At 63.9% G+C, this 224,056-nt stretch carries 214 protein-coding genes, 2 tRNA genes and 2 pseudogenes; 112 read left to right on the forward strand and 106 right to left on the reverse strand.

Annotation, left to right across the window (positions count from 1 at the left end):
- Positions 1 to 12 precede the first annotated feature (12 nt).
- The 9 genes from C8J36_RS01030 to C8J36_RS01070 are packed head-to-tail and all read right to left on the reverse strand — an operon-like array spanning position 13 to position 7,332.
- Positions 13 to 1,005, reverse strand: a complete 993-nt coding sequence (locus tag C8J36_RS01030) for an ABC transporter substrate-binding protein (RefSeq protein WP_062591981.1) — start codon at positions 1,003 to 1,005, stop codon at positions 13 to 15.
- Between the two features lie 32 nt (positions 1,006 to 1,037).
- Complete coding sequence (locus C8J36_RS01035; protein ID WP_132531668.1) at positions 1,038 to 1,901, reverse strand: ABC transporter permease; 864 nt, start codon at positions 1,899 to 1,901, stop codon at positions 1,038 to 1,040.
- Positions 1,898 to 2,770 carry an ABC transporter permease gene (locus C8J36_RS01040; protein ID WP_132531671.1) on the reverse strand — a complete coding sequence of 291 codons (873 nt, stop codon included), beginning with the start codon at positions 2,768 to 2,770 and terminating at the stop codon, positions 1,898 to 1,900. Before C8J36_RS01040 ends, C8J36_RS01035 begins: the two co-directional genes overlap by 4 nt.
- 54 nt (positions 2,771 to 2,824) lie before the next feature.
- The gene (locus C8J36_RS01045; RefSeq protein WP_062591987.1) at positions 2,825 to 3,655 is read right to left on the reverse strand and encodes an ABC transporter ATP-binding protein; all 831 of its coding nucleotides are present in this window, start codon (positions 3,653 to 3,655) and stop codon (positions 2,825 to 2,827) included.
- Complete coding sequence (locus tag C8J36_RS01050) at positions 3,643 to 4,008, reverse strand: hypothetical protein (protein ID WP_132531674.1); 366 nt, start codon at positions 4,006 to 4,008, stop codon at positions 3,643 to 3,645. Before C8J36_RS01050 ends, C8J36_RS01045 begins: the two co-directional genes overlap by 13 nt.
- On the reverse strand, positions 4,008 to 5,465 hold the full coding sequence (gene hydA, locus C8J36_RS01055; protein WP_132531677.1) for a dihydropyrimidinase: 1,458 nt from the start codon (positions 5,463 to 5,465) through the stop codon (positions 4,008 to 4,010). The genes C8J36_RS01050 and hydA overlap by 1 nt, the downstream gene beginning before the upstream one ends.
- Positions 5,462 to 5,842: a type II toxin-antitoxin system PemK/MazF family toxin gene (locus C8J36_RS01060; protein ID WP_062591993.1), complete on the reverse strand. Its 381-nt coding sequence runs from the start codon at positions 5,840 to 5,842 to the stop codon at positions 5,462 to 5,464. Before C8J36_RS01060 ends, hydA begins: the two co-directional genes overlap by 4 nt.
- Positions 5,839 to 6,051, reverse strand: a complete 213-nt coding sequence (locus tag C8J36_RS01065) for an antitoxin MazE-like protein (RefSeq protein WP_132531680.1) — start codon at positions 6,049 to 6,051, stop codon at positions 5,839 to 5,841. The genes C8J36_RS01060 and C8J36_RS01065 overlap by 4 nt, the downstream gene beginning before the upstream one ends.
- 30 nt (positions 6,052 to 6,081) lie before the next feature.
- Positions 6,082 to 7,332 (reverse strand): Zn-dependent hydrolase, encoded by a 1,251-nt coding sequence (locus C8J36_RS01070; protein ID WP_132531683.1) that lies wholly within the window; start codon positions 7,330 to 7,332, stop codon positions 6,082 to 6,084.
- 270 nt (positions 7,333 to 7,602) lie between these two features.
- On the opposite strand from C8J36_RS01070, the gene C8J36_RS01075 reads away from it, so the two are divergent.
- Positions 7,603 to 8,268, forward strand: coding sequence for a TetR family transcriptional regulator C-terminal domain-containing protein (locus C8J36_RS01075; protein ID WP_062593286.1), 666 nt, complete (start codon positions 7,603 to 7,605; stop codon positions 8,266 to 8,268).
- Between the two features lie 22 nt (positions 8,269 to 8,290).
- Here the strand turns inward: C8J36_RS01075 and C8J36_RS01080 are convergent, their stop codons facing one another.
- Positions 8,291 to 9,985, reverse strand: a complete 1,695-nt coding sequence (locus C8J36_RS01080) for an adenylate/guanylate cyclase domain-containing protein (RefSeq protein ID WP_132531686.1) — start codon at positions 9,983 to 9,985, stop codon at positions 8,291 to 8,293.
- A gap of 217 nt (positions 9,986 to 10,202) precedes the next feature.
- Between C8J36_RS01080 and mqo the strand changes: the two genes are divergently transcribed.
- Positions 10,203 to 11,906, forward strand: a complete 1,704-nt coding sequence (gene mqo / locus C8J36_RS01085; RefSeq protein ID WP_132531689.1) for a malate dehydrogenase (quinone) — start codon at positions 10,203 to 10,205, stop codon at positions 11,904 to 11,906.
- 90 nt (positions 11,907 to 11,996) lie between these two features.
- On the opposite strand, the gene preA is transcribed toward mqo, so the two are convergent.
- Positions 11,997 to 13,310, reverse strand: a complete 1,314-nt coding sequence (gene preA / locus C8J36_RS01090) for an NAD-dependent dihydropyrimidine dehydrogenase subunit PreA (RefSeq protein WP_132531692.1) — start codon at positions 13,308 to 13,310, stop codon at positions 11,997 to 11,999.
- A 12-nt stretch (positions 13,311 to 13,322) separates the two neighbouring features.
- Positions 13,323 to 14,687, reverse strand: coding sequence for an NAD(P)-dependent oxidoreductase (locus C8J36_RS01095; protein WP_132531695.1), 1,365 nt, complete (start codon positions 14,685 to 14,687; stop codon positions 13,323 to 13,325).
- A gap of 178 nt (positions 14,688 to 14,865) precedes the next feature.
- On the opposite strand from C8J36_RS01095, the gene C8J36_RS01100 reads away from it, so the two are divergent.
- The 9 genes from C8J36_RS01100 to C8J36_RS01140 all read left to right on the forward strand — a co-directional run bounded on the left by C8J36_RS01100 (position 14,866) and on the right by C8J36_RS01140 (position 25,001).
- Positions 14,866 to 15,819: a sugar-binding transcriptional regulator gene (locus C8J36_RS01100; RefSeq protein WP_062592007.1), complete on the forward strand. Its 954-nt coding sequence runs from the start codon at positions 14,866 to 14,868 to the stop codon at positions 15,817 to 15,819.
- 149 nt (positions 15,820 to 15,968) lie between these two features.
- Complete coding sequence (locus tag C8J36_RS01105) at positions 15,969 to 17,291, forward strand: sugar ABC transporter substrate-binding protein (protein WP_062592010.1); 1,323 nt, start codon at positions 15,969 to 15,971, stop codon at positions 17,289 to 17,291.
- 263 nt (positions 17,292 to 17,554) lie between these two features.
- Positions 17,555 to 18,427, forward strand: coding sequence for a sugar ABC transporter permease (locus tag C8J36_RS01110; RefSeq protein WP_132531698.1), 873 nt, complete (start codon positions 17,555 to 17,557; stop codon positions 18,425 to 18,427).
- A gap of 11 nt (positions 18,428 to 18,438) precedes the next feature.
- Positions 18,439 to 19,263, forward strand: coding sequence for a carbohydrate ABC transporter permease (locus C8J36_RS01115; protein WP_062592014.1), 825 nt, complete (start codon positions 18,439 to 18,441; stop codon positions 19,261 to 19,263).
- Positions 19,264 to 19,306: 43 nt separating this feature from the next.
- On the forward strand, positions 19,307 to 20,308 hold the full coding sequence (locus tag C8J36_RS01120; RefSeq protein ID WP_062592015.1) for an ABC transporter ATP-binding protein: 1,002 nt from the start codon (positions 19,307 to 19,309) through the stop codon (positions 20,306 to 20,308).
- Complete coding sequence (locus C8J36_RS01125; protein ID WP_132531701.1) at positions 20,305 to 21,078, forward strand: L-iditol 2-dehydrogenase; 774 nt, start codon at positions 20,305 to 20,307, stop codon at positions 21,076 to 21,078. Before C8J36_RS01120 ends, C8J36_RS01125 begins: the two co-directional genes overlap by 4 nt.
- A gap of 48 nt (positions 21,079 to 21,126) precedes the next feature.
- The gene (locus C8J36_RS01130; protein ID WP_132531704.1) at positions 21,127 to 22,611 is read left to right on the forward strand and encodes a mannitol dehydrogenase family protein; all 1,485 of its coding nucleotides are present in this window, start codon (positions 21,127 to 21,129) and stop codon (positions 22,609 to 22,611) included.
- A gap of 7 nt (positions 22,612 to 22,618) precedes the next feature.
- A complete protein-coding gene (locus C8J36_RS01135) occupies positions 22,619 to 23,308 on the forward strand; it encodes an HAD family hydrolase (RefSeq protein WP_132531707.1) in 690 nt (229 codons plus the stop codon).
- A gap of 115 nt (positions 23,309 to 23,423) precedes the next feature.
- Positions 23,424 to 25,001, forward strand: coding sequence for an FGGY-family carbohydrate kinase (locus C8J36_RS01140; RefSeq protein WP_132531710.1), 1,578 nt, complete (start codon positions 23,424 to 23,426; stop codon positions 24,999 to 25,001).
- Positions 25,002 to 25,352: 351 nt separating this feature from the next.
- Here the strand turns inward: C8J36_RS01140 and C8J36_RS01145 are convergent, their stop codons facing one another.
- Positions 25,353 to 26,297, reverse strand: a complete 945-nt coding sequence (locus tag C8J36_RS01145; protein ID WP_245506417.1) for a sensor histidine kinase — start codon at positions 26,295 to 26,297, stop codon at positions 25,353 to 25,355.
- 271 nt (positions 26,298 to 26,568) lie between these two features.
- On the reverse strand, positions 26,569 to 27,363 hold the full coding sequence (locus tag C8J36_RS01150) for a response regulator (RefSeq protein ID WP_062476437.1): 795 nt from the start codon (positions 27,361 to 27,363) through the stop codon (positions 26,569 to 26,571).
- A 140-nt stretch (positions 27,364 to 27,503) separates the two neighbouring features.
- Here C8J36_RS01150 and C8J36_RS01155 point away from each other — a divergent pair, with 140 nt between their 5' ends.
- From C8J36_RS01155 to C8J36_RS01165, 3 genes are all read left to right on the forward strand, one after another.
- Positions 27,504 to 27,698 carry a NepR family anti-sigma factor gene (locus C8J36_RS01155; protein ID WP_082476817.1) on the forward strand — a complete coding sequence of 65 codons (195 nt, stop codon included), beginning with the start codon at positions 27,504 to 27,506 and terminating at the stop codon, positions 27,696 to 27,698.
- An 8-nt stretch (positions 27,699 to 27,706) separates the two neighbouring features.
- Entirely contained in the window at positions 27,707 to 28,261 is a 555-nt protein-coding gene (locus C8J36_RS01160; protein WP_062477108.1) for an RNA polymerase sigma factor, read from the forward strand.
- 166 nt (positions 28,262 to 28,427) lie between these two features.
- A complete protein-coding gene (locus C8J36_RS01165) occupies positions 28,428 to 29,924 on the forward strand; it encodes an HWE histidine kinase domain-containing protein (RefSeq protein ID WP_132531713.1) in 1,497 nt (498 codons plus the stop codon).
- 64 nt (positions 29,925 to 29,988) lie between these two features.
- Here C8J36_RS01165 and C8J36_RS01170 read toward each other — a convergent pair whose 3' ends face one another.
- The 6 genes from C8J36_RS01170 to C8J36_RS01195 all read right to left on the reverse strand — a co-directional run bounded on the left by C8J36_RS01170 (position 29,989) and on the right by C8J36_RS01195 (position 34,928).
- On the reverse strand, positions 29,989 to 30,411 hold the full coding sequence (locus tag C8J36_RS01170) for a phage holin family protein (RefSeq protein WP_132531716.1): 423 nt from the start codon (positions 30,409 to 30,411) through the stop codon (positions 29,989 to 29,991).
- A gap of 71 nt (positions 30,412 to 30,482) precedes the next feature.
- The gene (locus C8J36_RS01175) at positions 30,483 to 30,842 is read right to left on the reverse strand and encodes a hypothetical protein (protein ID WP_132531719.1); all 360 of its coding nucleotides are present in this window, start codon (positions 30,840 to 30,842) and stop codon (positions 30,483 to 30,485) included.
- Between the two features lie 157 nt (positions 30,843 to 30,999).
- Complete coding sequence (locus C8J36_RS01180; RefSeq protein WP_132532953.1) at positions 31,000 to 31,812, reverse strand: heme ABC transporter ATP-binding protein; 813 nt, start codon at positions 31,810 to 31,812, stop codon at positions 31,000 to 31,002.
- A 5-nt stretch (positions 31,813 to 31,817) separates the two neighbouring features.
- Complete coding sequence (locus C8J36_RS01185; protein ID WP_132532955.1) at positions 31,818 to 32,924, reverse strand: iron ABC transporter permease; 1,107 nt, start codon at positions 32,922 to 32,924, stop codon at positions 31,818 to 31,820.
- 19 nt (positions 32,925 to 32,943) lie between these two features.
- On the reverse strand, positions 32,944 to 33,849 hold the full coding sequence (locus C8J36_RS01190; protein ID WP_132531722.1) for an ABC transporter substrate-binding protein: 906 nt from the start codon (positions 33,847 to 33,849) through the stop codon (positions 32,944 to 32,946).
- Between the two features lie 11 nt (positions 33,850 to 33,860).
- Positions 33,861 to 34,928: a ChuX/HutX family heme-like substrate-binding protein gene (locus C8J36_RS01195; protein ID WP_132531725.1), complete on the reverse strand. Its 1,068-nt coding sequence runs from the start codon at positions 34,926 to 34,928 to the stop codon at positions 33,861 to 33,863.
- A gap of 184 nt (positions 34,929 to 35,112) precedes the next feature.
- On the opposite strand from C8J36_RS01195, the gene C8J36_RS01200 reads away from it, so the two are divergent.
- From C8J36_RS01200 to C8J36_RS01215, 4 genes are all read left to right on the forward strand, one after another.
- A complete protein-coding gene (locus C8J36_RS01200; RefSeq protein WP_245506418.1) occupies positions 35,113 to 35,571 on the forward strand; it encodes a hypothetical protein in 459 nt (152 codons plus the stop codon).
- A gap of 40 nt (positions 35,572 to 35,611) precedes the next feature.
- On the forward strand, positions 35,612 to 36,562 hold the full coding sequence (locus tag C8J36_RS01205; RefSeq protein WP_132531728.1) for an energy transducer TonB: 951 nt from the start codon (positions 35,612 to 35,614) through the stop codon (positions 36,560 to 36,562).
- A 150-nt stretch (positions 36,563 to 36,712) separates the two neighbouring features.
- Positions 36,713 to 37,123: a DUF2325 domain-containing protein gene (locus C8J36_RS01210; RefSeq protein ID WP_132531731.1), complete on the forward strand. Its 411-nt coding sequence runs from the start codon at positions 36,713 to 36,715 to the stop codon at positions 37,121 to 37,123.
- 246 nt (positions 37,124 to 37,369) lie between these two features.
- Positions 37,370 to 37,684, forward strand: coding sequence for an antibiotic biosynthesis monooxygenase (locus tag C8J36_RS01215; protein WP_132531734.1), 315 nt, complete (start codon positions 37,370 to 37,372; stop codon positions 37,682 to 37,684).
- 85 nt (positions 37,685 to 37,769) lie between these two features.
- On the opposite strand, the gene C8J36_RS01220 is transcribed toward C8J36_RS01215, so the two are convergent.
- Positions 37,770 to 38,132, reverse strand: a complete 363-nt coding sequence (locus C8J36_RS01220) for a DUF423 domain-containing protein (RefSeq protein WP_132531737.1) — start codon at positions 38,130 to 38,132, stop codon at positions 37,770 to 37,772.
- A 3-nt stretch (positions 38,133 to 38,135) separates the two neighbouring features.
- Positions 38,136 to 38,531, reverse strand: coding sequence for a globin (locus tag C8J36_RS01225; RefSeq protein WP_132531740.1), 396 nt, complete (start codon positions 38,529 to 38,531; stop codon positions 38,136 to 38,138).
- A 229-nt stretch (positions 38,532 to 38,760) separates the two neighbouring features.
- On the opposite strand from C8J36_RS01225, the gene C8J36_RS01230 reads away from it, so the two are divergent.
- The 3 genes from C8J36_RS01230 (at position 38,761) to C8J36_RS01240 (ending at position 41,131) form a co-directional block, all read left to right on the forward strand.
- Positions 38,761 to 39,102, forward strand: a complete 342-nt coding sequence (locus tag C8J36_RS01230) for an SMR family transporter (RefSeq protein ID WP_062592048.1) — start codon at positions 38,761 to 38,763, stop codon at positions 39,100 to 39,102.
- 182 nt (positions 39,103 to 39,284) lie between these two features.
- Positions 39,285 to 40,070: a ThuA domain-containing protein gene (locus C8J36_RS01235; RefSeq protein ID WP_132531743.1), complete on the forward strand. Its 786-nt coding sequence runs from the start codon at positions 39,285 to 39,287 to the stop codon at positions 40,068 to 40,070.
- Positions 40,071 to 40,078: 8 nt separating this feature from the next.
- Complete coding sequence (locus C8J36_RS01240) at positions 40,079 to 41,131, forward strand: Gfo/Idh/MocA family oxidoreductase (RefSeq protein ID WP_165914946.1); 1,053 nt, start codon at positions 40,079 to 40,081, stop codon at positions 41,129 to 41,131.
- Positions 41,132 to 41,188: 57 nt separating this feature from the next.
- On the opposite strand, the gene C8J36_RS01245 is transcribed toward C8J36_RS01240, so the two are convergent.
- On the reverse strand, positions 41,189 to 42,496 hold the full coding sequence (locus tag C8J36_RS01245; RefSeq protein WP_245506419.1) for an alpha/beta hydrolase: 1,308 nt from the start codon (positions 42,494 to 42,496) through the stop codon (positions 41,189 to 41,191).
- Between the two features lie 237 nt (positions 42,497 to 42,733).
- On the opposite strand from C8J36_RS01245, the gene C8J36_RS01250 reads away from it, so the two are divergent.
- From C8J36_RS01250 to C8J36_RS01275, 6 genes are read left to right on the forward strand one after another with little or no spacing between them, the layout of a single operon-like run.
- Entirely contained in the window at positions 42,734 to 43,795 is a 1,062-nt protein-coding gene (locus C8J36_RS01250) for a dipeptidase (protein ID WP_132531749.1), read from the forward strand.
- A 41-nt stretch (positions 43,796 to 43,836) separates the two neighbouring features.
- On the forward strand, positions 43,837 to 45,477 hold the full coding sequence (locus C8J36_RS01255; RefSeq protein WP_132531752.1) for an ABC transporter substrate-binding protein: 1,641 nt from the start codon (positions 43,837 to 43,839) through the stop codon (positions 45,475 to 45,477).
- Positions 45,478 to 45,486: 9 nt separating this feature from the next.
- The gene (locus C8J36_RS01260; protein ID WP_165914917.1) at positions 45,487 to 46,560 is read left to right on the forward strand and encodes an ABC transporter permease; all 1,074 of its coding nucleotides are present in this window, start codon (positions 45,487 to 45,489) and stop codon (positions 46,558 to 46,560) included.
- On the forward strand, positions 46,557 to 47,486 hold the full coding sequence (locus C8J36_RS01265) for an ABC transporter permease (protein ID WP_132531755.1): 930 nt from the start codon (positions 46,557 to 46,559) through the stop codon (positions 47,484 to 47,486). The genes C8J36_RS01260 and C8J36_RS01265 overlap by 4 nt, the downstream gene beginning before the upstream one ends.
- The gene (locus C8J36_RS01270; RefSeq protein WP_062592058.1) at positions 47,483 to 48,316 is read left to right on the forward strand and encodes an ABC transporter ATP-binding protein; all 834 of its coding nucleotides are present in this window, start codon (positions 47,483 to 47,485) and stop codon (positions 48,314 to 48,316) included. Before C8J36_RS01265 ends, C8J36_RS01270 begins: the two co-directional genes overlap by 4 nt.
- The gene (locus C8J36_RS01275; protein ID WP_062592061.1) at positions 48,313 to 49,068 is read left to right on the forward strand and encodes an ABC transporter ATP-binding protein; all 756 of its coding nucleotides are present in this window, start codon (positions 48,313 to 48,315) and stop codon (positions 49,066 to 49,068) included. The genes C8J36_RS01270 and C8J36_RS01275 overlap by 4 nt, the downstream gene beginning before the upstream one ends.
- 41 nt (positions 49,069 to 49,109) lie before the next feature.
- Here the strand turns inward: C8J36_RS01275 and C8J36_RS01280 are convergent, their stop codons facing one another.
- A complete protein-coding gene (locus C8J36_RS01280) occupies positions 49,110 to 50,105 on the reverse strand; it encodes an MDR family oxidoreductase (protein ID WP_132531758.1) in 996 nt (331 codons plus the stop codon).
- Between the two features lie 119 nt (positions 50,106 to 50,224).
- Positions 50,225 to 50,401, reverse strand: coding sequence for a hypothetical protein (locus tag C8J36_RS24725; protein ID WP_165914918.1), 177 nt, complete (start codon positions 50,399 to 50,401; stop codon positions 50,225 to 50,227).
- Between the two features lie 460 nt (positions 50,402 to 50,861).
- Between C8J36_RS24725 and C8J36_RS01285 the strand changes: the two genes are divergently transcribed.
- From C8J36_RS01285 to C8J36_RS01300, 4 genes are all read left to right on the forward strand, one after another.
- Positions 50,862 to 52,679, forward strand: a complete 1,818-nt coding sequence (locus tag C8J36_RS01285) for a methyl-accepting chemotaxis protein (RefSeq protein ID WP_132531761.1) — start codon at positions 50,862 to 50,864, stop codon at positions 52,677 to 52,679.
- 253 nt (positions 52,680 to 52,932) lie between these two features.
- Positions 52,933 to 53,667 carry a LuxR family transcriptional regulator gene (locus C8J36_RS01290; protein WP_132531764.1) on the forward strand — a complete coding sequence of 245 codons (735 nt, stop codon included), beginning with the start codon at positions 52,933 to 52,935 and terminating at the stop codon, positions 53,665 to 53,667.
- A gap of 301 nt (positions 53,668 to 53,968) precedes the next feature.
- A complete protein-coding gene (locus tag C8J36_RS01295; RefSeq protein ID WP_132531767.1) occupies positions 53,969 to 55,744 on the forward strand; it encodes a PAS domain-containing methyl-accepting chemotaxis protein in 1,776 nt (591 codons plus the stop codon).
- Between the two features lie 472 nt (positions 55,745 to 56,216).
- A complete protein-coding gene (locus tag C8J36_RS01300; RefSeq protein ID WP_132531770.1) occupies positions 56,217 to 57,806 on the forward strand; it encodes a globin-coupled sensor protein in 1,590 nt (529 codons plus the stop codon).
- A 142-nt stretch (positions 57,807 to 57,948) separates the two neighbouring features.
- Here C8J36_RS01300 and C8J36_RS01305 read toward each other — a convergent pair whose 3' ends face one another.
- Positions 57,949 to 58,779, reverse strand: coding sequence for a carbon-nitrogen hydrolase family protein (locus C8J36_RS01305; protein WP_245506420.1), 831 nt, complete (start codon positions 58,777 to 58,779; stop codon positions 57,949 to 57,951).
- 15 nt (positions 58,780 to 58,794) lie between these two features.
- Between C8J36_RS01305 and C8J36_RS01310 the strand changes: the two genes are divergently transcribed.
- Together C8J36_RS01310 and C8J36_RS01315 are read left to right on the forward strand one after the other, a co-directional pair.
- Positions 58,795 to 59,076, forward strand: a complete 282-nt coding sequence (locus C8J36_RS01310) for a hypothetical protein (RefSeq protein WP_132531773.1) — start codon at positions 58,795 to 58,797, stop codon at positions 59,074 to 59,076.
- Between the two features lie 238 nt (positions 59,077 to 59,314).
- Complete coding sequence (locus C8J36_RS01315; RefSeq protein WP_132531776.1) at positions 59,315 to 59,533, forward strand: hypothetical protein; 219 nt, start codon at positions 59,315 to 59,317, stop codon at positions 59,531 to 59,533.
- Positions 59,534 to 59,667: 134 nt separating this feature from the next.
- On the opposite strand, the gene C8J36_RS01320 is transcribed toward C8J36_RS01315, so the two are convergent.
- Both C8J36_RS01320 and C8J36_RS01325 read right to left on the reverse strand, forming a co-directional pair.
- Positions 59,668 to 59,862 carry a hypothetical protein gene (locus C8J36_RS01320; RefSeq protein ID WP_132531779.1) on the reverse strand — a complete coding sequence of 65 codons (195 nt, stop codon included), beginning with the start codon at positions 59,860 to 59,862 and terminating at the stop codon, positions 59,668 to 59,670.
- A 180-nt stretch (positions 59,863 to 60,042) separates the two neighbouring features.
- Positions 60,043 to 60,119: transfer RNA gene (locus tag C8J36_RS01325), tRNA-Arg, on the reverse strand.
- A 279-nt stretch (positions 60,120 to 60,398) separates the two neighbouring features.
- Between C8J36_RS01325 and C8J36_RS01330 the strand changes: the two genes are divergently transcribed.
- Positions 60,399 to 61,097, forward strand: a complete 699-nt coding sequence (locus C8J36_RS01330; protein ID WP_132531782.1) for an SDR family oxidoreductase — start codon at positions 60,399 to 60,401, stop codon at positions 61,095 to 61,097.
- A gap of 70 nt (positions 61,098 to 61,167) precedes the next feature.
- A complete protein-coding gene (locus C8J36_RS01335; RefSeq protein WP_132531785.1) occupies positions 61,168 to 62,721 on the forward strand; it encodes a cryptochrome/photolyase family protein in 1,554 nt (517 codons plus the stop codon).
- A 31-nt stretch (positions 62,722 to 62,752) separates the two neighbouring features.
- On the opposite strand, the gene iolG is transcribed toward C8J36_RS01335, so the two are convergent.
- On the reverse strand, positions 62,753 to 63,748 hold the full coding sequence (gene iolG / locus C8J36_RS01340) for an inositol 2-dehydrogenase (RefSeq protein ID WP_062592077.1): 996 nt from the start codon (positions 63,746 to 63,748) through the stop codon (positions 62,753 to 62,755).
- 342 nt (positions 63,749 to 64,090) lie between these two features.
- Here iolG and C8J36_RS25230 point away from each other — a divergent pair, with 342 nt between their 5' ends.
- Positions 64,091 to 64,375, forward strand: a complete 285-nt coding sequence (locus C8J36_RS25230; protein WP_244481092.1) for a hypothetical protein — start codon at positions 64,091 to 64,093, stop codon at positions 64,373 to 64,375.
- A gap of 24 nt (positions 64,376 to 64,399) precedes the next feature.
- Here the strand turns inward: C8J36_RS25230 and C8J36_RS01350 are convergent, their stop codons facing one another.
- Complete coding sequence (locus C8J36_RS01350; protein WP_132531788.1) at positions 64,400 to 64,912, reverse strand: hypothetical protein; 513 nt, start codon at positions 64,910 to 64,912, stop codon at positions 64,400 to 64,402.
- A 113-nt stretch (positions 64,913 to 65,025) separates the two neighbouring features.
- Positions 65,026 to 66,003 (reverse strand): LysR family transcriptional regulator, encoded by a 978-nt coding sequence (locus C8J36_RS01355; RefSeq protein WP_062592080.1) that lies wholly within the window; start codon positions 66,001 to 66,003, stop codon positions 65,026 to 65,028.
- A gap of 279 nt (positions 66,004 to 66,282) precedes the next feature.
- On the opposite strand from C8J36_RS01355, the gene chvE reads away from it, so the two are divergent.
- From chvE to C8J36_RS01385, 6 genes are all read left to right on the forward strand, one after another.
- Positions 66,283 to 67,350, forward strand: a complete 1,068-nt coding sequence (chvE, locus tag C8J36_RS01360; RefSeq protein WP_062592082.1) for a multiple monosaccharide ABC transporter substrate-binding protein — start codon at positions 66,283 to 66,285, stop codon at positions 67,348 to 67,350.
- 118 nt (positions 67,351 to 67,468) lie between these two features.
- Complete coding sequence (gene mmsA / locus C8J36_RS01365; RefSeq protein ID WP_132531791.1) at positions 67,469 to 69,004, forward strand: multiple monosaccharide ABC transporter ATP-binding protein; 1,536 nt, start codon at positions 67,469 to 67,471, stop codon at positions 69,002 to 69,004.
- A complete protein-coding gene (gene mmsB / locus C8J36_RS01370; RefSeq protein ID WP_062592086.1) occupies positions 69,004 to 70,212 on the forward strand; it encodes a multiple monosaccharide ABC transporter permease in 1,209 nt (402 codons plus the stop codon). Before mmsA ends, mmsB begins: the two co-directional genes overlap by 1 nt.
- A 99-nt stretch (positions 70,213 to 70,311) precedes the next feature.
- A complete protein-coding gene (gene araD1 / locus C8J36_RS01375) occupies positions 70,312 to 71,301 on the forward strand; it encodes an AraD1 family protein (RefSeq protein WP_132531794.1) in 990 nt (329 codons plus the stop codon).
- Between the two features lie 102 nt (positions 71,302 to 71,403).
- Positions 71,404 to 71,604, forward strand: coding sequence for a type II toxin-antitoxin system Phd/YefM family antitoxin (locus C8J36_RS01380; RefSeq protein WP_062592090.1), 201 nt, complete (start codon positions 71,404 to 71,406; stop codon positions 71,602 to 71,604).
- Positions 71,604 to 72,014, forward strand: coding sequence for a type II toxin-antitoxin system VapC family toxin (locus tag C8J36_RS01385; RefSeq protein WP_132531800.1), 411 nt, complete (start codon positions 71,604 to 71,606; stop codon positions 72,012 to 72,014). Before C8J36_RS01380 ends, C8J36_RS01385 begins: the two co-directional genes overlap by 1 nt.
- Positions 72,015 to 72,096: 82 nt before the next feature.
- Here the strand turns inward: C8J36_RS01385 and C8J36_RS01390 are convergent, their stop codons facing one another.
- The 5 genes from C8J36_RS01390 to mnmD form a co-directional block, all read right to left on the reverse strand.
- Complete coding sequence (locus C8J36_RS01390; protein ID WP_132531803.1) at positions 72,097 to 72,915, reverse strand: transglutaminase family protein; 819 nt, start codon at positions 72,913 to 72,915, stop codon at positions 72,097 to 72,099.
- 19 nt (positions 72,916 to 72,934) lie between these two features.
- The gene (locus C8J36_RS01395) at positions 72,935 to 73,873 is read right to left on the reverse strand and encodes an alpha-E domain-containing protein (RefSeq protein WP_132531806.1); all 939 of its coding nucleotides are present in this window, start codon (positions 73,871 to 73,873) and stop codon (positions 72,935 to 72,937) included.
- Between the two features lie 5 nt (positions 73,874 to 73,878).
- Positions 73,879 to 75,273 (reverse strand): circularly permuted type 2 ATP-grasp protein, encoded by a 1,395-nt coding sequence (locus C8J36_RS01400; protein ID WP_165914947.1) that lies wholly within the window; start codon positions 75,271 to 75,273, stop codon positions 73,879 to 73,881.
- A gap of 309 nt (positions 75,274 to 75,582) precedes the next feature.
- Positions 75,583 to 77,130, reverse strand: a complete 1,548-nt coding sequence (locus C8J36_RS01405; protein ID WP_082476827.1) for a DEAD/DEAH box helicase — start codon at positions 77,128 to 77,130, stop codon at positions 75,583 to 75,585.
- Positions 77,131 to 77,428: 298 nt separating this feature from the next.
- Positions 77,429 to 78,181 carry a tRNA (5-methylaminomethyl-2-thiouridine)(34)-methyltransferase MnmD gene (gene mnmD, locus C8J36_RS01410; protein WP_132531815.1) on the reverse strand — a complete coding sequence of 251 codons (753 nt, stop codon included), beginning with the start codon at positions 78,179 to 78,181 and terminating at the stop codon, positions 77,429 to 77,431.
- Positions 78,182 to 78,219: 38 nt separating this feature from the next.
- Here mnmD and C8J36_RS01415 point away from each other — a divergent pair, with 38 nt between their 5' ends.
- Positions 78,220 to 79,395 carry an FAD-binding oxidoreductase gene (locus tag C8J36_RS01415; protein ID WP_132531818.1) on the forward strand — a complete coding sequence of 392 codons (1,176 nt, stop codon included), beginning with the start codon at positions 78,220 to 78,222 and terminating at the stop codon, positions 79,393 to 79,395.
- A gap of 83 nt (positions 79,396 to 79,478) precedes the next feature.
- Entirely contained in the window at positions 79,479 to 80,012 is a 534-nt protein-coding gene (locus C8J36_RS01420; RefSeq protein ID WP_132531821.1) for a tetratricopeptide repeat protein, read from the forward strand.
- Positions 80,013 to 80,073: 61 nt separating this feature from the next.
- Here the strand turns inward: C8J36_RS01420 and C8J36_RS01425 are convergent, their stop codons facing one another.
- Positions 80,074 to 80,463 (reverse strand): PRC-barrel domain-containing protein, encoded by a 390-nt coding sequence (locus C8J36_RS01425; RefSeq protein ID WP_062593298.1) that lies wholly within the window; start codon positions 80,461 to 80,463, stop codon positions 80,074 to 80,076.
- 183 nt (positions 80,464 to 80,646) lie between these two features.
- Here C8J36_RS01425 and C8J36_RS01430 point away from each other — a divergent pair, with 183 nt between their 5' ends.
- The 5 genes from C8J36_RS01430 (at position 80,647) to uraH (ending at position 84,027) form a co-directional block, all read left to right on the forward strand.
- Complete coding sequence (locus C8J36_RS01430; protein ID WP_132531824.1) at positions 80,647 to 81,453, forward strand: DUF1045 domain-containing protein; 807 nt, start codon at positions 80,647 to 80,649, stop codon at positions 81,451 to 81,453.
- A 144-nt stretch (positions 81,454 to 81,597) separates the two neighbouring features.
- Positions 81,598 to 82,524 carry an allantoinase PuuE gene (gene puuE, locus C8J36_RS01435; protein WP_132531827.1) on the forward strand — a complete coding sequence of 309 codons (927 nt, stop codon included), beginning with the start codon at positions 81,598 to 81,600 and terminating at the stop codon, positions 82,522 to 82,524.
- Positions 82,521 to 83,081 (forward strand): 2-oxo-4-hydroxy-4-carboxy-5-ureidoimidazoline decarboxylase, encoded by a 561-nt coding sequence (gene uraD, locus C8J36_RS01440; protein ID WP_245506421.1) that lies wholly within the window; start codon positions 82,521 to 82,523, stop codon positions 83,079 to 83,081. The genes puuE and uraD overlap by 4 nt, the downstream gene beginning before the upstream one ends.
- Positions 83,078 to 83,590, forward strand: a complete 513-nt coding sequence (locus C8J36_RS01445; protein WP_132531830.1) for an ureidoglycolate lyase — start codon at positions 83,078 to 83,080, stop codon at positions 83,588 to 83,590. Before uraD ends, C8J36_RS01445 begins: the two co-directional genes overlap by 4 nt.
- A 74-nt stretch (positions 83,591 to 83,664) precedes the next feature.
- A complete protein-coding gene (uraH, locus tag C8J36_RS01450) occupies positions 83,665 to 84,027 on the forward strand; it encodes a hydroxyisourate hydrolase (protein ID WP_132531833.1) in 363 nt (120 codons plus the stop codon).
- 6 nt (positions 84,028 to 84,033) lie between these two features.
- On the opposite strand, the gene C8J36_RS01455 is transcribed toward uraH, so the two are convergent.
- The 6 genes from C8J36_RS01455 to C8J36_RS01480 all read right to left on the reverse strand — a co-directional run bounded on the left by C8J36_RS01455 (position 84,034) and on the right by C8J36_RS01480 (position 89,506).
- A complete protein-coding gene (locus C8J36_RS01455) occupies positions 84,034 to 85,167 on the reverse strand; it encodes an alpha-hydroxy acid oxidase (protein ID WP_132531836.1) in 1,134 nt (377 codons plus the stop codon).
- A gap of 93 nt (positions 85,168 to 85,260) precedes the next feature.
- On the reverse strand, positions 85,261 to 86,571 hold the full coding sequence (gene guaD / locus C8J36_RS01460; RefSeq protein ID WP_132531839.1) for a guanine deaminase: 1,311 nt from the start codon (positions 86,569 to 86,571) through the stop codon (positions 85,261 to 85,263).
- Positions 86,568 to 87,806 (reverse strand): urate hydroxylase PuuD, encoded by a 1,239-nt coding sequence (locus C8J36_RS01465; protein WP_132532965.1) that lies wholly within the window; start codon positions 87,804 to 87,806, stop codon positions 86,568 to 86,570. The genes guaD and C8J36_RS01465 overlap by 4 nt, the downstream gene beginning before the upstream one ends.
- Before the next feature lie 69 nt (positions 87,807 to 87,875).
- Positions 87,876 to 88,352, reverse strand: coding sequence for a DUF2442 domain-containing protein (locus C8J36_RS01470; RefSeq protein ID WP_132531842.1), 477 nt, complete (start codon positions 88,350 to 88,352; stop codon positions 87,876 to 87,878).
- Positions 88,324 to 88,554, reverse strand: a complete 231-nt coding sequence (locus C8J36_RS01475) for a DUF4160 domain-containing protein (protein WP_132531845.1) — start codon at positions 88,552 to 88,554, stop codon at positions 88,324 to 88,326. The genes C8J36_RS01470 and C8J36_RS01475 overlap by 29 nt, the downstream gene beginning before the upstream one ends.
- Before the next feature lie 31 nt (positions 88,555 to 88,585).
- Positions 88,586 to 89,506 (reverse strand): LysR substrate-binding domain-containing protein, encoded by a 921-nt coding sequence (locus tag C8J36_RS01480; protein ID WP_132531848.1) that lies wholly within the window; start codon positions 89,504 to 89,506, stop codon positions 88,586 to 88,588.
- 98 nt (positions 89,507 to 89,604) lie between these two features.
- On the opposite strand from C8J36_RS01480, the gene C8J36_RS01485 reads away from it, so the two are divergent.
- Positions 89,605 to 89,817 (forward strand): hypothetical protein, encoded by a 213-nt coding sequence (locus tag C8J36_RS01485; protein WP_132531851.1) that lies wholly within the window; start codon positions 89,605 to 89,607, stop codon positions 89,815 to 89,817.
- On the opposite strand, the gene xdhC is transcribed toward C8J36_RS01485, so the two are convergent.
- The 3 genes from xdhC to xdhA form a co-directional block, all read right to left on the reverse strand.
- The gene (gene xdhC / locus C8J36_RS01490; protein WP_132531854.1) at positions 89,793 to 90,617 is read right to left on the reverse strand and encodes a xanthine dehydrogenase accessory protein XdhC; all 825 of its coding nucleotides are present in this window, start codon (positions 90,615 to 90,617) and stop codon (positions 89,793 to 89,795) included. The two genes, C8J36_RS01485 and xdhC, sit on opposite strands and share 25 nt — an antisense overlap.
- On the reverse strand, positions 90,614 to 92,953 hold the full coding sequence (gene xdhB, locus C8J36_RS01495; RefSeq protein ID WP_132531857.1) for a xanthine dehydrogenase molybdopterin binding subunit: 2,340 nt from the start codon (positions 92,951 to 92,953) through the stop codon (positions 90,614 to 90,616). The genes xdhC and xdhB overlap by 4 nt, the downstream gene beginning before the upstream one ends.
- 62 nt (positions 92,954 to 93,015) lie before the next feature.
- Entirely contained in the window at positions 93,016 to 94,524 is a 1,509-nt protein-coding gene (xdhA, locus tag C8J36_RS01500; RefSeq protein ID WP_132531860.1) for a xanthine dehydrogenase small subunit, read from the reverse strand.
- A gap of 208 nt (positions 94,525 to 94,732) precedes the next feature.
- On the opposite strand from xdhA, the gene C8J36_RS01505 reads away from it, so the two are divergent.
- From C8J36_RS01505 to sbmA, 4 genes are all read left to right on the forward strand, one after another.
- Positions 94,733 to 95,791 (forward strand): LLM class flavin-dependent oxidoreductase, encoded by a 1,059-nt coding sequence (locus tag C8J36_RS01505; protein ID WP_132532967.1) that lies wholly within the window; start codon positions 94,733 to 94,735, stop codon positions 95,789 to 95,791.
- Between the two features lie 136 nt (positions 95,792 to 95,927).
- A complete protein-coding gene (gene map, locus C8J36_RS01510; protein WP_062592132.1) occupies positions 95,928 to 96,677 on the forward strand; it encodes a type I methionyl aminopeptidase in 750 nt (249 codons plus the stop codon).
- Positions 96,677 to 97,876 carry a YbfB/YjiJ family MFS transporter gene (locus C8J36_RS01515; RefSeq protein ID WP_245506422.1) on the forward strand — a complete coding sequence of 400 codons (1,200 nt, stop codon included), beginning with the start codon at positions 96,677 to 96,679 and terminating at the stop codon, positions 97,874 to 97,876. Before map ends, C8J36_RS01515 begins: the two co-directional genes overlap by 1 nt.
- Positions 97,877 to 98,006: 130 nt before the next feature.
- Positions 98,007 to 99,281, forward strand: coding sequence for a peptide antibiotic transporter SbmA (gene sbmA, locus C8J36_RS01520; RefSeq protein ID WP_062592134.1), 1,275 nt, complete (start codon positions 98,007 to 98,009; stop codon positions 99,279 to 99,281).
- Positions 99,282 to 99,306: 25 nt separating this feature from the next.
- Here the strand turns inward: sbmA and C8J36_RS01525 are convergent, their stop codons facing one another.
- Positions 99,307 to 100,359, reverse strand: a complete 1,053-nt coding sequence (locus C8J36_RS01525; RefSeq protein WP_245506423.1) for a polysaccharide deacetylase — start codon at positions 100,357 to 100,359, stop codon at positions 99,307 to 99,309.
- Between the two features lie 329 nt (positions 100,360 to 100,688).
- Here C8J36_RS01525 and C8J36_RS01530 point away from each other — a divergent pair, with 329 nt between their 5' ends.
- Both C8J36_RS01530 and der read left to right on the forward strand, forming a co-directional pair.
- A complete protein-coding gene (locus C8J36_RS01530) occupies positions 100,689 to 101,351 on the forward strand; it encodes a tetratricopeptide repeat protein (RefSeq protein WP_062592136.1) in 663 nt (220 codons plus the stop codon).
- A 291-nt stretch (positions 101,352 to 101,642) separates the two neighbouring features.
- Positions 101,643 to 103,061 (forward strand): ribosome biogenesis GTPase Der, encoded by a 1,419-nt coding sequence (gene der, locus C8J36_RS01535; RefSeq protein ID WP_132531863.1) that lies wholly within the window; start codon positions 101,643 to 101,645, stop codon positions 103,059 to 103,061.
- A gap of 138 nt (positions 103,062 to 103,199) precedes the next feature.
- Here the strand turns inward: der and C8J36_RS01540 are convergent, their stop codons facing one another.
- A complete protein-coding gene (locus tag C8J36_RS01540; RefSeq protein WP_132531866.1) occupies positions 103,200 to 104,114 on the reverse strand; it encodes a sugar kinase in 915 nt (304 codons plus the stop codon).
- 192 nt (positions 104,115 to 104,306) lie between these two features.
- Between C8J36_RS01540 and C8J36_RS01545 the strand changes: the two genes are divergently transcribed.
- Positions 104,307 to 105,959 carry an alpha-glucosidase family protein gene (locus C8J36_RS01545; protein WP_132531869.1) on the forward strand — a complete coding sequence of 551 codons (1,653 nt, stop codon included), beginning with the start codon at positions 104,307 to 104,309 and terminating at the stop codon, positions 105,957 to 105,959.
- Here C8J36_RS01545 and C8J36_RS25235 read toward each other — a convergent pair.
- From C8J36_RS25235 to C8J36_RS01600, 11 genes and pseudogenes are all read right to left on the reverse strand, one after another.
- Positions 105,951 to 106,148: pseudogene (locus tag C8J36_RS25235) on the reverse strand (hypothetical protein). The gene C8J36_RS01545 and the pseudogene C8J36_RS25235 overlap by 9 nt on opposite strands.
- 53 nt (positions 106,149 to 106,201) lie before the next feature.
- Entirely contained in the window at positions 106,202 to 106,402 is a 201-nt protein-coding gene (locus C8J36_RS01555) for a hypothetical protein (protein ID WP_132531872.1), read from the reverse strand.
- A gap of 59 nt (positions 106,403 to 106,461) precedes the next feature.
- Positions 106,462 to 108,159, reverse strand: coding sequence for an adenine deaminase (gene ade / locus C8J36_RS01560; protein ID WP_132531875.1), 1,698 nt, complete (start codon positions 108,157 to 108,159; stop codon positions 106,462 to 106,464).
- Positions 108,160 to 108,299: 140 nt separating this feature from the next.
- A complete protein-coding gene (locus C8J36_RS01565; protein ID WP_132531877.1) occupies positions 108,300 to 109,028 on the reverse strand; it encodes an alpha/beta hydrolase-fold protein in 729 nt (242 codons plus the stop codon).
- Complete coding sequence (locus C8J36_RS01570) at positions 109,025 to 109,990, reverse strand: acetylxylan esterase (protein ID WP_132531880.1); 966 nt, start codon at positions 109,988 to 109,990, stop codon at positions 109,025 to 109,027. Before C8J36_RS01570 ends, C8J36_RS01565 begins: the two co-directional genes overlap by 4 nt.
- 138 nt (positions 109,991 to 110,128) lie before the next feature.
- Entirely contained in the window at positions 110,129 to 111,457 is a 1,329-nt protein-coding gene (locus C8J36_RS01575) for an aspartate aminotransferase family protein (RefSeq protein WP_062592157.1), read from the reverse strand.
- A gap of 369 nt (positions 111,458 to 111,826) precedes the next feature.
- The gene (locus tag C8J36_RS01580; RefSeq protein ID WP_062593309.1) at positions 111,827 to 112,168 is read right to left on the reverse strand and encodes a metalloregulator ArsR/SmtB family transcription factor; all 342 of its coding nucleotides are present in this window, start codon (positions 112,166 to 112,168) and stop codon (positions 111,827 to 111,829) included.
- 120 nt (positions 112,169 to 112,288) lie between these two features.
- Entirely contained in the window at positions 112,289 to 113,029 is a 741-nt protein-coding gene (locus C8J36_RS01585) for a HugZ family protein (protein ID WP_132531883.1), read from the reverse strand.
- A gap of 97 nt (positions 113,030 to 113,126) precedes the next feature.
- Positions 113,127 to 114,176 (reverse strand): choline ABC transporter ATP-binding protein, encoded by a 1,050-nt coding sequence (gene choV / locus C8J36_RS01590; RefSeq protein ID WP_062592159.1) that lies wholly within the window; start codon positions 114,174 to 114,176, stop codon positions 113,127 to 113,129.
- Positions 114,173 to 115,018: a choline ABC transporter permease subunit gene (gene choW / locus C8J36_RS01595; RefSeq protein ID WP_132531886.1), complete on the reverse strand. Its 846-nt coding sequence runs from the start codon at positions 115,016 to 115,018 to the stop codon at positions 114,173 to 114,175. Before choW ends, choV begins: the two co-directional genes overlap by 4 nt.
- A gap of 241 nt (positions 115,019 to 115,259) precedes the next feature.
- Positions 115,260 to 116,216: a choline ABC transporter substrate-binding protein gene (locus tag C8J36_RS01600; protein WP_132531889.1), complete on the reverse strand. Its 957-nt coding sequence runs from the start codon at positions 116,214 to 116,216 to the stop codon at positions 115,260 to 115,262.
- Positions 116,217 to 116,617: 401 nt separating this feature from the next.
- Between C8J36_RS01600 and C8J36_RS01605 the strand changes: the two genes are divergently transcribed.
- The 3 genes from C8J36_RS01605 (at position 116,618) to C8J36_RS01615 (ending at position 118,893) form a co-directional block, all read left to right on the forward strand.
- Positions 116,618 to 117,199, forward strand: coding sequence for a thymidine kinase (locus C8J36_RS01605; protein ID WP_062592165.1), 582 nt, complete (start codon positions 116,618 to 116,620; stop codon positions 117,197 to 117,199).
- Between the two features lie 74 nt (positions 117,200 to 117,273).
- Positions 117,274 to 117,648, forward strand: a complete 375-nt coding sequence (locus C8J36_RS01610) for a cytochrome c family protein (RefSeq protein WP_245506451.1) — start codon at positions 117,274 to 117,276, stop codon at positions 117,646 to 117,648.
- Between the two features lie 111 nt (positions 117,649 to 117,759).
- Positions 117,760 to 118,893: a DUF2333 family protein gene (locus C8J36_RS01615; RefSeq protein WP_132531895.1), complete on the forward strand. Its 1,134-nt coding sequence runs from the start codon at positions 117,760 to 117,762 to the stop codon at positions 118,891 to 118,893.
- A 9-nt stretch (positions 118,894 to 118,902) separates the two neighbouring features.
- Here C8J36_RS01615 and C8J36_RS01620 read toward each other — a convergent pair whose 3' ends face one another.
- Positions 118,903 to 119,928 (reverse strand): extensin family protein, encoded by a 1,026-nt coding sequence (locus C8J36_RS01620; protein ID WP_132531898.1) that lies wholly within the window; start codon positions 119,926 to 119,928, stop codon positions 118,903 to 118,905.
- A 351-nt stretch (positions 119,929 to 120,279) separates the two neighbouring features.
- Here C8J36_RS01620 and C8J36_RS01625 point away from each other — a divergent pair, with 351 nt between their 5' ends.
- The 3 genes from C8J36_RS01625 to queF all read left to right on the forward strand — a co-directional run bounded on the left by C8J36_RS01625 (position 120,280) and on the right by queF (position 124,145).
- Positions 120,280 to 122,469, forward strand: coding sequence for an anthranilate synthase (locus tag C8J36_RS01625; RefSeq protein WP_132531901.1), 2,190 nt, complete (start codon positions 120,280 to 120,282; stop codon positions 122,467 to 122,469).
- Positions 122,470 to 122,715: 246 nt separating this feature from the next.
- The gene (locus C8J36_RS01630) at positions 122,716 to 123,684 is read left to right on the forward strand and encodes a cation diffusion facilitator family transporter (RefSeq protein ID WP_132531904.1); all 969 of its coding nucleotides are present in this window, start codon (positions 122,716 to 122,718) and stop codon (positions 123,682 to 123,684) included.
- Complete coding sequence (gene queF / locus C8J36_RS01635) at positions 123,681 to 124,145, forward strand: preQ(1) synthase (RefSeq protein ID WP_132531907.1); 465 nt, start codon at positions 123,681 to 123,683, stop codon at positions 124,143 to 124,145. The genes C8J36_RS01630 and queF overlap by 4 nt, the downstream gene beginning before the upstream one ends.
- 40 nt (positions 124,146 to 124,185) lie before the next feature.
- Here queF and C8J36_RS01640 read toward each other — a convergent pair whose 3' ends face one another.
- Together C8J36_RS01640 and C8J36_RS01645 are read right to left on the reverse strand one after the other, a co-directional pair.
- A complete protein-coding gene (locus C8J36_RS01640) occupies positions 124,186 to 125,004 on the reverse strand; it encodes a DUF2076 domain-containing protein (RefSeq protein ID WP_132531910.1) in 819 nt (272 codons plus the stop codon).
- Positions 125,005 to 125,210: 206 nt separating this feature from the next.
- Positions 125,211 to 125,795, reverse strand: a complete 585-nt coding sequence (locus C8J36_RS01645) for a HupE/UreJ family protein (RefSeq protein ID WP_132531913.1) — start codon at positions 125,793 to 125,795, stop codon at positions 125,211 to 125,213.
- A gap of 275 nt (positions 125,796 to 126,070) precedes the next feature.
- Here C8J36_RS01645 and C8J36_RS01650 point away from each other — a divergent pair, with 275 nt between their 5' ends.
- Entirely contained in the window at positions 126,071 to 126,652 is a 582-nt protein-coding gene (locus C8J36_RS01650; protein ID WP_062476226.1) for an ATP-dependent Clp protease proteolytic subunit, read from the forward strand.
- A gap of 54 nt (positions 126,653 to 126,706) precedes the next feature.
- Here C8J36_RS01650 and C8J36_RS01655 read toward each other — a convergent pair whose 3' ends face one another.
- From C8J36_RS01655 to C8J36_RS24730, 3 genes are all read right to left on the reverse strand, one after another.
- A complete protein-coding gene (locus tag C8J36_RS01655) occupies positions 126,707 to 127,099 on the reverse strand; it encodes a type II toxin-antitoxin system VapC family toxin (protein ID WP_132531916.1) in 393 nt (130 codons plus the stop codon).
- Complete coding sequence (locus tag C8J36_RS01660; protein ID WP_132531919.1) at positions 127,099 to 127,374, reverse strand: type II toxin-antitoxin system prevent-host-death family antitoxin; 276 nt, start codon at positions 127,372 to 127,374, stop codon at positions 127,099 to 127,101. Before C8J36_RS01660 ends, C8J36_RS01655 begins: the two co-directional genes overlap by 1 nt.
- 82 nt (positions 127,375 to 127,456) lie before the next feature.
- Positions 127,457 to 127,693: a hypothetical protein gene (locus C8J36_RS24730; RefSeq protein WP_165914919.1), complete on the reverse strand. Its 237-nt coding sequence runs from the start codon at positions 127,691 to 127,693 to the stop codon at positions 127,457 to 127,459.
- Between the two features lie 189 nt (positions 127,694 to 127,882).
- Here C8J36_RS24730 and leuA point away from each other — a divergent pair, with 189 nt between their 5' ends.
- The gene (leuA, locus tag C8J36_RS01665; protein WP_132531922.1) at positions 127,883 to 129,592 is read left to right on the forward strand and encodes a 2-isopropylmalate synthase; all 1,710 of its coding nucleotides are present in this window, start codon (positions 127,883 to 127,885) and stop codon (positions 129,590 to 129,592) included.
- Between the two features lie 78 nt (positions 129,593 to 129,670).
- On the opposite strand, the gene C8J36_RS01670 is transcribed toward leuA, so the two are convergent.
- From C8J36_RS01670 to C8J36_RS01685, 4 genes are all read right to left on the reverse strand, one after another.
- A complete protein-coding gene (locus C8J36_RS01670) occupies positions 129,671 to 130,498 on the reverse strand; it encodes an anti-sigma factor (protein WP_132531924.1) in 828 nt (275 codons plus the stop codon).
- A 2-nt stretch (positions 130,499 to 130,500) separates the two neighbouring features.
- Positions 130,501 to 130,989, reverse strand: a complete 489-nt coding sequence (locus C8J36_RS01675; RefSeq protein WP_132531927.1) for a sigma factor — start codon at positions 130,987 to 130,989, stop codon at positions 130,501 to 130,503.
- 176 nt (positions 130,990 to 131,165) lie between these two features.
- Positions 131,166 to 132,074 (reverse strand): metallophosphoesterase, encoded by a 909-nt coding sequence (locus tag C8J36_RS01680; RefSeq protein ID WP_132531930.1) that lies wholly within the window; start codon positions 132,072 to 132,074, stop codon positions 131,166 to 131,168.
- Between the two features lie 79 nt (positions 132,075 to 132,153).
- Positions 132,154 to 133,140: a glutathione S-transferase family protein gene (locus C8J36_RS01685; protein ID WP_132531933.1), complete on the reverse strand. Its 987-nt coding sequence runs from the start codon at positions 133,138 to 133,140 to the stop codon at positions 132,154 to 132,156.
- 270 nt (positions 133,141 to 133,410) lie between these two features.
- On the opposite strand from C8J36_RS01685, the gene C8J36_RS01690 reads away from it, so the two are divergent.
- Both C8J36_RS01690 and C8J36_RS01695 read left to right on the forward strand, forming a co-directional pair.
- Positions 133,411 to 133,911: an N-acetyltransferase gene (locus C8J36_RS01690; protein ID WP_062593315.1), complete on the forward strand. Its 501-nt coding sequence runs from the start codon at positions 133,411 to 133,413 to the stop codon at positions 133,909 to 133,911.
- 133 nt (positions 133,912 to 134,044) lie between these two features.
- Entirely contained in the window at positions 134,045 to 134,911 is an 867-nt protein-coding gene (locus C8J36_RS01695; protein WP_132531936.1) for an alpha/beta hydrolase, read from the forward strand.
- Between the two features lie 5 nt (positions 134,912 to 134,916).
- On the opposite strand, the gene C8J36_RS01700 is transcribed toward C8J36_RS01695, so the two are convergent.
- Genes C8J36_RS01700 through C8J36_RS01715 form a run of 4 tightly spaced genes read right to left on the reverse strand, consistent with a single transcriptional unit; the run spans position 134,917 to position 141,862 of the window.
- Positions 134,917 to 136,998, reverse strand: a complete 2,082-nt coding sequence (locus C8J36_RS01700; protein ID WP_132531939.1) for a hypothetical protein — start codon at positions 136,996 to 136,998, stop codon at positions 134,917 to 134,919.
- A 40-nt stretch (positions 136,999 to 137,038) separates the two neighbouring features.
- On the reverse strand, positions 137,039 to 139,924 hold the full coding sequence (locus tag C8J36_RS01705; protein WP_132531942.1) for a DUF4159 domain-containing protein: 2,886 nt from the start codon (positions 139,922 to 139,924) through the stop codon (positions 137,039 to 137,041).
- Complete coding sequence (locus tag C8J36_RS01710) at positions 139,921 to 140,844, reverse strand: DUF58 domain-containing protein (RefSeq protein ID WP_162242396.1); 924 nt, start codon at positions 140,842 to 140,844, stop codon at positions 139,921 to 139,923. The genes C8J36_RS01705 and C8J36_RS01710 overlap by 4 nt, the downstream gene beginning before the upstream one ends.
- A gap of 4 nt (positions 140,845 to 140,848) precedes the next feature.
- On the reverse strand, positions 140,849 to 141,862 hold the full coding sequence (locus C8J36_RS01715) for a MoxR family ATPase (protein WP_132531945.1): 1,014 nt from the start codon (positions 141,860 to 141,862) through the stop codon (positions 140,849 to 140,851).
- Positions 141,863 to 142,054: 192 nt separating this feature from the next.
- Here C8J36_RS01715 and C8J36_RS01720 point away from each other — a divergent pair, with 192 nt between their 5' ends.
- The 3 genes from C8J36_RS01720 to C8J36_RS01730 are packed head-to-tail and all read left to right on the forward strand — an operon-like array spanning position 142,055 to position 144,627.
- Entirely contained in the window at positions 142,055 to 142,690 is a 636-nt protein-coding gene (locus C8J36_RS01720) for a DUF1285 domain-containing protein (RefSeq protein ID WP_132531948.1), read from the forward strand.
- A gap of 24 nt (positions 142,691 to 142,714) precedes the next feature.
- A complete protein-coding gene (locus tag C8J36_RS01725) occupies positions 142,715 to 143,371 on the forward strand; it encodes a CoA pyrophosphatase (protein ID WP_132531951.1) in 657 nt (218 codons plus the stop codon).
- The gene (locus C8J36_RS01730) at positions 143,368 to 144,627 is read left to right on the forward strand and encodes a CCA tRNA nucleotidyltransferase (RefSeq protein ID WP_132531954.1); all 1,260 of its coding nucleotides are present in this window, start codon (positions 143,368 to 143,370) and stop codon (positions 144,625 to 144,627) included. The genes C8J36_RS01725 and C8J36_RS01730 overlap by 4 nt, the downstream gene beginning before the upstream one ends.
- Before the next feature lie 68 nt (positions 144,628 to 144,695).
- Here the strand turns inward: C8J36_RS01730 and C8J36_RS01735 are convergent, their stop codons facing one another.
- Positions 144,696 to 144,881 (reverse strand): DUF1059 domain-containing protein, encoded by a 186-nt coding sequence (locus C8J36_RS01735; RefSeq protein ID WP_132531957.1) that lies wholly within the window; start codon positions 144,879 to 144,881, stop codon positions 144,696 to 144,698.
- 197 nt (positions 144,882 to 145,078) lie between these two features.
- Here C8J36_RS01735 and C8J36_RS01740 point away from each other — a divergent pair, with 197 nt between their 5' ends.
- Together C8J36_RS01740 and C8J36_RS01745 are read left to right on the forward strand one after the other, a co-directional pair.
- A complete protein-coding gene (locus tag C8J36_RS01740; protein WP_132531960.1) occupies positions 145,079 to 145,546 on the forward strand; it encodes a DUF4168 domain-containing protein in 468 nt (155 codons plus the stop codon).
- Between the two features lie 141 nt (positions 145,547 to 145,687).
- Positions 145,688 to 146,233, forward strand: a complete 546-nt coding sequence (locus C8J36_RS01745; RefSeq protein WP_132531963.1) for an adenine phosphoribosyltransferase — start codon at positions 145,688 to 145,690, stop codon at positions 146,231 to 146,233.
- Between the two features lie 102 nt (positions 146,234 to 146,335).
- Here the strand turns inward: C8J36_RS01745 and ychF are convergent, their stop codons facing one another.
- Positions 146,336 to 147,439, reverse strand: coding sequence for a redox-regulated ATPase YchF (gene ychF, locus C8J36_RS01750; protein ID WP_132531966.1), 1,104 nt, complete (start codon positions 147,437 to 147,439; stop codon positions 146,336 to 146,338).
- Between the two features lie 217 nt (positions 147,440 to 147,656).
- On the opposite strand from ychF, the gene clpS reads away from it, so the two are divergent.
- On the forward strand, positions 147,657 to 147,965 hold the full coding sequence (gene clpS, locus C8J36_RS01755) for an ATP-dependent Clp protease adapter ClpS (RefSeq protein WP_062592219.1): 309 nt from the start codon (positions 147,657 to 147,659) through the stop codon (positions 147,963 to 147,965).
- A gap of 46 nt (positions 147,966 to 148,011) precedes the next feature.
- Here clpS and pth read toward each other — a convergent pair whose 3' ends face one another.
- The 4 genes from pth to C8J36_RS01775 form a co-directional block, all read right to left on the reverse strand.
- Positions 148,012 to 148,740, reverse strand: a complete 729-nt coding sequence (gene pth, locus C8J36_RS01760) for an aminoacyl-tRNA hydrolase (protein WP_132531969.1) — start codon at positions 148,738 to 148,740, stop codon at positions 148,012 to 148,014.
- Positions 148,741 to 148,871: 131 nt separating this feature from the next.
- The gene (locus C8J36_RS01765; RefSeq protein WP_165914920.1) at positions 148,872 to 149,576 is read right to left on the reverse strand and encodes a transporter substrate-binding domain-containing protein; all 705 of its coding nucleotides are present in this window, start codon (positions 149,574 to 149,576) and stop codon (positions 148,872 to 148,874) included.
- A 139-nt stretch (positions 149,577 to 149,715) separates the two neighbouring features.
- Complete coding sequence (locus C8J36_RS01770) at positions 149,716 to 152,088, reverse strand: bifunctional diguanylate cyclase/phosphodiesterase (RefSeq protein ID WP_132531975.1); 2,373 nt, start codon at positions 152,086 to 152,088, stop codon at positions 149,716 to 149,718.
- A gap of 227 nt (positions 152,089 to 152,315) precedes the next feature.
- Positions 152,316 to 152,966, reverse strand: a complete 651-nt coding sequence (locus C8J36_RS01775) for a 50S ribosomal protein L25/general stress protein Ctc (RefSeq protein WP_062593319.1) — start codon at positions 152,964 to 152,966, stop codon at positions 152,316 to 152,318.
- 256 nt (positions 152,967 to 153,222) lie between these two features.
- Here C8J36_RS01775 and C8J36_RS01780 point away from each other — a divergent pair, with 256 nt between their 5' ends.
- Positions 153,223 to 155,328 carry an EAL domain-containing protein gene (locus tag C8J36_RS01780; RefSeq protein WP_132531978.1) on the forward strand — a complete coding sequence of 702 codons (2,106 nt, stop codon included), beginning with the start codon at positions 153,223 to 153,225 and terminating at the stop codon, positions 155,326 to 155,328.
- Positions 155,329 to 155,335: 7 nt separating this feature from the next.
- Here the strand turns inward: C8J36_RS01780 and C8J36_RS01785 are convergent, their stop codons facing one another.
- Positions 155,336 to 156,535: a benzoate/H(+) symporter BenE family transporter gene (locus tag C8J36_RS01785; protein ID WP_132531981.1), complete on the reverse strand. Its 1,200-nt coding sequence runs from the start codon at positions 156,533 to 156,535 to the stop codon at positions 155,336 to 155,338.
- A gap of 207 nt (positions 156,536 to 156,742) precedes the next feature.
- On the opposite strand from C8J36_RS01785, the gene C8J36_RS01790 reads away from it, so the two are divergent.
- The 3 genes from C8J36_RS01790 (at position 156,743) to C8J36_RS01800 (ending at position 160,141) form a co-directional block, all read left to right on the forward strand.
- Complete coding sequence (locus C8J36_RS01790; RefSeq protein WP_132531984.1) at positions 156,743 to 157,690, forward strand: helix-turn-helix domain-containing protein; 948 nt, start codon at positions 156,743 to 156,745, stop codon at positions 157,688 to 157,690.
- A 161-nt stretch (positions 157,691 to 157,851) separates the two neighbouring features.
- Positions 157,852 to 159,360, forward strand: coding sequence for an aldehyde dehydrogenase (gene adh / locus C8J36_RS01795; RefSeq protein WP_062592232.1), 1,509 nt, complete (start codon positions 157,852 to 157,854; stop codon positions 159,358 to 159,360).
- 385 nt (positions 159,361 to 159,745) lie between these two features.
- On the forward strand, positions 159,746 to 160,141 hold the full coding sequence (locus C8J36_RS01800; RefSeq protein WP_245506424.1) for a DUF779 domain-containing protein: 396 nt from the start codon (positions 159,746 to 159,748) through the stop codon (positions 160,139 to 160,141).
- 12 nt (positions 160,142 to 160,153) lie between these two features.
- Here the strand turns inward: C8J36_RS01800 and C8J36_RS01805 are convergent, their stop codons facing one another.
- The gene (locus tag C8J36_RS01805) at positions 160,154 to 161,983 is read right to left on the reverse strand and encodes a hypothetical protein (RefSeq protein WP_245506425.1); all 1,830 of its coding nucleotides are present in this window, start codon (positions 161,981 to 161,983) and stop codon (positions 160,154 to 160,156) included.
- Between the two features lie 181 nt (positions 161,984 to 162,164).
- On the opposite strand from C8J36_RS01805, the gene C8J36_RS01810 reads away from it, so the two are divergent.
- Genes C8J36_RS01810 through C8J36_RS01820 form a run of 3 tightly spaced genes read left to right on the forward strand, consistent with a single transcriptional unit; the run spans position 162,165 to position 164,295 of the window.
- Positions 162,165 to 163,175, forward strand: a complete 1,011-nt coding sequence (locus tag C8J36_RS01810) for a glycosyltransferase (RefSeq protein ID WP_132531987.1) — start codon at positions 162,165 to 162,167, stop codon at positions 163,173 to 163,175.
- A 17-nt stretch (positions 163,176 to 163,192) separates the two neighbouring features.
- On the forward strand, positions 163,193 to 163,930 hold the full coding sequence (locus tag C8J36_RS01815) for a class I SAM-dependent methyltransferase (RefSeq protein WP_132531989.1): 738 nt from the start codon (positions 163,193 to 163,195) through the stop codon (positions 163,928 to 163,930).
- Positions 163,927 to 164,295: an EamA family transporter gene (locus C8J36_RS01820; RefSeq protein ID WP_132531992.1), complete on the forward strand. Its 369-nt coding sequence runs from the start codon at positions 163,927 to 163,929 to the stop codon at positions 164,293 to 164,295. Before C8J36_RS01815 ends, C8J36_RS01820 begins: the two co-directional genes overlap by 4 nt.
- Positions 164,296 to 164,320: 25 nt before the next feature.
- On the opposite strand, the gene C8J36_RS01825 is transcribed toward C8J36_RS01820, so the two are convergent.
- The 6 genes from C8J36_RS01825 to lgt all read right to left on the reverse strand — a co-directional run bounded on the left by C8J36_RS01825 (position 164,321) and on the right by lgt (position 170,807).
- The gene (locus tag C8J36_RS01825; protein WP_062592241.1) at positions 164,321 to 165,253 is read right to left on the reverse strand and encodes a ribose-phosphate pyrophosphokinase; all 933 of its coding nucleotides are present in this window, start codon (positions 165,251 to 165,253) and stop codon (positions 164,321 to 164,323) included.
- 240 nt (positions 165,254 to 165,493) lie between these two features.
- A complete protein-coding gene (locus C8J36_RS01830) occupies positions 165,494 to 166,465 on the reverse strand; it encodes a hypothetical protein (protein WP_245506426.1) in 972 nt (323 codons plus the stop codon).
- Between the two features lie 257 nt (positions 166,466 to 166,722).
- A complete protein-coding gene (locus C8J36_RS01835) occupies positions 166,723 to 167,874 on the reverse strand; it encodes a Xaa-Pro peptidase family protein (protein ID WP_132531995.1) in 1,152 nt (383 codons plus the stop codon).
- A 1-nt stretch (position 167,875) separates the two neighbouring features.
- On the reverse strand, positions 167,876 to 168,670 hold the full coding sequence (pgeF, locus tag C8J36_RS01840) for a peptidoglycan editing factor PgeF (RefSeq protein WP_132531998.1): 795 nt from the start codon (positions 168,668 to 168,670) through the stop codon (positions 167,876 to 167,878).
- Positions 168,671 to 168,867: 197 nt separating this feature from the next.
- Positions 168,868 to 169,959 carry a class I SAM-dependent methyltransferase gene (locus C8J36_RS01845; protein ID WP_132532001.1) on the reverse strand — a complete coding sequence of 364 codons (1,092 nt, stop codon included), beginning with the start codon at positions 169,957 to 169,959 and terminating at the stop codon, positions 168,868 to 168,870.
- The gene (gene lgt / locus C8J36_RS01850) at positions 169,956 to 170,807 is read right to left on the reverse strand and encodes a prolipoprotein diacylglyceryl transferase (RefSeq protein ID WP_132532004.1); all 852 of its coding nucleotides are present in this window, start codon (positions 170,805 to 170,807) and stop codon (positions 169,956 to 169,958) included. The genes C8J36_RS01845 and lgt overlap by 4 nt, the downstream gene beginning before the upstream one ends.
- Before the next feature lie 265 nt (positions 170,808 to 171,072).
- Here lgt and C8J36_RS01855 point away from each other — a divergent pair, with 265 nt between their 5' ends.
- The 8 genes from C8J36_RS01855 (at position 171,073) to C8J36_RS01890 (ending at position 177,122) form a co-directional block, all read left to right on the forward strand.
- Positions 171,073 to 171,333: an accessory factor UbiK family protein gene (locus C8J36_RS01855; RefSeq protein ID WP_062592252.1), complete on the forward strand. Its 261-nt coding sequence runs from the start codon at positions 171,073 to 171,075 to the stop codon at positions 171,331 to 171,333.
- Between the two features lie 456 nt (positions 171,334 to 171,789).
- Complete coding sequence (locus C8J36_RS01860) at positions 171,790 to 172,290, forward strand: YbjN domain-containing protein (protein ID WP_062592254.1); 501 nt, start codon at positions 171,790 to 171,792, stop codon at positions 172,288 to 172,290.
- Positions 172,291 to 172,292: 2 nt separating this feature from the next.
- Complete coding sequence (proC, locus tag C8J36_RS01865; RefSeq protein WP_165914921.1) at positions 172,293 to 173,111, forward strand: pyrroline-5-carboxylate reductase; 819 nt, start codon at positions 172,293 to 172,295, stop codon at positions 173,109 to 173,111.
- A gap of 83 nt (positions 173,112 to 173,194) precedes the next feature.
- Positions 173,195 to 173,536 (forward strand): tRNA-binding protein, encoded by a 342-nt coding sequence (locus C8J36_RS01870; RefSeq protein ID WP_132532007.1) that lies wholly within the window; start codon positions 173,195 to 173,197, stop codon positions 173,534 to 173,536.
- A 283-nt stretch (positions 173,537 to 173,819) separates the two neighbouring features.
- Positions 173,820 to 174,110 (forward strand): PilZ domain-containing protein, encoded by a 291-nt coding sequence (locus tag C8J36_RS01875; RefSeq protein WP_132532010.1) that lies wholly within the window; start codon positions 173,820 to 173,822, stop codon positions 174,108 to 174,110.
- Positions 174,111 to 174,133: 23 nt separating this feature from the next.
- Complete coding sequence (locus C8J36_RS01880) at positions 174,134 to 174,691, forward strand: TadE/TadG family type IV pilus assembly protein (protein WP_281029217.1); 558 nt, start codon at positions 174,134 to 174,136, stop codon at positions 174,689 to 174,691.
- Positions 174,691 to 175,095, forward strand: a complete 405-nt coding sequence (locus C8J36_RS01885) for a TadE family protein (protein WP_132532015.1) — start codon at positions 174,691 to 174,693, stop codon at positions 175,093 to 175,095. The genes C8J36_RS01880 and C8J36_RS01885 overlap by 1 nt, the downstream gene beginning before the upstream one ends.
- Positions 175,096 to 175,142: 47 nt before the next feature.
- On the forward strand, positions 175,143 to 177,122 hold the full coding sequence (locus C8J36_RS01890) for a pilus assembly protein TadG-related protein (RefSeq protein ID WP_132532018.1): 1,980 nt from the start codon (positions 175,143 to 175,145) through the stop codon (positions 177,120 to 177,122).
- Between the two features lie 12 nt (positions 177,123 to 177,134).
- On the opposite strand, the gene C8J36_RS01895 is transcribed toward C8J36_RS01890, so the two are convergent.
- The 3 genes from C8J36_RS01895 to C8J36_RS01905 form a co-directional block, all read right to left on the reverse strand.
- Positions 177,135 to 178,508, reverse strand: coding sequence for an ATP-binding protein (locus tag C8J36_RS01895; protein WP_132532021.1), 1,374 nt, complete (start codon positions 178,506 to 178,508; stop codon positions 177,135 to 177,137).
- A 188-nt stretch (positions 178,509 to 178,696) separates the two neighbouring features.
- Entirely contained in the window at positions 178,697 to 179,398 is a 702-nt protein-coding gene (locus C8J36_RS01900; protein WP_062592266.1) for a response regulator transcription factor, read from the reverse strand.
- Positions 179,399 to 179,500: 102 nt separating this feature from the next.
- A complete protein-coding gene (locus C8J36_RS01905) occupies positions 179,501 to 179,986 on the reverse strand; it encodes a MarR family transcriptional regulator (protein WP_132532981.1) in 486 nt (161 codons plus the stop codon).
- Between the two features lie 251 nt (positions 179,987 to 180,237).
- Between C8J36_RS01905 and C8J36_RS24735 the strand changes: the two genes are divergently transcribed.
- Complete coding sequence (locus C8J36_RS24735; RefSeq protein WP_165914923.1) at positions 180,238 to 180,414, forward strand: hypothetical protein; 177 nt, start codon at positions 180,238 to 180,240, stop codon at positions 180,412 to 180,414.
- Between the two features lie 170 nt (positions 180,415 to 180,584).
- Positions 180,585 to 181,226 carry an MBL fold metallo-hydrolase gene (locus tag C8J36_RS01910; protein WP_132532024.1) on the forward strand — a complete coding sequence of 214 codons (642 nt, stop codon included), beginning with the start codon at positions 180,585 to 180,587 and terminating at the stop codon, positions 181,224 to 181,226.
- 83 nt (positions 181,227 to 181,309) lie between these two features.
- Here the strand turns inward: C8J36_RS01910 and C8J36_RS01915 are convergent, their stop codons facing one another.
- From C8J36_RS01915 to C8J36_RS01935, 5 genes are all read right to left on the reverse strand, one after another.
- Positions 181,310 to 181,732 (reverse strand): BA14K family protein, encoded by a 423-nt coding sequence (locus C8J36_RS01915; RefSeq protein WP_062592270.1) that lies wholly within the window; start codon positions 181,730 to 181,732, stop codon positions 181,310 to 181,312.
- Between the two features lie 390 nt (positions 181,733 to 182,122).
- Positions 182,123 to 182,338, reverse strand: coding sequence for a cold-shock protein (locus C8J36_RS01920; protein WP_062476090.1), 216 nt, complete (start codon positions 182,336 to 182,338; stop codon positions 182,123 to 182,125).
- 476 nt (positions 182,339 to 182,814) lie between these two features.
- Positions 182,815 to 183,726 carry a DMT family transporter gene (locus C8J36_RS01925; protein WP_132532027.1) on the reverse strand — a complete coding sequence of 304 codons (912 nt, stop codon included), beginning with the start codon at positions 183,724 to 183,726 and terminating at the stop codon, positions 182,815 to 182,817.
- An 80-nt stretch (positions 183,727 to 183,806) separates the two neighbouring features.
- Positions 183,807 to 183,995: a hypothetical protein gene (locus tag C8J36_RS01930; protein ID WP_062592272.1), complete on the reverse strand. Its 189-nt coding sequence runs from the start codon at positions 183,993 to 183,995 to the stop codon at positions 183,807 to 183,809.
- A 5-nt stretch (positions 183,996 to 184,000) separates the two neighbouring features.
- Positions 184,001 to 184,474: a hypothetical protein gene (locus C8J36_RS01935; protein WP_132532030.1), complete on the reverse strand. Its 474-nt coding sequence runs from the start codon at positions 184,472 to 184,474 to the stop codon at positions 184,001 to 184,003.
- Between the two features lie 406 nt (positions 184,475 to 184,880).
- On the opposite strand from C8J36_RS01935, the gene C8J36_RS01940 reads away from it, so the two are divergent.
- Together C8J36_RS01940 and C8J36_RS01945 are read left to right on the forward strand one after the other, a co-directional pair.
- Positions 184,881 to 186,083: a pyridoxal phosphate-dependent aminotransferase gene (locus C8J36_RS01940; protein WP_132532033.1), complete on the forward strand. Its 1,203-nt coding sequence runs from the start codon at positions 184,881 to 184,883 to the stop codon at positions 186,081 to 186,083.
- A 72-nt stretch (positions 186,084 to 186,155) separates the two neighbouring features.
- The gene (locus C8J36_RS01945) at positions 186,156 to 187,259 is read left to right on the forward strand and encodes an MFS transporter (protein ID WP_132532983.1); all 1,104 of its coding nucleotides are present in this window, start codon (positions 186,156 to 186,158) and stop codon (positions 187,257 to 187,259) included.
- An 82-nt stretch (positions 187,260 to 187,341) separates the two neighbouring features.
- On the opposite strand, the gene C8J36_RS01950 is transcribed toward C8J36_RS01945, so the two are convergent.
- From C8J36_RS01950 to trxB, 4 genes are all read right to left on the reverse strand, one after another.
- A complete protein-coding gene (locus tag C8J36_RS01950; RefSeq protein ID WP_132532036.1) occupies positions 187,342 to 188,469 on the reverse strand; it encodes an alkene reductase in 1,128 nt (375 codons plus the stop codon).
- Between the two features lie 37 nt (positions 188,470 to 188,506).
- On the reverse strand, positions 188,507 to 188,800 hold the full coding sequence (locus C8J36_RS01955; RefSeq protein WP_132532038.1) for a metalloregulator ArsR/SmtB family transcription factor: 294 nt from the start codon (positions 188,798 to 188,800) through the stop codon (positions 188,507 to 188,509).
- 684 nt (positions 188,801 to 189,484) lie between these two features.
- Positions 189,485 to 190,381 (reverse strand): LysR family transcriptional regulator VtlR, encoded by an 897-nt coding sequence (locus C8J36_RS01960; RefSeq protein ID WP_062592283.1) that lies wholly within the window; start codon positions 190,379 to 190,381, stop codon positions 189,485 to 189,487.
- 115 nt (positions 190,382 to 190,496) lie between these two features.
- Positions 190,497 to 191,471, reverse strand: coding sequence for a thioredoxin-disulfide reductase (gene trxB / locus C8J36_RS01965; protein WP_132532040.1), 975 nt, complete (start codon positions 191,469 to 191,471; stop codon positions 190,497 to 190,499).
- Positions 191,472 to 191,728: 257 nt separating this feature from the next.
- On the opposite strand from trxB, the gene C8J36_RS01970 reads away from it, so the two are divergent.
- Positions 191,729 to 192,196 (forward strand): Lrp/AsnC family transcriptional regulator, encoded by a 468-nt coding sequence (locus C8J36_RS01970; protein ID WP_132532043.1) that lies wholly within the window; start codon positions 191,729 to 191,731, stop codon positions 192,194 to 192,196.
- Positions 192,196 to 193,110, forward strand: coding sequence for a glycosyl transferase (locus tag C8J36_RS01975; protein WP_132532046.1), 915 nt, complete (start codon positions 192,196 to 192,198; stop codon positions 193,108 to 193,110). The genes C8J36_RS01970 and C8J36_RS01975 overlap by 1 nt, the downstream gene beginning before the upstream one ends.
- Positions 193,111 to 193,133: 23 nt before the next feature.
- Here the strand turns inward: C8J36_RS01975 and C8J36_RS01980 are convergent, their stop codons facing one another.
- The 4 genes from C8J36_RS01980 to greA all read right to left on the reverse strand — a co-directional run bounded on the left by C8J36_RS01980 (position 193,134) and on the right by greA (position 196,701).
- Positions 193,134 to 194,000: a 3-deoxy-manno-octulosonate cytidylyltransferase gene (locus C8J36_RS01980; protein WP_132532049.1), complete on the reverse strand. Its 867-nt coding sequence runs from the start codon at positions 193,998 to 194,000 to the stop codon at positions 193,134 to 193,136.
- The gene (locus C8J36_RS01985; protein ID WP_245506427.1) at positions 194,000 to 194,782 is read right to left on the reverse strand and encodes a putative nucleotide-diphospho-sugar transferase; all 783 of its coding nucleotides are present in this window, start codon (positions 194,780 to 194,782) and stop codon (positions 194,000 to 194,002) included. Before C8J36_RS01985 ends, C8J36_RS01980 begins: the two co-directional genes overlap by 1 nt.
- Before the next feature lie 220 nt (positions 194,783 to 195,002).
- Positions 195,003 to 196,076: a glycosyltransferase family 4 protein gene (locus tag C8J36_RS01990; protein WP_132532052.1), complete on the reverse strand. Its 1,074-nt coding sequence runs from the start codon at positions 196,074 to 196,076 to the stop codon at positions 195,003 to 195,005.
- Positions 196,077 to 196,224: 148 nt separating this feature from the next.
- On the reverse strand, positions 196,225 to 196,701 hold the full coding sequence (gene greA / locus C8J36_RS01995) for a transcription elongation factor GreA (RefSeq protein ID WP_062592294.1): 477 nt from the start codon (positions 196,699 to 196,701) through the stop codon (positions 196,225 to 196,227).
- A 239-nt stretch (positions 196,702 to 196,940) separates the two neighbouring features.
- Between greA and C8J36_RS02000 the strand changes: the two genes are divergently transcribed.
- The 3 genes and pseudogenes from C8J36_RS02000 (at position 196,941) to C8J36_RS02010 (ending at position 198,747) form a co-directional block, all read left to right on the forward strand.
- Positions 196,941 to 197,237, forward strand: a complete 297-nt coding sequence (locus tag C8J36_RS02000) for a hypothetical protein (protein WP_132532055.1) — start codon at positions 196,941 to 196,943, stop codon at positions 197,235 to 197,237.
- 37 nt (positions 197,238 to 197,274) lie between these two features.
- Positions 197,275 to 197,619: pseudogene (locus tag C8J36_RS02005) on the forward strand (hypothetical protein).
- A gap of 90 nt (positions 197,620 to 197,709) precedes the next feature.
- On the forward strand, positions 197,710 to 198,747 hold the full coding sequence (locus C8J36_RS02010; protein ID WP_132532058.1) for an alpha/beta fold hydrolase: 1,038 nt from the start codon (positions 197,710 to 197,712) through the stop codon (positions 198,745 to 198,747).
- A 97-nt stretch (positions 198,748 to 198,844) separates the two neighbouring features.
- On the opposite strand, the gene carB is transcribed toward C8J36_RS02010, so the two are convergent.
- A complete protein-coding gene (gene carB / locus C8J36_RS02015) occupies positions 198,845 to 202,330 on the reverse strand; it encodes a carbamoyl-phosphate synthase large subunit (protein WP_132532061.1) in 3,486 nt (1,161 codons plus the stop codon).
- Between the two features lie 368 nt (positions 202,331 to 202,698).
- Here carB and C8J36_RS02020 point away from each other — a divergent pair, with 368 nt between their 5' ends.
- From C8J36_RS02020 to C8J36_RS02035, 4 genes are all read left to right on the forward strand, one after another.
- Complete coding sequence (locus tag C8J36_RS02020; RefSeq protein WP_132532064.1) at positions 202,699 to 203,610, forward strand: neutral zinc metallopeptidase; 912 nt, start codon at positions 202,699 to 202,701, stop codon at positions 203,608 to 203,610.
- A gap of 120 nt (positions 203,611 to 203,730) precedes the next feature.
- Positions 203,731 to 205,644 carry a PhoX family phosphatase gene (locus C8J36_RS02025; RefSeq protein ID WP_132532067.1) on the forward strand — a complete coding sequence of 638 codons (1,914 nt, stop codon included), beginning with the start codon at positions 203,731 to 203,733 and terminating at the stop codon, positions 205,642 to 205,644.
- A gap of 289 nt (positions 205,645 to 205,933) precedes the next feature.
- The gene (locus C8J36_RS02030) at positions 205,934 to 207,166 is read left to right on the forward strand and encodes a TCR/Tet family MFS transporter (protein WP_132532070.1); all 1,233 of its coding nucleotides are present in this window, start codon (positions 205,934 to 205,936) and stop codon (positions 207,164 to 207,166) included.
- A 163-nt stretch (positions 207,167 to 207,329) separates the two neighbouring features.
- Complete coding sequence (locus tag C8J36_RS02035) at positions 207,330 to 208,718, forward strand: MATE family efflux transporter (RefSeq protein ID WP_132532073.1); 1,389 nt, start codon at positions 207,330 to 207,332, stop codon at positions 208,716 to 208,718.
- Between the two features lie 269 nt (positions 208,719 to 208,987).
- Here C8J36_RS02035 and carA read toward each other — a convergent pair whose 3' ends face one another.
- Complete coding sequence (carA, locus tag C8J36_RS02040; RefSeq protein ID WP_132532076.1) at positions 208,988 to 210,196, reverse strand: glutamine-hydrolyzing carbamoyl-phosphate synthase small subunit; 1,209 nt, start codon at positions 210,194 to 210,196, stop codon at positions 208,988 to 208,990.
- A 354-nt stretch (positions 210,197 to 210,550) separates the two neighbouring features.
- On the opposite strand from carA, the gene C8J36_RS02045 reads away from it, so the two are divergent.
- From C8J36_RS02045 to C8J36_RS02090, 10 genes are all read left to right on the forward strand, one after another.
- A complete protein-coding gene (locus C8J36_RS02045) occupies positions 210,551 to 211,009 on the forward strand; it encodes a GatB/YqeY domain-containing protein (protein ID WP_132532079.1) in 459 nt (152 codons plus the stop codon).
- Positions 211,010 to 211,153: 144 nt separating this feature from the next.
- Complete coding sequence (dnaG, locus tag C8J36_RS02050; RefSeq protein WP_132532987.1) at positions 211,154 to 213,208, forward strand: DNA primase; 2,055 nt, start codon at positions 211,154 to 211,156, stop codon at positions 213,206 to 213,208.
- 320 nt (positions 213,209 to 213,528) lie between these two features.
- On the forward strand, positions 213,529 to 215,457 hold the full coding sequence (gene recQ, locus C8J36_RS02055) for a DNA helicase RecQ (RefSeq protein ID WP_132532082.1): 1,929 nt from the start codon (positions 213,529 to 213,531) through the stop codon (positions 215,455 to 215,457).
- A 628-nt stretch (positions 215,458 to 216,085) separates the two neighbouring features.
- Positions 216,086 to 218,140 (forward strand): RNA polymerase sigma factor RpoD, encoded by a 2,055-nt coding sequence (gene rpoD / locus C8J36_RS02060; protein ID WP_062592313.1) that lies wholly within the window; start codon positions 216,086 to 216,088, stop codon positions 218,138 to 218,140.
- A gap of 346 nt (positions 218,141 to 218,486) precedes the next feature.
- Positions 218,487 to 219,062: a GNAT family N-acetyltransferase gene (locus tag C8J36_RS02065; protein WP_132532085.1), complete on the forward strand. Its 576-nt coding sequence runs from the start codon at positions 218,487 to 218,489 to the stop codon at positions 219,060 to 219,062.
- Positions 219,063 to 219,232: 170 nt separating this feature from the next.
- Positions 219,233 to 220,471, forward strand: a complete 1,239-nt coding sequence (locus C8J36_RS02070; protein ID WP_132532088.1) for a DUF930 domain-containing protein — start codon at positions 219,233 to 219,235, stop codon at positions 220,469 to 220,471.
- A gap of 105 nt (positions 220,472 to 220,576) precedes the next feature.
- Positions 220,577 to 220,930: a DUF1428 family protein gene (locus tag C8J36_RS02075; protein WP_062592319.1), complete on the forward strand. Its 354-nt coding sequence runs from the start codon at positions 220,577 to 220,579 to the stop codon at positions 220,928 to 220,930.
- A 79-nt stretch (positions 220,931 to 221,009) separates the two neighbouring features.
- Positions 221,010 to 221,432 carry a secondary thiamine-phosphate synthase enzyme YjbQ gene (locus C8J36_RS02080; RefSeq protein ID WP_132532091.1) on the forward strand — a complete coding sequence of 141 codons (423 nt, stop codon included), beginning with the start codon at positions 221,010 to 221,012 and terminating at the stop codon, positions 221,430 to 221,432.
- 118 nt (positions 221,433 to 221,550) lie between these two features.
- Positions 221,551 to 221,955, forward strand: a complete 405-nt coding sequence (locus C8J36_RS02085) for a nuclear transport factor 2 family protein (protein WP_132532989.1) — start codon at positions 221,551 to 221,553, stop codon at positions 221,953 to 221,955.
- A gap of 208 nt (positions 221,956 to 222,163) precedes the next feature.
- Positions 222,164 to 222,544, forward strand: coding sequence for a hypothetical protein (locus C8J36_RS02090; RefSeq protein WP_062592323.1), 381 nt, complete (start codon positions 222,164 to 222,166; stop codon positions 222,542 to 222,544).
- Positions 222,545 to 222,790: 246 nt separating this feature from the next.
- Here C8J36_RS02090 and C8J36_RS02095 read toward each other — a convergent pair whose 3' ends face one another.
- Entirely contained in the window at positions 222,791 to 223,540 is a 750-nt protein-coding gene (locus tag C8J36_RS02095; RefSeq protein WP_132532991.1) for an SIMPL domain-containing protein, read from the reverse strand.
- 163 nt (positions 223,541 to 223,703) lie between these two features.
- Here C8J36_RS02095 and C8J36_RS02100 point away from each other — a divergent pair.
- A tRNA-Ile gene (locus tag C8J36_RS02100) sits at positions 223,704 to 223,779 on the forward strand.
- Positions 223,780 to 224,056: the final 277 nt, after the last annotated feature.

Genomic DNA, 224,056 nt, shown 5'->3' on the forward strand with positions numbered 1-224,056 from the left:
AGACCTGTGGGCCTATTTCAGGGCCGCGTCGGTGATCTCGTGCGTCCAGGCGCCGGTCGGCTCCTTGGTGATGACGGGGTCGGAGCCGCCCTTCATGAGGGATGCGACGGTGCGGGTGTAGTCCGCCTCGTCCAGCGCGCCGTTGGAGCCGGCGGTGAGCTTGGCGATCTCGCCCATCATGCGCTTCTGATGCTCTTCGGTCTGGGCGCCGGTGGCGTCGTTTTCGAGCACGATGCCGGCGGCCTCGTCCACATGCTCCTCGGCATATTTCCAGCCCTTCATGGAGGCGCGGACGAACTTGACCATCTTGTCCTTGAAGGCCGGGTCCTTCAGCTTGTCTTCGAGCACGTAGAGGCCGTCCTCCAGCGTCGCGACGCCCTGGTCCTCGTACTTGAAGGTCACGAGATCCTCCGGCTTGATGCCGGCGTCGAGAACCTGGCCGTACTCGTTATAGGTCATGGTGGAAATGCAGGCGGCCTGCTTCTGGATCAGCGGATCGACGTTGAAGCCCTGCTTCAGGACCGTCACGCCGTCCGGCCCGCCATCCGTCTTGAGGCCGAGTTGGCTCATCCAGGAGAGGAACGGATACTCGTTGCCGAAGAACCAGACGCCGAGCGTCTTGCCCTTGAAATCGGCCGGGCTCGCGACGCCGCTTTCCTTCAGGCAGGTCAGCATCATGCCGGACTTCTTGAAAGGCTGGGCGATATTGACGAGGGCGACGCCCTTTTCGCGCGTGGCGAGCGCCGAGGGCATCCAGTCGACCACGACATCGGCGCCGCCACCGGCGATGACCTGCGGCGGGGCGATATCCGGGCCACCCGGCTTGATCTCGACGTCGAGACCTTCTGCCTCGTAGAAACCCTTGTCCTTGGCGACGTAATAGCCAGCGAACTGGGCCTGCGTGACCCATTTCAGCTGCAGCGTCACCTTTTCCGCCGCCATGGCGTCGAAGGCGGCCAGCGACAGCGCGCTGGACATGAGAAGCGATGCGATTGTCCGTTTCATATGCGTTCCCTTTGTTATCGTTCGTCTTCTTTTTACGCCCGTCCACCGCGGACGGACGGATGCCAGAACGTGACGACGCGTTCCACCAGCGCCACCACACCATAGAACACCGAGCCGGCCAGCGCCGCCACAGCGATTTCCGCCCAGACCATGTCGACATTCATGCGTCCGACCTCGGTGGAGATGCGAAAGCCCATGCCGACGATCGGCGTGCCGAAGAATTCCGCGACGATGGCACCGATCAGGGCCAGCGTCGAGTTGATCTTCAGCGCATTGAAGATGAAAGGCCAGGCGGCGGGCAGGCGAAGCTTGATCAGCGTCTGGAACCAGGAGGCCGCATAGGTCTGCATCAAGTCTTTTTCCATGCTGCTCGCGGCGGCAAGCCCCGTCACGGTGTTCACCAGCATGGGGAAGAACGTCATGATGACGACGACCGCCACCTTCGACGGCCAGTCGAAGCCGAACCACATGACCATGATCGGGGCGACGCCCACGACGGGGAGGGCGGAGACGAAATTGCCGAGCGGCAGCAGCCCCTTCTGCAGGAAGGGCGAGCGATCGATGGCGATGGCGACGAGGAAACCGAGGCCGCAGCCGGTGACATAGCCGGTGATCACGGATTTGAGGAAGGTCTGGCGGAAATCCGCCCAGAGCGTGGGCAGCGACGAGATCAGCCGCGTCCAGATCATCGAGGGCGGCGGCAGCAGCACCGCCGGCACCGCAAAGCCGCGCACGAGACCTTCCCACAGCACGAGCAGGCTGACGCCGAACAGAATGGGCACGATGAGGCGGAGCGTACGCTCTAGAGCTTTGGAGGCCGGTTTGCGGCGGACCAGCCATTCGTTGAGCGCCCAGGCGCCGAGCCAGAAGAGGACGGCGGGGAGGATGGCGTTCATGGGCGGACTCCCATGCGGCGGAGCACCGCGGAATGGGCGGCGCCGACGATAAGGACGAGCACGGCGGCAAGGCCCGCGGCCATGAACAGGGCCGACCAGATCTGCACCGTCTGCCCGTAATAGGACCCGGCCAGCAGGCGGGCGCCGAGGCCGGCGACGGCCCCGGTCGGCAGCTCGCCGACGATGGCGCCCACCAGCGAGATCGCGACCGCCACCTTCAGCGAGGTGAACAGATAGGGCATGGAGGCCGGCCAGCGGAGCTTCCAGAAAAGCTGCGAGGGGCGCGCATTGTAGGTGCGCATCAGGTCGAGCTGGATCTGTTCCGGACTGCGCAGGCCCTTTACCATGCCGACCGCGATGGGGAAGAACGAGAGATAGGTCGAGATCAGCGCCTTTGGCAGCAGGCCGGCAATGCCGATGGCGTTGAGCACGACGATGATCATCGGGGCGATGGCGAGGATCGGGATGGTCTGGCTGGCGATGATCCACGGCATCAGCGAGCGGTCCATCGCCCGGTTGTGCACGATGCCGACGGCAAGCGCGATGCCGAGCAGGGTGCCGAGCCCGAATCCGACCAGCGTGGCGGAGAGCGTGATCCAGGCGTGATAGACGAGGCTGCGCTTGGAGGTCACCGGTTTGTTGATGGTCGTATCCCACAGCTCGGCCATCACCTGATGCGGCGCCGGCAGAACGGGCCGCGCCTGCGCCATCGTCCGCGGCACGATCTCCGAGAATGAGATGGTGGTGCCGGCCCGGGCGGCGGTGTCGCGCTCGAACGGCGCATTGAGGAAAACGACGGCGGCGTACCAGACGGCGAGGAGAGCCGCGAGAATGGTGAGGACGGGGACGATCTTTTCCCGGTTCGTCATGAAGTGGCCTCTGTCCTGAGAGGTGCGAGGCTGTCGACGCAAGGCATCCCGCCGTTACTCATCATAGCTGTGTCCCGCCCGCAAACCGTCCCGGACACGGCTGGCGATCTCCAGGAATTCCGGGGTTTCGCGGATATCCAGCGGACGCTCCCGGGGCAGGGTCGATTCGATGACGTCGGTGATCCGGCCGGGGCGGGGGCTCATGACGACGATCTTGGTGGAGAGGTACACGGCCTCGGGGATCGAGTGGGTGACGAAGCAGATGGTCTTTTCGGTGCGTGCCCAGAGTTCGAGCAGCTGCTCGTTCAGGTGGTCGCGGACGATTTCGTCCAGCGCGCCGAAGGGCTCGTCCATCAACAGGAGGTCGGCATCGAAGGCCAGCGCGCGGGCGATGGAGGCGCGCTGCTGCATGCCGCCGGAAAGCTGCCAGGGAAATTTCTTGCCGAAGCCCGAGAGATTGACGAGCGCCAGCGTCCGCTCGATCCGCGCCCGCTTCTCGGCCTCGCCATAGCCCATGATTTCGAGCGGCAGCGCGATGTTCTGCTCGATCGTGCGCCAGGGATAGAGGGCTGCGGCCTGGAAGACGTAGCCATAGGAACGGTTCTTGCGCGCATCCTCGGGCGTCGTGCCGTTGACCGTGATCGTGCCGGCGGTCGGCTTTTCCAGATCCGCGATGACGCGCAGGAAGGTGGTCTTGCCGCAGCCCGACGGGCCGATGAAGGAGACGAAATCGCCCTTGCGCACATCGAGATCGACGCCCGTCAGAGCCGTGACCGGGCCATCATCGGTCTTGAAGGTGAGGCCGAGACCCCGGGCGGAAACGACGGAGCGGGCGTCCGGCGACGCGGTGTTCGGGGAGAAGGCATCGGGTCTTATCTGCGGCATTGCGAAAGCGGTCCCCATGTGGTGCCGTCCTTGAAACGGATCGTATAGCCCTTCGCACTTTTGTCGAGCGCGACGGTTTCCTTCGGGCCGACCTCGCCTTCGGAGTCGCACTGGGTGCGGACGGTAAAGCCGGTCGCGGTTTTCCCGGCCGTTCCCTCGAACTGGCAATAGGCAGTGGCCGTGGTGATGCCCTCGTCGTTGAGCAGGAAGAAGACGTCGGCGCCGCTCGATTCGCCCGTCTTGGCATAGACGCAGCCCTCGGCGTTACCATAGGCGCCGTCGAGAAATGTCGGCGCGGCCACGCTGACGCCGGAGACGCAGCCGCAGGCGGCCAGGAGCACGAGGGTTCGCATCAGACGCCGCTCGCCGGGATGCCGGTCCGGGTGACCTTGCGCGGCGCCGTGATCTCCTTCCAGGTCGAGAGCGCTTTTGCGACCGGCGTCACCGGCGGGCGGCGCACGAAGTCGCCATGACCTTCGCGGGTCTTCACCGTGTCTTCCTCGATCGCCACCACGCCGCGGGTCAGCGTGAAGCGGGGCAGGCCGGTGACGGTCTTTCCCTCGAAGACGTTGTAATCGATCGCCGATTGCTGAGTCGCCGCCGCAATGGTCTTCGTCCGCTTCGGGTCCCAGACGACGAGGTCGGCATCGGCACCGACGAGGATCGCGCCCTTCTTCGGATAGATATTGAGGATCTTGGCGATGTTGGTCGAGGTCACCGCGACGAACTCGTTCATGGTGATGCGGCCGGTGGCGACGCCATGGGTCCAGAGCATCGGCATGCGGTCTTCCAGGCCCCCCGTTCCGTTCGGGATCTTGCGGAAATCGCCAAGGCCTGAGCGCTTCTGCTCGGTGGTGAAGGCGCAGTGGTCGGTCGCCACGCATTGCAGCGAGCCGGAGGAAAGGCCGGCCCAGAGACTGTCCTGATGCTGCTTGCTGCGGAACGGCGGCGACATGACGCGGCGGGCGGCGTGGTCCCAGTCGGCATTGGCATATTCGCTTTCGTCCAGCGTCAGGTGCTGGATGAGCGGTTCGCCATAGACCCGCATGCCCTTCTGCCGGGCGCGGCGGATGGCCTCGTGGCTCTGCTCGCAGGAGGTGTGGACGATATAGACCGGACAGCCCGCCATGTCGGCGATCATGATGGCGCGGTTCGTCGCCTCGCCTTCGACCTCCGGCGGCCGCGAATAGGCATGCGCCTCCGGCCCGTCATTGCCCTCGGCGATCAGCTTGGCCTGCATCTGCGCCACCACGTCGCCGTTTTCGGCATGGACGAGCGGCAGGGCGCCGAGCTCCGCGCAGCGCTGGAACGAGGCGAACATCTCGTCGTCATCCACCATCAGCGCGCCCTTGTAGGCCATGAAGTGCTTGAAGGTGTTGATGCCCTTGTCGCGGACGATCGTCTCCATTTCCTCAAAGACCTGCGCGCCCCACCAGGTGATCGCCATATGGAAGGAATAGTCGCAGGCCGCGCGCGAGGTCTTGTTGTGCCACATGTCGAGCGCTTCGAGCAGCGATTGGCCCGGGTTCGGCAGCGCGAAATCCACCACCATCGTCGTGCCCCCGGCGAGCGCCGCGCGCGTGCCGCTCTCGAAATCATCGGCGGAATAGGTGCCCATGAACGGCATTTCCAGATGCGTGTGCGGATCGATGCCGCCGGGCATGACGTAGCAGCCCGTCGCGTCGAGCACATCGCCACCAGTGAGGTTCGGCCCGATGTCGGCGATCACGCCGTTCTCGATGCGGATATCGGCGGCATAGGTCAGGTCGGCGGTGACGATGGTGCCGTTCTTGATGATGGTGGTGGTCATGGATGTTCCCGTTGTTGTTTCTTTTCGCTCGTCGGGAGAGCGGGATAAGGCAGGCCAACGGCCAGGATAAGAGCGGTTTCGAGTCTCGTCATATCCGCTGGCCGAAAATGGCCTATTCGTTGGCGGATGACGTCCTTCTTCAGCGGCGAGATTTTCTCGACCATGACCTGAGAGACGTGTTGCAAGCCGTTTTCGACGGTCGGCGCGACGATCGGCCGAAGGATCGGAGCGTCGATCAGATGCGTCGTGATCGGGCAGGCAAGAATGCTGCTCAACGGTTCGATCAAGGCATCTGCCTGCAGGATGACGGCAGGCCTGGGTTTTCCAAGTTCAGCCGGAAAAACCGCAATTACGACATCTCCCCGGCTGAGCTTCATGGCTTGTCCCAGTTGTCCGGCCCGACGGCCGCGATCCAATCCATGATTTCGTCTTCCTCAGGAGCCACAGCGATCTGTCGTGCCTCCTGCTGAAGTTGTTCCTGAAACGTCCTGTCGTCGGCATCGGGGATCCAGATCTCCACGGGGCGATACCCTCGGCTTATCAAATCCGCGCGTTCTTCCGGCGACAATTCTCTCGGGCGACCCATGATGGCTCTCCTCCTGTTTGCGTGACGATCCTACTCCACAATCCCGGCCGTCTCCACCACGGCGTGGAACAGGACGTCGCAGCCGGCGCTGGCCCAATCCTTCGAAATCTCCTCCGCCTCGTTGTGGCTGAGCCCGCCGACGCAGGGGCACATGATCATGGTGGCGGGGGCGACGCGGGCGGCCCAGCAGGCATCGTGGCCGGCACCGGAGATGATGTCCATATGGCTGAGCCCGAGCTTTTCGGCAGCGGTGCGAACCGTCGAGACCAGCGTCGGATCGAAGGTGACGGGGTCGAAATGGCCGACGGCCTCCACCGAGCAACCGACGCCCAGGTCGGCGCAGATCATGGAAGCCTCGGCCTCGATACGGGCACGCATGCGGTCGAGCTTGCTCTGGTCGGGCGTGCGGATGTCGACGGTGAACACGACCTTGCCGGGCAGGACATTGCGGGAATTGGGCGAAAAGAACACCTGGCCGACGCCGCCCACCGCACCCGGCTGCTCGCCCATGGCGACCTTCTGCACCATCTCGACGATGCGCGACATGGCAAGCCCGGCATTGACGCGCAGGCCCATCGGCGTCGAGCCGGTATGGGCCTCGCGTCCCGTCAGCGTGAATTCGAGCCACCACAGACCCTGGCAGTGGGTCACGACGCCGATCGCCTTGTTCTCCGCTTCGAGGATCGGACCCTGCTCGATGTGATATTCGAAATAGGCATGCATCCTGCGCGCGCCGACCTCTTCCTCGCCGCGCCAGCCGATCCGCGTCAGCTCGTCGCCATAAGTTTTTCCGTCCGGGTCCTTGCGGCTATAGGCGTAGTCGAGCGTGTGGACGCCGGCAAAGACGCCGGAGGCGAGCATGGCAGGGGCAAAGCGCGCGCCTTCCTCGTTCGCCCAGTTGGTGACGACGATCGGGTGTTTCGTCTTCAGGCCGAGATCGTTCAGGGTCCGTACGACTTCGAGCCCCGCGAGCACGCCGAGCACGCCATCATATTTTCCGCCGGTCGGCTGGGTGTCGAGGTGCGAGCCGACATAGACGGGCAGGGCGTCCGGGTCCGTGCCCAGCCGGGTGGCGAACATGGTGCCCATGCGGTCGAGCCCCATGGTCAGGCCCGCGTCCCGGCACCAGGTCTCAAACAGGCTCCGGCCTTCGGCATCCGCATCGGTCAGCGTCTGGCGATTGTTGCCGCCGGCGATGCCCGGGCCGATCTCCGCCATCTGCATCAGACTGTCCCAGAGACGGTCGGCGTCGACCCGCATATTCTCGCCCGGTGCGGCCATGGTCTATCCCTCTCCGTTCGGACGCGGCAGGGCGCAGGGGCGCTCTTCGGCCGACGTTCGATTGTGTTGTTCCCACCGGTCGAATGGGGCATTCTTTTTGTTCGCCCTCGTATCAGTCGTTGCGTTTGTCATTGAAGTGACTGATAATTTAACCGGTTGGTAAACATTACAACTTCCGTTGCAGCACTCAAGACGGAAAAGCAAAAAAAGAAAAGACGGCAGAACGACGCGATGGACTGGCGGCCGGAAGGCTGGCGAAAGGGGGCTTGGATGGCATTACCGAGGGCGGCGAAAACGCAGCGGCGCACGCGAATCCAGGAAGAGAAGGAAGAGCTGATCCTGGAGGCGGCGCTGGAGGTGTTTGCGACCAACGGCTTTCGCGGCAGCACCATCGACCAGATCGCAGACGTCGCGGGCATGTCGAAGCCCAATCTGCTCTATTATTTCCGCACCAAGGAAGCGATGCACCGGGCGCTGATCGAGCGCGTTCTCGACAGCTGGCTCGATCCGCTGCGCGAGTTCGATGCGGAGGGCAATCCGGTGACCGAGATCCGCGGCTACATCCGGCGCAAGCTCGAGATGGCGCGGGATTTTCCGCGAGAGAGCCGGCTGTTCGCCAACGAGGTCCTTCAGGGGGCGCCGCGGATCGAGGATGCCCTGATGGGGCCGCTCAAATCGCTGGTGGACGAGAAGGCGACCGTCATCCGCGCCTGGGCCAAGGCCGGAAAGATCGCCAAGTGCGATCCCTACCACCTGATCTTCGCCATCTGGGCGACGACGCAGCATTATGCCGACTTCGACGTGCAGGTGCGGGCGGTGCTCGGCCCGGACCGCGCCGGCGAGGGACGTTTCGAGGATGCGGCCCGTTTTCTGGAGATGCTCTTCGTCAACGGTCTCGGGGTGGGTGTCCCGTCTACCGGCACATCCGGCGGTTGAGTTATCGAGTGCGGAGGGCGGATCAGGCGCCGGTGCGCACGGCTTTGGCGATGGCATCCTTTTTCTGGCGCGCGGCCGCCAGCAGGGTGCCGATCTCCTCGGCATTGTCGACGATCAGGGTTTCCAGCGTCCCCTTGCGACCGCGAATGGCGATGTCGTAGCTCTCGCGATCCTCCAGCTTCAGCCCGGCATAGCGGATGACGTCGGCGGACACGGCGAGCTGCGCGTCGTATTCCTTGGCAAAGCCCTCGAGGCGGCTCGCCGCGTTGATCGTGTCGCCGACAGCCGTCAGCGAGGAGGCGCGGCCATAGCCGATATGGCCGATGATCGCCGATCCCGCATGCATACCCATCGCGATCCGCAGCGGCTTGTCGAGTTCGCTCGTGAAGTTTCGGTTGAGCGTCTCGATTCCGCGGGCAACGCGGGCCGTCGCCTCCAGCGCATTGGCGCAGGCGTCCTCGATCGAGCCGGTCAGGCCGAAAAGGGCGAGGACGCCATCGCCGATGAACTTGTCGATGACCCCGCCGGAGCCCTCGACCGCTTCGCCGATCGTCTCGAAATAGCGGTTGAGCAGGAACACCGTATCGAACGGCAGCTGCTGCTGGGTGAGCAGCGTGAAATCGCGCAGATCGCAGAACAGCACCGCGATGCGACGTTCGCGGCCGGCCGCCACATCCTCGCCGATCTGCGGACGGACGCCGACATTCTCGGCGCCCAGAACCGGCGCGATGGAAACATCGTGCGTGGGCCGAAGCTGGCAGCCGAGGCGGACATTTTCGCCGGCGCGGATGCGGATCAGCGTCTGGCGCTCGCCTTCGCTGGGTGGCGGCAAGCCTTCCAGCCCGTCCGTCACCCGGACGCGACAGGTCGAACAGCGGCCGCGCCCGCCGCAGACGGAGAGATGGGGGATGCCGGCCGAGCGGCTGGCTTCGAGCACGGAAAAGCCGCGCGCGACGGAGAGGACCTTGCCGTCGGGATAGCGGATGCGGACCTTGCCGCGGATGGGAAAGGACCGCCAGAGCAGCGTGATGCCGATGGAACCGGCAAGGGTAAGGAAGATGCCCTGGCGGATATCGGCGAGAAGCGCGGGATCGGTGCGGCCCGACATGAACCAGGCGTTCGACGGCATGGCCGGGCCGACCGTTCGGGCGGCGACCACGAAGCCGAGCAGCGACAGGACCGGAATCAGAAGGGCCAGCGTATAAAGCGGCAAGGCGGCGCGGGGATACCAGTCACGCCCGCGCATCCAGAACCAGAAGCCGAGACAGCCATGCGCCCAGGCGATGATGAGGGCTGCGGACTGCCAGACGGCGCTTCCGGTGCGCGACCAGAGGCGCGGCAGGATATCGCGATAATCCGCGGAATAGCCCGACAGCATCCAGTCGATGCGGGTGACGGTGACATGGCTGACCAGAAGGAAGGGCAGAGCAAGTCCGAGCCCGATCTTCAACGCTTCGCGCAGCGGCATGCGCAGCGTCTGGCGCCGCCGGAGCCCATCGAGCGCCAGCACGAAATGCACGGCGAGCGAGCCGTAGAGGGCGATGGTTCCGGGCAGGCTGCGCCAGATCTCGTTGAAGACATCGCGCCCGCGCTCCATCGCGTCGATCGAGACCAGACCGAGCGCGTGGTTGAGGAAATGCGTGAGCAGGAACAGCCCCAGACACACGCCGGTCCAGATATGCAGGCGCTTGCGCAGCTTCGAACGATCGCGTTTCAAGCAGTCTCCGGTTCGATCCGTTGATCACCGGATGCTTATCGGCCAGTTTGGGACGCGTAGCAACGCGGGAATTGTGACGCACGGGCGAGGCGAGGTCGATGGCCTGCAACTGCAGGTTCGATCACGCAACCCTTCGCACTGCGACAAATTGCCTTGTCATAAAAAAGCTTTCGCTTATACGGCGATCCTGGGGGGACTAACAAGACGTGAGGTTGACATGGCCAGTAAGACAGAGAGCAGCGCTCGGCGTTCGGGAACTTCGCAGCATCTGGCCATAAGCCGTCGGCACCTTCTCGGTTCGGCGGCAGGCGGCGCGGCCGCCCTGACCCTGTCCTCCATTCCCAGCTGGGCTCTTGCGCCCGAGAAGACGGTGGACGTGCTCCTCGTCGGCGGCGGCATCATGAGCGCGACGCTCGGCGTGCTGATCAACGAGCTGGAGCCATCCTGGTCGATCGAGATGATCGAGCGGCTGGACGACGTGGCGCTCGAAAGCTCGAACGGCTGGAACAATGCCGGCACCGGCCACTCCGCGCTTGCCGAGCTCAATTACACGCCGAAGGATGTGAACGGCAATGTCGATATCAGCCGGGCCGTCGGCATCAACGAATCCTTCCAGGTCTCCCGCCAGTTCCTCGCGCATCAGGTCGATCGCGGCGTTCTGAAGGACCCGCGCTCCTTCATCAATTCGACGCCGCATATGAGCTTCGTCTGGGGCGACGACAACACGGATTTCCTGGAAAAGCGCTTCGAGGCGCTGAAGGCGAGCGCGCTGTTTTCGGGCATGAAATTCTCGCGCGACCATGACGAGATCGCGCAATGGGTCCCCATCATGATGGAGGGCCGCGACCGCGCCCAGCCGCTGGCCGCCACCTGGTCGCCGCTCGGCACGGACGTCAATTTCGGCGAGATCACCCGCCAGTACGTCACGCATCTGAAGACCCAGCCGACCTTCACCCTGACCGCCTCAAGCGAGGTGCAGGAGATCGCCCGCAACGAGGACGGCACCTGGCGCGTCAGCTATACCGACACGCGGACCGGCGACCGGAAGGGCGTGATCAACGCGAAGTTCGTGTTTCTGGGGGCTGGCGGCGGTGCGCTGCCGCTCTTGCAGATGTCGGGTATTCCCGAGGCCGACGACTATGCCGGCTTCCCGGTCGGCGGGTCGTTCCTCGTCTGCGAGAAGCCCGAGATCGTCAACCGGCATCTGGCCAAGGCCTATGGTCAGGCGTCCGTCGGTGCGCCGCCGATGTCGGTGCCGCATCTCGACACGCGCATGCTGGACGGAAAGCAGGTCGTGCTGTTCGGCCCCTTCGCCACCTTCTCGACCAAGTTCCTGAAGGACGGTTCCTATTTCGACCTTCCCGCGTCCGTGACGCTCGACAATATCTGGCCGATGCTGCAGGTCGGCATGAACGAGTTCAGCCTCGTGCAATATCTTGCCGGCCAGCTCCTGATGTCCGACGAGGATCGGCTTGCCGCCCTGCGCGAGTATTTCCCGCAGGCGAAGGGCGAGGACTGGCGCCTGTGGCAGGCCGGGCAGCGGGTGCAGATCATCAAGCGCGACCCTGAAAAGGGCGGCGTGCTGAAGCTCGGCACGGAAATTGTCGCCTCGGCCGACGGTACGATCACCGCGCTTCTCGGCGCGTCGCCGGGCGCCTCGACGGCGGCGCCGATCATGCTCGACGTTCTGAAGAAGGTCTTTGCCGAGCGTCTGGCGACGCCGGAATGGCAGGCCAAGGTGAAGGCGATGGTGCCGAGCTACGGCACGAAGCTCAACGAAAACCCGCAGGCGCTGGCGCTCGCCTGGGCCGCGACGAGCGAGCGACTCCAGCTCGCCATCGCACCGCCGGCCATCGGCACCGCCGCACCGGCCGCCCTGCCGTCCGCGGACGTGAAGCGCGTTCCGGATATGGCGCTCTGAGCCTATCGACCTCCTGCCTGCCGGCTTGTTGCGCGGCAGGTCAGGATGGCAGCGCGACGAACCGGTCGCGCTCCGTCGATCGCTCTCCCGTTACTCCGCCGCCTGTCGCGACATCGGGTTGTTGGGGTGCGTGGTCCAGTTTGCGTAGGTTGCATCGACCACCTTGCCGGTGCGCTCGTCCAGCGTGCCCGGGGGCAGGGCGACCATGGTGATGCAGTCCTGCACGGGACAGACGTTGACGCAGAGATTGCAGCCGACGCACTCGTCCTCCATCACCTCGAAATGCCGGACGCCATCGACATATTGCGTGATCGCCTGGTGCGAGGTGTCTTCGCAGGCGATGTGGCAGCGACCGCATTTGATGCAGGCATCCTGGTCGATGCGGGCCTTGGCGATGTAGTTGAGGTTGAGATACTGCCAGTCCGACACGTTCGGAATGGCGCGGCCGGTGATGTCGTCGAGCGTCCGGTGGCCCTTGGAATCCATCCAGGTGGAGAGCCCGGTGATCATCTCCTGCACGATCTTGAAGCCGTAGGTCATGGCGGCGGTGCAGACCTGCACGTTGCCGGCCCCGAGCACGAGAAACTCCGCCGCATCGCGCCAGGTGGTGATGCCGCCGATGCCGGAAATCGGCAGGCCCTGCGTTTCCGGATCGCGGGCGATTTCGGCCACCATGTTGAGCGCGATCGGCTTGACCGCCGGGCCGCAATAGCCGCCATGGCTGCCCTTGCCGTCGATCGAGGGTTCGGGTGCGAAGGTGTCGAGATTGACCGAGGTGATCGAGTTGATGGTGTTGATCAGCGACACGGCGTCGGTGCCGCCGGCCTTTGCAGCGCGGGCGGGGTGACGGATGTCGGTGATGTTCGGTGTCAGCTTGGTGATGACCGGCATGCGGGTATATTGCTTGCACCAGCGCACGACCATCTCGATATAGGCCGGCACCTGGCCGACGGCGGCGCCCATGCCGCGCTCCGACATGCCGTGCGGACAGCCGAAATTCAGCTCGATGCCGTCGGCGCCGGTTTCCTCGACCAGCGGCAGGATCGCCTTCCAGCTTTCCTCCTCGCAGGGCACCATGATCGAGGCGATCAGGGCGCGGTCGGGCCAGTTCATCTTGACCTGCTTCATCTCGCGCAGGTTGGTGTAGAGGTCGCGATCGGTGATGAGCTCGATATTGTTCAGGCCGAGGAGCCGGCGATCGGCGCCCCAGATGGCGCCGTAGCGCGGGCCGTTGACGTTCACGACCGGCGGGCCGTCCTCGCCGAGCGTCTTCCAGACCACGCCGCCCCAGCCGGCCTTGAAGGCCCGCTCGACATTGTAGGCCTTGTCGGTCGGCGGTGCCGAGGCAAGCCAGAACGGGTTGGGGGATTTGATGCCGACGAAATTGTTGCGCAGATCAGCCATGGTTCATCTCCCTCAAGCGACGGCAGTAGACGGATGGCGTTCGGCCATCAGCGTGCGGTGGATCGATTCGGCGGCGTCCCGCCCGTGGGCAACGGCCGAGACGGTGAGGTCTTCGCCGCCGAGACGACAGTCGCCGCCGGCCCAGACGCGGTCGAGCGACGTTCGTCCCTCCTCGTCCACGAGGATGCGGCCGGACTGAAGCGCGACGACGCCGAGCGCATCGGCCTCCAGCGTCTGGCCGATCGCCTTGAGGATGTGATCGGCCGCAAGCACGCCGGTCTCGCCGGTGGCGATGAGGCGTCCGTCCGCTTCGGCGGTGTAATCCAGCTCGATGCCGGCGATCTTGCCGTCTTCACCGGCGAGAATGCGCCGGGGCTGCAGCCAGTGGCGGATGGTGACGCCGCGCGAGGTCGCGAGATCCTGCTCGTAGGCCGAGGCGTTCATGTGCTCGCGGCCGCGGCGATAGCAGATGGTAACCTCCTCGGCGCCCAGAAGTTTCGCCTGGACCGCCGCATCGATCGCGGTCATGCCGCCACCGATCACGACGACACGGCGACCAACGGGGATGTCGGTCTTGCCCGGCGATTGCCGCAGGGCCGCGATGAAGTCGATCGCATCCGCCACGCCTTCGGCCGCTTCGCCCTCCGCGCGCAGCGCATTGACGCCGGTCAGGCCCATCCCGAGGAAAACCGCGTCGTGGCGGGCGAGGAGATCGGAAAGCTTGATGTCGCGGCCGAGCATCTGACGGTTGCGGATCTCGATGCCGCCGATGGCGAGCACGTAATCCACCTCCTTCTGCGCGAAGTCGTCGGTCGCCTTGTAGGTGGCGATGCCGTATTCGTTCAGCCCGCCCGCCTTTTCGCGCGCGTCGTAGACGACGACGTCGTGGCCGTTGACGGCGAGGCGATGGGCGCAGGCAAGACCTGCGGGTCCGGCGCCGACGACGGCCACGGTCTTGCCCGTTGCGGGCGCACGTTCGTAGAACTGGCGATCTTCCGCCATGGCGATGTCGGTGGCGTAGCGCTGCAGCCGGCCGATGGCGACCGGGCGGCCCTCCGCCTCCATGCGGACGCAGGCCTCCTCGCACAGCGTTTCGGTGGGACAGACGCGGGCGCACATGCCGCCGAGAATGTTCTGGTCGAAAATGGTGTTGGCCGAGCCGATCGGATTGCCCGTCGCGATCTGCCGGATGAAGAGGGGAATGTCGATGGAGGTCGGACAGGCCGTCATGCACGGCGCATCATAGCAGAAGTAACAGCGATCGGCCGCGACGAGCGCCTCGTGCTCGTCCAGGCGCGGATGCAGATCCGCGAAGTTCGCCTCGTACTGGCCGGGCGTCAGGCGCCCGCCGATCATTCCGGAGTCCGTCGTTCCCATGTTTTCCTCCCAATGGCAACCGCACGATCAGCGAAGGCTAACATGGAAAATTTCTTGATCAAACGGTAAAATTTCAGGACCCATTTTCGGTCTTTTCCAAGGCGCGGGGTCGATTGACAGGTCGCGGCAAAAGGTGTCAGCACTTCGGTTTCCCGCTGGACCTTGGGAGAGGCATGGAATGGCACGCAGACCGGAAGCGAATGCACGGCTCGACGATGCGGCACGCGCCGGCTGGCTCTATTATGTCGCGGGGCGCACGCAGGACGAGATCGCCGGGCAGATGGGCATCTCGCGCCAGTCGGCGCAGCGGCTCGTGTCGCTCGCCATGGCCGAACGACTGATCAAGGTCCGCCTCGACCACCCGATCGCCGCCTGCATGGAGCTCGGCCTGCGGCTGAAGGAACGCTACGGGCTGCGGCAGGCGGAAGTGGTTCCGAGCGATCCCACATCCTCTTCTACCACCGTCGGCATTGCGGAGGCCGGGGCGGCCGAGATCGAGCGCTGGCTGAAGTCGAGCGAGCCGATCATCATGGCGATCGGCACCGGGCGGACGCTGAAGGCGGCGATCGACCAGCTGCCGGCGATGGATTGTCCGCAGCATCGCATCGTCTCGCTGACCGGCAATATCGGCGTCGACGGGTCTGCCGCCTATTACAACGTCATCTTTTCCATGGCCGACGCCGTCAAGGCGCGGCATTTCCCCATGCCCCTGCCGGTCATCGTGTCCTCGGCCGAGGAGCGAGAGGTGCTGCACAAGCAGATCCTCGTGCAGTCGGCGCTCAGCCTCGGCACGCAGGCCGACATCGCCTTCGTCGGCATCGGCGAAGTGGGCACCGATGCGCCGCTCTGCCAGGATGGGTTTCTGGCCCATGACGAGATGGCCAAGCTGGTGGAGCAAGGGGCGGCCGGCGAAATCTGCGGCTGGATGTTCGACGGCGACGGACAGCTCATCTCGGGCGATATCAACAAGCGGGTGGCGAGCGTTCCCTTGCCGTCACGCGATACCACGACGCTGATCGGCATGGCCAAGGGCCGGCGCAAGCACCTCGCGCTGCGGGCCGCCTTGCGCGGCGGACTCATCAACGGCGTCATCACGGACGAGGAAACGGCTGAATATCTGCTCGCACCTTGAGCAAATATGTCAAAAAATTGTCAGTCCTTCCGATGACTTAGCCGCGTGTTCGGCGCTGCAGCAACGAATGCGATTGACAAGTCCGCCCTGAAAATGAGTAATTGCCCGTGAGCGAGGCAAATGCTCATTACTCTTCTGGGAGGAAGATCATGAATTTGAAGACATCACTGCTGGGCGCATGCTCAGCACTCGTCATTGCTGCCGTTTCCGGCGGTCTGGCCCAGGCCGAGACCCTCACCATCGCGACGGTGAACAATGGCGACATGGTCCGGATGCAGACACTCACCGACGACTTCACCAAGGCCAATCCCGACATCCAGCTCGAATGGGTGACTCTGGAAGAAAACGTGCTGCGTGAACGCGTCACCACCGACATCGCGACCAAGGGCGGCCAGTACGACGTGCTGACCATCGGCACCTACGAGGTTCCGATCTGGGCCAAGCAGAACTGGCTTCTGCCGCTCGACAACCTCGGCGCCGACTACGACGTCGACGATCTGCTGCCGGCCATCCGGTCGGGCCTGACCGCCGACGGCAAGCTCTATGCCGCACCGTTCTACGGCGAAAGCTCGATGGTCATGTACCGCAAGGACCTGATCGAGAAGGCCGGGCTGAAGATGCCCGACGCGCCGACCTGGGAGTTCATCAACGAAGCGGCCCGCAAGATGACCGACCGTGCCACCGGCATCAACGGCATCTGCCTTCGCGGCAAGGCCGGCTGGGGCGAGAACATGGCGTTCCTCACGGCAACCTCGAACGCCTTCGGCGCCCGCTGGTTCGACGAGAACTGGAAGCCGCAGTTCGACCAGCCCGAGTGGAAGGCCACGCTCGACATGTATGTCAAGCTGATGAACGATGCCGGCCCGCAGGGCGCATCCTCCAACGGCTTCAACGAGAACCTGGCGCTGTTCCAGCAGGGCAAGTGCGGCATGTGGATCGACGCCACGGTGGCGGCCTCCTTCGTGACCAACCCGAAGGACTCGACGGTTGCCGACAAGGTCGGCTTCGCGCTGGCGCCGGACACGGGTCTCGGCAAGCGCGGCAACTGGCTCTGGGCCTGGAACCTCGCCATCCCCGCCGGCACGCAGAAGGCCGAAGCGGCCGAGAAGTTCGTTTCCTGGGCAACCAGCAAGCACTATCTCGACCTCGTCGCGCAGAAGGAAGGCTGGGCCAACGTTCCCCCGGGCACGCGCACCTCGCTCTACCAGAACGCCGAGTACCAGAAGGCGGCACCCTTCGCCAAGATGACGCTCGAAAGCATCAACGCGGCCGACCCGAAGAACCCTTCGACGAAGCCCGTTCCCTATGTTGGCGTCCAGTTCGTGGCGATCCCCGAGTTCCAGAGCCTCGGGACCACCGTCGGCCAGCTGTTCTCGGCAGCCCTTGCCGGCCAGATGTCGGTCGACGATGCGCTTGCCCAGGCACAGACGGCGGCAACGCGCGAAATGACGCGCGGCGGCTACATCAAGTAAGCTGACCTGAAGGTTGGGGCTGCCTCTCACGCTTCAGGCGTGGGTTGCCCCTCACCCTCGCCCTCTCCCCGCTTGCGGGGAGAGGGGACGCACAACCCGGTAACTCCGAGTGCCCTTCGCCCTTGCCAAGCGGGGAGAAGGTGCCGGCAGGCGGATGAGGGGGCCAGCCCCGCGCACTGCACCACACAACCCACACAACAAAACGCCACCCTTTCCGCCTTTGCGGAAGGCAGAGCCGGCGACACCAGAGGGAGGGTCCATCCATGGCAACGCAGAATACCCGAGGCCTTGCCCGGTTCATGATGGCGCCGTCCGTCGGCCTGCTCCTGATCTGGATGATCGTGCCGCTGGCGATGACGCTCTGGTTCTCCTTCCAGAACTACAATCTGCTCAATCCGGGCAATGTCAGCTTCGCCGGCCTGTTCAACTACCAGTTCTTCTATTCCGATCCCGCCTTCTTCCAGTCGATCTTCAACACGCTGATCATCGTCGTGGGCGTCCTCGCCATCACCGTCATCGGCGGCATCGCCATCGCGCTGATGCTCGACCAGCCGGTCTGGGGGCAGGGGATCGTGCGCATCCTCGTGATCTCGCCGTTCTTCGTGATGCCGCCGGTCGCGGCCCTCGTCTGGAAGAACATGATCATGCACCCGCAATACGGGGTGTTTGCCGATATCAGCCGTTTCTTCGGTGTTCAGCCGGTCGACTGGTTCGGGCAGTATCCGCTGTTTTCCATCATCGTCATCGTCGCCTGGCAGTGGCTGCCCTTCGCGACGCTTATCCTGCTGACCGCCCTGCAGTCGCTCGACGGCGAACAGAAGGAAGCGGCCGAGATGGACGGGGCGAATTTCGTCAACCGCTTCATCTACCTGACCGTGCCGCATCTCGCCCGCTCGATCACCGTGGTCATCCTGATCCAGACGATCTTCCTGCTCGGCGTCTATGCGGAAATCCTCGTCACCACCAATGGCGGTCCGGGCTATGCCTCAACCAACCTGCCGTTCCTGATCTACCGCACGGCCCTTCTCGGTTACGACGTCGGCGGCGCATCCGCCGGGGGCATCATCGCCGTCATCCTCGCCAACATCGTCGCCTTCTTCCTGATGCGCGCCGTTGGCAAGAACCTCGACAAGTAGGGAGCACCATCATGGCACGCGCCGTTTCGACCCGCAGGACCGTCTTCTTCACCGTGCTCGCCTGGATCGTGGCTCTGGTGATCTTCTTCCCGATCCTCTACACGATCATCACCTCGTTCAAGTCCGAGACGGAAGCGATCCAGGGCTTCAACCTGATCCCGTCGGGCACCGTCGAGAGCTATGCCGCCGTGCAGGCGCAGAGCAACTACTTCAAGTTCTTCCTGAATTCGGTGATCATCTCGGTCGGCTCGACCCTGCTGGCGCTTCTGATCTCGGTGCCGGCCGCCTGGGCGATGGCGTTTTCGCCGACGCCGCGCACCAAGGATATCCTGATGTGGATGCTGTCCACCAAGATGATGCCGGCTGCCGCCGTCATGGTGCCGATCTACCTGCTGTTCCGCGATTTCGGCCTGCTCGACAGCCGGTTCGGCCTCACCATCATGCTGACCATGATCAACCTGCCGATCGTCGTCTGGATGCTCTATACCTACTTCCGGGAAATTCCGGGCGAGATCCTCGAAGCCGCCCGCATGGACGGCGCCTCCCTCTGGGGCGAGATCGCCTATGTGCTGACCCCGATGGCGGTGCCGGGCATCGCCTCCACCATGCTTCTCAACATCATCCTCGCCTGGAACGAAGCCTTCTGGACGATCCGGCTGACGACCACGAACGCGGCGCCGCTGACGGCTTTCATCGCCTCGTTCTCGTCTCCGCAGGGCCTTTTCTGGGCGAAGCTTTCGGCAGCCTCGACGCTTGCCATCGCGCCCATCCTGATCATGGGCTGGTTCAGCCAGAAGCAGCTGGTGCGGGGTCTCACCTTCGGCGCCGTGAAGTAGCAGTTCAACAAAGATAACGACAAGACGAGCGGGAGCGCACACCATGGGCAATATACGTCTGAAGAACGTCTCGAAGAGTTTCGCCGCCACGACGGTCATTCCGGGCATCGACCTCGAAATCAAGGACGGCGAATTCGTGGTCTTCGTCGGGCCGTCCGGCTGCGGCAAGTCCACGCTGCTGCGGATCATCGCGGGGCTGGAGGATGCGACGGCCGGTCATATCGAGATCGACGGCCGCGACGTCACCAACGAGGCGCCCGCCAAGCGCGGCCTTGCCATGGTGTTCCAGTCCTACGCGCTCTATCCGCATATGACGGTGCGCAACAACATCGCCTTTCCGCTGAAGATGGCGAAGATGGACGAAGGCGCGATCGACAAGAAGGTGACGGAGGCCGCGCGCGTCCTCAACCTGACCAATTATCTCGACCGCCGGCCGGGCCAGCTTTCGGGCGGCCAGCGCCAGCGCGTCGCCATCGGCCGCGCCATCGTGCGCGAACCCTCGGCCTTCTTGTTCGACGAGCCGCTGTCCAACCTCGATGCCGCTCTGCGCGGCACGATGCGACTGGAGATCAGCGAGCTGCACAACCAGCTGAAGACCACGATGATCTACGTCACCCACGACCAGGTGGAAGCCATGACCATGGCGGACAAGATCGTCGTGCTGAATGCCGGCAATATCGAGCAGGTCGGTTCGCCGCTCGATCTCTATCATCGGCCGAACAACATCTTCGTCGCCGGCTTTATCGGCTCGCCGCGCATGAACTTCGCAACCGGTGCCTTTGCCAGCGGCTATGACGCCCACACGATCGGCGTGCGACCGGAGCATTTGAAGCTGTCGCGCGAGAGCGGCACGTGGACGGGCAGGGTCAGCGTCGCCGAGCATCTCGGTGCCGACACGTTCCTGCATATTCTGGTCGAGGGCATCGGCCAGGTGACCGCGCGCATCGCGGGCGACGTGCCCGTCCAGCACGGCGACACCGTCTATCTGACGCCCGACGAGGCGCGCATTCACAAGTTCAACGAGAAGGGCATGGCGATCCGATGAAACGTCTTGAAGGAAAGAGTGCGCTGATCACCGGATCGGCCCGGGGGATCGGCCGCGCCTTCGCGGAAGCCTATATCGCCGAAGGCGCGACGGTGGCGATTGCCGACATCAACCTCGCCCGCGCCACCGAGACGGCGAGGGAACTCGGATCTCAGGCCTATCCGGTCGAGATCGACGTGACGCAGCAGGCGTCGATCGATGCGGCCATCGCGACCGTCGTCGAGAAGGTCGGGCGGCTCGATATTCTGATCAACAATGCGGCCTTGTTCGACCTTGCGCCGATCGCCGAGATCAGCCGCGAGAGCTATGACCGGCTGTTTGCGATCAACGTCTCCGGCACGCTCTTCACGCTGCAGGCGGCCGCCAAGCAGATGATCGCCCAGGGGCACGGCGGCAAGATCATCAACATGGCGAGCCAGGCCGGACGGCGCGGCGAGGCGCTGGTGGCGGTCTATTGCGCGACCAAGGCGGCGGTCATCAGCCTGACCCAGTCGGCGGGCCTCAACCTCATCCCGCACGGCATCAACGTCAACGCCATCGCCCCCGGCGTCGTGGACGGCGAGCATTGGGACGGCGTGGACGCGATGTTTGCGAAATACGAGAACCGGCCGCTCGGCGAGAAGAAGAAGCTCGTCGGCGCGGAAGTGCCGTTCGGTCGCATGGGCACGGCGCAGGACCTGACCGGCATGGCCGTGTTTCTCGCCTCGTCCGACAGCGACTACATCGTCTCCCAGACCTACAATGTCGACGGCGGAAACTGGATGAGCTGAGGCTCGCGCCCGCTCGATCTCCAAGCCGCGTTCCGAAAGGGTACTATCATGACCACCAAGCTCTCGCTTGCAAACCTGGATGCCATCAAGGCGACGGCGACCGTTCCGGCCTTCGAGCGCTCGGCGCTCAGCGCCGGGATCGTCCATTTCGGCGTCGGCAATTTTCATCGCGCCCACCAGGCCGTCTATCTGGACGACCTGTTCAACACGGGCCGCGACCATGACTGGGCGATCGTCGGGGCGGGCGTGCTGCCCTCGGATGCGGCCATGCGCGAAAAGCTGGCCGGGCAGGATTATCTGACCACGGTGGTCGAGCAGGACAACAACCGGTCCGCCGCCCGCGTGACCGGCCCGATGATCGACTATCTCGCGCCCGGAAACCCGACCGCGACCATTGCCCGTCTTGCCGATCCGGCGATCCGCATCGTGTCGCTGACGATCACCGAAGGCGGCTATTTCATCGATCCGGCCTCCGGCCATTTCAACCCGAAGCACCCGGCGATCGTCGCCGATGTCGAGAACCCGGATGCGCCGAAGACGGTGTTCGGCCTGATCATCGCCGGCCTCAAGGCGCGGCGGGAGAAGGGTCTCGTGCCCTTCACGGTCATGTCCTGTGACAATATTCCCGGCAATGGCGAGGTCACGCATGCGGCCGTCTCCGGTCTCGCTCGCCTGTCGGACGCGGCGCTGGCCGACTGGATCGACGCCAACGTCGCCTTTCCGAACGGCATGGTCGACCGGATCACGCCTGCGACCGGCCCGCGCGAGATCGGTATCGCCGCCGACCAGTACGGCATCGACGATGCCTGGCCGGTGTTTTGCGAAGAGTTCAAGCAATGGGTGCTGGAGGATCATTTCCCCGCCGGCCGGCCGGCGCTCGAAACGGTCGGCGTCCAGTTCGTGCCCGACGTCGCACCCTATGAGCTGATGAAGATCCGTATTCTCAACGGCGGCCATGCGGCCATCGCCTATCCCGCGGCGCTGCTCGACATTCATTTCGTGCACGACGCCATGGGGGAGCCGATCATTCAGGCCTTCCTCGAAAAGCTCGAGCATAACGAGATCATCCCGATCGTGCCCCCTGTGCCGGATACGGATCTCAAGGCCTATTACAAGCAGGTCGAGACGCGCCTGTTCAACCCGAAGATCGGCGACACGATTCCCCGCCTGGCACAGGACGGATCGAACCGGCAGCCGAAGTTCATCCTGCCCTCGACCGGCGACCGCCTGCGCCAGGGCCTCGACGTCGTCGGGCTGGCGCTGGTCTCGGCCCTCTGGTGCCGCTATTTCGCCGGCACGACCGACAGCGGCGCAACGATCGCCTTCAACGATGCGAGCGCCGACCGCCTGCACGAGGCGGCTCTCAAGGCGAAGGACGATCCGATGGCGTTCCTGGCGCTTTCCGACATCTTCGGCGAGGTCGCGCAGTCCGAAATCTTCGCCAGGCGTTTTACTCATGCCTTAAAGACGCTATGGGAGCAGGGCACGCGCCAGACGCTGCAGCTGTATCTCGACGGAAAACTGACGGAGTAAGATCATCATGGCCGCACCCGAACTTGTCATCTTCGATTGCGACGGCGTGCTGGTCGACAGCGAGCCCTTGTCGATCGATGTGCTGGTGCGGGTGCTGCGCACGGCCGGCGTCGAGATAAATGCCGACGAGGCGACCGAGCGGTTTCTCGGCAAAAGCCTGATGACGATGACGAAGATCCTGCATGACGATTTCGGGCTGCAGGTGGACGAGGCGTTTCTGGAAGAGATGCGCCACGATCTTTACCAGCGGTTCGAAGCCGAGCTGCAGCCGATTGCGGGCATCTCCGGCGTTCTCGACGCATTGGATGTGCGGCGCTGCGTCGCGTCGTCGAGCCAGATGGAGCGCATTCGCCTGTCGCTGACCATTACCGGGCTGATCGACCGGCTGGAGCCGCATCTCTTCAGCGCGACCATGGTGACGAACGGAAAGCCGGCCCCCGATCTCTTTCTGCATGCGGCGGACGCGATGCATGTGGCGCCGGAAAACTGCATCGTCATCGAGGACAGCCCGGCGGGCATCGTCGCGGCGAAGGCGGCCGGCATGCGCGTCTTCGCGTTCACCGGCGCGTCGCACGCCCGCACCGAGCGGCATCTCGGCGCCATCCGGGACCTGGCGCCAGACGCCGTGTTTGACGATATGCGCGAACTCATCCATCTTGTGGCGAAAGAACAAAAACGGGATGGACACCCAGGCTGACGCATCGCATCGCTTCACGGTCGGAGCCTGCAACACCGCGGCGCCCATGGCGCGCGTCGGCAAGCGATCCATTGCCTGCTGCCTGGCGTGAGATGCCGGATATGACGGATGCGGCATGGGCGATCTGATCGTTGCGGTCGATATCGGAACGGGCAGCGCGCGCGCCGGGATCTTCGATGCCATGGGCACGCTTCTCGCCCGGGCGGACTACCCGATCCTGATGAACCGGCCGGAGGAAAACCACGCCGAGCATGATTCCGAAAACATCTGGTCGGCCGTCTGCATCGCGGTGAAGACGGCGCGTGCCAAGGCCGGGGTTCCGGCCGAGGCGATCGCCGCCATCGGGTTTGATGCGACCTGTTCGCTCGTCGTGCGGGACCATGACGGCGCGCCGCTCTCCGTCAATCGCAAGGGCGATCCGCGCTGGGACACGATCGTCTGGCTCGACCATCGGGCCATGGCGCAGGCGGATGCCTGCACCGCGACCAAGCATGCCGTGCTTCGGCATTCCGGCAGCGTCATGTCGCCGGAAATGCAGATGCCGAAACTTCTCTGGCTGAAGCAGACCCTGCCGGAGCAGTGGGACCGGGTCGGCTACCTTTTCGACCTTGCAGATTTCATGTCGTGGCGGGCGACGGGGAGCACGTTGCGGTCGCGCTGCACGCTGACCGCTAAATGGAACTATCTGAGCCATGCCGGCGGTTGGCAACCGGATTTTCTCGACGCGATCGGGCTCGGCGATCTTCCGGAGCGCGGTCGGCTCGATGCGGAGCCGGCCGCCGTCGGCTCGGCGATCGGCCTTCTTACGGCGGAGGCGGCCGCCGATCTCGGGCTTCACGAGGCCTGCCGGGTGGCGACCGGCGTCATCGACGCCTATGCCGGCGCCATCGGCGTTCTCGGCCGGTTCGCCGGGCAGCCGGACGTTCTGGAACGGCAGCTGGCGCTGATCGCGGGGACCTCGAGCTGCATCGTGGCGTTCTCCCGCGAGATGCGCCCCGGCTTCGGCATGTGGGGACCGTATTATGAAGCGGGCTTTAAAGGCCAGTGGCTGATCGAGGGCGGGCAGTCGGCGACCGGCGCCCTTCTCGACCATGTGGTGCGCAGCCACAGTGCCGGCGGGGAGCCGGATGCGGAAATCCATGCGCGGATCGTGCTGCGCATCCAGGAATTGCGCGCGGCCTATGGCACGGATTTTGCCGCGCGGCTGCATGTCCTGCCGGACTTTCATGGCAATCGTTCGCCCTTTGCCGATCCGCATGCGCGCGGCGTCATCTCGGGCCTGACGCTCGACAGCTCGTTCGATGCGCTCTGCCGTCTCTACTGGCGGACCTGCGTCGCCATTGCGCTCGGCGTGCGCCACATTCTCGCGATGATGAAGGATGCGGGCTATCACGTCGATACGCTGCATGTGACGGGCGGCCATGTGCGCAATCCGCTGTTGATGGACCTCTACAGCGACGCCACCGGATGCCGTGTCGTCGTTCCCGAAACGACGGATGCCGTGCTTCTCGGAACGGCGATGATCGCCTCCGTCGCCGGCGGCCTTCATGGCGATCTTGCCGCTGCAGGAGCGGGCATGAGCCCCGGCGGCTTCGAACGTCGACCGGACCCGGACATGACGGCCGTCTACGACCGCGACTATGCCAAATTCCTCCGCCTCTACCGCCACCGCGCGGAGCTCGAGGCGGACTGAAAGCCTGCAAACCATCGGCTGTTTCGGCAGCGCAAAAAAACTTCGAAAAAAGATGCGAGGGGCGGGAACCAAATTTCGGGCCGCGCATTTATTGGATGTCCGGACCATGGTTCTCATCGCCCCCAATGAGAACCACCCAATAATATCCGGCTTCCAACTCACATGCCCCCTCGGTGAGTTGTCGAATACAGCCAGTGCCTCCCCCCGGCACTGGCTGTTTCTTTTTCAGCACAAAGAACCAGCGACATCGGCTCTGAACGATCCGACCGTACCGGCATGCGTGAAGGAGCGGTGTCCCGCCTTTTGTCGTTGCCAGAAAAGCGGAACCCGTTCTTCCCGACGAGACAGTCCTCAGCCCTCGACGGGATCGAGGATCTCGTATTCGTGGGCGGGGATCGTCAGGTGATATTCGATCCGGTCCGCACGCGTGATGTAGACGGCCTTGCCCGCAATCGCGATGGGGACGACGCGTTCCAGTACGGTCCGGGCAAAGCTCGGCTCGTCGTGATCACGCGTCGTGTCCGGCTCCGGCAAAAGTTCGATCCAGGCGAGTTCGAGGGCCGGCTTGTCGTTGAAGACGGTCTCGAAGCAATCGAGCGTCAGCGAGTTCACCCCAGCGGCAATCGCCCCGTGAGAGGCCGAGTTGACGATCAGCTCGTGAAGCGCGAGGCCGATATGGAGTGCGGCATTCGGCGAGAGATGTGCATCGATGCCGGTCGCGACGATCGGCATTCTCGGCTCCGACCAGTAGGCGGCGAATTGCTTTGCGGCGAGCGCAAAGAGGAACGCACCCCGCCAGCTGGAATCCGTCACCAGATCCTGGGAATAGGCGAGCGACTGGATACGGCCTCTGAACTTGACCAGGAAACTATCGAGCGACAGCGCCTGACGCGCGGTCTGCGTCGCGATCCCCTGAATGATGGCAAGCAGGTTTTTCGAGCGGTGGCTCAATTCGCGCAGAAGCGTTTTTAGGACGCGCTCGCGATGCCGGGTCTCGGAGATGTCGGTGATAACGGCAAGAATGCCGTCGGTGTCGAGCGCGGTGATCCGTTCGAGATCGATCCGGAACGTCATGAGGCCGGAGGAGGAAGGGAGCTCGACCTCCATGCAGTCGGCCTCGTCCGTCTCGAAGACGGCCTTCTTCAACGCGAGCAGTCGCCTGCCGTCCTCGTCTCCGAGCACGTCGATATCGCCGTTCCGAGCGAGAAGCCCATCGAGCCTCTCCGGCAGATTGCCGGACAACAGCACGTCGAGGGATTCGGACTGGAAGATGTAACCGGCGCCGGTTTTCTTCACGACGCGGTCCAGCAGTCCGATACTCTCTCCAGTCTCGACGGCTCTGCTTGCGCCGGCTGGAGATGTTGAACTGCTTGCGCTGGTCACGCGGGATGCCTCTTCATTCACGACAATACGGGGCGGCTGACGCGTTAACGAGACAAACACGGGTCCGTTCCATCATTTGCAATGATGTTGCGACGATGCCCGAGCGATCGTTGTCCGATGAGAGAGGCCGCGCCCGGAGAGGCGCGGCCCGAAGAGAGAATGCGAGGGAAAATATAGCCTTGGCTCAGGCCGCGGCCTTGGTCGACTCGTTGAAGAACAGCGCCTGGCTGATCAAGGCCTTGACCATGTCCGGGTTGAACGGCTTGGTCACCAGGAAGGTCGGCTCCGGGCGCTCGCCGGTCAGCAGGCGTTCCGGGAAGGCGGTGATGAAGATGACCGGCACGGCGGAGGTGCGCAGGATCTCGTTTACGGCATCGATGCCCGAGCTGCCGTCTGCAAGCTGGATATCCGCAAGCACCATGCTCGGCTGCGTGGCGTTGAAGAGTGCCACCGCCTCGTCGCGCGTGCGGGCGATACCGGTCACGCGGTGGCCGAGGCTCTCGACCATCTGCTCGATGTCGATCGCGATCAGCGGCTCGTCCTCGATGATCATGATGTCGGTCGCGACCTGGCGGGAAATCTCCTCGGATGCCCGCTCGATCAACTGCGCCATGCCGCTTTCCGACGTTCCCAGAACTTCGGCCGCTTCGCTGGTGCGAAAACCTTCGACGGAGACGAGGAGGAACGCCTGACGGGCGAGAGGCGACACGGATGCCAGATTGATGGAGGCGCGCTTTTCCCAGGCAAAGGGAGAGACCGGCTCGGGAATGAGAACAGAGGACGATCCGAACAGCTTGGTATAAAGCTGGAACAGAGCGACGCGGTCGCTGCTCGCCTCGGGGAAGATCGACATATCCGAGATCAACGCCTCCAGAACGGCGGCGACATAGGCATCGCCCGATGTCTGGGACCCGGTCAGTGCGCGGGAATACCGGCGCAGGTAGGGCAGGAACGGAGCGATCCGGGTAGACAATGACATACAAAAACTCCCTCAATCCGGCCGAGGTTATGGCCATGACAGTTATGGGAACGTTGATCCAAAAAAAAGGTTCCGTCGCGGGAACAAATTTTTGCGCCAGGCATTTAGGCTGCGATCACCACGCGAGGTATTTCGTTTTCATGACCGATAAAACTGGGGCAAGTTCTGGAGCCGGCGAGCCGGTCCGGGCCGATCATCCACATGCGCAGATCGCCACGAAGCTGCGCGCTCTCTACGTCTCCGTCCAGGAGGAAGCCGTTCCCGATCGCTTCCTCGATCTTCTCGAACAGCTGGACGCCGTCGAGCGTCGTCACGTTCCGGACGTTACGAAATGAGCACCAAGATGACGGCTGAAGAACCCAGTTTCAAGCGCGAGATGCTGGCTGCCCTGCCAAGCCTGCGCGCTTTCGCCATGTCGCTGATCGGTCGGCACGACCGTGCGGACGATCTGGTGCAGGATACCATCATGAAGGCCTGGGCAAAGCAGGATCACTTCGAAATGGGCACCAATATGAAGGCGTGGCTGTTCACGATCCTTCGCAACGAGCTTTACAGCCAGATGCGCAAACGCGGACGCGAGGTGCAGGACAGCGACGGCTTCTTCACGGAATCGCTCGCCCAGCATCCCTCGCAATACGGGTCGCTCGATCTTCAGGATTTCAAGCGGGCGCTGAACATGCTGCCGCCCGACCAGCGGGAAGCAATCATTCTGGTCGGCGCCTCCGGCTTTTCCTATGAGGAGGCGGCAGAGATCTGCGGTTGCGCGCTCGGCACCATCAAGAGCCGCGTCAACCGCGCGCGCCAGCGCCTGTCGGACATCCTGCAGGTGACCGGCGAAAATGAATATGGCCCGGATGCAACCTCGGCTCCCCTGACGTCGCGCGCCTTCGTCTCCTGAGGCTTCGAGCGTTGCGTGCCTCCGGTCGGCGCATTGCGAGATGCGCCGATCTCTGAGCTTGTGCCTTTGACCATTGCTGTCATGCACAGGATCATGCAGATTCCGGTCGAACCGATTCATCCCCCCGGCGCCGCGCCGGGCCGAGGGATGCCGCAGGCGAGTGCTGATGACTGAGACCAGACCGGATTTGCTGCCAGATGTCCCCGCGGTCATCATGGACAAACAAAGGCTTGCCGCCTTGCGGTCGCTGCAGCCTGGCCGTCCCGGCATGTCTGCCGAATTCCAGGAGATCGTCGAGGTCGCCGCCGGTATTTTCGATGCGCCGGTCGCGCTGCTCACCCTGATCGACGATCGGCGCGAATGGGTGGTGGCGCGGGTCGGCACGGATCTGTCCGACGTCGATGCCTTTACCTGTTTCGGCGCCCATGCGGTCGCCACCCATCCGCTGGCGCCTTTCGTCGTGCGCGATGCCGCGAAGGATCCGCGGTTTGCCGCTCAGGCCTGCGTGGCCGACGGTGTTCGTTTCTATGCGGGCGCGCCGCTGCTGGTCGAGGGCCATGCGGTCGGCATGGTCTGCGTCGTCGATCGTGCGCCGCGCCTTGAGGTGCCCGAGGTGCTGACCCAGCAGTTGCAGCGACTGGCGCGGATCGCATCGCGGCTGATGAGCTTCAAGGAGGATGCGCGCGCGCGCGCCGCGCGGGCCGAGGTGCTTTCGCGCGACGAGAAGCGCCATGCGCAGGCGCTCGAGGCCGCCAATGTGGGCAGCTGGCTGTGGGACGCCGAGACCGGGCAGGTGACCTGCAACGCGGCGATGTCGCGCATGTTCGGTGTGACCGCGACCACGATGAGCGCGCGCGATATCATCGGCTTCATCCATCCCGAAGACCGGGCCGGCATGCTGGACAATCTGCGGGCCGCCATGACGGAAGACGCGGAATATGCGAGCACGTTCCGCGTCGAGACCACGGGGCGTTGGGTGCTGGGCCGGGGTCGGGTGCACGAGCGCGACGCCTCCGGCAAGCCGAAGAGCTTTCTCGGTGTCAATATCGACGTGACGGCCGAGCAGTCCACGACGCAGCGGACCCGCCTGTTGCTGCGGGAGCTCAATCATCGGGTGAAGAACACGCTGGCCATGCTGCAGTCGCTGGCCCGGCAGACGCTGCGCCAGACGAGCGATCCGCAGGAGTTCATGACCGCCTTTGCCGGACGGCTGCAGGCGATCTCGGAGGCGCACGGTCTTCTCTCGGATCATGAATGGGGCGAGATCCGACTGTCGGCGCTGCTCAAGAAGCAGCTTTCGCCGCATGTGCGCGATTACGAGACCCAGATCGAGATCCACAAGGACGAGATCCTTCTCGGCCCCGATCAGGCCGTGGGCCTCGGTCTGGTGCTCCATGAACTGGCAACCAATGCCTATAAATATGGCGCGCTCTCCGCGCCGAACGGGCGGATCGTGATCACCGCGCGGGGGCATCTGGAAGAGATCGGGCGCGTCCTCAATTTGACCTGGACCGAAGTCGGCGGTCCGCCGGTGAACGAGCCCGGCCGGCGCGGCTTCGGTTCGATCTTGATCGAACGCAGCCTCGACAAGGTGATGGGCAGCTCGGTGAAGGTCGAATATCTCGCAGCCGGGGTGACGGCGCTGGTCCGCTTGCCGCTCTAGTTTCCTCATAACGAAAAAGGCCCCGGAGGGCCTTTCTGCAGAGCAGGCTGGAGCGGGTGGGCGCTCAGTCGTCGTTGCGGCCGCGCGTCACGCCGAGCAGTGCGCCGACGGCCATCGCGACACCCGCCGCCACGAGGGGCTTGCGACGGAAGACGGTGAGGGCCGTGGTCACGGCGACATTGGTCTTTAGCTGAGACTGGCGGCGGCGCTCGGCCGCACGACGTTTTTCGGCCGATGCCATAGCCGACATGATGATGAAGAGCACAACCGCGATGGCAACGAACACGCCGCCCATGATGAGGGTTGCCGGTATAGTGCCATAGACATTGGAGAGCGCGATGGTGCCTGCGACGAGCAAAAAGACGTAGGCGGTCAGCACGAAGACGCCGGCGATCGCCATGAAAATCGCGTTTCGTTTCGTCCGCGCGACGACCGTTGAAATGTCACTGAGTACGACGCCTGACAATAATGCCGCCAAAGACCCCATGCATATTCTCCCTCAAATCCTAAAAAGCCGCCCCTTCGTGAGGGACGGCGTTCAAACCCGACGACGGTGGCTTAGCGACGCGACAGCGCGATGAAAGCGATGCCGAGGGCGGCGATTGCGCCGACGGTCGCGAGGGGATGTTCGCGAACGGTGTGGCGAACCTGACGCTCCGTCGAGGCATACCGATGACGCAGATCCGACAGAAGCTGCTCGGCGCCGTCCATCATGTCGGCAAGGCCTGTTTCGGCCTGTCCGCGCACGTCGCTTGCGCGCGATGAGAGAATGTTGCCGGCCTTGTTGCCGCGCTTGGACACGAGATTTGCAAGCGAGGCGATATCGCTGCGCAGATCGCTCAGCTGGTCTTCGATGGCGCCACCCAGGAGGTGCTGACGCTTGCGGCTGGACGAGCTGGAAAACAGACCGAGGGACATGATGTACTCCTTGTTGCCGCGGGTTCACGACGTTTGCTAACAGAGGCGGCCGGACGTGTCCGACCTTGTGCAGCGCAAACGCCGAACACGTCGATTTGTTCCCGGCACGGGCGTGCGCGGGTGATATGCGGGCACCCGGCAGGCGATGGCGGGAGCTTTATGCCATGGTCGTTTGCGGCAGGACGAAGGGGATCCCGGCCGGCGGCGGCACGCTGACCCGCATCGGGCAGCCGAAGACGGTCTCCATCATTCCATCTGTCATGATCGCCTGCGGCGCGCCCGCGGCAACGACGCGGCCCTCTTTCATCATCACCACCTGATCGGCGAACATGGCCGTCAGGTTGAGATCGTGCATGATGGCGACGACACCGCCGCCGCGCCGGCAATAATCGGCCGCAAGCCGCATGATGGTCAGCTGGTGGCGGATGTCGAGGCTCGAGACGGGCTCGTCGAGGAGGAGAAAGGCCGGGCGCCCGTCGCGCACGGGTTCCCAGATCTGGCTGAGCGCGCGGGCGAGCTGGACCCGCTGCTGCTCGCCGCCGGAAAGCTCCTGGTAGAAACGACCGGCAAAGCCGCCGAGATCGACCGCGTCCAGCGCCTCCCGTGCGATGCGGTCGGCAAGACCCGGATCGGCCGGCGTGCCGCCGACGCGCGTCGTGGAGGCGCCGACGGTGAGGCCCATGCGCACGATCTCACGCACGGTGAAGGGAAACGAGATGACGCTGGCCTGCGGGAGAACCGCGCGGCGGGTGGCGAGCTGCCAGGGTTTCAAGCTGCGGATGTCCTCGCCGCCGATCAGCACCCGGCCATCGCAGGCGATCTCGCCGGCGAGCGCCTTCATCGTCGTCGTCTTGCCGGAGCCGTTGGGGCCGACGATGGCAGTGAGCGCGCCCGCGCGGGCCGTGAGGCTGACATCGTGGAGCACGGTCTTGCTGCCCAGGCGAACGGTGACATCCAGCGCTTCGATCATCGGTGTCACAAGCCCATCTGCGTGCGACCGCGCAGCAGGATCCAGAGAAAGAATGGTGCGCCGGCAAAGGCGGTGATGATGCCGATCGGCAGTTCGGCCGGCGGCACGATGGTGCGGGCGACCATGTCGGCGACGATCAGCAGGGTGCCGCCGAGGAGGGCGGAGGCCGGCAGGAGGTAACGATTGTCGGGGCCGATCAGCAGGCGCAGCACATGCGGCACGACGATGCCGATGAAGCCGATGCCGCCGCTGACCGCGACGGCCGCACCCGTGGACGCGGCGACGGTGACGACGGCGACCGTTTTCAGGCGCTGGACCGGCACGCCCATGTGAAAGGCGGCGGCTTCGCCCAATGTCAGCGCGTTCAGCCCGCGCGCCAGAAACGGAACGACGGCGAGCGACAGAAGGATGATCGGTGCGGCGCCCGCGATCTTCGTCCAGCTGGCGCCGGCGAGCGAACCGAGCCCCCAAAAGGTGAGGTCTCGCAATTGCTTGTCGTCGGCGACGAAGATGAGCACGCCCGTCACGGCGCCCGCAAGGGCCGCGAGCGCCACGCCGGCCAGCAGCATGGTGGCGACCGATGTCTGGCCGCCGCGGGTGGCGATCCGGTAGAGGAGGAAGGTTGTCACCAGAGCGCCAAGGAAGGCTGCGACCGGCAAGGCATAGATCCCGACCAGCGCGAAGAGCGGGCCGAAGACGGATGCGCCGAGCACGATGGTGAGCACGGCGCCGAGACCCGCTCCGGCGGACACGCCGACGAGACCGGGATCGGCCAGCGGGTTGCGGAACAGGCCCTGCATGACCGCCCCGGAGACGGCAAGCGCCGCCCCCACCAGGAGGCCGAGCACGGCGCGGGGCAGGCGGATGTCGAGGATGATGATGCGATCGCGCAGGCTGAGCGCGGCCTCCGCGGTTTCCGTGCCGGTGAGCCAGCGCAGGAGGTTGCCGACCGAGGCATCGGCGGCACCGGTCATGACCGACGCGCCGAAGGCGAAAGAGGTGACGATGACGAGAACCAGGATCAACAGACGCGCAAGGCGCGAGCGATCGCCCGCCGCCCAGTCTGCCCGCAGGCCGGCAAAGGGAGAGACGCGCTGCGGATCGGGGGCCATGATATCGCCCGTGACGGCGTTACTGGGATGCATTCGCTTTTCCGTAGATGGCGGCGTTCAGTTCGCGCACCGCGCTCGCCGTGCGCGGACCGAAGCCGAGGAGATGCAGGCCGTCCATGCGGATGACGCTCTTTTTCGCGGCCGCAGGCGTCAGGGCAAGCGCCGGCTGCTTGAAAAGCTCCTCGTCCGAGGCGCCGTGCGATCCGCCCCGCGTCATCATCAGCACCACATCCGGCTTGGCCTCGATGATGGCCTCGTCGGTCACGGGCTTGTACCCCTGGAAACTCTTCGTTGCATTGATGGCGCCGGAGAGCTGCACGATCGCATCGGCCGCCGTGCCATTGCCCGCCGCCATGATCTTGCCGCCCTGCATGCTGAGGATGAACAGCACGCGCTTGCGCCCGGTTTCCGGGCGGGCATCGGCTGCAGCCACGGCCGCATCGAGATCCGCCTTGACCTTTGCGGCGAGCGTCTTCGCCTTGTCCTCGACCCCGAGGACGGCGCCGACGCGCACGATCTTCTCGACGATGCCGGCGCCGTCGTAGCGTTCCGGCACGGTCTCCATCGGGATGGCGGCGTTCTTGAGGATGGCGAGGGTTTCGGGCGGGCCGCTGCCTTCGACGGTCAGGATGGCGGTCGGATTGGTGGCCATGATGCCTTCCGGGGAGAGCTGGCGCATGTAGCCGACATCCGGGACCTTCGTTGCCGCTTGCGGGTAGATGCTGGTGGAGTCGCGTCCGACCAACCGTTTCTCTTCGCCCAGCGCATAGATGATCTCCGTCACGTCGCCGCCGACGGAGACGAGGCGGGAGGTGTCGATGGATTTGGCGTCCTTTGCGACCGCAGGCGCGCTCATGGCGAGCGGGATTGCGAGAACGAGCAGGGAAAGGGCGGCGCGAAGCCGCAGGTCTGATCGCAGGGTCATGGATCGGCTCCTCAGGCAGCGACGGTGAGATCGAGGCGCGGCAGGGCCTCCATGATGGCACGCCATTCCTCGCGTTCGGCGACGCCTTCCTTGCGCTTGCCGAAGAACTGGATGACCATTTCGCCACGCGCGTCCAGCGCTTCGAGCGAAGTCACATGCCCATCGGCCGTCGGCTTGCGCACCGCCCAGATCTCGGCGAGCTGGTCCGTGCGCAGGTGCAGGTGGAAGGTCGGATCCATGACGTTGAGCCAGGGGCCCATGGACTTGATGGCCGCGACCGGACCGGAATGGATCTGGATGATGCCCTGATTGCCGACGAAGCACATCAGGGGCAGGGCGACCGCTGCCGAGGCGCGCAGCATCGCCGCGATGGAACCGGCATCGAGCTGCCAGGCATAATCGTCGCCGATCGCGTGCAGGGCCGCGCGCCGCTCGATCTTCAGCTTGCGCAGGAGGCCGTGGAACTGGTGCGTGTCGGTCATCCGGCTCCAGCCGTCGCGCAGGCCGTCGAGATCGACCGCCTCGGTCTCGGTTTTGGTGACCTTTTCAGTGACGGGCGCCAGCGCTTCCGGGGTGAAGGTCTGCGACTGATCCTCCAGCGTGAAATCCTTCACCAGGCGGTGATAGGCCTCGAGATTGGAGGCTGGGCGCAGATGGACCTTGTGCACCGCCGTTCCCTGCCGGTCGAAATACTGCAGGCTGCGGCGGACATCGTCGCCATCCGTTTTCGTGACGGCGAAGGCATGGGCCCAGGCGCCGGGGAAGACCCGGAGGTCGATGTTCTCGCCGAGCACGATGGAGGCGCCCTTGCCGGTCTTCGGTGCTTCGAACACGCCGATCTTCTCGTGTACGGCGCTCTCGTTGCGCGTCAGCGCCATGACCTCGCCGAGCTGCGGGGCAAATTCAAGCAGGCGGTTGGCATCCGAATCGATCCGGACCGCCGTCAGTCCGCATTCGGCCGCCACGAGCGCCGCTTCGGAGATGCCGAGCTGCGCTGCGATCTCGCGTTCGCGCAACTTCGGGTGTTCCGCCCTGTAGGCGCGGATGTCTGCGGGCGTGGGAGCTGTCGGTTCGGTCATGGTTCACTGCCTGGTTCGGGGCCGGTTCAGGGGCTTTTTCACGGGAAAGGCGCTGCTGTGCGGGTTCATTCGCGCGCCTTCTATCTTGACTTTATAACTCATCTTTTAATATGGACGCAATATGCCGGCAACGTTCCGTCGAGAACGACATGCAGGCCAGACCATCTTTTCGGAGCTCTGCACCATGATCCGCCGCCCCCTGTCGCGCCTCGTTGTCCTGTCCACGCTCGCGCTGACGGCGCCGTTTTCGCCGGCGGCGGCGCAAGGTCCCGAGGCTGCGGCTGCGGCTGCCGCCACCGGACTTTCGGTCGAGCTGAACGATGTCGCGACCTCCGAGCGTGGCTGCAAGCTGACCTTCGTTACCGGTAACGATCTGGCGCAGCCGCTCTCCAAGGTGTCGTTCGAATTCGTGCTGTTCGACCAGAAGGGACGCGTCGAACGGATGGCGGTTCTCGATTTCCGCGATCTCCCGGCCGGAAAGACGAAGGTGCGGCAGTTCGATCTGGCGGGAACGAAATGCGATGCGCTGGGCAGCCTGCTGATCAACGATGCGCCGGTCTGCACCGGCGAAGGTATCGACAAGAGTGCCTGCATGCAGGGCCTGCGAACCGGCTCGAAATCGCCTGTGGGCCTGAAGGGCTGAGGCAACGGCGGATACAGCTGAGCAAGGATCGGAACGAAGGATGCAAAAAGCGGTAAAATGGGCGATGGCCCTTTCCTTCTCTGTGGCGGCCCATGCCGGTGCAGCCATCGCCTTCCTGCCGGATGCGCCACCGCCCCCGCTTGCGGCAACGCAGGGTGGCGAGGAGATGGAGATCGCGCTTCTCGGAAATGCGTTCGAGGAGACCGTCGAGTCCGGCGCGATCAGCGATACGATCACCCCCGTGGAAACGCCGCCCGAGGAGGTCGCGACGACAAAGCCCGAGACGACGGAGGTCGAGACGGAAACGCTGACGGCGACGACGCCCGCGGAGACGGTATCCGAGGTCTTGCCCGACACGGTCCCGACAGACGCCGATGTCATTCTTCCCGCGGATGCCTTGCCGCCGGTGGCAACCGATGCGCCCGAGGTCGTCGCCGCGCTGCCGCCGGTCGCGACGGTTATTCCGGAGACGCGGCCCGAGACACCGCCCGACGTGGCGGACACGCCGCCGTTGCGCAAGGCCACACCCGTCAAGCCCGTGACGAAGAAGGCCGAGGTCGAGAAGCCGAAGAAGAAGCCGGAGCCGATCAAGTCCGGCCAGCAAGGCCAGGCGGAGACCCGGAACACCAAGGGCCGTTCCGATGGCTCGGAGATTGCATCCGCGAGCAGCTCGGGCAAGGGAACGCGCGCGCGTTCGGCCGGCAACGCGTCCTTTTCGAATTTCGAGGGCAAGGTTCGCAGTGCCCTTCAGCGTGCCGTCCGCTATCCCTCCCGCGCCGAAAGCAAGGGTGTGAAGGGCGTCGTTCAGGTCCAGTTCCTGGTCGCCGCCAATGGCAGCGTCAGCGGACCCAAGGTCACGCGAAGCAGCGGCTCGCCGGTTCTCGACAGTGCGGCGCTGGATGCGGCCCGTCGGATGCGGTCCCCGAAAATCCCGGAAGACTCCGGACGATCGTCATGGCTCTTCACCATTCCCATCACCTTTACACGGTGAAGACCTGAGCGGCCGATGCCGCACGAGACGCCGGAATAAAATATGATAAAAATTATCATGTTTTAACTTTACTCAGTTTGTCAGGTTTACTAGGGTCGCGGCGGAAGAGGCGGCGCAGAACGTGCCGGCAGATGGAACCCGGAGAACCCCATGGGCGACAAGCGTCAGCAGCAGCGGACAAAACAGAAGCGCAGCGCGAGCCCGACGCCTGCAGCACCCGCAGTGCAGGAGGCCCAGGCCCTCGACGTCCGCAGCTTTCTCTATGTCGGCGGACGCGATTGTCAGGTGGCGCATCTTCGCCAGATCGCCAGCAATTTCGGCGCGGAACTGATCCATCACGATGGCGGCCTGCGCGAAGCCGTCTCCCGGATCGACAACGTGCTTCCCTCCGTCGATTGCGTGTTCTGCCCGATCGACTGCATCAGCCACGATGCCTGCCTGCGGGTGAAGACCGGCTGCAAGAAATTCGGCAAGGCCTTCGTGCCGCTGCGCAACGGCAGCAAGTCGAGCCTGGAGCGTGCGCTGCACGATCTGAAGGCTGCGCGGTCGCGCGCGAACTGAGGCGCTGCTCGATGCCGGACGCTCCGCGTTTTTTGCCCCTTGGGCTTCACCCGGCCGCGTGTCTCGCGCCGTTGCGCGCCTTGAGCGCGATGCCGGGGCCGGGCGCCAACGTCGTGCCGTTCCTGCCGCGGCGGGCACGCTCCTGCCGATCGGGACTTGCGTCCGGGGAGCGCGCCGTTATCTCTCTCTTTCCGCAGGGCAGCGAAGTTGCCGTGCCAGAGCGCGTATCGAAGGACATGTGAAGCGATGTATTTTGCCATGAACCGGTTCCGGATTGCCCTCGGCCATGAAGAGACCTTCGAGGTGATCTGGAAGAACCGCGACTCGAGTCTTGCCGAGAACCCGGGCTTCAAGGAGTTTCGCCTGCTGCGCGGCGAAACCCATCCGGAGGAAGGCTACACGCTGTTCGTCTCTTCCTCGATCTGGAACAGCCGTGACGATTTCGTCGCCTGGACCAAATCCGAGAATTTTCGTGCGGCCCATCGCAATGCCGGCGACAATCGTGCGCTCTATCTCGGCCCGCCGACATTCGAGGGTTTCTCCGTCGTAGAGGGTGCTTGAAGCGCCTGCCGGCCTGATTCCGGCGATGCCGACAAGCTCTTCAAAAGACTGACCTTCGTTGTTCGACGGCGGAAGGCGTTCGCGCTCAGGGCCGCTTCGGCAGCAAGGCGCTGACGAAGATCAGGGCCCATCCCGCCATCATGAGGACGCCGCCGAGCGGCGCCGACATGGGGAAGAGGCCGTGGCCCGTGATGTGGCGCAGCACGAGATCCCCGGCAAAGATGGCGGTTCCAAGCGCCATGGCCGCGCCGGCCGCCGGCCCGAGCCGGATGTTTCGTCCGGCGCCTGCCAGCGCCAGAAGCGCCGGGGCATGCGCGAGGCACATTGCGGAGGCGCCGCCGAGGAGGCGCGGATCCGTGCCATGCGAGGCTGCCGCCGCAAGGGCGACACCGGAGAGGCCGAGAAGGCCGGACGCGGCGAGAAAAAGGGACGGCATGCGGTCGGCCATGGTTCAGCCCTCCCGGTTGTGCATGTGATGCGCGAGCCGTTTGACCGGCTCCAGAATGATCTTGCGAAGCTCCGGATGCGCGACGCTTTCTTCCAGGGCCTGACGGAAGCAGAACAGCCAGCCTTCGATCTCTTCCGGACCGATGGACGCGCCGAAGTGCCGTCGGCGAAGCATCGGGTGGCCATGCTTGTCGGTATAGAGCGGCGGTCCGCCCAGCCATCCCGTGAGATAGTCGTAAAGCTTGGCCTCGCTGCTGGCGAGGGACGGCGGATGCACGGCACGGCAGGCGGCCGCCTCGGGCGCGGCATCCATGATTTCGTAGAAACGGTGCGTCAGCGCCCGCACGGTCGCATCGCCGCCGATCGCGTCGTAGAGGGTGGTGCTGCGGGCATCGTCCATGGCGGGCACTCTGGCTTGCTGTCGGGAGAGAGGTCTTCATCGCTCCGGTGAACCTCTTAAACCCGATTGGCAGGCAGGAGAAGATTCGCTAGCCGATTCAATTGGTCGCTGGCGCGCGCGTACAAAATGAATCGGATGCACAGACCGAAAAGACATGTCGGCGCGATGCGGCCCTTGACCCGGTCCCGGGCCCGACCCAAGATCGGGTTTCCCCTGCGCGGAGGCCGTCTTGAACCCCCTGATGCTCTATGCCGTGTTGGTCGTCGCCATCGTCTTCGAGGTGCTCGGCACCTCGGCCATGCAGGCGGCCCAGCACTTTTCCAAGCTCGGGCCGACGCTGGTCATGATCGGCTGCTATGCGGTCGCGTTTTTCTGTCTGTCCTACACGCTGCGCGCCATTCCCGTCGGCATCGCCTACGCCATCTGGAGCGGCCTCGGCATCGTCCTGATCTCCATCGTCGGCGTCGTGGCCTTCGGCCAGAGGCTCGATCTTCCCGCCGTGCTCGGGCTCGGGCTGATCATCTCGGGCGTCATCGTCATCAACGTGTTTTCCAAATCGACGGTCCACTGATCGACCTGTCGACCGGCGCCTGGTCATCGCGTTTTCCGTCTCTTGTCCTTTGCCGAAATGCGGTTTATCGCTGCCTCCTGCAAGCGCTTTGGATCGCCGTCGAGAGGCCTCGCGCGGAACCTTTTCCGGCGTCGGGCCTTGCTGGTTCTGGGGACGTTTTCAAATTTTTTCAGGAGATGATTATGACCATTCGTGCCGTCGTCTGGGGCGAGAATATCCACGAGCATACAAATGCGATCGTCGGTGGCGTCTACCCGAACGGAATGCACACCGCGATCGCCGCCGGCCTCAACGAGCATCCGAACATCGAGGCGACGACCGCAACGCTGCAGGAGCCGGAGCATGGCCTCTCGCAGGATCGCCTGGCCAAGACCGACGTGCTCCTCTGGTGGGGGCACAAGGCGCATGGCGACGTTGCGGACGAGATCGTGGAGCGTGTCGCCCGGCGCGTCTGGGAAGGCATGGGGCTGATCGTGCTGCATTCCGGCCATTTCGCAAAGCCGTTCAAGCGCCTGATGGGAACGCCCTGCGCGCTGAAATGGCGCGAGGCGGGCGAGCGCGAGCGCGTCTGGGTCGTCAATCCGCGTCATCCGATCGCCGAGGGCCTGGACGACAATTTCGTGCTTGAGAACGAGGAAATGTATGGCGAGCAGTTCTCCGTGCCGGAACCGCTGGAAACGGTCTTCATCTCATGGTTCGCCGGCGGCGAGGTGTTTCGCTCGGGCCTCACATGGCGTCGCGGGGCCGGCAACATCTTCTATTTCCGTCCGGGCCACGAGACCTATCCGACCTACTACGATGCCAATGTGAAGACGGTGCTCAAGAACGCGGTGCGCTGGGCCTACAATCCGCAAGGGGCGCTGACGTCGATCCACGACGCGCCGAACGTGCCGGTCGAGCAGGCGCTGGAGCCGATCGTCGAGCGCGGTCCGCGCCTGCATAAGGCCGGCGAAGAGGGATACAAGTGATGGCGCCGATCCGGATCCTCATTCTCGGCACGGGCGGGATGGCGAACACGCATGCGATGAATTTCGAGACGATCGCCGACGCCGTGCTGGTGGCGGCGGTCGATGTGGATTTCGCGCGCGTGCGCGCCTTTGCGCTGCGGCACGATATCCCCACGACCTTCACCTCGCTGGACGAGGCGATTGCCTGGGGCGAATTCGATGCCGTGGCGAACGTGACGCCTGACCGCGTGCATCACGCGACGACGCTGGCGTTGCTCGCGGCCGGCAAGCACGTGCTGTGCGAGAAGCCGCTGGCCGAAGATTTCGCCAAGGCCGACGAGATGGCGACGGCGGCGGAGACATCCGGCCTCGTGACGATGGTGAACCTGACCTATCGCAATGTCGCCGCCGTGCAGACGGCGCGGCAGCTGGTGATCTCCGGCGAGATCGGGCAGGTGCGCCACATCGAGGCCTCCTACCTGCAGAGCTGGCTCGTCTCGAAGGCCTGGGGCGACTGGGCGAGCGAGTCGCAATGGCTGTGGCGGCTGTCGACCAAGCACGGCTCGAATGGCGTTCTGGGCGATGTCGGCATCCACATTCTCGACTTCGTCGGCTATGGCGCGGCGACCGAGATCGACCATGTCTTCGCGCGGCTGAAGACCTTCGACAAGGCGCCGGGCAACCGGATCGGCGAGTACGATCTCGATGCGAACGACAGTTTCACCATGACGGCCGAGTTTACCAACGGTGCCATGGGCGTCATCCATGCCAGCCGCTGGGCCGTCGGCCATCTCAACGAGCTGCGTCTGCGGGTCCATGGCGACAAGGGCGCGCTGGAGGTGGTGCACATGCCCGACGGCTCGACATTGCGCGCCTGCCTCGGCGCGGATGTGGAGAAGGGTGTCTGGCAGAGCATCGATCCCGGCACCGTGTTCACCAACTACCAGCGCTTCATCGACGCCATCAAGATCGGCAAGACCGCCGAGCCCGGCTTCCGCCACGCCGCCGACCTGCAGAAGGTGCTGGATCTGGCGCTGGTGACGGAGCGGGAGCGGCGCGAGATGGCGGTTTCGGGGAATTGACGCTTCCAACATCCGGACCGCGCGCCACCTGACCGCGCGCGCGTTTCCATCTTCGCCTTACTGGCCCGTGGCCGTCTCCAGCGTGTTGCCGACGGATCGTCCGAGGCGGTCCACCTGACCGCGATAGTTTTCGCGTGTCTTCGGGTCGAAGATCAGGATCGGGGTGCTGACGGCGATGCTGGCGGCGCTGCCGACGGTCTGGGCGGTGCCGAGCGCGACGGCGCCGACGCGCTCGCCGAGGCCGACATCGCTGTCGGTCACGGTCTGGCCGGCGATCAGGCGGTTGCCGAGCAGTTTGACCACTTCCGGGCTTTCGGCGAACTTGCCGTGGTTGAGGCGGTCGCCGGTCTGGAGAGCTGTCAGGTCGAGAACGGTGATGCCGGCTTTTTCGAGATTGGTGCGATAGGGTTCCTGCGTCGGATCGATCTGGCCCAGTCGCTCGACATTGCCGGAGATGCGGCGCGAGATGGAGAGGGCGCGGTCGTCGCGCGAGACGAACAGGGTGAATTTGGGCTTGTTCGGGCCCATCGCTTCCCACTGCTTGCCGAACACGTCGACATCGAGATCGGGCGAGGCGAGGATGACGTTATTGATCTTCGGTGCCACGCGGCCATCGCGGATCGCCATCTGGCGCAGCGCTTCCACGGTAACCCAGGAGCCCATCGAATGCGCCATGATCGTCACGTCGGAAACGCGCGGGTCCTCGGCGGCACGGCGCAGCAGGGTTTCCAGCGCGTCGCGGGAATAATTGGTGCTTTCCTTGTCGTAGTTGTAGTCGAAGATGCTGGCGCGTGACGGCCATGTGAAGATGATCGGCGCCACGTCGGCGCGGCTGTCATGGACGATCTGCGCGAAGCGATAGACCGCATCCTCGTAGCGATTGTTGAAGCCGTGGACGAAGATCAGCACGCGGCGGCTTTTCGGCAGCGAGTCGCGTGTCCAGGTCTCCACCTCGGCGCGTTCGGCAAGCGGGGTCACCGAGACGGTCGAGAATTCCTTGGAGGGATCGGCGGGCAGGCGCTTCGGCCACTGGACCTGGCCGATCTTGCGGTTCTTGTCCGGGGGAATGGAGACGACGATCTCGGCCGCGGTCAGCTCGGTGCCGCGCTCGCCGCCATAGAGCATGCCGGCCTGCTTTGAGGGGGCGCGCGTCGTCGCGACGAGCATATCGACTTCCGTGGCGCCCGGTGCCGTGCCGGACGGGATGAGAACGCCGACAGGCCGGCTGGCGCAGGCCGACAAAGCAAGGGCCAGAGCGAGACATGCCGCCACGCGCAGGCGTCCACCCGCCCTCTGCAGGCGTCTGGAGGTGGACGGTGCCGGACGTCCTGTCCGCTGCTCTGTCATCATGACGGAACCCTTCATCTGTTCGTCCGAGACTTGCCAGATTTACAGGGCCACGGAAAACCGTTTCTCCGCCTATCAGCAATTGCACAGTTACCGTCACCTGAATGACACGGTCGCACGCGTCTGTGCACTGCCCAATTTGTTTGCAGGCGCAGTGTTGCCAGCCCTTCTGCCATTGTCTAGCATGCATTTTGCCGACAGGTTTCCGCCCGCGGAGACAGTGGCTAGCAAATTGTTTTGGAAGGTCTTTTTTCGATGCAGGCAGTGTTCGACGGTCATAATGACGTGCTTCTGCGGCTCTGGAGCCACGCACGGGCCGGGCACGATCCGATCGCCGAATTCCGGGACGGCACGGCATCCGGGCACATCGACGGCCCGCGTGCTGCCAAGGGTGGTCTCGCAGGCGGGCTTTGCGCCATCTATATTCCCTCGGGCGACCTCGTCCTCAAGCAGCCGGATGCAAACGGGCATTATGTCACGCCGATGTCGGCGCCGCTGGAGCGTGGTCCTTCGCTGGAGATCGCCCTGCAGTTTGCGGCGATCGCGCTGCGCCTCGATCAGGCGAAGGCCTGGCGGCTTTGCCGTACGACGTCGGAGATTCGCAAGGCGATGGCGGACGGGGTCTTTGCAGCCGTCCTGCATATGGAAGGTTGCGAGGCGATCGATGCCGATCTCGCCGCGCTCGAAACGTTCTATGCCGCCGGCCTCCGGTCGCTCGGCCCCGTGTGGAGCCGCCACAACATCTTTGCCCATGGCGTGCCGTTCGCCTATCCGATGGACCCGGACACCGGTCCGGGCCTGACGGATGCGGGTTTTGCGCTCGTTCGGGCCTGCGACAGGCTCGGCATCGCGATTGATCTCGCGCATATCACCGAGAAGGGTTTCTGGGATGTGGCGAAGACGAGCACCGCGCCGCTGATCGCCAGCCATTCCAACGCCCATGCCCTGACGCCCGTTGCCCGGAACCTCACCGACCGGCAGATGGATGCGATCCGCGACAGCGGCGGGCTCGCCGGCGTCAACTACGCAACCACCATGCTGCGCCCGGACGGGCAGGAGAATGCGGCGACGCCGCTGTCCGACATGGTGCGCCATATAGACTACATGGTCGAGCGCATGGGAATCGATTGCGTCGCGCTCGGATCGGACTTCGACGGTGCGACGATTCCGGCCGAAATTTCGGATGCCGGCGGAAACCAGAACCTGATTGCCGCTCTGCGGAGCGCCGGTTATGGTGAGGACGATCTAACCAAGATTTGCCGGGAAAACTGGCTGCGGGTTCTTTCCAAGGTCTGGCACGAGACCGACCAGGGCTGACGATCAACGGCCGTAAAGGCCAGAAAACAGGGAACAGAGCGATGATGCATTCTTTCGGTACGACGGTGCGGCGTTTGACGGCAGGGGCGGCCATCGCCCTCATCATGGCGGCAGCCGCACCCGCCTATGCCGAGACGCCGGCGGACACGCTGGTGCAGGCCTGGGCGATCGACGACATCATTTCGATGGATCCGGGCGAAGCCTTCGAAATCTCGACAGCGGAAATCACCGCCAACACCTATAGCCTTCTCGTTCGGCTCGATCTCGCCGACACGTCGAAGGTCAAGGGCGACCTTGCCGAAAGCTGGACGGTGTCGGACGACGGCCTGACCTTCACCTTCAAGCTGAAGCCGGGCATGACCTTTGCCTCGGGCAATCCGATCACTGCGGAAGACGTCGCCTGGTCGATCGAACGCGTCATCAAGATGGACAAGAGCCCGGCCTTCATCCTCACGCAGTTCGGCCTGAGCGGCGACAACGTGACCGAGAAGGCAAAGGCGGTCGATGCGACCACCTTCACGCTGACGGTGGACAAGCCCTATGCGCCGAGCTTTGTGCTCAACTGCCTGACGGCCACCGTCGGTTCGATCGTCGACAAGAAGCTCGTGATGGAACACGTCGCGCCTGTCGAGAAGACGGCTGATGTCAAGTATGATAACGACTTCGGCAATGCCTGGCTGAAGACGAACTTTGCCGGTTCCGGTCCGTTCAAGCTGCGCGAGTGGCGCGCCAACGAAGTCGTCGTCCTGGAGCGCAACGACACGTATTTCGGCGAGAAGCCCAAGCTCGCCCGGGTCATCTATCGCCACCTCAAGGAAAGCTCGGGTCAGCGGCTGGCGCTGGAAAACGGCGATATCGACATCGCCCGCAACCTTGAGCCGAACGACCTGGAATCGACGGCCGGCAAGGAGGACATCGTCCAGACCAGCGCGCCGAAGGGCACGGTGTTCTATTTCAGCCTCAACCAGAAGAACCCGAACCTTGCCAAGCCCGAGGTGGTCGAAGCCTTCAAGTACCTGGTCGATTACGACGCGATCGGCTCTACCCTGATCAAGGGCGTCGGCGAAGTGCACCAGACCTTCCTGCCCAAGGGCGTTCTGGGCGAATTGGATGAAAAGCCGTTCAAGTTCGACGTGGCCAAGGCCAAGGAACTGCTGGCCAAGGCCGGCCTGCCGGACGGGTTCACCGTGACAATGGACGTGCGCAGCAACCAGCCGACCACCGGCATCGCGGAATCGATCCAGCAGACGGCTGCTCAGGCGGGCATCAAGATCGATCTCATTCCGGGTGACGGCAAGCAAACGCTCACCAAGTTCCGCGCCCGCACGCACGACATCTATATCGGCGTCTGGGGTCAGGACTACTTCGATCCGAACTCGAATGCCGAAACGTTTACGATCAACTACGACAATGCCGACGACGGCAAGAACAAGACGCTGGCCTGGCGCAATGCATGGGACGTTCCGGATTTGACGGAACAGACGAAGGCAGCCCTGCTCGAAAAGGACCCGACAAAGCGCGCCGACATCTACAAGGGCTTGCAGAAGGCGGTTCTCGATCGTGGCCCGTTCGTCGTGATCTACCAGCAGACGGAAGTCGCGGGCGTTCGCAAGGACGTGAAGGACTTCAAGCTTGGTCCGAGCTTTGACACGACCTTCCTCGGTGGCGTCACCAAGGAATAGGCGACCCGCATGACTCTTCCAGAAACGTCGCAGATGGTGGCCGGGCGCTCGAAAGGCGCCCGGGCGCGGGGGCGGGCGGCCATCGTCGTCCGCTTCCTCGTGGTCATCGTCACCACCTATCTCGGCCTTCTCGCGGTCACCTTCTTCATCGGCCGGGTGATCCCGATTGATCCCGTGCTGGCCGTTCTCGGCGACCGGGCGCCCGCCCATGTGGTGGAGCGGGTGCGCGAGGAGATGGGGCTGAACCTGCCGCTCTATCAGCAATTCCTGCGCTATCTCGGCGATGCCTTGCAGGGAAATTTCGGCACCTCGGTGCTGACGACCAATCCCGTCATGACCGACATTCGCCGCGTGCTGCCGGCCACCTTCGAGCTTGCGACGCTCGGGACGTTGATCGGCAGTCTCATCGGCGTGCCGCTCGGCGTTCTCGCCGCCGTCAAGCGCGGCAGCCTGATCGATCAGGCGGTGCGCATCGTCGGGCTGATCGGCTATTCCGTGCCGATCTTCTGGCTGGCGCTTCTGTCGCTGCTGCTGTTCTACGCGCAGCTGCGCTGGGTCGCCTTTCCCGGCCGTATCGATGTCGTCTACGAATATACGTTTACGCCGAAGACCGGGCTTTTCCTGCTGGACTCGCTCTGGCAGGGGCAGTGGGACGTGTTTCGCGACGTCTTCCGCCATATCATCCTGCCGGCAAGCCTGCTCGGCTATGTGTCGCTGGCCTATATCAGCCGCATGACGCGCAACTTCATGCTCAATGAACTGTCGCAGGAATATATCGTCGCGGCGCGGGCGAAGGGGCTTTCGGAGACGCGGATCATCTGGTTTCACGCCTTGCGCAACGCCGCCGTGCCGCTGGTGACGGTGATTGCGCTGTCCTATGCAAGCCTGCTGGAAGGCTCCGTGCTGACGGAGACGGTGTTCGCGTGGCCGGGCATCGGGCTCTACATCACCAATTCCCTGCAGAACGCCGACATGAACGCCGTCCTCGGCGGCACGATCGTGATCGGCTCGATCTTCATCGCCATCAACATCCTGTCCGATATCCTCTACCGGACGCTCGACCCAAGGACACGCGCGCGATGACGGTCGTTTCTTCCGCCCCCATGAGCCGGCGCGACTGGCTGCTGTCCGATCGGCCGCAATCGCGGATGCAGGCGCGTCTCGGCCGGGCCTACATGACCTGGCGCCGCTTTTCCGCCAACCGGCTGGCGCTGCTCGGTCTCGGCATTCTCGTTCTTCTCATCCTCATGGCGATCTTTGCCGGTGCGTTGTCGCCGCATTCGCCCGTCGTCGGCGATCTGGCCGGCGCGCGTCTGCTGCCGCCGGGCTCGCCGGGCTATCTTCTCGGCACGGACGATCAGGGGCGCGATATCCTGTCACGGCTTCTGCACGGCTCGCGTCTGACGCTGTTCGTCATCATCCTCGTTGCCGTCATCGCGGCGCCGACCGGCCTCATCGTCGGGGCCGTCGCCGGCTATGCCGGCGGCTGGGTCGATGCGGTGCTGATGCGGATCACGGATATCTTCCTTGCCTTCCCGAAGCTCGTGCTGGCGCTGGCGCTCGTCGCGGCGCTGGGGCCGGGGATCGAGAATGCGGTGCTCGCCATCGCCGTGACGTCCTGGCCGCCTTATGCGCGCATCGCGCGGGCGGAAACCATGACGGTGCGCAATGCCGACTATATCGCCGCGGTGCGCCTGATGGGCGCGTCGCCGCTGCGCATCGTGCTTCTGCACGTGATGCCCATGTGCCTGTCATCGCTGATCGTGCGCATCACGCTCGATATGGCGGGGGTCATCCTCACGGCGGCCGGTCTCGGCTTTCTCGGGCTCGGCGCGCAGCCGCCGCTGCCGGAATGGGGCGCGATGATCGCGTCCGGCCGCCGCTTCATCCTCGACCAGTGGTGGGTCGCCACCATGCCGGGCATCGCAATTCTGCTCGTCAGCCTGGCGTTCAATCTTCTGGGCGACGGTCTTCGCGACGCGCTCGATCCGCGCGAGGCCGGACAATGAGCCCCTTGTTGACCGTCGAGGACCTGCGCGTCAGCTTTCCCACGCGCACCGGGCTGGTGGAGGCCGTGCGCGGTGTCACCTTCTCGCTCGGTCGCGAGCGCCTCGGGATCGTCGGCGAGAGCGGCTCCGGAAAATCCCAGACCGGCCGGGCCATCATGGGGCTGACGCCGCCGCATGCGAAGATTACGGCGAAGACGCTGAATTTCGACGGGATCGACCTCCTGAAGGCGTCGCCGGCCAAGCGCCGGGATCTGCGCGGCGACCGCGTGGCGATGATCCTGCAGGACCCGAAATACTCGCTCAACCCGGTGATGACCATCGGCCGCCAGATCGTGGAAACGCTGCGCACGCATCGCAAGATCTCCTCTTCCGAGGCGAAGGAGCGGGCGCTCGCCATGCTGGAGGCCGTGCAGATCCGGGACGCAGGCCGCGTATTCGACCTGCATCCGCATGAGGTCTCCGGCGGCATGGGGCAGCGGGCGATGATCGCGATGATGCTGATCGCCGAGCCGGAGCTGCTGATTGCCGACGAACCGACCTCGGCCCTCGACGTGACGGTGCAGCTCGATGTGCTCGCCATTCTCGACAGGCTGGTGGCCGAGCGCGGCATGGGGCTGATCTTCGTCAGCCACGATTTGCGGCTCGTCTCGTCCTTCTGCGACCGGGTGATCGTCATGTATGCCGGGCGCATCGTCGAGGAGATCGCGGCCGCCGACCTGCGCAATGCGCGGCATCCCTATACGCAGGGGCTGCTGTCCTGCATGCCCGAGATCGGCCAGGACCGGCATCCGCTGCCCGTTCTCGACCGCAAGCCGGAGTGGGCCTTATGAGCATTGCCGTCTCCGCCCACGACGTCACCGTCATCTACGAGGATTTCAAGGCGCTCGACGGCGTGAGCATCGCGGTCGAGAAGGGGCAATCCTACGGTCTCGTCGGCGAGTCCGGGTCGGGCAAGTCGACGCTTTTGCGCGCGATTGCAGGCCTCGCGCCCGTTGCTTCCGGCACGCTGGAGGTCAATGGCCGGAAACTGGAACCGCGCCGGCGCGACAAGGCCTTCTACCGTGACGTCCAGATGGTGTTCCAGGATCCCTATGGCTCGCTCCACCCCCGCCAGACGATCGATCGCCTGCTGCAGGAGCCGCTGGCGATCCACGGCATTTCCGATGCCGAGGCACGGATCGCGCGGGCGCTGGACGAGGTCGGCCTTGGGACCGGCTTCCGGTTTCGCTACTCCCATCAGCTGTCCGGCGGGCAGCGGCAGCGCGTGGCCATCGCCCGCGCGCTGATCGTCGAGCCTTCCATCCTGCTGCTGGACGAGCCGACATCGGCGCTCGACGCCTCGGTGCAGGCGGAGGTGCTCAATCTGCTGGAGCAGATCCAGCGCGATCGGGGCCTCACCTTCCTGATGGTCAGCCACGATCTCGGCGTCGTGACGCATATGTGCGACCAGTTGGCCGTCATGCGCAGCGGCCAGGTCGTGGAGCGCCTGAGCGCGGCCGATCTGGTCGCCGGCCGGATCACCGCCGACTATACGCGCAATCTCATGATCGCGAGCAAAGGCTTCGTCCGCACCGAAGCGTGAGGGAACGCCTGTTCCTTCGGGTGTCGAAAGTCGCCGTGGTCTCAGGCGTTGACGTCGATGACCACGCGGCCGCGGATGCGACCGGCAATAATGGCCTCGGCCAGTGCCGGGAGATCGGACATCGGCGCGACCGTCGTCATGCTGTCGAGATGGGCCGGGTCGAGATCGCGCGAGAGACGGCCCCAGGCGGCGAGGCGTTGCGCCCGGGTCGCATAGACCGAATCGACGCCGATGAGCGTGACCGCCCGGAGAATGTGCGGCATCACCGTGCCCGGGAGATCGGCGCCGCTGGCAAGGCCGCAGGCGGCGATGGCTCCGCCGCGCACGGTCTGGGCAAGCGCGTTGGCAAGCGTGGTCGAACCGACGGAATCGATGCCGCCGGTCCAGCGTTCCTTCTGGAGAGGCCCGGCCTTGTCCGCAAGCGTCGTCCGGTCGATGATCTCGCGGGCGCCGAGGGATTTGAGGTAATCCTCCGTTTCCGCGCGACCCGTCGATGCGACGACCCGATATCCGCGCGCGGCGAGAAGCGAGACCGCCACGGAGCCGACGCCGCCCGCCGCGCCTGTGACGAGAACATCGCCCTCGCCGGGCGCCATCGTGCCCCATTTTTCCAAAGCATCGACGCAGAGCGCCGCGGTATAGCCGGCGGTGCCGATGGCCATCGCCTGCTGCAGCGAGAAGGCTGCGGGGAGGGGGATCAACCACTCCGGCTTGACGCGCTGGAAGCGGGTGAAAGCGCCCCACTCGGTTTCCGACAGGCCCCAGCCGTTGAGGACCACCCGGTCGCCCGGCATCCATTCCGGCGAACGCGACGACACGACCGTGCCGGAGAGATCGACGCCGGCCACCATCGGCGTTCGCCGCGCGATCCGGCCCTTGCCGGTGACGGCAAGGCCATCCTTGTAGTTGAGAGTGGAATAGGAAATTTCGACGAGGACATCGTTGTCGGGGAGGTCGCTCTCCGAAATCTCGCGGAATGCAGCCTGCGCGCGACCATCGACGGTGTCGATCATCATGGCCCTGAATGTTTCGGTCATGTCGCTCTCCGGTCCCTTGGCGGTCTCCTCCGCCTTTCGTCCGTCATGCCATGTCCCGTGGCCTCATGCCAATGCGTCTTTCGGCGCATCCCGGCGTGCGTTGGGCCATGGGGCGGCCGTCAGGAGAAGAGCCAGACGATGCCGACGATGATGAAGGCCCAGAGGATCAGGGAAAGAAGAACGGCCAGGGAGAGCGCAACGAGCCGCAAGGTCGGGGCGAAGCGCGAGACCTCTTCCGGGCGACGTGTCGCCCATCCGAGAAAAGAGAATTCGCAGGAGAAGATCCAGGCTGGCATCATCGTTCCCGGCGCGTAAGCTGCAAAGACTTACATAACCAGAGGTTGGCCTCTGATGCAAGTGTGCGGACGCGGTTGCGTACCGATGCTCCTGCCGCTTACCCTGTTCTTGAGACTTAAAAGGACGGAAAATTGGATAGATGGCCAATTTGTCTTGAGAGTTCGACGTTGACAGCAACGTTTGGCGGCAGACACTCCGCCGGGACCCAAATTCCGGGGTTTTGACAGGCAAGGCGCGCTGATGATCAGCAAATCCCACTCCGGTTTCGTCACCTTAACTTTCGCGCCGCAGGAATATGCTGCATCGCAGCAATGTGGAGGGAATGCATGAGTAATTATGAAGTTACGTAACCTTAATGGTTTCGCCCAATAATAGGGTGATGCCGCGATGTGGGTCGGTTCCGTTGCGCTTTCCACGTCATGAGGACGGGTGGAGGCGTTTGTCCAGCACAGGTGTTTCGTGACGAGGCCATCCATCCGCACATCGCTTATCGCGATCTTTGCCGCTATCGCCGTTCTCACGGCCATTTTCTCCGTCGTCACGCTGCAGTCGCTGTCGAAGACGCGCGAAATTTCCGACAATGTCGTCACGGACGTGTTTCCCGCCGTGTCCGCGGTCAAGGATATCCGCATCGAGCTGGTGTCCATGCGGCTCGGCTATTTCCAGTATCTCGCGGCCCTGACGCCCGAAGCGACGAAAAAGGCCGAAACGCTTCTCGGCGAGGCGCGGCTGCGGATCGCACATGCCGTCGAAGTCTATACGCCCTATGTCGGCTCGGATGCCGAGCGCGCCCTTCTGAAGACGGTCACGGACAGCCTGGACGCCTACATCAAGGCCGGCGGCAACATGATCACCCTTGCCAAGGTCGGCAATTTTCAGCAGGCAAACAACATGCTGGAAGCGATGGGCGAGATCATCGTTCCGGCCCAGGTCGGGCTCGACGAGCTGATCGCCGAGAACACGGCACAGGTGACCGACGCGACGGAACTGATGCACCACACCTCTGCCGACGCCCAGATGATCACCTTCATCCTGATCGGTGTCGTCGCGACGCTTCTGGTCGTCTCCACCCTTTACGTCCTTCGCGGCATCGCCAGCCCGATCCGCGCGATCACGACGGCGATGACCGGCCTTGCCAAAGGCGATACCGACAGCGCCATCCCGTATTCGCAGCGCTCCGACGAAATCGGCCAGATGGCCGGCGCCGTCGAGGTGTTCCGTGTCGCCGCCGTTTCCAACAAGGATCTGCAGAGCCAGGCCGAAACCCTGCGCCGCGCGGCGGAGGCCGACCGCGAGCGTCTCGCGGCGGACGCCGAACGGGCTGCCCAGGCCCGGCTCGATCAGGCGACATCGAGCCTTGCGGACGGCCTGCGCCGTCTGGCGGCAGGCGATCTCTCCTTCCGTCTCGACGTTCCCTTCGCGCCCGATTTCGAAGCCCTGCGCCACGACCTGAACGCGGCGGTTTCCCAGCTCAACGAAACGCTTGCCGCGGTTGCGGTCGCTGCCGACCAGATCGACAACGGCGCTCGCGAAGTGAGCGAGAGTGCCAACGACCTGTCGCGCCGCACGGAACAGCAGGCGGCCTCGCTGGAGGAAACCGCAGCGGCGCTCGATGAGATCACCGCCAATGTCGGCCAGTCCTCCAAGCGCACCAACGAGGCGCGCGAAGTGGCGGTGCACGCCAACAAGAGCGCGTCCCGCTCGGGCGAGGTGGTTGCGGAAGCCGTCACCGCCATGGGCCGTATCGAACACTCCTCAAGCCAGATCTCCTCGATCATCGGGGTGATCGACGAAATCGCGTTCCAGACCAATCTGCTTGCCCTGAATGCCGGTGTCGAGGCGGCCCGGGCAGGGGAAGCCGGCCGCGGCTTTGCCGTGGTTGCGCAGGAAGTGCGCGAGCTGGCCCAGCGATCGGCCAAGGCAGCCAAGGAGATCAAGGATCTGATCCGCAACTCGACGGCCGAAGTGGAAAGCGGCGTGAAGCTCGTTCGCGACACCGGTGACGTGCTGAAGACCATCGAGGTGCACGTCGTCGAGATCAACGGCCATATGGAGGCCATCGCCACCTCGGCGCGCGAGCAGTCGACCGGCCTTGCCGAAGTCAATATCGCCGTCAACCAGATGGACCAGGTGACGCAGCAGAACGCCGCCATGGTGGAAGAGACCAGTGCCGCGGGCAGCACGCTTGCCAGCGAAAGCGCCCGCCTGCGGGAACTCATCTCCCACTTTACGCTGGCCGGCCGCTCTTCAACCGCGCATCAGCGTTACGCCGCCTGACATCAACACGCTTCAAACACCGAACCGGTCGAGCCTTCTCGGCCGGTTTTGTCGTTTCCGAAGCCGGGAAAGATACAGCGTATGACGGGGGCGCTGGAGACGCGTCGATGCCGTTCTGGAATGGCCGGTCCGGCAGGGTCGGGGGGCAACCGGAACGATGTGATAGACGAGGATGACGAACACGGTTAAGGTTTTCGTCATATTCCGCCACCAGAGGTGTTTCCGTCTCTGTTTCTAGAGTTGCAACAGTCCCATGCCCGTGAGCCCACTTTCGATCCTCGAGCCGAACGCACTGAACGACTATGCCGATCTGAGATCCGTGCCCAAGCAGCGCTTCTTCGGCAAGAATGACCTCGTCGATCGCTTTCGGCTGGCCGTTCCGTTCGATCACATCATTATCAGCGGTCTCGACGTGGATCATTATCGGTTCGGGACCGGCTTCTCGATCGATACGGATCTCCCGCCCGCCTTTCTCGAAATCTACGAGGCGGACAAGCTTCCCGGCATCGATCCGTTTCTCCAGGCGGGCAAGAATTCTCGAACCGTGGTCGTGGAGAGCGAGGTTTACGCGCTGCACGCACCACCGCCTCGCCTGGCCTACCTCCAGCAAACGTTCGGGGTCCACAACCGGACGCTCGTCCCCATCTTCCGCAACGACATTGCCTATGGCGCGATCTGCTACACGCGGTCGATCCCCTTCACGCTCGACGAGATCCGGTTTCTGGAACTTGTTTCGGAGCTGATCCATACGGCCGTGACGAAGCCGCTCGTGGAGCGCTTTGTGGCTGACCAGATAGGGCTGACGAAGGGCGAACTCGCTTGTCTGGAAGCCGCCAGCCGTGGTCTGACCAGCGAGGCCATCGCCATGGAAACCGGCTTTCAAAGCGACACCGTGAACAGCTACATCAAATCTTCCGTCAAGAAGCTCGGCGCGACGAACCGGACGCAGGCAATCGTGGAGGCCTTGCGCAGACGCCTGATCGCCTGACTGTCGCGTCTATGCGCCTCGAAGTCACGTTCGTTTTTGCGCATAATCCAAAACGAATCTGACAGATATCTGTTTTAATTTATCATTATTGTTTTTAGCCTAATTTAGGGGTCTGCACGATCCGATGGTTTCGGTGACGGCACTTCAGGCTGCAGTGGACCCGATCCTTCACTCCCTTCCAGGTCTTTCCGAGGGCGATCTTTGACCTCACGGGAACACGCTGCGTTATCGTGGTGGCTTTTTCAACCGGTCCGATCGCTGTTCGAAGATCCATTTGATCCTCTGATGCAAAGGAATCGGCATGAAATTTTCATTTTCCAGACGTCAGGGCGCAGCTGCGATCCTGGCCGCGATGGACAAGTCGCAGGCCATCATCGAGTTCGATATGAAGGGCACGATCCTGCACGCGAACGCCAATTTCTGTTCCACCCTCGGCTACACGCTGCCCGAGATCGTCGGTCGCAACCACAGCATGTTCGTCGATCCCGAGGAGGCCGCGTCGCCGGCCTACAGCGCCTTCTGGGCGTCGCTCGGCGCGGGGAAATTCGATCAACGCCAGTACAAGCGGATTGCAAAAGGCGGGCGGGACGTCTGGATCGAGGCGTCCTACAATCCGGTCTTGCGCGGGTCGAAGCCTTACAAGGTGGTCAAGGTCGCAACCGATATCACCGCATTCAAGCTGAAGACGGCGGAAGATGCCAGCAAGCTTGCCGCCGTCTCGCGCGCTCAGGCCGTGATCGAATTCACGCCGCAGGGCGACGTCATCACCGCCAACGAGAACTTTCTGACGACGCTCGGCTATCAGCTCTCCGAGATTGAGGGGCGGCACCACGCCATGTTCTGTGATCCCGCCACGGTGGGCGGCCCCGAATACCGCGCGTTCTGGGACCGGCTGCGCGCCGGCGAATTCGTTGTGGAAGAGTTCAGGAGGATCGGCAAGGGCGGCAGGACGGTGCATATCCAGGCGTCCTACAATCCGATCTTCTCTATGGATGGCAGCGTCGTCAAGGTGGTGAAATTCGCCACCGACATCTCGGCGCGCGTCGAAAACGTCCAGCGCCTGGGCGAAGGGTTGCAACGGCTCGCGGCCGGAGATCTCTGTCAAAACATCGACAGGTCCTTCATCCCTTCGCTCGACCAGCTGCGCACCGACTTCAACGGCGCGGCGGACCGGCTGAAATCCGCCATGACCTCCGTGGGTCATAATGCCGAAGCCATCGCCTCTGGCGCCAACGAGATGCGGTCGGCCGCCGACGACCTCGCCCGGCGCACGGAACAGCAGGCCGCATCCGTCGAGCAGACGGCCGCCGCGCTCGAGGAGATCACGCAGACGGTGGCCGACTCCAGCCGCAGGGCCGGCGAAGCGGGCAAGCTGGTCGCGGATACGCGCGCGAACGCCGAGCAGTCGGGCGCGGTGGTGAAGACGGCCATCATCGCGATGGGGGAGATCGAGCGTTCCTCGCGCGAGATCGGCAACATTATCGGCGTCATCGACGATATCGCCTTCCAGACCAACCTGCTGGCGCTGAACGCCGGCGTGGAGGCGGCGCGGGCCGGAGAGGCCGGCAAGGGATTTGCCGTCGTCGCCCAGGAGGTTCGCGAGCTTGCGCAGCGCTCCGCCAAGGCCGCCAAGGAGATCAAGTCGCTCATCAACCTCTCGAGCGAGCAGGTCAAGACCGGCGTCGTGCTCGTCGGCCAGACCGGAAAGGCGCTCGAGGTGATCGTCGGGCAGGTGCACGAGATCAACATGAACGTCGCCGCCATTGTCGAGGGGTCCCGCGAGCAGGCGACCGGACTTGCGGAAATCAACACGGCGGTCAACACCATGGACCAGGGGACGCAGCAGAATGCCGCCCTCGTGGAGCAATCCACCGCCGCCAGCCATGGACTTGCGGGGGAGGCGGATGCGCTGTTCGACTTGATCCGGCAGTTCAAGGTCGATGAAAGAGGCAGGGCCGACCATGGGGCGACGCGGCCGGCGACGCGTCACCAGAACGCCGCCCGCCCGCCCGCTCGACAAGTTTCGCGTGGCGCGATCGGGACGGCGGCGCTCAAGGAAACCTGGGAGGAGTTCTGAGGATCATCCACCGAGCGCAGCTCGGTCGGGCCCTGGTTGGACTTCCGGCGTGGATTCGACGTCCGGCGTGGATGCCCATGTCGGACGATGAACATGGGGCGTGTCCGGCCTGGCCCGGGTTCCACCGTGCGAACTAAATTAAATGCTCACAAATGCAATCGGTATTAGTGCGTATATAATTACGTAATCTTGTAGTTTCATATTAACGCGACATTAAGCATGTTGCCCTAGTTTCGAAAGTCCAGACAGGCGCAGTCGCGCCGCCCGCCCCTGATCGCGGTCTGGCGCCGATTGAAGCGTCGCCATCGCGTCGCCAGGCGAGCTCCTCCAGACATGTTTGCCCCTTCAAGGAGATGCAGGATCGCCGGCCGCCGCGCCGTCGGCTCCGACCGTCTTCTGGATCGCGCAGCCGTGTCTTGCGCGGGAGCGCTGCAACAGGATCTGCGGGAGCAGAGGTCGAAAGGGCACGAACATGACCAAGGCAAAACCTGAAACTGCCATTCTGAACGAGCGACTGGACTTTGTCGGCCTGCTTGAACCGCAGCGCCGCAACCTGGCCGCGCTCGCCCCGACCATCAATGCCTCGCTTGCGGGTGCGCTCGAGATCTTCTACGCGAAGGTCCGGCATCATCCGGACACGGCGAAATTCTTTTCCGGCGACAGCCATGTGGCGCAGGCCAAGAAGCGGCAGGCCCATCACTGGGAAACGATTTCCTCCGCGAAATACGATCAGGCCTATATCGACGAGGTGACCCTGATCGGCCGGACGCATGCCCGGCTGGGTCTGGAGCCGCGATGGTACATCGGCGGTTACGCTTTGATGATCGAGAACATCGTGCGGGCCGTGATCGACAAGGAACTCGACGGATTTCTCGTGCGCAAGAAGCGCGCGAAGCTCGGCGACGACGTGACCACTGTGGTCAAGGCGGCGCTGGTGGATATGGACTATGCGATTTCCGTCTATCTCGACGTTCTCGCCGGCGAGCGGGCCAAGGCCGAAGAGCGACAGGCGGTCCTGAAGGCCGAGCAGGACGAAGCCCTTGCCGCGCTGGGCGAGGCATTGGCTGCCCTGTCGAACGGGGATCTGACCCGTCCCGTCCACCAGGCGCTCGCCTCCAGCTTCGACACCATCAAGACCGATTTCAACGGCTCCATCGAGACGCTCGGCAGCGCGATGTCCGAGATCCTGCAGGCCGTCGGCTTCGTGCTCGCCCAGTCCTCCGAAATCGCCGCGGCGACGGACGACATGGCCAAACGGACCGAACGCCAGGCCGCGGCGCTTGAAGAAACGGCAGCAGCCCTGGAGGAGATCAGCTCGATTGCCCGCCAGTCCGAGACGCGGACGGCCGAGGTCCAGTCCGTGGTCACGGTGTCGGCTTCGGAAGCCGCAGCCTCCGGCAAGATCGTGGAAGAGGCGGTCCAGGCGATGAGCGATATCGTACAGTCGTCGAGCCAGATGAACGATATCATCGCCGTCATCGACGAGATCGCGTTTCAGACCAATCTTCTGGCGCTGAATGCCGGCGTCGAGGCGGCTCGCGCCGGCGAGCAGGGCAAGGGCTTTGCGGTCGTTGCCCAGGAAGTTCGCGAGCTCGCCCAGAGATCCGCCCGCGCCGCAAAGGAAATCAAGGAGTTGATCGCGCGCTCCTCGCAGGATGTCGCCCGCGGCGTGGCCTTGGTCAACACGACCGGCAAGGCCCTGAAGAGCATCGGCGGCCAGGTCGAGGCGATCGACGAACACATGACCTCGATCGCCCAGTCATCCCGCGAGCAGGCGACCGGCATCGCCGAGATCAACATCGCCATCGGAAGCCTCGACAGCATTACCCAGCAGAACGCCGCCATGGTCGAGGAGACCTCCGCCTCGACGGTCAAGCTCTCCTCTGAGGCCGAGCGTCTCTCCGACCTCGTCGCGGCCTTCCGCACCCCGTCCGGCAACGCGACCCGCGCGCCCGAAACCCGCTCCGCTCCCGCACGCCAAACCCCCCGTCCGTCGCCTCAGCCCGCGACGGGATATGCGACGGAAAAGAAGATCGCGAACGGCGGTTGGTCGGAATACTGATCGATGATGGCCAGCCCGAGCGGTTTTGCGAGCCGCTCGGGTGGTGGCTGGAACGACATATCGCCGTGTTGCGGGCGTCAGCTTGCCGCAGCTTTTTCGCTGCTCCTGGCATGAAGCGAAGAAGCCTTTACGGCTGAATTGGTCATCGGATGCGACGAAACCATTCCTTCTCTCGAGCGGCTTTCAGGTCGTCGAGATCGAAGTCTGCATAGACGACGGCCTGTTGCTTGCTCCCCATGGCGAGAATTTGGCCCGACGCACCGACTGCAAAGGAATGTCCGTCATCTTTCGGTTCGGGGTAGTTTGCGACGGCCACTCCGATCACGGACTGGAAAGCCATGGCGCGGACCCCGGCAACACGGATGTCCCCCACCTCGACATCATCGACCAGAGGGCTGCTGTTCGGCACAAGAACGATCTCTGCTCCAGCACGAACCAGATCGGATGCAACGTCTGGAAACTCGCGGTCCATGCATATCATGATCCCGACCGAAACCGGCCCGCAGCGGGTGTCGAGCCGAGAAACCGAGGAACTGTCTCCCGGCGCACAGGCTTCTTCGGGCACGTCGAAAAAACAGATGTGCCGCTTTCTTTGGTGAAGGACGATATCACCGTTACGATCGATCAACACGGCCGCATTGAATGGTTTGGGCTCCGCCTTTTCGAGAAAAGTCGCAACGACTGCGATCTCTGCCCTCCGCGCGGCAACACGAAATGTTTCGATAAAGGCTCCCTGCAGATCGACGGCGCCATCGAGCCATGAAGCACGCGCGGAAGCGTTGCGAGGATCGAATTTGCTGTATCCATTCGAAAACATCTCAGGAAACACGATGAGATCTGCAGCCGTGTCGGCCGCGCTGTTGATGACGGCATCAATGTCGGCATCCGACAGAACTTGGGCAAGTGCGACCCGAAAGGTTTTTGTCGACATACGCGTCTCTTTCTCAGCGGCCGCGGCCTCGGACTTCGCCATTCAGCGGTCTACGCCATGAGCGGACATTCGGTCGGTTCTGGGTCCAGCACATGCCCTTGGGGCTTCGACATCTCCTGGCAGCGCACCGCCGTCGAACCACGGCGGACGCCGGTGTTTCATCAGCGGCCGGCGCGTTTCGGTGTAGGCCCGGAGGTCACCAGGACGCTCCCGGACCACCGCAATCTGGCGGCGACGCAGCGCTACATCGATGTCCGCGACGACATGATGAAGGCGGCGGTCGAACTGACGATCCTTAGTTGTGCGTTTGAGGACAGTGTCTGTACTGACCACGTCTAATTACAGTCTTTTCTGCATGCGCTCTGCCAGCTGATGGTCCGGCCCGAACTCCAGACTGCATGCCGTCTGCGATGGAAAAGGTTGCTCTCTTGTCTGCTTTCGAGCAGAGACCAGAAGAGCGAATACAGCAAGTGAAAACTGGAATATCAATTCAATCAATGATTTAATGGCGCACCCGACATGCGCCATTCCCTTTTCCGGCGACATCCGGAAAAATTCGATAATAGGAAGGGAATGCATGATGCAGCACGTCAGGGCGACCGCGCCGGCGCGCAAGCTGCGAACTCGCGGCACCACGTCTCCTGGCATCCTCGCGTTCCGCCGGCAGGAACTGGAGCGGTGGATCGATCAGGCCATTGCGCTGCTGGATGACCTCGATGGCGATCCGGACTTGGAGCCCGAGGTCGAGGAGTCCAATGGACATGAGGGCAGTGCAGAATGGAGCCGGCAGCCATGACGCTTTTCAGAATCTGTGCAGCGTTGCTCTTGCTCAAGGCCTCTAGGAGGCTGTTCGAAATCGCAGAAGGGATCATCGAGCGTTACTAGCGGGAGGCAAGGCATTAAGAGGCAAGCGCGGGTTGATGTGAACGCTCAATCCCCTTGCTGCTCGATCCATTGCAAAGCCTCTTCACGACTTTTGAAGCTCTGATCATTCGAGACTTTGTACCGCTTGACGCCATCAACATTCACTATGTCTCCGACCTCGAAAAAGGCATGAACGCTTCCGCCTTTATGGGCGATGGTCTGTTCCTGAATATAAAAGCGGCCGTATTCCTCGATACACATCCCGTCATCCAATAAGATTTGCGTAGAACTACCACGGATTGGAAGGCAGCGCGAGCGGGGCAATATCCGAAAGCGTCCTAGTAGGTGCTGCACATTCCAGCGTTGATTGGGGGAAGAAATGAGGTAAGGTCCGAGTTGACGATCCCAAAACGGCAGAAAAATCAGTCATTTAGGAAAAAATGGCGCACCCGACAGGATTCGAACCTGTGACCTTTGGAATCGGAATCCAACACTCTATCCAGCTGAGCTACGGGTGCAGCAACCGACTTTGCCGGGTGGATGAGGGGTTCATAGCTCAGGTTCGGGTCGGCATCAATGGGGAAGAGGGGGATTGGTGGAAAATCCGCGCGGGGCGGGTCGGAGATGGAGGGGATCGGCGATCCGGTTGGAGGGGGCGAGCGTAGATAGGGTCAGATTTGGATGACGAAGCGTGCGGAGGCTCGCCGGGATGGCCGGGTCGATGCGGCGCAAGTGTCGGGCCAATGCCGGGCCAGGGCAGGGCCAGGGCCGGGCCAATGCCGGAATTGGGAGGGTGGATGCCGGGGTTTCAGCAAGGATATCGGGCGGTGGTTCTCGGGGCGAGCGGCGGCATCGGGTCTGCGGTTCTGGCTGCGCTTCAGGACGATCCGCGGTGCGGCACGGCGGTGGGGCTGTCGCGGCGGGATGACGGGATGGATGTGACCGACGAGGTGTCGGTTGCCGCCGCCGCCCGGCGCATCGGCGATGGTTTCGGGTCGGTGGATCTTGTCTTCGATGCGACGGGGGCGCTGGAGATCGAGGGACATGGGCCGGAGAAGGCGATCCGGGCGATCGACCCCGCCATCATGGCGCGACAGTTTGCCGTGAACGCGATCGGGCCGGCCCTGCTGATCAAGCATTTTGCGCCCTTGCTGCCGCGGGATCGGGCCTGCGCCTTCGCGACGCTCTCGGCGCGGGTGGGGTCGATCGGCGATAACCGGCTTGGCGGCTGGATCTCCTATCGCGCGGCGAAGGCGGCGCTGAACCAGATCGTGCGCACGGCATCGATCGAGATCGCGCGGACATGTCCCCAGAGCGTCGTCGTTGCTTTGCATCCCGGTACCGTGGAAACCGGGCTGACGGCCACGCATGGAAAGCACGCCGACAAGATGATGCCGGCAGCGGCGGCGGCAGCGCTTCTCTCGGTGATCTCCGATCTCTCGCCGGCCCAGACCGGGCAGTTCTTTGCCTATGACGGAACGGCGATCGTATGGTAGCGGCGCGGTCTGGCTCTGGAATGTGGGAGGGGGCTGGCGCTTCGCTGTGCGGAGAAGGGGCGTGCGTGAGATGAGCGACAGGAAAGTCCGCAAGCTGATCGTCATCCTCGGGGACCAGCTGTCGCCGGAGATGTCGAGCCTCGGAGAGGCGTCCGCGCAGGATGTCGTGCTGATGTGCGAGGTCATGGAGGAGGCGCAGTATGTGCGGCATCATCCAAAGAAGATCGCCTTCCTGTTTTCGGCCATGCGCCACTTTGCCGACGATCTCCGGGCGCGGGGGCTGACCGTGCGCTATGTCCGCCTGGAGGACGAGGGGAATACCGGGTCGTTCGGGGGCGAGGTCGGGCGTGCGGTGTCGGCTTTGCGGCCGGACAGTGTCGTCGTCACCGAGCCGGGCGAGTTTCGTGTTCTGGATATGATGAACGGCTGGCAGCGGGCGTTCAACGTGCCTGTCGAGATCCTCGACGATGACAGATTTCTCTGTTCCCGATCCGCGTTTGCAGCCTTTGCCGGCGGGCGGCGGCAGTTGCGGATGGAGACGTTCTACCGGGAGATGCGCGTCAAGACCGGGCTCCTGATGGAGGGCGACACGCCGGCCGGCGGGCGCTGGAATTTCGACGCCGAAAACCGCAAGCCCGCAACGCTCGATCTGTTCTCGCAGCCGCGAAAAGGGTTCAAACCGGATGCGATCACGCAAGAGGTGCTGGCGCTGGTCGGGCGTCGCTTTTCTGCGCATTTCGGGCGGCTCGAGGGGTTCGATTTCGCTGTTACCCGGAAACAGGCGGAGACGCTGCGCGACCGGTTCATGGCCGACCATCTGCCGCGGTTCGGCGAGCGGCAGGATGCCATGCTGTCGGGCGATCCCGTTCTCAGCCATTCGCTATTGTCGTTCTACCTCAATGCCGGATTGCTCGATCCGCTCGATCTCTGTCGCCGGGCCGAAGCCGTCTATCTCGCGGGCGACGCGCCGCTGAATGCGGTCGAAGGCTTCGTTCGCCAGATCATCGGTTGGCGCGAATATATCCGCGGGGTCTACTGGCTGAAGATGCCGGATTATCGCGAGATGAATTTTCTGGAGGCGGATCGGGCGCTGCCGGATTTCTACTGGACGGCCGAGACGCGCATGGCCTGCCTGCGGCAGGTGATCACGGAAACGCGCGACAATGCCTATGCCCACCACATCCAGCGGCTGATGATCACCGGCAATTTCGCCATGCTGGCCGGCGTTCGCCCGCTGGAGATCCACCAATGGTATCTGGAGGTCTATGCGGATGCCTATGAATGGGTGGAATTGCCGAATGTGATCGGCATGAGCCAGTTTGCCGATGGCGGGTTTCTCGGCTCGAAGCCCTATGCGGCCGGCGGCAACTACATAAATCGCATGTCGGATTATTGCGAAGGCTGCGCCTATGACGTCCGCAAGAAGACGGGAAAGGATGCCTGTCCGTTCAACGCGCTCTATTGGGATTTTCTGGCGCGTAACGAGGACAAGCTGAAGGGCAACCACCGGCTGGGCCCGGTCTATGCCGCCTGGGGGCGCATGAGCCCCGAGCAGAAAAGGGAAACGCGGCAGAGCGCCCGGGCATTCCTTGCGGAACTGGACGCCCTGCCGAAGACCTATTGAAGGCTTACCCCCCGTGTCGGCCGTTGAAGGCTCAGACCTCGACGGCGACCTGGCGCTTTTCCTTGACGGAGCGAAGCGCGGCTTCGGCAAGGGCGAGTGCCGCCAGGCCGTCCGCGCCTGAAGGTGCGATTTCCGTGCCGGTCTCGATGGCGGAAATGAAGCTTGCGATCTCGTTGGCATAGGCCTGGGTGTAGCGCGTCATGAAGAAGTCGTGCAGGGGCGGGCGGGTGTAGCCTTCGCCATTGGCGATCTCGATCGACACGGCGCGCTGGTTTTCGGCGGAAACGACGCCCTTGGAACCATGCACCTCGATCCGCTGGTCGTAGCCATAGGTGGCGCGGCGCGAGTTGGAAATGATCGCCTGCTTGCCGGTGGCGGTTTCCAGGATCACCGAGACGCTGTCGTAATCGCCGGCGGTACCGATCTCCGGATCGACCAGCACGGCGGCATGGGCCGTGACGATGGTCGGCTCTTCGCCGAGGAGAAAGCGGGCCATGTCGAAATCATGGATGGTCATATCGCGAAAAATACCGCCCGAGCGCTTGATGTAATCCACCGGCGGCGCGCCGGGATCGCGGGAGATGATCGTGACCATTTCCACATCGCCGATGCGACCGTCGTCGATGGCCTGGCGCACGGCCATGAAATGCGGATCGAAGCGGCGGTTGAAGCCGACCATCAGCTTGCCGCCGGTGGCAGCGACGGTCTTCAGGCAATCGCGAACGCGGCCGACATCCAGATCGATCGGCTTTTCGCAGAAGATCGCCTTGCCGGCGCGGGCAAAACGCTCGATCAGGTCGGCATGGGTGTCGGTGGGGGTGCAGATGACGACGGCGTCGATGTCATCCGCCGCTTCGATCGCCTCGATGGTGCGAACCTCGCAGCCATAGCTGTCGGCAATCGCCTGTGCGGCCGCCGGAAATGCGTCGGCAACGGCAACGAGCCGCGCATGGGCGTCGCCGCTCACGGCCTTGGCATGGACCTTGCCGATACGGCCGGCGCCGAGGAGACCAAATCTCACAGTCATGTTACCACTTTCGATAGATCGGCCCTGAGAGCCAGAGGACGCGGAATGATACGCTCACTCCGCACAAGCGCTAGGCGATCCGCCGTGGCAGACCTGTCGGGTCGAGACCGGAGAGAGACCGGCACTGTCGCATCCTTGCCAAGGTCATACAGGGTCGAGATGCGGCTTGCCATCGCCGGAACGAAAGATTGATCCTGATCTTTGTTTGGAATTTTTATTCCGTTGGCTCTATGCCCGTCAAGTCGCTGGTCTTGCGCTTTGGATGTTTTTTGCGCATGTCCTTTGCCAACGGTTGCGCCATCTCCACATCCATCAGCGCGCGCGACCGCTCCAAGAGGGCGCATGCAGAAGTTCATCGATCCGGATCACCCTTTCTATCGCCCTCTCTGGAGGCGGTTGCTGATCGTCGGGAGCTGCGCGCTCTGGACGGCCGTCGAATTCTGGAATGGCGCCACGACATGGGGCATGATCTTTCTGGCCGTCACCGCCTATACCTCGGCAACGCTGATCGTGTTCTTCAAGCCGACGGGTGCGGCCGAGGGCGTTCAGACGGAGACCGAGCGCGCGGTGGATGCGCCTTCGGCTGATCCGTCCGAAAAACCCTTCCGCGACGAACCGAAGGCCTGATCGTCAAAGGCCGGGACGCGTTCGCTATCTCGGGCGGGGCACCGTCATGCCGATCGGAAGGCCGCGCTTCAGCCGGCGCAAGGCCTCGTCCACCAGCATATTGGCGATCGTCATGCGTGTGGTCGCCGCCTCGCTGTCTTCCGGCGCGTGGCGATCCGGATGATTGCGGATGGCGAAGGCCCGGCGCTTCTCGGCGAGCGTCGTCGGCGTGTCGGCATTCGATATTTCAAGGTCCTCGGCCACCTCGGCGGGGGACATCCGGTCGAGATGAACGGGCCGCGCTCGCGGCGGAGGTTCGGGGGCGCGGGGCTCGGGGATTTCGGGCAGCGGCTCGGGTTCGGGCGTCGGGCCCGGGGCTTCTTCCATCTCGGCATAGGCCTGCCGCACGGCGTCGCCGGCGGCTGCGGGTTCCCAGGAAAAGGCAAGGCCCGTGTTGAGGCCTGAAATGCCGGCGCGCGTCGCGACCTCGATCTCGTCCCGCGGATTTTCCTCTTCGATCCGCTCGAGCACGGACTGGAAGAGCGATTTGCCGAACATGGCCGTCTCCCCGGAAAAGCCCTGGCGTCGCCGTGGGGGCACGGCTGTCCTCGGCTCAACCCAAGCACGACAGGATTGCGCAAGCCTGTCCATGTTGGACACGGGGTCGCCTGTCAGGCCTTGGCCTCCTGGAGGATCAGGTCGTGCAGCAGCTTGGCGCTGGGGGGAAGTTCGCGACCGCGCGGCGTGATGAGGCTGTAGGGGCGGATGGTGATGGCGAAATCGATCGGCAGGACGCGGATCTCGCCGATCGACGTGCCGTTGCTCGCCACCAGCTCGGCCACATCCCGGGCAACGGGCGCGATCGCATTGGTGTTGCGCACGATGGAGAGCGTGAGGATGATCGAGGAGGTGTTGATCGTCGTGGTCGGCAGCGGCACGCCGCTGGCGAGAAAGCTATCCTCGACGGCGCGGCGCAGCAGCGTTCCCGCCGGCTGGAAAACCCAGTCGTGGCCCGGCAGATCCTCATGCACGATGACGGGCTTTTCGAGCAGGGGATGCCCTTCGCGAACGATCAGGCAGACATCCTCGGATCCGATCTCCACGAGATCGAACTGGCGGGGATCGATATCGTCGGGAATGCGGCCGATGACGAAGTCGTGCCGGGCGGCCATGAGCTCGCGGATGAGGACGTTGCTGTTCTCGATCTGGATGCTGATCTCGATGCCGGGATAAGCGGTCGTCACCTGGTGCATGGCCGGCACGGCAAGATGCAGGGCAGGGCCCGTGACCGAGCCGAGCGACACCGAACCGCCGCGACCGGTCTTCAGTTCGCCGATCTCGCGCGCGGTTTCGCGCAGTTCGAGAAAGATCGTGCGGGCACGGCGGGCGAGCGCCTTGCCATAGGGCGTGAGTTCGACGCCCCGGGCCACGCGCTCGCAGAGCGGCGCCCGCAGGATCGATTCGATGTCTCCGAGCATGCGCGATGCCGCCGGCTGCGAGATCCCCAAAGCCTCGGCCGCCGCGCTGATCTGGCCCCTGTCCTCGATGGCGAGGATGAGGTGCAGATGCACGAGCTTCAGCCCGGACTTGAAAACATTGCGCGCGGACGCGCCGAAAGGCACAAGTCCTTGATTTTCCGTGTCTTCCATGTGACGTGACTCCCCCAGCTCCCCACGCCGTTAAAAATCACATTCTTTTCATTTATTATACCAAAAAAATTATGGGAGTGATCGAATATTGTATTTGACAGTTATGGAGTTTGATTCCAGTTTGCGGCGATGTGCGCCGGCGCTTGCGGAGGTTAAAGCCGGGGGGATTTCTTCATCCATTTGCCCTCCCAACTCGGGATCGATTCTCGGGTGCGTCCAGCGCTGCACATATCGCGACGGCTCCAGGCCGGCGCGGTCAACACTCCAGGGAGAGACCGTATGAAACTGGTAACATCACTTCTGGCCGCTGCCGCCATCGGCGTCGCGTCCTTCGCCTTCCCGGCGTTCGCGCAGGACAAGGGCACCGTTGGCATTTCCATGCCGACGAAGACCTCGACGCGCTGGATCTCGGACGGCGAGACCATGGAAAAGCTGTTCAAGGAAGCCGGCTACACCGCCGACCTGCAGTTTGCCGACGACGACATTCCGAACCAGCTCGCCCAGATCGAGAACATGGTCACCAAGGGTGCCAAGGTTCTCGTCATCGGCGCCATCGACGGCACGACGCTCTCCGACATTCTCGCCAAGGCCCACGAAGCCGGCGTCAAGGTCATCGCCTATGACCGCCTGATCCGCGACAGCGGCAATGTCGACTACTACGCGACGTTCGACAACTTCCAGGTCGGCGTTCTCCAGGCAACGACGCTCGTCAACGGCCTGAAGCTCGACGGCGCAACCGAGCCGAAGAACGTCGAACTGTTCGGCGGTTCGCCGGACGACAACAACGCCTTCTTCTTCTACGACGGCGCCATGTCGGTTCTCCAGCCGCTGATCGATGCCAAGAAGATCGTCGTCAAGTCCGGCCAGATGGGCATGGAACAGGTCGGCACGCTGCGTTGGGACGGTGCCGTTGCACAGGCCCGCATGGAAAACCTGCTGTCCTCGACCTACACCGACGCAAAGGTCGATGGCGTTCTCTCCCCCTATGACGGTCTCTCGATCGGCATCATCTCGGCCCTGAAGGGCGTTGGCTACGGCTCCGGCGACATGCCGATGCCGATCGTCACCGGCCAGGATGCCGAACTGCCTTCGGTCAAGTCGATCATGGCTGGCGAACAGTACTCGACGATCTTCAAGGATACGCGCGAACTGGCCAAGGTTACAGTTGGCATGGTCGATGCCGTGATCAGCGGCAAGGAGCCCCAGATCAACGACACCAAGACCTACGACAACGGCGTCAAGGTCGTTCCTGCCTACCTGCTGAAGCCGGTTGCCGTCGACAAGACGAACGCCAAGGACGTCCTGGTCGGCGCCGGTTACTACACCGCCGAGCAGATCGACAACTAAGCGATCACGCTATCATGGGGTCCGCGATACCAGTCGCGGACCCTTTTGGCATATGAGGAGCCTGACCCTCGGCCCGTCCCACCTCATCGCAAGACGGACGGCCACTGGAACGCCTGACATGGACAATTACATTCTCGAAATGCGGGGCATCACCAAGACGTTTCCCGGCGTGAAAGCGCTCGACGACGTCAATCTCAAGGTTCGCGAGGGCGAAATCCACGCGCTCGTGGGCGAGAACGGTGCCGGCAAATCGACCCTGATGAAGGTGCTGAGCGGCGTCTATCCCGCCGGCAGCTATGACGGGGACATCGTTTTCGACGGCTCGGTCCGCCAGTTCAAGGACATTTCGGACAGCGAGCATCTCGGAATCATCATCATTCACCAGGAACTGGCGCTCGTTCCGCTGCTCTCGATCGGGGAAAACATCTTCCTCGGCAACGAGGTGGCGTCCAAGGGTGTCATCGATTGGAAGGAAACATTTGCCCGCACGCGCGAGCTTCTCGCCAAGGTCGGCCTGAAGGAATCGCCCGCAACGCTGATCACCGATATCGGCGTCGGCAAGCAGCAGCTGGTGGAAATCGCCAAGGCCCTCTCGAAGAAGGTGCGCCTGCTGATCCTCGACGAGCCGACAGCGTCGCTCAACGAGACGGATTCGGCCGCCCTCCTTCATCTGCTGATGGAATTCCGCAAGCAGGGCATGACCTCGATCATCATTTCGCACAAGCTGAACGAGATCAAGACGGTTGCCGACAAGATCACCATCCTGCGCGATGGCGGCACGGTCGAAACCCTCGACTGCCACAATGAGGATATCGGCGAAGACCGGATCATCAAGGGCATGGTCGGGCGCGACATGGACGACCGCTATCCGCCGCGCGATCCGAAGATCGGCAGCACGCTGCTGGAAGTGAAGAACTGGAACGTCTACCACCAGCACCACCGCGACCGGCAGTTCCTGCATGACGTGAACTTCACGGTTCGCGCCGGCGAGGTCGTCGGCATCGCAGGCCTGATGGGCGCCGGACGCACCGAGACGGCCATGAGCATCTTCGGCCGTTCCTGGGGCCACAAGATCACCGGCGATGTGATGATGCACGGCAAGCCGGTCGATGTCAGCACGATCCAGAAGGCGATCGAGGCGGGGCTGGCCTATGTCACCGAGGACCGCAAGCATCTCGGTCTCGTGCTGAACAACAACATCATGCACAATACGACGCTCGCCAACCTGCCGGCCGTGGCCAAGGGCGGCGTGATCGACGGGCACCGCGAGCGCGAGGTCGCCACCGACTACCGCAAGCGCCTGCGCATCCGCTCGCATTCGATCTACCAGGAAACGGTGAACCTTTCGGGCGGCAACCAGCAGAAGGTCGTGCTGTCCAAGTGGCTCTTCACCAATCCGCAAATCCTCATCCTCGACGAGCCGACACGCGGCATCGACGTCGGTGCGAAATACGAAATCTATTCCATCATCAATCAGCTGGCTGCCGAGGGCAAAGGCATTCTCATGATCTCGTCCGAGATGCCCGAGCTCCTGGGAACCTGCGACCGCATCTACGTTATGAACGAAGGTCGCATCGTCGCGGAACTCCCCAAGGGTGAAGCCAGCCAGGAATCCATCATGCGAGCCATCATGCGCTCCGGGGAGAAGCACTAATGGTCCTTGAAACCAGCGCACCAGCAGCAAAGCCGTCCGTCGGCGCCTATCTGAAAGCCAACATCCGCGAATACGGCCTCCTGGTCGCGCTCGTCGTCATCATGCTGTTCTTCCAGTTCGTCACCGGCGGCGTGCTCTTCCGCCCCGTCAACATCACCAACCTGATCCTGCAGAACTCGTTCATCGTCATCATGGCGCTGGGCATGCTGCTCATCATCGTCGCCGGCCATATCGACCTGTCGGTCGGGTCGATCGTCGCCTTTACCGGTGGCCTGTCGGCCGTCATGATGGTGAAATGGGGCATTCACTATTCGCTCGTGGTGCCGCTCTGCCTCGTTCTCGGCGGTCTCGTCGGCGCGGCGCAGGGCTACTGGGTCGCCTATCAGAAGATCCCGTCCTTCATCGTGACGCTGGCCGGCATGCTCGTTTTCCGCGGCCTGACCTACCTCATTCTCCAGAACCGCCCGATCGGCCCGTTCCCCAAGGAATTCCAGATCCTGTCGACCGGTTTCGTGCCGGACCTGCTCTGGTTTGCCAATCCGAACCCGGCGATCGTCACCAACCTCTTCGCGCTGATTGCCGTGATCGTCCTCGTCGGTCTCGCCGTCTATTCCGGCCTCAAGGAGCGCAAGAGCAACGACAAGCACGGCACGGAGAACGAGCCTTTCGTGTTCTTCGCCATCCAGATGGCCATCATCGGTGCCGTCGCGATCTTCCTCGGCTTCCAGCTGTCGACCTATCGCGGCTTCCCGAACGTGCTGATCGTCATGGCGCTCCTGATCGCGCTCTACACCTTCATCACCACGCGTTCGACCATCGGCCGTCGCATCTACGCCATGGGCGGTAACGAGAAGGCTGCCAAGCTCTCGGGCATCAACACCGAACGCCTGACCTTCCTGACCTTCGTCAACATGGGCGTTCTCGCAGCGCTTGCCGGCATGATCATCGCGGCCCGCCTCAACTCGGCAACGCCGAAGGCCGGCGTCGGCTTCGAGCTCGACGTCATCGCCGCCTGCTTTATCGGCGGCGCATCGGCTTCGGGCGGCGTCGGCAAGATCACCGGTGCGGTCATCGGCGCGTTCATCATGGGCGTCATGAACAACGGCATGTCGATCATGGGTCTCGGCATCGACTACCAGCAGCTCGTCAAGGGCCTGGTCCTGCTCGCCGCCGTGTTCTTCGACGTCTACAACAAGAACAAGGGCTGATCGTTTCCCGAGAGGGAACGCTCACGTCGTTCGAGATCACGCCGCCGTCTGACAGGATCAGATGGCGGCGTTTGCGTTCGAGAGAGGGAGGACAACACCATGCTGATGTCGCAGATCCGCAATGAAGACGGTTCGATCACGGTCGCCATTCGCGAAGAGGGAGAGCCGGGGCGTGCCGTGCGCGGCGCGCGGAGCGCCTACGCGCTGGCGCTCGAAGCCGCCAATTCCGGGCGGACGCTCGCCGATATCGTGACGGCGCGGGGCGTGGCCGGTGTCGTCGATCTCCAGGCAGCCTCTGCAGAGGGCCGCTTCCTGCCACCGATCACCCATCCCGATCCGGCCCATCTCCACCTCACCGGCACGGGCCTCACCCATCTCGGCTCGGCTGCCACGCGCGACGCGATGCATGCGTCGGCAAAGGACGAGGCCGATATGACGGACTCGATGAAAATGTTCCGGATGGGTCTCGAAGGCGGCAAGCCGAAGCCGGGCGAAACGGGCGTGCAGCCGGAATGGTTCTACAAGGGCAACGGCCTGCAGCTTGCCGCGCCCGGCGGCGATCTCGTCTCGCCGTCCTTCGCCGCCGATGGCGGGGAAGAGCCCGAAATGGCCGGCATCTACGTCATCGCCGAGAACGGCCAGCCTTTCCGGCTCGGCTTTGCCGTCGCCAACGAGTTCTCGGACCATGTCACCGAGCGCGTCAACTATCTCTTCCTCGCCCATTCGAAGCTGCGCCCCGCCAGCGTCGGTCCGGAGATCCGCATCGGCAACGCTCCGTCCGACATCCGCGGCACCTCCCGCATCCTGCGCAACGGCGCCGTCCTGTGGGAAAAACCCTTTCTCTCCGGCGAAGCCAACATGTCCCACAGCTTCGCCAATCTCGAACATCACCACTTCAAATACGCCCTCTTCCGCACGCCCGGCGATGTCCATGTGCACATGTTCGGCACGGCAACGCTGTCGTTCGGAGATGGCGTGCGGACGCAGGCGGGCGATCTGTTCGAGATGGAGGCCGAGGGGTTCGGGTTGCCGTTGCGCAACCGGCTGGTGGTGGGCGCCGAACAGGTGGTGACGGTGGGAGTGCTGTAGAGGTCTTGTGCCACTTCCGCCAACAGCCTATCTTTTTGCATGTTCCGGAGGTAGGCCATGAGCGTTCGACGTGTTGGTGCTGTAGAATTTGAAGCAACGTGCATGACGATCATCGACCGCATGAGGGACGACGGGGAGCCTGTGATCGTCACCAAGGGCGGCGAACCGGTTGCGATGATGACCCCGCTCTCTCACCCAAAGCGGCGTCCCAGCTTGATTGGTGCTCTGAGGAGCGCCGGTTACGACTTCGATGATTCCTTCGGCCCGGTCTCGGGGGCCGGAGACTGGAACGCGCAGTCTTAATGGTGGTGGATACCCACGTCCTCGTTTGGGCCGTTCAGGATGATCCCAGACTGAAACGCAGGGCAAGGACGCTTCTCGACGCTGCGACAGCAGAGGGACCTGTTCTCGTTGCTGCGATCAGCCTGTGGGAGATCGCGATGCTGGTCGCGAAAGGACGTCTGCTGCTCGGCATGGATGCCAGCAGCTGGATGAACCAGGTAACGGCTTTGCCGGGCATTGAGATCGCGCCGCTGAGCGGTCGGATCGCCGTCGAAAGTGTCAGCCTGCCCGGGAGCTTTCGTGCGGACCCGGCTGACAGGATGATCGTCGCCACGGCTAGATGTCACAAGCTTCCGCTCATGACCGCGGATGAAGCAATTCTCGCCTGTAGCGCGACCGGATATCTCTCGACAACTCCGGCCCAACTCTGAACGTCATCCGGCTAGCGCTTCGCCACACCGCATCGACAGCGGGTCAACCCGGGCTTCCAAGGGTCATCGACGCCTCTTCGAGTCAGCTCTGGCTCTGGCTTTGCCCCTGCTGCTCCACCGTCAGGGCCACCGTCAGCGTTTCATTCGCGGCACCGTGGACGAGGCCGGAGATGGGGGCGGCGTCGCGGTAGTCGAGGCCGGTGGCGATGCGGACGTAGCGCTCGTCGGGGCAGACGTCGTTGGCAGCGTCGAAACCGACCCAGCCGAGACCGGGGAGGTGGGCTTCGGCCCAGGCATGCGTGGCGCTCTGCTCGGTGCGGTCGTCCATCATCAGGTAGCCGGAGACGTAGCGGGCGGGCAGGCCGAGCGAGCGGGCGCTGGCGATGAAGATGTGGGCGTGATCTTGGCAGACGCCGATGCCGCGCGTGAGGGCTTCGTCCGCTGTCGTCTCCGTGCCTGTGGATCCCGGTTCGAAGGTCACGGCCTCATGGATCGCGCCCATGAGATCGTGCATCTGTGCCAGCACACCATCGCCGCCTTGCGACTTGGCGAGATCGCGGATCTGCTTCGTCCGCTTGGTCAGCGGCGTGTCGCGCTGGAAGAGCCAGAGCGGGATGTAGGACTGATGAGGCCCGAACACGCCGGCGCGATCCTGCGTCTCGACCTCGCCGGTCGCCACGATGCGCATGCGGATCTGGTCGCCCATGACGCTGACGAGGGTCACGCGGTTGGCGAAATGATCCTCGTAGCCGACCTCCACCTTGGCACCTTCGACCGAGGTCTCCCAGTTCAGGACGGTCTGTCCCGGCTGGGAGAAGGGCGTGAGACGGAGCCGCTGCAGCGAGTAGCTGACCGGCTCCGCATAGCTGTATTCGGTCGTGTGGGTGATTTTCAGTCGCATACGCCGGATGTGTCCTTGTTCAATAGAACCTGTAGCCGTCGGAAATTTCCTGGCTCAGACGATTGTTCTGGGTGATGAACGTCTCGATATACTCGTGCAGGCCCTGATCCATCACGTCCTTGATCGAGCAGTTCCGCAGCGATTTCAGCGTGGTCTCGGACGTGTCGTGCGCGCTGTGCCGCTCGCCATATTCCCGCTCGAGATAGCCGAGATTGCTGTTGATCTTGTCGTAGCAATAGGCGAGCGAGCGCGGCATGCGGCCGTTGAGGATCAGGAAGTCGGCGATGTTGGCCGCCTTGTATTCCGCCTCGTAGACCCAGCCATAGCTGCGATGGGCCGACACCGAGCGCAGGATCGATTCCCACTGGACATTGTCGATTGCCGTGCCGACCTGCGACACGGCCGGCAGCAGGACATAGTATTTCACGTCGAGAATGCGGGCGGTGTTGTCGGCACGCTCGATGAAGGTGCCGATGCGCGAGAAGTTGAAGAGGTCGTTGCGCAGCATCGTGCCGTGGAAGGCACCGCGGATGAGACCCGTCTTGCGCTTGATCGCGTCGATGACCTCCGGCAGATCGGCGGCCTTCACGCGGCGGGCGAGCATGGATTTGAGGTCGAGATAACACTCGTTGACCGCTTCCCAGGTCTCGCGCGTCAGTGCGGTGCGCACCATGCGGGCATTGCTGCGGGCGGTCTCGATGCAGGAGAGCACGCTCGACGGGTTGGTGGTCTCGCGCAGCAGGAAATCGACGGCGTCCGCGCTCGTCGCGCTCTCGTAGCGCTGCTCGTAGATGTCCATGACGCCCGAACTCTGGAGCACGCTTTCCCAATTGTCTTCGCCGAGATGCGAGCGGGTGAGCGACATGCGCAGTCCGGCATCCACCAGGCGGGCGCTGTTTTCTGCCCGCTCGATATAGCGGAACATCCAGTATAGGCCGTTTGCTGTTCTTCCGAGCATGCCGATCAGTCCTCCAGTACCCAGGTGTCCTTCGTGCCGCCGCCCTGGCTGGAATTCACCACCAGAGAGCCGGCCTTGAGGGCCACGCGGGTCAAGCCGCCGGGAATGATCTGCACCTTGTCGGACACCAGCACATACGGCCTGAGGTCGACATGGCGCGGCGCGATGCCCTTGTTGACCATGATCGGAACGGTCGAGAGGGAGAGAGTCGGCTGCGCGATGTAGTTGCTCGGGCGCGCCTTCAGCTTGTCGGCAAACAGCGCCCGTTCCTTCTTGGAGGCCGTCGGGCCGACGAGCATGCCGTAGCCGCCGGAGCCGTGGACCTCTTTCACGACGAGGTCGGCAAGGTTTTCCAGCACATATTTCAGGCTGTCGGGCTCCGAACAGCGCCAGGTCGGCACGTTCTCAAGCAGTGCCTTGCGGCCGGTGTAGAACTCCACGATCTCCGGCATGTAGGAATAGATCGCCTTGTCGTCGCAGATGCCGGTGCCCGGCGCATTGGCGATGGTGATGTTGCCGGCGCGGTAGACATCCATGATGCCGGGAATGCCGAGGGCGGATTCCGGCTTGAAGGTCAGCGGATCGAGATAGTCGTCGTCCACACGGCGGTAGAGCACATCGATCGCCTCGTAACCGCGGGTGGTGCGCATGCGCACCTTGCCGTCGATGACGCGCAGGTCCGAGCCTTCGACCAGCTCGACGCCCATCATGTCGGCCAGGAAGGCATGCTCGTAATAGGCGGAATTGTAGATGCCGGGCGTCAGCACGGCGACGCGCGGTTTGCCCTCGCAGCCGGGAGGGGCGACGGCGGCCAGAGAGTGGCGCAGCAGATAGGGGTAGTTCTCCACCGGCTGGACGCGGTTCTGATAGAACAGCTCGGGGAACATCTGCATCATCGTCTCGCGGTTTTCGAGCATGTAGCTCACGCCGGAGGGGGTGCGGGCATTGTCCTCGAGAACGTAGAACTGGTCCTCGCCGGTGCGCACGATGTCGGTGCCGACGATGTGCGTATAGACCCCACCCGGCGGACGCATGCCGACCATCTGCGGCAGGAAGGCATCGTTCTTCTCGATCAGTTCACGCGGAATGCGACCCGCCTTGATGATTTCCTGCTTGTGGTAGATGTCGTCCAGAAAGGCATTGAGCGCCAGCACGCGCTGCTCGATGCCCTGCGCCAGGCGGCGCCATTCCCGTGCGGAGATGATGCGCGGAATGAGATCGAAGGGGATGAGCTTCTCGGCGCTGTCGGCATGCCCGTAGACGGCAAACGTGATGCCGGTCTTGCGAAAGATGTTCTCGGCCTCTTTCGACTTGGCGATCAGGCGGGCTCTGTCCTGGCTGGCATACCATTCGTTGTATGTTGCGTAAGGCGGTCGCGGAGTGTTGTCCGCATTCATCATTTCATCGAATGCCAACGGCCTGGTCCCCTTTTTAAGCCATTTGATTACAAGCGCTTCGGCAATGCAAGAAGCATGCTCGTTTCAGCCGGAAAGAAATTTTCACCCGTTCCGGCTGTCCCCTTGGGCAAGAAGATGGCTTTCGCAGGGGGAATGACAAGGCGACCTCCCGGCCTTGCCGAGGGAATTCGCTCAATATCTTCGCACCTGCTTATCGAATGAGCGGATAGCCCTGACGCGTGCCGGACGGCACAAAGGAAAACGGCGGAACTTCCGTCCCGCCGTTTTCCAATCTTCAGATGTCCGTCTGTCTTATGCTTCTTCGCGGCGCGAACCTTCGCGGCGCTGGGCGGCCTGTGCGCCCGGGCTGCCGGCTGCCGGGCGAGGGCCGCGGCTGGAGGTGCGGGGTGCGCCGCCCGGACGGCCATTGCGGTTGCCGTTGCGCTTGGCAAGGGCTGCCTGATGGGCGGCCTGTGCGGCCGGGCCCTGGCCCTTGCGGTGTTCGCGGCGCTGCGCATTGTCGTCGCCGGCCAGAAGATCGTCGCCTGCAAACGGGCTCGGGGCCTGTGCCACGCGGGCCGGGCGGTTGTTCTCGCCGCCGCGGTTCTCACCACGACCCTGGCCACCGCGGTTTTCGCCGCGTCCCTGGCCGTTGCGGCCTTCATTGTTGCTGCCGCGGCCACCATTGCCACGCGCATTGCGGGGGGCCGGTGCGCGGGAGATGTGCGCCGGTGCTTCGCCGCTGGCGACCGTGATGGTCATGCCCATCAGCTTTTCGATGTCGCGCAGCAGGCGGGCTTCGTCCGGTGCGCAGAAGGCGATGGCGATGCCGTCGCGGCCCGCACGGGCGGTCCGGCCGATGCGGTGAACATAGGCTTCGGCGACTTCCGGCAGATCGTAGTTGTAGACGTGGGTGATGCCGGGGATGTCGATGCCGCGGGCGGCGACGTCGGTGGCAACCAGAACCTTGATCTCGCCGTCACGGAAGGACTTCAGGGCGCGCTCGCGCTGGCCCTGGCTCTTGTTGCCGTGAATGGAGGCTGCGGAATAGCCGACCGACTCCAGGTGCTTCATCAGCTTTTCGGCGCCATGCTTGGTGCGCGAGAAGACGATGGCGCGGCCGTCGGGGTTTGCGGTCAGCGACTGCTTCAGCAGCGTGACCTTGCCGTCCTTGCCGTTCACGAAATGCACGAACTGCTCGATCTTGTCGGCAGCCTTGCCGGCGGTCGCGACTTCGACGCGCTTCGGATCGGTCAGGTAGTCGCCTGCGAGATCGGCGATCGCCTTCGGCATCGTGGCCGAGAACAGCAGGGTCTGGCGGTTCTTCGGGACGAGCTTGGAAATCTTGCGCAGGTCGTGGATGAAGCCGAGGTCCAGCATCTGGTCGGCTTCGTCGAGCACGAGGTAGCGCGCGGTGGTCAGCGTCACGGCCTTGCGGTTGAGAAGGTCGAGCAGGCGGCCGGGGGTGGCGACGAGGATTTCGACGCCGCGTTCCAGCTGCTGGGTCTGCTTGTTGATGGAGGCGCCACCGACGACGAGGCCGATCCGCAGCGGGCTCTTCTTGACGAAGACCTTCAGGTTGGCGGCGATCTGGTTCACCAGTTCGCGGGTGGGTGCCAGGATCAGCGCGCGGACGTTGCGCGGGTCGGCGCGCTTGCCGTCGGCGAGCATGCGCTCGATCATCGGCAGGCCGAAGGCAGCGGTCTTGCCGGTGCCGGTCTGTGCGAGGCCGATGAGGTCATGGCCTGCCATGACGAGCGGGATCGCTTCGGCCTGAATCGGCGTCGGCTTGGTGAAACCTTCCAGTGTAAGGTTCGCTACCATCTGCTCGGAGAGGCCAAGGGAAGTAAAATCGGTCAAAGGTATGCCTTTCGGGGCGCCAAACGACAGGGACCGGAAACAACGCTTTCTGCGGTTCCGGGTCATCTGGTTTCAAGAACCCCGCGTGAGATGGGATCTTGGTGGGTTGAAAAAGCTGTCTGCGCTGCGGGTGCCGAATGTGGCACGGTCTCATAGGTGCGCTTAGCCTTCGCGACGGATTGACAAAATCCGCTTGGCTCGCTCACGCGGCGGCCGGAAGGTGACGCTGGCCCTCATGTCGTTGTTTGCAGCCAAAAAGTCAAGACGTCTTTTCGCATGTGCGAAAGGCACGTCGGTTTCACACGGCTTCTGAGGGTGCGGGAGGACGCGTGCCGCGCAGCATTTCCCGCTTGCCGGCAAAGCCCGGATGACGTTCGACCCGGAAACCCGCGGCCTGCAGGTTGCGTCGCACGAAACCGGCCGCGGCATAGGTGGCGAAGGTTCCGCCGATGGCCGTGCGGTCGTGGACCGCCGCCATCAGCTCTACAGACCACATGTCCGGGTTGCGCGAGGGCGCGAAGCCATCGAGATACCAGGCGTCGAAGACCGCGGGCGCGCGTATCACCGTCTCCAAGGCCGGTCCGCAGACGATGGTGAGCGTGACGTCGTCTGCAAGATCGAGACGGACCGTGCCTGCGAGAGCCTCCGGCCATGCCGCGACCAGCGCCTCGCGTTCCTCCTCGATCTCGGACCAGGCGGAGAGCGCGCGGGCGATGTCGGACGCCTGCATCGGAAAGCGCTCGAAGGAGGAGAAGGCGAGACGGGCGCCGGGTGGCTTTGCGGCCAGCTTCCACCGGCGCCAGGTCTCGCAGAGATTGAGCCCGGTGCCGAAGCCGAGTTCGCCGATCGTAAACGTCTGCGCATCCTGCCAGCGCCCGGGCAGGCCGTTGCCGTCCAGGAAGACATGGCCACATTCCAGCCGTCCGTCCGTGCGGCAATAAAAATGGTCGTCAAATTCCACCGAATACGGCATATCGCCGGTGTGCCAGCTGAGCGTCTGGCGGCTCGGCGTTTCAGCGTCGGCAGGGGTGGTCGGGCGGCTCTCGGTCATGGACAAGCGATAATAAGCCCGGCGGGCAAGGTCAATCGATGGCGGATGGGAAGACGGATCTGGTCGTCATCGGCGGGGGCATCATGGGTCTCTGGACGGCGCTTTACGCCGCCCGCGCGGGGCTCGAGGTGCTTCTCGTGGAGCGCACGACGATCGGGGCGGGCGCGAGCGGCGGCCTGCTCGGCGCGTTGATGCCGCACATGCCCGACAGGTGGAACGACAAGAAGCAGTTCCAGTTGGATGCGCTGGTGTCGCTGGAGCACGAGATCCGCGCGATGGAGGCGCAGACCGGGCTTTCCGCGGGATACAGGCGGACGGGCCGGCTCATTCCGCTGGCAAAGCCGCATTTGCGGGCGATCGCGCTGCGGCAGGTGGGCGACGCCGATATCAACTGGCAAAGCGGGAGCGGCGGCTTTCCCTGGCGTGTGCTCGATGCCGCACCGGACGGCCTGTTCTCCCCGGATGCCGTTGCCGAAGGCGCTGTCTTCGACGGGCTTGCGGCCCGCGTCTCGCCGCGCGGCCTGCTGCGACTTCTGACGGCGACGCTCGCAACGATGCGCGGCGTGACGATCCGGGAGCAATGCGCCGTGCGCGGCATCGATCCGCAGCGCGGGCAGGTGGTTTTGTCCGACGGCAGCGTCGTTCATGCAGGGCATATCGTGCTGGCCGCAGGCGTCGACAGTTTTCCGATGATCGACGGTCTGCCGAAGGTTGTGGGCGGAGCGCCGAGGCCGGCGAGCGGCACCGGCGTCAAGGGACAGGCGGCGCGGCTTGCGGTCGATCTCGATCCGGGCCTGCCGATCCTCTATTCGGACGGCGTCTATGTCATCGCGCATGACGCGGGCGGCGTGGCGATCGGCAGCACCAGCGAGGTAGAGTATGCCGACCCGCTCGCGACGGACCAGCGGCTCGACGGTCTTCTCGCAAAGGCGGAGACACTGGTTCCGGCGCTCGCCGGTGCGCCGATCCTCGAGCGCTGGGCGGGGCTGCGTCCGCGCGCGGTCGGGCGGGACCCGATGGCCGGCGTGCATCCGGATCATCCGCGCCTGCACCTGATGACCGGCGGCTTCAAGATCAGTTTCGGCATCGCCCATCGCTTGGCGCGGGCCGTGGTGGAGGGCCTCGGCGGACGGCCGACGGATCCTGAAGGGGCGATGACGCTTCCCGCATCGTTCCGATGCGAAAACCACCTCGGCGCGCCATCACGCGCCTGATCTCGCGGCTTGCCGCGATCTGCCTGCGTCTGTAAGAATATTCGACAGTTGCGGATGACCTATCCGTCAGCCTGGAGGATCCCATGTCGATGTCCAAACACGTCCTGTCCCTCGTTGCCGGCGCTTGCCTCGCTTCGGGCCTTTTCCTGTCGCCGGCCCTTGCAGCGGGGGATGACAGCCCGAGCACGCCCGTCTGCAAGAAGGGCGAGGTCTACGACCAGAAGACCAAGAAATGCGTCAAGCAGCAGGGCTCCAATCTGACGGACGAGAACAAGGCGGATTATGCCTATGCGCTTGCCAAGGCGGAGCGCTATGCCGAGGCGCTGGAGGTTCTGGATACGGTCAAGGATCAGGAGACGGCCGAAGTTCTGAACTATCGCGGCTATGCAACGCGCAAGCTCGGAAAGACCGACGAGGGCATCGGCTACTATCTCAAGTCGGTCGACAAGGACCCGAACTACGCGAAGGTTCGGGAATATCTGGGCGAGGCCTATGTGGTGAAGGGTCAGATCGATCTCGCGCGTGCCCAGCTCGACACCATCAAGTCGATCTGCGGCACGGACTGCGAAGAATATAAGGACCTCGCGGAGGTCATCGCCGACCCGTCGAAAATCTGAGCCCATGAAAAAGGGGCGCTGCCGTCCGGCGCGCCCCGCATCTGTCGTCCGTATGTGAAACCTACATCCAGTAAGGCGGCACGCCGTAATAATCGTAGACCTGGCGGCCGTTTTCGCGGTTCCACGCATATTCGTCGTCGCTGCGATATTTCGGCGCCTTCTGGACCTGCTCGCGCGTCAATTCCGTGCGATAGCCGCCCAAAGCTTCATCATAGCTCAGCTTCGTCCACGGGATCGGATAGTGATCCTCGCCGATGCCGAGGAAGCCGCCAAAGCCGAGAACGGCATAGGCGACCTGGCCGTTGCGCTTTCCGATGATCAGTCGCTCGATCGAACCGATCCGCTCGCCATCGGCACCGTAGACGCGTGTGCCTTCGACCTTGTCGCTTGCGATCAGGTCGTGAGTCTCCACGATGCTGGCATCCTGAAGTTTAGAGCTGTCACCCGGCATATTGAGGCTGCCGTCATTCAGATTGGGGTTGTGATAGGTCACGTTCCGTCTCCTCTTCTGGCTTGATGCTCGATAAACGTTTGGACGGCGCTCGGGTTCCCTGGATTTCGCGCCGTGACAGAGGCCGGCTTCGTCAGGCTGTCATGCAAATCACGTAGCGCAGGGGGTAAACCGAGGTTTGCCATGCGCTACGCCATCTGCTTCACTCCGCCGATCCACGATCCGCTTTCCGTGGCTGCCGCCGACTGGCTGGGGCGCAACGTCTATTCCGGCGATCTTTGCGAACAACTGTCGGTCGCAGGATGCTCTGCGCAGGACATGGCGTATTACACCGCCGTTCCCCGGCGCTACGGCTTTCACGGATCGATCAAGGCGCCGTTTCATCTGGCCGGGGACAGAACCGAATCGGCGCTGCTGAAGGCGATGATGCGGTTTGCCGGCGAGATCGGCCCGTTCGAAATCCCCGATCTCGAAGTCTCCTGGCTCGGCAGCGCGTTCGGGCTCAGCCCGCGCGTCCCGTGCGAACCGCTGACGCATCTGGCGGCGCGGGTCGTTCAGGCCTTCGACGAGTTCCGGGCGCCCTTCACCGATGGGGACATCGCGCGTCTGAACGCCGACAAGCTGACGGCGCCGCAGTTTTCCAACCTGCATCGCTGGGGCGATCCCTTCGTCATGGACGAATACCGCTTTCACATGATGCTGACCGGACCGATGACGGCCGCGATGCGCCAGAAGATGGAAGGGCCGTTGCGGATGCAGTTCGCCGCGGCGCTCGCGCAGCCGGTGAAGGTCGCAAGCCTTGCTTTGTTCATCGAACCGGGCGCGGGGGCGCCGTTGCGCGTCCATTCCCAGCATCCCCTCGGCAAGCTCTCGGCCCACAAGCCGACGGCGCGCTTCGCCGCACCTTCCGACCCCACGACATCGGCGGCGACGCCCGCGCGGGAAGTGCAGATGGCCAAGGCCATGCGGCGGCTGACCACCGGCGCGTAAAGGCCGGCGCGTAAAGGAAAGAGCCGCGCCGCGTCCGCAGCGTGCAGGGCGCGACGACCGCCTCGTTTCGCCTGTCGATATCGATCTTTATGCCTCGACTTTCCCGTTTCGGATGGTACCGTTTGGCGACAAAGAGGGTACGACATGGATTTTTCGACACCGCGCGATCTCGTCGGCTATGGCCGTCACCTGCCCGAGGTTCACTGGCCCGGCGCGGCCCGGATCGCCGTTCAGTTCGTCGTCAACTATGAAGAAGGTGGCGAGAGCACGATCATGGATGGCGAGAAGGCCTCCGAGTCGCTGCTGTCGGAGATCGTCGGCGCCCAGCCCTGGCCGGGGCAGCGTAACCTCAACATGGAATCCATCTACGAATATGGGTCGCGCGCCGGATTCTGGCGGCTGTGGCGCCTGTTTACCAGCCGCAACGTGCCGGTCACGGTCTATGGTGTGACGCTGGCGATGGCCCGCAATCCCGACGCCGTCGCCGCCATGAAGGAAGCCGATTGGGAAATCGCCAGCCACGGCTATCGGTGGCTCGAATACAAGGACTTCACCGAGGAGGAGGAGCGCCGCCATATACGGGACGCCGTGCGCCTGCACACGGAGCTGACCGGCTCGCACCCGCTCGGGCTCTATCAGGGCAAGCCTTCGGACAACACCCTGAAGCTCGTCATCGAGGAGGGCGGCTTCCTCTATTCCTCCGACAGCTATGCCGACGAGCTGCCCTACTGGGTGCCGGGCAAGACGCCGGAGACGCCGCATCTCATCATTCCCTACACGCTGGATGCCAATGACATGCGGTTCGCCACGCCGCAGGGTTTCAATTCCGGCGACCAGTTCTTTACCTATCTGAAGGATACGTTTGACGTGCTCTACGAGGAGGGTGCCAATGGCAGCCCGAAGATGATGAATATCGGCCTCCACTGCCGTCTCGTCGGGCGGCCCGGACGGGCGGCGGCGTTGGCGCGCTTCGTCGATTACGTGCTGTCGAAGGACAAGGTCTGGATCGCCAAGCGGATCGATATCGCGCATCACTGGCATGCGCACCACAAGCCGGAGGGCGGCCTGTGAGCATCTCCAGAGACAGCGCGGACGGGCAGGCGTTTATTGCCCGGTTCGGCGGGATTTTCGAGCATTCGCAATGGGTCGCCGAGGACGCGCTCGACGGTCTGGCGGAGGGGCCACTGACGGCCGCCACCGTGCATGCGGCCATGGTCCGGGCGTTTCGGGCCGCATTGCCGGAAAAGCGACTGCAGGTGCTGCGCGCCCATCCCGATCTCGCCGGACGGCTGGCGATCGCCGGCGGGCTGACCGCCGACAGCAAGGCGGAACAGGCCTCGGCCGGTCTCGATCGGCTGACGCCGGACGAGCACGCCCGCTTCACCACCTGCAATGCGATCTATACCGACAAGTTCGGCTTCCCTTTCATTATCGCGGTGCGCGGAAAGACGAAGGACGACATTCTCGCGGCCTTCGAGGCACGGCTGGACAACACGCCGGACGAGGAGTTCGCGACCGCCACGGCCGAGGTCGAGACGATCGCCCGGCTGCGGCTGGACGCGCTTCTTCCCGGATCGGGGCCTGGATCTGGGCCTGGATCGGCGCCTGCGTCTGGATCGGGTGCATGAGCGGTCTGGTTCTGCCCATCGAACCGCTGACGGCGGAAGCCTTCGCGCCGTTCGGCAGCGTCATCGAGGCCGATCCCGCAACGATGCGGCTCATCAATGGCGGGACGACGGAGCGGTTTCATGCCTTGAGCACGACGGAGGCGGCCGGTGAGGATGCCCGCGTGATCATCAGCATCTTTCGCGGACAGCCCCGGCTGTTTCCCTATGTGGTGGATATGATGGAGCGGCACCCGTGGGGCTCCCAGAGTTTCGTTCCGCTCGACAACCGCTCCTGGCTTGCTGTCGCGGCGGAGGACGAGGATGGCCGGCCCGGTCGTCCCCGGGTCTTTGCCTGTTCGGGCCGTCAGGGCGTGCAATATGGCCGGAACGTCTGGCATCATCCCCTGGTCGCCGTCGGTGCCGTCAGCGATTTCCTCGTGGTCGATCGCGAGGGGCGCGAGCCCAATCTGGAAGAGGTCTTCTTCGAAACGCCGTTCACGATCGCGGCCTCGTCGATATCTGAGGGCTGATCTCGTTCATTTGGAAACCATAGTCTCAGGCCCTGCGGGAACGGTCCCGTCGGGTTCATCGAAAAGAGGTCATCATGTCCGCCACCGGCCGCCTGACAACGCATGTTCTCGACACGGCGCTCGGCCGTCCCGCGGCCGGTTTGCAGATCGCGCTGTTCCACATCGAGGGTGAGGGGCGCACGCTTCTGAAGATCGTCGCGACGAACAGCGACGGGCGGGTGGACGCGCCGCTTCTCGAAGGCGATGCGCTCGTGCGCGGGACCTATGAGCTCGTCTTTCACGCCGGCGACTATCTGAAGGCGAGCGGCACGGCGCTGTCCGATCCGCCCTTTCTCGACATGATCCCGCTGCGCTTCGGGATTGCCGACCCCGCAGCGCATTATCACGTGCCGCTGCTGCTCTCGCCCTTCAGCTACTCGACCTACCGGGGAAGCTGACCGGCTTCAGACGTCGAGAATATTGCTGTCGACATCCAGAATGTCGCGCTTGCCGCAGAGCGCCATGGTGATGTCGAGCTCCTTGCGCAGGATTTCGAGCGCCAGCAGCACGCCGGTCTTGCCGCCGGCGCCGAGCCCGTAGAGGAACGGGCGGCCGATATAGGTTCCCTGTGCGCCGAGCGCCACAGCCTTCAGGATATCCTGCCCGGAACGGATGCCGCCATCGATATGGATCTCTATGTCGCCGCCGACCGCATCGACGATGCGGGGCAGCATGGCGATCGAGGATGCGGCGCCGTCCAGCTGGCGTCCGCCATGATTGGAGACGATGATCGCATCCGCGCCGGTCTTCGCTGCCATGCGGGCATCTTCCGGATCGAGGATGCCCTTGAGGATCAGCGGGCCGCCCCAGAGCTGCTTGATCCAGGCGACGTCGTCCCAGGAGAGTTTCGGGTCGAACTGCTCCGCCGTCCAGGCCGACAGGGAAGAGAGGTCCGAGACGTTCTTGGCATGGCCGACGATGTTGCCGAAGCCGCGCCGCTGGGTCTTCAACATTTTCAGGCACCAGCTGGGCCGCGTCGCCATCTGCCAGATGTGCTTGGGCGTGAACTTCGGCGGCGCGGAGAGACCGTTGCGCAGGTCCTTGTGTCGCTGCCCGAGGATCTGCAGGTCGAGCGTCAGCACCAGCGCCGAGCACTTTGCAGCCTTGGCGCGATCGATGAGATTGCGGACGAAATCGCGGTCCTTCATGACGTAGAGCTGGAACCAGAACGGTTTGGTCGTGACCGAGGCGACGTCCTCGATCGAGCAGATGCTCATGGTCGACAGGGTGAAGGGCACGCCGAACTCTTCCGCCGCCTGCGCCGCCAGCATCTCGCCATCGGCATGCTGCATGCCGGTGAGCCCGGTCGGCGAAAGCGCCACCGGCATCGAGACCTTTTGCCCGATCATGGTGGTGGCGAGCGACCGGTTGGTCATGTCGACCAGCACCCGCTGGCGCAGCTTGATCTTCTGATAGTCCGTCTCATTGGCGCGATAGGTGCCCTCGGTCCAGGCGCCGCTATCGGCATAGTCGAAGAACATTTTTGGTACGCGGCGTTTCGCCAAAGCTTTCAGATCGCTGATTTCGAGGGACGGCATGGGCGGCTCCGCAAGAGGTGTTGCCTTCGTCCTAGCATGCCGAAAGCCGGGCGTTAAGCGTCAGGCGTGCAACTGGTCAATTTTATTGACCAGTTATCTCAAAGTGGTTTTTGCGGCCCGGCCGGCGACATAGGTCTCCACCACGGCCCGGTCGTCGCCCATGGTCTGCAGGAGGAAGAGTTCGTCGGAAAGCGAGGCCACGACCTCGGCCTTCAGCGCCATGGCCGGCGTCGCCGCCATGTCGAGCACGATCAGATCGGCGTCGGTTCCCGGTTCCAGCGTGCCGATCCGGTCGGACAGGGTGAGCGCCTCGGCATTGCCGAGCGTCAGATAGTAGTAGCTCTCGAACGGGTTCAGCCGCTCGCCCAGCAATTGCTGGATCTTGTAGGCCTCGTCCATGGTGCGCAGCATGGAATAGCTCGATCCGCCACCGATATCGGAGGCGACGGAGATTCGCACCGGCTTTTCCCGCCGCGCCAGTTCCTTCAGCGGAAACAGGCCGGAGCCGAGGAAGAGGTTGGAGGTGGGGCAGTGCACCGCGACCGAGCCGGTCTCGCTCATCACGTCCCGCTCGCGCTCCGACAGATGGATGGCGTGGCCGAACAGGGATTTGGGACCCATGAGACCGTAGCTCGCATAGACATCGGTGTAGTCGGCGGCATCGGGATAAAGCGAAAGCGTGTAGTCGATCTCGTCGCGGTTTTCCGAGAGATGCGTCTGGATGTGCAGGTCCGGGAACTCGGCTGCGAGCGTCTGCGCGGCCGACATCTGTTCCGGTGTCGAGGTGATGGCGAAGCGGGGGGTGATGGCGACGTGATTGCGGCCCTTGCCGTGCCATTCGGCGATGACTGCCCGCGTCTCGTCATAGCCGACTTGGGGCGTGTCGAGCAGGCCCTGCGGTGCGTTGCGGTCCATCATCACCTTGCCGGCGATCATGCGCATATCGCGCTTCATGGCTTCCGTGAAGAATGCGTCGGCCGAGGCCTTGTGGACAGAGCAGTAGGCGACCGCCGTCGTCGTGCCGTGGCGGATCATCTCGTCGAAGAAATGGACGGCAATGCGCGCGGCATGCGCCGTTTCCACGAAGCGGCATTCCTCGGGAAATGTGTAGGTGTTCAGCCATTCCAGCAGATTGGCGGCATAGGAGCCGATGACCTGCATCTGGGGAAAATGGACGTGGGTGTCGATGAAGCCGGGCAGGATGAGGTGCGGCCGATGGTCGATCTCGACGACATCGTCCGGCGCCTGCGCGCGCACCGCATCGTAGGACCCGCTGGCGACGATCAGGCCGTCCCGCAACAGCAGGGCGCCGTCGGTCTCGTAGAGGTAGGCCTGCGTGTCGTCCATCGACACGGGGCGGCGGCGGAACGTCAGGGTTCGGCCGCGAAGAAGCATTGAGGTCATCGTGTTGCGGTTCCCGCGGCGCTTTCGAACCAGGCGGCGATCAGCGCGCGTTCGTCGGCCGTCATGTCGGTCAGGTTGCCGGGCGGCATGGCATGGCTGCGGCCGGCCTGGAGGTAGATCTCGCGGGCATGGGCCGCGATCTCGCCGTCATTTTCGAGCACCACGCCCTTTGGCGGGCGGACCAGCCCTTCATAGACCGGTTCGGCCGCGTGGCACATGGAGCAGCGGGTCGAGACCGTGTCGCGCACCGCAGGGAAATGCGCGTTTTCGGCAAAGTGGGCAAAGGCGGGGGAGACGGCGGCGGTTCCTCCTGCAGAGCCCGGCAGCTTCGGTGCCGTCGAGAGCCACATGATGAGGATGAAGAGGAGGACCGTGACAAGCCATGTCCATGTCGGTCTGCCCTTCCGTGCATGGGTGGTGTTGAACCAGTGGCGGATGGTGACGCCCATGAGGAAGACGAGCGCCGCGATGATCCAGCTATAGGCCGTGGCGAAGGCCAGTGGATAGTGGTTCGACAGCATGAAGAAGATGACGGGCAGCGTCAGGTAGTTGTTGTGCAGCGAGCGCTGCTTGGCGATCGCGCCGTATTTCGGGTCCGGCGTGCGCCCGGCGATAAGATCCGCCACCACGATGCGCTGGTTGGGCATGATGATGAAGAAGACGTTGGCCGACATGATGGTGGCCGTGAAGGCGCCGAGATGCAGGAAGGCGGCACGGCCGGTGAAGATCTGCGTGTAGCCCCAGGCCATGGCGACCAGCGCGACATAGAGCAGGCCCATCAGCGTCCAGGTGTTCTTGCCGAGCGGTGACTTGCACAAGAGGTCGTAGAAGATCCAGCCGATGCCGAGGGAGGCGAGCGACAGGAGGATCGCGGTCGTGGAGGAGACGTCGAGGACGTGGCGATCGACCAGGAACAGATCGGCGCCGCCATAGTAGACCAGACAGAGCAGGACGAAGCCGGAGAGCCAGGTGGTGTAGGCCTCCCATTTGAACCAGGTCAGGTGTTCCGGCATCGTGGCCGGTGCGACAAGATATTTCTGGACATGGTAGAAGCCGCCGCCATGAACCTGCCATTCCTCGCCATAGGCCCCGACCGGCAGGTGCGGCCGCTTGACCAGCCCGAGATCGAGCGCGATAAAATAGAAGGAGGAGCCGATCCAGGCGATGGCGGTGATCACGTGAAGCCAGCGCACGGCAAAGGTCAGCCATTCCCAGACGATGGCGTATTCGTACATGTCTGTCCCTTTCATGCCCCCCGATTGTCACATTGCGAAAATTTTGACGGTGAGGGAAGGGGCGGCTTCCTAAAGATCCGCGTGCTCGACAAGATATTTGGTGGCGAGTGCGATGTGGCGGGGGATCGGCTTGTCCTTGCGGTAGTCCGCAACGAGGCGGCGTGAGATTTCGAGCGCGGCCGCCATTCCGTCGAGGCTCATGCCAAGATCCGCCATGGCATTTCGAAAAGCCGTGTTGTCGATGGTGGCCGGGCCAAGCCGGCGAATCCAATGGGCCGTCAATTCCGAGCCGTCGTCCCATTCCAGCGCGCTGCCGTAGCTGCTCACGCGCAGTGTCGCAAACAGCGCGGTGTCGGTCCTGAGCCTGAGAAAGATCGGATTGCTGGCCAAGGCCGGTGTCAGATCAACGATCTCGCTGTCACCGCCAGCCCAGACGATCTCCACCCGCCGCGCGTCTAGCGGCGTGGCTGACCGGATGCGCGGGAGCGGCTTTTCGAAGCCTATGATGTCATCATCGTCAACGTCGGTTAAGTCTGGTCCATTCATCCTGAAGTCTCTGCCTATTGTCCGCTGCCCATGTGAGCACCGCCCGCAAATCCCGTGCCCGCATCTGCCCCGCCACGATCTGGAAGTCGGATATGGCGATGAGGATGTCGTGGTCTGGTGAAGAGGCATGGAAATGCGGCGGGTGATGATCGTCGGCGAATATCTGGATCTTCACCGAGCCAAGCATCACCAATGTCGGCATGGCGAGCGCTGCCCTCTCTCACATAAGTGCACTATATGCACTTTCCCGTCTCTGAGCAAGCATCTGTTCCTGCAAACTCCTCCAAAATCCAGTCCCGGAATGCACGGATCTTCGGTACGTTGCGGCGACTCTCGGCATAGGCAAGCCAGTAGTCACGGCCATCGTTGCACAGGAGGTCGAAAGGAAGAATGAGGCGTCCGGCGGCGATGTCGTCGGCATAGTGGGCGGGATTGACGATTGCGACGCCCTGTCCGGCCATGGCGGCGGCCGCGTCGAAGGTCTGAACGCCAAAATCGTTCGGCGTCAGGGTGTCGAGGTTCGGATCGGGGACGCCGGCGGCCTTGAACCAGTGCTTCCACCACGGATCGGACGGGCTGATGAGCGGCAGCTTCAGCAGATCGGCGGGCTCGCGGATGCCGCCATGCGTTTCTGCCAGCGCCGGGCTGAGGATCGGCGCGAAATCGAGGCGCATCAGGTGTTGGCTGATCAGACCCGGCCAATCCCCCGTGCCCCAGCGAATGGCGATATCGGCGGTTTCCGTATGAAAATCAACGATGCGCGCGCCTGTGACGAGCCGGACGGCGATCTGCGGATGGCGGAACTGGAAGGTGCCGAGGCGTCGCGTCAGCCATTGCTGGGCGAAGGTTGGTGTAGAATGCAGGATGAGAATCTCGCTCGACGCACGCCGCGCCGCCACGACCGCCTCTCCCAACAGATCGAACCCCTGGCTCACTTTCGGCAGCAGCCGTTCGCCGGTCTCCGTCAGCGTGATCTGGCGGGGGCGGCGCAGGAAGAGGGGTTCGCCGATGTTCTCTTCAAGCAGCTTGATCTGGTAGCTGACGGCGGTCTGGGTGAGGCCCAGTTCCTCGCCGGCGCGGGTAAAACTCGACAGGCGCGCGACCGCCTCGAAGACGCGCAGGGCATTGAGCGGGACCTGTCGGGACATCTTCATGGATCAGTTCTCTTGATGGCGGCAGGCGGATGTTCGATTGGATTTCGAGCACGCTGCGGGCGATGATGCAAGCCATTCCCTGAGACAATGGTGATGCCATGCGCCCGCAGACGACACATCGGATCCCCCTGCAGACCCCGAAAAAGAATGCCGTTCGTCTGGTCCTGTGCCGAACGCTTGCCGTGCTCGCGCGGTTCTTGCCGGCACGCTATCCGCGGCTCGACCTTGAGAGCATGCCGGAGCATCTCCAGCGCGATCTCGGTTTTCTCGATGGACGAGACCCGCGCTACGAGGCGGCGGAGCGGCGGTAGGCGTCGAGGGCGACCAGCACCTCGGCGGCCGTCAGCGCGGCTATGACGGCCGGGCGCTTGTCGCTCACCGTCTTGCCGCCGATGGGCAGGACCAGGCGGGAGAGGGCGGCGTCCTCAAGCCCTTCGTCGCGCGCCCAGCTGGCAAATGTCGCCCGCTTGGTCTTCGAGCCGATCATGCCGGCATAGGCAAGGTCGGTGCGGGCAAGGGCTTCCCGTGCGATCAGAAAATCCAATGCGTGGTCATGCGTGACGATGATCACCGCGCTGCCGGGGGCGATGTCCTTGACCAGGGCTTCCGGCATCGCGGTCAGCCGCGGGCTCGCGCCGGATGACATCAGGTCGAGTTCGTTCCGGCGCGTCTCCACGGCGAAGGTGCGCACCGGCAGCAGCACCAGCGCGTCCGCCAACGCCCGGCCGACATGGCCGCCGCCGAACAGCCAGACTTCGGGGAAACCGTTGATACGGGCGTTCAGCATCGCGTCGAGGTCGTCGCGGGCCGGCGCGTCGAGCCGGCGGAACGACAAGGCGACCCGGCCGCCGCAGCATTGGCCGATTTCGGGCCCCAAGGGAATGTCGAGACGGATGTCCGCCGCAATGCCCGCCAGCATGGCGCGGGCGTGGTCGATCGCCATGTGCTCCATCTGGCCGCCACCGATGGTGCCGTGGGCGTCGGTCGGCGAAACGAGCATGAAGGCGCCGGTCTCGCGCGGGGTCGAGCCACGCGTTTCCGCCACCTCCACCAGAACGATCTGTGCCTCGCGGGCCAGAAACGCCTGCAGGCTGCCGACCACATATTTCATGAAGGGACACGCATGCGCTCGACCGCCATCAGCACGCGTTCCGGCGTGGCCGGCGCATCGAGGCGGGGGCAGCGACGATAGTCGTCGACGCTCGCGACCGCCATCGAGATGGCTTCGAGCACGGAGATCGGCAGGTTGAACGGCGGCTCGCCCACGGCCTTGGAGCGACCGATGGTCTCCTCGCCATTTTCGCTCCAGTCCGCCAGTTTGACATTGAAGATTTTAGGCCGGTCGGAGGCGAGCGGGATCTTGTAGGTGGAAGGCGCGTGGGTGCGCAGACGTCCCTTGGCATCCCACCAGAGCTCTTCCGTCGTCAGCCAGCCCATGCCCTGCACGAAGCCGCCTTCGATCTGGCCGATGTCGATCGCCGGGTTGAGCGAGCGGCCGACGTCGTGCAGCACGTCGACGCGGTCCACCATATATTCGCCGGTCAGCGTGTCGATCGAGACCTCCGAGACGGCGGCGCCATAGGCGAAATAATAAAAGGGCGTGCCGCGCCCGGTATTGCGGTCCCAATGGATCTTCGGCGTCTTGTAGAAGCCGGCGGCAGAGAGCTGGATGCGGGCGAAATAGGCCTGCTTGACGAGATCGTTGAAGGGCACGCGCTCCTCGCCGATCTGGACATGGTTCGGCACGAAGGAGATCTTGTCCGGCGTGGTCTGCCAGCGCTCGGCGGCGAAGGCGACGAGCCGGTCCTTGATCTGGCGGGCGGCATCGGCCGCGGCCATGCCATTGAGGTCGGTGCCGGAGGAGGCGGCGGTGGCCGACGTATTCGGCACCTTGCCCGTCGTCGTCGCGGTGATCTTCACCCGGTCGATATCGACCTGGAAGCTGTCGGCCAGCACCTGCGCGATCTTGATGTAGAGCCCCTGGCCCATTTCCGTGCCGCCATGGTTCAGGTGGATCGAGCCATCCTGATAGACATGCACGAGCGCGCCCGCCTGGTTGAAGGCGGTCATGGTGAAGGAGATGCCGAACTTGACCGGCGTCAGCGCAATGCCCTTGCGGATGATGCGGCTTTGCGCGTTGAAGGCGAGAATGTCGGCGCGGCGCGCCTGGTAGTCGGCACTCTCTTCCAGTTCGGCCACGAGCTTGCCGATGACATTGTCCTCGATCTGCTGGTGATAGGGCGTGAGATCGCGGCCGGAGCCCTTTTCGCCGTAGAAGTTCCGCTTGCGGATCTCGAGCGTGTCCTTGCCGAGCGCATAGGCGATTTCCTCGATCATGCGTTCGGCGCCGACGATGCCCTGCGGTCCGCCAAAACCGCGATAGGCGGTGTTGGACACCGTGTTGGTCTTCAGCGGCTCGGAGGTCAGGCGTACATGCGGATAGAAATAGGCGCCATCCGCGTGGAAGAGGGCGCGATCGGTGACCGGGCCGGAGAGATCGGAAGAATAGCCGCAACGCGCGGCGAAGGTTGCGTCTACCGCATGGATGCGACCGTCGTCATCGAAGCCGACATCGTACTCGACCAGAAAGTCATGGCGCTTGCCGGTGCAGGCCATGTCCTCGTCGCGGTCGGGGCGGAACTTGACGGGGCGGTTCAGCCTCTTCGCGGCGACGGCGGCGATGACCGCGAACTGGTTGCCCTGCGTTTCCTTGCCGCCGAAGCCGCCGCCCATGCGGCGGACCTGGACGGTCACCGCATTGGAGGGGACGCCGAGCACATGGGCGACCATATGCTGGATTTCGCTCGGATGCTGGGTGGAGGACCAGACCGTGATGTCGTCGTCTTCGCCGGGAATGGCGAAGGCGATGTGGCTTTCGAGATAGAAATGCTCCTGCCCGCCGATGCGCATCTCGCCTTTCACGCGGCGCGGCGCGTGCTGCATTTCGGTGGCGGCATCGCCGCGCGACAGGGTCAGCGGCTTGGTCACGAGTTTTCCGCCGGCCGCGCGCGCTTCCGTCACGTCGATCGCGTGCGGCAGGTCGTTGTAGGTGATTTTTGCAAGACGGGCGGCGCGGCGGGCCGCGTCGCGCGTTTCGGCGATGACGGCGAAAGCGGCCTGGCCGTGGAATTCGACTCGGCCATCCGCCAGCACCGGTTCGTCATCGAGGTGGCTCGGGCTGATGTCGTTGGAATGCGGCATGTCGCGCGCGGTGAGAACGCAGACGACGCCGGGATAGGCTTCGACGGCGCCGAGATCCATCGAGACGATCTCGGCATGGGCGCGGTCGGTCAGGCCGAGGGCCGCGTGCAGCGTTCCCGCCGGCTCGGGCATGTCGTCGATATAGTCGGCACTGCCCGCCACATGCTTGTGCGCGCTGTCGTGGCGCAGGTTCCGGTGCATGCCGCCGCGGATGATCTTGCGCTCCTCGAAGGTCGAGCTGTCCATGATGCGTCTCCTTGACCTTGCGGCCTTCTTTCATTTGCAGCGCCGAACCGAACCGCGAGATCTCATTCCGCGGCGTCGAAGCGCACCAGTTCCGCCGGCGCGCCCGATGTTTCCAGATAGAACCGCAACAGCAGGTTCCTGGCGGTCAGCGTGCGATAGGCGCTGGTGGCGCGCCAGTCGCTGAGAGGCTGGTAATCGACGTCGAAGGCCGGGCGGGCCGCGGTGACGGTGTCCTCGGTCCAGGGCTTGCCGATCAGCGCATCCTCGACCGCCGTGGCGCGCTTTGGCGTGCCGGCCATGCCGCCGAAGGCGATGCGGGCGGATGTGACGAGGCCTTCCCCGGACACCGCGAGACGGAAGGCGGCGCAGAGCGCGGAGATGTCCTCGTCGCGGCGTTTTGAGATTTTGTAGACCGCGAAGTGCTCGTCTGTCGGCAGCGTCGGCACGAAAACGCTCTCCACGAACTCGCCCGGATGGCGGTCCTGCCGGCCATAGGCGATGAAGTAATCCTGCAGCGGTACGGTGCGCGTGCCGGAGAGGGAGCGGAGCGTGATGGTGGCGTCGAGCGCGATCAGAGGCGGCGGCGTGTCGCCGATGGGCGATCCGTTGGCGATGTTGCCGCCGATGGTGCCCATGTTGCGCACCTGATCGCCGCCCAGCCTGTCGAGCAGTTTTCCGAGCGGCGGCAGGCGGCGCGCGAGGGTGGAAAAGGCGCGCGAATAGGTGACGCCGGCGCCGATGGTGATGCCGTCGGCCGTCTCGGTGATCGCTTGCAGATCCGACAGGCCGTTGATGAAGATGACGGGGTTGATCGGGCGCATCTGCTTCGTTACCCACAATCCGACATCGGTCGAACCCGCGACAACAGTGGCTTGCGGATATTCGGCCAGCGTTTTGGCCAGCGCCTGCGCCGAGCCGGGCACGACGAGGCGGGCCTCGGGCGGGCCGAGCACGATGGTTTCGCGGGTGGGCAGGCCCGAGAGGAAGGTGATCACGCGCGCGCGCATTTTCAGGATCGGATCGAACACGGCATCGGGCCGGGCGGTGGCGACGGCTTCGGCCGCGCGCACGATCGGCTCGTAGCCGGTGCATCGACAGAGATTGCCCTGCAGCGCCTTTTCGATGTCGGCGCGGCCGGGATTGTCCTTCGACAGCCAGAGGCCGTACAGCGACATGACGAAACCGGGCGTGCAGAAACCGCATTGCGAGCCATGGTAATCCACCATCGCCTGCTGCACCGGATGCAGCGTGCCGTCGCGCGCGGCCAGATGCTCGACGGTGACGACATGGGTGGCATTCAGCGAACCGACGAAACGGATGCAGGCGTTGACGCCTTCATAGACGAGGTCTCCCGCAACCAGACGCCCGACAAGAACCGTGCAGGCGCCGCAATCGCCCTCGGCGCAGCCTTCCTTGGTGCCGGTCAATCGGCGTTCCAGCCGCAGGAAATCGAGCAGCGTTGCCGTCGGTGCCACGTTCGTCAGATCGATGTCGCGGTCGTTGAGCAGGAAGCGGATGCTGCCAGAGGTCGATTGGGCGGTCGATTGGGCGGTTCGGGTGGTGCTGGTCATAAGGACCCCTTGTCTTGACGGGCAAGACTAAGCGCAAAGACAGCCGGCTGACAATTGCTTTTGGCAGTCTGCTCGCCCGCCGGCTGTGGGCATCCGAAAGCAAAACCCCGCGCGTGGCTGTAAACACAGCGTCTCCGCCTTTGGCTGTGGGAAAAAGCGCTTGCGATGATTATGTGTGGTGAAACAGCTTCATCAGGACGGGCACATCATGGAACTCGGTCTCTATACTTTCGGCGATGTCGATCCCAAAGCCGCCGACAAGGGCCGCGAGGGCGAACGCCGCTTGAAAAACCTGCTGGACGAGATCGAGCTTGCCGATCAGGTCGGGCTCGACGTATTCGGGCTCGGCGAGCATCACCGCGCCGATTATGTCGTCTCGTCGCCGGCCGTGGTGCTGGCGGCGGCGGCCGCGCGCACCAAGCGCATCCGGCTGAGCAGCGCGGTCACCGTGCTCTCCTCGGACGATCCGGTGCGCGTGTTCCAGCAGTTTGCGACGCTCGATCTTCTCTCGGGCGGTCGTGCCGAGATCATGGCGGGACGCGGCTCCTTCATCGAATCGTTTCCGCTGTTCGGCTATCCGCTGGAGGATTACGACGACCTGTTTTCCGAGAAGCTCGACCTGCTGATGGCGCTGCGCAGCGGCGAGATCGTGACGTGGGAGGGCGAAAAGCGGGCGGCGCTGCACGATCGCGGCGTCTATCCCCGGCCGTTGCAGGCGCCGCTGCCGCTGTGGGTGGCCGTCGGCGGGACGCCGCAGTCGGTTGCGCGCGCCGGTGCGCTCGGCCTGCCGGTGGCGCTCGCCATCATCGGCGGCGAGCCGGCGCGCTATGCGCCGCTGTTCGATCTCTACCGGGAAGCCGCCCGGCGGGCGGGGCAGCCGGCCACGGCGCTGAAGACCAGCATCAACGTGCACGGGTTCATCGCCGATACGACGCAGGCTGCAGCCGACCAGTTCTACGGGCCGCAGGCCGAGGTGATGGACAGGATCGGCCGCGAGCGCGGCTGGGGGCCGACCAACCGGGCGCATTTCAACCAGGCGATCGGCCCGCGGGGCAATCTGTTTCTGGGCGATCCCGAAACCGTCGCGGAAAAGATCGTCTGGCATCACCGGATTTTCCGGAACGACCGCTTTCTGTTGCAGATGGCGATCGGCCCGATGCCGCACGAGCAGATCATGCGTGGGATCGAGCTTTACGGCACGAAGGTCGCGCCGCTCGTGCGCGCCGGGATCGCCGAGGATGCGGCACGGGCGGCGAGCGCCGTCTGAGCCCGTGCCAGCCGCATGCCGCTTCCCGCCTGCCTTCCTTGCAGGCGGGAAGCGGAAAAGATAGGTTTGCGTTTTTGCCGGCGCGTCGTGGCTTCCAACCCTGTCGCGCCGGATCAGACTTCGGATATGAACGATCATGACTCTTGAAAATGACGACGATCTCGAGCGCCTGAAGGAGATCGGCCGGATCTGCGCCAATACGCTGCAGATCATGGGCGCCGCCCTTGAGCCGGGAATGACGACGGCCGAACTCGACCTCATCGGCCGCAAGGCGCTGGAGGCCGAAGGCGCGCGGTCGGCTCCGGAGCTGTCCTACCGGTTTCCCGGCGCCACCTGCATCAGCGTCAACGAGGAGGTCGCGCATGGCATTCCCGGTGCGCGCGTCATCGCTGCGGGGGACCTCGTCAACATCGATGTCTCCGCGGAAAAGGGCGGGCTGTTTGCCGATACCGGTGCGTCCTTTGCCGTGCCGCCTGTCGCACGCGCGACCGAGCGGCTCTGCCGCGACGGCAAGCGCGCGATGTGGGTGGGGCTGAACGAGGTCAAGGCGGGCAAGCCGCTGGCTTCCATCGGCAACGCGATCGGCGCCTTTGCCCGCAAGAACCGCTACACGCTGATTTCCAACCTCGCGAGCCACGGCGTCGGCCGATCGCTGCACGAGGAGCCGACCGAGATCTCCACCTGGCCGGACAAGCACGAGAAGCGCCGGATGGAGGACGGAATGGTGTTCACCATCGAGCCCTTCCTGTCGATGGGCGGGCAGTTCGCCGAAGGCGGCGACGATGCCTGGACGCTCTATAGCGAGCCGCGCGCGCCGACGGTGCAGTACGAGCACACGGTCGTCGTCACCCGCAACGGCCCTCTCGTCGTCACGCTGCCCGGCTGATGCTGAAACCGCGCCGATCGGATCTGAGGCTCCTGGCCACGGCTTTGGCCGGTGCGATCGCGATGGCGGTCGCCATGGGCTTCGGACGGTTCTCCTATACGCCGATCCTGCCCGGCATGATGCTCGACATTCCGCTGAGCCCCGGCGAGGCCGGGGTGATCGCCGCCGCCAATTTCCTCGGATATCTGCTCGGTGCCGTGCTGGCCGGCCTCTCCTTCGCGCAAGGGCGCGAGCGGGTGATCGGGCTCGGCATGCTGGTCGCCACGACGCTGCTCCTCTGCGCCATGGGCATGACGAACTCCGTGCTCCTGTTCGCGCTGATCCGCTTTCTCGCCGGCATGGCCAGCGCCTTCACCATGATCATGATCTCCCAGATCGTGCTCACAAGGGGTGCTGCGGCCGGCAAATCCCATGTGCAGTCCCTGCATTTTGCGGGCGTCGGTCTCGGCATCGCCGCCTCGTCGCTGATGGTCTGGCTCTTGCCGTCCGGCCAGGGCGAAGCGCTCGCGAACTGGCGGGAGGCGTGGTTTGCCGGAGCCTTCCTGTCGCTGCTCGGCACCGCCTGCGTGGCGCTGCTTCTGCCCGAGGGAACCGCGACCTCAGGCACGGTGCCGGTGGCGGAGCCGCCGCTCGTCTGGACGCGACCCTTTGCGGCGTTGACGCTGACCTATGGCCTGTTCGGCTTCGGCTATGTCATCACGGCGACCTTCCTCGTCGCCATGGCCCGGGCAGGCGCCGTCGATCATACGATCGAGTTTCTCTCCTGGCTCGTCACGGGTTTGAGCGCCGCCGTGTCCGTTGCGGCCTGGCGCAGCGCGGTGCCGCGCTTCGGCATCGTCGGCGTGTATCTGATCGGGCTCGTGGTGGAGGCGCTCGGCCTGATCCTCACGGTCGCCCTGCCGTTTCCGGCGGCGCCGCTAGCCGGCGGGCTGCTGCTGGGCGCGACCTTCGTCATGATCACCGCCTTCGGTCTGCAGATCGGCCGCGCTCTCGCACCGGGAAGCCAGCGCCGGGCGCTCGCCGTGATGACCGCCGCCTTCGGCATCGGGCAGATCATCGGCCCGCTCGTCGCCGGCTGGCTGGCCGGGATAACCGGCAGCTTCACGCTGCCGACGCTGATCGCAAGCGGGGTTCTGATCCTCTGTGCGATGATCGTCTTTGCCGAGCGCCGCGGCATCCGCAGGGCGTCGGGGCTATGAGGCGCGGCTCATTAATTCCAAGTAACCTGACGAAGCCGCGATTGTGAAGCTCGGGCAATTGGCCTAGGTTCGCGCCGGTTTCGCGTCACGGCGCGAATGACGTCGTTGCATCAAGCTGAAGGCGCTCGATTTGTTTGTCTCGTTTTTCCCCTATCCACGATACTTCTTCCCATCCGTCGTCATCTGGACCATGCTCGCGATCGCCGCATGGTATGCGGGAGGCAGCGAGTTCGGCAATCTGATAGGGCTTCCGTCTCTGCCGCCGGGCACGGAACCGGTGATCGGGGTTTCGGTCTTCTGGTCGCCGCCATTCCTCTGGTTCTATATCTACTACGCACTGATGGTCGGCCTGTTTGCCGCCTTCTGGTACACCTACCGTCCGCATCGCTGGCAGAACTGGTCGATCCTTGGTTCTGCGCTGATCATGTTCAACACCTATTTCTCCGTGCAGGTCGGCGTGTCGATCAATGCCTGGTACGGCCCGTTCTACGATCTCATTCAGCAAGCTTTGGCGCGCACGGCCCCTGTGACGGCGGATCAGCTCTACATGGGCATGCTCGGCTTTGCCGGTATCGCCTTCGTCGCCGTCACGGTCGGCGTTTTGAACCTCTTCTTCGTCAGCCACTATGTTTTCCGCTGGCGAACCGCGATGAACGATTTCTACATGTCGCACTGGGACAAGCTGCGGCACATCGAAGGCGCCTCACAGCGTGTGCAGGACGATACGATGCGGTTTTCGCGGACCATGGAAGGTCTCGGCGTCAACCTCGTCAGCTCGGTGATGACGCTGATCGCCTTTATGCCGATTCTGTTCAAGTTCTCCGCGACGGTCACCGAACTGCCCTTCATCGGCGAAGTGCCGCATGCCCTCGTCTGGGCGGCAATCTGCTGGTCCCTGTTCGGTACCGTCTTTCTCGCCGCCGTGGGCATCAAACTACCCGGGCTCGAGTTCCGCAACCAGCGGGTCGAAGCGGCGTACCGTAAGGAACTCGTCTATGGCGAGGATAACGCGGACCGCGCCGATCCCATCACGGTGGCGCAACTGTTTGCCAATGTCCGCCGGAACTATTTCCGTCTCTATTTTCACTACATGTACTTCAACGTCGCTCGAATCTTCTATCTTCAGGCCGACAATCTCTTCGGGACATTCGTCCTCGTCCCGTCCATCATCGCGGGCAAGCTTTCGCTCGGCGTCCTGAACCAGATCCAGAACGTCTTCGGGCAGGTTCGGGAATCGTTTCAGTATTTGGTGAACTCGTGGACGACGATCGTCGAGCTTCTGTCGATCTACAAGCGCCTGCGTGCATTCGAGTCTGCGATTGAAGGCGAACCGCTGCCGGAGATCGATCAGCGCTATCTGGCGCGCGAACAGACCGATGGCGAACTGGCGGCCGACAAGCCGTAGCGAGCCGAGGACGACAGCGGAGACATCAAAAGGCGGAGGGATCCGCCTTTTTTCGTGCCTCGATCAGCGGCAGGGCCTGTGCATAGCTGACGCAGGCCACGTCCGGCTTGCCGCAGGTTTCGGTCAGGAAGGTTTCCAGTGCCCGCCAGTAGGCGCCGCCGTTCATTTCCACGAAGTGGAAGCCGAGTTGCAGCGGGATGCGGGCGCCGTCGTACTGTGCGGTGAAGGCATCGCGATAGGCCTTGAGCGTGCGCGCTTCGAAGGTGGCGCTGTCCTTGCGGTTCTCGACGCCCATCGAGTGGCGGACGAAGAGGTTGTAATCCATGCCGATGACGCGGCGCCCGCTCGGTCCCTCGGGGATCAGCGGCAGGCCGAAGCGCTCCACTCCGCCTTCGAGCGTCGGCCAGGCCGGGCCCTTCGTGACGAGGCTGGCGTCGTAGGAGAGGCCCGCTTTTCGCTCTGCCGGAACGAGGCCGGTGCTGGTCGAAAGGTAGGGCGCGCGAAACCCCTTGATCCCGTCGACCATGCTGCGCCACCCGTCCGGCTCCTGCTGCGCGATGCCGCCGGCCTCCCAGGCCTTGTCGAGCGCCGCGTCGAAGGCGGAAAATTCGTCGCTCCAGTCTTTCTCGCTCCAGTCCTTGCCGTCGAAATGGCCGCAACCATGGCTGCCGATGTCGTGGCCGTCCTGATGAGCCTGCCAGATGTGGCGCACCCGCGTCGCGATCTCCTCGCGGCTCTGGGCGTAACCGACATTCGAGGCACCCTGCTTGTGGCCGCTCGCCCGGTAGGACCGGCCGCCTTCCGCCTTGGTCATCAGGAACGTGCAGGAGAGGAAATAGGTGAAATGCGCGCCGACCTGCCGGCTCATCGCGAGGCTGCGTTCCCAGAGCGTGTTGTCGTGCGCGCCGTCGAACGAGATGATGACGAGCTGTTGGAAATTCGACGCTGTTGCCGAAGACGGTGCCGGCTGCGAGATCCCCGCTGCCGGCTGGGGCGGGTCGGCCCGCGCGACCGAGGGCATGAGCGCCAGCGGCGGCAGGAGAATGAGGGCGGCCAAAGGCGTCGTGGAGACATGCATGCTAAAACCTGACGTGATGCGCCTGCTGCAGACGGGCGAAGGGCTGGCCGACCCTGCAGCGGGAGAGGAAGACGCGGCATCACCCGGGGTGACGGACGATGCGCGCTTGCCCCATGCGGCAGGAATACGGCGATCCTTTGGAGCGACAAGCGTCGCAGCGGAGATAGGCGGAAATAATGCCCCCAAGCTTGCCGTGTCAGAGAGGGGGGGGCGGAAGGCGCATACTCACTTGCCGCGATTTCGCCGTGCCCCCTTACAATATGCGCGAAATAGGCTAGAAGCGCGGCTTTGACAGAAATGGCAGAGAAGGCCGGTCCGCCGGAACCCGAATGGCGCATCAGAACGACAGTTTCATCCGCGAGGTCAATGACGAGCTTCGCTCCGAGCAGGTCAAGGCGGTCTGGCTCCGCTTCGGTGGCATCCTCGCGATGCTCGCGGTTCTCATCGTCATCGGCACGATCGGCAAGGTCGCCTATGATTACTGGCACGAGACCTCGGCCTCGGCCTCGGGCGACGAATTCCTCGCCGCCCTGACGCTTGCCAAGGACAACAAGTCCGACGAGGCGCTGGCCGCCTTCGAAAAGCTGGAGGCCGACGGCTACGGCGCCTATCCGGTTCTCGCACAGATGCGGGCCGCAACCTTGAAGGCGCAGAAGGGCGATACCGCCGCCGCCATCGCCGATTTCTCCGCGATCTCGAAGAACGAGGCGATCGTGCAGCCGATGCGGGATGCCGCCCGGATTCGCGCAGCCTATCTGCTGGTCGACACTGGCACCTATCAGCAGGTCTCGGCGGAAGCCGAGCAGCTGGCGGTGGACGGCAACGGCCTTCGCAACTCCGCGCGCGAAGCGCTGGGCCTTTCTGCCTACAAGGCTGCAGACAAGGCCAAGGCCAAGGAATGGTTTCAGCAGATCGTCGACGACAGCCAGGCGCCGCGCGGCCTTGCCAACCGGGCCCGCATGCTTCTGGACGTCATGGCGTCCGCGCAGTGACCAACTAGAGCATGTCCAGCCGAAGCGGGAACGCCTCGGCATCGGACACTGCGGCAGAAACAGAAATCCCGGCAGATTGCGCGATCACGAGACTGCGCATGATGCTTGAGATCCGTTTTGACACCCGTCGCCCGAAGCCGCTCCAGGCTTGCGGGCGACAGGCTTTGATGCCGCTGGCTGCCTTGTGTGCCGCGGCGGAATGAACCGAGAGGTCGCAACGCCTTGCCTGTCATGATGACGGGCGCCGCTGCGGCCGGCACAGCGGCATGAACGCCGCGACAGGATTTTGAGATGAACTTCACCGTCGCCATCGTCGGCCGCCCCAATGTCGGCAAGTCCACGCTGTTCAACCGCCTTGTCGGCAAGAAGCTGGCGCTGGTGGACGACACCCCGGGCGTGACGCGCGACCGCCGGCCGGGCGACGCGAAGCTCGTCGATCTCCGCTTCACGATCATCGACACCGCCGGCCTCGAACAATCCGGCCCCGAGACCCTGCAAGGTCGTATGTGGGCGCAGACGGAGGCCGCGATCGACGAGGCGGACCTGACGCTGTTCGTGGTCGATGCCAAGGCGGGCCTGACGCCGGCCGACCAGACGCTGGCCGATCTTCTGCGCCGCCGCGGCAAGCCGGTCGTGCTGGTTGCCAACAAGTCGGAAGCCAAGGGCTCGGACGGCGGCTTCTACGATGCCTTCACGCTCGGCCTCGGCGACCCTTGCCCGATTTCGGCCGAGCACGGCCAGGGCATGATCGACCTGCGCGATGCCATCGTCGAGGCGATCGGCGAGGAGCGGGCCTTTCCGCCCGTGGTGGATGAAGCCGAGACGGATATCGACCTGCGGAAGTCGGCGGGCGAGGGCGACGACGATGAGGAACCTGCTTACGACGAGACGAAGCCGCTGCGCGTCGCCATCATCGGGCGGCCGAACGCGGGCAAGTCGACTCTGATCAACCGTTTCCTCGGCGAGGATCGTCTGCTGACCGGCCCCGAAGCCGGCATCACGCGCGACTCGATTTCGGTGGAATGGGACTGGCGCGGCCGCACGATCAAGATGTTCGATACGGCCGGCATGCGCAAGAAGGCCCGTGTCCAGGAGAAGCTCGAAAAACTCTCGGTCGCCGACAGCCTGCGCTCGATCCGCTTTGCCGAGTCCGTCGTGATCGTCTTCGATGCGACCATTCCGTTCGAAAAGCAGGATCTGCAACTGGTCGATCTGGTAATCCGCGAGGGCCGCGCCGCCGTGCTCGCCTTCAATAAGTGGGATCTGGTCGAGGATCCGCAGGCGCTGCTCGCCGACCTGCGCGAGAAGACCGAGCGGCTGCTGCCGCAGGCGCGCGGCATCCGCGCCGTGCCCATGTCCGGGCAGACCGGCTACGGGCTCGACAAGCTGATGCAGTCGATCATCGACACGGACAAGGTCTGGAACCGCCGCATCTCCACCGCGCGCCTCAACAAATGGCTCGACTCACAGCAGACCCAGCATCCGCCACCGGCCGTCTCCGGCCGTCGCCTGAAGCTGAAATACATGACGCAGGTCAAGGCCCGCCCGCCCGGCTTCATGATCTCATGCACGCGTCCGGACTCCGTGCCGGAGAGCTATATCCGCTATCTCACCAACGGCCTGCGCGCCGATTTCCAGATGCCCGGCGTGCCGATCCGCATCCATCTCCGCGCTTCGGAAAACCCGTTCGAAGGCAAGAAGCGCCGCTAAACTGCGACATCGATCGGAACGTCTCTTCAGGCGTTCCGGCGCATGTCCCTGGCACCTTGCGCCTGAAACGACCGCTTTTCCCGAGTCGATTCCAAAGGTTATCCGTCGTCCTTCGCCTAAGCTTTTACGCAAAGGGGCTCATGGCTGGGGCAGATGCGCGGGCGGCACCAGCGCGCCGTGATGGGCGATGACGGCCGCGGCGACGCGGGCGGCAAAGGCTGCGGCTTCGGCCGGCGGGACGCCGGTGAGGAGCTTTGCCAGAAACGCGCCGTTGAAACTGTCGCCGGCACTGGTCGTGTCGACCACGGTCTCGACCTTTGGCGGTGCTATGCCGACGATGTCGCCGGCGCCGGCTGCGAGGCGCGCTTCCCCGCTGCCATTCTTGACGAGGATCGTTTCGGCGCCCCATTGCCGATAGCGCGCGATCGTCGCCTCGGGGTCGGCGTCGCCGAAATGCGCCTGCTCGTCGTCGAAGCTCGGCAGGAGGACGGTGGCGGCACGGGCGCCGGCTTCGACGACGGATCGCAGGGTTGCGGCGTCTTCCCAAAGCCGAGGGCGGATGTTGGGGTCGAAGACGACGCGACGGCCCGCGGCCCTGGCGCGGCGCAGTTCGAGGATCAGCGTCTCGCGCGCATCCGGCGAGAGGATGGCAAGGGTGATGCCGGAGAAGACGATCGTGTCGGCTTTCTCGATGGCGCTTCGGACATGCGCGGCGTCATCGGCCAGCCTTCGCGCGGCGGAGGCCGAGCGCCAGTAGGAGAAGCTCCGCTCGCCATCCTTCAGATGGATCATGTAGAGGCCGGGGGCGGCACCTTCGATCTGCCTGACATCCTCGGTGACGATGCCCTTTCCCGCCATGAAGGCGAGCATTTCCTCCGACAGAAGATCGGTGCCGACAGCGCTGAGATAGGCGACGTCGAAAGGGGTCGGCAGGTAGGTGCGGGCATAGTAGGCGGCATTCAGCGTGTCGCCGGCAAAGCCCTTGCGGAGCAGGCCGCTGCCGGCGTCTCCGAGTTCCACCATGCATTCGCCGATTGCCAGAAGCCGTGCCATCGCTGTTCTCCTCGTTGCGTTCGCCGGATAAGCCCTGCCGGCGCCGATGGCAAGGCAGGGCCTGATCGGCAAGGGATTCGTGAACGCCTGTCATTTCGCCCGTGCGCCCGAAAGCCGGCATCCCGTCATTGCCTCGTTGCCGACCGAACGCTAGAACATCGGCTGACCCCTCCCATTCAAAAGGAATCGTCCATGGCCTCTTCCCCGAAGACCAACCCGGACTGGTGGCGCGGCGCGGTGATCTATCAGGTCTATCCGCGATCGTTCCAGGATACGAACGGTGACGGGATCGGGGATTTGCCGGGCATTACGGCACGGCTGCCGCACATCGCCGGCCTCGGCGTCGATGCCATCTGGCTGTCGCCGTTCTTCACCTCGCCCATGGCCGACATGGGATACGACGTGTCGGATTACTGCGACGTCGATCCGATGTTCGGAACGCTCGCCGATTTCGACACCATGCTCGCGGAAGCCCATCGTCTCGGTCTCAAGATCATCATCGACCAGGTGATCTCGCACACGTCCGATCAGCATCCCTGGTTCAAGGAAAGCCGCGCGAGCAACACCAATGCGCGCGCCGACTGGTATGTCTGGGCCGATGCGAAGCCCGATGGGACGGCGCCGAACAACTGGCTGTCGATCTTCGGCGGTCCGGCCTGGGAGTGGGACGGCGTCCGCCGGCAGTATTACCTGCACAATTTCCTCGGCTCGCAGCCGGATCTAAATTTTCACAATTCGCAGGTTCAGGAGGCGGTGCTCGACACGGTGCGTTTCTGGCTGGAGCGCGGCGTGGACGGTTTCCGGCTGGATACGGTCAACTACTACTTCCACGACAAGGAACTGCGCGACAACCCGCCGCTCGGGCACGATGACGACGGGCCGGGACTCGATGCGCCGGATGTCAATCCCTACGGGATGCAGAGCCATCTCTACGACAAGACGCAGCCCGAGAATATCGGCTTCCTCAAGCGCTTCCGGGCGCTCCTGGAAGAATATGACGACCGCACGGCCGTGGGCGAGGTCGGTGACGGCGGGCGTTCGCTGAAGACGCTGGCCGCCTATGTCAGCGGCGGCGACAAGCTGCACATGTGCTACACCTTCGACCTGCTCGGCCCCGACTTCACGGCCAGCCACATCAGGCACTGCGTGTCCTCGTTCCAGAATTCGGTGACGGACGGCTGGGTCTGCTGGGCCTTCTCCAACCATGACGTCCAGCGACATGTCTCGCGCTTCATTCAGAACGAGAGCGAGCGGGAGCGGATCGGGAAGCTTGCCATCTCCGTGCTCGCGACGCTGCGCGGCTCCATCTGCCTCTATCAGGGCGAGGAACTGGCACTCCCGGAAGCCGAGCTCGAGCTGCATGAGTTGCGCGACCCCTACGGCATCCGCTTCTGGCCGGCCTTCAAGGGCCGCGACGGGTGCCGCACGCCCATGCCGTGGGAGCGTGCCGGCCAGAGCGGCGGCTTTTCCACGGGACAGCCCTGGCTGCCGGTGCCGGACGTGCACAAGGCCATTGCCGTCGATGTGCAGGAGGCCGGGGACGATTCGGTGCTCGCGCATTATCGGGACACGCTCGCCTTCCGGAAGGCCATGCCCGCGCTGTTCGACGGGGGCATGACCTTCCTCGACACCAACCAGGACATCCTGATCTTCACCCGCGAGAAGGCCGGCGAAAAACTGCTCTTCGTCTTCAATCTGCGACGCGGCCCACAGACGGTAACTCTGCCGAAGGGCATGACCATCGCCGAGATGCTGCCGCTGCCGGGGTTCGATACGGCGAGAATCGAGAAAGACGAGATCGTGCTGGAGGCGCTGGATGCTTTCTGCGGGCGGGTGTCAGGCTAGAAGCTTATCGTAATCGGCATGCGAACCGATCCAGAACCAGACAAGGTCTTCGCCGTTTCGAACGGCGAGGGCTCTCTAGGATGACCCGACACGAACGGACCAGAAGCGGCCTACCTGCTTCAGATGAAGGGACGGATGGAAGGGATCGCCCTTCAAAATATCGAAATTGCGATCGGCAACCGCTCTCACATGCTGGGGAAGCGCATCGTAGCACTTCTAGAACGCGCCGGTCGCGTGATGTTTCAAAGGCGTCGTGCCTGCCCCGCGGAAAACTCCAAGAGCGCGGCATCTGCCAGTGCATCGAGCTTTCCGGACGTCGCATCCGTTTCGAAACGCTCATCCCAGCGCTTTACCTGCAGGTCTTCGAACCAGCGCGCGAACTCTGCCAATTCGTCGGCGGATAGCTCGGTCACCGATTTTTCGATATGTTCGAGGCGGCTCATGATGGTCTCCGATCTTGCACGCAGAATAGGACAGGCGCCGGTTGCTGCCAAGGTCGCCTTCACCCGATCAGCATGAACCGATCCACATCCACCAGCCCCCTGTCCGAGATCTTCAGATGCGGGATGACGGGGAGGGGCAGGAAGGCGAGCTGAAGGAAAGGTTCCTGCAGGGTGGCGCCAAGAGCAAAGGCGGCCTGCCTCAGGTGGTGGAGCGTGTCTCGGACGCTCTCATAGGGTTCGAGGCTCATGAGGCCTGCGACGGGCAGGGCGATCTCTCCGGTGACGATGCCGTCCTCGACCACGACGAAGCCGCCTTTGATCTCGCCCAGGCGGTTTGCCGCGAGCGCCATGTCGTCGGGATCGACGCCGACGACGCAGATATTGTGGCTGTCGTGGCCGACCGTCGAGGCGATGGCGCCTTTCTTCAATCCGAAACCCTGGACGAAGCCGTTGGCGTGATTGCCATTGATGCCGTGGCGCTCGATGACGGCGACCTTGATGATGTCTCGCCCGAGATCGGCCCCCGTCTGGTTGCCGTCGGCCGGCAGCTGGAAGCGGCGATGTTCGGTGATGATCTTGCCGGGGAGAACGCCGATGACGGATGTCTCGCCCTCCGTATAGGGCACGGCGAAGGCGGCGGCGTGGATGTGTCCGGCCTTGACGCTGTCGAGCCCGACGGGTGCCACGGGACGACGGGTGGCGAAGAGTGCGTCATCGACCCGGCGACCGGCGGAAAAGACCATCTGCGCCTTGCAGTTTTCGAGGCTGTCCACGACCACGAGATCGGCCCGCCAGCCGGGCGCCACGAGGCCGCGGTCGCGCAGGCCGAAGGCACGGGCAGCTGAGATGGAGGCGGCCCGATAGACGGCGAGCGGCTCGACGCCATGTGCGATGGCCTCGCGGATCATGTAGTCGAGATGGCCTTCCTCGGCGATATCGAGCGGATTGCGATCATCGGTGCAGAGCGCGAGAAAGGGCGACAGTCGCTCCGTCAGAATCGGCATCAGGGCGTGAAGGTCCTTGGAGACCGAGCCTTCCCGCACCAGGATATGCATGCCCTTGCGGATCTTCTCCAGGGCCTCGTCCGCCGTCGTGCATTCATGATCGGTGCGGATGCCGGCCGCGAGATAGCCGTTGAGATCGAGACCGCGCAGCAGTGGCGCATGACCGTCGATATGGCCGTCCTGGAAAGCTTCGAGCTTCGCCATGCAGATCGGGTCCTTGTGGATGACCCCCGGAAAATTCATGAACTCGGCAAGGCCGATGACCTTCTCATGGCCGCGATAGGGAAGCAGCGCCTCGATCGGCAGGCTGGCGCCGGAGGTTTCCAGATGGGTCGCCGGCACGCAGCTCGACAGCTGCACGCGGATATCCATGATCGTCTCGCGGGCACTGTCGAGGAAGAAGTCTATGCCTTGCGTGCCCAGCACGTTGGCGATCTCGTGCGGGTCGCAGATGGCGGTCGTCACGCCGTAGGGCAGGACGCAGCGATCGAACTCGTGCGGCGTCACCAGCGAGGATTCGATATGCAGATGGGTGTCGATGAAACCGGGAACGACGATGCGACCGGAAATGTCGATCTCCTCGACGCCGTGATAGCTGCCGCAGGTGCCGACGATCCGGTCGCCGCAGAGCGCGATGTCGCTTTCGAGGCAGTCGCCGGTGACGAGGTCGAAGAAGCGTCCATTCTTGAGGACGATGTCGGCAGCGACGCGGCCCGTGCCCTGGTCGATTCGGTCGGAGAGAGTGGCGGACATGAGGGCTCCGGTTCTGGCATGGAAATGGCGGCGTGACGGGAGATCGACACCAGGGCTCATCATAGAGAGTGGAGCGCGCAGGGGAAGGGCGGGCCGCGAAATGGCGACGTCGGAGAGGCCGTCAACGCCGGGATTGGCCTTCAGATGTAAAGCGCCGCCATCTTGCGCCAGGACTGCGCGCGATGGGCGCGGCCGTCCCAGACATGGAGCTGGTGATGGACGTTCTTCTCGTCAAGCAGGCGGCTCAGATACCAGTTGTTCTCCAGGAAGGGGTCGGCATTGCCGATGGCAAGGACGATCTCGACGGACCTCAGGCGGTCGAGGCGCCAGTCCTGCGAGAGGCCCGGCAGAAAATGCGTCGGGGTGTGGAAATAGACCTCGTCGTCATAGTGGCCGTCGAGCAGATTGTTGAAACTTTCGACCTCCAGCGTCAGGTCGTAGCGCCCGGAGAAGGCCACAAGCTTGGAAAAGAGGTGCGGGTGTCGGAAGACGAGGCTTGCCGCCTGGTAGGCACCGAGGCTGCAGCCCTGTGCGATCGTGGCGCCATGCGGGTTCCGCTCGGCCATGAGCGGCAAGACCTCGTTCAGAACATATTCCTCCAGCGCCCTGTGGCGGCGGATGCGGTCGGCGGGGTCTCGGCTGCGGTCGTAGAAAGTTTCGCGGGCGAGCCCCTCGATGCAGAAGAGCTGCAGGTGTCCGGCCTGGACCTTCTGCGCGAGCGCACCGACCAGGCCAAGCTTTTCGTATTCCCAGAACCGGCCTTCGCGTGTCGGAAACATCAGCACCTTGGCGCCGGCATGCCCGAACACCAGCAACTCCATGTCTCGATGGAGCCGCGGACTGTACCAGCGCAGATATTCGCGATTCATGGTGTCCCGAAAAGTGTCCCGACTTTTGCCAACAGCGCCGATGCCTGCGCCTGCTGACCAGGATAATCGAAATGCCCGGCGTCCAGGATGAAGATTTCGTTATAATTCTTCGTCGGGAGCGCATTGGCGACGGAGAACTGACAGGGCGGCGCAACGGCGGGGTCGAACCGGGCGACGGCGCAGAGGATCGGCACCGCGATGCGCGTGGCGGCGATCGCCGCGTCGAACAGGCGGAGCGTTTCGGTCACCTCCGGGTGGGTGTGGCTGTAGGCCTGCACGGCATTGGCGCTGCCGATGGTCGGCAAGGTCAGCCAGAGCGGCCGGTTGCCGAAAGTGGGAACGGTGAGATGGCCCCGGTCGATGCGGCGGTCGAAGGGAATGGCCAGCGCGCCGATGCCGCCGCCGAGGCTGATGCCGCTGTAGCCGGTGCGGCCCGTCGTGCCGGGAAACAGCGTGTTCATCACGGTGACGGCGACCCACACGTCCTCGACGCAGCCACCGATGATGTACCGATCGGGATCGTCGATATCGTGCAGCACGTGCCAGGCGGGATCGGGCGAGATCGGGGCTCGGCTGCTGCGGGAAAGGCCGCGGAAACAGGGGAAGAGAATGGCGGTGTTTTCGACGGGAAGGTCGAGATCCGGTTGGTCGCGTCCCCCATAGCCGTGGCCGACGATGAGGCCGCGCTGCACGGTGCCGTGATGCGGCAGGAGAAGCCATCCGCCGATCCGGAAACCCTCCGTCGAGGTATAGGAGAGATCGTGAATGATCCATTTGCCGTTCTGGACGGCCGATCGGGTCAGGCTGGGGCTCGGATCGACGGCGAGCGCCTTGCGATAGCGCTCCTGCCAGAAGGCGTCGAAACCCTTCGCCTCCGGCGGCGGCCGGATCGCGCGAAGGTCTGCAAGCCCGAGCCCGTAGGTAGGATCGAAATCGTAAGGGTGGCGCTTGGGAATGCTCATGGTCGGCTGACCCCGTTCTCGAAGGAGAGGATAGCCCGGGCACGCATCGCGTCTGCCGTTCGGGTGCCGTCCGGATGCTGGTCCAGCTTCATCCGCGTCCCGCAGCGGTGAATTCCCACGGGACGCGGAGAAGGTTCGTCAGATGCCGGTCTCGAGCACGGTCCGGATACCGGCGACCAACTCGTCGATCTGCGCTTCGGTAATGATCAGCGGCGGGGAAAGCGCGATCGTGTCGCCCGTGGTCCGGATCAGCAGACCGTTTTCATAGGCCTTCAGGAAAGCCGAGAAGGCCCGCTTCGTCGGCTCTCCGGCGATCGGCGCAAGTTCGATGGCGCCGATGAGACCGATATTGCGGATGTCGATGACATGCGGGCAGTCGCGCAGCGAATGCAGGGCGTTTTCCCAATAGGGCGCAAGCGTCGCGGCGCGGGTGAGCAGGCCCTCGTCGCGGTAGGTGTCAAGCGTGGCGATGGCGGCGGCCGAAGCGATCGGGTTGCCGGAATAGGTGTAGCCATGGAAGAACTCGATCATGTGCTCCGGGCCCTGCATGAACGCATCATGGATCTCCGACGTCACGAAAACTGCGCCCATGGGAATGACGCCGTTGGTCAGGCCCTTTGCCGTGACGATCATGTCCGGCATGACGTCGAAATATTGGGCTGCAAACGGCGTGCCGAGACGGCCATAGCCGGTGATGACCTCATCGAAAATCAGCAGGATGCCGTGCTTGGTGCAGATCTCGCGCAGCTTCTGGAGGTAGCCCTTCGGCGGAATGAGCACGCCGGTCGAGCCGGCAACGGGCTCGACGATGACGGCGGCGATCGTCGAGGCATCGTGCAACGTGACGATGCGCTCCAGTTCGGAGGCGATATCGCCGCCATGCTCGGGCTCGCCCTTGGTAAAGGCGTTCTTGTCGGGCATGTGGGTGTGCGGCATGTGATCGACGCCGCTGAGAAGCGTGCCGAACATCTTTCGGTTCGAGACGATGCCGCCGACCGAGATGCCGCCGAAGTTGACGCCGTGATAGCCGCGCTCGCGACCGATGAGACGCGAGCGCGCGCCGTCGCCCTTCACCCGGTGATAGGCCAGCGCCACCTTCAGCGCCGTATCGACCGATTCGGAGCCGGAATTGGTGTAAAGCACATGGTTGAAGGCGTCCGGCGCGATATCCACCAGACGGTTGGCAAGTTCGAAGGCCTTGGGATGGCCGAGCTGGAAGGCCGGGGCGTAGTCGAGTTCGCCAGCCTGCTCGCGGATGGCTTCGGTGATCAGCGGGCGGCAGTGGCCGGCATTGACGCACCACAGCCCCGCCGTGCCGTCGAGAACGGTGCGGCCATCATGCGTCTTGTAATGCATGTCCTTCGCCGAGACGAACATGCGCGGTTCCTTCTTGAACTGCCGGTTCGAGGTGAAGGGCATCCAGAAGGCGCGCAGATCGTTGGGCGTGGCGTTCAGGCGGTTCGACATGACGGTCTCCATGGCCAATAGGGCCATCTGGCGTTTGAGCTGATCGGCGATTTTTATCCGATGGTCAAACTACCAGCGGGCCAGAGGGCGTCAAGGCATGCCGCATGTGTTGCGTGCCGTCACAACCCTACTTCGCGCAGGCTGCCGTATCCCGGTTGCAGGATCGGGACTCGCAGCGTAACTGCCATCTTACGGCACAAGAGGCGCCTGAACGAAAAAAGCCAGGAACCTCCCTGATTCCTGGCTTCCTCGCACTTCTCAGTGCCATCCCGGAAACGACAGGGATGGGTATTTTTACGTGTCGACCCGCAGGCTGCAGGCGGCATCCGGTCGCGGCATCTGCCGGTCCGCACCGCCCGTCGCGCGGTATCAGGCCGAGCGGCGACGCGGCTGCGCTTCGTCCTTGGCGTCCGGTGCGCCGTAGATCTCCGACAGCATCGAAAGAACCTTCAGAACGGACTCGGACGAAGACGAGTAGTAGATCGTCTGCGCATCGCGGCGTGTCGTTACAAGGCTTTGCGCCCTCAGCTTCGACAGATGCTGCGAAAGTGCGGACTGACTGAGACCGACCTGAGCGGCCAGCGCTCCGACAGCCATCTCGCCCTTGACCAGCTCATTCAGGATCAGCAGCCGCTTCGGGTTGGCCATAGCCGAGAGAAAATCCGCAGCAACCTCGGCTTTTTCATGCTGGTGGGGAGGAATTGTTTCCATGCCATACTCCATGCGACGTCTTGGCCCCACCCATCTCGGTGCGGCTAGAATACGACAATTAGGCATGACGCATAAAGGGAACAACAGCCCTATGCGAGATTTCGGGGTACCTGTGGGGAGTTAACGGTAAAGTTTTACGAACATTGCACGGAGCGCGTCGGTGTTTTCAACCTCTCGGGGAAAGACCACCCGATGGAATGCGTCTCCCAGTGCAAGGTCGATTCCCTCCGCGTCGATTGCGGTCACTTGCCAGGCCGCAGTAACAGGGCCGCGATCGTCTGCAAGCAGATGTGCCACAGCATCTTTGTTGCTGTTCAGTTCGTCAAGAAGGGACGCCTCGGCCGCCGCGATTTCTTCCAAGGCCGATGAGGCGATCAAAAGGTCGTCTGCCGTCAGGGCGTAGGCCCGCCCGAAGCCCGCATTGAAGCTCGCGCGCAGCGGCACCAGGCGAAAGAAGAGAAAATCCGGAAAGTCGATGTAAAGCTCGGCCTTGGGATGACGCCGGAGGAAGCGGTCTCGCAGACGCGTGTGTCCTAAGTCCGCCTGCGCGATCGGTTCGGCTTCGCATTGCACGGTGATCCTCGGATGGGCGAGGGGATCGCCCTTGCCGCTGCGTCCGGCCAGCAGCGAGCATCTGCCGTCCGCGAGCAGGGCCTGCGTGTGCGTGGCGAGGCGCGAGGCGAGGATGACGGGTGCTGCATCGATGTCGAAACCGAGAAGGACACGGCTGACGAAGGGAAAGCCGTCGCCGTCCGGCTCGAGAACGCCGATCGCCGCGCTTCGCTGTTCGCGTAGAACGAGGCGGGCCAGTTTGCGGGCCGCATCGTCCGTCTCGCGCAAGACTTTTGGTTTTTCCGCCATGCTTCCCCGCATCCTCGACGCTTCATCGGCCGCACGTGCGTGCGATCGATTCGGCCGAGCCTACAGGGGAAAACCGGCTTGTGAAGACGCTGGGGCGTCAGGGACGCGTTCGATGCCGGGTCAGGCCCTCGATCACGTCCTGTGCGTCGATCGTGCCGATCACGGCGCCGTTTTCGACGACGCCGATCGAGCCCGGCTGGCGTGTCATGGCGTCGAGAATGTCGATCAGCGGCGTGTCGGGCGAAGCCGTCGCGCTGACACCGCCGGGAGAGGGGCGCTGCCCGAGACCGCGCTGCATGACGTCGGTCGCGGTCAGCATGGTGATCGGGTTCATGTGCTGGACGAAATCGGCGACATACTGGTTGGCGGGGTTTTTCACGATCTCCTGCGGCGTTCCGCACTGGATGATCCGCCCGCCTTCCATGATGGCGATTCGATTGCCGATGCGAAAGGCTTCGTCCAGATCGTGGCTGACGAAGAGAATGGTCTTCCTCAGGCGGCGCTGGAATTCGAGCAACTCGTCCTGCAGACGGGTGCGGATGAGAGGGTCGAGGGCCGAGAAGGGCTCGTCCATCAGAAGAATGGGGGCGCCGGTGGCAAAGGCGCGGGCGAGGCCGACGCGCTGCTGCATGCCGCCGGAGAGTTCCTGCACCTTTCGGCCGGCCCACTGCGTCAGGTTTACCAGCTCCAGCTGCTCGCCGACGCGGCGGCGGCGCTCGCCATCGGGCACGCCCGCCAGTTCCAGGCCGAAACCGACGTTGTCCTCGACGGTCCGCCATGGCAGGAGCGCGAATTGCTGGAACACCATGGAGACGGTGTGCTTGCGGAAGTCGCGCAGGGCTTTCGGCGTGGTGCGATAAGGATCGATCGTGCCGCCGCCGGTCTTCACGCTGACATTGCCGCGCACGACGGGGGCGAGCCCGTTGACCGCGCGCAGCAGCGTTGACTTGCCGGAGCCGGACAGGCCCATCAACACGAGGATCTCGCCTTCGCGCACCGTCAGCGATGCGCCGGCGACGCCGAGAACGAGGCCCGTGGCCGTGCCGATCTCGTCGCGGGTCTTTCCGGTATCGACCATCTGCAAGGCCCGCTCGGGGCGGTCGCCGAAGACGATATCGACATTGTTGAAGATCACGGCATCTCTCATGCGCCTTCTCCTTCGTCCGAGGAGCGGAAGAGGCGATCGAGGATGATCGCGAGGATGACGATACAGAGGCCGGCCTCGAAGCCCTTGGCGACGTTGACCGTGTTCAGCGCGCGCAGCACCGGGACGCCGAGGCCGTTGGCGCCGACGAGGGCCGAAATGACCACCATCGACAGCGACAGCATGATCGTCTGGGTCAACCCCGCCATGATCTGCGGCATGGCGAAGGGCAGCTCGATCTTGTGCAGCACCTGCGACGGCGTGGCGCCGAAGGACACGGCCGCCTCGGTCAGCGATGGCGGGGTCGAGATGATGCCGAGCCGGGTCAGGCGAATGGGGGCGGGAATGGCGAAGATGACGGTGGCGATCAGCCCGGGAACCATGCCGAGGCCGAAAAGAATCAGCGCCGGAATGAGATAGACGAAGGTCGGGATGGTCTGCATCAGGTCGAGCACGGGGCGCATGAAGGCGTAGACCCAGGCGCGGCGCGCGGCGGCAATGCCGAGGGGAATGCCGATCGCCATGGAAACGACGCTGGCCGCGAGCACCAGCGCCAGCGTCTCCGTCGTTTCCTTCCAGTAGCCCTGATTGATGATCAACATCAGGCCGAGCCCCGTAAACAGCGTGACGCCGATCGACCGGCGCAGCCACCAGGCGAGCACGGTGACGAGACCGACGACGACGAGGGGATGGGGATATTGGAGAACGAAGAGGATCGCCGAGACGACGCCCGACAGGAAACGCGAGAGCTGGTCGAAGAACAGGCTGAAATTGGTCGTCAACCAGTCGACGAAGGCCTTTGCGCCCTGGCCGATGGGAACACGGTGTCCTGTCAGAAAATCCATGCGGGATCCTCTCCTGAAAGAGTGACGGATGATACGACATCGATCGCCTGGACATCATGGACCGCAAGAGCGCGGATCGCAAAGCCCGGACCGAAAAAAGACGGATCTTGGGAGACGAGGGCTTGGGTAAGCCCGAATGCCGATCTGAAAGCAGAGAGACAGGGAGCCCTCGTCTTGAAGGCCCCATCATCGAGGCTTGTGCGCAAAAGGCGGGGTTTCCCCCGTCTTTTGCGCATTCGCATCAGAGGCCGAGTGCCGCCTTGACGGCCGGCAGGCCGTCCTTGCCGTCCAGCGTCGTGACGCCGGCGAGCCAGGGTTCGATGACGGTCGGGTTGGCCTTCAGCCATTCCTTCGCCGCGGTGCCGGGCTCTTCGCTGTCGTTGAGGATCTTGCCCATGATATGGTTTTCCATATCGAGGTTGAACTTCACATTGGAAATCAGCTTGCCGATATTCGGGCATTCCGCGACATAGCCGGCGCGCGTGTTGGTGTAGACGGTCGCGCCGCCGAAGTTCGGGCCGAAGGTCGAGTCGCCGCCGGTGAGATAGGTCATCTCGAAGCTCGAGTTCATCGGGTGCGGCGCCCAGCCGAGCCAGACGACCGGCTTGCCGTCCTTCTCCGCCCGTGCGACCTGCGACAGCATGCCCTGCTCGGAGCTTTCGACGATCTCCATGCCGCCCATGCCCATCTCGTTCTTCTCGATCAGCGTCATGACGAGGCGATTGCCGTCATTGCCCGGCTCGATGCCGTAGATCTTGCCGTCAAGCTCGTCCTTGTGCTTGCCGATGTCGGAGAAATCCTTGATGCCGAGCGCGGCGCCCTTGGCATTGGTGGCGAGCGTGTACTTGGCGCCTTCGAGGTTGGCGCCGAGCGATTCCACCGTCTTGTCGTCCAGATAGGGCTTTACGTCCTTCTCCTGCGCCGGCATCCAGTTGCCGAGGAAGACGTCGATGTCCTTGTTCTTCAGCGACTGGTAGGTGACGGGAACCGACAGCACCTTGATATCCGGCGTGTAGCCGAGCGCCTCGACGACGGCGGCGACGGTTGCCGTCGTTGCCGTGATGTCCGTCCAGCCGACATCCGAGAAGCGGACGGTGGCACAGCTTGCCGGGTCGGCGGCAAAGGCGGTTCCGGTGCTCAGCGCAGTCAAGGAAACGGCGGCGGACAGTGTGAGAAGGCGGGCGAAGTTTCTGGTCATTGGTTTTTTGTTCCCCTGTTATGACGTCAGAAAGAGCGTCGGATCCACAGCAAGTTCAGATCCGACAGTCCGGTCAGTGTATTGCGCTCTCGAACTCACGCGGCCCCTGATGCGACAGCCAATGTCGCAATGGCGCATTCCATGATCGCGATCGACATGAAAGGGCCGCGGATCGGAGCGCGCCGTCGGGCCGGCAGGAAGACGGTCGAGCGTTCACGCTGGGCAACATAAGGCATCCGCTTTCGAAGGCAAAGGTGCCAGAGGCAAGAATGGCCGGAGCGCACTGGTCAAATCTCGTCCGGTCAGGCATGAAGCCGCCGGGTACGCCGAGGTGGGCTCCACCGCGCGACGCGCACCGAGACCCGAGGGGCGCCCTCAAAAAACCCGGAAGGATCGTCGGCATGGCAAAGCTCTATTTCCACTACGCCACGATGAATGCGGGAAAATCGACCCTCTTGCTGCAATCCTCCTACAATTACGAAGAACGCGGCATGCGCACGGTGGTTCTGATCGCGGCCTTCGACGATCGCGCCGGGGAGGGACGCGTTTCCTCGCGCATCGGCCTGTCGTCGGATGCCATCACCTTTCGCGTGACGGACGATCTCTATGCGCTGGTCAAGGCGGCGATCTCGCAGACGGATGCGGCCTGCGTGTTCGTGGACGAGGCACAGTTTCTCAGCGAGGCGCAGGTGTGGCAGCTTGCCCGGGTGGCCGATCGGCTCGGCATTCCGGTCATGGCCTATGGTCTGCGCACCGATTTCCGCGGCCAGCTGTTTCCGGGATCCGCAGCGCTGCTCGCGATCGCGGACGAGCTGCGCGAGGTGCGCACCATCTGCCATTGCGGCCGCAAGGCGACGATGGTGGTGCGTCTCGACGGTCGGGGCCGGGTCATGCATGAGGGCGCACAGGTCGAGATCGGCGGCAACGAGAAATACGTGTCTTACTGCCGTCGGCACTGGGACGACCGGATGCGGGAAGAGTAACGTCTGTCCGATTTCTTTCACGGGAGCGTGCCATGCGCATCGCCTTTGCTTTCTGTCTCATGATCACCCTTCCCATGCTTGCCGGCGCCGCCCAGGCGGGAGGCCCCAGCACCGGCCCCGCGACCGGCACGGGCGATGCGGAAGCCGGTGAGCGTGTGTTTCGAAAATGCGGCGCCTGTCATACGGCGACCGCGCCGGAAAACCGGGTCGGACCGAGCCTTCAGGGTGTCGTCGACCGGCCGGTCGCGCATGTCGAAAACTATACATATTCGGATGCGATGCGCGCGTTCGGGAGCGACGGCAAGGTGTGGGACGAGGCGCGGCTCTCGACCTATCTTGTCGCGCCCCGCGCCATGGTGCCGGGAACGCGCATGAGCTTTGCGGGTCTGAAATCCGACAAGGATATTGCCGATGTGATCGCCTATCTGAAGGGGACGGCTGCGCAATAAAGCGCGAGGCGGGCGGAAGCCGGTTGTGGCGGATGGCTGCGACGCCTATGTCAGGCTGGGCAGAACGCCCGGCCATCGTCACCCGGCCATGATCACAAGGAACACGCCTCCATGCTCGAACCGGTCGTCGCGTTCTTCCAGCGCCTCTTTTCAGCGATCGGTCGGGGCTTAGGCATCGCCGTTTCCTGGCTCCTCTATCCCTTCGTCACCTTTGCCGGCTGGTTCCGGTCGAGCGGCGGCTGGATCGTCAAGGGTCCGGTGGCCGCCATCGTCATCCTGTTCGCCGGGCTCTATGGCTATTTTCTCTTCACGACGCAGGCCTGGACCAATTTCGATCCCGACTACGTCAACCGGTATAATTTCGCGGAACGCAAGACCGATGCCGGCCTGCCGGTGAAGCTGGCGCCGGGTGCGGCCGCGCCGGCCACGGCGACCTGCGAGCGCTCGGCCATCGTCGATGTCGCCTCGGATCTCATCGATTTCAATGTCGACGAGAACGCCTGGATCTCCTCCATGCTGCTCTACAAGGTCGGCTTGTTCGGCATGGACTGGGATCACACCCCGTTTCTCGACAACAAGGCGTCCTTCCAGCGCGGCGTGAACCAGGCGATCCGGCGCACGACGGTCGAGCTGGTGGATTCGCTCGGACGCGTACGGGGCACGTCGGGTATCAACGAGAACCTGCAGAAGGCCCGCAGCAACATGCAGTTCGATGAGGGCGCCTGGTATTTCGGTCTCGACCCGTTCGGCCCGAAGACGCCGACGCCGAGCTTCTATCGCTCCGCCAAGCGGGATCTGCAGGCGTTCAACGACAGCCTCGTGAAATGCGAGGCGACGTTCGACGGACGCGCCGACAATCTGATGGAGTTCATCGACCGCATCTCCAACGATATCGGCAATACCTCGGCGATGATCCGCGAGCGCTCGGAAAATTACGATGGCGGCTGGTTCGACACGCGCGCCGACGACCGGTTCTGGTTCGCCTATGGTCAGCTCTACGGCTATTACGGCGTCATGGCGGCCGCCGGCGCCGATTTCGACGGCGTCATTACCCAGCGCGGGCTGGCCCCGATCTGGGCCGAAAGCCTGAAGCAGCTGCGTGCCGCTCTTCGCATCCAGCCGGCCATCATCTCGAACGGTCGCGAGGACGGCTGGATCATGCCGACGCACCTGGCGACGATGGGCTTCTACATCCTGCGCGTCCGGTCCAACCTCGTGGAAATGCGCGACATCCTCTCTCGGTAACGTCAGGGATCAGCGGCAGTAACGGTAATTGCCGCGCCGCTGCAGCACGTCGAAATGCAGATGGTTCTCGTGCGCCTCGTCGCTGCCCGGATCGAGCACCGTCTCGAAATAGAGGCAGCCGGTGGCCGTGACCGCGCGCTGAAAGGCGCCGGAGAGCGTTCCGTCCTCGTCGCGCGGCTGGATCGCGATCGACTCGCCGTTCTTGAAGGTGAAGGAGGCGATGTCGATCGCGTTGCCGCGGGCGTGCTCGGAGATCTTGCCGGTGGAGGCATTGTTGCGCAGGCGGCAGATATAGCTCGAGGCCTGGTTGATGGTCTTCAGCGCGCCATCCTCCGACATCGCCACGCGTGCCGCCGGTATCACCGCTTCCTTCGTCCAGCGCGCGAGTTCCAGAGCCGCCTCGCAGCGCAGCGTCGCCTCCGGCGCAAGCTTGATGCCGGGCAGGATTTCGGTCACGGAAATCGGCTTGTCGATGCCGCAGCCCTTGCCGTCGTCGATGCGCGGCTTTTCCGAGAAGGTCACGCCGAGCGCCTTGAGGTCCGTCAGGCACTGCGCATAGGCGGCCGGCTCTTCTGGCGTGATGACGAGTTCGGCGGACGGCGTCGTGGTCTTCGGCTCGGCCGGCTTTTCTCCCGGCTTTGCGTCACCGGATGCCGGCTCGGCTGGTGTCTTGCCCGGTGCGGCGGCATCGGGATCTCCGGGCTTTTCAGGCTTTTCAGGCTTTTCAGGCTTTTCCGCCTTGTCGCCCGGATCTGCCGGTTTGGTCTCCTCGCCGGGTTTCGTCTCCTGAGCGGGCGGGACAGGTTTTGCTTCGGGCTTGGGAACCTCGTCCGTCGCTGCCGGTTCTACCGGCTGTCCGTCCGTGCTCGTCTGATCGGTCTCTTTCGCCGGCGCCTCGGACGGGGCAGCCTGCGCCCCGGCGTTTGCAGGCTTGGTCTCCGGCACGGGACCCGCTTCCGGCAGGCCGGCGCCGGTCAGGATCAGCACGGCCGGGAGGATCATCAGGGGGAAAAGCAGCGGAAGACGTCGACGCATCGGGGACCCATCCAGTTTCTGTCGGCGCTTCGGCCGGTCACTGTGAACTAGGTGCGACACGGCCGGCGGCGAGGGTGGGTCGAAGCGTTTGCCGTCGGGTGTCGCGCTTTCGCCACGGTGCCGCGTCGCGGGGCCTGCTTTTGCCGTGCTTGCCGCTTGCCAGACGGGCCGCCGCGCGCTAACAGTTTTTCATGATCAACGCACGCATCCTTTCTGTCTGGTGGTGGGCTCGCTAAAGCGGCCTCGATCAGTCCTGCGTGATGGATTTTTACGATAAGCCGCCCGGAATTTCGAGGCGGCTTTTTTGCATTCTGGCCGTGCTCGTTTTCCGAGCCAGAACGGAGCGAACGAATGTCGACGACCAAGCTTGAAGACGGTGCCGAAGCCTATGTGACGCAGGGCGGGATCAGCGTGACGCGCCGCCGGCGCGAAGCGTCCTATGCCGATGCGATCTCGACCTATGTCGATCAGCTCGACGAGCGCCGCGGCGCCGTGTTCTCGTCCAACTACGAATATCCCGGCCGCTATACGCGCTGGGATACGGCGATCGTCGATCCGCCGCTCGGCATTTCCTCCTTCGGTCGCTCGCTCTGGATCGAAGCCTACAATGCGCGCGGCGAAGTGCTTTTGGCCATCATTGCCGACCATCTGAAGGGTGTGAAGGACATCACCCTGGGAACGCTGGCCGTGCGCCGGCTGGACCTGACGATCGACACGCCCGACCATGTCTTTACCGAGGAAGAACGCTCGAAGATGCCGACCGTCTTCACGGTGCTCAGAGCCGTGACGGCGCTGTTCTTCTCGTCCGAAGATGCAAGCCTCGGCCTCTATGGCGCCTTCGGCTACGACCTCGCATTCCAGTTCGATGCCATCGATTTCACGCTGAAGCGTCCGGACGACCAGCGCGACATGGTGCTGTTTCTTCCGGACGAGATCCTCGTGGTCGATCACTACGCCGCCAAGGCGTGGATCGATCGATACGATTTCGCGCTCGGCGACCGCTCGACGTTCGGCAAGGCGGGCGATATCCCGGCCGAACCCTTCCGCGTCGTGGACAGCATTCCGCCGCATGGCGACCATCGGCCCGGCGAATATGCCGAGCTGGTGACGAAAGCCAAGGAGAGCTTTCGGCGCGGCGACCTGTTCGAGGTGGTGCCGGGGCAAAAATTCTACGAGCGCTGCGAGAGCCGCCCGTCGGAGATTTCCAACCGGCTGAAGGCGATCAACCCGTCGCCCTATTCCTTCTTCATCAATCTCGGCCATCAGGAATATCTGGTCGGCGCGTCGCCGGAGATGTTCGTGCGCGTGTCCGGCCGCCGCATCGAGACCTGCCCGATTTCCGGCACGATCAAGCGCGGCGACGATCCGATCGCCGATAGCGAGCAGATCCTGAAGCTGCTGAACTCCAAGAAGGACGAGTCCGAGCTGACCATGTGCTCCGACGTCGATCGCAACGACAAGAGCCGCGTCTGCGTGCCCGGCTCCGTCAAGGTCATCGGCCGGCGCCAGATCGAGATGTATTCGCGGCTCATTCACACGGTCGATCACATCGAAGGCCGGCTGCGCGACGACATGGATGCCTTCGACGGCTTCCTCAGCCATGCCTGGGCGGTCACGGTGACCGGCGCGCCGAAGCTCTGGGCGATGCGCTTCATCGAAAGCCACGAGAAGAGCCCGCGCGCCTGGTATGGCGGTGCGATCGGCATGGTCGGGTTCAATGGCGACATGAACACCGGGCTGACGCTGCGCACCATTCGCATCAAGGACGGTATCGCCGAAGTACGGGCCGGCGCGACGCTGCTCAACGACAGCGATCCGCATGAGGAAGAAGCCGAAACCGAACTGAAGGCCTCCGCCATGATCTCCGCCATTCGCGATGCGAAATCCGCCGCCAAGGGCAAGCAGGCCCGCGACGTCGCGCCCGTCGGCGCCGGCGTCAACATTCTGCTCGTCGATCATGAGGACAGCTTCGTCCACACGCTTGCCAATTACTTCCGCCAGACGGGCGCGACCGTGAACACGGTCCGCTCCCCCGTCGCCGAGGAACTCCTGGACAGGCTGAAGCCGGACCTCGTCGTCTTGTCGCCCGGTCCCGGCCGGCCCAAGGATTTCGACTGCAAGGCGACGATCAAGAAGGCGCGGGCGCGCGATCTGCCGATCTTCGGCGTGTGCCTCGGCCTTCAGGCGCTGGCGGAGGCCTATGGCGGCGATCTGCGGCAGCTCGCCGTGCCCATGCACGGCAAGCCGTCGCGCATTCGCGTGCTGGAGCCGGGCCTCGTTTTCGCCGGCCTCGGCAAGGAGGTCACCGTCGGGCGCTATCACTCGATCTTCGCCGACCCCTCGACCCTGCCGCGCGACTTCATGATCACGGCCGAGAGCGAGGACGGCACGATCATGGGGATCGAGCACACAAAGGAGCCGATCGCCGCCGTGCAGTTCCATCCGGAATCCATCATGACGCTCGGTGGAGATGCCGGCATGCGGATGATCGAGAACGTGGTGGCGAACCTCGCCAAGCGCGCCAAGGTGAAGGCCGCCTGACAACGGGCCTGCGCTGCATTTAGGGTCTTGCATGCCCGTGCCTTTTCCGCGAAAGGGTGCGGGCATTATCGTTCGAGCACATTTGCGGGACGTGACGCCCCCTTGTGTTCGGGGCGCGCGGCGACCCGCACAGATCAGGCATTCCAGAATCATCCGACGTTCAGGGCGTCTCGCCGTCACCGATGGCGTGGCGTTCCGCGTCAACGGCATGAGAGGTCGGCGGGGCTGCCGACCGGAGGTTCATCCATGACGACGACCAGCACCATCAACCGCGCCCAACGGCTCGCCTTCTGGACCATTCCGCTGTCGCTTCTCGTGCTCGGCATGAAGCTGGCGGCGTGGTGGTTCACAGGCTCCGTGGCGCTGCTGTCCGACGGTCTGGAATCGATCGTCAACGTCGTTGCCGCCGTCGTCGCCTTCGTGGTCATCGGCTATGCCGCGAAACCCGCAGACGACGACCATCCGTTCGGACATCACAAGGCCGAGTATTTCTCCGCCGTCATCGAGGGTGTGCTGATCGTCGTCGCGGCGCTCCTGATCGTCTACGAAGCCGTGCCCGCCGTTCTTTCGCCCCAACCGCTCGAGGCGCCGGCCCTCGGGCTTGCGATCAACCTTGCCGCCGGTGTCGTCAATGCGGTGTGGGCGACCATTCTGCTGCGCGCCGGCAAGGCGTTGCGCTCGCCGGCGCTCTTGGCCGACGGGCACCACATCATGTCCGATGTCGTCACCTCGGGCGGGGTTCTGGTCGGCCTCGTCCTGGCGATCGTCACCGGCTACACCATCCTCGATCCGCTGCTCGCGGTCGTCGTTGCGTTCAACATCCTGTTTCAGGGCTGGAAGGTCATCGCCGGCTCCATCAGCGGCTTGATGGACCGGGCGGTGGAAACGGCGGAGGATGCGGAGATCCGCGCCGCCATCGCCGCGAACGCTTCGGGCTCCCTCGGCGTCCACGACCTGAAGACGCGGCAGGCGGCTTCGGTGATCTTCGTCGATTTCCACATGGTGGTGCCGGCCAACATGACGGTCGGGGCGGCGCATGAGATCTGCGACCGCATCGAGGACGCGATCCGTGCGGTCAACGCTGCTGCCAAGATCGCCATCCACATCGAGCCCGAGAGCGAAAAAGCCCACGGCATCCGCGTGAAGGTCACGCCCAACCGCGACGATCGCGGCCTTGTCGACGCAAGGCGGCCAGCAGAAGGAACAGACGAATGAGCAAGACCGACGTTTCCGGACTGTCCATGCTGGGACAGGCCGTGTCCGGCGCAACCAACCCCGACGAGGCCGTGCTGGAGCGCGTGCCGAGCAATCATTCCGGTACCGACTTCGTCGTGCGCTTCACGGCGCCGGAATTCACCTCGCTCTGCCCGATGACCGGGCAGCCGGATTTCGCCCATATCGTCATCGACTACGTGCCCGACGGCTGGCTGGTCGAGTCGAAATCGCTGAAACTCTTTCTGCATTCCTTCCGCAATCACGGTGCGTTCCATGAGGACTGCACGCTCGACATCGCCAAGCGTCTTGTCGATCTCCTGTCGCCGAAGTGGCTCCGGATCGGCGCCTACTGGTATCCGCGCGGTGGCATCCCGATCGACGTGTTCTGGCAGACGGGCAACCCGCCCGAAGGCGTCTGGCTGCCCGACCAGGGTGTGCAGCCCTATCGCGGTCGCGGCTAGGGCCTGTTCCGGTCAATGCGGGCCTGACAGGCGCTCCGGCTCAGACATCCATCGTGTCGTCGCCGCTAAAATCGGCGTCGACATCGTCGTTGGGCGACGGATCGAGATCCGCCTGCTGCCAGCCGTCATTATCGGCTGCGCCGTTCTGGTCCGGGGCGGCGTCAGGCGTTGTGTCCGAGGCCTGCGTCACCGCATCGTCGCCGTAATAGTTGTTGATCGTGGTCTCTTCGATCGGTGCGACGGTCTCGGTCGCGCCGCCAAGGCCGAGCGACGACATATGGTTGCCGAAAATGCCGCTGAGCGAGTTGGCGAGCAGCATGCCGCCCGCAACGCCCGCGGCGGTGCCCATGGCGCCGCGCAGGAAGCCGCCGCCTGACGAGGCTTGCGGTGGTGCCTGATACGGCGGCTGGTAGGGCGGGTTGGACGCAGGATAGGCTGTCCGTGGTGCGCTTCCTGCGCTTCCCCACGGTCCTCCGGCGGCTGGGCGATCGGGCTGGTAGGCCTCGCCGCTGCGATTGCCGTCCGGTCTCGGCTGCGGCTTTTCGGACGATCCGAAGAGCGAACCGAGAAAACCGCCCGAGGCGCTTTCGCTTGGCGCGTGGTCGCGTCTGGATTCCAGTTCGTGGAGACGCTCTTCGGTGCGACGGAGCTGGGCTTCGAGGGCTTCGATCCGCTGGGCTGCGGCCTCAAGGCCTTTTTCCTGAACGATGACGGCTTGCGCAAGATAATAGGGCGCCGAGGGCTGGGCGCGGACGGCCTGATCGATCAGGGTTTCGGCCTCCCGGTCGCGCGGCGTCGAGGCGGCGGTGCGGACCCGTTCGAAAAGGCCGCTGAGAAGGGATTGTTCTTCCGGTGACATGGTCGTCTCCCAAGCGTTGGATCATATGGAAATGATATCGTCGCTTGTCGGTTCCTCATGGATCGGTCTCGCGGCAGGACGCCGCCCGATCCACGCTGGCAGGGATGCCATGTCATCGACTACAGTCCGCAAATCCGGCTTTTCAGGGCCGGATCGTGGGGGGGCGGAGAAGTTTTTTTCAGATGCGCGTGGCGCCGGGCAGGCGATCAGCCGGTCACGATGAGCGCGGCACCTGCGACGGCCGTCGCCACGCCCAGCGCCCGCGAGACGATGCCGGAATTTCCCAGGCGGCCGATGAACATGCCAAGCCCGATGCCCGCCGCATGCAGGGCGGCGGTGGACAGCGCGAAGCCGAGACCGAAGGGCAGGGCGCTGGCAGCGCCGATCTCGCCGCCATGCGCATAGCCGTGGAAGAGGGCGAAGAGGCCGACCACACCGGCACCGGCCGCAGCCGGCATCCGCACCGCCATCGCGACCAACAGGCCGAGCGCCACGATGGAGGCGAGAATGGCGGGCTCGACGAAGGGCAGAGGCAGGCCGGAGAGCGCGAGTGCGAAGCCGAGGCCCATGGTGACGACGAAGGCTGCGGGCACCGCGAGACGCGCGCGGCCGCCCAGCTGTGCCGCCCAGAGGCCGACGGCCACCATGACCAGCACGTGATCGAGGCCCGTCAGCGGGTGGGTGATGCCTGCCATCATCGATCCATGTTCGCTCGGGTCGAGATGTGCGAAGGCCGGTGCGGCGGACAGGGCGAAAGCCGCGACGGCAGCGGCGAGAAAGCGACGTGTCATGATGGTCCCCTCGGTTCAGGGCGGCGAAGTGGATCGGCTTGGGAGGCGCCCCGCGGTTATCGTTCGAACCCGCATCCTAATCCGCCGTCGCGCCCTGTCCATACGGCAAATGCCCCGGGCAAGGTCGAAAGCCCGGCTCTTAACCATGGTGAAGGCGCACGTGTCTGCCGAGCCGCGTCTCTGTTGCCGCGGCTCGTGTGTTTGTTGCATTGTCATCGCGGTCGAGTCGCCTTATCTGAGCGGGTAGACACCTGAAATTTCGCGGGAGACAGCGGATGAACGAAGACGAGGACGACAAGAAGACGGAACTGCCCCTGGGCAAGGAAACTGAGGCGAACCTTTTCAAGTCGCGCTCGATTTTCATCTATGGCCCGATCAACCAGGAACTGGCGCAGAAGGTCTGCTCGCAGCTCGTGGCGCTCTCGTCGGCCAGCGACGAAGACATCCGCATCTTCGTGAATTCGCCGGGCGGCCACGTCGAATCCGGCGACAGCATTCACGACATGATCAAGTTCGTGAAGCCGAAGGTCTGGATCATCGGCACCGGCTGGGTCGCTTCCGCCGGCGCCCTGATTTACGTCTCGGTGCCGAAGGAGCAGCGCCTCTGCCTGCCCAACACGCGCTTCCTGCTGCACCAACCTTCGGGCGGCACGCGCGGCATGGCATCCGACATCGAGATCCAGGCACGCGAGATCATCAAGATGAACGAGCGCCTGAACCGGATCTTCTCGGAAGCAACCGGCCAGCCGATCGAAAAGATCGCCAAGGACACGGATCGCGACTACTGGCTGTCTGCCGAAGACGCCAAGAGCTACGGCCTGGTGTCGCGGATCGTCACGAACGTCGCCGACATCTGAGCCGTCTTTTCTGGACGCATTCTGGACCCCGCCGCTTGCCGGCGGGGTTTTTCGTTATGGGGTGGCGGTTGCCGAGAGCGGATGGGCGGCCAAGGCGCGGTCGATGGTGACGAGCCGCATGCGCTCTATGGCGCATTGGGCGAGCAGCAGCCTGTCGAACGGATCGCGGGTCGGCGGCTCCGGCGAGATGGTGTGGAGGGCGTGATGCTCGTTGATGCGGAGAAGCGTCAATCCCGCCTGCCTTGCAGCGTCCGGAAGACCGTCCAAAGGGGTACGAAGCGGAAGCTTGCCGATCCGCGATTTGATCGCAATCTCCCAAAGACTCGCCACGCTGACATAGAGGGCACCCCGTTCGGCTTGGACTTCATGCCGGATCGCGGCCGGGAGCTGCTCGGAGCGACCTTCGAGCAAAGCGATGAAGATCTGGGTGTCCAGAAGACGCGGCATCAACTCTTGGTCGGAAGCGGGAGTGGCGTGATCAAAAAGTCTTCGGGCAGCGGGTCATCGAAATCCGCCGGTATCTCCCCAAAGAAATGGGTGATACCCTTTTCGCGCTTGTAGGCTTCCAGCCTCTCCCAATCGATGCCGACCTTTTCTTTCGCCGGAACAAGCTCCATGACCGGTTTGCCATCGCGGGTCACGGTGAAGCGCTCGCCGTCTTCGACGCGGCGGGCGAGTTCGGTCAGGCGGTTCTTGGCGTCTCGGATCGGGATCGTGGTCATATGGATATTGTAGCGGCAAATTAGAAATTTGCAATTTGTGCGCGGCCAGCGTTCGACCGGAAGAGGGAGCTGCGGGCTCGCGTCAAACGTTGCCTTCCACAGGCGCAATTGCCTTTTTCTTCATCTGGCCTTGCCCTTTCTTTCGGCGCCGGGTATAGAGCCCGACATGTCGAAGAACAGCGCCAAGATCATCGAGCAGTTTTCCCGTGGACGGACCGTCGTTCGCGATCGCTCGCGCGCTTTCACCTCGCTTCTTCTTCTCGGCCTTACGCGCGGTTGCCGGGTTCTTTAAGGAGCGCCCGGTGGCCGACAAGCCCACCGGCACAGCTCCTTAGCCTCCGCTAGAATCCGACGTCTCCGCAGCCTTTTCCAGAATTTGGCTCAGCATTGCCATCGTCAACCGGCCTCCGATCGGTTATGGCAGCACGCGCGACGTTTCACCGTGACAGCGATCTGGCCCCGCATATCCTCCCGTATGCCGGACGCTGTGAAGTCGAAGAGAACCGAAATGATCCTGAAATCCCATACCGTCAAACAGGGCATGCCCTCGGCCGCCGTCAAGTATCAGTCTTATCCGCAGGTGCCGATCACCGACCGCACCTGGCCGTCCAAGACGATTTCGAGCCCGCCCATCTGGTGTTCCGTCGACTTGCGCGACGGCAACCAGTCGCTCGTCGATCCCATGGGGCATGACCGCAAGGCGCGGATGTTCCAGCTGCTGGTCGACATGGGCTTCAAGGAAATCGAGATCGGTTTTCCCTCGGCGTCGCAGACCGACTTCGATTTCGCCCGCTGGTGCATCGAAGAGGGCAGTACCCCGACGGACCTGTCCCTGCAGGTGCTGGTGCAGTGCCGTCCGGAACTGATCACGCGGACCTTCGAGGCTCTGGAAGGTGCCAACAAGCCGATCGTGCATTTCTATAACTCCACGAGCGAGCTGCAGCGCCGCGTGGTGTTTGCCAAGGACGTCGCCGGCATCAAGCAGATCGCCACGGATGCGGCCAAGATGATTGCCGATATGGCGGCGAAGGCCTGCGGTGACTTCCGGTTCGAATATTCGCCGGAGAGCTTTACGGGTACGGAACTGGAGGTCTCGCTGGAGATCTGCAATGCCGTGGCCGAGATCATCAAGCCGACTGCCGAGAACAAGCTGATCCTCAACCTGCCTTCGACGGTCGAGATGTCCACACCGAACATCTATGCCGACCAGATCGAATGGATGTGCCGCAACCTCGACAATCGCGAGAACCTGATCATCTCGCTGCACCCGCACAACGACCGCGGCACCGGCATTGCCGCTGCCGAACTCGGCCTGATGGCGGGTGCGGACCGGGTCGAGGGCACGCTGTTCGGCAATGGCGAGCGCACCGGAAACGTGGATATCGTCACGATGGCGCTGAACATGTTCACGCAGGGCGTGGATCCGCAGATCGATTGCTCCGACATCGAGCGGATCAAGGATGTCTACGAATATTCCAACCAGATGGCGATCACCGAGCGTCACCCCTATGTCGGCGAGCTGGTCTATACCGCCTTCTCCGGCTCGCACCAGGATGCGATCAACAAGGGCATGAAGGCGATCAAGGTCGCCAACAAGCCGCAGTGGGAAGTGCCCTATCTGCCGATCGATCCGCGTGACGTCGGCCGTTCCTATGAGGCGATCATCCGGATCAACTCGCAGTCGGGGAAAGGCGGCATCGCCTATATCCTGCAGGAGGATTACGGCATCAACCTGCCGCGGCCGCTGCAGGTCGAATTCCGCGAGGACATCCAGCGGATCACGGACGAGCAGGGCAAGGAGATGCCGTCGAAGGCGATCTATGCGCGGTTCCTGGAGCGCTATATCGAGCAGCCGGGTGCCCGCATCCGCTACGTCGATCACACGACGCTGCCGCTCGGCGAGCATCGCGGCGCGCGCATCGTGCAGGCCGAGATCACCGACCGTGGCGAGACGAAGATGATCGAGGGACGCGGCACGGGTCCGATCGACGGCTTCATCAATGCGCTGTCGCTCTATCTCGGCGTCGATATCTCGGTTGCCGACTATTCGGAGCATTCGCTGCAGCAGGGCTCGAACGCAGCCGCCATCGCCTATGTCGAGGTGCAGTACGAGGGCGGCAAGCTGTTCGGCGCCGGCATCAACACCAATATCGTCACCGCATCGCTCGAAGCGATCGTTTCGGCGGCAAACCGGGTGATCGAGGAGCAGGCGATCTGATCGCCAGAGCCTGATCCTGCGCCTGATGCTGCGACGACATCGACCCCCGGCCGGAAACGCCCCGGGGGTTTTTGCAACCTACATCACGTCGGCGATGGCGTCGGCGAGGTCCTTGAAATTGGCCGTCGCCGAAGGGCCGACGACGACATAGGCGGCGCCCGGCTCGTTCCAAGAGATCAGCGCAAGGTCGTCGCGCATGCCTTCCGTCATGCGGCCGCTGTCATCGGTGGTCGGCGAGCGCTGGAAGCAGATGGCGTAAACCTCGCCGTCCTCATCCTTGAACAGCAGTTGTGCCGTCGGCTTGCCCGCGGCTACCAGCAGGCGTGCGCCCTGGAATGTCAGCTTGCTTGCGCTGAGATCCGGGATGGTGAAGGCGACACCTGTGCTGGCGGTCAGCCAATTGCGGATCTCCTCGTCGTTCTCGGCGGTGATCTCGACCAGGTGACGCGGCTGGCGCGCATAGACCCGGTGAGCATCCGTGACATCGTCGAGCCAGGTGCGCGCCTTGACCACGGGCGCCGACGGCGTGTTGTCGTCGATGGTGCGGCCGATGAGGTATCCTGTGGAGCCGCCGATGAGAAGCATGCCGCAGGAGGCGGCGACGGCGCCGCGCCAGAGCTTGCGCCGCTGTCGCCGAGGCGCGCCGACCACGCGTTCCTGTTTCGGGTTGATATCCGTACCCTGGCGAATGCGACGGGCGAGCGACAGGGGCACGGGATCGTGCAGGACGGCCTCGAAGCCGGACGCGCCGAAGGCACTTCCCTGTTTCAGACGCTCGAGCAGGCGTCGGGCCTCGGCATCCCTTGCCAGAAGCTGGTCGATCTCCCGACGCTCGTTCTCGTCCACTTCGCCATCGAGATAGGCCGACAGCCGCGCCTCGATGGTGGGACTTTTCGTGTTCTGCAAGGTCAGGCCCTTCTTTCCGTCGTATCGGACGCCATTGCCGCCAGCCGCAGGCGTGCGGTCGCAAGCTTGTGCGCGACGACATCCGGCGCCAGGCCGAGGATATGGCCGGCGTCCCGGTAGTTTCTCTGCTCGACGGCCACCAGCAGGAAGGCGCTGGCGAGCCCCTCGGGCATCGCAATCATCATCTGCTGGAGGGCATCGCCGCTGGTCGCTCCGCCCGCAGAGGCCGAACCGACGCGGGGATCGGCCGCCACGCGCTTGCGACCGTTCGCCTCGTCCTGCAGGGTGCGCGCCAGGATGTACAGGGCATCTTCCAGCCGGCCATGACCGTTCCAGACCGGCTGTCGTCCGGTCGCTCTCTCGCAGACGGCCTGCACGAGATCGTCCGCCTGCAGGCCGTCGCGCGTCAGCGTCAGCGCGAAGCGCCGCAGTCTCGGCAGCAGACTGACGAGATCGCGGCTGATGTCGATCGATTCCTGTGCTGGACGCATGCTTTCACCTGCGGAGGTTTTGTTCGGAGCCTTGCCGTCTGCGCGTCTTGCGAGCGCCGGGCCGTCGGTTCCGCTTCGTCTAACCGAACAGATATGAAACCATCGCACGCCGCTTCGCAAGTCGAGCCACGGTTGTATCACGGTTTTTTGCCGATCACGATGTGGTGGATCGGTGTCTAGGCGAAGAACCGCGTGGTTTCCGCCAGATGCACGCCGCGGCCGGTGTCGTTCAGCTCGAAACGCTCCCGCAGAAGCTTCCAGTTTCCGGGGTTTCCGGAGATCGAGAAGAGGTTGAAGCCGGCCGGCGGCTTGGAACCGCCGGGGCCCTGCGACGCCGAGGCGATACCGACGACGGGGACGGGCAGTTTCTGGCCGCGCAGCGAATAGACCGTGTTGAGGTGGGTGTGCCCGTGCAGGACGAGCTCCGCACCGCCGGCCGAGATCGTGGCGCCGAAGCGGCGGATGCCGATCATGCGCTTGTGGGTCGGGGTCGCGCCGCGGATGGGCGGATGGTGGATCATGACGACGCGGAACAGGCCGGCTTCGCCCGCGGCGCGCAGCAGGTTCACCGTTTCGCGGGCCTGGCGACGGCCGAAATAGCCGCTGGCGGCAAAGGGCGGGGTCGCAAGCGCGGTCGAGCAGCCGATGATCGCGACATTGCCGCGGACGCGCATATAGGGGTAGCAGTGAAAGTCCTCGTCCCAGACCGCGGGCGCATCCTCGCCGCGCATGAAGGGATACCAGGCCTTCGTCGCCTTCTCGTAGGCACCCGGCACATAGGCGTCGTGATTGCCGGGGATGACCGAAATGTTGCGCGGCTCGCCGGCGTCCTGCAGCCAGGCCGTCACCGCCTCGATCTCCCGCGAGGAGGCGAGATTGACCATATCGCCGGTAATGGCGAGGTGATCCGGGTCGATCCGGTCGATCGCATCCATGACCGCGTTCAGCGTGTTTCCCGCCATATGGCTGCGCCTGTTGCGGTGCCAGTTGATGAAGCCGGTGATACGCTTCGAGGCAAGTTCGCGGATGGACAGGCTGGGAAGAGGACCGAGATGGATGTCGGAGATATGCGCAAGTTTGAACATGGGTTCTACCTAGCGCATATCACGGGAAAAGCTAACCGCTGCGGCACGCTTTTGCCACAATGCGGAACGCGATGAGGCGTTACGCGGCCGCCAGGCGCTCGCGGCCGTGCGGGCTGTCCAGATCGAGCAGCGGCCCTTCCGGCACGATGCCGGTCGGGTTGATGGTCTTGTGGCTCTCGTAATAGTGATGCTTGATGTGGTGCAGATCGACCGTGCCGGCAACGCCGGGCGTCTGGTAGAGGTCTTTCAGATAGGCCTGAAGGTTCGGATAGTCCGCGATGCGGCGGATGTTGCATTTGAAATGGCCGACATAAACCGGGTCGAACCGCACGAGCGTCGTGAACAGCCGCCAGTCCGCTTCCGTCACGCGGTCGCCGAGCAGATAACGCCGGGTCGACAGCCGCGCCTCCAGATCGTCGAGCGTCTCGAAAATGGCTTTCACGCTCTCGGCATAGGCGTCCTGCGTGGTGGCGAATCCGGCCTTGTAGACGCCGTTGTTGACCGTATCGTAGATGCGCGCGTTCACCGGATCGATCTCGCTCTGCAAATCGCTCGGATAGAGGTCGAGCGTCGAGCCGGTCAGGCCGTCGAACGCCGTGTTGAACATGCGGATGATGTCGGCGGATTCGTTGGAGACGAGCTTGTTCTGCGCCTTGTCCCAGAGAACGGGAACCGTGACGCGGCCGGAGTATTTCGGGTCGGCCCGCACGTAGATCTCCGAAAGAGCCTTGGCGCCGAAGAGATGATCCTGCGTGTCGCCCGCACGCTCCCCGAACTCCCAGCCTTTCGCCAGCATGAGATAATCGACGACCGAGACGGAGACGAGGTCTTCGAGACCTTTGAGAGCCCGGACGATCAGCGTGCGATGCGCCCAGGGACAGGCGAGCGAGACGTAGAGGTGGTAGCGTCCCGCTTCCGCCTTGAAGCCGGCTTCGCCCGTCGGGCCGGCCGCGCCATCGGCCGTCACCCAGTTGCGGAACTGCGATTCGGAGCGCTTGAAATGCCCCTTGGTCGACGCGGTGTCGTACCAGACGTCGTGCCAGATGCCCTCGACCAGCATGCCCATGGATGGCTTCCCTCGGTTGTTGCGGTGTCTTCGATGCCACACAAGATAGGAGACCGGCAACCTCGGCATAGGCGCGCCGCGGTGAACGCTGCGTTTTCACTTGGTGATGCGTTTTTTTTCTGCTATCGGCGCACCAGCTTTTTCTCGAAAGACGTGAACATGCATTTTGCAGGAAACCCTCGACGACGCTGATGACCATGCTTTCCGGCATGCGCGGTCTTGCGCTGTCGTTCCCCATGTCTCGTTCGCCAATCGGGTTTCCCCATGTTCATGCACAAGCACGACCTCGTCTATCTGACGGAAGATGCCTCCCACGACGCCGCCATCGAACTGATCAACGAGGAGGCCTTCGGCCCCGGCCGTTTCGCGCGCGCGGCTGCCCGCATCCGCGAGCAGGGGCCGCACGACCGGTCGCTGTCCTTTATCTGCGCCGACGACGGGGAGACGATCGGTTCCGTGCGGATGACCCCCGTCTCCGCCGGTCCGGTCGCCGCCCATCTGCTGGGACCGCTGGCCGTGCGGCCTTCCCACAAGAACCGGGGGATCGGGCGGGAACTGGTTCGGATCGCGGTGGAGGCCGCCCGGCGCAAGCGGTCGGAAGCCGTCATTCTCGTCGGCGATGCTGCCTACTACCAGCCGCTCGGCTTCGAGCCGGTCTCGCGCGGGGCGCTCCTGTTTCCCGGTCCCGTCGATATGGCGCGGGTTCTCGTGGTGCCGATCGGCGCCGACATTCATGCGCGGCTTGCCGGCGAAATCCGTTGGCGCGGCTGAGAGAGCACGCGTCTGCGTTTCTCTGTGCCAGCCGCTCCCATTGTCGGGGCTCGCGTAAACGTTCCTCAATGTTGTGCGGCTAGGTTTACGCGGTGTCCGGACCCCGTGCCGGGCGGAGCCAGGGTGCGCGTTCATGTCCGGTCTGAAAAGTCTCGTTCTCGCGTTCCTCGTCTTCATGCTCGGCTATCTCGGGGTCGCCGGCGACGAGCGCTGGTACCGCTTCAACCCGCCGCCACCTTTGCCGCGGGCCGATGACAGCGGCTTTGCCGCGGTCAACGGTATCCGCATGTCCTATGCGGTCTACGGCAAGGGCAGGGGATCGCCGATCCTGCTCATCCATGGCGGCATGGGGAGCGCCGATGTCTGGGGCTTCGAGGTGCCGATCCTTGCGAAGACCCATGAGGTCATCGTCGCCGACAGTCGCGGCCATGGCCGGTCCACCCGCACGGATGCGCCCTTCACCTATCATCTCATGGCGGAGGATTATGTCGCGCTGCTGGATGCGCTGAAGATCGAGCGGACGGCGCTGGTCGGCTGGAGCGATGGCGGCATCATCGGTCTCGATATCGCGCTCAACCATCCGGAGCGGTTGACGAAGCTGTTCGCGCAGGCCGCCAATGTCTCGCCGGACGGGCTTCTGCCCCAACCGCGCTTCTCGCTCCAGCAGCCGGACGGAAACCGCGACGAGACGGATTACCGGCGGTTGTCCGCGACGCCCGACGATTTTCCGGCATTCCGGGCCGCCATTGCCAAGCTCTGGGCGACCGAGCCGCGCTACTCCGAGGCTGAGCTGAAGAGCATCCGCGTGCCGACCCTGATCGCGCTCGGCGATCACGACGAGGCGGTGAGCCGTGCGCATTCCGAATATATCGCCCGCACCATTCCCGGCGCGCGCTTCCTGCTGCTCAAGGATGTCGGCCACAAGGCGCTCTATCAGGATCCGGTCGGCTACTGCGCCGCGGTGATTGCCTTCCTCGACGGGCGCGGGCCGAGCACCTGAACCCGTTAGCGGCCCTCGCGATACCAGGTGCTGGAGAGGACGAGCACTAGGGCTGCGAGGCCGAGGAAGCCGGCAAAGAGCGGCAGGGAATTGACCCCCTTCAGCACGGTTTCATCGGTCATGCGCAGCGACATCCGATTGGCGTCGGCGACGCGAACCTGACCGCGCACGGGCAGAATGGCCGGGATATCGATGGCGCCGGAGGCATCGGCCACGCGGTGGACGAGACCCTTCGTCTTCTCGGCCCAGGGCGCCAGCAGCTCTTCCGTCGATACGGTCGCCTTGAATTCCGGCGCATCGACGCTGCCGACGTGGACGAGCGTGGTCAGATCACCGTTCGCCACCTCGAACAGGCCCGTTTCCGCAGTGCGCACGTCGGCGCGGTAGAGACCGGGCTCGCGTTCCGTCAGGCCCACATCCAGCGTGCCGCCCGAGGGCAGGGTGAGGCGGGCGGTGCCGGGATCGCCGGCGATGGTCTGGCGGGTGATTTCGAGCGTCCGGCCGCTGGCGCGTGCCGTCAGCGCTTCCTCTTCGAGCGCCGGTTCCTGCATCAGCCAATGCGCCGTGCGGCGATAGAGCGACACGCTCGGACCGCCGCCTTCGAAACCGCGTGCCCAGAGCCAGCCCTGGTCGGACAAAAGCATGGCGACGCGGCCCTTGCCCACACGGTTCAGCACCAGCAGCGGCTTGTTGTCGGCGCCCTGCATGATCGTCTGCCCCTCGGGCGGATCGACATCCACGGTGCGGAACCAGCGGCCCCAATGCGGCGGCTCGCTGTTTGCCCCTTCGAGCCCGCGCGTCACGGGATGCTTGCGACCCTCGTCCGTCAGCCTCGGAAAGAAGGCCTTGTCGTTCATCTGCCCGGTCGGGCTGGCGGGAAGGACGGCGGAGAGGGGGGTCGTCGCGATCGAGTCGGCGCCCGCATGTTCCGGGCCGGCGGCGATCAGCAGGGCGCCGCCGTTTTCGACATATTGGGCGATGTTGTCGTAATAGATGATCGGCAGCACGCCGCGGTGCTGGTAGCGATCGAAGATGATGAGGTCGAACTCGTTGATCTTCTCGATGAACAGCTCGCGGGTCGGAAACGCGATCAGCGACAGTTCGTTGATCGGGGTGCCGTCCTGCTTTTCCGGCGGGCGCAGAATGGTGAAATGCACCAGATCGACCGAGGCGTCCGACTTCAAGAGGTTGCGCCAGGCACGCTCGCCGGAGTGCGGTTCGCCCGAGACGAGGAGGACGCGCAGGTTCTCGCGAATGCCGTCGAGCACGTGGACGGCGCGGTTGTTCGCCCCGGTGACCTCGCCGGCCAGCGGCGCGACGGCAAATTCCAGAATGTTGTTGCCGCCGCGCGGCACGGTGAAGCGGAAGGGGATGTCGGTGCCGGGCTCCGCCTGCTGCGTGGCGATCTCCTGCCCGTTGAGGCTGACGGTGACTTCGGCGGTACCGGACGGCGTGCGGCCGTCGTCGATGACGCGGAAGGTCACGGCCTGTTCCTCGCCGACGATGCCGAAGCGGGGGCCGCTGATCACCTCGATCCGACGATCGAACTCGTCGGGCTGGCCGGTGATCAGGCCGTGGATCGGGGCATCGAAGCCGAGCGGCTGATTGATGTCGGGCACGTCGTGGATCTGGCCGTCGGTGATGAAGATCGCGCCGCCGACGCGGGCCGGGGGGACATCGGAAAGGGCATTCGACAGCGCCGAGAACAGGCGTGTCGAGGGCGTCTCGGTGTCGGCATCGTCGGCGGCTTCGACGATCCGCGGCTCGATCTGCGGGAAGCGTGCGAGGCGCTCCTTCAGCGTCGTCAGCGCCTGGTCGGTCATCGCCCGCCGGTTGGCAGCACCCTCTCCGACATCCTGGCTCTGGCTGCGATCGACCACGACGGCGACGATGGTGGACAGCGGCTCGCGTTGCTCCTGGAAGAAGACGGGATTGACGAGCGCAAGGCAGAGCGCGGCCAGCGCCAGCGCCCGCAACACGGCACCCCGCACGCCGCGCCACAGCGACAGGGCGACGAGCAGGGCGGCGAGGATCGACAAGGCGATCAGCACGGCCTGGGGAACGAGGGGCGAAACGTCGATGGTCATCTGTGGGCCTTCACTGATCGGCCTTCACGGGCCAAGCCGTTCACTGGCCAAGCCGTTCGAGCAGGGCCGGAATGTGGACCTGGTCGGCCTTGTAGTTGCCGGTGAGCATATACATCATGATGTTGACGCCCGAGCGGAACGCGTATTCGCGCTGCATCTCGTCCGGCGGCACGGTCGGCAACAAAGGTGCACCATTGTCGTCCGTCGCCCAGGCGCCGGCCAGATCGTTGCCCGTGATCATGATCGGCGAAACGCCATCGCCCGAGCGGGCGGGACGCTCCGACGGCTCGCCGTCATTGTGCGGCTGCGCCTCGATCCACAGAGGGCTGCCGGTATAGCGGCCCGGGAAGGATGAGAGCAGGTAGAACGACTTGGTCAGCACGTTGTCGGTCGGCACGGGTTCGAGCGGGGGAATGTCGAGATCGGCCAGGATCGCCTGCAGGCGTTCGGTGTTCGGACTGGTGCCGGAGGCGGCCGACAGGGAAGAGAGCTGGTCGCGCGTGTCGAACAGCACGGTTCCTCCGGCGCGCATATAGGCGTCGATCCGGCTGATCGCGGCAGGGCTCGGCATGTCGGCATTGGCGGAGATCGGCCAGTAGATCAGCGAGTAGAACGACAGCTCGTCCTTGGAGATATCGAGGCCGACCGGCGCGCCGGGCTCAAGCGTCGTGCGATAGGTGAGGAATTCGGTCAGGCCCGCAAGCCCGCGCTCGGAGATGCGATCCACCTCGCTCTCGCCGGTGACGACATAGGCCAGATGCGTGTTGTCGAGATGGCTGAGGATCTCCTCGTCGCCGGGCCGGGTGTCGTCGAACGGCCCTTGAGCGGGGGCCGCCTGTGTCGGCGGCGTGGCTTGCGCCTGGGCCTGTGTCTGGGCCTGGGCCTGGGCGGGCTGCGGCGCGAGCGCAGCGGCGCCAAACCAGATCATGCCGATCGCCAGCATGGCGGTTGCGGTCCTCAGCCGGTTCGGACGCGCGAAGGTGCCGGCCATGAAGAGGACGATCAGCGTGTCCAAGAGCAGAAGGATCAGCGCGGCGGTGAAGAGGGCCGGTTTCATCGACCAGGCCTCGCTGCCGATCAGGGCTTCGCTCGTATAGGGCATCGGCAGGTTGGTGCTTTCGATCGGACGCAACGTCGCGTCGCGGGGCAGGAGGTTCAGGGCGACGAAGCCTTCCTCGGAGCCGTACAGGCCGGGCGGATGCTCTCCATCGGCCACGGGCGTCACGCCCGCGGCGATCTCCAGCGGACGCGCGCCGCCGGTCTCGGTGACGAGCGTGCCATCGGCATTCATCAGGCGATAGGGCGGCAGGGCCTGTGCCGAAGCGCTGCCTTCGCTGGTGACGCCGCCGCTGCGCGACAGCTGCACGACGCGGCGCAGCATCTCCACGAAATCACCCGAGATCGGCAGGTTCGACCAGGTCGCTTCCGCGCTGACATGGAAGAGCACGATGCGCCCGGCGCCCAGCGTGCGCGTGGTGACGAGGGGGGTGCCGTCGGCAAGGCTTGCCCAGGTGCGCTGCGAGAGATCGGCCGTGGGTTCGGCCAGTACCTGCCGGTTGACGGTGATGCCTTCCGGGCGCGGCATGCCGGCAAAGGGACTGGTGGCGGGGTAGGGCGCAAGCGGCTGGGGCTCCGACCAGGAGAGCGTGCCGCCCAGCGCGCGTTCGCCCTGGCGCAGGCGCACGGGCACCAGGGGATCGTCCGCAGGGGCCGCGGCAAGGCGTGGACCGGCAAAGCGCACCAGCGTGCCGCCGTTCTCGATCCAGCGCGTCATGGCCGGCGTGGTCTCCTCCGGCAGGCGGCCGATATCGGCCATGATGACCATCGAGGGCTTCTGCTCGAGAAGCTGCGGCAGCGCGACGGCCAGATCGTTCTCCGTCGGCTGCACGAGGTCGGCATAGGGCGCCAGCGCGCGGTTGATATAGTAGAGCGGCGAAAGGAGCGGCTGCGACTGGTCGCGCGCTTCGCCCGAAAGAAGCGCCACGCGCCGGCGACGAAATCCGTCGTCCAGAAGATAGGTGCTGCCCGCCGTCGCGAGGCCGTCGATGCCGATGCGGGCGAAATCGTTGCGCAGTTCGAAGGGCGCGGTCAGGGTGCCGGAGGCTGTGGCCTCGCCTGCGGGGAAGGTGATGCTGCCGTTCGAAATGGTCCGGCCGCGCGTGTCGAAGGCGGTCAGGGCGATCGTGCGGGGTGCCGCAGTCTGAAGGCGCGTCGCGGTGATCCGCATGGCGTCCGCCTCATTGACGGCGCCGATCAGGGCGATCGCATCGCCGCCATCGCCCGCGATTAGTCGCAGGCTTTGCGGAGACAGGCCCGCCAGGTCGCGCATCACGGTGTCGTCGCCGGAAACGATCCCGTCGCTGATAAAGGCGAGCGTGCCGGGGCGCGTGCCGTCGAGCCCGGTGCGCAGGGCGGCAACCGCCTGGGCGCGGTTGGGGCGCAGCGGGCGCGGGGCGGCGGCGGCAAGCCGGGTCCGGGCCGCGGTGGCCGTGCCCGGCACGCCGTCATTCTCCGGCTCTGCCGTCAGCACGAGGGAGACCGGCACGTCGGCGGCTTCGGCCTCGGTGATCAAGGCATCCGCCGTGCGCACGCGGCGCTCCCAGTCGGTTGCGGTCGCCCAGCCATTGTCGATGACCAGCGCCAGCGGTCCGGCGGACGACAGCGTTCCGACCTTCGGATTGACGACGGGATCGGCGATGGCGAGGATGATCAAAGCCGCCATCAGCATGCGCAATGCCGTCAGCCACCAGGGGCTCTTGGACGGGGTCTCCTCGCGTTTCAGCACGCTGGCGAGAATGCGCAGCGGCGGGAAGGCTTCGGTCACGGGCTTGGGCGGCGTCAGCCGCAGCAGCCACCAGATCGCCGGCAGCGCGACGAGGGCGGCAAGCATCAGCGGGCTGGAAAAGACGAAGGGCAGGACGCTCACAGCTGGCCTCCATGCGTGGCGCGTCCGGGCATGCCGGAGAGGTGCATGTGCACGGCGACGAGCGCTTCGGAGGCCAGATGGTCGGTCCGGTGCGGAATGAAGGTCCAGCCCATGTGGCGAAGGGACTGGCCCAGGCTGTCGCGGCGCGCGAGATAGGCGCGGCGATAGTCCTCGGCGAGGATTTCGGCCCGGCCGGCGGTCAGCTTTTCCCCGGTTTCCGGGTCCGTAAACTCCGTGCGGCCGGCATAGGGAAAGGTTTCCTCGGCGGGGTCGGCGACCTCGATGACATGGCCGCGCATGCCGCGCCGGCCGAGAGGGCCGAGGCGCTCCATGATGGCGGGGGCGGGATCGAGAAAATCGCCGATCAGCACGAGATCGCTCCAGCCGCGGATCATGCCGGTTTCCGGCAGGCCGGAGGAGAGGTCGCTGTGGATCAGCGCGGTTGCGAGCCGCTCGGCCGCATTGCGCGCGGACACCGGTTCCATGACGCCGGGGCAGCCGATGCGCTCGCCCGAGCGGGCAAGGATCTCGGCCAGGGCCAGCATGAGCACCAGCGCCCGGCTTTCCTTCGACACGGTGCCGAAGCGCGACTTGTACATCATCGAGGGCGACAGGTCGGCCCAGAGCCAGATCGTGTGGGCGGCCTCCCATTCGCGGTCGCGGACATAGGTGTGGTCGTCGCGGGCGGAGCGGCGCCAGTCGATGCGCGACAGGCTTTCGCCATCCGAATAGGGGCGGAACTGCCAGAAATTCTCGCCGATGCCGCGCCGGCGGCGGCCGTGCCAGCCGGAGATGACGGTGTTGGCGATGCGGCGGGCTTCGACCATGCAGTCCGGCACGAGGGCGGCCCGGCTCTGGGCCCGCGAGAGAAGCTCACCGGAGGGCGTGCGATCGACGATGTGCCCGACGGCGTTCACCATCCGGTCAGGCCTTGAGGGTCTTGACGAGGCCGGCGATGACGTCGCGCACCGACATGCCTTCGGCGCGGGCGGCGAATGTCAGCGCCATTCGGTGCTGAAGCACGGGCTCGGCAAGGGCCGCGATGTCATCGACCGAGGGCGCAAGGCGGCCGTCGTACAGCGCGCGGGCGCGGGCCGTCAGCATCAGCGACTGGCCGGCGCGCGGGCCGGGACCCCAGGCGACGTGACGGTCGGTATCGGCATTGCCGTGGCCCGGGCGGGCGGAGCGCACCAGCGTCAGGATGGCATCGACCACGGTTTCGCTGACCGGCATCTGACGGATGAGATTCTGGATGCCCATCAGCTGCGGCGCGTCGAGCACGGCTTTGACGCTGCTTTCATGGGTGCCGGTCGTTTCCAGCAGGATGCGGCGTTCGGCGGCAAGCTCGGGATAGTCCACATCCACCTGCATCAGGAAGCGGTCGAGCTGGGCTTCGGGAAGCGGGTAAGTGCCTTCCTGCTCCAGCGGATTCTGGGTGGCGAGAACGTGGAAGGGCCGCGGCAGGTCGTTGCGCTGGCCGGCAACCGTCACGTGATATTCCTGCATGGCCTGAAGCAAGGCCGATTGCGTGCGCGGGCTGGCGCGGTTGATCTCGTCGGCCATCAGGAGCTGGGTGAAGATCGGGCCCGGCACGAAGCGGAACGAGCGGCGACCGGTGTCGTCCTGGTCCATGACCTCGGAGCCGAGAATATCGGACGGCATCAGGTCGGGGGTGAACTGGACGCGGTTGCTGTCGAGGCCGAGCACGGTGCCGAGCGTGGTGACGAGCTTGGTCTTTGCAAGCCCGGGCACGCCGACGAGCAGCGCGTGGCCGCCGGAAAGGACGGCGAGCAGGGTCTGCTCGACCACGCTTTCCTGACCGAAGATGACCTTGCCGACTTCCGTGCGGATGACGGCGATGTCGGCCAGCGCCTTTTCAGCGGCGGCGACGATCGCCTTGTCGTCGAGCGCGGCGTCCGCCGTGTTCATCAGTCCCATCGCTCAACTCTCCGATCGCCCGGCGCCCGATACGACCCTGATCCGAACGGGAATTTCGAATCGCATCCGCGCCTGTTCCGTGTTCCATTTCAAACTAGCTATCACCTTCAGGCTGACAAGCCATGTGCAGCGCACTATCTCGTGAGGCTCAGTCTGATAAAATGCAAGATCAGGGGCAAACGGGACAGAACGATGGCAGCGGCGAAAACGGACGACACGAGCGATGCAGCCGGTCTCGCGGCGATGATCGCGCGGGCGGCGGGACAGGCCGTCACCATCGAGGGTGCGGCGCCCCGCGGCGTGGCTCCGGTGGAGCGCTGGAACCCGCCCTTCTGCGGCGATCTCGACATGGAAATCCGCGCTGACGGAACGTGGTTCTACATGGGAACGCCGATCGGCCGGCCGGCGCTCGTCCGCCTGTTCTCCACCGTTCTGCGCAAGGACGAGGACGGCAAGACCTATCTGGTGACGCCCGCCGAGAAGGTCGGCATCCGCGTGGTGGATGCGCCGTTCCTCGCGGTCGAGATGACGGCGACGCAGCGCGACGGCGTGCCCGTCCTGTCGTTCCGCACGAATGTCGGGGATGTCGTGGAAGCCGGTCCCGAGCACCCGTTGCGCTTCGAGATGGCCGGAGAGCATGCCGAGATGAAGCCCTATCTGCATGTCCGCGGACGGCTGGAGGCGCTCGTGTCGCGGGCCGTCACGTACGATCTCGCGGCGCTCGGCGAAGAGATCGAGATCGACGGCGTGCCGACCTTCGCGGTGCGCTCCGGCGGCGCTGTCTTCCCGATGATGTCGGCGGAAACGCTCGCGGCTCTTGCGGAATGATCGCGGCTGGACGATGACGCTGTCATGACGGATGCCACCAACGCCACCTCGGCCATCACCGATTTTTCCGCTGCAGCATTCCGGAGCCGCGCGACAGCGCAGCGCGGCGGACCGATCGATCTTGCCTGGCGGGATCACGCCGACATTCTGCTCAATCCCGATGTCGTGCCGTATATCGAGACGCTGTCGCTCCGGGATGCCGCGGTTCTCGTGCCGGTGGTGGATGACGGCGCGGATGCCGGGGTCATCTTCACCGAGCGGACGACGACGCTGCGCAAGCATTCCGGGCAGATCGCCTTTCCCGGCGGTTCGGTCGATCCCGAAGACCGATCGGTCGAGGATGCGGCGCTGCGGGAAACCGAGGAGGAGATCGGCCTCGATCGCGCCTTCATCGAACCCGTCGCGCGGCTGCCGCATTACATGGCGCTGTCCGGTTTCCGCATCACGCCGGTGCTCGCCATCGTGCGCCCCGGCTTTACGCTGTCCCTGAACCCGGACGAGGTCGCGGGCTCTTTCGTCGTGCCGCTGTCGTTTCTGATGAATCCCGACAACCACGCGGTCGATAGCGGCCACTGGAAAGGCGCGGAGCGGCACTACTATTCCATGCCCTATGAGGGGCACCGGATCTGGGGCATCACGGCCGGCATCGTCCGGATGCTGTATGAAAGGCTTTACGCATGACCGCTGCCACACCATCCGTTGCAGATCAGCCCTGGTTCCAGGCGCCGGCGCTGCGCCGCATCTTCGACCTCCTGAACGCGGATGGCGGCGAGGTCCGGGTGGTGGGCGGCGCGGTGCGCAATGCGTTGATGGGTGCCGAGGTCAGCGAGGTCGATCTGGCGACGACGCTGCCGCCCGACGCGGTGACCGAGCGGGCCAGGGCGGCCGGCATCAAGGTGGTGCCGACCGGCATCGCGCATGGCACGGTGACGCTGGTCCTCGACGGTGTGCCCTTCGAGGTGACGACGCTGCGCCGCGACGTGTCCACGGACGGCCGGCACGCCCAGGTCGCGTTCGGAACGGACTGGGCGGTGGACGCGGCGCGACGGGACCTGACGATGAACGCGCTTTATGCGACGGCCTCCGGCGAGGTGATCGACCTCGTCGGCGGGATCGCCGACATCGAAAAGGGCATGGTCCGCTTCATCGGCCCGGCCGCCGAGCGGGTCGCGGAAGACTATCTGCGCATTCTTCGGTTCTTCCGGTTCTTCGCCTGGTACGGCTCCTTCAGGCCGGATGCGGACGGTTTGCGCGCCTCGGCACAAGCGAAGGCGAAGCTCTCGACGCTCTCGGCGGAGCGGGTGTGGGCCGAACTCAAGAAACTGCTGTCGGCGACAGACCCCGGCCGGGCGCTGTTGTGGATGCGGACCTCCGGCGTTCTCACGGAAATCCTGCCGGAAAGCGAGAAATGGGGCATCGACGCCATTCCGGGGCTGATTGCGACGGAGCAGGCTCTGGGATGGCCGGTCGATCCTTTGCTGCGCCTGGCGGCCATGGTTCCGCCGGATGCGGAGCGGCTGGAGGCCATGGCCTCGCGGCTGCGTCTCTCCAAGGCGGAAGGTGCGGTGTTGCAGGCATTTGCACAAGCCGGCGCGATCAAGGACGGAATGGCGGAGTCAGCGCTCGACCGGCTGCTTTATCGTCAGGGGGCAAGCGGCGTGGTGTTTCGCCTGAAGCTGGCGCTCGCATCCGCGCGGCAGAAGGCGGACACCGACGGGGAGGCGATGGCGACCGTCGCCCGCCTCGGGCGTCTGCTCGACCGCACGCTTGCCTGGAAGAAACCGGTATTTCCCGTGAGCGGCAGTGACCTGATCGCAAGCGGAGTTTCGCCGGGTCCGGCGATGGGGCAGAAGCTTTCAGAGCTCGAAGAGGCCTGGATCGCCTCGGGTTTCCGCGAGAGCCGGGAAAACCTGCTCGCGCGCGTCACGGGCGAATAGCCGGTCTCGAATGGGCTGGGTCGCGCGAGCCGCAGGCCGGATGCCTGCGGCGCTGTTGCTGGCCTTATTCAGGCCGCCTTCGTTTCCTCGACGATCCGCGACTTGATGTTGTCGATCATGTTTTCGCGGATCACGCTCTCACCATGGGCCTGGCGCAGATGCTCCACGCTTCGCCGCACGATCTCGGCGTCGTTGTCGGCCCGCGTATGCCAGTCGCAGCCGGGGACCAGCGCACCACATTCAAACAGTCTCATTGTTTCCTCCTGTTCTTATCCTCCTGCCGCCCCCGCCTTTCAACGCAGAGATGGCATTGGCAAACACGCAAGACCGGCGAATGGTTCCGGAAACGGCCTTGCCGTCACATTCTCGCCAGGTGAATTGGCGAGAAGGGGCGCGGGCTGAGAAACGCAAAGGAAGCTTCTGGCTTCCCGGAAACACGGAAGGACAATGAATGATCAACCGCCCCACGACAACGTTCCGCACCAGGACCGTCTCCACCCCCGTCGCCTCGCTGACGGCCGCGCTCCTCGGGATCCTCGTCGTCCAGTCGCCGGCCTTTGCGCAGGGTGCGGCCGAACCGCAGGCGACGCAGCCGCGCACCCCGTCTGCCGGAGCCACGCAGGTTCCAGCGCCGCAGGCCGCGATCACGGACGAGAAGCTCAAGGCCTTCGCCGTCGCCTATCTTCAGGTCGACAAGGTGCGGCAGGACTACACCCAGAAGATCGGCACCACGACCGATGCCGCAGCAAAGCAGAAGCTGCAGAACGAGGCCAACCAGCAGATGATCAAGGCGGTGGAAACCTCTCCCGGCATGTCGCTAAACGACTACAAGACCATCATCACGGCGGCGCAATCCGACCCGACCGTGGCGCGCAAGGTGCAGGAAAACCTGCAGAAGAGTCCGGCTGCTGCCGACTGATCGCGCATTCGAAGCGGTCCGGCCGACAGGCCGGGCCGTTTGTCCTCAGGACCGGAAACCCGTGAAAAATGCTGTAGGGCCGGACCCTTTCCGGTGCTAAGACGTGGGCTCTAACAGACCTTTGCGAGGCCTTCCGTTTTCATGACGTCTTCCCTACAGAGCGAGCTTGCTGCCGCCATCCGCACCATCGAGAATTATCCGAAGCCGGGCATTCTCTTTCGCGATATCACAACGCTTCTCGGCAATCCGCGGGCGTTCCGCCGCTCGATCGACGAACTCGTGCATCCCTTTGCCGGGACGAAGATCGACAAGGTCGCGGGCATCGAGGCGCGCGGCTTCATCCTCGGCGGTGCCGTGGCGCACCAGCTGTCCTCCGGTTTCGTGCCGATCCGCAAGAAGGGCAAGCTGCCGCATGATACGGTGCGTATCGCCTACAGCCTCGAATATGGCGTGGACGAGATGGAAATGCACCGCGACGCCATCACGCCGGGCGAGAAGGTCATCGTCATCGACGATCTGATCGCGACCGGCGGAACGGCCGAGGGCGCGTGCAAGCTGCTGAAGCAGATGGGCGCCGATATCGTCGCCGCCTGCTTCGTCATCGACCTTCCCGATCTCGGCGGCCGCAAGAAGCTTGAGGCACTTGGCGTCGAGGTGCGCACGCTGGTCGAATTTTCCGGACACTGAATGAAAAGGCCTCGGGCATGTCCGATGCGGAGATGCCCGTGCGGAGATGCCTGGGGCCCTGTCACGTTCCCGGAGCGGCTGGGATGGCAGCCGTTTCGGCGCTTATGTGTTGAAGCGGAAGTGGATGACGTCGCCGTCCTGGACCACATATTCCTTGCCTTCGTCGCGCGCCTTGCCGGCTTCCTTCGCGCCGCTTTCGCCACCGAACTGGATGTAGTCGTCATAGGCGATGGTGTTGGCGCGGATGAAGCCGCGTTCGAAATCCGAATGGATGACGCCGGCGGCGGCCGGGGCCTTTATGCCGCGCTCGATGGTCCAGGCGCGCGTTTCCTTCGGTCCCACCGTGAAATAGGTGATGAGGTCGAGCAGCTTGTAGCCGGCGCGGATGAGACGGTCGAGGCCGGCTTCGCTGAGGCCGAGCGCTTCGAGGAACTCCCGCGATTCGTCTTCCGGAAGCTGGGCGACTTCGGACTCGATGGCTGCCGAGATGACCACCGTTTCCGCACCCTGCGCCTTGGCCATCACCTCGACGGCACGCGTATGCGCATTGCCCTCGACCGCATCCGCCTCGGCGACATTGCAGACATAGAGGACCGGGTGCGATGTCAGCAGGTTGAGGCTCTTGAGGATCAGGAGTTCCTCGGCGTTGAGCGTGGAGAGCAGCGTGCGGACAGGCTTGCCCTCGTTCAGAAGCTTCAGCGACGCGTCCATGATGGGAAGGGCGGCGACCGATTCCTTGTCCTTCGAGCTCGCGCGCTTGCGGGTCTGCTCGGTCCGCCGCTCCAGGCTCTCGAGATCGGCCAGCATCAGTTCGGTTTCGATCGTGTCGGCATCCGCGACGGGATCGATCTTGCCCTCGACATGGGTGATGTCGTCGTCCTCGAAGCAGCGCAGAACGTGCACCACGGCATCGACTTCGCGGATGTTGGCGAGGAACTGGTTGCCGAGACCTTCGCCCTTCGACGCGCCGCGCACGAGGCCGGCGATGTCGACGAAGGCGATGCGGGTCGGAATGAGTTCCTTGGACTTGGCGATATCGGCCAGCTTGCGCATCCGCGGATCGGGCACGGCGACCTCACCGGTGTTCGGCTCGATGGTGCAGAAGGGATAGTTCGCCGCCTGCGCCTGCGCCGTTTTCGTCAGCGCGTTGAACAGCGTGGACTTGCCGACGTTCGGCAGACCGACGATACCGCATTTGAAACCCATGGCGTGACGACCCGTCTCTACTCGTTTTGCAATGCGGTGCCTATGGGCGAAAGCGGCTGAAGGGTCAAGGGGGCGGGCCGCGTGCGGGCGTCCGGACGCTGTTGGAAGACGGGGCCGCGCCTTGAATCTGCTTGGTCACGCTTGAAACCGGTGACGCGCGATGTGATATAGCGGCTTGCCTGTTCCCGGGCCTTTTTCGTCGGAAAGGCGCTTGCTCATGAGCGATGATACCACCACCACGCCGAAGACGGTGACCCAGCCGAAGCTCCAGCGGCCGAAGCTCTACAAGGTCATTCTTCTGAATGACGACTATACGCCGCGTGACTTCGTGATCATGGTCTTGAAGATCGTGTTCCGGATGAGCGAGGAGAGCGGTTACCGGATGATGTTGACCGCCCATAAGATGGGCTCCTGCGTTCTCCTGGTCTGCGCCCGCGATATTGCCGAGACAAAGGCGAAGGAAGCGACCGACCTTGCCAAGGAAGCCGGATTTCCGATGATGCTGACCACCGAGCCGGAAGAGTGATCACGGCCTTGAAGGCCCCGATCGTCCTGAGCGCTTCCTCGTCCGTCTAGTCGTCCTTGTTGCCGAACATCTTCTTCAGCATGTCCGCCATCGGTCCGGTCGTCGGCAGGATTTTCGGTTGGGCGTGGTTGCGCGCCGCCCGGATGTGGGACTGACCGGCGGGCTTCTTTGCGGTCGGCGCCTTTGATCCGGGTTCGGCCGGCGGCGGGCTGCCGGTGGCAAGCGCGAGCTTGTTCATCAGCTGCGAATCCTCGGCACGGGCCAGCATCTCGGCATTGTCCGCCAAAGCCTCGAGAAGCGGCTCGAGCCAGAGCCGGTCGACCTTGGAGAAGTCGCCGAGCACATGGCGTTCCACCTGTTCCTTCGAGCCGGGGTGGCCGATGCCGAGGCGCAGGCGCCGGTAATCGCGGCCGCAATGCGCGTCCATCGACTTGATGCCGTTATGCCCGCCATGGCCGCCGCCCGTCTTCAGCCGCGCCTTTCCCGGCACGAGATCGAGTTCGTCGTAGATCGCGACCACGTTGCCGACCGGAACCTTGTAGAAGCGCATCGCCTCGCCGACGGCTTCGCCCGAGAGGTTCATGAAGGTCTGCGGCTTCATGAGGAGCACGCGCTCGCCTCCGAGGTCGCCTTCCGCAATCTCGGCCTTGAACTTTTTCGACCAAGGCGAAAAGGGATGACGGCGATGGATCGCGTCGAGGGCCATGAAACCGATATTGTGGCGGTTTCCCGCATATTTCGGGCCCGGATTGCCCAGTCCTGCAAAGATCAACATTGTCTCGTCTCGGGTCGTTTGCCGGTTCGGTGCAGAACGCGTCGCGTGCGCATGCTGCGGGAAGGGCTTTCTGCACCTGTCGGGGGCGTCCCTGTCAAGCCGGTTCGTGGGGCCGAGGCCTCTGGATCGCGCTAGTTGCCCGAAATTCGGTAGCGCTGCTCGATCTCGGCCTGGGTACCGTCCGCAATCATGCGATCGAGCACCGCCTGCATGGCGGCGATGCGCTCGTCCGGTACGGACGGGTTGCACGCAATGCCGGAGCGTGTGGATTCGACCTTGAGGACCTCTTCGAGAGGCTGATCCTGGCTGCGGAGTTCGTTGAAGGTCTTGCCCGTGATGAGGACGAGATCGACGCGGCCGGCGAGCAGTTTCTTGATGGACAGCTCGACGCTCGGCGCCGAATCCAGATGCTGGAAACCCATGGCGAGGGCGATGCGTTCGCCGATGTCGCCATTGTAGACCGCGATCGTGAAGGCCTTGGCGGCCTCGATCGAGCGGGGGAGGGCCGTGCCGCCGGAGCGGCCGACGAGCAGAAGCGCATCGACATCGAGCGGAAGCACCCATTTGAATTGCGCGGCGCGCTCGGGAAGAAACGCCGTCGTGAAGATGCAGGTTGCCGGATCCGCCTTTGCCGTTGCAAACGCACGGGCCCAGGGGACGATGTCGAGCGTGTAGTCCTGATGGATTTCCGCCAAGATCGCGCGAATCTGATCGACCGACGAACCGGTCACCACACCATTCTTCGTGAAGCCGAAGGGCGGATATTCCTCCGTCAGGAACGTCAGCGTTTTCGGGCCATCAGGAGCGGCGGCCGATTGCGCAGATGCGGCGCTCATGGGAAGAAGCAAGCACAGCACGGCTGTTGCAACCGCCGTTGCGCGTCCCGCTCTCCATGATCCCGTTTGCTGCATGCCGGCCGTCGCTCCCTGCCAAATGATCGGGCGTTGAACATGCCCGTCGGTCCGTTCGAGCCGATCAGGCCGTCGTCGCCTTGGCTTCCGAATTGCTCTCCAGCATTCTCAGCATGTCGCCGATCGGCATCGGCTTGCTGAAGAAATAACCCTGGCCATAGTCGATGCCGAGTTTCTTCAGGAGTTCCCAGTCTTCGAGCGTTTCGATGCCTTCGGCCACCGTGTCGTATCCCATCTGGTTGGAGATGGTGCGGATGCCCTTGATCAGCATGCGGCTCTTGCGGCGGACGTCCACCTCATCGGCCGTCAGCGAGCGGGTAAAGGACTGGTCCACCTTGACGATATCAACGGGGAAACGGTTGAGATAGCTCAGCGACGAATAGCCGGTGCCGAAATCGTCGAGCGCGATGCGGCAACCGAATTCGCCGAGCTGCTTCAGCACGGCGTGGACATCCGGGCTGTCGAGCATCAGCACGGCTTCGGTGATCTCGATGACGATTCGGCTTGGTGCGATGTGGTTCTTGAGGAGCAGCGCCGCAAGCTTGTGGGGCAGGGTGGTTTCGAACTGCATCGGCGAGAAGTTCACCGCGAGATAGGTGTCGCCGGTACCTTCCAGGCGCGAGATCGCCGCGAGATGGCCGATGGCCTTTTCCAGAATGCGCTCGCCGACGCGGCCGATCGTGCCGGTCTCCTCGGCGATGCCGATGATGCGGGCCGGGGAGAGGAGACCCTTTTCCGGATGGTTCAGCCGCATCAGCGCCTCGAAGCCGACGATGCGGCCATCGCTCATGCCGACGATTGGCTGGAGGTAGGCTTCGAACCAGTCTTCGCGCAGGCCGCTCTCGATATGCTGGGCGATCTCGTGCCGCTCCCGGGCGGCGTCGAGCATCGAGGTATCGAACATCTGCTTGCCGTTCTTTCCGCCATGCTTGCGGGCATACATGGCGATGTCGGATTTCAGGAGCAGATCCGAGGCGTTTTCGGCATGGACCGGGTAGAGCGCGATGCCCACGCTGCAGCTGACCGAGAGTTCGGTGCCGCGCACGACGATCGGTTCGGCAAGGCTCGCACAGATGCCGTCGCCGATGTCGCTGGCGAGCATCTCGACGTTCTCGCCATTGATGAGGATCGCGAATTCGTCGCCGCCGATGCGCGACATGGTGTCTTCGGGCCGCAGTTTGGCGCGAACGCGCGACACGACCTGTCGCAGGACCTCGTCGCCGACCGCATGGCCGAAATTGTCGTTGATCCATTTGAAGCGATCGAGGTCGATGAACACGCAGGCGAGTTCGCCGGAGCGTTCGTCGGCCTTGCGGATGCCGGCATTCAGGGCCGCCTCGAAGCCCTGGCGGTTGAGGAGACCGGTCAGGTGATCGGTCATGGCCTGCACATGGTTGCGGCTTTCGGCCTGCTTCAGCGCCGTGATATCGGTCATGACGGCGAGGGCGGCATCTTCCGTCTGCCCGTGATCGAGCGTCATGGTCTCCTGGATGAGGACGGTCATCGTCTCGCCATTCGCCTTGAGGAAAGGAACGGTCACCTCGCAGGTGTTCTGAAGGCCGGCGGCGATGCGACGGTCGCGATAGGATTCATGGGCCAGGGGGTCGAGGAAATCCGAAAACGGCCGGTCGATGACGGCTTCCCGCGCATAGCCGGTCTTGCTCAGCCAAAAGTTGCTGACGGCGACGATCCGGTCTTCCAGATCGATCGAAAACAGCATGGCCGGCGTCAGGTTGTAGATTTCGGTCGAGCGCGCATGGGCGCGGCGCAGCGCGTTCTGCTCGTTTTCGAGACGGCTCTGCATCTCGTTGAATTTGAGCACGAGCGCGCCCATCTCGTCGTCCGATTCCCATTCGACCCTCTGGCGGGAACCGAACAGGCGGCTCATCTCGATGGCGGCGGTCAGGCGCAGGAGGGGGCGGATGACGGTGATCCGATTGCCGACGATCGCCGCGATGAACACGACGGCGATGGCGACGATGAGAATGGAGAAGATAACCAGTTCGTCGGTGCCGAACCGGGCGAACAGGCCGCTGCTGCGCACATGCAGCTCGACCGTTCCGAGAACTTTCCGGCCGGTCTGCGCGTCGTAGACGATGTCGCGGGACAGGATGGCATGGGTGCCGCCCACTTCGTCGTCGGTTGCCGGATAGACGGATGAGAGGCCGGCAGAGGTGCCGGTGACCTTGACGAAGGCGATGTTTCCGTCCGCCGCCAGCGCGTGGGCGATCCGGTCCAGCGCTTCCGTGTCGAAGTCCCAGAGCGGCTTTGCCAGCGCCTTGGCGCCGGCATCCAGGATGATTTCGGCCGTGGCCAGCTGCTCGCGCTCGATGCGGCCGGAGGAGAGGTAGAGGAAGAGCACGATCAGCGGCGCGACGAAGACCAGCATGGCGCCGCAGACGATCGCGACGAAGCGATGTTCCACGGAATGCATCATTGTCTCGCCCCGGCAATCGCGTCTGTCATGGCCCGTTCCCTGCATTGATCGCACAAGGTTCCGCATGCCGGAACACAGCGCACAATCTTCGGCAACAAGACCACAAAAGCATTAAATGTTGTTGAAGCCGCCCGGCATGGGGGCGAATGCAAAAGGCCCGCCTGCGCGATGCAGGCGGGCCTTTCGATGCGGCACGGACGCTCATAAAGCTTACTTGAAAGTAAGGTTTACTCGGCGTTACCTTCGTTCTCGTCTTCGCTGGCAGCTTCAGCAGCCGGCGTGCCTTCTTCTTCTTCAGCCGTCAGGACGTCCGGAGCGGCGATCGTCGCAACCGTGAAGTCACGGTCGGTGATCGTCAGCGTCGCGTTCTCAGGCAGCGTGATGTCGGAGATGTGGATGCCGTCGCCGATCTTGGCCAGACCGCTGAGGTCGACCGTGATGGCGTCCGGGATCGCGTTTGCCGGGACGACCAGTTCGATCGTGTGACGAACGACGTTGAGAACGCCGCCGTTCTTGATGGCAGCGGACTTGTCTTCGTTTTCGAAGTGAACCGGCACTTCGACGGTCACGACGCTGTTCTTCGACACGCGCAGGAAGTCGACATGCATGGTGAAATCACGCACCGGATCAAGCTGATAGTCCTTGGGGAGGACCTGGATCTTCTTGCCGTCGACGTCGATCGTGGCGACCGTGGTCATGAAACCGCCGGCATGAATGAGCCGGGTGACTTCCTTCGTGGACAGGGCGATGGAAATCGGTGTCTGCTTGTCACCATAGATGACCGCAGGAATAAGACCGTTGCGACGCAGTTCGCGGGAGGACCCCTTACCTACCCGTTCGCGCGTTTCGGCCTTGAGCTCGTAAGTTGCGTTGCTCATGGCAATACCTTTCTTGTTGTGAAGCATCCGCAGGGCGAAGCCGCCTTGCGGATCGAGGTTTCGAGGCCTCATCCGCGTTTGCCTCCAAGGGTGTCTGCGCGGACGCGCGTCCATAACCGAGAAACCCCGAAATTGCAATGCTTGCGCGCCCTCGGCCGTTCAGAGGTCGGTAACCGTTCGGGAAGAACGTCGCGGCGCGTTAAGGACCTGATGGGTATGGCCGTGCGAGATCTCATCCGTCTCTCATAGGTGTTGCATGCTGACAATTCTCTCCTGCGTAGCGCTCGACCATTCGTATCCGCTGCTGCTTGCAGCGCTTGCCGTGTGTATCCTCGGCTCCGTCCTGACGATGCGGCTTTATGCCCGCGTGCGGCGCACCCAGGGGGTCCAGAAGCTCCACTGGCTGTTTCTGTCGGGATGTATCGGCGGCTCGACCATCTGGTCGACGCATTTCATCGCGATGATCAGCTATCGCATGTCGCTCGATCACGCTTATGATCCCTTCATGAGCCTCCTGTCGCTCGCCATTGCCGTGGGCTTCACGCTGTTCGGCTTCGGCATCACCGCCGGGCGCCAGACGGGTGCGACCATCGAGGTCGGTGGCGGTATCGTCGGTCTCGGCATCGTGGCGATGCATTATGTCGGCATGGCTGCGTTTCTGGTCGAAGGTTTCAAGACCTGGGACCCGGTGCTGACCGCCGTCGCAATGGTGCTCTCGGTCGGCTTCGGCGCGGTTGCCACGAACCGCATCGCGCGGCCGGTTACGCGTTTCTGCAAATATGGCGGAGCGACGAGCCTTATTCTGGCAATCGTCTCGCTGCACTTCACCGCGATGGCGGGGATGACGATCGTTCCCGACCCGACCGTATTGATCCCGGATATGGGCGTTTCGGACAGCGTGCTGGTCGCCATGGTTCTCCTGATCATGGCGGTCATGATGGCGCTGGGCGCCTCGGCCTATATCATCGATCTGAATTCCAACCAGTTGGCGGCCGAGCGCTACCGCCATCTTTCGCGGCACGATGCCTTGACCGGCCTGCCGAACCGGGATGCGCTCCATGAGCATGTCGGCGAGACGATGCGGCAGCCGCGCGACGACACGGCGCGCATGGCGGTCGTGGCCATCGGCGTCAACCGGTTCAAGGATGTGAACGATGCCCACGGCCAAGCCGTCGGCGACCGGGTTCTGCGGGAGATCGCGGAAAAAGTGTCCGGCATCCTGCAGACCGGCGAGTTTCTGGCCCGCAACGGCGGCGACGAGTTCGTGGCCGTTCTCGACCAGTTCTTCATGAAGGCCGATGCGAAGGAATTCGCCGAGCGGATCCTGACCGCCGTCAACCTGCCGATGGATCTGGAGGGGCGGCCCTTCCGCGTGACCGCGAGTGCCGGCATCGCACTCTTCCCCGGCTCGGGACAGACCGCGACCGATCTTCTCACGCAGGCGGATCTCGCCATGCAACGCGCAAAATCGACCGGGCCGACGGCCGTCCGGTTCTACAAGCCGAGCATGGATGCGGCCACGCGCGATCGCAGCCTCCTGTCCATCGACCTTCACCACGCCATCGACCGGGGCGAACTCGAACTCTACTACCAGCCGCAGAACGATGCCCTGAGCCGGGATATCATCGGCTACGAGGTGCTGCTGCGCTGGCGGCATCCGACGCGCGGCATGGTGTCGCCCGTCGAGTTCATTCCGCTCGCGGAGCGTACGGGCTTCATCCAGACGCTCGGCGACTGGGTGCTGGAAACGGCCTGCCGCGAAGCCTCGTCCTGGGCGCAGCCGCTGCGCATTGCCGTCAACGTTGCCCCGGCGCAGCTGGCCGACAGGCTCCTGCCGCACCGGGTGCGCGACATCCTGCTCCAGACCGGTCTTTCGGCCGACCGTCTCGAACTCGAGATCACGGAATCCGGCATCATCGGCGACCAGCAGCATGCGCTGCACATCATCCGGCAGCTGAAGGCGATGGGCGTGAAGATCGCCATGGACGATTATGGGACGGGCTATTCCTCGCTATCGACCCTGCAGAATTTTCCGTTCGACAAGATCAAGATCGACCGGAGCTTCGTCGACGGCATCGGCCGCAGCAGGCCGGCCGAAGCGATCGTGCGCTCCACGATCATCCTGGCGCGCAGCCTCGATATTCCGGTCCTTGCCGAAGGGGTCGAGACGGAGGAGCACATGACCTTCCTGCGCGGCGAGGGGTGCCTGCAGGTGCAGGGCTATCTCTTCGGAAAGCCGCAACCGCTCTCCGACATCAAGACCGCCGTCATGACGGCCGTCGAGTTCGAGCGGCCCTTGGACGATGACGAGACCGTCGATCCGTCGCCTCTGTCGCCTCTGTCGCCGGCCGTCGCGGCCTGAGGCCCGTTCAGGATGGATGGCGGGAAGCTGCGCGTCGGGACCTGACATGGGCGAGGAGCAGCATGAGCCCGCCCGCGACGATGCCCCAGAAAGCGCCTGAAATGCCGGCGAAGCTGACGCCGGAGGCAGTCACGAGGAACGTGATGGCGGCGCCGTCGCGGCTTTCCGCATCCTTGAAGGCGGCAGCGGCCGAGGTCGCGAAGGCGCTGATCAGCGCGAGGCCCGCCACGGCCTGAATGAGCACCGGCGGCGCAAGGCCGACCAGCAGCGTCACGGTGGCCGCGAGAAGTCCGAAGACGATGTAGAAGATGCCGGCGATGATGGCCGACCAGTAGCGCCGTGCGGGATCGGCATGCGAATCCGGCCCGGCGCACATGGCCGCCGTGATGGCGGCGAGATTGACCGCGTGGCCACCGAAGGGAACGGCAAACAGCGAAAAGACCCCCGTTGCGGCAAAGAGCGGGCCGGGCTCCGGTGTGTAGCCATGGACTTTGAGCACGGCGATGCCGGGAATGTTCTGCGACGCCATGGTCACGACGAAGAGAGGCAGGGCGATGGAGACGAGGCCCGCCACCGTGAAGACCGGCATGACGAAGACCGGCTCGGGAACGAGCGTCGCGACGAGGCCATCCAGCGCGCCCGGTGGAACATCGATGCCGAAGATGATGACGAGGGTGAAGGCGAGCAGGGCGGCGGGCACCGCCAGCAGCCGGTTGATTGCTCCGGCGACGGCCCAGGCCAGCACGATCGGCAAGCCGAGGGCGGGATCGGCGCCAACGGCCTTCACCGGCGCGAAACAGAGCGACACCAGCACGCCGGCGAGCATGGCGTTTGCAAGCGGCGCGGGGATCATGCCGACGAGCCGGCCAAGCGGGCGCCAGAGGCCGGCGATGACGATCATGACGCCGCAGAGCACGAAGCCGCCGGCGGCGGCCGGAAACCCGCCGGCGATCGCCCCGGAACTGGCGATGAGGGCCGCCCCTGGCGTCGACCAGGCGATGCTGATCGGAAGGCGGGTCCACACGCTCAACAGGATGGCGAGAATGCCCATGGAGACCGACAGGGCCATGAGCCCGGAGGCCGCCTCTGCCTCCGTCGCGCCCACGGCCGACAGGCCGTGCAGGATGACGGCGAACGAGCTGGCAAAGCCGACAAAGGCCGTGAGGAGCCCCATGAACAGGCTCTGGAAGGAAATCTCGCGCAGCATGATGGTCCGTCGAAAGAAATGCGGGAAAGCCGGCCGATGTCGGCCAGGGTCCGTTTCGCTGTAGCAAGTCGGAGGCTCCGAGAACACAGGCCGTCGCGATTTTTTACCGTGCCGGCGTCCCGATGCGACCTCTCTTTTCCCCTGCATGGACGTTTGGGGAAATCCCGGTATAGTGCCCGGACCGTCAGCTTTCGGGGAGGAGAGCGGATGAACCATTCGGATCACGTTCAGGCCGTGGCGCATCACGCGTCTGCGGCAGCCAGCTCGCCCGTTGCCGCATCGTGGCGGCGATGTATGACCGTGCACGGGCTTTCGCCGGAGGAGGCGCGGTCGCCCATACGGCTCGACGACCAGGCCTTTCGGCTGGCGCGCGAGCAGAGCGGCGCCCTGCTCGAAGAGGCGCGCGGCGAGATCGACAGGCTGTTTGCAACCGTGGGAAAAGCGGGTTGCTGCCTGCTTCTGACCGACGGCAACGGCGTGGCGCTCGATCGGCGCGGGGCCGCCGGCGACGACAAGGATTTCCGGGGCATCGGCCTCTGGTCCGGAACGGTCTGGAGCGAGGCGAGCGTCGGCACCAACGGCATCGGCACGGCGATCGCGGACGAGCGGCCGATCGTCATCTATCGCGACCAGCATTTTCTCAGCCGCAACACCGGCCTTTCCTGCGCGACCGCGCCGATCCGCGATCATTGTGGACGCGTGACCGCAGCGATCGATATCTCCACCTGCCGGGAGGATGCCGGGGAAATGGCCATGTCCATCCTCGCCCAGGCCGTGCGGGATGCCGCCGCGCGGATCGAATCGAACCTGTTCCACCGGGCCTTTCGCGGCCATCGTGTCCTGCTGGTGCCGGCAGAGGGCAAGACGACGCCGGCGCTGCTCGCGATCGATCGCGACGACCTCGTGCTCGGCGCGACGCGGGCGGCACGGCTGACGCTCGGGATCGACGATGTGAGAATCGCGGCCGGGATTCCCGCCTCCGATCTCCTGCACGATCGTCCCTCGGGCGACCACGAGAATCTTGACGATGCGGAGCGCGCCGCACTCCGCCGGGTGCTGTCGCGGGCGGGCGGCAATGTTTCCGCCGCGGCCGAAAGCCTCGGGATCAGCCGCGCGACGCTCTACCGGAAGATCAAGAAGCTCGCGATCGACTGATCGACGCCCTCTTCGCATCGCAGCACGGGTTGCAGCGCACGCGTGTCGCAGATGTGAGACAGTTGCGACCCCGGATCGGCTCTCCGCTTCTTTTGCTGCGGCCTGTTCCGGCGCAGGATCTCGTTCAGACAGAGGGAACTGTCCTTTCGGAGGAGAAGCACATGCTGCACCAGAAAATCGTCGAGAACCCGTTCAAGCAGAAATACGGCAACTTCATCGGAGGCGCCTGGCGCGACGCTGCGAGCGGTCGGACGTTCGACAATACGACGCCCGTCACCGGTGGCGTGCTTTGCCAGATTGCCCGCTCGGAAGCGGCCGATGTCGAGGCGGCGCTCGATGCCGCCCATGCGGCCAAGGACAAATGGGGCCGGACCTCGACCACCGAGCGCGCCAATATCCTGATGAAGATCGCGCAGCGCATGGAAGACAATATGGAGCTTCTGGCGCGGGCGGAAACCTGGGACAACGGCAAGCCGCTGCGCGAGACCATGGCGGCCGACATGCCGCTCGCCATCGACCATTTCCGCTATTTCGCGTCCTGCGTTCGCGCCCAGGAAGGCACCATCGGCGAAGTCGATCGCGATACGATCGCCTACCACTTCCATGAACCGCTCGGCGTCGTCGGGCAGATCATCCCGTGGAATTTCCCGATTCTCATGGCTGCATGGAAGCTGGCGCCGGCGCTTGCCGCCGGCAATTGCGTGATCCTGAAACCTGCCGAGCAGACGCCGGCCTCGATTCTCGTCTGGGCCGAGCTGATCGCCGACCTGCTGCCGCCGGGCGTGCTCAACATCGTCAACGGCTTTGGGCTCGAGGCCGGCAAGCCGCTGGCGACCAACCCGCGCATCAACAAGGTCGCGTTTACCGGCGAGACCTCGACCGGCCGGCTCATCATGCAATATGCCAGCCAGAACCTGATCCCGGTCACCCTCGAACTTGGCGGCAAGTCGCCCAACATCTTCTTCGCCGATGTGATGGCGGAAGATGACGACTATCTCGACAAGGCGCTTGAGGGCTTCGCCATGTTCGCGCTCAACCAGGGCGAGGTCTGCACCTGCCCGAGCCGGGCGCTGGTCAGCGAGAAGATCTACGACCGGTTCATGGAAAAGGCGCTGAAGCGTGTCGCGGCCATCAAGCAGGGCAACCCGCTCGACATGTCCACGATGATCGGCGCGCAGGCCTCCTCCGAGCAGCTCGACAAGATCCTGTCCTATATGGACATCGGGAAACAGGAGGGTGCGGAAGTCCTGATCGGTGGCGAGCGCAACATGCTCGACGGCGAACTGGCCGGCGGCTTCTACGTCAAGCCGACCGTGCTCAAGGGGCACAACAAGATGCGGGTCTTCCAGGAGGAGATCTTTGGACCCGTGGTCTCCGTCACCACCTTCAAGGACGACGCGGAAGCGCTCGAGATCGCCAACGACACGCTGTACGGTCTCGGTGCCGGCGTCTGGAGCCGCGATGCGAATCGTTGCTACAACTTCGGCCGCAATATCCAGGCCGGGCGCGTCTGGACCAACTGCTACCATGCCTATCCGGCGCATGCGGCCTTCGGCGGCTACAAGCAGTCCGGTATCGGCCGCGAGACGCACAAGATGATGCTCGACCACTATCAGCAGACCAAGAACATGCTGGTGAGCTACAGCCCGAAGGCGCTCGGCTTCTTCTGAGCCGAGGCATTTTTCAGCCGAAGCGAAATCCATTCGCCCTCGGACGAGGCGTCGAAAACGCCAGCGAAATCGCATCCGGCGAGCAGATGCTCGTCGGATGCGATTGACCGGGATCCTGCCTCAGAAACGACGCGTCTCGCGACCCACCGAAAGCTCTTCGGCTCCGGCCTGCGGGAGACGGTGCGGAAGGGTTTCTTCAGCTGTGCTGCGCCACCAGGAGCAGCGCGCTCCAGAGGAACAGCGACAGGCTGATGCAGGTCAAATAGCACTCCGCACGATACGACATGATGTGATCCTCCCAAATCCAGGGCGCAAGTATGTCACATTTATGAACAGGTCGTCACTCACTAGATTTAGTAGGGTCTCATAAAAGGACAGGTTTGTCATGCAGGGCGTTCAAGTCGGCGATATGCCGGACGGCCAGAAGCGTGTTCTCGCCACAGAGGCGGCGCTTGCCTTCATCGGGGAGATCCGCCGCGATCATCCCGACATCCTGTTCCACCAATCCGGCGGCTGCTGCGATGGCTCGTCGCCCATGTGCTATCCTGCGGACGACTACATTGTCGGCGACCATGATGTGCGGCTGGGCGAGATCGGCGGCGTCCCGGTCTATATCAGCGGCAGCCAGTTCGCGGTCTGGAAACACACGCAGCTGATCATCGATGTCGTGCCCGGGCGGGGCGGCATGTTCTCGCTCGACAACGGCCGCGAGAGGCGTTTTCTCACCCGCTCGCGGCTCTTTTCCGGCGGAGAGGCCTGCGCCGTTCCCACCGGCGCGTAGACCTGCCAGCCGTCAGCGGCTGACGCGGAAGATCTTCAGCGCCGCCGGACCCGGCGCGGCGACCGGCGCGAGATAATCGGGAACGATGCCCTTTCCGAGAGCCGCATAGAGCCCACCCGGCGCGCGCTGCGCGATCAGGTCCGTCTGTCCGTCCTCGGCACAAAAGGCAAGAAGCGTGACGCCATCGCGGTGGAGAAGCTCTCTCGCCGCATCCGGCGCGGCAAGGCCGATGTTCAGTTCCGCCAGCATGCCGGCCGTGTTGCGGTGATAGGGCGCGGCGAGCACCCGATGCCGCGTGAAGCGCAGGATGGCGGCGCCGAGATTGGAGGGGGCGGCGACGAGGCCGGTCGGCTCGTCCGCAAGCGGCGCGATCGCGTCGCGCGTGCCGCAGGCGCTCGTCGTCGTGCCCGTCATCACCGTCGCCTCCTTGCCCGTCGAGCTTGCCACTGCGGCTGCGGCCAGGCCCCAGATGCTCGGGATCGACATCAGCATCAGCCCGGCGAAGGCGAGCTCCGCGCGGATCGTTCTCGGTTCGCGATAGGCACGGGTGCGCAGATCGGACACGGCGAGCGAGAGCGGAAAGATCGAGAGGAAATTGAGGAAGGTCGTGCCGCGGATCTGAAGCATGCTGATCGCCAGCGTCGGCAGGCAGAGCGCCAGGAAGACCAGGTGCAGTTCCCGCCGGTCGTTGCGCCAGATGCGAACCAAGCAGGTGAGGATGGCGAGAGTGCCGGCCGCAAAGCCGAAACCGAGATAGGACGGCATGGTCTGCGCCAGCTGCACGATCGACTGCGCTTCTTCCACCCGGTCGAGCCAAAGGGTCTTCAGCAGCGGATCGAGGGAGGCGAGGGGGTTCTGCAGGCATTGCGGTGCGACCGACAGGGTGACCACGGCAACGGCTGCAGCCGAAGCGGCAAGGGCGAGCACACGAGCCTTCGCCGATGCCACGCTGGTTGTGAGCGCCGACAGGAAGAGCGCCAGCCCGCCGGATGTTGCGATGGCGAAGAAGCCGAGGGAGAGGTTGTCGCAGGTGACCATCGCGTAGAGATGCGGCGGGGTGGTGACAAGAAATGCCGAAGTGACGGTCGTGGCAATCGAAAGGCCAAACGCCTTCGCCGCGCCTTCCATCCGCTCTCCGTGCCATGCCCATCGCAGGGCGATGACGGTGCCGGCAATGGCGACCAGCGGCGTGGTTTCGACGCCCACCGCAATCGCGATGCCCGCCGCGATCCCGGCAAGGGTGTGGCCGCGCGGACGCCCCACAGGGTCCGTGAGGCCGGCCATGAGCAGGGCGATCAGGGCGAGCTGCACATTGTGATGATCGATGTTTCCCGGCTGGAAACGCATATTGCCGATCAGCGAGAGGACGATGAGGATGAGACCGATGACCATGGTCTGCCGTCCGCCGATATTGAAGCAGGCGCGGGCAACGCCGATCAACACCGGCGCGATCAACAGGATGGGCCAGACGAACAGGGCCGCCGCTTCGCTCGCCTGCGGGCTTAGGAAAAGGCCGAAGAAGGCGATCAGCCCGGCGATCGGCAGATCGACGAGGCGCGACCAGTGCATGAGCGTGCCGCCCTCAAGGCCAAGGCGGTATTGCATCGTGTCGAACCAGCCTTGACCGGCCAGAAAGTCCCGCACCTCGACAAGGCGCATGGCGTCGTCATTGTCGCGACCCACATAGTCCGTGGCCCGGACGCCGGCGACGAGGGAGGCGAGAACGACGATGACGATGGCAAGGAGGACGATGGACCACGGCCTGTCCCGCAATACTCTGAGTTTCAGACCTGTATCTGGAAAGGGGCCGGCACTGCGAAGGGCGGGTTTAGAATGGGTCACGGTGGGCCTCGCAAGCGTCGTCCGGGATGTCCGGCTGGCCGGCATGTTAGGGCAGGAAGGTGAAAAAAGCCTTTGCCGGACAAGGCGTGCCAGACGGCGCGATCCCGCCGCGTCAAAGACATCTTCAACGGGACCTTAAGATTTCATCGGCATTGTCGTCGGACCGCCATGGATGACACCGATGCAGACGCTTCCGACAGACCTCAGGATCGCCGTCCTTCTCCCCTGCTACAACGAGGCCGCGACGATCATCTCCGTCGTCCATGCGTTCCGCGCCGCGCTGCCGCTGGCGCGCATCCATGTCTACGACAACAACTCCACCGACGAGACGGCCCTGCGGGCGACGCTGGCCGGTGCGATGGTCACGCGCGAGATGCGGCAGGGAAAAGGGCATGTCGTTCGCAGAATGTTCGCCGATGTCGATGCGGATATCTACGTGATGGCGGACGGCGACGGCACCTATGCGGCTGCCGACGCACCCGCGCTCATCGCCACGCTCCTGTCGGAGCGGGCGGATATGGTCGTGGGCACACGCCGCGGCGTGAAGGCCGATGCGGGCCGGCAGGGGCACGCCTTCGGCAACCGTCTGTTCAACCGGCTCTACCGGACGCTGTTCGGCAATGATTTCACCGATATCTTTTCCGGCTACCGCGTGTTTTCGCGCCGATTTGCCAAAAGCTTTCCGGCCGTTTCCGGCGGCTTCGAAATCGAAACCGAAATGTCCGTGCACGCGTCGCGGCTGAAGTTGCCGGTCTGCGAGATGCCGCTCGACTATGGCCGCAGGCCCGAAGGATCACACTCCAAGCTTTCCACGTTTCGCGATGGCGGGCGCATCCTGTGGATGTTCGCCATGCTGATGAAGGAAACGCGGCCTTTTACCTTTTTCGGCGCCATCAGCGGCGCCTTCATGGCCACAAGCCTGATCTTCATGGCACCTGTGCTGGTCGAATATTTCGAGACCGGCCTTGTGCGACGCATGCCGACCTGGGTTCTCTCGGTGGCGCTGATGATGATCTCGTTCATGATGTTCACCGCCGGGCTCATCCTCGACTCGCTTGCCCGCGCCAGGGCCGAGCAGTTGCGGCTTCACTACATGGCCCTGCCGTCGAGCCCCTTTCTGGCCCAGCCCGGCGCCGGTGCGGTCGAGCCGGACCCGCATGAAGCGAGCGCTGTGCGCAGCGCGGCCGCTTAACATCTGGAGACCGATCGATGAACCGCGAGACGACAAACCGCATCCGCTTCGTGCTGGAAGACTTGCTGCCGCCGGTTGTTCGGGATTCGCGGCTGTTCCGCGCGGCGGCCAAGCTGGTCTGGGGCGAGCATATCGTTCACCTCGCCGAATTTCGCGCCCGCGCGCCGTTTCTGTCGGAGGCGGAGTATGAAGATCTCTATCGCAAGCATCCGCGCGTGCATGAGGGGACCGACAACTCGTCGGCCTGCATCCGCCGCATTGCCGACGCGATCGAAGGCGACAGCGTCTGCGATGTCGGCTGCGGCACGGGCGCGCTGCTGAAGCATATCCAGGCGTCCCGTCCCGGTCTTTCCCGCGTGACCGGCGTCGATTTCGTCGTCGATGACGCCGCGAGCCTTCCCGGTGTCGAATACATCGCCGCGCGCATCGAGGACCTGCCATTTGCGGACGGCGCGTTCGATACGGTCGTCTGCACGCATGTCATCGAGCATGTCCTCGACTACCGGCAGGCGATCGCCGAATTGCGCCGCATCGCGCGCCGCCGCCTGATCATCGTCGTGCCGCGCGAGCGGGAGTATCGCTACAGCTTCAACCCGCATTTCAATTTCTTCCCCTACACGCACTCCTTCCTGCGGGCCGTCCATCCGGTTCCCTCGATCCATGTCTGCGAGGACATCGGCCGCGACATCTTCTATTGCGAAACGGTGGAGAAGGCGGGCGCGGCCGCCGGCGGCATCGCCGCGGCAGCGGCATGAACGGCGCGGGCAGCTACAGCCCCGCCCTGTGGCTGGGCCTGACCGGCACGCCGCTGATGATTGCGATGGGGCAGGTGCTGTTCAAGCTGTCGAGCCGCACCACCGGCGAATTCGGCGTGGCCGGCATCGTCGCGCTTCTGCTCAATCCGTTGATGATCTCGGCTCTTGCCGTCTACGGCATCGGTACGCTCGTCTGGATCTTCGTGCTGAAGAGCGTGCCGCTGACGATGGCCTATTCGTTCATGGCGCTGACGTTCTGCTTCGTGCCGCTGCTTGCCAGCATCTTCCTCGGAGAAACGCTGACGCTGCGCACGGCCATCGGCGCCCTGCTGCTCATCGGCGGCATGATCGTCATCAACAGCTGATATCGAAACGTTCCGAGGGCTGGGCTCAGTCGAAGAGGCTCGAGACGGACTCTTCCTGGCTCGTGCGGTTGATCGCCTCACCGATGAGGCTGGCCGTCGAGATCACACGGATATTGTGGGCGGACTGCACCGCCGTCGTCGGCTGGATGCTGTCGGTTATGACGAGCTCCTTCAGCTTGGACGAAGTGACCCGGGCGACCGCGCCACCGGACAGCACGCCGTGGGTGATATAGGCGGTGACGCTGGTCGCGCCGTTCTTCAGGAGCGCTTCTGCCGCGTTGCAGAGCGTGCCGCCGCTGTCGACGATATCGTCGATCAGCAGGCAGTCCTTGCCGGTGACGTCGCCGATGACGTTCATGACCTCGGACTCGCCGGCCCGCTCGCGGCGCTTGTCGACGATGGCCAGCTGACAGTCGAGACGCTTGGCGAGCGCACGGGCGCGCACCACGCCGCCGACGTCCGGCGAGACGACCATGACGTTGCTGAGTTCATAATGCTCTTTCACGTCGCGCGTCAGGATCGGCACAGAGTAGAGGTTGTCCGTGGGAATGTCGAAGAAGCCCTGGATCTGACCTGCATGCAGGTCGAGCGTCAGAACGCGATCGGCTCCGGCTTCCGTGATGAGATTGGCGACGAGCTTGGCGGAGATCGGCGTGCGCGGTCCGGGTTTGCGGTCCTGGCGGGCATAGCCGAAATAGGGAATGACGGCCGTGATGCGCCTTGCCGACGAGCGACGCATGGCGTCGATCATGATCAGCAGTTCCATCAGGTGGTCGTTTGTCGGAAAGGACGTGGACTGGACGAGGAAGACATCCTCGCCACGCACATTCTCCTGCACCTCGACGAAAATTTCCTGGTCGGCGAAGCGCCGGACCGTCGCCCGCCCGAGCGGAAGATTGAGATAGTTGCAGATCGCTTCGGCCAGGAGCCGGTTCGAATTGCCTGCGAAAACCTTCATCGATGGTCCGCCTGTCGTGCTGTCCGGGATAGGCCCGAACCGGACGGTCCGTTTGCCGTAATCCGCAAGATTCCGTAAACCCGCATCCCAATGCGCAGCGGCTCCAGCGAGCGTGCGCCCGTCGATGCCGATGGGCGCTTCATAGCGGCCTTCTCCCTGAATGCAAGAGCAAGGCCGGTATCGGGACGGTTTATCCGAAAAAGATTTCGGAGGGACCACCGGAGACGGCGCTTGAAGGGCCTACCCGGCCGACGCGTCGCGCCATGCCAGGTACTGGCCGACGCTCTTGCTCGCGATGTCGCGCATGGTCTGCGGCGGAACGCCAGACCAGAGATCGGCGCCCTTGGTGTCGACGCTGTCCTGGCCCTGGATCCGGTGCAGGCGATTGCCGGCCTGGTCGAGCACGTCCCAGACATAGACGATGGTCGTCTTTCGTCCGTCCTTGAAGGCCGAGAAATAGCCCTTGAGGATGTGCTGGCTGCCGGGATCCGCCGCCGTCTTGATGATCAGGCCATTGGAGCGGGCTTCCGCGCCGAGCTGCTCGGAAAGCGGACGGATGGCTTCGACAGGCGCGCCCATGATAGGCAGAAACCGAATGCTGCCGACGGGGCCGGCTTTGGCGGCCGGCGCGATGGCGGCTTCTTCCTGCGGCGGGCTGCCCGCCACGGCCGGGACATCGTTCTCCAACGTTTCCGCCTGTTCCGCGTCCGGCGCCTGAGCTTCCGGCGTCTGCGTGCGTGCGGCGGCCTCGGTTTCGCTCACCTGATTGCCGGTCGCAGGGAAGCCGACGGCGCTTTCGTTGGCGGAGATCTGCGGCGGCGGGTTGCTGGCGAGCGCCTGCACCTGCGCCTCGAAGGAGCCGGCCGGATTGCGATAGTCCTCGTCTCCGCGCGCATAGGCGGTGCCGGTGATGTTGGGTTGCGCGTTGTCATTGGGGTCGGAGAGGCTCGCCGACCGTTGCACGCGCATCTCGTGAACGGCGGTCGCCGCATCCGGTGCGCTGCTGACGACGGGCTGCTGCGAGGACATGGTGTCGAGGTCGGCCTGATTGACCGGGGACGACTGATAGCTGCCGTCGCCGACATTTTCCGGCGGCGTCAGCGCGTCGATGCTGTTGCAGGACGACAGCGTGAAAAGGAAAGGCAGAACGCACAGCGATGCTCTGGCGCGGCTGCGCGCGATGTTCGTCGTCGTTGCAAAGAGGATGCGCACGGTCGACCTCCATCCTGGACAGATGCCGCGCCCGCCGCCCGTCTCCAGCACGCCGCATGCCTTGGGGCATGGGGGAAACGCTGCAGTATGAAACGCCGATACGCTGGCACACTGTGACGCCACCCGACGGGCCTATCCCGTCGGTCGCAAACGTCAGGCAACCAGATTACGGCGATAATCCTAAGAAGCCGTATTGATCCGGCGTCTCCTTTTTGGGGCTGGCGGGGCCTTGGGCCCGCTCTACCGTGCGCGGGATCTCAGAGGTCGATCACATCCAGGCCGAAACGGGAGAGGGCCCGCGGTGCGCCGTCGGTGGTCACATAGGTCTGCCCGAGCGTCATGGCCGTGCCGCTGTCGCTGTCCATGATGATCATGTGCACGAAGAGCGACATGTTGGGCAGGATTTCCTGCGGATTGCCGGCATGGAACATCTGCTGCTCCATCCAGGAGGGCGAGAAGCGGGCGCCGAGCGAATAGCCGCAGGCGTTCAGCCGGTGCTTGGCAAGGCCGCGCTCGTCCATGATCTTGGCGTGGACGTCGAAGACGGTGCCGAACGTATTGCCCGGCCGCAGCACCATCTCGATCGCCTGAATGGTTTCGCGGCAGGCGCTGTAGAGTTCGCGATGACGATTGGTCGGCTCACCGACCACGATCGTGCGCATCATGGCGGCGTGGTAGTGGGCACTCACACCGGCCCATTCGAGCGTCAGCTGGTCCTGTGCGTCGAGCTTGCGGCGGCCGGCCTTGTAGCGGCAGAGAAGGGCGTCGGCACCCGAGCCGATGATGAACTCGTTGGCGGGATAGTCGCCGCCGCCTGCAAAGACCGCACCCTGCATGGCCGCAAGGATAGCGGCCTCGTCGCCGCCGGGACCGATCAGCGGCAAGGCGGCATCCAGCGCGTCGTCGGCAAGGCTCGCGGCCTTCTCGACATGGGCGATTTCGCCGGCGCTCTTGATCAGGCGCAGGCGCCCGACCAGCATCGAGGCATCGACGATCTGGCCGAAACTCGCCATCTGGTGATCGAGCAGCCGGGCGATACGTCCGGTCATGCCATGGGTGTCGTATTCGATGCCGATGCGGGCGCCGAGCAGGTCGAGCTCGCTCAGCAGGTTCTTGAGGTCCATCGTCGGATCGGCATTGACCCTGTCGACCCAGACCTCAATGCGCTCGATATTCGAGGTGTGGCGCGCCTGCCGAAGGTCGGCGGAACGGGTGAGCAGGACCATCGAGCCATCGGATTTCACGACCAGCGTCTGGAAGAAGCAATAGCCGAACGTATCGTAGCCGGTCAGCCAGTACATGCTTTCCTGGGCAAAGAGCAGCAGGGCATCGAGCTTGTCCTCGCGCATCCTCGCCGTGAGGCTGGCAAGGCGTGCGGCATACTCGTCCTGGGTGAAGTGAAGGGCCATGTCATGCTTCCCTGATGCTGATGGCGGAAATCTGCCGGCCGTAATCCGGCTCGCTGCGATGGGTCGTCCGGCGGTAGGAAAAGAAGCGTGCTTCGTCCTCATAGGTGCAGAGGTCGAGCGTTTCGGCCTTGACGCCGGCTGCCGACAGGCGGTCGAGTGTGAAGGCGGGAAGGTCGAACATGGCGTGGCCGGCGGCGCGCTCGGAGGGCTTGAAGAACCTGTCGTAGGAGGCGTCTTGCGCGCGGAATCGCTCGACGAATTCCGGTCCGACTTCGTAATTGGCAGGGCCGATGGAAGGCCCGAGGCAGGCGTGAATGTCTGACCGCGTCGCGCCGAGAGCCAGCATGGCGGCGATGGTGTTTTCGAGGACGCCGGTGAGCGCGCCTTTCCAGCCGGCATGCGCCGCGCCGATGACGCCGGCTCTGGCGTCGGCAAAGAGAACGGGGCCGCAGTCGGCCGAGAGGACACCGAGCACGATTCCGGGCGTCGTCGTGACCAGGGCATCCGCCTCGGAACGCGTGCCGTCATAATCGGCGCCGATGGTCACGACGTCGGGTGAATGGATCTGATGCACGGTCGCGAGCCTCTCGACGGGCTGGCCGAACCAGGCGGCGACACGGGCGCGGTTTTCCTCGACATGCGCACGGGCGTCGCGCGAGCCGAGGCCGACGTTCAGCCCCGCATAAAGGCCCTCCGAGACGCCGCCCGCGCGGGTGAAAAACCCGTGCGCGATCAGGGGAGAGGCGGAGGAAAGCAGAGGGCTCTGGATAGGGGAAGGCAAGGCGTCGTCCGGCATTGGTCTTTCGCCCTTTTTCGATGTCCGTGCTTGCGGAGGAAACGGGCGATGCCGGACATGGCTCGCCTCTGATTTGCGCGGGATGTTGACCTTTTGCGTCCCGCCCTGTCAATCGCGCAGGCGAAAAACGGTGTCGGCCGCGGGGTTTGGACGGCTGCCTTGTCCGCTGTCCGGCACGGACGCCGAAGGCAACATGCTCAAGCCTGGAACGGCACAAGGGCGATGGCGGGATGGCTGACGGCGAGCACCTTGAAGAGTTCGCCCATCTTGCCTTCGCCCGATCCCGAAAGCCGTTCGGCATCCTGCCGTACGCCTTCCTGCACGATGATGTCCTTGCCGCGCGCGAGCGCCTCGGCCCGTTCGCGGATGCCCAGGGCGAGCAGGAAATCCCCCTGATAGGTCAGGCCGTTGATGCGGAGACCCTCTGCGACGGCTCGGCGGGCCAGCTGCTCGAAATCGACATGGCTGGTGATATCAGCCTCGCCCGGATGGGCGAGCGGCGGATCGAACTGGTGGTCGCGCACGGCCTGCAACGTATCGCCGTAATTGGTGGCCATATGCCCGTAATCGATGATGAGAGCGGAGCCGTCGCTGCGCTTCAGCCGGGAAGAGATCGCGGCCATGACGGCATCGCGGGCAGGCGCGACCTCGAAGATCGTGCCAACCGGGATGGTGTCTCCCGGCGGCAGGAGATCGGGATCGATGGTGGCGACGCCGGCGGTAAAGCAGAGCGTGTCGTTTGCGTCGAGGCCGACCATGCGCTCGCGAAAAGCCTGTTCGGTCTTGACGAACTGGCGGATGGGGATGGCATCGAAAAGCTCGTTGGCGACGAGCAGCAGGAAGCCGTCGGGGATCTCCTCGAAGCTGTCGTGCCAGGCGATCTTGAACTTGTGGGCGACCAAAGTCTGGCTCTGGACCTTCTGCAGCCGCTCGCTGGTTTCGACCAGATGCACGCTCGCCTTTTCATAAAGGTCCGGCGAGAGGCGCGAAAGTACGCGCAGGATATCCGACATCATCGTGCCGCGGCCGGGTCCGATTTCCGCGATCGCGACCGTTTCCGGCGATCCGTGCCGGCGCCAGGCCTCGAACAGGAACATGCCGACGAGTTCGCCGAACAGCTGGCTGATCTCGGGCGCGGTGATGAAATCGCCGCTCTGTCCGAAAGGCTCGCGTGTGCGGTAGTAGCCATGTTCGGGATCTGCGAGGCAGAGCGCGAAATAGTCGGTGACGCTGATCGGTCCCGTTGCCAGGATGAGCGCCTTGATCTTGTCGCTGAGCGGCGTGGTCATAGGCGCCCTCTGAGAAGGGCACTCGCCCGGCGGGCGCGCAGGATCGCCCAGAGGCCGAGGCCGACCATCGGCAGCGACAGGAGCATGCCCATCGTCAGCCAGCCCCCGGCGAGATAGCCGATCTGCGCGTCGGGTTCGCGGAAGAATTCCACGAAGATGCGGGCAAGGCCATAGCCGGTGATGAACACGCCGGCGACGAGGCCCGGTGTTCGCAAGGCGTGGCGCTTGTAGATGAGGACAGCGAGCACGACGAGCAGCAGCATGCCCTCAAGAAGGGCTTCGTAGATCTGGCTCGGGTGGCGGGCGAAGGGACCGCCGGTCGGGAACATGATGGCCCAGGGCATGGAGGACAGCCGGCCCCAGAGTTCGCCATTGATGAAGTTGGCGAGGCGCCCGAACAACAGGCCGATCGGCACGACGGCCGCCACGATGTCGAACAGGCTCCAGATGGGGATGGACCGCTTGCGGGCGAAGATCAGCATGGCGAGGATCGTGCCGATGAGACCGCCATGGAAGGACATGCCGCCATTCCAGATCTCGAAGGCGCGAAGCGGATTGGCGATCACGGAGGGGAGGTCGTAAAACAGGATGTAGCCGATGCGACCACCACCGACGATGCCGACGGCGACCCAGAGCAGGAAGTCGTCGAGATCGACCTCGGTGATCGGCGCCTTGCCGCCCCACAGCGTGTCGTTGCGAACCATCCGGCGCGCGTAAAGCCAGCCGAGCAGGATGCCCGCGACATAGGCAAGGCCATACCAGTGGATCTGCAGGGGCCCGATGGAGATCAGGACCGGGTCGATCTCCGGAAAGGGCAAAATCGAAAGAAGGCTTGCTATGGGTTCCAAAGGACGTGGCTCAGCCTCGGTTACACCCGGCCGATCCCCTGGCGACCCGGCAACGGATCAGGACCTGCGGCGGGTCTTTCACTGCGAACCGGCATAGGTGCATTCGCTTGCCCGAACCATGGCGGGCGGCATGCATGGGGTCAAGCGAAGGCGGAGCGGCAAGTCTCATGATTCACTGGTTTTTCCTTGCAACCCGGTCCTGCCTCTCCTACCTCCCTATCACAGGCGCCGTGCGGCGCTTCAACCGCGATCCCGGAGGGACATCATGACGACGACAGGTGGAAGCCGCATCCTCGACGATCTTGCCAAGCTGATGACGGATGCCGCGGGTGCGGCACAGGGCGTGCGACGCGAGGCGGAGACGATGTTCCGGACGCAGGGCGAGCGCATCCTCAACACGATGGATGTGGTCAAGCGCGAAGAGTTCGAGGTCGTGCGCGAGATGGCGCTGCGGGCGCGCGAGGAAAACGATGCGCTGCTGGCACGCGTCGCGCTTCTGGAAGCTCGGCTTGCCGAGAAGGGCTGATCGGGCCTCCTTCTCCATCCGATATTGCGAAGCGGGGAGGGTGTTTCCCGCTTTTTTTCGTTCGTCCGATAGGCTCGACTTAGAGAGGGGCGTTTACCGCCCTCATGAGAGGGTAGCCGCAGAGCGAAAACGAGAAAAAATTCGACCCTGTGGACATCCCTAAAAAACGCAATCCGCTGAATCCTTTACTGACTCAGGCTGAATCAGTTTCCAAAGCTCTATCCACAGCTGCGACGCCTTTTTTGGGTGGTCGGGGCTGGTGTGCAGACTCCGGCGTTATACACTGATTTTACAAGATGATTCGAAACGGGTCACACGAGATACGGGCAGGGTCATCGGTTCGGCTTCGTCGTGCGTTCGTCGATCATTCCATGTTGTTTCCGGTGTAGTCGGGCCTGTAGGGCTTCGCGTGCGAACGCGACGGCGCATGCCACGCTGGAACTTTGAAGGTGAAGCATGAGCCTCGTAGAACTGGAACTGCAGCGTCAATCCAATCCGGTCGATATGATCGAGTTCGTCGCGGCCACGAATGACTGGAGCTTCGAGCGTTCCGGCGAAGACGAAATCGCCATGACGGTGGAAGGCAAGTGGTCCGATTACCACGTCTCCTTCTCCTGGATGGAGGAGTTCGAAGCCCTGCATCTCGCCTGCGCCTTCGACATCAAGGTTCCTGAAAGCCGCGTCAACGAGGTTATCCGGCTTCTGTCCCATATCAATGGCCAGGTGCTGATGGGGCATTTCGATCTCTGGCGGCAGGAAGATGTCGTGATCTTCCGTCAGTCGCTGCTTTTGTCCGGCGGTGCCGAGCCGACCAATCGTCAGGTGGAGGTTCTGTTGTCGAGCGCGCTCGATGCTTGCGAAAGCTATTTTCAGGCCTTCCAGTTCGTGGTCTGGTCCGGTGTCGATGCGGAGCGCGCGGTCGAGGCCGTGATGTTCGAAACGGTCGGAGAAGCCTGATCGTGGTGGCGAGCGGTGTGGGCCCGATCATTCTCGTCGGGGCCGGCAATATGGGCGGTGCAATGCTGTCCGGCTGGCTGAAGAGCGGTATTGCCGGTGGCGATGTCCTGGTGGTCGATCCGGGTCCGCCGCCCGCAATGGCGGCAATGATCGCCGACCATGGCGCGCGTCATGTGACGGTCGCGCCGGAGGGTGTCACGGCATCCGTTCTGTTTCTGGCGGTCAAGCCGCAGGTCATGGAGGCCATTCTGCCGGCTCTTTCCGGTCTTGTCGGGCCGCAGACCGTCATCGTGTCGGTCGCCGCCGGCAAGACGCTCGGCTTTCTCCAGTCTCATCTCGGCGACGCCGCCATGGTGCGCGCCATGCCGAACACGCCCGCCATGATCGGCCGCGGCATCACCGGCGCCTTCGCCAATGCGAAGGTCGGCGATGACCAGCGCGCCCGCGTCAACGATCTCCTCAAAGTGTCCGGTCCCGTCGAATGGGTCGATAGCGAGGCGGATATCGATTCCGTCACCGCGCTGTCGGGCAGCGGGCCGGCTTATGTTTTCTATCTCGTCGAATGCATGGCGGAAGCCGGCCGCAAGGCCGGACTTCGGGCGGACCTTGCCATGCGTCTCGCACGGGAAACCGTCGCGGGGGCTGGTGAACTGCTTCACCAGTCCCCCGATGACGCCTCCAGGCTTCGCCAGAACGTCACGTCGCCGGGAGGCACGACCGCTGCCGCCCTCGCGGTGCTGATGGCCGAAGACGGGATGCAGCCCCTTTTTACCGCCGCAGTGGCCGCAGCGCGGCAACGTGCCGAAGAACTGGCGAACTGAACGCGTCGCGATCTCTCCGTTTCGCGAACTGCCGCACAGTTTTGCGGGACAGGCCTTAACATGTCTGACGAGGGCGAACGCCGATGAGCGATATGATCACCTATGCCGATTTCGAGAAGGTCGACATCCGCACCGGCACGATCGTCGAAGCCTCCGCCTTTCCGGAAGCGCGCAAGCCCGCGATCAAGCTCGTCATCGATTTCGGCCCTGAGATCGGGTTGAAGAAGTCTTCCGCGCAGATCACCGTCCACTACGATCTGGAAACGCTCGTCGGTCGCCAGGTGCTCGGCGTCGTCAACTTTCCACCGCGACAGATCGGCCCGTTCCGGTCCGAAGTCCTGACGCTGGGTTTCGAGGACGAGGCGGGTGCCATCGTCCTCGCATCGGCGGGCAAGCCGGTCCCGAATGGCCGGAAGCTTCTCTAGCGTCCATCCCGCGCGGGGCGTATCTGCGCTCTTCCGTCCTGTCCGAACGTGTCGTTTCGACCGCGCGTGGACGCGTCGCGCCACAGTCAGTGTTTCCAATTAGATTTTTTCTTAGAAAACTCTAATTGAGTCACGCATATTTAGAAAATCCTTAAGTTCTTGGCGGTAGCGTTTCCGATGCAACCGGTCATGGTACTCCGTCGCTCCTCTGTCGTCGGCGAACCGGATCGGCGGTCAGCAGGAATCGAGACCTTTCTGCTCCTATCATTTTCGGGAGTCATGGATGCAAGAACATCGTCGTCAACCGCGCATGAAAACCTACAAATCCGGCCGCATCATTTTCAACGACGGTCGTTCGACACTTGATTGTATATTGAGAAACCTTTCGGGGAGTGGAGCTAAACTGTCTTTCAGTCAGGTTCCAACGATCCCCGATACGTTCAAGGTGACGTTTTCGGACGGTTCGATCCGGTCCTGCAGCGTTGCATGGAGGAAGTCGCTCGATGTCGGCGTGTCCTTTCTCTCAGCCGACAATGCAACCATGGCGGCATTCGAGCCGGGCGGAAATCCGTGAAAACGCGGTGGCATGCCGGCGGCGTGCGCCCCCGGTGGCCACGCTTTGGGCCCGGTCCGGGGCTTCATCCGGTCGGGCGGCTGCGGCGCGATCGCTCCGGCGTTGCGGCCGTCGAATTCGCCTTGATGTCACCCATCTTCCTTCTGCTGATGGTCGGCCTCATCGATCTCGGCTTTGCCTATCATGCGAAACTCAGGGTCAACGCGGCAATTTCCGCGGCCTCCTACTACGCGTTCCAGAAAGGGCAGGCGCTCTCCGTGGCAACGGCGCAGGCCTACACGGCGAATGTCGCGGGCGTTGCAAGCAGTCTGCTGGCCAATGTGAGCGACGATCTTTCGGTCGGTGTGGTGATCAACGACGATCCCACGGGGGCGAAGACATCGACCACGTTCTGCGTGAGCGGTTATCCCGCCGTGTTCACCGCAGCAGGCGCCGCGAGCACCAGTTGCGGCGGCAACCTGACCTCCGGCAAATTCGTGTCGATCCGCGTCAGCGGGCACATCACGCCGATCTTCCTGTCCGCCGATCTGTTCGGCGGCTCTCTCGCGGTTGCCGATGCCGCGCTCGTCAGGGTGCAGTGATGCGCCGCGTCCTCCTGGGGCGGGACGGAGCGACGGCCGTCGAGTTCGCGATCATCGCGCCGGTGTTCTTCGCCGTGATTTTCGGCATGATCGGCATGGGGATCGCCATCTGGAGCACCTCGATCCTCAATCAGGTCGCAGCGGAGGCGGCGCGCTGTCTGGCCGTGAACGGGCCGGATTGCACAGTCCCTCCGGCCGGCTGCACATCGGTCGCAGAGATCTGCTTCATCACCACGCTCGGCAACGAGCGCGGCATGTCCGGTCTGACGGCATCCGAGATCCGCATCGAACCTGCCGTGGCAACGGGGCCGGCCGTCTCGACGCGGGTCACGCTGAACAGGCCCTTCGATCTTCTCGGCTACACCATGACGCTCTCCGGCAGCGCGTCCTATCCCAACAGCTGAACCTTTCGCGTCCGGTCATCCGGAACGCTCGTTCAGGAGGAAGCGACATGAGGGACATTCGAAAGGACGACGCGGGCTCGGTCGCGATCATGTCGGTCTTCTCCATCATGGTGTTGCTGATGATCTCGGCGCTCGCGCTGGAGACGTCGTCGCTCTATGTCGAGAAGCTCCGCACCCAGCGGGCGGCCGATATCGCGAATCTCGCGGCTGCGAACACGCCGTCGCCCATCGTCAGGACGGCGCCCAGCGCCATCGCGCTGGCAACGGCACGACAGATGGCCGTCGTCAACGGCTTCCAGCCAGGCGAGGTCGAGACCACGGTGACGGCAGGGGCCTCGGGCGTTCCCGAGCTTTCGACCCGGATCCTGCACCAGAGCCCGCTCGATTTTGGTCAGATCCTCACAGACAAGCGGACGGTGCCCGTGGGCGGCAGCTCGTCCGCCCGCGTCGTCGCGGAGGGGACTGGCGACTGTATCCGGTCGCTGTTCGGGGCGACCAGCATCTACGATAGGGCGGTGGTCGATGGTCCCGGCTGCACCATCGCGGCGGCGACCTATCTCAATCTCTGCGGCACGCCTCTCGTGGCGGCACGCAAGGTCGAGGTCGGAACCTCCCGCGATGTGCAAACGATCTTCGTCTGTTCGCAGGGGCTGATCGATCCGCCTCTTTCAAGCTTCTCCTTCAATACCCCGAGCGTCGATCCGCTTGCGGCGGATCCGCGCATTCTGGCAATCAAATCCCGCCTGCAGGGCATGACGAACTGGGCTTACGGCACCACCATTCCGAAGGCGCCCCTCACGCTGGAGATCGCTTTCGGCGGGGATGAGACGTATTCCGGCGCCACCGTTTCTCTGCCGGGAACGCGTCGCTACGGCCGTCTCTCGATTTCCAATTCGACCATCGCCATCACGGCGCGCGGTGCGCCGGACCCCACCTGCCAGTACCCGACCACGATCAGCGGCGATGTCGTTCTGTCCGGAACCAATCAGCTCACCTTCGGCTCGGGTTGCTACGCCATCGGCGGCTCCCTCCTGAATGGAAGCGGTGCCGTGACGCGCTTCGATCCCTTGCCCGGCGCGAGCGTCATGCTGGTCGTGATCGGGAAGATCGACAACGCACCCGCCACCCTGAGCTTTGGAAATATGGGGTTCTCCATTTTGGGAGACGTTTCCAATGCCGAGCATGGCAAGCTGACATTCGGCAACGGGCCGTTCCGCATCGGGGGCGGGATCACCAACCATAATGGAACCCTGCGTTTCGGCGACGGGCCCTATTATGTCGCGGGCGGGACCATCTCCAATGCGGGATCGCTCACCTTCGGCAACGGCGCTTTCTACCTCTGGGGCGGCTCCCTCACCAACACACTTGCCGGTTCGACGACCTTCGGCAACGGGCCGTTCTATCTGTATGGCGGCACGGTGACGAACAGCAGCGGGCGGCTGACATTCGGTGATGGGCCTTTCGAGTTTTCCGGCGGGTCGCTGACGCTCAGTCCCGGTTCCGAAACCGTGTTTGGCGTCGGGGATCTCAATTTCTACGGGGGGAGCGCAACCTTCGAGGGTTCCAGCATCGTGGTGGGGCGGGACAGGACGGGCGATGCGCAGCGCGGATCGAGTTCGGCCTTCTTTTACGGGGGATCCTATTCCTTCAAATCGGATGCGCTGACGGCCGTGGGCACGACCTTCGCCTTCTATGGCGGCAGCGTCAGCCTCCATGGCATCGGGGCGATGACCATGACCGCACCGACCGGAAACGCGCCATCCTTCGGTTACAGGAACATCCTGTTCTACATCTATGGCGGAGCGTTCAGCCTCTACCAGGGGAATGTCCGCGACCTCCTGTCCGGCGTGATCTATGCGCCGGGAACCAATATCTCGGTCTATGGGGGCCAGAGCGTCGAGATACCCGAGGCTGGCTGCCTGCAGTTGATCGGCGGCTTCGTCGATATCTACCAGAATGCGTCGCTCAAGACGCGATCCTGCAGCCTGTCCGCAACGGCGGCCCGCACGGTGTCTCTGACGCGCTAAGGCGGTTGCGCCTCACGCGGGAACGCGGGCGATGGCCCTCAGGCCGCCAAGCGGACTGTCCGACAGGGTGACGTTTCCGCCATGGCTGCGGGCGATGTCGCGCGCGATGGCGAGGCCGAGGCCGGTTCCGCTGCTGTCGAGATTGCGGGCTTCGTCCAGACGAAAGAACGGTTTGAAGACGTCTTCGCGGGACCGCTCGGGGATGCCGGGGCCGTTGTCGTCGATGGTGATCGACAGCCAGCGCTGCCCGTGTCGCGCCTCGATATGGATCGTGTCGGCATAGCGATAGGCGTTGGAGGCGAGGTTGAGAATGAGGCGCGTGAAGGCGTTCGGCCGCACGCGAACCTCGTCGTCGCCTTCCACGACGGTTGTCAGCGTCTTGCCGTGCAGTTCGGCCTCGGCCGAAAGGCGCGTCATGACGTCCGTCAGCTTCAGCGTGCCGACATCCTCTTCGGCCTCGCCGCGCACGAAGGCGAGATATCCCTCGAGCATGCTCTGCATGTCCTCGACGTCCTGATTGAGCGGCTGAAGATCGGGATTGTCGCCGGCGATGGCCAACTGCAGCTTGAACCGCGTGAGGATGGTGCGCAGGTCGTGGCTGACGCCGGTGAGCATGGTGGTGCGCTGCTCGATCTGCCGCTCGATCCGTTCGCGCATCTGGATGAAGGCAAGGCCCGCCCGGCGAACCTCTTCGGCACCGCGCGGCGAGAAATCGTCGATCTTCTGACCCTTGCCGAAGCTTTCGGCCGCCCGGGCGAGATGCAGGATCGGCCGGATCTGGCCGCGCAGGAACAGGATGGCGATGAGGAGAAGCACCAGCGACGCGCCGACCATCCAGACGATGAAGATATGCGTGTTGGAGGCATAGGCGGCATTGCGGCGCATGGTGAGGCGCAGGATGCGGGCGCCGTCGAGCTTGATCCGGACGTAGACTTCATCCTCGCTCGTCGAGGTGTCGAGCCAGAAGGGCAGCTTCGTTTCCTGCCGGATTTCGTCCGACAGGATGCGGTTGAGAATATCGAAATAGGGCTGGCGCACCGGCATCGGCAGTTCGCCGCCATTTTCCAGCGAGATGAAGAGGCCGAGCTGCCGCCGGGCGATCGATTCGATGTCCGGGTAGGAGGCGGGCGGCATCGTGTTGATGAGGTCGATGACCGCCGCGATATCCGACGTGACGGCCGCAGACAGGCGCTGGGTGACCAGCTGCCAATGGCGCTCCATGAAGACGAAGGCGACGACGGACTGCAGGAGCACCATGGGAATGATGACGATCAGCAGCGAGCGGGCGTAAAGCCCCATCGGCAGGTGGCGACGGAGCCAGCGGGCAAGCGGGCTGCGCGGCTTCTCGCCCCGCTCCGTCTTCGTCTGGCGAACGGATTCGATCATCACTGTCCTTCCCGTCACCGGTGATAGCGGCATCCTTGCGGATGCGGTTGAGCGCTGTAGACCGATGGCCGGCCCGGCGTGATTTTAGGACATTTCCTGTGGCTACGGGGCTCACAGGAAATGTCCTCGGTCTTTGTTTTTGCCGCATTCTCCGACGCCGAAGCGAGCCCGCTTCGGCTGGGAATGCTCTAGTCTATGGCCAGCTTGTAGCCGATGCCGCGCACGGTCTGCAGCCAGACCGGATTGGACGGGTCGTCCTCGATCTTCCGGCGCAGGCGGTTGATCTGGACGTCGATCGTCCGTTCTCCGACCTCGGTATCGTCGCTCACCAGTTCGTGGCGCGGGATCGTCTCGCCGGCGCGCTGGGAGAACAGCATCATGATTTCCTGCTCGCGATCGGTCAGGCGGATATGATCGGCGCCGCGGCGCAGCTCGCGGCGGACGACGGAGAAGGTGAAGGGGCCGAAAATGACCTGCTCCACCTTCGGCGCCTGCACCGGCATATTTCGGCGCAGGATATTGTTGATGCGCAGGACGAGTTCGCGCGGATCGAAGGGTTTCGGCAAATAGTCGTCGGCACCGGCTTCCAGGCCCTCGACCCGGGCATTCGTTTCGGCCAGCGCCGTCAGCATGATGATGGGCACGGATTTGACGCGGCGCAGGCTCTGGGTGAGGGAGATGCCGGTCTCGCCCGGCATCATGACGTCGACGATGAGGAGGTCGTAATCGATGCCGGTCAGACGACGGCGCGCCTCGTCCGCATCGGCGGCCGTCGTGACGCGAAAGCCCTGCTCGACCAGATAGCGATTGAGAAGATCGCGGATGCGCCGGTCGTCATCGACGATCAGGAGATGCGGTGCATCGTCGGGAAGGGAGAAGGGTTTCGTCATCGTCGTCGCTCCCTGAAGTTCTTCCGGTCACCTCTGTTCGAACGAGAAGCGCCCGCTTTTTTGTTTTTCACATCGTCCGAATGCGCCTCTCCCGCAAAGGCGCTAGACGGATCCGGTCTTCATGCTGGCGAGGAAGCGGCGAACGGTATCGCGTCCCTCGGGACCGAGCTTGGCCAAGGCATCGGCGATGCGCTTCGACTGTGGCTCCGCCAAGGCCTTGGCGAGCGCCTTGCCCTCATGCGTCGTATAGAGCATGCGCTGGCGCCGATCCTCAGGGCCGGCAACCTGATGAATATAGCCGCCATCGATCAACTGCTTGAGAACGCGCGCCAGGCTCTGCTTGGTGATCTTCAGGGTTTCCAGAAGGTCGGCGACCGTCATGCCCGGCTCGCGATCGACGAAGTGGAGCACGCGATGATGTGCCCGGCCGAAACCGCGCTTTTCCAGGATGACATCGGGATCGGAGGTGAAATCGCGATAGGCGAAGAAGAACAGCTCGATCAGTTCGTAATCGAGCCCGGCACGCTCCGGCAAAGCCGGTTTCGTGCCGGTGTCGCTGCCCGATGTCTTCGCCTGTGCATGGCGCATCTTTTCTGCCGGGGAATCCTGTTCAGCCAAAGGGATCTGTTCTGCCAAATGCGTACGTCCTGCGGATCTAAAGTCCTGTGCCCTGCCTCTTTCTACCGTTTGCGGGGGCGCTCTGCCAGCAGGAAAGCGCGTTTGTTGCCGGTTTGCAACAGCCGGTTTTGCCTGCGGGAGAAATAGGCCTTTTCAGCCGCAGCGTGCCGGAACCTTTCTCAGACATGCGCATTCCCGGCTCAGACACAAGGACCCGTGCCATGCAGACCGAGACACTTTCTCCCGTTTCTTCGACCGCCGAACAGCTTCGTCCGGTCGTGATCACCGTGGTCCTTGCGAAAATTGCGGTCTTCGCGCTGTTGATGACGACGATCAACTATCCCGTGCTTCCGAGCCTGACGGCCGGCGACAACCTGGAGATCGCCGCGGTCCGTTAAGCGGATCGCGACACCAGGAGGTCGATGACGACGGCGCGCCAAAGCGCTTCGCAGGTTTCCCTCCGACCGCGTTGGCTCTATACCGGCAACACGTCGCAAGATGGCCGCTTGGCCTGTGGCGTTTGTAGGTTCGGCTGCTCATCCGACAGCGGCCGCAGATGAGGGTTCCCATGCTTCAGGCAGGCATCATTCCGGTCACGCATTTCCAGCAGAATTGCACCATCCTTTTCGATAGCGACACCAAGGAGGGCGTCGTCGTCGATCCCGGTGGAGACGTCGACGTAATCCTGCAGACGGTGCGGGAGAACGGGATCGCGCTCAAGGCGATCTGGCTGACGCATGGCCATATCGACCATGCCGGAGGTGCCAAGGAGCTGAAGGAGGCGACCGGCCTCGAGATTATCGGGCCGCATGAAGACGACAGGCCGCTGCTTGAAAAGCTGGAGGCGCAGGCCGAGCGCTTCGGCCTCACCATGAAGGTCGAGAACGTGCTGCCCGATCGCTGGCTTGCCGATGGCGACACGGTCTCGTTCGGGGAGCATGTCTTCGACGTGCTGCATTGCCCCGGTCATGCGCCCGGACATGTCGTCTATGTCAATCAGGCGCAGCGGTTCGCCCATGTCGGCGATGTTCTGTTCCGCGGCTCCATCGGTCGCACGGATCTTCCGGGCGGTGACCAGCAGCAGTTGCTCGACTCGATCCGCACGAAGATCCTGCCGCTCGGCGACGATTTCGGCTTTATCTGTGGCCATGGCCCAGGCGGGCAGATCGGCGAGGAACGCAGGACCAATCCCTATCTGCGGGGACTCTGACGGATCGATCCCGACCTTCGGTCAAAAGAAAGGCCACGCTTCGCGGGAAGCGTGGCCTTTTCGTTTGAGGCAATCCCGGCAGGTCAGCCGGCGTTGCAGAAGTAGGAGCGGCCGTCATAGCCGACGAAGGTGCCGCTGCGCGAGTCGAACGAACGGTAACGGTTCGAGCAATAGCGATACCAGGACGGCGACCATGGTTCTAGCGAGCCATAATTGTTGACGACGACCGGGCGCGCACGGCGATAGACCGGTGCCGGCTCGTAGTATTCGTCAGCTGGCGGGTCGATATAGACACGCTCCTCGCTGCGGTAGCGCGGCGCGCTGGCGATGGCGCCACCGACGATCAGACCCGTGGCGAGGCCAACGGCGCCAAGCGCCAGGCCGTCATTGCCGCGATGATGATGGCGGCGATAGCGCCAATCGTCCGCATGCGCCGGCGTCATGCTCGGCAGCACTGCAGAAAGCGATGCAATGGTAAGAACTGCAGCTTTGACCAAGGTTTTCATAGCGTTGATCCTGTCTCACGGGACGAAACGGCTCGTCCCTTACGATGAACCCACATTAGGTGAGCCAAACTGAATGCAGGGTGAACGGTTCGTTTTCATGGCGGGCGCGCCGAAAACGACAGATTTATCGGATTTGGGGGGCGATGCGAAAACCGGCAGCGGATTTGCGCAGTCCGCGTTTGCACAGCGACGTCCTGCAGCGTCGTCATCGGAGGATGGAAACACACTCAATCTCTTCGACGCAGCATCCCCGTCAGCCTTGCTGCGTGACACGCGTCGCACACGATCGGCACGCGCTTCCGCGCCCTCGGCCGACAGGTGCTCGTACAAACACACGAAAACCCGGCGCGTACGCCAGGTTTCCGCTTTGTGATGCGATCGGCTGATGTCTCAGCCGGAAACGTTGAGATTGACGGCCTTCGGGCCCTTGCCGCGGCGATCCGGTTCGGTGTCGTAGCTGACCTTCTGGTTCTCGGTCAGTCCGTTGAGGCCGGAGGCCTGGACGGCGGAGATATGGACGAAGATGTCCGCGCCGCCATTGTCAGGCTTGATAAAGCCGAAGCCCTTGTCGGTGTTGAAGAATTTTACAATGCCGGTTTCGGCCATGCGTCAGGTCCTTTTTCCTCTGCCCGGATGCGGCGAGCAGCATTACGAATGTGCCCAAAGGGCGATTGGCAGGCATGTCTCGACTGTGAGGAAAGGTCCTGTCATTCATGTCCCGTGCCGGATCTACCGCCCCGACACTGGCCACCCGGAGAATTCTTGCGTCCCCGGTGCGCATTTATTCTTAAGGTCTTCCCGTGTTCGCAGATTGCCCGAACGCAGTAAACTTGATGCGTTTATTTTCAATTGGCAAGCGAAAGTTTATTGAAATAAGTCAGTCGGTTGCGTTTGTCTAAATTCGGCGCAGCTGCCGATAAACCTCGCTTTTACCTCCGCGATTGCAAGCTATTGAAACTATTTCCATTTGAGAACGGGGTGGTCAAAATTTAGGCTGATTGCGACATGCGATGTCGTGATCGCTGGTTAGGCTGGATGCGCCGCCTTAGACGTTTCGAGGCGAATCTCGCGGTAAGATCGAGCTAACCTATTGACGCGACTGGCTTCTCGCCTGTCCTGTTGCGGCCGATTTCGGGGACGATCTCGACCATCAGCATGGCGGCGAAAATGATGAGGCCGCCGAGATAACCGATCGGTGCGATGGTTTCGCCGAGAAGCAACACGCCGAAGAATGCTGCAAACAATGCTTCGCTCGACAGGAAGATCGCGGCCTGCGGCGCTGTGGTGTAGCGCTGTCCGACCACCTGCAGGGTAAAGGCGACGCCGCTCGAGAAGATGCCGGAATAGAGAAATTCCGGGATCGTGGCGGTGACGGCATTCAGCGACAGCGGCTCGCCGACGATCAGTGCGACTGCACTGGCGAGGACGGCGCAGGTTGCGAACTGGATGAGCGACAGGGCGAAGGGCCGGCCGCTGGAGTGGGCAAAGACGGTGATGAGGATGACCTGGACCGCGCAGAAGAGCGCCGCAAGGATGGTGAGAAGATCCCCTTCCGTCAGTTGCGACAGGGCGCCGCCCGAGAGCAGGAAGATCCCGAGGAAGGACAGGCCGGCGGCCGGCCAGATGATCCAGTGCGGGCGGCGGCGCAGGAAGAGAACGGTGAGGATCGGTACGATCACCACGTAAAGGCCGGTGAGGAAGCCCGAATTGGCCACCGTCGTCGTCATGATGCCGATCTGCTGCGTGAGGGCGGCAAGGAAGAGCGAGACGCCGATGGCGACGAAGCCGCGCAGATCGCGCCCGCTCGGCGCCATCGATGCGCGGCGGTGTTCCCAGAGCGCGAAGGGAGTCAGCACGATGACGGCAATGAAGAAGCGCAGGCTCGTGAACCACAGCGGGCCGATGGTTTCCATCGCCGTGGATTGCGCGACGAAGCCGGCGCCCCAGATCGCGCCGGCAAGAAGAAGAACGAGATTGGCCTGAAGACGCGTCACGACCTGCTCCTCCACCGCTCGCCGGGCTATCCGGCTAGCAGGCGGGGGATATCATGACAAGATCGTCTGCGGCTTATGGTCTAAAGTGCTGCGACGAAGACGGCGCCGGGGCCGGCGACGATGTGGCTCTGCAGGAAGAGACCCTTGCCGACCAGCATCATGCCGGCAAGCGCGACGATGACGATGGCGGCGACGACGATGGTTTCCAACGCGTTGAGGCCGGTAAAGAGACTGAAGCGCTGCTGTTTGTGGTCGGGTTCGGATGCCATGGCGTTCACGCGTCCCACGACAGGCCACGCGCCTGCCAGCGCCATAGGCCGAAGCTGACCGCAGCCATCGCCGCACCGGCCAGCAGCATCAGTCCGATGGCGATATGGCGTTCCGCCGGCATGATGCGGCCGGGCAGGGCGAAGGCGCTGATGCTGGCGAGCTGGCGGGCCGAGAGGATGGCGCCGGTCGACATCTGATCCGGCTCCCCGAGGGGGGCGTTGTCGAGCCACAACATCGGGCTGTTGGCTTCGGGCCCCGTCGCTTCGATCAAGGCCGGGGGCTTGCCGAGCGGAAACAGGGCATCGTCCGCCTGCTCCGATGCCAGTTCCGCCTGCTCGAATGCGAAGCCTGTCTGCGCCTGCGTCTCGGTCCACTGTCCCGCCATGGCGGTTCCGGCCGAGGCAAGTGTGGCCGCGATGGTCAGGCCGAAGGCCGCGCGACGCAGAAACGACAGGGCAGGTGGGGCGGATACAGGCATGACGGACCTCGAGGGCAGGCGGCGGAACAGCTTGAGCGGATAGGCTGTAGAAGGCGCTCCGATATCGGCTTCATATCGACCGAATTGCGGCATGCTCCGGCAAATGTCATGGCAAAAACAAGGCGCCGGGATAACCCGGAAATAACTGTTTTCATTAAGGAAAAATAAACCGATGCAAGAGGCTCCGCGCAAGCTTCCGCGCGTGTGAAACGAAGCCCGATCGGCGTGATTCGCCAGTCGTCATCGGTTCGTCGATGCTGGACATGCGATCCATCAAACCTCGTCATGTCGCCCGGTCTTGCGGCCTTTCCCCTTGAATTGACCGGCTACATTCGACATACAGCTAGCGCTCCGGGCCGTTTTTCCGCCGGGGCATCCTTGTCGAAACCATCAGGACCGTCCCATCATGGCCTTTCTCGCCGACGCTCTTTCCCGTGTGAAGCCCTCCGCCACCATCGCCGTGTCGCAGAAGGCGCGCGAACTCAAAGCCAAGGGCCGGGACGTGATCGGACTTGGCGCCGGCGAGCCGGATTTCGACACGCCCGACAACATCAAGCAGGCCGCCATCGACGCGATCAACCGCGGCGAGACGAAGTACACCCCGGTTTCCGGCATTCCGGAACTGCGCGAGGCGATTGCCAAGAAGTTCAAGCGCGAGAACAATCTCGATTACACCGCGGCGCAGACCATCGTCGGCACGGGCGGAAAGCAGATCCTGTTCAACGCCTTCATGGCAACGATGAACCCCGGCGACGAGGTGGTCATTCCCGCGCCGTACTGGGTGTCCTATCCGGAGATGGTTTCGATCTGCGGCGGCACGCCGGTGTTCGTCGAGGCGACGCAGGCCAACAATTTCAAGCTGACGGCCGACGATCTCGACAAGGCGATCACCGCGAAGACAAAGTGGTTCATCTTCAACTCGCCGTCGAACCCGTCGGGTGCCGCCTATTCGCATGACGAGCTGAAGGCGCTGACGGACGTTCTCCTGAAGCATCCGCATGTCTGGGTGCTGACGGACGACATGTACGAGCACCTCACCTATGGCGACTTCAAGTTCGCGACGCCGGTCGAGGTCGAGCCGAAGCTCTATGAGCGGACGCTGACGATGAATGGTGTTTCTAAGGCCTATGCGATGACCGGCTGGCGCATCGGTTATGCCGCCGGTCCGCTGCCGCTCATCAAGGCCATGGACATGATCCAGGGTCAGCAGACGTCCGGCGCCTGCTCGATCGCGCAGTGGGCGGCCGTCGAGGCGCTGAACGGCACGCAGGATTTCATTCCGGAAAACAAGAAGATCTTCGAAGGTCGTCGCGATCTCGTCGTCTCCATGCTCAACCAGGCGACCGGCATCATCTGCCCGTCGCCGGAAGGTGCTTTCTATGTCTACCCCTCCTGCAAGGGGCTGATCGGCAAGACGGCGCCTACGGGCAAGGTTATCGAGACGGATGAGGACTTCGTGTCCGAGTTGCTCGAGTCCGAGGGCGTCGCCGTGGTTCAGGGGTCGGCTTTCGGCCTCGGCCCGAACTTCCGCATCTCCTATGCGACGTCGGAGACGCTGCTGGAGGAAGCCTGCAAGCGCATCCAGCGCTTCTGCGCCGCCTGCAAGTAACGCGACGAAGAGGCAGGTTTCTTGACGCTTTCCGGGCACCACAGGATCTACATCTGCTTCTTCCTGTTTGCCATGGCGTTGGGGGCCTTGCTGGCGCGCATGCCCGACCTGCAGGTTGCCCTGCAGGTCGATAAATCCCAGCTAGGCCTCACCCTGATCGGCATGGCGATCGGCGCGCTGATATCGCTCACCGTGTCTTCGCCGCTCATCGAGCGGCTCGGGCCCAAGGTAACCGCCTATATCACCGTGATCGGCACCGCCGCCTGTTATGCGCTCGTGCCTTGGATGCCGGGCGCGGCCGGCGTCTTTGCCGTCCTGCTTGTGGCCGGCATGCTCGCGGGCGCGCTGGAAATCAATCTCAATGTCGAACTCGGGCGCATCGAGGCGGCCACCGGCCGCAGCGTGATGAACCGGGCGCATGGCTGCTGGAGCGCCGGCTTCTTCGTCACGGCCCTCGTCGCATCCTTCGTCCGACAGTCGGGCATGTCCATGCAGGCGCATCTGGGCGCCGCATTTCTGGTCGTCATCGTCTTTGCGTGGATCGCGATCCGCGGGCTTGAGGCTGCACCGGTCGATGCCTCGCATCTGCCGGAGGAGAAGGCGCCGGCTTTCGCCTTCCCGACGATGGGTCTCCTGCCACTCTGCCTGATCGGCATCGCCGCGTTTCTGGTCGAAGGTGCCGGCATCGATTGGTCGGCGATCTACATGCGGGACGTGTTCCAGTCGGAGCCTTTCGTGGGCGGTCTGGGCCTCACGCTCTTTACCTTCTTCATGGCGCTGGTGCGAATGGTGGCCGATCCGATCGTCGAGCGTTTCGGCAGTCGTGCGGTTGCCGCCTCGCTTCTGGTCCTGTCGGCCATCGGTATTGCCGCGGTCGGCCTCTCGCCGCATCCGGTCGTGGCGCTTGTCGGCTTCGCCCTGATGGGTGCCGGCTGCAGTGCCGTCTATCCGCTCGCGGTCTCCGCCGCCGCGCAGCGGCGTGACCGCGCGCCGCATGTCAACGTCGCCTCGCTCGGGCAGGTGACGTTCATCATCTTTTTCTTCGCGCCACCGCTGCTCGGCTTCGTCGCCGAACACGCCGGCATTCGCGCCTCCTACTTCATCTGCCTGCCGCTGGTCGTCGGCGCGCTGTTCTGCGTTCCCGCCTTGAAGAGCGTTGCGCCGCGCACCGCCTGACGTCGATCCGGCATCCGACATTCCAGCACGAAAAAAGGCCCGCATCGCTGCGAGCCTTTTCCTGTTCGCGATGGCCGGCTGACTACTCAGCAGCCTGCTGCGTCAGCACCGGGTAATCGGTGTAGCCCTTGGCACCGCCGCCATACAGGGTGTCGGCGTCGAGCGCGTTCAAGGGGGCATCCTGCCTCAGGCGCTCGACAAGGTCCGGGTTGGCGATGAAGGCCTTGCCGAAGGCGACGAGATCGACGCGGCCGCTTTCGACCGAGTCGATGGCCAGCTTGCGGTCATAGCCATTGTTCGCCATCCAGGCCGCCTTGCCGCCTGCGGCCTGATAGCTTGCACGAAGGGCTGCGAAGTCGAACGGCGTATCGCCCTGCTTGAAGTCGCGATCGCCGCCGGTGGCGCCCTCGATCACGTGGATGTAGGCCAGCGCATGCCTGGCGAGACCCTTGACGACATGGTCGAAGAGGGGCTGCGGCTCGGGATCGAACGCATCATTTGCCGGCGTGACCGGGGAGAGGCGAATACCGGTGCGACCGGCGCCGATCTCGGCCACGATGGCGTCGGTTACCTCGAACAGGAAGCGGGTCCGATTTTCGATGGAGCCGCCATAGGCGTCTGTGCGGGTATTGGTGCCGGCGCGCAGGAACTGATCGACCAGGTAGCCGTTGGCCGCGTGGATCTCGACCCCGTCGAAGCCCGCATCGATGGCGGCACGGGCCGCCTTGCGGAAGTCTTCGACGATGCCGGGGATTTCCGAGGTTTCGAGCGCACGCGGCTCGGATGTCGGAACGAATTCGCCCGCGCCGTCGGGATGGCGGATGTAGGTCTTGGATTTCGCCGTGATGGCGGACGCCGAGACCGGCTTGCTTTCGCCCGGCTGCAGCGAGGTGTGGGAGATGCGGCCGACATGCCACAACTGCACGACGATCTTGCCGCCGGCGGCGTGAACCGCGTCGGTCACCTTCTTCCAGCCCTCAAGGGCTTCAGAGGTGTAGAGGCCGGGAACGTCGGCATAGCCCTGACCCTGATGGGTGATGGCGGTCGCCTCGGTGATGATGAGGCCCGCGGTGGCGCGCTGCGCGTAGTAGGTGACGTTCAGCGTGTTCGGCACGGCGCCCGGCGAGCGATTGCGCGTGAGCGGCGCCATCACGATGCGGTTGGCAAGCTTGATGTCGCCGGCGGTCGTGGGTTCGAAGAGAGACGTCATGGAATGTCCTTTCCAGTCGGGTCGGGGGAGGTGGGTTTCAGAGAGCCGTGCCGATTTCGGCAAGGAACGCCTGAATGGTGTCTTCATTGCGCTTGTAGAAGATCCACTGGCCGACGCGTCGGGTCGTGACCAGGTCTGCGCGCTGGAGAATCGCGAGATGCGCCGAGATCGTGGATTGCGACAGGCCGACCGTCTCGAACTGGCTGGCACAGACGCCCATCTCGACCGGGTGGGCCTGCGACGAAAAATGCGCGCTCGGGTCCTTGAGCTTGGTCAGGATCTCGACCCGCTTGGGATGCGCCAGCGCCTTGAGGATTTCGTTCAGGTCCATGATGTCCGTCGTAGAAAAACGAATTTAAAATTGTATTCCTCCGATACATGGATCGTTGAAATACGATTTACAAGGGACGGTTTCGAGAAAGGCTGTTATGGGCCAAAAAAAAGGACCTGCGGCGAAGCCGAGGTCCTTGAGATGTGAAGGTCATAAAACCTCCAGAGGGGAACAGCTGGTGCGGTGATACTGGGAGGGATTAGATCACCGGTGCATCAGCTCAAAAACATATGGGAAAGACCTGTGACGAATTCAACACTCGATCCGGAATTTCGTTGAAATTCTGCCGAGGGGGCTCCTCGCGCCGTCCGTCGTCGAGCGGTGCCGCGTCCCGCAAGGCGTAAAATCCGGACAAAAAAAGAGGGCCGCAAGTAAACTTGGGCCCTTTAAAATTATGAAGGTTATTCAACCTCCAGAGGGGAACAGCTGCTGCGGTGGCACTGGGAGGAAAATCGCCACCAAAGATGCATCAGCTATGGTCGGTATGATCGTTTCTTAGGCGGCCAGCAATCAATAACTCTGCACATCAGCTATGCGACAGACGCATCTCTGGCTAAGTTTGAGGCAAAGTTGGTGCATAGCTCGCAGGCGCGCCAAATCCACGCCCGGGGAAGATCAGTCTTAACAAGACGTTGAGGCGATGACAGTCTATGGCTGAAATTTCGGCACTGCTAAATCGCGAGGCTAAAAGTTCCAGTTCCGCGCCTTGGAGACGATGAAGTCCCGGAAGACCTTCAGCTTCGCGGCATTTTTCAGCTCGTCGGGATAGCAGAAGTAGGTGTCGAACGAGGGGATGTCGGCGCCGATGGGCAGCTGGATCAGGCCGGGATCGCGCCCGACGATGTAGTCCGGCATCATGGCGATGCCGATGCCGAGCAGGCAGGCGCGCTTGATCGAGGTCTGGCTGTTGATCTGGAGATGCGAAGTGCGCGGATTGTCGCTGTCGCGCCCGGCGATCGCAAGCCAGTTGACGTCGAGCAGATAATTGGGTGCCGGCTCGCCGAAGGTGATGATCCGGTGGTTGTCGAGATCCTCGATCGATTGCGGCTCGCCATGCTTGTTGATGTAGGAGGGGGCGGCATAAAGATGCATGTGGACCGTGAACAGCTTGCGCTGGATGAGGTCCGATTGCTGCGGCTGCCGAAGCCGGATGGCGCAATCGGCGTGGCGCATGTTGACGTCGAGTTCCTCGTTGTCGAGGATGAGCTGGACCGACATATCCGGGTAAAGTGCCAGGAACTCCTGCACCTTGTCGGTCAGCCAGCCCTGGCCGAGACCGACAGTGGTGGTGATGCGCAGCTTGCCGGAGGGCTTGTCGGTGGTCTCCGTCAGGAGAACCTTGACGCTCTCCAGCTTCATCAGCACTTCGTGCGCCGTGCGATAGAGGATCTCGCCCTGTTCGGTGAGAATCAGGCCGCGGGCATGACGGTGGAAGAGCTTGATGCCGACGTCCTGTTCGAGCGACGAGACCTGACGGCTGATGGCGGACTGGGACAGATGAAGCTTGTCGGCGGCATGGGTGAAAGAGCCTGCTTCCGCCGCAGCATGGAAGATGCGCAGTTTATCCCAGTCGAGCGGCATTCCGTCCCCCAGTCACAACGCCTGCGGGGAGAAAGCGGTGTCGCTTTCTCCGTCTGGCGCTTCTTTCGTTCCCACAGGGCACCACCGTCGATGGCGCCACTTTCTCTCGCAGCGTCTACTCGGCTGCAATTGCGACGGGCATATGACCCGCCAGAAATTTCTCGGCTTCCAGCGCCGCCATGCAGCCCATTCCTGCCGCCGTGATCGCCTGCCGATAAATATCGTCGGTCACGTCGCCGGCGGCATAGACGCCCTCGACGTCGGTCGCGGTCGAATCCGGCGCGGTCCAGAGATAGCCGTTCGGCTTCAGGCGCAGCTTGCCCTTGAAGAGTTCGGTCGCCGGTGCATGGCCGATCGCCACGAAGACGCCGTCGATCGGCATGTCCGACACCTCGCCGGTGCGCGTGTTGCGCAGGGTAACGCCGGTGACCGAGGCGGCCATCGGCGGCTTGGGCGGCGTGCCCGTATAGGCGGCGACCTCGTGGTCCCAGACGATCTTCACGTTGGCCTTGGCAAACAGGCGCTCCTGCAGGATGCGCTCGGCCCGGAAGTGATCGCGGCGATGCACGACGGTGACCGTCCTTGCGAGGTTCGACAGATAGAGGGCCTCCTCGACGGCCGAGTTGCCGCCGCCGACGACGATCACGTCCTTGTTGCGATAAAAGAACCCGTCGCAGGTCGCGCAGGCCGACACGCCGAAGCCCTTGAAGGTCTCCTCCGTCTCGATGCCCAGCCATTTCGCTTTGGCGCCGGTGGCGATCACGATCGTATCGGCCGTCCAGACGGTGCCGCTGTCCGTCGTCAGGCGGAAGGGACGGACCGAAACGTCCACGGACGTCACGAGATCGCTGACGATCTCGGTGCCGACATGAACCGCCTGCTTCAACATCTGCTCCATCAGCCAGGGGCCCTGGATCGGATCGCCGAAGCCCGGATAGTTTTCCACATCCGTGGTGATCATCAACTGGCCGCCCTGTTCCATGCCGGCGATGAGGACGGGGTTCAGCATGGCGCGCGCGGCATAGATGGCGGCGGTATAGCCGGCCGGGCCGGAGCCGATGATGAGAAGCTTGGTGTGACGGGCGGTCATGGTCGAAAAGTCCTGGTCGTTGTCCGGTCTTGCCTCTAGGGATCAGAGACCGAGAGTGAAATGACTTTGGATCGTAACATCTATGAACACCGCGACGGCTTATTCAAGCCCATGCCTTCTTTTCCTGCTCTGAAGGTGCATTTACCAACAACCGGTTGCGATGTTCCCCGTGATGGGTCCAATGGAAATTGTCTTGCTGAACGTCATTGGATGGTGCAGATGTCGCAAAGACATCAGCCAAGGATGAAACTTATCCCGTGTTGCGCGCCGATCTCGATCAGATCGACATCAAGATACTCCGTGAGCTTCAGGCTGATGGACGCATCACAAATGTCGAACTTGCTGCCCGCGTGGGGATCTCGGCGCCGCCCTGTCTCCGGCGTGTGCGTCGCCTTGAGGAAGCCGGCATCATCGAGGGCTACAGAGCACTCCTGAACGGCCCGATGCTCGGTCTGGATCTCGTTGCCTTCTGTATGATCGGCCTCAAACACCAGTCCGAAGCGAACCTGAAATCCTTCGCCCTGGCAACGACGTCATGGCCGCTGGTCCGTCAGGCGTGGATGGTTTCGGGCGACAGCGATTTCCTTCTGCATTGCGTTGCTGAAAACCTCACGCTGTTCCAGGATTTCGTTATCGAGATCCTTACGGCAAACGAGCAGGTGGACACCGTGCGGACGATGCTCACGATCCGGCAGGTGAAGAAAGTCGGTTTGGTGGAGATCTGATGGCGTCCGATCGGCCTCTGGCGCGAAAGTTCTGGAAGCTTGCCGCCCGTCTTGCCTACGGTAGCAGGCGCGCCCACGCCCAGGATTGGGCGCCGAGTCTTGTCATCGAGCGTGCGCCATATGGCCCGGAACGAGTCGTCATGTTTCGGGGGGCTTCAGCTGGCTCGCTGATGCCCGCGTCGTATCTCGGCGATCTCGCCGCGCGCAACATAACCATCGTCGGATCGGGGCCCTCAGTCGGTTCCGCTGATCTCTCCTCTCTCTCTCCGCGCAGCACGATTCTGCTGAATGGCGCCCTGAGCCTCATTCCGGATCGTGTTGCGCAGCCGCTGGCTATCGCCGTCGAAGACGAGCGCTTCGTCTACCGCCATTTTCGCGCTTTTCTTGAGGGACTTGATCGTTCCATCCCGTGTCTCCTGTCGGTTGCCGCCATCCGCGCCCTTCTCGAGCATGATCCCACTTGGCTTGTCGATCGTCCGGTGCTGCTGATTGACAATCTGCTCAAGCCTTACGGCGGCGATCGCCGCGAACTCAAAACGCTGACCCGCATGATTACCGTCGAAGTCGATCTGAAGACGGGAGCCGGCATTTCTCTTGACCCGGATCTTGGCGTCTTCCAAGCGGGAAGCGTTTTCATCTCCGCCCTCCAGTTCGCGCTCTTCTATCGACCGAAAATCCTGGGCTTCATCGGCATAGACATCGCCAACGCTCTGCAGCCCCGCTTCTACGAAAAAGGCACGGCGAAGGCGTTCTCGGGCGTGGCAGAAGCGGAAGATCGCATCCTCGCACATGTGAGACTTGCGAAATCTGTCGGCGAGCGGCAAACGACGGTTTTCGTCAACTACTCACCGTTTTCATCGCTGGCAAAGTGCGGGATCGCGTTTAGCGATCGGTTACTGGCGACCCCGCTTTGAGTCCGGACATGGTTCGATGAGCATCACGTCGAGTTTGCACGCGCGGCCAAGAGCCGCTGTTTGCGTGTTTTCGGTTTGAGGCGCTTGAACGTATTGTAGAATGCTCTGAGCGGGGATGTGATCGAGAAGAGTTGATCAACCTGCTTCTTCGTCCCTTCAGATTGAGCGGACAGAACCTGTATCGACGCCAGAATGATGTCGTTTTCCTCAATTTCGGGGAAATGGCGTCGAAGCGCAGCGTAGGGATCCGCTTCTGCCGGGCCGCCGAAGGTCAAGCGCTTGTGGGTCTTCAGCACCTGCAGGACAGACTGCTCGAACACCCAATCGTGGATATGGAAGACCTTCCATCTGGCGCTTCGCAACCCCGTGAAGCCAGTCAGCGAGATTTCGACATTTCTCACATGTTCGCTCAACCAAAGCGCGAGGGCAAAGCCAGTGCTTGCCGTATGGTCTTGCGGGTAGAGCGGACGGAGGTACGCCGCAAGATCGAGCGTACCTGCCGGAGATGGGCCGAGTTCGCTTTCGCTTTGCAGATGTTCGAATGCAACGGCGCGCAGGTTCATGATTCCGCGAAAGCCCGGTTTCTGCAGCAAAGCCGTCATCTCGGACAGGATGCCACGATAGACAAGTTCAGAGCCGGCTTGGTTGCTTCGTGTCACGAGAAGCGTGTTATCGCTGGTTGGTGTGTCAAGAACCCTGTTGACGCGATTGAAGTAGACGAAGAGCGTGGAATCCCGAACATCATCAGGCAGATCCTCAGGTTCTGCCGTATCGCTATTGGCGACGAGGACGATGCGGCTGAATTCGGAAAAGAACTCAATCCAATCGCAGAATTCATGTCGTCCAGCTGCCGTCTTGATTTCCGTCTTTCTGTCTTCATCGCCTCGCATCACAGCCGATCCCGCACATTGGGTACGCCAGCAAGACGGCTTTCGATATAGCGGATACGCCGGCGCCGGCGCCGGAGCCGTTTCTTGGGAAAAAGCAAGCGACTGTTTTTTGCTTCCCGACTCGCCTGCAAATGCTCGATAAATACGCCTTCACCATCGATTTGGAACGGCGAGTCAAAGATCCAACAGTAGGATGCGGGCAGTTCGCGGATGTCAAAGCGCGGCGAGACAGCCGCTTTATCTTCCGCAACGATCTCCTCCAGAACAATCTGGTCCCAGATCTCCGGGTTGGCGTCGCAGCGGTCCTTCCATGCAGCCAGCAAATCGGATGCATTCTTCGTATCGTTGATGAGAATCGTTCCCGCCAGCAGATTTCCGGTGAGGGGGCTGTAAAACACTGAGATGTCGCCGGTGTGTGCGGCGAGCGATGGCCATGGATTGTTGTGAAAAACAGCATCGACATCGACGTAGAGCAACGCGCCGCGGCGGCTTAGGCGCTGCTCATGTAAAAAGCCAGCCTTCAGCGAGGCGTTGCGAACCCAACTGCCGGCGCTTTTCACTGGTGTCGTTTCAACGGAAAGTCCGAGCCTTCGCGCCGAAGCAGACATCCGTGCCGCTTCGTTCTCGTACAGGCTGTTCGTCGTGTAGAAGCCGATCACAGTCTTTAGCGGGTCAATGGATTTTGCCGACTTTGCCTTTGCTTCGCCGTCGTCAGGGAAAACCATGTCTTCTGGTGGATTGGATGGAAACAGCCTCTTTAGGAGGCGAGACAGGATCAACATGATACAAAACTCATAAGTTAGCAGGTCACCATGCGCGCAGTGCGGCAAGGCGCACGACAGAAACCATACTGTCGCGCGAAAATTGCATTTTCAGACGTTAGTTATATATAAAACAGAAAACCGCGCAACGGCGGCAGCTAAATAAGGATTGTCGTGTTTGCGGCGTCCGTCTTTTGGGCGTCGATGAGGTGAGATACTCTATCGAACACGCGCGGATGCCTCAGGGCCTCAGGGCCTCAGTGCTCAGCAATCGACCATAAACCCCCGACAGCGCTCTCGCTTCCCGTTCGATGCCGAATTCGGCGCGGACATGGGCGAGGCCTGCCTGGCCGTGGGCCGTGGCGCGGGCAGGGGCCTGGAGGTAGAGGCGGAGCGCGGTGGTGAGCGCGTCGCCATCGCCGGCCGGCACGACGGCGCCGGTCTCGCCCGGGCGGATCATCTCGGCGTATGCACCGGCGTCGGAGGCGACCACGGCAGCGCCGGAGGCCATGGCTTCGAGCGGCGTCAGGCCGAAGCCTTCGTTGCGGGAGGGGGCGACGAGCAGCGAAACACGGCGATACCAGGGCTTGATGTCATCGACTTCGCCCAGAAAGCGGATGCGATCCGACAATCCCGCCTCGGCGATCGAGGTTTTGAGGCCGGCGGCGAAGGTCTCGTGTTCGGGGGTCACGCGGCCACAGATGACCGCGGTCCATTCGGGATGATGCGGCAGAAGCGCGATCATCGCCGCCACGAAGAGGTCCGTGCCCTTCTGCGCCCGCACGCGCCCGAAACAGCCGACGAGCCTGCGGCCGGCAAGATCGTCCGGTGCGGGTTCGCGACCGCCCGTGGCCGGGGGATGAAACAGATCGAGATCGACCCCGTGGCGGATGACGGTGTGGGGGACGTCGAGAAAGCTTCCGGATTTGGCGGATGTGGCGACGACCGCGTCCATGCGGCGGATCAGTCCCTTGGTCCAGCGCGAATGCCGGCGTTGGGCGGCCGAGGTGAAGAGAAGCTTGAGCGGCATGCGCAGCACGTCGCGCAGCAGAATGCCGGGAAGCATTTCGAGGTTGCGTCGGGCGTGCCAGATGCGAACGGCGCCTCCCTCCGGTGGGCGGCGGAGATGCAGGAGGTCGCGAAAGCGGATGGCGGGAAGGGTTTCCGGCAGGCCCGGCCCGAGCGTCGCGATCCGCTCGCCCATGCGGGCCTGCACCGGCACGAGCTGCACGATGGTGGAGGTCACGCCGGAAAGCCGCTTCTTGAAATTCGGAGCGATGATATCGACGGTGCGGATGTCCAGAAACCTGCTCATGATCAAGAGAGGATAAAGGAAGCGCAGCGATCCGTCACCCGCGCCTGCGCGTCATCCACCGCGCATTCGGAGCGACCGGCGTTTCGGGCGCCCGGAATCAGAACGGCTCCCGATGCAGGATCGGGAGCCGCATCCATGGGACTTGCCATCAACCCCAGTTGATGGCGAGAATCTCATAGGCCTTGGAGCCGCCGGGGGCGACGACTTCGATCGAATCGCCAACTTCCTTGCCGATCAGCGCGCGCGCAATCGGTGAGGAAATGGAGATGCGGCCCTGCTTCACATCGGCTTCCTGGTCGCCGACGATCTGGTACGTCTTGTTCTCTTCGGTGTCCTCGTCGATCAGCTTGACGGTGGCGCCGAACTTGATCTTGGAGCCGGACATCTTGGAGAGGTCGATGACCTCGGCGCGCGCCACATAGTCCTCGACCTCGCCGATACGGCCTTCGTTGTGGCTCTGCGCTTCCTTGGCTGCGTGGTATTCGGCATTTTCCGAAAGGTCGCCATGGGCGCGCGCTTCGGCAATCGCCTCGATGATCCGCGGCCGCTCTTCCTGCTGGCGCCAGCGCAGCTCTTCCTGCAGCTTGGCAAAACCGCTCTGCGTCATCGGTACTTTTTCGACCATTTCCAACGTCCTTCATGGTGCGCGCCGGGCCTGCGCAGGCAGGCCCGAAGCAAAATAAAACGGCATCCGGAGCGTCAACTCCGGAACCGTTCAAAACATCAAGGCATCAACTATAGCAGAAAGGGCCTGTGGGAAGCCAGATCTTTCGAAGAATGTGCAAGGTGCGACGGGCACCGGCGGCGTCTTCAGGAACCAACCGGGCCCGGCGACCGTTGGTTCCGATAATATGGAGCATGCCGATGAACCCCGCATTTCCCGAGCAATCCCCCGAGCAGATCGACGGACGCCTCAACGCCTATCGTCGCCTCCTGATCGGCCTCATGACCTATGTCGCAGGCGATCCCGATGGACGCGACATGCTGCAAGCCATCGCGCGCGACACTGAGGTTGTCGCCGACCACGAGGAGGATCCCGGGGTGATGCCGGACGAGGGCTTCGCCGGCCAGAATCACACCGACGAGGAAATCCGCTCCCTCATCGCCACGGCTTTGACCCGCGCCGAAGCGCTCGCCGCGGCCCGATCGACAGCGCCCTGAACTTCAGAGCTGAACTTCAGAGAGGAGAGCCTTCATCATGAATCCGATCGAAAAACGACCGCTTCGTCTCTATCGCCTCGTTCCTTCGGCAGGGCCGGGCGATCCCGGCTGGGGCAACGCGCCGAGCCAGGGCGAGATCGTCGTTCGTGCCGAATCGCCCGCCGATGCCCGCATCGTGGCTGCCTAGGCCGAACTCGATTTCACCGAGATCGACGCCAAGCCGGCAGAGGGCACGGATACGCGCATGGCCAGCGCTTTCCGAAACGAGAAGCTTTACACGGTGATCGAGGAACCGTTGGATTCTGCGATTGACAACGAAGGGGAACGTGGGGTCGTGCAAGGGACGGTTTCGGTTGGAACGATCCGGCCGACGCAGATCTGATACCCATCGGGCCTAGAGACAGACCCGTATACATTTCATTAGAAATATTAAATACTCCCTCTGGTTTATTTTGATTGGGGGAGTATTGCAATGACCGACACCTACGTGATCTGCGCCCGGAAGCGCAATGGGGACGTCTTCACCAGCGAGCCGGGGCCTGTTCGATTCCTGAAGGTGCCTTCCACCGTCAAGACGTTCTATGACAGCTCGCATGTCGTTGCGAACCCGAAGATCTGGGCCGGGGAGGTGCAGGCGCTTGCGGATGGAGACGAAAATCCCAATTCGATCGCGCCGACGGGTGACGTCCTGGTGTTCATTCATGGTTATAACAACAGCATGGAAGACATCCTTGGCCGGACCCGGCAGCTGAGCAAGGATCTGCGCGCGGAGGGCTGGCGCGGCCAGGTCGTGGCTTTCGATTGGCCGAGCGCCAATCAGACGCTCAATTATCTCGAAGACCGATGGGATGGATCGCAGGTTGCTATCTCACTCGTCAGCAAGGCCATTCGTCTGCTCAGCGAGGGCCAGAAGGCGGATTGCCGGACGAACGTTCATCTGCTCGCCCATTCCGCAGGGGCCTATGTGGCGATGGAGGCTTTTCTTCAGGCGGAGAAGGACGGTCCTTTGCGAAACACGCCGTGGCGCATCGGACAGGTGGCCTTCATCTCGGGAGATGTCTCGATGAACAGCCTGTCGGTCAAGAGCGACTGGAGCGGCCCGATGTTCGCGCGGATCATGCGGCTCACCAATTATTACAATCCGTTCGATGCGGCGCTTGCCGTTTCCACCGCCAAACGGCTGGGCGTCTCGCCGCGGGCCGGACGGCGCGGGCTGCCGGAGGATGCGCCGGACAAGGCGGTTGCGGTCAACTGCGGACCTTACTTCAAGGGATTGCAGCCGGATGCGAGCTTCGCCCATGTCTCCTGGACCCACTCCTGGTACATCGGCAACCGTGTGTTCGCGCGCGATCTCGCGATGACGCTGGAGGGGGCGATCGACCGGGACTTCATTCCCACACGCGAGCGGATCGGCGGAGAGCTGTGCCTTGCCGATCACCCGCGCCCGGTTTTCCAGAGCCAGTGGGACATCAAGTCGACCGCGCAGATGACCGAGCGGCATATCCGGTAATCGAGGCTCCAAGACCAAGGAAGGTCAGAGAGCCGCCACGGTCGGCGACCCTCAGAACGGCGCCTCCCGTCTGGAAGCGCCGTTCCGTTCGTGCGCGTCAGAAGTAGCTCTGCAGCGGGCGGACTTCGAGGTTGCCGGCTTTCAGCGCCTTGATCGCGGCGGCGGCGGCTTCTGCACCGGACATCGTCGTGTAGTAGGGAACCTTCTGCATCAGCGTGGCGCGGCGGAGCGACTTCGAGTCCGAGATCGCCTTGTTGCTGTCGGTCGTGTTGATGACGAGCTGGACCTGTCGGTTGCGGATGGCGTCCTCGATATGCGGGCGACCTTCCTGGACCTTGTTGATCTTGGTCGTGGTGATGCCGTTGGCTTCCAGGAAGCGGGCCGTGCCGCCGGTTGCCAGCACCTTGAAGCCGATATCGGTCAGGATACGGATGGCCGGGAGCACACCGTCCTTGTCGCCATCGCGCACGGAGACGAAGACCGTGCCTTCGCGCGGCAGATCGACGCCGGCGCCAAGCTGGGCCTTGGCGAAGGCGAGCGCGAAATCGGTGTCGAGGCCGATGACCTCACCCGTCGAGCGCATTTCCGGGCCGAGCAGGATGTCGACGCCCGGGAAGCGGGCAAAGGGGAACACGGCTTCCTTGACGGCGATATGCTTCAGCGCGCGCGGATCGGGCTTGCCGCCATAGGCTGCAAAGCACTGGTCGAGCGTTTCGCCGGCCATGACGCGTGCGGCGATCTTGGCGATCGGCGCGCCGATGGTTTTTGCGACGAAGGGCACCGTGCGCGAGGCGCGCGGATTGACCTCGAGCACGTAGACCGTGCCGTCCTTGATCGCGAACTGAACGTTCATCAGGCCGCCGACCTTCAGCGCCTTGGCCATGGCTTTCGCCTGACGCTCCAGCTCGTCGAGCATGTCGTTGGAGAGCGTGCGCGGCGGCAGGGAGCAGGCGCTGTCGCCCGAATGGATGCCGGCTTCCTCGATATGCTCCATGATGCCGGCGACGTAGACGTCGTTGCCGTCGGAGATGCAGTCGACGTCCACTTCGATGGCGTTCGCCAGGTAGCTGTCGAAGAGCAGCGGGTTCTTGCCGAGCAGCGTGTTGATCTGTCCGGTCTTGTCGTTCGGGTAGCGCTGCTTGATGTCTTCCGGCACGAGTTCGGGAACCGTGTCGAGCAGATAGGTCTGCAGCATGCTTTCCGAGTGGATGATCTGCATGGCGCGGCCGCCGAGCACGTAGGACGGACGCACGACCAGCGGGAAGCCGATCTCGGATGCCACAAGGCGGGCCTGCTCCACCGAATAGGCGATGCCGTTGTTCGGCTGGTTGAGGTCGAGCTTCATCAGGAGCTTCTGGAAGCGGTCGCGGTCCTCGGCAAGGTCGATCATGTCGGGCGCGGTGCCGAGGATCGGAATGCCGTTTTTCTCCAGTGCTTCAGCCAGCTTCAGCGGAGTCTGGCCGCCGAACTGCACGATGACGCCGACGAGCTCGCCCTTTTCCTGCTCCATCTTGAGAATCTCGATCACGTCCTCGGCCGTCAGCGGCTCGAAATAGAGCCGGTCGGACGTGTCGTAGTCGGTGGAGACCGTTTCCGGGTTGCAGTTGATCATGATGGCTTCGAAGCCGGCATCCTTCAGGGCAAAGGCGGCGTGGCAGCAGCAATAGTCGAATTCGATGCCCTGGCCGATGCGGTTCGGTCCGCCGCCGAGGATGACGACCTTCTTGCGGTCGGATATTCCGGCTTCGCTGCGCGTCTGGCCGACGAAGGGCGTCTCGTAGGTCGAGTACATATAGGCGGTCGGCGAAGCGAACTCGGCCGCGCAGGTGTCGATGCGCTTGTAGACCGGGCGCACGTCGAGCGCGTTGCGCTTCTCGGCGACTTCTTTCGGGCGCTTGCCCGAGAGCGTTGCGAGACGCGCGTCGGAGAAGCCCATGGCCTTCAGCATGCGCAGGTTTCCGGCATCGTCCGGCAGGCCGTGCTCGCGAATGCGGGCTTCCATGTCCACGATGGCCTTGAGCTGGGCGATGAACCAGGGGTCGATCTTGGAGCCGTCATGCACGTCGGCTTCCGACATGCCGAGGCGCAGCGCCTGGGCAACCATGCGCAGGCGGTCGGGCGTGGGCGTGCCGATGGCGGCGCGGATGGCGTTGCGTCCGTCGCTGCCGTCGTCGAGGCCGGGGATCTCGATCTCGTCGAGGCCGGTCAGTCCGGTTTCCATGCCGCGCAGGGCCTTCTGCAGCGATTCGGCAAACGTCCGGCCGATCGCCATGACCTCGCCGACCGACTTCATGGCCGTCGTCAGGACAGGCGAGGCGCCCGGGAATTTCTCGAAGGCAAAGCGCGGGATCTTGGTGACGACATAGTCGATCGAGGGTTCGAACGAGGCAGGGGTCGCGCCGCCCGTGATGTCGTTCTCCAGCTCGTCCAGCGTATAGCCGACCGCAAGCTTGGCGGCGATCTTGGCGATCGGGAAGCCGGTGGCCTTGGAGGCGAGCGCCGAGGAGCGGGAGACGCGGGGGTTCATCTCGATGACCACCAGGCGACCGTCCTTGGGGTTCACGGCGAACTGCACGTTCGAGCCGCCGGTCTCCACGCCGATCTCGCGCAGCACCGCGATCGAGGCGTTGCGCATGATCTGGTATTCCTTGTCGGTCAAGGTCAGCGCGGGTGCGACGGTGATCGAGTCGCCGGTGTGCACGCCCATCGGGTCGATGTTCTCGATCGAGCAGATGATGATGCAGTTGTCCGCCGTGTCGCGGACGACCTCCATCTCGTATTCCTTCCAGCCGAGCACCGATTCCTCGATCAGCACTTCGGTGGTGGGCGAGGCGTCGAGGCCCGAGGAAACGATCTCGAAGAATTCCGAGCGGTTATAGGCGATGCCGCCGCCGGTGCCGCCGAGCGTGAAGGAGGGGCGGATGATGGTGGGAAGGCCGATCTGGTCGATGGCCTGTGCGGCCAGTGCCATGGCATGGCTCATATAGCGCTGCTTGCGGTCTGTCTCGCCGAGGTTCCACTCGTTCTCCAGCGTGTCGAGGGCGCTGTCCAGATCGGAGCCCGACAGCGTCTCCCGGAGCTTGCTGCGCTCCGCCTCGTGCGTCTTGCGGTCGGCCTCCTTGATGTCGGTGGCGTTGGCCAGCATCGACCTCGGGGTTTCCAGGCCGATGCGGGCCATGGCTTCGCGGAACAGAGCGCGGTCCTCGGCCATGTCGATGGCCGCAGGCTTTGCGCCGATCATCTCGACATTGTAGCGGTCGAGCACGCCCATGCGCTTCAGGGAGAGCGCGGTGTTGAGTGCGGTCTGCCCGCCCATGGTCGGCAGCAGCGCGTCCGGGCGTTCCTTGGCGATGATCTTCGCCACGACTTCCGGCGTGATCGGCTCGACATAGGTCGCGTCCGCCAGGCCCGGATCGGTCATGATGGTCGCCGGGTTGGAGTTGACCAGGATGACCCGGAACCCTTCTTCCTTCAGGGCCTTGCAAGCCTGTGTTCCCGAATAGTCGAACTCGCATGCCTGGCCGATGACGATCGGTCCAGCGCCGATGATGAGGATGGACTTGATGTCTTGGCGCTTGGGCATGATGTCGGTTCCGCTTTTCAGGCTGCGCGAAAAGCCGGCTCCGATGGCGGGTGTCCATCGGCCGGTCGTGCAGGCTCACGTCTTTAAGGCTAGAAGGGGCTTATAGGGAAATGGGCGCGGGTGCGAAACCCCGAAATCGCGATCACAACAGGAAAATCGACGCGGAAGCGCGCCCCGTGACGCCACTGCGAACTCGGCCGACGCCATGCCCGTTGCGGTCGCAGCGGCATGGCAGAGAGCGCCATCGCAGATGCTTTTCCGGCAGGTCGGCATCTCGACGCGCATTTCGCGAGGGAGGACGTAGGCTTTCCGGCGAAGCGCTCTATATCGCACTTACCAAAAACGCTTATCCAAGGGAGTGGACCGCCATGGAATGGAAGGGCCGTCGCCAGTCGAGCAACGTCGAAGATCAGAGCGGCTCCGGCCCCGTGCGGGGTGGTTTCGGTCGGGGTGGCGGTTTCCGCATCCCGATGGGCGGCGGACGCGGCGGCGGGTTGAGCATCGGCACCATCATCTTCCTCGTGGTCATCTACTTCATCTTCAAGGCCATCGGCATCGACCTTCTGCAGGTTCTCGACGGGGGTCAGACGGGGCAGTCCGGCTACGAGCAGAGCCAGGGCAGCACGCCGGGCACGGCCCAGCAGGAGGAGACCAAGGCCTTCATCAAGACCGTTCTCGCCGAGACCGAGGATACGTGGAACGGCATCTTCCAGGCGAACGGCCAGACCTATCGCGAGCCGACGCTGGTGTTCTTCACCGGCGGCGTACAGTCGGCCTGCGGTCAGGCATCGGCCGCCTCGGGACCGTTCTACTGCCCGGGCGACCAGAAGGTCTATCTCGACACCTCGTTCTTCGACGAGCTTTCCCAGCGTTTTCAGGCCTCGGGCGATTTCGCGCAAGCCTATGTGGTCGCGCATGAAGTCGGGCACCATGTCCAGAACCTGCTCGGGACGCTGCCGAAGGTCAACGAGCAGCGGCAGGGCATGGACGAGGCTTCGTCCAACGAGCTTTCCGTGCGGACCGAGCTCCAGGCCGATTGCTACGCCGGCATCTGGGGCAAGTACACGCAGCAGAAGGGTCTGCTCGAGCAGGGCGATCTCGAAGAGGCGTTGAACGCCGCGACCCAGATCGGCGACGACACGCTGCAGAAGCGGACCCAGGGTTATGTCGTGCCGGAAAGCTTCAACCACGGCACGTCGCAGCAGCGGGCGACCTGGTTCAAGCGCGGCTTCGACAGCGGGCAGCTGCAGGCTTGCGACACGTTCAACAATCCGGTCTGACGGATTTTTCTCGGGTAGCATGGCACGCGGACGAATCTTGTCGTCCGCGTGCCCGCTGTCTCCCGCATGTCATGAGCGGCCGCTAATCCAGGCGCATTCCAACGCACCAGGAGCGCTTTCATGGCACACGGTCCCAGCACGTCCTCGCCCGTCATCCGCGACGTCATCGCGGCGCGGGCGTCCCGCCGAAGCTTTCTCAAGGGCTTTTCGGCCGTGGGAACCCTGGCTGCCACCGGCTCCGGCTTCGTCGGCTCGCTTTTCGCGGACGAGAGTTTCGCGGCATCCGCTGCCTCGACCTTGAAATTCACCGAACTGAAGCGCGTCTACGACAAGGACATGGCGGTCGCGCCCGGCTACAAGGCCGATGTGGTGGCGCGCTGGGGCGATCCGATGACCGGCGCCACCGCCGCCTTCGACGGAACCGTGCCTTCCGCCGCAGAGCAAATGGCCCGCTTCGGCTATAATTGCGACTACATCGCCTATATGCCGCTGCCGAAAGGCTCCACCAGCGCGGATCATGGCCTTCTCTGCGTCAACAACGAGTATATCTCGCCGAACGTGATCTTTCCCGGGCTGACCGAGGACGATGCCGGGGCAAAGATGACGCGCGAACAGGTCGATTTCGGCATGGCCGCGATGGGCCACTCGATCGTCGAGGTGAAGATGGACAACGGTGCCTGGGCCATGGTCCAGGATAGCCCCTACAATCGCCGCCTGACGCTGGAGACGCCGATGGCACTATCGGGCCCGGTCGCCGGCCACGATCTGGTCAGGACGACGGCCGATCCGGACGGCCGCCTCGTGCACGGCACCAACTATAATTGCGGCGGCGGCGTCACCCCCTGGGGCACGGTGCTGACCTGCGAGGAAGGCGCCTCGGATACCTTTGGCGGCAAGCCCGAGGAATCGCCCATCGCGCCGGTGCTCGAGCGCTACGGGTTCGACGGCTCCGATGTCTACGGGCGCGCCCGTTTTCACGATCGTTTCGACATGACCAAGGAGCCGAACGAACCGAACCGCTTCGACTGGGTGGTCGAGATCGATCCCTATGATCCGGCCTCCACGCCGATCAAGCGCACGGCGCTCGGGCGCATGAGCCACGAAGCCTCGACGGTCGTGCACAACAAGGACGGGCGGATCGTCATCTATATGGGCGATGACGACTACTTCGAATACACCTATCGTTTCGTCACCAAGACGGCCTTCGATCCCGCAAAGCCGGAAACCTCGAAAGACATCCTCGACGACGGCATTCTGTCCGTTGCGCGGTTCGATGACGACGGTACGCTGCACTGGCTGCCGCTCGTTCACGGGCAGGGGCCGCTGACCGCCGAAAACGGCTTTGGGACGCAGGCGGACGTGCTTCTGAAGACGCGCCTTGCCGCCGACGCGCTCGGGGCGACGCCGATGGACCGGCCGGAAGACATGGAAACGAACCCGGTGACCGGCCGCGTCTACGCCGTGATGACCAAGAACAAGAAGCGCGCGCAGGACAAGCTGAACCCCGCGAACACGCGGCCGGAAAACCTGTGGGGCCATATCGTCGAGCTGATCCCGCCGGGGGGCCGGGGGCGCGATGCCGACCACACGGCCGAAGTCTACGCGTGGGACCTGTTCGTTCTCGCCGGCAATCCGGCCGATGCGGCCACCGGGTCGAGCTTCCATCCCGAAACCTCCGAGAATGGCTGGTTCGTCTGCCCCGACAATATCACCTTCGATCCCGCGGGCAGGCTCTGGGTTGCCACGGACGGCGCGAACGATTTCGGACTGCCGGACGGGATCTACGGTATCGACACCGAGGGTCCGGCGCGTGGTCTGCCGAAACTGCTCTTCACCTGTCCCGCCGGTGCCGAGGCGACCGGGCCCTGCTTCACCCCGGATGGCAAGACCCTGTTCGTTTCCGTGCAACACCCCGCCGAGGATGCCGAGACGCTGGACAAGGCGGAAACGCTGTGGCCCGACTTCAAGGGCAGCCTGCCCCGGCCGTCGGTGATCGCCATCCGCAAGGCGGACGACGGCGCCGTCGGCGCCTGAACCTTCTGTTGCCCGGCGACCCGGCGATCGCGGAGGTCCGGGTCACTTTCCCGACGCTTGCCGTCGACACGAGGCTGCCGACGCTCCAGGGAATGCTCCGAGGGGTGAAGGCGCGGCCTTGCGTCGCCTCGACAATGGTCGTTGCCTCGATGCCTCCTTGGTTCTACAGCAACGGCGAGCCTGACGCATTCGCCGTGCGGGTCGCCGGCAAAAAGCGATGCACGGGTCAACGGGCACGCAGCACGAGCCTCGCGTCAGGCGGCGCGGGGTGGGGGAAGGGGAGTTTGCGATGATCGATCCGGTGGCGGCGCGGCGAGGGCTTCTCCTCGTCTTCATGATCCTCTTTCTCGACATCATCGGCATCGCGATCATCATGCCCGTTCTTCCGGCCTTTCTGGCGGAACTGACGGGCGATTCGATCAGCGATACGGCGATCGACGGCGGGTGGCTTCTGCTCGTCTATTCCGGCATGCAGTTTCTGTTTGCGCCGCTGATCGGCAATCTCTCCGACAGGTTCGGGCGCCGGCCGGTGCTGCTGGCATCGGTGCTGACCTTTGCGATCGACAACCTCATCTGCGCGCTGGCAACCAGCTTCGGCATGCTGTTCGTCGGGCGCATTCTCGCCGGCATTTCCGGCGCCAGTTTTTCCACGGCCTCCGCCTTCATCGCCGACGTGTCCGATGACAGCAATCGTGCCAAGAATTTCGGCCTGATCGGCATCGCTTTCGGCACCGGCTTTGCGCTCGGCCCTGTGATCGGCGGCGCGCTGGGCGAGTTCGGGCCGCGCGTGCCGTTCTATGGTGCAGCGCTGCTTTCGTTCATCAATTTCATCATCGCGTTTTTCCTGCTGCCGGAAACGCTGGAGCGCAAGCATCGCCGGCGTTTCGAATGGCGTCGCGCCAATCCGCTCGGCGCGCTTCGCCAGATGCGGAGCTATCCCGGTATCGGCTGGGTGCTGCTGGTGTTCTTCCTCTACTGGCAGGCCCATGCGGTCTATCCCTCCGTCTGGTCCTTCGTCGCGACCTATCGCTATGGCTGGAGCGAGGGACAGATCGGCCTATCGCTCGGCGTCTTCGGGATCTGCAGCGCGATCGTCATGGCATTCGTCCTGCCGCGCGTCATTCCCGTGCTCGGCGAGTGGCGCTCCGGTGCGCTGGGGCTGATCTTCTGCTGTGCCGGCCTGATCGGCTATGCCTTCGCGTTTCAGGGCTGGATGGTCTATGCCGTGATCGCTGCCACCTGCCTCGAGGCACTGGCCGATCCGCCGCTCCGCTCGATTGCGGCGGCGAAGGTTCCGCCGTCGGCGCAGGGTGAGCTGCAGGGTGCGCTTTCCAGCATCTCCTCCTTCACGACGATCCTCGGGCCGCTGATGTTCGCGCACATCTTCAGCAGCTTTACCGCGCCGGGCGCATCCATACGCTTTGCCGGCGCGCCCTACATCCTCTCCGCCGTCCTGATCTCCGGCGCCGTCTTTCTCTACGTCACGCGGCTGAAATCGGACGGTGTCTCGCGGCAGACATGACCTGAAAGGGTCTAAACCGCCTTAATAACGATCAATCTCCGTGATGTTTCGATGAAATTCGCAGCATGGCACGCCGATGTCTGGAGGTTTTCCACCATTCGGGCTATGAGCGAGGCGTCGCGCGAGCCCATTCCGGCCGCGACGGACCAGAGGCTTTTCGATCATGCTGACGTCAACGCACCCCGCTGCGGGCGATATCCGTTGGGACAATTCCTGGACAGCGCATTTTCGCGGAAGCGTCATTCTCGGCGTGCCCTTCGTTGCCGCGCAGATCGCGCAGCTCGCCATCAACACCACGGATGTGGTGATGGTCGGCAGATTGGGCGCGACCGAGCTTGCCTCGATCATCATCGCGACGCAGATGTTCTTCACCATCTTCGTTTTCGGCTCCGGCTTTTCCAATGCCGTCGTTCCCATGGTGGCCCAGGCCGTCGGGCGTGGTGACGTCGTTTCCACGCGGCGTTCGGTGCGCATGGGCATGTGGGCCGTGCTGATCTATGGCGTCCTGACGGCGCCGTTCCTGTGGATGGCCGAGCCGATTCTGCTGTTTGCCGGGCAGCAGCCGGAGGTGGCAGAGAAGGCGGCGGGCTATCTGCACGTGGCGCAATGGGCGATCTTCCCGAGCCTCGTCTTCATGGTCCTGCGCGCTTTCCTCAGCGGTCTGGAGCGGGCAGGGATCATTCTCTACATCACCTTGATCACGCTCGTGCTCAATGCGGGCCTCTGCTACCTTTTGATCTACGGCCATTTCGGTTTTCCAGCGCTCGGCATGGTCGGGGCGGCCTGGGCCGCTCTGACCGTCGCAGTTCTCGGCCTCGTGCTCGCCATCGTCTATATCCAGCGGCATGAGGAGCTGCGACGCTTCGAACTGTTCGTGCGCTTCTGGAACCCCGACTGGCATGCGCTGAAGGAGGTCGTGCTGCTCGGACTGCCGATCGCCCTGACGATCCTTGCCGAAGTCAGCCTCTTCACCGTCGCCTCGCTGCTCATGGGCACGATCGGCACGGTGGAACTGGCCGCGCACGGCATCGCCCTGCAATTTGCCTCCATCGCCTTTATGATCCCGCTCGGGCTCGCCCAGGCTGCGACCGTGCGCGTCGGTCTCGCCTACGGCCGCGGCGACATGGAGGGCGTGCGGCGTGCGGGCATCGCCGCCCTTGCGCTCGGCACCCTCTGTGCCGCGATCGGCTCCACGCTGTTTGCGGTCATTCCCTACGCTCTTGCGGCGCTCTACCTCGACACCAGCCGGGCGGATGCCGCCATGGTGCTCGCCTATGCCGGCCCGCTGATCGTGATCGCCGGCGCCTTCCAGCTCGTCGATGGTCTGCAGGCGATCGCGGCGGGCATGCTGCGCGGGCTGAAGGACACGACCGTGCCGATGCTGCTCGCGCTCGTCTCCTATTGGCCGATCGGCTTCTTCTCGGCTTGGCTCTTCGCATTTCCGCTGGGGCTTGGCGGGCAGGGTGTGTGGTACGGGTTCTCGCTCGGCCTTCTGGCTGCAGCCTGCCTGCTGAACGCACGGTTCTTCCGGATCGTTCGCAAGCTCAAGTGAGCATGAGGTTCGTTGCGCAAGACCGTGCAGCGGTTTTGCGATGGCGGCATGCGCAGATGACAACATGTGCAGATGACGACATGCGCGAGACGAGAACCGGAAGCGCAAAGCGCCAAACTGAGAGACCGCCACGGGCTTCAAGGGCTTGGCCGGCGCCCTTCGCGCCGGTGTGAATGCTGCCCCGGCCAGCTACGCCCCGCCATGCGTGACGGGTCTGCGTGGGGCCTGGGCATCAAGCATCCATGTTCGGAGCAGAGGGCCTGTCGCCCTCAGGCGCGTTCCGCCAGTGCTTCCTCGCCCTTCTTCTCGCGCAGCAGATTGACGAAGCGGCGGAAAAGATAGTGGCTATCCTGCGGGCCGGGCGAGGCTTCCGGATGGTGCTGGACGGAGAAAACCGGCTTGCCGGAAAGACGCAGCCCGCAATTGGTGCCGTCGAACAGCGAAACATGGGTCTCTTCGACGCCGGCCGGCAGAGAAGCGGAGTCCACCGCGAAACCGTGGTTCATGGAGACGATCTCGACCTTGCCGGTCGTATGGTCCTTCACCGGATGGTTTGCACCATGATGGCCCTGATGCATCTTCTCGGTCTTGCCGCCGAGCGCCAGGCCCAGCATCTGATGGCCGAGGCAGATGCCGAACACCGGAATGTCGGTCTCGATCAGCTCGCGGATGACGGGTACGGCATATTCGCCGGTTGCCGCCGGGTCTCCCGGACCGTTGGACAGGAAGACGCCATCCGGATCGAGCGCCAGGACGTCGTCCTTGCTCGCCGTCGCCGGCACGACCGTGACCTTGCAGTCGAGGCCGGTGAAGAGGCGCAGGATGTTCCGCTTGACGCCATAGTCGATGCAGACGACGTGATACTTCGCCGCATCGGCGGACAGCGTGCCGGTGCCCTCGTTCCAGACCCAGGGTTTTTCGTTCCAGATGGAGGATTGGCCGGATGTCGCCACCTTCGCGAGATCGAGGCCCTCGAGGCCGCTCCAGTCCTTCGCCATCGCCTTCAGCGCGTCGAGATCGAACTGCCCGTTGGCATCATGGGCGATGACCGCGTTCGGTGCGCCGTTTTCGCGGATCCAGGCGGTCAGGGCACGCGTGTCGACGCCGCACATGCCGATGATCCCGCGCGCCTTCAGCCAGACGTCGAGATGGCGCGCGGCGCGGTAGTTGGAGGGGTCGGTGATATCGGCTTTAAAGATGACGCCGACCGCGCCGTGGCGGGCCGCCGGCGTCAGGTCCTCGATGTCTTCATCGTTCGCGCCGACATTGCCGATATGGGGAAAGGTAAAGGTGACGATCTGGCCGAGATAGGACGGATCGGTCAGGATTTCCTGATAGCCGGTGAGCGCCGTGTTGAAGCAGACTTCGGCCGGAACGGCGCCCGTGGCCCCGATGCCCTTGCCTTCGATCACGGTGCCGTCCGCCAGGACGAGCATCGCGGTTGCGGTTTCGGTGGTCCATGGAGCGGTCATCGGCATCATCCCCTTTAGGCGAGGCAGCGAGAGAACGGGCCACCGGTTCGCCAAGCTTCTCAGCACCCGGTGCCGCCCGGCGCAGACGCGCGCGGGTCGCAATTCAGGTCTCTCTTGGTGCAGGTCCTCGACATAAGCGCGTGGTCGCGCGGGGTCAACCGTCGCGGCGGGAAATCCGCTGAATAATGCCGGCCTCGCCCATCGTCGCGCGCAAGCGGCCCGGCCACGCCCCATTTTTTCGGGAAGCCCATTTGACGACGAACCCGTTTGTTGCCGCCCGGCCGATGGTCTATGAGAGCCGCCAAGGCCACAGAGCCATGACACACGACGACAGAGCCACGAGACACAAGGGAGATACGCATGCTGCGCGAAACGATCAACGATGCCTTGAAGACGGCCATGAAGGCCAAGGACGCCCGGCGGGTTTCGACGCTGCGGCTGGTGCAGGCGGCGCTGAAGGACCGCGACATTGCCAATCGCGGCGTCGGCAAGCCGGAGACGACCGATGACGAACTGCTGCAGATCCTTGCGAAGATGGTCAAGCAGCGCGAAGAATCGGCCAAGGTCTATGACGATGCCGGGCGGCCGGAGCTTGCAACGCACGAGCGCGAGGAAATCGCCATCATCGGCGATTTCCAGCCCGAACAGTTCTCCGAGGCGCAGGTGAAGGAGGTCGTGGCCACGGCGATTGCCGAGGCGGAGGCGACGGGTCCGAAGGACATGGGCAAGGTGATGGCGATCCTGAAGGAGCGGCATGCCGGCCAGATGGATTTCGCCAAGGCATCGGGCGTGCTGAAGGGCCTTCTCTCGGGCGCCTGAGATCTGCCGGCGGTCGCGTCTGCGGCAAGCTTCAGCGTGGCTGCTGCGTGTCGGGCTTCCGCGGCGCGAAGGATTGCCTGTGGATAGCGGTGAGGGATGTTGCGCGCTGTAGCGATACGGCGCGCAAGCGCCTATATCGAGGCCATGCGCTTTTCCCCGACCTTTCTCGAAGAAATCAAGGATCGTGTTCCGATTTCGGACGTGATCGGCAAGCGCGTGACGTGGGACCGGAAGAAGACCAATGCGTCCAAGGGCGACTATTGGGCCTGCTGCCCCTTCCATGGGGAGAAATCGCCGAGTTTCCATTGCGAAGACCGCAAGGGGCGCTACCACTGCTTCGGGTGCGGGGTATCGGGCGACCATTTTCGGTTTCTGAACGAACTCGACGGGATGAGTTTTCCCGAAGCCGTGCAACAGATCGCCGATCTCGCCGGTGTCGCCATGCCGCAGCCGGACGTGGAGGCGGAGAAGCGCGACAGGCAGCGCTCGACGCTGCAGGACGTCATGGAAATGGCGACGCAGTTCTTTCAGGATCAGCTGCAGACCGCGAATGGCGCGCGTGCCCGGGCCTATCTGCGCGACCGCGGACTGACCGGGCGCACGATCGAGACCTTCCGGCTCGGCTATGCAGCGGAGAGCCGCAACGCCTTGAAGGAACATCTCGCCAATAAGGGGATCCCGCGCGAGCAGATCGAGGCCTGCGGTCTCGTGGTGCATGGTCCCGACATTGCGGTCTCCTACGACCGCTTTCGCGACAGGATCATGTTTCCCATCCTGTCGTCGCGCGAGAAGGTGATCGCGTTCGGCGGACGGGCCATGTCGAAGGATGCGCAGGCGAAATACCTGAATTCCAACGAGACCGAGCTCTTTCACAAGGGCAATGTGCTCTATAATTTCGCGCGCGCGCGCCGGACGCTCGGGGGCGCCGACGGCAACGAGACGATCATTGCGGTCGAAGGCTACATGGACGTGATCGCCCTCTATCAGGCGGGGATCGAGAACGCCGTGGCGCCGCTCGGCACCGCGCTGACGGAGAACCAGCTGGAGCTTCTCTGGAAGCTGACGCCGGAGCCGATCCTCTGTTTCGATGGCGACGGTGCCGGCATTCGGGCCGCCAACCGGGCGGTCGATCTCGCGCTGCCGCATCTCAAACCCGGCCGTTCCGTTCGCTTCGCGCTTTTGCCCGATGGCAAGGATCCCGACGATCTCGTGCGCGAGGAGGGACGGGCGCCGTTCGACCGCGTGCTTGCGGCAGCGCGCTCGCTTTCGGAAATGGTCTGGACGCGCGAAGTCCAGGCGGGCGGTTTCGAGACGCCGGAAAAGCGGGCGGAGCTGGAGGCGAAATTGAAGCAGATCGTCGCGGTGATTGGCGACGAAAGCGTTCGCCGGCACTACGGACAGGCCATGCGCGACCGGCTGAACACCTATCTGCGCGGGCCGCAGCGCTCCGGTTTTCAGGGGGGCGGCTACCAGGGTGGAAACTACGCGCGGGGCGGCGGGGCGGGCGGTTTCGCGTCCGGCGGCCAGAGAGGTGGCGGACAGGGCGGCGGCGGTGGCCGATCCGGTGGTCGCGGCGCTTTCGGCAAGGAGGCGGCGCCGATGCGCGGCCTTGCGGGCATCTCGGAGCGGCTGGCGCGGTCTTCGATCGTCTCGGGCGTCCAGTCGCTGCCGCCACTGAAGGAGAGCGTGCTGGCGCTGACCATCGTCAACCATCCCGAGGTGCTCTTTGCCGAATATGACGAGATTTCGGTCATCGACTACGAGAGCAAGGATCTGCAGCGCCTCTGGTCTCAGGTGCTCAATGCCGCTGCGGCAAAGGGGCCGCGCCTGACGCGCGAGATGCTGGTGGAGAACCTCGAGGCTGCCGGCTTTACGGGCCTCCTCGCCATGCTCGACCAGCAGGTCCGCTTCGCCCGTCTCTGGATCGCGACGCAGGCGGCCGATCCTGCCGATGCGCTGGAAGGATATCGGCAGGCGCTGGCGCTGCACAAACGCACGAAGGCGCTTCTCTGGCAACGGCGCGAGCTGGAGCGCGATCTGGCGCGCGCGACGGAAGATGGCGACGACGAACTGGCAAGCTTGGTCCTGCGCAATCTGGAAGAGGTGCAGAACGAAGTCGAACGCCTGGAGAATCAGGAGGCGATCATCGAGGGATTCGGCGTGCTGTCCGGTCGGGTCAAAGGGCCGGGCGCGAAATGACGTATGGACCGTCGAGGTCATTGCGCTCCTCCTCAAGTGGATCGCGATCTTTCACGTGTTGCTCTTTGCGTTTCCGGCCGTGTCCGTGACTCTGCAACACGCGACCACCCCTGTTCCGCACAGACAGCGGCATTTCCTGCATAAGAGAACCCTAATTCATATTTTGAACAAATCAAGAACAAATTCCTTTTCTTTTCCCGCTCTTTCTGTATTCTCGGAGCCACACCGGATGGCAGGCAGGTGCACGCTGCTGTGATCATCCTGGTGTTCGGCGGCCAGCGCCCTCGCGCCGGCTGGTGGAATCGTGCAGAATGGCGTTCATGACATCTTCTCAAGTGCCGTCTCTTCAGACCCGTAACGATCCGCCTTTCGACGCGTTGCCCGCCGCGCCTGCAGCCCACCGGCGAGGGGATGGGCAGACGACGTTTCGGGCATCCGGCAAGGCGCCGCTGGAGGTGCTGAAATCCGTCTACGGCTATTCCGTCTTCCGCGGGCAGCAAGGTGATGTGGTCGATCACGTGGTCTCCGGCGGGGATGCGGTGGTTCTGTTTCCGACGGGGGCGGGCAAGTCGCTCTGCTTCCAGGTGCCGGCGCTCTGCCGCTCGGGCCTCGGGATCGTGGTCTCGCCGCTGATCGCGCTGATGCGTGACCAGGTGGAGTCTCTGAAGGCGCTGGGCGTTCGCGCGGCGGCCCTGAATTCGTCGCTGTCGCGTGAGGATTTTCTCGACGTGCGCAGGTCGGTGCGCGACGGGACGCTCGATCTTCTCTATGTCACGCCGGAACGGATCGTGACGGACGGGTTCCGCGAGATGGTGGCGGGGGTCGAGATCGCGCTGTTTGCGATCGACGAGGCCCATTGCGTTTCGCAGTGGGGGCATGATTTCCGGCCGGAGTATCGTACGCTGGGGCAACTTGCGACGCTCTATCCGGGCGTGCCGCGCATGGCGCTGACGGCGACGGCCGATCCGCAGACGCGCGGGGATATCATCGAGCGGCTGGCTTTGTCGGACGCGCGAGTGTTCAGTTCCAGCTTCGACCGGCCGAACATCGCCTACGAGATTGTCGAGCGCGACCAGCCGCGCCAGCAATTGCTGCGCTTCCTGTCGCGGCACAAGGGGGCGAGCGGTATCGTCTATTGCCTGTCGCGTGCGAAAGTGGAGGACACCTCGGAGTGGCTGAACGGGCAGGGAATCCGTTCGCTTGCCTATCATGCCGGCATGGATCGTGCTGTCCGCGACGCAAACCAGGACGCGTTCCTGAAGGAGGAAAATCTCTGCCTGGTGGCCACGGTCGCCTTCGGCATGGGGATCGACAAGCCGGATGTGCGCTATGTCGCGCATCTCGATCTGCCGGGGTCCGTCGAGGCCTATTACCAGGAGACGGGCCGTGCGGGGCGCGACGGCCAGCCGTCGCAGGCCTGGATGGCCTATGGCATGGCCGACGTGATCCAGCGGCGCAAGATGATCGACGAGGGCGGGGCGGCCGACGACATCAAGCGTATCGAGCGCGGCAAGCTCGGATCGCTTCTCGGCATTTGCGAGACGGCCTCCTGCCGGCGGCAGGCGATCCTCGCGCATTTCGGCGAGCGGCACGCGGGCGGCTGCGGCAATTGCGATACCTGCCTCAATCCGGTCGAGACCTGGGATGGAACCGAGGCGGCGATCAAGGCGCTTGCGGCGGTCTATCGCACGGGCGAGCGTTTTGGCGCAGGCCACGTCATCGATGTGCTGACCGGCACGGTCAACGAGAAGACGACGCGTTTCGGTCATGCCGATATGCCGGTGTTCGGGGCGGGCAAGGAGATCGCGGCCAAGACCTGGCAGTCGATCCTGCGGCAGTTGCTGGCCGCCGGTTTCCTCAGTGTCGATCATTCGGCCTTCGGCGCGCTGAAGCTGGAGCCGACGGCGCGCGGGGTGTTCAAGAAAGAGACCGAGGTTCGGTTCCGCAAGGACCGCCCGACCTCCGCCAAGGCTGCCCGCAATGCCCGATCGCCGGCCGCGCGCGAGAAGGCGGCGCTGGATGGGTCGGATCTCGAACTTTTCGAGGCGCTGAGGGCGGAGCGCGCCAATATCGCGCGCGGCATGAACGTGCCGCCTTATGTCGTCTTCCCCGATACGACGCTGATCGCGCTTGCCAAAATGCGGCCGGACGATGCGGACGATCTGCTTGATGTGCCGGGGATCGGGCAAAGCAAGAAGGAGCGGTTCGGCGAGCCGTTTCTGGAGGTGATCCGGACGTTTCGGGGGTAGTGTCCACCCGACCCGGAGACAGTTGCGCGTTCAAAATGGCCGGATGACGGGATGCCGGCAGTGCGGACGTGCAGATGCGCGCATGATCATGTCGAGTTGCGACAACGGGCGGTCCGGCAATAATCTCGCTCTATCCGTGCACGATGCTTGTGATCTGAGACTTACGCTACACGGTTACTGAGGTGTCGAGCCGAGCCCGAAGCGCCGTGCTTCCGTCAAGCTTTCGTCTTGGCTCTGTCTTGCCCTTGTCTTGCGGGCGAAAAGACCTACATCTGCCTAGCAGATCGAGACGGCGGCAATGCCAAGCCTTAATTCCGGCGTTTTTCGCCTTATTGCGCTGTTTTCTGCCGGAAGAGCTTGACGTAGCCGAAGAATCTGGGAATCAACCGTCTTTGGCTTGGAAGGTTTATTGGATACGGCGGAAACGATCATCATGCAAGTGATGTTTGGAACGTGCTGCTGTCGCAGCCGACCGGGATGATCGCGGCAGTGCCGTGGTTAATCGGGAATTAATATCAGCCCGTTAGGTCAGGGGTAATGTTCGCGGTGTTGCGCCTTCGAGGCGCCCGGGCCACACGGCTCGTCACCGCTCCAACGTGGAATGCTGGTCCAAAGAAAGCGACGAAGAATGGCAACCAAAGTCAAAGAGAACGAAGAAGCCGAATCTGAACGCGACGGCGCAACGGACGGCCCGCTTCTCGATCTCTCGGACGACGCGGTCAAAAAGATGATCAAGGCCGCCAAGAAGCGCGGCTACGTCACGATGGACGAGTTGAACTCCGTGCTTCCGTCCGAAGAGGTGACCTCCGAGCAGATCGAGGACACGATGGCCATGTTGTCCGACATGGGCATCAATGTCGTCGAGGACGAAGAGGTCGACGAGAACGCCTCCGGCGGCGAGGAAGAGGCAAGCGACGACGAGCCCGACAGCGAGGGCGGCGAGATCGCCACTTCCAGCGGCACTGCGCTCGCCACGGCCAAGAAGAAAGAACCGACGGACCGGACCGACGATCCGGTACGGATGTATCTGCGCGAGATGGGCTCGGTCGAGCTGCTGTCGCGCGAGGGCGAAATCGCGATCGCCAAGCGTATCGAGGCCGGTCGCGAAACGATGATCGCGGGTCTCTGCGAGAGCCCGCTGACGTTCCAGGCGATCATCATCTGGCGCGACGAACTGAACGAAGGCCAGACGCTGCTGCGCGAGATCATCGATCTCGAAACGACCTATTCGGGTCCGGAAGCCAAGGCCGCGCCGCAGTTCCAGTCGCCCGAGAAGATCGAGGCGGACCGCAAGGCCGCCGAGGAAAAGGAAAAGACCCGCCGTTCGCGCACCAGCGAAGACGACATCACCAATGTCGGCGGTGAGGGCCTGCCGCCCGAGGAAGAGGAAGAGGACGACGACGAGTCGAACCTGTCTCTCGCCGCGATGGAAGCGGAACTGCGCCCGCAGGTCATGGAAACGCTCGACATCATTGCCGAGACCTACAAGAAGCTGCGCAAGCTGCAGGACCAGCAGGTCGAGCTGCGGATGCATGCGGCCTCGGGATCGCTGAGCTCGGCGCAGGAAAAGAAGTACAAGGAGCTCAAGGACGAGCTCATCACGGCCGTGAAGTCGCTGTCGCTCAATCAGAATCGCGTCGATAACCTGGTCGAGCAGCTTTACGACATCAACAAGCGGCTGGTGCAGAACGAAGGCAAGCTGCTGCGGCTCGCCGAAAGCTATGGCGTGAAGCGCGACTCGTTCCTGGAGCAGTATTCCGGCAGCGAACTCGTGACGAACTGGATGGAAACGGTCAGCAACCTGACGGCCCGCGGCTGGGCGCCTTTCGTGAAGAACGAAGAGCGCATGATCAGCACGATCCGTGGCGAGATCCACAATCTCGCAACGGAAACCGGCATCTCGATCTCGGAATTCCGCCGCATCGTTCACATGGTGCAGAAGGGCGAGCGCGAAGCCCGGATCGCCAAGAAGGAAATGGTGGAAGCCAACCTTCGCCTCGTGATCTCGATCGCCAAGAAGTACACCAACCGTGGTCTTCAGTTCCTGGACCTGATCCAGGAAGGCAATATCGGCCTGATGAAGGCGGTCGATAAGTTCGAGTATCGGCGCGGCTACAAGTTCTCCACCTATGCGACATGGTGGATCCGGCAGGCGATCACCCGCTCGATCGCCGACCAGGCGCGCACGATCCGTATTCCGGTGCACATGATCGAGACGATCAACAAGATCGTCCGCACATCGCGCCAGATGCTGCACGAGATCGGCCGCGAGCCCACCCCGGAAGAGCTGGCCGAAAAGCTGGCGATGCCGCTCGAAAAGGTCCGCAAGGTCCTGAAGATCGCCAAGGAGCCGATCTCGCTCGAAACCCCGGTGGGCGACGAGGAAGACAGCCATCTCGGCGATTTCATCGAGGACAAGAATGCGTTGCTGCCGATCGATGCAGCCATTCAGGCGAACCTGCGGGAAACGACGACGCGCGTGCTGGCCTCGCTGACGCCGCGCGAGGAGCGCGTGTTGCGCATGCGCTTCGGCATCGGCATGAACACCGACCACACGCTGGAAGAGGTCGGCCAGCAGTTCTCGGTCACGCGCGAACGTATTCGCCAGATCGAGGCGAAGGCGCTCCGTAAGCTCAAGCATCCGAGCCGGTCGCGCAAGCTGCGTTCGTTCCTCGACAGCTAGGCTGAGGCGTTCGACCGGCGTGCCGGTCACCACGACAGAGCAACGGCGTCCGCATCAGCGGGCGCCGTTTTTGTCTATCGGGTGGAGCGCAACGGGCAGGGTGCCTTCGACGTGTCGCGCCGGCATCCCGAGAAGCGCCGTTTGCTTGCGCCGGCTTGACGGCGGGGATCGGCCTGCATAAGCTCCGCATCATGAACATGATCTGCGCCATGACGACCTGCATCGTGACACCCCTTATGGGGTGCGCGGAGCGTTGTCGGGACTGATCTTTCTGTTCCGCCGTCCGTGCCGCCTTCCACAGGGTGGCCCGGAGACGGCTCGCCCTTGAACCATCAAGGAGCGACCCATGCCCTCTTTCTTTTCTCCCGAACGTCTTGCATCCGGTCGTCACCGGCCGGACGGCCTGACCCTCCGCGCAGCCGAGCAGCGCGACGTTGCCGGCATCACCGCCCTTGCCAACCTTCCGCTTTATCGCGCGGGCACGCAGAGGCTGCCGTTCCAGAGCGAGGAGGCCACGGCGCGGTGGCTTAGCGCAGGCGGCGCGGCGGCATCGCCGCCTGTGGTGGCGGAACTCGGCGGGCAGATCGTCGGCATCGGTGGTCTGCATCGCCAAACGGGACGACGCCAGCATGTCGCCGTCCTCGGGCTTGGCGTTCACGACGGTTTTCAGCGCCGGGGGATCGGCGCAGCACTTCTCAATGCGTTGCTGGATGCGGCCTTCAACTGGCTGCAGATCCGACGGGTGGAGCTGACGGTTTTTGCAGACAATGCCGGCGCCATTTCTCTCTACGAAGGCGTCGGGTTCGAGCGCGAGGGACTGTTGCGCGCCTATGCGTTCCGGGACGGCGCCTATGCTGACGTCCTTGCCATGGCCTTGCTGGCACCGGAGCTTTGCGAACCCACGGCCGGGATCGCGGACTGATCGTCATCGACGGGTGGGACATGCGGGCGCGATCGCCTCTGGCTTGGTCTCTTGGCGCCAGATCGCTTACTCGCGTTGCGATCTTTCCGGTTCGCTCCTGACGCTTCAGCGTCTTGTTTTGGGCATATCCTTGTTGCAAAAGCGCTGCACACTTTTGCGCGACATGCTTTATGTCCATCTCCGTGACATCAGAACCCTCCCAGCGCCGCTCCAAGAGACCGATCCTCGCGATCCTTGCCTCGCTTGCGTTGCATGCCGCGATCATTGCGCCGTTCGTGCTGCGGCTGCCGGATCGTGCGGCCGAGGAACCGGTGGAGCAGAGCGTCACCGTGGAGATCGTTCCGGAACCGGAGAAGACGCCGGAGCCCGTCGAAAAGCCTGAGACGACGACGGAGAAAGCGCCCGAGCCGCAGCCCGAGGCGCCCAAGCCTCAATCCGCACCGTCGAAGCCGCCACCACCACCACCGGCACCTGCTTCGCCGTCGACCCCGGCTGAGCCCTCATCGGCCGCTGCGCCCTCGCAGCCTTTCGAGGCGTCGGCAGCAGAGGAGACCGACTCACCGCCGGAGGCTGTCGATCTGCCGGCGCCGGATGACAAGGCCATGAAAGAGGATGTTCCGACGCAAGAGCCGGCGGAGGATGTGCCTGCAAGCTCTGCGGATGCCGCGGACAAACCGGATGCCGAGCCTTCTTCCTCTGCGGAAGCGCCCGTTTCGGAAACACGGCCGGATGCGCCGACATCGGCCCCGACACCGCCACAACCCGCCGAGACACCGCCAGCCATGCCGGAGGTGCTCGCCGGAAAAACACCCTCGACGGAAGGAGAGGAGAGCGAGGCCGCTACCCTTGCGTCTCCTCCATCCTCCAGCCCGCCTCCTGAAACAGCACCGCCGCCACCGCTTTCGTCCGCGGAGAAAGCCGACGTCGGCCCGACGACCGACAGCCGCGCCGAAGCACCGATGACGCCGGACGAGCAGGCGGCGTTCGTTCCGGCCAAGCCTGCGGTACCGGCGACGAAGCCCGATCCCGAGCCCGCGCCGAAGGCGGCGAAGACGCTGTATGCCAGGAATATTCTCGCGGATCCGCGCGTGCGCGGGGCCTTGGGCAGACTGTCGCCCGAGAAGCGGATCGTCCAGATATGCGGCATCGAGGCACTCGAGCAGGCGCGCCATTCGAGCGCTTCGTTCCGGCCGGACCTTCTGAAGGGCTTCGGCAGGAATGGCGGGCTTATCGCCGGGCCGCATCTGAGCGCGCGGGGTGGCGCGGTCCGGTCCCGCGGGGTCTGGCGCGAAATCACCTTCGACTGCACCGTCAATGCCGCATTCGATGCGATCACCTCCTTCCGTTTTGCCATCGGCGACACGATCCCTCGCAGCGACTGGGCAGCCCGTGGGCTTGCTGCCGATTGATAACCCACGTTTTCAGGCCGTCCGGCCATTCCCCGGGGAACAACTCGTCAGCCATCGCTTTCCTTCGCCAGAAGGAATGCGCGCTCTGCGCGTGGAAGGGGGATTATGATGTATGTGGATGGCTTCATCGTCGCTGTCCGTCGGGACCGGCTGGATGCCTATGCCGATCTCGCGCGGCAGGCCGGCGCGATCTGGAAGGCGCATGGCGCGCTCGACTATGTGGAATGCATCGGCGACGACCTGCCTTACGGGCAGCTCACCTCGTTCCCGCGCGCCGTGCAGGCGACGGCCGACGAGGTGGTGGTCTTTGCCTGGATCGTCTATGCCTCGAAGGCCGACCGCGATCTGATCGTGCCGAAGGTCATGGCCGACCCTCGGCTGAAGATCGATCCGGAGACCATGCCCTTCGATGGGCAGAGACTGATCTATGGGGGTTTCGATATGCTGGTCCGGGCCTAGATTGCCGTCGGCAAACAGGCTTCCACCGAAGGGGCCATCGCCGTATGGTCCCGCCGCTAAAGCGATCTCGGGAGATCTCATGCCGCAAACCATGCTGACCCTGTCCACCCGGGGTTCCGGGCTCTACGAGTTTACCGACGAGGTCCGCGCCTTCGTGCGCCAATCGGGGATCGAGGAGGGTTTGTTGACCGTGTTCGTCCGGCACACCTCGTGCTCGCTGCTCATTCAGGAGAATGCCGATCCGGATGTCCGGCGGGATCTCGACATGTTTTTTGCCCGTCTGGTGCCGCCGTCCGACGATCCCTCGATGCACTGGGTCGTCCATACCGACGAAGGCCCGGACGACATGCCGGCGCACATCAAGGCGGCGCTGACCGCGGTGTCGATCGGCGTCCCGATTGCGAGCGGCCGCCTCGTGCTCGGCACGTGGCAAGGCCTCTATTTGTTCGAACATCGCCAGCGTCCGCATCGGCGCGAGGTCGTCCTGCACCTCGGTCGCTAGGATCGACACCGCAGCGAAGGTTCAAGCCAGGCCATCGCTTGACATCGGCATTTCAGATCGCATCTCTTCTCTTGAGCCTTTGCTTTGATACGCGCCGAGCCGATGAGGGGGAATGATGATGACGGACGTTCAGACCATTGCCGAGCGCTTCATGGAGGCGCTGAACCATCGCGATTTCGAGACCATCGCCGGGTTTCTGGATGAGGATGCGGCGCTCGACACGCTCACCGGACTGCGCGCCATCGGCTCGCATCCGCTGCGCCTGGCGATCATGAGCTATTTCCGCCACTTCGACGAAACCTTTTCGGATATGGTGCCGATGCGCGACCAGCTGGGCCAGCGCGTTGCCGTCGACGTCACGGCCCGGGGAACCTACCGGGAAAGCATGGCCGGCTTTCCGACGGCGACGGGCCAATCCTATTCGGTCCCGAGCGTCTTCGTTTTCGAGTTCGACGGGCCCAGCGTGACGCGTCTCACGCATTATCGCAACATCCGCATTTTCGAGCAGCAATTGCTGCGCTGAAGCGCCGGCCACCCTGGCCGACAGGCATCGTTTGCCATGCTGCGACCGTCTTCACGCGCTCTTTCGAGATGAACGGTTCCTGAATGTACGGTTTCACGTACATTCAGCTTCCCCGCGCTAGAAAGGATGCATTCGCCGGACAACGGCGCAACTGACGCGCGCCTCGCGGAGACGGGGGACGCGTTTTTGAAGATCGAGGAAACGCACCATGAAAACCATGATGACCCGACTTGCCGTTGCCGCAATGATCGGCGTGTCCAGCCTTTCCGCCTTCGCCGGCGCGGCCTCCGCCAACGAGATCCGCCTCGGCCTCTCGTCCGGCTCCGTCGTCGATGTGCAGTATCGCGATGAACGCGACTGGCGGCGCGACCGCCAGGATCGCCGGCACGATCGCCGCGATTGGGGCCGTGAGCGTCGTGGCCATTGCGCGCCGTGGCTGGCAGCCGACAAGGCCGGTGCCTATGGCCTGCGCCGCGCCCGCGTCGTTGCCGTCACACCGCGCCGGGTCGTGGTCGAAGGCCGCTTCCGCGGCGGGTTCCGCACGATCGCCTTTGCAAACATGCGAGGCTGCCCGCGTCTCGGCCGCTAACAGCCGCCTTCGCCGCCCATAAGCGAGGCTCGAAACAGCAAAGCCTGCCCGGTCAAAGCGATCGAGCAGGCTTTGCCAATGAGAGGGGTGTCGTTGCCGGCGTCCGCTGCGCAGGTCTGGAGATAGCCAGCGGGTATCGGCGACCATGCTCTTTGCTTGCAGCAATGTTGCGAACGACGCGGTCGATCACCCTACGCGGACGACAGAGCGACGCGCCGCAGCCGGCCCGCCGCTCTTCGGTGTGTTTCAGGGATCGATCGCGAAGGTCAGGTTGACGGTGACGTTGTAGTTGTTTTCCCCGTTCGCGATCGGGACGGCCGCTTCGGCCAGATCCTTGGCCATGGCGCGGGCCATCATGGGCACGGGTTCGGGGCGCCCGGCATTCTCGTTGATCTCGATCACCCGGCCCAGCTTGACGCCGGCGGCGTCCGCCAGGGTCTTTGCCTTCGCGATCGCATCGGCCACGGCGGACTTGCGGGCCTCATTGAGGGTCGCGTCCGGCTTGTCGTTGGTAAACTGGATGCTGCCGCCCTGGTTGACGCCGAGCGTTACCGCCTGGTCGATGATCGCGCCGAGCTTGGCGATCTCACGCAGCCGCACGGTCAAGGTGTTGGCGACCTGATAGCCGATGAGAGTCGGGGGCTCGTTGCCATTGTTGTTCTCGGGATAGCGATATTGCGGATTGACCGCAAAACCGGAGGTCTGCAGATCGCGATCCGCGATGCCGCTGGTGCGCAGCGCAGCCAGAACATCGGTCATCGACTTGGAGTTGGCATCGAGCGCTTCGCGCGCCGTTTTCGCATCGGTGACCACGCTGAAGGAGACGATCGCCATATCCGGCGCGACGCTGGCGCGCCCCTCGCCACTGACTTCGATCACGGCTTCGCGCTGCGGCGGGGGTGTCTGGGCCGAAGCGGGCAGGGCCGTCGCGGCCAGGACGGAAAGAGCGAGAGCGGGCACGAAACCACCCAGGAGGGTGCGGCGCAGGCGGAGCATTGACGTCATATCGGGTTCTTTCTCTTCATCTATTTCGTCCCTGCAACCTTGTTGCGGATCGATTGTGAAGGGAATACGGCGGCGCCTTGTGACAAACCCGAAATTCCGCTAAAGCCATCCCGCGGAGGCCACCATTGACCTCCCAAAAACGGCACCGCCGTCAGGGCCTGTAGCTCAATGGTTAGAGCCGGCGGCTCATAACCGCTTGGTTGGGGGTTCGAGTCCCTCCGGGCCTACCACCTCAATTTTACTTTCAGTGACTTATATCGCCGTTCGCCATGGCGATTGTCCAAGGGGTTAGCCAGTTCCTTTCTTGACCGGATATCCCGTGGCAACCGCCGCGAACTGTCGCGTGCGCGTCGCTGCCGTTCTGCCCCTCGACGAGAATCATCCCGCCCTATCGTCTATCAAATCACTCGACAAACGTCTGCCTGTCTCTACCTTGGGGCTGGCGCGATCGTTGACGCTTCGGGCTGGCTCGGGTGCGGCGATTTGCGGCGAAGCTTAGGGAGGACA

Origin of the sequence: Rhizobium sp. PP-F2F-G48, from assembly GCF_004342335.1 — a bacterium.
In the GTDB taxonomy this organism is placed as follows: Bacteria; Pseudomonadota; Alphaproteobacteria; order Rhizobiales; family Rhizobiaceae; genus Ferranicluibacter.

Excerpts from the sequence above, each read along its gene's own strand:
- C8J36_RS01075 (WP_062593286.1), top strand. The coding sequence starts at position 7,603 with ATGGCATTACCGAGGGCGGCGAAAACGCAGCGGCGCACGCGAATCCAG.
- adh (WP_062592232.1), top strand. The coding sequence starts at position 157,852 with ATGCTGCACCAGAAAATCGTCGAGAACCCGTTCAAGCAGAAATACGGC.
- C8J36_RS01650 (WP_062476226.1), top strand. The coding sequence starts at position 126,071 with ATGAACGAAGACGAGGACGACAAGAAGACGGAACTGCCCCTGGGCAAG.
- mqo (WP_132531689.1), top strand. The coding sequence starts at position 10,203 with ATGGCCAGTAAGACAGAGAGCAGCGCTCGGCGTTCGGGAACTTCGCAG.
- C8J36_RS01275 (WP_062592061.1), top strand. The coding sequence starts at position 48,313 with ATGAGCATTGCCGTCTCCGCCCACGACGTCACCGTCATCTACGAGGAT.
- dnaG (WP_132532987.1), top strand. The coding sequence starts at position 211,154 with ATGCGCTTTTCCCCGACCTTTCTCGAAGAAATCAAGGATCGTGTTCCG.
- C8J36_RS01160 (WP_062477108.1), top strand. The coding sequence starts at position 27,707 with ATGACGGCTGAAGAACCCAGTTTCAAGCGCGAGATGCTGGCTGCCCTG.
- iolG (WP_062592077.1), bottom strand. The coding sequence starts at position 63,748 with ATGACTGTGAGATTTGGTCTCCTCGGCGCCGGCCGTATCGGCAAGGTC.
- C8J36_RS01350 (WP_132531788.1), bottom strand. The coding sequence starts at position 64,912 with ATGTTCGGCAAATCGCTCTTCCAGTCCGTGCTCGAGCGGATCGAAGAG.
- xdhC (WP_132531854.1), bottom strand. The coding sequence starts at position 90,617 with ATGAAATATGTGGTCGGCAGCCTGCAGGCGTTTCTGGCCCGCGAGGCA.
- C8J36_RS01570 (WP_132531880.1), bottom strand. The coding sequence starts at position 109,990 with ATGAGCATTCCCAAGCGCCACCCTTACGATTTCGATCCTACCTACGGG.
- C8J36_RS01955 (WP_132532038.1), bottom strand. The coding sequence starts at position 188,800 with ATGGACCTGAACGAAATCCTCAAGGCGCTGGCGCATCCCAAGCGGGTC.
- C8J36_RS01950 (WP_132532036.1), bottom strand. The coding sequence starts at position 188,469 with ATGACGTCTCTCTTCGAACCCACGACCGCCGGCGACATCAAGCTTGCC.
- C8J36_RS01580 (WP_062593309.1), bottom strand. The coding sequence starts at position 112,168 with ATGGAAACAATTCCTCCCCACCAGCATGAAAAAGCCGAGGTTGCTGCG.
- xdhB (WP_132531857.1), bottom strand. The coding sequence starts at position 92,953 with ATGGACAGCTCGACCTTCGAGGAGCGCAAGATCATCCGCGGCGGCATG.
- C8J36_RS01265 (WP_132531755.1), top strand. The coding sequence starts at position 46,557 with ATGACGGTCGTTTCTTCCGCCCCCATGAGCCGGCGCGACTGGCTGCTG.
- C8J36_RS01150 (WP_062476437.1), bottom strand. The coding sequence starts at position 27,363 with ATGTCATTGTCTACCCGGATCGCTCCGTTCCTGCCCTACCTGCGCCGG.
- C8J36_RS01395 (WP_132531806.1), bottom strand. The coding sequence starts at position 73,873 with ATGCTCGGAAGAACAGCAAACGGCCTATACTGGATGTTCCGCTATATC.
- C8J36_RS02075 (WP_062592319.1), top strand. The coding sequence starts at position 220,577 with ATGATGTATGTGGATGGCTTCATCGTCGCTGTCCGTCGGGACCGGCTG.
- C8J36_RS02020 (WP_132532064.1), top strand. The coding sequence starts at position 202,699 with ATGGAATGGAAGGGCCGTCGCCAGTCGAGCAACGTCGAAGATCAGAGC.
- C8J36_RS01050 (WP_132531674.1), bottom strand. The coding sequence starts at position 4,008 with ATGCGAACCCTCGTGCTCCTGGCCGCCTGCGGCTGCGTCTCCGGCGTC.
- C8J36_RS01100 (WP_062592007.1), top strand. The coding sequence starts at position 14,866 with ATGGCACGCAGACCGGAAGCGAATGCACGGCTCGACGATGCGGCACGC.
- recQ (WP_132532082.1), top strand. The coding sequence starts at position 213,529 with ATGACATCTTCTCAAGTGCCGTCTCTTCAGACCCGTAACGATCCGCCT.
- C8J36_RS01270 (WP_062592058.1), top strand. The coding sequence starts at position 47,483 with ATGAGCCCCTTGTTGACCGTCGAGGACCTGCGCGTCAGCTTTCCCACG.
- C8J36_RS01730 (WP_132531954.1), top strand. The coding sequence starts at position 143,368 with ATGACCGCTGCCACACCATCCGTTGCAGATCAGCCCTGGTTCCAGGCG.
- C8J36_RS01740 (WP_132531960.1), top strand. The coding sequence starts at position 145,079 with ATGATCAACCGCCCCACGACAACGTTCCGCACCAGGACCGTCTCCACC.
- chvE (WP_062592082.1), top strand. The coding sequence starts at position 66,283 with ATGAAACTGGTAACATCACTTCTGGCCGCTGCCGCCATCGGCGTCGCG.
- C8J36_RS01255 (WP_132531752.1), top strand. The coding sequence starts at position 43,837 with ATGATGCATTCTTTCGGTACGACGGTGCGGCGTTTGACGGCAGGGGCG.
- C8J36_RS01425 (WP_062593298.1), bottom strand. The coding sequence starts at position 80,463 with ATGCCGGGTGACAGCTCTAAACTTCAGGATGCCAGCATCGTGGAGACT.
- C8J36_RS24725 (WP_165914918.1), bottom strand. The coding sequence starts at position 50,401 with ATGCCAGCCTGGATCTTCTCCTGCGAATTCTCTTTTCTCGGATGGGCG.
- C8J36_RS01785 (WP_132531981.1), bottom strand. The coding sequence starts at position 156,535 with ATGCTGCGCGAGATTTCCTTCCAGAGCCTGTTCATGGGGCTCCTCACG.
- C8J36_RS01120 (WP_062592015.1), top strand. The coding sequence starts at position 19,307 with ATGGGCAATATACGTCTGAAGAACGTCTCGAAGAGTTTCGCCGCCACG.
- pth (WP_132531969.1), bottom strand. The coding sequence starts at position 148,740 with ATGTTGATCTTTGCAGGACTGGGCAATCCGGGCCCGAAATATGCGGGA.
- C8J36_RS01415 (WP_132531818.1), top strand. The coding sequence starts at position 78,220 with ATGGCGGATGGGAAGACGGATCTGGTCGTCATCGGCGGGGGCATCATG.
- uraH (WP_132531833.1), top strand. The coding sequence starts at position 83,665 with ATGTCCGCCACCGGCCGCCTGACAACGCATGTTCTCGACACGGCGCTC.
- C8J36_RS25230 (WP_244481092.1), top strand. The coding sequence starts at position 64,091 with ATGCAGAAGTTCATCGATCCGGATCACCCTTTCTATCGCCCTCTCTGG.
- C8J36_RS01045 (WP_062591987.1), bottom strand. The coding sequence starts at position 3,655 with ATGCCGCAGATAAGACCCGATGCCTTCTCCCCGAACACCGCGTCGCCG.
- C8J36_RS01860 (WP_062592254.1), top strand. The coding sequence starts at position 171,790 with ATGAGCCTCGTAGAACTGGAACTGCAGCGTCAATCCAATCCGGTCGAT.
- C8J36_RS01655 (WP_132531916.1), bottom strand. The coding sequence starts at position 127,099 with ATGCCGCGTCTTCTGGACACCCAGATCTTCATCGCTTTGCTCGAAGGT.
- C8J36_RS01975 (WP_132532046.1), top strand. The coding sequence starts at position 192,196 with ATGGCGTCCGATCGGCCTCTGGCGCGAAAGTTCTGGAAGCTTGCCGCC.
- C8J36_RS01245 (WP_245506419.1), bottom strand. The coding sequence starts at position 42,496 with ATGAAGGGTTCCGTCATGATGACAGAGCAGCGGACAGGACGTCCGGCA.
- C8J36_RS01135 (WP_132531707.1), top strand. The coding sequence starts at position 22,619 with ATGGCCGCACCCGAACTTGTCATCTTCGATTGCGACGGCGTGCTGGTC.
- C8J36_RS01305 (WP_245506420.1), bottom strand. The coding sequence starts at position 58,779 with ATGGCGAAGTCCGAGGCCGCGGCCGCTGAGAAAGAGACGCGTATGTCG.
- C8J36_RS01185 (WP_132532955.1), bottom strand. The coding sequence starts at position 32,924 with ATGGCCCCCGATCCGCAGCGCGTCTCTCCCTTTGCCGGCCTGCGGGCA.
- C8J36_RS01625 (WP_132531901.1), top strand. The coding sequence starts at position 120,280 with ATGTCGACGACCAAGCTTGAAGACGGTGCCGAAGCCTATGTGACGCAG.
- C8J36_RS01180 (WP_132532953.1), bottom strand. The coding sequence starts at position 31,812 with ATGATCGAAGCGCTGGATGTCACCGTTCGCCTGGGCAGCAAGACCGTG.
- C8J36_RS01175 (WP_132531719.1), bottom strand. The coding sequence starts at position 30,842 with ATGTCCCTCGGTCTGTTTTCCAGCTCGTCCAGCCGCAAGCGTCAGCAC.
- C8J36_RS01040 (WP_132531671.1), bottom strand. The coding sequence starts at position 2,770 with ATGACGAACCGGGAAAAGATCGTCCCCGTCCTCACCATTCTCGCGGCT.
- C8J36_RS01385 (WP_132531800.1), top strand. The coding sequence starts at position 71,604 with ATGGTGGTGGATACCCACGTCCTCGTTTGGGCCGTTCAGGATGATCCC.
- clpS (WP_062592219.1), top strand. The coding sequence starts at position 147,657 with ATGAGCGATGATACCACCACCACGCCGAAGACGGTGACCCAGCCGAAG.
- C8J36_RS01465 (WP_132532965.1), bottom strand. The coding sequence starts at position 87,806 with ATGTACGAATACGCCATCGTCTGGGAATGGCTGACCTTTGCCGTGCGC.
- leuA (WP_132531922.1), top strand. The coding sequence starts at position 127,883 with ATGATCCTGAAATCCCATACCGTCAAACAGGGCATGCCCTCGGCCGCC.
- C8J36_RS01355 (WP_062592080.1), bottom strand. The coding sequence starts at position 66,003 with ATGGAAGACACGGAAAATCAAGGACTTGTGCCTTTCGGCGCGTCCGCG.
- C8J36_RS01870 (WP_132532007.1), top strand. The coding sequence starts at position 173,195 with ATGAGCGATATGATCACCTATGCCGATTTCGAGAAGGTCGACATCCGC.
- C8J36_RS01110 (WP_132531698.1), top strand. The coding sequence starts at position 17,555 with ATGGCAACGCAGAATACCCGAGGCCTTGCCCGGTTCATGATGGCGCCG.
- mnmD (WP_132531815.1), bottom strand. The coding sequence starts at position 78,181 with ATGACCGAGAGCCGCCCGACCACCCCTGCCGACGCTGAAACGCCGAGC.
- choV (WP_062592159.1), bottom strand. The coding sequence starts at position 114,176 with ATGAGAGATGCCGTGATCTTCAACAATGTCGATATCGTCTTCGGCGAC.
- C8J36_RS01745 (WP_132531963.1), top strand. The coding sequence starts at position 145,688 with ATGACGTCTTCCCTACAGAGCGAGCTTGCTGCCGCCATCCGCACCATC.
- C8J36_RS01980 (WP_132532049.1), bottom strand. The coding sequence starts at position 194,000 with ATGCGAGGCGATGAAGACAGAAAGACGGAAATCAAGACGGCAGCTGGA.
- C8J36_RS01905 (WP_132532981.1), bottom strand. The coding sequence starts at position 179,986 with ATGCGCCATGCACAGGCGAAGACATCGGGCAGCGACACCGGCACGAAA.
- C8J36_RS01790 (WP_132531984.1), top strand. The coding sequence starts at position 156,743 with ATGAACCATTCGGATCACGTTCAGGCCGTGGCGCATCACGCGTCTGCG.
- C8J36_RS01915 (WP_062592270.1), bottom strand. The coding sequence starts at position 181,732 with ATGAAAACCTTGGTCAAAGCTGCAGTTCTTACCATTGCATCGCTTTCT.
- C8J36_RS01475 (WP_132531845.1), bottom strand. The coding sequence starts at position 88,554 with ATGCCGACATTGGTGATGCTTGGCTCGGTGAAGATCCAGATATTCGCC.
- puuE (WP_132531827.1), top strand. The coding sequence starts at position 81,598 with ATGGATTTTTCGACACCGCGCGATCTCGTCGGCTATGGCCGTCACCTG.
- der (WP_132531863.1), top strand. The coding sequence starts at position 101,643 with ATGAACTTCACCGTCGCCATCGTCGGCCGCCCCAATGTCGGCAAGTCC.
- C8J36_RS01735 (WP_132531957.1), bottom strand. The coding sequence starts at position 144,881 with ATGAGACTGTTTGAATGTGGTGCGCTGGTCCCCGGCTGCGACTGGCAT.
- ade (WP_132531875.1), bottom strand. The coding sequence starts at position 108,159 with ATGTCCGCCACTCTCTCCGACCGAATCGACCAGGGCACGGGCCGCGTC.
- mmsB (WP_062592086.1), top strand. The coding sequence starts at position 69,004 with ATGGTCCTTGAAACCAGCGCACCAGCAGCAAAGCCGTCCGTCGGCGCC.
- C8J36_RS01210 (WP_132531731.1), top strand. The coding sequence starts at position 36,713 with ATGGGCGACAAGCGTCAGCAGCAGCGGACAAAACAGAAGCGCAGCGCG.
- C8J36_RS01540 (WP_132531866.1), bottom strand. The coding sequence starts at position 104,114 with ATGGCACGGCTTCTGGCAATCGGCGAATGCATGGTGGAACTCGGAGAC.
- C8J36_RS01105 (WP_062592010.1), top strand. The coding sequence starts at position 15,969 with ATGAATTTGAAGACATCACTGCTGGGCGCATGCTCAGCACTCGTCATT.
- C8J36_RS01205 (WP_132531728.1), top strand. The coding sequence starts at position 35,612 with ATGCAAAAAGCGGTAAAATGGGCGATGGCCCTTTCCTTCTCTGTGGCG.
- C8J36_RS01065 (WP_132531680.1), bottom strand. The coding sequence starts at position 6,051 with ATGGGTCGCCCGAGAGAATTGTCGCCGGAAGAACGCGCGGATTTGATA.
- C8J36_RS01130 (WP_132531704.1), top strand. The coding sequence starts at position 21,127 with ATGACCACCAAGCTCTCGCTTGCAAACCTGGATGCCATCAAGGCGACG.
- C8J36_RS01070 (WP_132531683.1), bottom strand. The coding sequence starts at position 7,332 with ATGGCCGCACCGGGCGAGAATATGCGGGTCGACGCCGACCGTCTCTGG.
- C8J36_RS02025 (WP_132532067.1), top strand. The coding sequence starts at position 203,731 with ATGGCACACGGTCCCAGCACGTCCTCGCCCGTCATCCGCGACGTCATC.
- C8J36_RS01835 (WP_132531995.1), bottom strand. The coding sequence starts at position 167,874 with ATGGCCCTTCACTTCACCCAGGACGAGTATGCCGCACGCCTTGCCAGC.
- C8J36_RS02080 (WP_132532091.1), top strand. The coding sequence starts at position 221,010 with ATGCCGCAAACCATGCTGACCCTGTCCACCCGGGGTTCCGGGCTCTAC.
- C8J36_RS01220 (WP_132531737.1), bottom strand. The coding sequence starts at position 38,132 with ATGGCCGACCGCATGCCGTCCCTTTTTCTCGCCGCGTCCGGCCTTCTC.
- C8J36_RS01525 (WP_245506423.1), bottom strand. The coding sequence starts at position 100,359 with ATGCATGTCTCCACGACGCCTTTGGCCGCCCTCATTCTCCTGCCGCCG.
- C8J36_RS01630 (WP_132531904.1), top strand. The coding sequence starts at position 122,716 with ATGACGACGACCAGCACCATCAACCGCGCCCAACGGCTCGCCTTCTGG.
- C8J36_RS01470 (WP_132531842.1), bottom strand. The coding sequence starts at position 88,352 with ATGAATGGACCAGACTTAACCGACGTTGACGATGATGACATCATAGGC.
- C8J36_RS01030 (WP_062591981.1), bottom strand. The coding sequence starts at position 1,005 with ATGAAACGGACAATCGCATCGCTTCTCATGTCCAGCGCGCTGTCGCTG.
- C8J36_RS01890 (WP_132532018.1), top strand. The coding sequence starts at position 175,143 with ATGAGGGACATTCGAAAGGACGACGCGGGCTCGGTCGCGATCATGTCG.
- C8J36_RS01610 (WP_245506451.1), top strand. The coding sequence starts at position 117,274 with ATGCTTGCCGGCGCCGCCCAGGCGGGAGGCCCCAGCACCGGCCCCGCG.
- C8J36_RS01920 (WP_062476090.1), bottom strand. The coding sequence starts at position 182,338 with ATGGCCGAAACCGGCATTGTAAAATTCTTCAACACCGACAAGGGCTTC.
- C8J36_RS01430 (WP_132531824.1), top strand. The coding sequence starts at position 80,647 with ATGCGCTACGCCATCTGCTTCACTCCGCCGATCCACGATCCGCTTTCC.
- C8J36_RS02090 (WP_062592323.1), top strand. The coding sequence starts at position 222,164 with ATGAAAACCATGATGACCCGACTTGCCGTTGCCGCAATGATCGGCGTG.
- C8J36_RS01935 (WP_132532030.1), bottom strand. The coding sequence starts at position 184,474 with ATGCCTGTATCCGCCCCACCTGCCCTGTCGTTTCTGCGTCGCGCGGCC.
- preA (WP_132531692.1), bottom strand. The coding sequence starts at position 13,310 with ATGGCTGATCTGCGCAACAATTTCGTCGGCATCAAATCCCCCAACCCG.
- C8J36_RS01155 (WP_082476817.1), top strand. The coding sequence starts at position 27,504 with ATGACCGATAAAACTGGGGCAAGTTCTGGAGCCGGCGAGCCGGTCCGG.
- C8J36_RS01235 (WP_132531743.1), top strand. The coding sequence starts at position 39,285 with ATGACCATTCGTGCCGTCGTCTGGGGCGAGAATATCCACGAGCATACA.
- xdhA (WP_132531860.1), bottom strand. The coding sequence starts at position 94,524 with ATGACCAGCACCACCCGAACCGCCCAATCGACCGCCCAATCGACCTCT.
- C8J36_RS01485 (WP_132531851.1), top strand. The coding sequence starts at position 89,605 with ATGCGCCCGCAGACGACACATCGGATCCCCCTGCAGACCCCGAAAAAG.
- ychF (WP_132531966.1), bottom strand. The coding sequence starts at position 147,439 with ATGGGTTTCAAATGCGGTATCGTCGGTCTGCCGAACGTCGGCAAGTCC.
- C8J36_RS01685 (WP_132531933.1), bottom strand. The coding sequence starts at position 133,140 with ATGGGCATGCTGGTCGAGGGCATCTGGCACGACGTCTGGTACGACACC.
- C8J36_RS02035 (WP_132532073.1), top strand. The coding sequence starts at position 207,330 with ATGCTGACGTCAACGCACCCCGCTGCGGGCGATATCCGTTGGGACAAT.
- C8J36_RS01555 (WP_132531872.1), bottom strand. The coding sequence starts at position 106,402 with ATGAGCCGCCTCGAACATATCGAAAAATCGGTGACCGAGCTATCCGCC.
- C8J36_RS01575 (WP_062592157.1), bottom strand. The coding sequence starts at position 111,457 with ATGTCGAACCGCCTGAACGCCACGCCCAACGATCTGCGCGCCTTCTGG.
- C8J36_RS01035 (WP_132531668.1), bottom strand. The coding sequence starts at position 1,901 with ATGAACGCCATCCTCCCCGCCGTCCTCTTCTGGCTCGGCGCCTGGGCG.
- C8J36_RS01125 (WP_132531701.1), top strand. The coding sequence starts at position 20,305 with ATGAAACGTCTTGAAGGAAAGAGTGCGCTGATCACCGGATCGGCCCGG.
- C8J36_RS01170 (WP_132531716.1), bottom strand. The coding sequence starts at position 30,411 with ATGGGGTCTTTGGCGGCATTATTGTCAGGCGTCGTACTCAGTGACATT.
- queF (WP_132531907.1), top strand. The coding sequence starts at position 123,681 with ATGAGCAAGACCGACGTTTCCGGACTGTCCATGCTGGGACAGGCCGTG.
- C8J36_RS01845 (WP_132532001.1), bottom strand. The coding sequence starts at position 169,959 with ATGACCACGCCGCTCAGCGACAAGATCAAGGCGCTCATCCTGGCAACG.
- C8J36_RS01895 (WP_132532021.1), bottom strand. The coding sequence starts at position 178,508 with ATGATCGAATCCGTTCGCCAGACGAAGACGGAGCGGGGCGAGAAGCCG.
- C8J36_RS01695 (WP_132531936.1), top strand. The coding sequence starts at position 134,045 with ATGTCCGGTCTGAAAAGTCTCGTTCTCGCGTTCCTCGTCTTCATGCTC.
- C8J36_RS01770 (WP_132531975.1), bottom strand. The coding sequence starts at position 152,088 with ATGATGCATTCCGTGGAACATCGCTTCGTCGCGATCGTCTGCGGCGCC.
- C8J36_RS01680 (WP_132531930.1), bottom strand. The coding sequence starts at position 132,074 with ATGTTCAAACTTGCGCATATCTCCGACATCCATCTCGGTCCTCTTCCC.
- C8J36_RS02045 (WP_132532079.1), top strand. The coding sequence starts at position 210,551 with ATGCTGCGCGAAACGATCAACGATGCCTTGAAGACGGCCATGAAGGCC.
- C8J36_RS02000 (WP_132532055.1), top strand. The coding sequence starts at position 196,941 with ATGAACCCCGCATTTCCCGAGCAATCCCCCGAGCAGATCGACGGACGC.
- C8J36_RS01455 (WP_132531836.1), bottom strand. The coding sequence starts at position 85,167 with ATGCCGTCCCTCGAAATCAGCGATCTGAAAGCTTTGGCGAAACGCCGC.
- C8J36_RS01530 (WP_062592136.1), top strand. The coding sequence starts at position 100,689 with ATGGCGCATCAGAACGACAGTTTCATCCGCGAGGTCAATGACGAGCTT.
- C8J36_RS01700 (WP_132531939.1), bottom strand. The coding sequence starts at position 136,998 with ATGACCATCGACGTTTCGCCCCTCGTTCCCCAGGCCGTGCTGATCGCC.
- C8J36_RS01725 (WP_132531951.1), top strand. The coding sequence starts at position 142,715 with ATGACGGATGCCACCAACGCCACCTCGGCCATCACCGATTTTTCCGCT.
- C8J36_RS01675 (WP_132531927.1), bottom strand. The coding sequence starts at position 130,989 with ATGCGTCCAGCACAGGAATCGATCGACATCAGCCGCGATCTCGTCAGT.
- C8J36_RS01960 (WP_062592283.1), bottom strand. The coding sequence starts at position 190,381 with ATGCCGCTCGACTGGGATAAACTGCGCATCTTCCATGCTGCGGCGGAA.
- C8J36_RS01660 (WP_132531919.1), bottom strand. The coding sequence starts at position 127,374 with ATGACCACGATCCCGATCCGAGACGCCAAGAACCGCCTGACCGAACTC.
- C8J36_RS02010 (WP_132532058.1), top strand. The coding sequence starts at position 197,710 with ATGACCGACACCTACGTGATCTGCGCCCGGAAGCGCAATGGGGACGTC.
- map (WP_062592132.1), top strand. The coding sequence starts at position 95,928 with ATGACTCTTGAAAATGACGACGATCTCGAGCGCCTGAAGGAGATCGGC.
- C8J36_RS01645 (WP_132531913.1), bottom strand. The coding sequence starts at position 125,795 with ATGACACGTCGCTTTCTCGCCGCTGCCGTCGCGGCTTTCGCCCTGTCC.
- araD1 (WP_132531794.1), top strand. The coding sequence starts at position 70,312 with ATGCTGATGTCGCAGATCCGCAATGAAGACGGTTCGATCACGGTCGCC.
- guaD (WP_132531839.1), bottom strand. The coding sequence starts at position 86,571 with ATGACCTCAATGCTTCTTCGCGGCCGAACCCTGACGTTCCGCCGCCGC.
- C8J36_RS01710 (WP_162242396.1), bottom strand. The coding sequence starts at position 140,844 with ATGGTGAACGCCGTCGGGCACATCGTCGATCGCACGCCCTCCGGTGAG.
- C8J36_RS01200 (WP_245506418.1), top strand. The coding sequence starts at position 35,113 with ATGATCCGCCGCCCCCTGTCGCGCCTCGTTGTCCTGTCCACGCTCGCG.
- C8J36_RS24735 (WP_165914923.1), top strand. The coding sequence starts at position 180,238 with ATGCAGACCGAGACACTTTCTCCCGTTTCTTCGACCGCCGAACAGCTT.
- carB (WP_132532061.1), bottom strand. The coding sequence starts at position 202,330 with ATGCCCAAGCGCCAAGACATCAAGTCCATCCTCATCATCGGCGCTGGA.
- C8J36_RS01640 (WP_132531910.1), bottom strand. The coding sequence starts at position 125,004 with ATGTCACCGGAAGAACAATCCCTTCTCAGCGGCCTTTTCGAACGGGTC.
- C8J36_RS01585 (WP_132531883.1), bottom strand. The coding sequence starts at position 113,029 with ATGGCGGAAAAACCAAAAGTCTTGCGCGAGACGGACGATGCGGCCCGC.
- mmsA (WP_132531791.1), top strand. The coding sequence starts at position 67,469 with ATGGACAATTACATTCTCGAAATGCGGGGCATCACCAAGACGTTTCCC.
- C8J36_RS01600 (WP_132531889.1), bottom strand. The coding sequence starts at position 116,216 with ATGACCAGAAACTTCGCCCGCCTTCTCACACTGTCCGCCGCCGTTTCC.
- C8J36_RS01900 (WP_062592266.1), bottom strand. The coding sequence starts at position 179,398 with ATGACGAAACCCTTCTCCCTTCCCGACGATGCACCGCATCTCCTGATC.
- C8J36_RS01225 (WP_132531740.1), bottom strand. The coding sequence starts at position 38,531 with ATGGACGATGCCCGCAGCACCACCCTCTACGACGCGATCGGCGGCGAT.
- C8J36_RS01930 (WP_062592272.1), bottom strand. The coding sequence starts at position 183,995 with ATGGCATCCGAACCCGACCACAAACAGCAGCGCTTCAGTCTCTTTACC.
- C8J36_RS01335 (WP_132531785.1), top strand. The coding sequence starts at position 61,168 with ATGAGCGACAGGAAAGTCCGCAAGCTGATCGTCATCCTCGGGGACCAG.
- C8J36_RS01515 (WP_245506422.1), top strand. The coding sequence starts at position 96,677 with ATGCTGAAACCGCGCCGATCGGATCTGAGGCTCCTGGCCACGGCTTTG.
- C8J36_RS01505 (WP_132532967.1), top strand. The coding sequence starts at position 94,733 with ATGGAACTCGGTCTCTATACTTTCGGCGATGTCGATCCCAAAGCCGCC.
- C8J36_RS01420 (WP_132531821.1), top strand. The coding sequence starts at position 79,479 with ATGTCGATGTCCAAACACGTCCTGTCCCTCGTTGCCGGCGCTTGCCTC.
- C8J36_RS01380 (WP_062592090.1), top strand. The coding sequence starts at position 71,404 with ATGACGATCATCGACCGCATGAGGGACGACGGGGAGCCTGTGATCGTC.
- C8J36_RS01290 (WP_132531764.1), top strand. The coding sequence starts at position 52,933 with ATGCCCGTGAGCCCACTTTCGATCCTCGAGCCGAACGCACTGAACGAC.
- C8J36_RS01545 (WP_132531869.1), top strand. The coding sequence starts at position 104,307 with ATGGCCTCTTCCCCGAAGACCAACCCGGACTGGTGGCGCGGCGCGGTG.
- C8J36_RS01195 (WP_132531725.1), bottom strand. The coding sequence starts at position 34,928 with ATGACCGAACCGACAGCTCCCACGCCCGCAGACATCCGCGCCTACAGG.
- C8J36_RS01985 (WP_245506427.1), bottom strand. The coding sequence starts at position 194,782 with ATGTTGATCCTGTCTCGCCTCCTAAAGAGGCTGTTTCCATCCAATCCA.
- C8J36_RS02030 (WP_132532070.1), top strand. The coding sequence starts at position 205,934 with ATGATCGATCCGGTGGCGGCGCGGCGAGGGCTTCTCCTCGTCTTCATG.
- C8J36_RS01140 (WP_132531710.1), top strand. The coding sequence starts at position 23,424 with ATGGGCGATCTGATCGTTGCGGTCGATATCGGAACGGGCAGCGCGCGC.
- C8J36_RS01810 (WP_132531987.1), top strand. The coding sequence starts at position 162,165 with ATGCAGACGCTTCCGACAGACCTCAGGATCGCCGTCCTTCTCCCCTGC.
- C8J36_RS01825 (WP_062592241.1), bottom strand. The coding sequence starts at position 165,253 with ATGAAGGTTTTCGCAGGCAATTCGAACCGGCTCCTGGCCGAAGCGATC.
- C8J36_RS01300 (WP_132531770.1), top strand. The coding sequence starts at position 56,217 with ATGACCAAGGCAAAACCTGAAACTGCCATTCTGAACGAGCGACTGGAC.
- C8J36_RS01565 (WP_132531877.1), bottom strand. The coding sequence starts at position 109,028 with ATGAATCGCGAATATCTGCGCTGGTACAGTCCGCGGCTCCATCGAGAC.
- C8J36_RS01330 (WP_132531782.1), top strand. The coding sequence starts at position 60,399 with ATGCCGGGGTTTCAGCAAGGATATCGGGCGGTGGTTCTCGGGGCGAGC.
- pgeF (WP_132531998.1), bottom strand. The coding sequence starts at position 168,670 with ATGCCGGACGACGCCTTGCCTTCCCCTATCCAGAGCCCTCTGCTTTCC.
- hydA (WP_132531677.1), bottom strand. The coding sequence starts at position 5,465 with ATGACCACCACCATCATCAAGAACGGCACCATCGTCACCGCCGACCTG.
- C8J36_RS01250 (WP_132531749.1), top strand. The coding sequence starts at position 42,734 with ATGCAGGCAGTGTTCGACGGTCATAATGACGTGCTTCTGCGGCTCTGG.
- C8J36_RS01780 (WP_132531978.1), top strand. The coding sequence starts at position 153,223 with ATGCTGACAATTCTCTCCTGCGTAGCGCTCGACCATTCGTATCCGCTG.
- C8J36_RS01715 (WP_132531945.1), bottom strand. The coding sequence starts at position 141,862 with ATGGGACTGATGAACACGGCGGACGCCGCGCTCGACGACAAGGCGATC.
- trxB (WP_132532040.1), bottom strand. The coding sequence starts at position 191,471 with ATGACCGCCCGTCACACCAAGCTTCTCATCATCGGCTCCGGCCCGGCC.
- C8J36_RS01940 (WP_132532033.1), top strand. The coding sequence starts at position 184,881 with ATGGCCTTTCTCGCCGACGCTCTTTCCCGTGTGAAGCCCTCCGCCACC.
- C8J36_RS01620 (WP_132531898.1), bottom strand. The coding sequence starts at position 119,928 with ATGCGTCGACGTCTTCCGCTGCTTTTCCCCCTGATGATCCTCCCGGCC.
- C8J36_RS01720 (WP_132531948.1), top strand. The coding sequence starts at position 142,055 with ATGGCAGCGGCGAAAACGGACGACACGAGCGATGCAGCCGGTCTCGCG.
- C8J36_RS01310 (WP_132531773.1), top strand. The coding sequence starts at position 58,795 with ATGAGCGGACATTCGGTCGGTTCTGGGTCCAGCACATGCCCTTGGGGC.
- C8J36_RS01885 (WP_132532015.1), top strand. The coding sequence starts at position 174,691 with ATGCGCCGCGTCCTCCTGGGGCGGGACGGAGCGACGGCCGTCGAGTTC.
- C8J36_RS01260 (WP_165914917.1), top strand. The coding sequence starts at position 45,487 with ATGACTCTTCCAGAAACGTCGCAGATGGTGGCCGGGCGCTCGAAAGGC.
- C8J36_RS01765 (WP_165914920.1), bottom strand. The coding sequence starts at position 149,576 with ATGAGCGCCGCATCTGCGCAATCGGCCGCCGCTCCTGATGGCCCGAAA.
- C8J36_RS01775 (WP_062593319.1), bottom strand. The coding sequence starts at position 152,966 with ATGAGCAACGCAACTTACGAGCTCAAGGCCGAAACGCGCGAACGGGTA.
- rpoD (WP_062592313.1), top strand. The coding sequence starts at position 216,086 with ATGGCAACCAAAGTCAAAGAGAACGAAGAAGCCGAATCTGAACGCGAC.
- C8J36_RS01190 (WP_132531722.1), bottom strand. The coding sequence starts at position 33,849 with ATGACCCTGCGATCAGACCTGCGGCTTCGCGCCGCCCTTTCCCTGCTC.
- C8J36_RS01820 (WP_132531992.1), top strand. The coding sequence starts at position 163,927 with ATGAACGGCGCGGGCAGCTACAGCCCCGCCCTGTGGCTGGGCCTGACC.
- C8J36_RS02085 (WP_132532989.1), top strand. The coding sequence starts at position 221,551 with ATGACGGACGTTCAGACCATTGCCGAGCGCTTCATGGAGGCGCTGAAC.
- C8J36_RS01315 (WP_132531776.1), top strand. The coding sequence starts at position 59,315 with ATGATGCAGCACGTCAGGGCGACCGCGCCGGCGCGCAAGCTGCGAACT.
- C8J36_RS01390 (WP_132531803.1), bottom strand. The coding sequence starts at position 72,915 with ATGCGACTGAAAATCACCCACACGACCGAATACAGCTATGCGGAGCCG.
- C8J36_RS01215 (WP_132531734.1), top strand. The coding sequence starts at position 37,370 with ATGTATTTTGCCATGAACCGGTTCCGGATTGCCCTCGGCCATGAAGAG.
- C8J36_RS01445 (WP_132531830.1), top strand. The coding sequence starts at position 83,078 with ATGAGCGGTCTGGTTCTGCCCATCGAACCGCTGACGGCGGAAGCCTTC.
- C8J36_RS01295 (WP_132531767.1), top strand. The coding sequence starts at position 53,969 with ATGAAATTTTCATTTTCCAGACGTCAGGGCGCAGCTGCGATCCTGGCC.
- C8J36_RS01815 (WP_132531989.1), top strand. The coding sequence starts at position 163,193 with ATGAACCGCGAGACGACAAACCGCATCCGCTTCGTGCTGGAAGACTTG.
- C8J36_RS01615 (WP_132531895.1), top strand. The coding sequence starts at position 117,760 with ATGCTCGAACCGGTCGTCGCGTTCTTCCAGCGCCTCTTTTCAGCGATC.
- C8J36_RS02065 (WP_132532085.1), top strand. The coding sequence starts at position 218,487 with ATGCCCTCTTTCTTTTCTCCCGAACGTCTTGCATCCGGTCGTCACCGG.
- choW (WP_132531886.1), bottom strand. The coding sequence starts at position 115,018 with ATGGATTTTCTGACAGGACACCGTGTTCCCATCGGCCAGGGCGCAAAG.
- C8J36_RS01605 (WP_062592165.1), top strand. The coding sequence starts at position 116,618 with ATGGCAAAGCTCTATTTCCACTACGCCACGATGAATGCGGGAAAATCG.
- greA (WP_062592294.1), bottom strand. The coding sequence starts at position 196,701 with ATGGTCGAAAAAGTACCGATGACGCAGAGCGGTTTTGCCAAGCTGCAG.
- C8J36_RS01800 (WP_245506424.1), top strand. The coding sequence starts at position 159,746 with ATGCAGGGCGTTCAAGTCGGCGATATGCCGGACGGCCAGAAGCGTGTT.
- C8J36_RS01060 (WP_062591993.1), bottom strand. The coding sequence starts at position 5,842 with ATGAAGCTCAGCCGGGGAGATGTCGTAATTGCGGTTTTTCCGGCTGAA.
- C8J36_RS01280 (WP_132531758.1), bottom strand. The coding sequence starts at position 50,105 with ATGACCGAAACATTCAGGGCCATGATGATCGACACCGTCGATGGTCGC.
- C8J36_RS01115 (WP_062592014.1), top strand. The coding sequence starts at position 18,439 with ATGGCACGCGCCGTTTCGACCCGCAGGACCGTCTTCTTCACCGTGCTC.
- C8J36_RS02095 (WP_132532991.1), bottom strand. The coding sequence starts at position 223,540 with ATGCTCCGCCTGCGCCGCACCCTCCTGGGTGGTTTCGTGCCCGCTCTC.
- C8J36_RS01400 (WP_165914947.1), bottom strand. The coding sequence starts at position 75,273 with ATGATGAATGCGGACAACACTCCGCGACCGCCTTACGCAACATACAAC.
- C8J36_RS01320 (WP_132531779.1), bottom strand. The coding sequence starts at position 59,862 with ATGTGTATCGAGGAATACGGCCGCTTTTATATTCAGGAACAGACCATC.
- C8J36_RS01480 (WP_132531848.1), bottom strand. The coding sequence starts at position 89,506 with ATGAAGATGTCCCGACAGGTCCCGCTCAATGCCCTGCGCGTCTTCGAG.
- C8J36_RS01855 (WP_062592252.1), top strand. The coding sequence starts at position 171,073 with ATGACGACGACAGGTGGAAGCCGCATCCTCGACGATCTTGCCAAGCTG.
- C8J36_RS01690 (WP_062593315.1), top strand. The coding sequence starts at position 133,411 with ATGCACAAGCACGACCTCGTCTATCTGACGGAAGATGCCTCCCACGAC.
- C8J36_RS01990 (WP_132532052.1), bottom strand. The coding sequence starts at position 196,076 with ATGAGCAGGTTTCTGGACATCCGCACCGTCGATATCATCGCTCCGAAT.
- C8J36_RS02070 (WP_132532088.1), top strand. The coding sequence starts at position 219,233 with ATGTCCATCTCCGTGACATCAGAACCCTCCCAGCGCCGCTCCAAGAGA.
- carA (WP_132532076.1), bottom strand. The coding sequence starts at position 210,196 with ATGCCGATGACCGCTCCATGGACCACCGAAACCGCAACCGCGATGCTC.
- C8J36_RS01875 (WP_132532010.1), top strand. The coding sequence starts at position 173,820 with ATGCAAGAACATCGTCGTCAACCGCGCATGAAAACCTACAAATCCGGC.
- C8J36_RS01910 (WP_132532024.1), top strand. The coding sequence starts at position 180,585 with ATGCTTCAGGCAGGCATCATTCCGGTCACGCATTTCCAGCAGAATTGC.
- C8J36_RS01165 (WP_132531713.1), top strand. The coding sequence starts at position 28,428 with ATGACTGAGACCAGACCGGATTTGCTGCCAGATGTCCCCGCGGTCATC.
- C8J36_RS01095 (WP_132531695.1), bottom strand. The coding sequence starts at position 14,687 with ATGGGAACGACGGACTCCGGAATGATCGGCGGGCGCCTGACGCCCGGC.
- C8J36_RS01945 (WP_132532983.1), top strand. The coding sequence starts at position 186,156 with ATGGCGTTGGGGGCCTTGCTGGCGCGCATGCCCGACCTGCAGGTTGCC.